The 230,686-nt window shown below is 69.1% G+C and carries 192 protein-coding genes, 3 rRNA genes, 1 other RNA gene and 6 pseudogenes (2 of these 202 cut by a window edge); 93 read left to right on the forward strand and 109 right to left on the reverse strand.

What is annotated here, in order from left to right:
• The 4 genes from QQY66_RS18395 to QQY66_RS18410 form a co-directional block, all read right to left on the reverse strand.
• Positions 1–1,372, reverse strand: the 5' portion of a protein-coding gene (locus QQY66_RS18395; protein ID WP_301981441.1) for a UvrD-helicase domain-containing protein. 1,097 nt of this gene lie to the left of the window's left edge; the window shows 1,372 of its 2,469 coding nt (coding positions 1–1,372); it begins with the start codon at positions 1,370–1,372; its stop codon lies beyond the left edge, outside the window.
• A gap of 60 nt (positions 1,373–1,432) precedes the next feature.
• On the reverse strand, positions 1,433–2,260 hold the full coding sequence (locus QQY66_RS18400; protein WP_301981442.1) for an anti-sigma factor: 828 nt from the start codon (positions 2,258–2,260) through the stop codon (positions 1,433–1,435).
• Positions 2,260–2,781, reverse strand: a complete 522-nt coding sequence (locus QQY66_RS18405) for a sigma-70 family RNA polymerase sigma factor (RefSeq protein ID WP_010039908.1) — start codon at positions 2,779–2,781, stop codon at positions 2,260–2,262. Before QQY66_RS18405 ends, QQY66_RS18400 begins: the two co-directional genes overlap by 1 nt.
• Before the next feature lie 317 nt (positions 2,782–3,098).
• Positions 3,099–3,701 carry a CGNR zinc finger domain-containing protein gene (locus QQY66_RS18410; RefSeq protein ID WP_301981443.1) on the reverse strand — a complete coding sequence of 201 codons (603 nt, stop codon included), beginning with the start codon at positions 3,699–3,701 and terminating at the stop codon, positions 3,099–3,101.
• 256 nt (positions 3,702–3,957) lie between these two features.
• Between QQY66_RS18410 and QQY66_RS18415 the strand changes: the two genes are divergently transcribed.
• Positions 3,958–4,488 (forward strand): DUF1772 domain-containing protein, encoded by a 531-nt coding sequence (locus tag QQY66_RS18415; RefSeq protein ID WP_301981444.1) that lies wholly within the window; start codon positions 3,958–3,960, stop codon positions 4,486–4,488.
• On the opposite strand, the gene QQY66_RS18420 is transcribed toward QQY66_RS18415, so the two are convergent.
• The 3 genes from QQY66_RS18420 to QQY66_RS18430 all read right to left on the reverse strand — a co-directional run bounded on the left by QQY66_RS18420 (position 4,437) and on the right by QQY66_RS18430 (position 8,442).
• Positions 4,437–5,588, reverse strand: a complete 1,152-nt coding sequence (locus QQY66_RS18420) for a uroporphyrinogen-III synthase (protein ID WP_301981445.1) — start codon at positions 5,586–5,588, stop codon at positions 4,437–4,439. The two genes, QQY66_RS18415 and QQY66_RS18420, sit on opposite strands and share 52 nt — an antisense overlap.
• 205 nt (positions 5,589–5,793) lie before the next feature.
• Complete coding sequence (locus QQY66_RS18425; protein ID WP_301981446.1) at positions 5,794–7,176, reverse strand: NarK/NasA family nitrate transporter; 1,383 nt, start codon at positions 7,174–7,176, stop codon at positions 5,794–5,796.
• 324 nt (positions 7,177–7,500) lie between these two features.
• A complete protein-coding gene (locus tag QQY66_RS18430; protein WP_301981447.1) occupies positions 7,501–8,442 on the reverse strand; it encodes an AraC family transcriptional regulator in 942 nt (313 codons plus the stop codon).
• A gap of 97 nt (positions 8,443–8,539) precedes the next feature.
• On the opposite strand from QQY66_RS18430, the gene QQY66_RS18435 reads away from it, so the two are divergent.
• Together QQY66_RS18435 and QQY66_RS18440 are read left to right on the forward strand one after the other, a co-directional pair.
• Positions 8,540–9,538, forward strand: a complete 999-nt coding sequence (locus QQY66_RS18435) for a zinc-dependent alcohol dehydrogenase family protein (RefSeq protein ID WP_301981448.1) — start codon at positions 8,540–8,542, stop codon at positions 9,536–9,538.
• Between the two features lie 215 nt (positions 9,539–9,753).
• A pseudogene (locus QQY66_RS18440) lies at positions 9,754–10,080 on the forward strand (DUF6879 family protein); the annotation flags it as partial.
• Between the two features lie 164 nt (positions 10,081–10,244).
• Here the strand turns inward: QQY66_RS18440 and QQY66_RS18445 are convergent.
• Positions 10,245–10,781 (reverse strand): dihydrofolate reductase family protein, encoded by a 537-nt coding sequence (locus QQY66_RS18445; protein WP_301981449.1) that lies wholly within the window; start codon positions 10,779–10,781, stop codon positions 10,245–10,247.
• 46 nt (positions 10,782–10,827) lie between these two features.
• Between QQY66_RS18445 and QQY66_RS18450 the strand changes: the two genes are divergently transcribed.
• The 5 genes from QQY66_RS18450 (at position 10,828) to QQY66_RS18470 (ending at position 16,601) form a co-directional block, all read left to right on the forward strand.
• A complete protein-coding gene (locus QQY66_RS18450; RefSeq protein WP_301981450.1) occupies positions 10,828–11,412 on the forward strand; it encodes a hypothetical protein in 585 nt (194 codons plus the stop codon).
• A gap of 748 nt (positions 11,413–12,160) precedes the next feature.
• The gene (locus QQY66_RS18455) at positions 12,161–13,189 is read left to right on the forward strand and encodes a LacI family DNA-binding transcriptional regulator (RefSeq protein WP_301981451.1); all 1,029 of its coding nucleotides are present in this window, start codon (positions 12,161–12,163) and stop codon (positions 13,187–13,189) included.
• 873 nt (positions 13,190–14,062) lie between these two features.
• Positions 14,063–14,566 carry a hypothetical protein gene (locus QQY66_RS18460; RefSeq protein ID WP_301981452.1) on the forward strand — a complete coding sequence of 168 codons (504 nt, stop codon included), beginning with the start codon at positions 14,063–14,065 and terminating at the stop codon, positions 14,564–14,566.
• Entirely contained in the window at positions 14,563–15,831 is a 1,269-nt protein-coding gene (locus tag QQY66_RS18465; RefSeq protein WP_301981453.1) for a hypothetical protein, read from the forward strand. Before QQY66_RS18460 ends, QQY66_RS18465 begins: the two co-directional genes overlap by 4 nt.
• Positions 15,832–15,950: 119 nt before the next feature.
• Entirely contained in the window at positions 15,951–16,601 is a 651-nt protein-coding gene (locus tag QQY66_RS18470) for a hypothetical protein (protein ID WP_301981454.1), read from the forward strand.
• Between the two features lie 18 nt (positions 16,602–16,619).
• Here the strand turns inward: QQY66_RS18470 and QQY66_RS18475 are convergent, their stop codons facing one another.
• From QQY66_RS18475 to QQY66_RS18495, 5 genes are all read right to left on the reverse strand, one after another.
• Entirely contained in the window at positions 16,620–17,846 is a 1,227-nt protein-coding gene (locus QQY66_RS18475; RefSeq protein WP_301981455.1) for an MFS transporter, read from the reverse strand.
• A gap of 132 nt (positions 17,847–17,978) precedes the next feature.
• Positions 17,979–18,548, reverse strand: a complete 570-nt coding sequence (locus QQY66_RS18480) for a thiamine pyrophosphate-dependent enzyme (RefSeq protein WP_301981456.1) — start codon at positions 18,546–18,548, stop codon at positions 17,979–17,981.
• A complete protein-coding gene (locus tag QQY66_RS18485; protein ID WP_301981457.1) occupies positions 18,545–19,057 on the reverse strand; it encodes a thiamine pyrophosphate-binding protein in 513 nt (170 codons plus the stop codon). Before QQY66_RS18485 ends, QQY66_RS18480 begins: the two co-directional genes overlap by 4 nt.
• Positions 19,035–20,318 carry an acetyl-CoA carboxylase biotin carboxylase subunit family protein gene (locus QQY66_RS18490; RefSeq protein WP_301981458.1) on the reverse strand — a complete coding sequence of 428 codons (1,284 nt, stop codon included), beginning with the start codon at positions 20,316–20,318 and terminating at the stop codon, positions 19,035–19,037. Before QQY66_RS18490 ends, QQY66_RS18485 begins: the two co-directional genes overlap by 23 nt.
• A gap of 9 nt (positions 20,319–20,327) precedes the next feature.
• On the reverse strand, positions 20,328–21,503 hold the full coding sequence (locus QQY66_RS18495) for a GNAT family N-acetyltransferase (protein WP_301981459.1): 1,176 nt from the start codon (positions 21,501–21,503) through the stop codon (positions 20,328–20,330).
• A gap of 340 nt (positions 21,504–21,843) precedes the next feature.
• Between QQY66_RS18495 and QQY66_RS18500 the strand changes: the two genes are divergently transcribed.
• From QQY66_RS18500 to QQY66_RS18530, 7 genes and pseudogenes are all read left to right on the forward strand, one after another.
• Positions 21,844–23,181, forward strand: coding sequence for a DUF6002 family protein (locus QQY66_RS18500; RefSeq protein WP_301981460.1), 1,338 nt, complete (start codon positions 21,844–21,846; stop codon positions 23,179–23,181).
• Between the two features lie 142 nt (positions 23,182–23,323).
• Positions 23,324–26,371 (forward strand): lantibiotic dehydratase, encoded by a 3,048-nt coding sequence (locus QQY66_RS18505; protein WP_301981461.1) that lies wholly within the window; start codon positions 23,324–23,326, stop codon positions 26,369–26,371.
• A 12-nt stretch (positions 26,372–26,383) separates the two neighbouring features.
• Positions 26,384–27,121, forward strand: a complete 738-nt coding sequence (locus QQY66_RS18510; RefSeq protein ID WP_301981462.1) for a TauD/TfdA family dioxygenase — start codon at positions 26,384–26,386, stop codon at positions 27,119–27,121.
• Positions 27,122–27,132: 11 nt separating this feature from the next.
• Positions 27,133–28,440 (forward strand): hypothetical protein, encoded by a 1,308-nt coding sequence (locus tag QQY66_RS18515; protein ID WP_301981463.1) that lies wholly within the window; start codon positions 27,133–27,135, stop codon positions 28,438–28,440.
• A gap of 29 nt (positions 28,441–28,469) precedes the next feature.
• Entirely contained in the window at positions 28,470–29,681 is a 1,212-nt protein-coding gene (locus tag QQY66_RS18520; RefSeq protein ID WP_301981464.1) for an ATP-grasp domain-containing protein, read from the forward strand.
• An 8-nt stretch (positions 29,682–29,689) separates the two neighbouring features.
• Positions 29,690–29,990, forward strand: a pseudogene (locus QQY66_RS18525) (ISL3 family transposase); the annotation flags it as partial.
• A gap of 44 nt (positions 29,991–30,034) precedes the next feature.
• Entirely contained in the window at positions 30,035–30,940 is a 906-nt protein-coding gene (locus QQY66_RS18530; RefSeq protein WP_301981465.1) for an aminoglycoside phosphotransferase family protein, read from the forward strand.
• A 68-nt stretch (positions 30,941–31,008) separates the two neighbouring features.
• Here QQY66_RS18530 and QQY66_RS18535 read toward each other — a convergent pair whose 3' ends face one another.
• The 4 genes from QQY66_RS18535 to QQY66_RS18550 form a co-directional block, all read right to left on the reverse strand.
• Complete coding sequence (locus QQY66_RS18535; RefSeq protein WP_301981466.1) at positions 31,009–32,250, reverse strand: acyltransferase; 1,242 nt, start codon at positions 32,248–32,250, stop codon at positions 31,009–31,011.
• On the reverse strand, positions 32,247–34,448 hold the full coding sequence (locus tag QQY66_RS18540) for a glycosyltransferase (RefSeq protein WP_301981467.1): 2,202 nt from the start codon (positions 34,446–34,448) through the stop codon (positions 32,247–32,249). Before QQY66_RS18540 ends, QQY66_RS18535 begins: the two co-directional genes overlap by 4 nt.
• Positions 34,448–35,425: a hypothetical protein gene (locus QQY66_RS18545; protein WP_301981468.1), complete on the reverse strand. Its 978-nt coding sequence runs from the start codon at positions 35,423–35,425 to the stop codon at positions 34,448–34,450. Before QQY66_RS18545 ends, QQY66_RS18540 begins: the two co-directional genes overlap by 1 nt.
• A 226-nt stretch (positions 35,426–35,651) precedes the next feature.
• Complete coding sequence (locus QQY66_RS18550) at positions 35,652–36,608, reverse strand: LysR family transcriptional regulator (protein ID WP_301981469.1); 957 nt, start codon at positions 36,606–36,608, stop codon at positions 35,652–35,654.
• Positions 36,609–36,691: 83 nt separating this feature from the next.
• Between QQY66_RS18550 and QQY66_RS18555 the strand changes: the two genes are divergently transcribed.
• The 7 genes from QQY66_RS18555 to QQY66_RS18585 all read left to right on the forward strand — a co-directional run bounded on the left by QQY66_RS18555 (position 36,692) and on the right by QQY66_RS18585 (position 47,394).
• Positions 36,692–37,939: an MFS transporter gene (locus QQY66_RS18555; protein WP_301981470.1), complete on the forward strand. Its 1,248-nt coding sequence runs from the start codon at positions 36,692–36,694 to the stop codon at positions 37,937–37,939.
• 174 nt (positions 37,940–38,113) lie between these two features.
• Complete coding sequence (locus QQY66_RS18560) at positions 38,114–39,409, forward strand: ABC transporter substrate-binding protein (RefSeq protein WP_301981471.1); 1,296 nt, start codon at positions 38,114–38,116, stop codon at positions 39,407–39,409.
• Complete coding sequence (locus tag QQY66_RS18565) at positions 39,406–40,356, forward strand: carbohydrate ABC transporter permease (RefSeq protein WP_301981472.1); 951 nt, start codon at positions 39,406–39,408, stop codon at positions 40,354–40,356. The genes QQY66_RS18560 and QQY66_RS18565 overlap by 4 nt, the downstream gene beginning before the upstream one ends.
• On the forward strand, positions 40,353–41,177 hold the full coding sequence (locus QQY66_RS18570) for a carbohydrate ABC transporter permease (protein ID WP_301981473.1): 825 nt from the start codon (positions 40,353–40,355) through the stop codon (positions 41,175–41,177). The genes QQY66_RS18565 and QQY66_RS18570 overlap by 4 nt, the downstream gene beginning before the upstream one ends.
• A gap of 11 nt (positions 41,178–41,188) precedes the next feature.
• A complete protein-coding gene (gene yicI, locus QQY66_RS18575) occupies positions 41,189–43,438 on the forward strand; it encodes an alpha-xylosidase (protein WP_301981474.1) in 2,250 nt (749 codons plus the stop codon).
• A complete protein-coding gene (locus QQY66_RS18580; RefSeq protein ID WP_301981475.1) occupies positions 43,438–44,448 on the forward strand; it encodes a LacI family DNA-binding transcriptional regulator in 1,011 nt (336 codons plus the stop codon). The genes yicI and QQY66_RS18580 overlap by 1 nt, the downstream gene beginning before the upstream one ends.
• A 39-nt stretch (positions 44,449–44,487) precedes the next feature.
• The gene (locus tag QQY66_RS18585; protein WP_301981476.1) at positions 44,488–47,394 is read left to right on the forward strand and encodes a glycoside hydrolase family 3 protein; all 2,907 of its coding nucleotides are present in this window, start codon (positions 44,488–44,490) and stop codon (positions 47,392–47,394) included.
• A gap of 24 nt (positions 47,395–47,418) precedes the next feature.
• Here QQY66_RS18585 and dacB read toward each other — a convergent pair whose 3' ends face one another.
• The 7 genes from dacB to ftsE all read right to left on the reverse strand — a co-directional run bounded on the left by dacB (position 47,419) and on the right by ftsE (position 53,517).
• The gene (gene dacB / locus QQY66_RS18590; RefSeq protein ID WP_301981477.1) at positions 47,419–49,005 is read right to left on the reverse strand and encodes a D-alanyl-D-alanine carboxypeptidase/D-alanyl-D-alanine-endopeptidase; all 1,587 of its coding nucleotides are present in this window, start codon (positions 49,003–49,005) and stop codon (positions 47,419–47,421) included.
• A gap of 59 nt (positions 49,006–49,064) precedes the next feature.
• Positions 49,065–49,406 carry a PHB depolymerase family esterase gene (locus QQY66_RS18595; RefSeq protein ID WP_301981478.1) on the reverse strand — a complete coding sequence of 114 codons (342 nt, stop codon included), beginning with the start codon at positions 49,404–49,406 and terminating at the stop codon, positions 49,065–49,067.
• Between the two features lie 131 nt (positions 49,407–49,537).
• Positions 49,538–49,925, reverse strand: a transfer-messenger RNA (tmRNA) gene (gene ssrA, locus QQY66_RS18600).
• A gap of 104 nt (positions 49,926–50,029) precedes the next feature.
• Positions 50,030–50,575, reverse strand: a complete 546-nt coding sequence (smpB, locus tag QQY66_RS18605) for an SsrA-binding protein SmpB (protein WP_301987379.1) — start codon at positions 50,573–50,575, stop codon at positions 50,030–50,032.
• Between the two features lie 58 nt (positions 50,576–50,633).
• Positions 50,634–51,803, reverse strand: a complete 1,170-nt coding sequence (locus QQY66_RS18610; RefSeq protein ID WP_301981479.1) for a S41 family peptidase — start codon at positions 51,801–51,803, stop codon at positions 50,634–50,636.
• Positions 51,804–51,870: 67 nt separating this feature from the next.
• Positions 51,871–52,788 carry a permease-like cell division protein FtsX gene (ftsX, locus tag QQY66_RS18615; protein ID WP_301981480.1) on the reverse strand — a complete coding sequence of 306 codons (918 nt, stop codon included), beginning with the start codon at positions 52,786–52,788 and terminating at the stop codon, positions 51,871–51,873.
• 39 nt (positions 52,789–52,827) lie between these two features.
• Positions 52,828–53,517, reverse strand: coding sequence for a cell division ATP-binding protein FtsE (ftsE, locus tag QQY66_RS18620; RefSeq protein WP_067235911.1), 690 nt, complete (start codon positions 53,515–53,517; stop codon positions 52,828–52,830).
• Between the two features lie 318 nt (positions 53,518–53,835).
• Between ftsE and QQY66_RS18625 the strand changes: the two genes are divergently transcribed.
• Complete coding sequence (locus QQY66_RS18625; protein WP_210580151.1) at positions 53,836–54,027, forward strand: hypothetical protein; 192 nt, start codon at positions 53,836–53,838, stop codon at positions 54,025–54,027.
• 108 nt (positions 54,028–54,135) lie between these two features.
• Here QQY66_RS18625 and QQY66_RS18630 read toward each other — a convergent pair whose 3' ends face one another.
• The 4 genes from QQY66_RS18630 to QQY66_RS18645 all read right to left on the reverse strand — a co-directional run bounded on the left by QQY66_RS18630 (position 54,136) and on the right by QQY66_RS18645 (position 59,712).
• Positions 54,136–54,750 (reverse strand): LPXTG cell wall anchor domain-containing protein, encoded by a 615-nt coding sequence (locus QQY66_RS18630; RefSeq protein WP_301981481.1) that lies wholly within the window; start codon positions 54,748–54,750, stop codon positions 54,136–54,138.
• Positions 54,751–55,039: 289 nt separating this feature from the next.
• Positions 55,040–56,146 (reverse strand): peptide chain release factor 2, encoded by a 1,107-nt coding sequence (gene prfB / locus QQY66_RS18635; protein WP_301981482.1) that lies wholly within the window; start codon positions 56,144–56,146, stop codon positions 55,040–55,042.
• 515 nt (positions 56,147–56,661) lie between these two features.
• Positions 56,662–57,924 (reverse strand): serine/threonine-protein kinase, encoded by a 1,263-nt coding sequence (locus QQY66_RS18640; RefSeq protein WP_301981483.1) that lies wholly within the window; start codon positions 57,922–57,924, stop codon positions 56,662–56,664.
• Positions 57,925–58,050: 126 nt separating this feature from the next.
• A complete protein-coding gene (locus tag QQY66_RS18645) occupies positions 58,051–59,712 on the reverse strand; it encodes a serine/threonine-protein kinase (protein WP_301981484.1) in 1,662 nt (553 codons plus the stop codon).
• Between the two features lie 392 nt (positions 59,713–60,104).
• Here QQY66_RS18645 and QQY66_RS18650 point away from each other — a divergent pair, with 392 nt between their 5' ends.
• From QQY66_RS18650 to QQY66_RS18670, 5 genes are all read left to right on the forward strand, one after another.
• A complete protein-coding gene (locus QQY66_RS18650) occupies positions 60,105–64,340 on the forward strand; it encodes an FHA domain-containing protein (protein WP_301987381.1) in 4,236 nt (1,411 codons plus the stop codon).
• 192 nt (positions 64,341–64,532) lie between these two features.
• Entirely contained in the window at positions 64,533–65,903 is a 1,371-nt protein-coding gene (locus QQY66_RS18655) for an ABC transporter substrate-binding protein (protein WP_301981485.1), read from the forward strand.
• 4 nt (positions 65,904–65,907) lie between these two features.
• The gene (locus tag QQY66_RS18660; protein ID WP_301981486.1) at positions 65,908–67,251 is read left to right on the forward strand and encodes a carbohydrate ABC transporter permease; all 1,344 of its coding nucleotides are present in this window, start codon (positions 65,908–65,910) and stop codon (positions 67,249–67,251) included.
• Positions 67,248–68,159: a carbohydrate ABC transporter permease gene (locus tag QQY66_RS18665; RefSeq protein WP_301981487.1), complete on the forward strand. Its 912-nt coding sequence runs from the start codon at positions 67,248–67,250 to the stop codon at positions 68,157–68,159. Before QQY66_RS18660 ends, QQY66_RS18665 begins: the two co-directional genes overlap by 4 nt.
• A 169-nt stretch (positions 68,160–68,328) precedes the next feature.
• A complete protein-coding gene (locus tag QQY66_RS18670; protein WP_301981488.1) occupies positions 68,329–70,569 on the forward strand; it encodes a bifunctional glycosyltransferase family 2 protein/CDP-glycerol:glycerophosphate glycerophosphotransferase in 2,241 nt (746 codons plus the stop codon).
• A gap of 382 nt (positions 70,570–70,951) precedes the next feature.
• Here the strand turns inward: QQY66_RS18670 and QQY66_RS18675 are convergent, their stop codons facing one another.
• Complete coding sequence (locus QQY66_RS18675) at positions 70,952–71,365, reverse strand: organic hydroperoxide resistance protein (protein WP_301981489.1); 414 nt, start codon at positions 71,363–71,365, stop codon at positions 70,952–70,954.
• 123 nt (positions 71,366–71,488) lie between these two features.
• Here QQY66_RS18675 and QQY66_RS18680 point away from each other — a divergent pair, with 123 nt between their 5' ends.
• Together QQY66_RS18680 and galE are read left to right on the forward strand one after the other, a co-directional pair.
• On the forward strand, positions 71,489–71,953 hold the full coding sequence (locus QQY66_RS18680) for a MarR family winged helix-turn-helix transcriptional regulator (RefSeq protein ID WP_301981490.1): 465 nt from the start codon (positions 71,489–71,491) through the stop codon (positions 71,951–71,953).
• 82 nt (positions 71,954–72,035) lie between these two features.
• Positions 72,036–73,016, forward strand: coding sequence for a UDP-glucose 4-epimerase GalE (gene galE / locus QQY66_RS18685; RefSeq protein ID WP_301981491.1), 981 nt, complete (start codon positions 72,036–72,038; stop codon positions 73,014–73,016).
• 338 nt (positions 73,017–73,354) lie between these two features.
• Here galE and QQY66_RS18690 read toward each other — a convergent pair whose 3' ends face one another.
• Positions 73,355–73,615: a hypothetical protein gene (locus QQY66_RS18690; RefSeq protein WP_301981492.1), complete on the reverse strand. Its 261-nt coding sequence runs from the start codon at positions 73,613–73,615 to the stop codon at positions 73,355–73,357.
• Positions 73,616–73,972: 357 nt separating this feature from the next.
• The gene (locus tag QQY66_RS18695; protein WP_301981493.1) at positions 73,973–74,203 is read right to left on the reverse strand and encodes a hypothetical protein; all 231 of its coding nucleotides are present in this window, start codon (positions 74,201–74,203) and stop codon (positions 73,973–73,975) included.
• 184 nt (positions 74,204–74,387) lie between these two features.
• Between QQY66_RS18695 and QQY66_RS18700 the strand changes: the two genes are divergently transcribed.
• From QQY66_RS18700 to QQY66_RS18720, 5 genes are all read left to right on the forward strand, one after another.
• On the forward strand, positions 74,388–75,239 hold the full coding sequence (locus tag QQY66_RS18700) for a DUF5753 domain-containing protein (protein ID WP_301981494.1): 852 nt from the start codon (positions 74,388–74,390) through the stop codon (positions 75,237–75,239).
• 11 nt (positions 75,240–75,250) lie between these two features.
• Positions 75,251–75,451, forward strand: coding sequence for a DUF397 domain-containing protein (locus QQY66_RS18705; RefSeq protein WP_301987383.1), 201 nt, complete (start codon positions 75,251–75,253; stop codon positions 75,449–75,451).
• Between the two features lie 123 nt (positions 75,452–75,574).
• A complete protein-coding gene (locus tag QQY66_RS18710; RefSeq protein ID WP_301981495.1) occupies positions 75,575–75,958 on the forward strand; it encodes a hypothetical protein in 384 nt (127 codons plus the stop codon).
• A 703-nt stretch (positions 75,959–76,661) separates the two neighbouring features.
• Complete coding sequence (locus QQY66_RS18715; RefSeq protein WP_301981496.1) at positions 76,662–76,982, forward strand: hypothetical protein; 321 nt, start codon at positions 76,662–76,664, stop codon at positions 76,980–76,982.
• Positions 76,975–78,969, forward strand: coding sequence for a PQQ-binding-like beta-propeller repeat protein (locus tag QQY66_RS18720; RefSeq protein ID WP_301981497.1), 1,995 nt, complete (start codon positions 76,975–76,977; stop codon positions 78,967–78,969). The genes QQY66_RS18715 and QQY66_RS18720 overlap by 8 nt, the downstream gene beginning before the upstream one ends.
• Positions 78,970–79,179: 210 nt before the next feature.
• Here QQY66_RS18720 and QQY66_RS18725 read toward each other — a convergent pair whose 3' ends face one another.
• Positions 79,180–79,818, reverse strand: a complete 639-nt coding sequence (locus tag QQY66_RS18725) for a TetR/AcrR family transcriptional regulator (protein WP_301981498.1) — start codon at positions 79,816–79,818, stop codon at positions 79,180–79,182.
• Positions 79,819–80,000: 182 nt separating this feature from the next.
• On the opposite strand from QQY66_RS18725, the gene QQY66_RS18730 reads away from it, so the two are divergent.
• Together QQY66_RS18730 and QQY66_RS18735 are read left to right on the forward strand one after the other, a co-directional pair.
• A complete protein-coding gene (locus tag QQY66_RS18730; RefSeq protein ID WP_301981499.1) occupies positions 80,001–80,921 on the forward strand; it encodes an ABC transporter permease in 921 nt (306 codons plus the stop codon).
• The gene (locus QQY66_RS18735) at positions 80,914–81,759 is read left to right on the forward strand and encodes an ABC transporter ATP-binding protein (RefSeq protein ID WP_301981500.1); all 846 of its coding nucleotides are present in this window, start codon (positions 80,914–80,916) and stop codon (positions 81,757–81,759) included. The genes QQY66_RS18730 and QQY66_RS18735 overlap by 8 nt, the downstream gene beginning before the upstream one ends.
• Before the next feature lie 89 nt (positions 81,760–81,848).
• Here the strand turns inward: QQY66_RS18735 and QQY66_RS18740 are convergent, their stop codons facing one another.
• Entirely contained in the window at positions 81,849–86,786 is a 4,938-nt protein-coding gene (locus QQY66_RS18740; protein WP_301981501.1) for an NAD-glutamate dehydrogenase, read from the reverse strand.
• Positions 86,787–87,665: 879 nt separating this feature from the next.
• Between QQY66_RS18740 and QQY66_RS18745 the strand changes: the two genes are divergently transcribed.
• Positions 87,666–88,232, forward strand: coding sequence for a DJ-1/PfpI family protein (locus QQY66_RS18745; protein WP_210580200.1), 567 nt, complete (start codon positions 87,666–87,668; stop codon positions 88,230–88,232).
• 30 nt (positions 88,233–88,262) lie between these two features.
• Here the strand turns inward: QQY66_RS18745 and QQY66_RS18750 are convergent, their stop codons facing one another.
• Both QQY66_RS18750 and QQY66_RS18755 read right to left on the reverse strand, forming a co-directional pair.
• The gene (locus QQY66_RS18750) at positions 88,263–88,928 is read right to left on the reverse strand and encodes an HAD family hydrolase (RefSeq protein ID WP_301981502.1); all 666 of its coding nucleotides are present in this window, start codon (positions 88,926–88,928) and stop codon (positions 88,263–88,265) included.
• A gap of 96 nt (positions 88,929–89,024) precedes the next feature.
• The gene (locus QQY66_RS18755; RefSeq protein ID WP_301981503.1) at positions 89,025–89,540 is read right to left on the reverse strand and encodes a hypothetical protein; all 516 of its coding nucleotides are present in this window, start codon (positions 89,538–89,540) and stop codon (positions 89,025–89,027) included.
• A 328-nt stretch (positions 89,541–89,868) separates the two neighbouring features.
• Between QQY66_RS18755 and QQY66_RS18760 the strand changes: the two genes are divergently transcribed.
• Positions 89,869–90,411, forward strand: a complete 543-nt coding sequence (locus QQY66_RS18760; RefSeq protein WP_301981504.1) for an Rv3235 family protein — start codon at positions 89,869–89,871, stop codon at positions 90,409–90,411.
• A 111-nt stretch (positions 90,412–90,522) separates the two neighbouring features.
• On the opposite strand, the gene secA is transcribed toward QQY66_RS18760, so the two are convergent.
• Entirely contained in the window at positions 90,523–93,342 is a 2,820-nt protein-coding gene (secA, locus tag QQY66_RS18765) for a preprotein translocase subunit SecA (protein WP_301981505.1), read from the reverse strand.
• 280 nt (positions 93,343–93,622) lie between these two features.
• Between secA and QQY66_RS18770 the strand changes: the two genes are divergently transcribed.
• Complete coding sequence (locus tag QQY66_RS18770) at positions 93,623–94,213, forward strand: GNAT family N-acetyltransferase (protein WP_301981506.1); 591 nt, start codon at positions 93,623–93,625, stop codon at positions 94,211–94,213.
• A 254-nt stretch (positions 94,214–94,467) separates the two neighbouring features.
• Positions 94,468–95,670, forward strand: coding sequence for a winged helix-turn-helix domain-containing protein (locus QQY66_RS18775; protein ID WP_301981507.1), 1,203 nt, complete (start codon positions 94,468–94,470; stop codon positions 95,668–95,670).
• 3 nt (positions 95,671–95,673) lie between these two features.
• Here the strand turns inward: QQY66_RS18775 and QQY66_RS18780 are convergent, their stop codons facing one another.
• The 7 genes from QQY66_RS18780 to mtnA form a co-directional block, all read right to left on the reverse strand.
• Positions 95,674–96,420 carry a response regulator transcription factor gene (locus QQY66_RS18780; protein WP_210580213.1) on the reverse strand — a complete coding sequence of 249 codons (747 nt, stop codon included), beginning with the start codon at positions 96,418–96,420 and terminating at the stop codon, positions 95,674–95,676.
• 202 nt (positions 96,421–96,622) lie between these two features.
• On the reverse strand, positions 96,623–97,348 hold the full coding sequence (raiA, locus tag QQY66_RS18785) for a ribosome-associated translation inhibitor RaiA (protein WP_210580259.1): 726 nt from the start codon (positions 97,346–97,348) through the stop codon (positions 96,623–96,625).
• Positions 97,349–97,628: 280 nt separating this feature from the next.
• Positions 97,629–98,540 (reverse strand): ComF family protein, encoded by a 912-nt coding sequence (locus tag QQY66_RS18790; protein WP_301981508.1) that lies wholly within the window; start codon positions 98,538–98,540, stop codon positions 97,629–97,631.
• A gap of 172 nt (positions 98,541–98,712) precedes the next feature.
• On the reverse strand, positions 98,713–100,545 hold the full coding sequence (locus QQY66_RS18795) for an LpqB family beta-propeller domain-containing protein (RefSeq protein WP_301981509.1): 1,833 nt from the start codon (positions 100,543–100,545) through the stop codon (positions 98,713–98,715).
• Positions 100,535–102,601, reverse strand: coding sequence for an MtrAB system histidine kinase MtrB (gene mtrB / locus QQY66_RS18800; protein WP_301981510.1), 2,067 nt, complete (start codon positions 102,599–102,601; stop codon positions 100,535–100,537). The genes QQY66_RS18795 and mtrB overlap by 11 nt, the downstream gene beginning before the upstream one ends.
• A 1-nt stretch (position 102,602) precedes the next feature.
• Entirely contained in the window at positions 102,603–103,292 is a 690-nt protein-coding gene (mtrA, locus tag QQY66_RS18805) for a two-component system response regulator MtrA (RefSeq protein WP_015659998.1), read from the reverse strand.
• Between the two features lie 166 nt (positions 103,293–103,458).
• A complete protein-coding gene (gene mtnA, locus QQY66_RS18810) occupies positions 103,459–104,607 on the reverse strand; it encodes an S-methyl-5-thioribose-1-phosphate isomerase (protein ID WP_301981511.1) in 1,149 nt (382 codons plus the stop codon).
• A 141-nt stretch (positions 104,608–104,748) separates the two neighbouring features.
• On the opposite strand from mtnA, the gene QQY66_RS18815 reads away from it, so the two are divergent.
• From QQY66_RS18815 to QQY66_RS18835, 5 genes are read left to right on the forward strand one after another with little or no spacing between them, the layout of a single operon-like run.
• On the forward strand, positions 104,749–106,098 hold the full coding sequence (locus QQY66_RS18815) for a glycerophosphoryl diester phosphodiesterase membrane domain-containing protein (RefSeq protein WP_301981512.1): 1,350 nt from the start codon (positions 104,749–104,751) through the stop codon (positions 106,096–106,098).
• 4 nt (positions 106,099–106,102) lie between these two features.
• Positions 106,103–106,873 (forward strand): DUF4129 domain-containing protein, encoded by a 771-nt coding sequence (locus QQY66_RS18820; RefSeq protein ID WP_301981513.1) that lies wholly within the window; start codon positions 106,103–106,105, stop codon positions 106,871–106,873.
• Positions 106,870–108,066, forward strand: coding sequence for a DUF4350 domain-containing protein (locus QQY66_RS18825; protein WP_301981514.1), 1,197 nt, complete (start codon positions 106,870–106,872; stop codon positions 108,064–108,066). The genes QQY66_RS18820 and QQY66_RS18825 overlap by 4 nt, the downstream gene beginning before the upstream one ends.
• Positions 108,066–109,055 (forward strand): MoxR family ATPase, encoded by a 990-nt coding sequence (locus QQY66_RS18830; RefSeq protein WP_301987387.1) that lies wholly within the window; start codon positions 108,066–108,068, stop codon positions 109,053–109,055. Before QQY66_RS18825 ends, QQY66_RS18830 begins: the two co-directional genes overlap by 1 nt.
• Positions 109,055–110,365: a DUF58 domain-containing protein gene (locus QQY66_RS18835; protein ID WP_301981515.1), complete on the forward strand. Its 1,311-nt coding sequence runs from the start codon at positions 109,055–109,057 to the stop codon at positions 110,363–110,365. The genes QQY66_RS18830 and QQY66_RS18835 overlap by 1 nt, the downstream gene beginning before the upstream one ends.
• 79 nt (positions 110,366–110,444) lie before the next feature.
• Here the strand turns inward: QQY66_RS18835 and rrf are convergent.
• The 4 genes from rrf to QQY66_RS18855 all read right to left on the reverse strand — a co-directional run bounded on the left by rrf (position 110,445) and on the right by QQY66_RS18855 (position 117,158).
• Positions 110,445–110,561, reverse strand: a 5S ribosomal RNA gene (gene rrf / locus QQY66_RS18840).
• Between the two features lie 72 nt (positions 110,562–110,633).
• Positions 110,634–113,755, reverse strand: a 23S ribosomal RNA gene (locus QQY66_RS18845).
• A gap of 275 nt (positions 113,756–114,030) precedes the next feature.
• A 16S ribosomal RNA gene (locus QQY66_RS18850) occupies positions 114,031–115,557 on the reverse strand.
• The 16S, 23S and 5S rRNA genes sit together here, the layout of an rRNA operon.
• 593 nt (positions 115,558–116,150) lie before the next feature.
• The gene (locus QQY66_RS18855; protein WP_301981516.1) at positions 116,151–117,158 is read right to left on the reverse strand and encodes a stage II sporulation protein M; all 1,008 of its coding nucleotides are present in this window, start codon (positions 117,156–117,158) and stop codon (positions 116,151–116,153) included.
• Positions 117,159–117,286: 128 nt separating this feature from the next.
• Between QQY66_RS18855 and QQY66_RS18860 the strand changes: the two genes are divergently transcribed.
• Entirely contained in the window at positions 117,287–118,237 is a 951-nt protein-coding gene (locus QQY66_RS18860; protein WP_301981517.1) for an RDD family protein, read from the forward strand.
• Between the two features lie 35 nt (positions 118,238–118,272).
• Here QQY66_RS18860 and QQY66_RS18865 read toward each other — a convergent pair whose 3' ends face one another.
• The 3 genes from QQY66_RS18865 to QQY66_RS18875 form a co-directional block, all read right to left on the reverse strand.
• Positions 118,273–118,887, reverse strand: coding sequence for a hypothetical protein (locus QQY66_RS18865; RefSeq protein WP_301981518.1), 615 nt, complete (start codon positions 118,885–118,887; stop codon positions 118,273–118,275).
• 216 nt (positions 118,888–119,103) lie between these two features.
• On the reverse strand, positions 119,104–120,561 hold the full coding sequence (ahcY, locus tag QQY66_RS18870; RefSeq protein ID WP_301981519.1) for an adenosylhomocysteinase: 1,458 nt from the start codon (positions 120,559–120,561) through the stop codon (positions 119,104–119,106).
• Complete coding sequence (locus QQY66_RS18875) at positions 120,558–120,755, reverse strand: hypothetical protein (RefSeq protein ID WP_301981520.1); 198 nt, start codon at positions 120,753–120,755, stop codon at positions 120,558–120,560. The genes ahcY and QQY66_RS18875 overlap by 4 nt, the downstream gene beginning before the upstream one ends.
• A 296-nt stretch (positions 120,756–121,051) precedes the next feature.
• Here QQY66_RS18875 and QQY66_RS18880 point away from each other — a divergent pair, with 296 nt between their 5' ends.
• Positions 121,052–123,169 carry a fructose-specific PTS transporter subunit EIIC gene (locus tag QQY66_RS18880; RefSeq protein WP_301981521.1) on the forward strand — a complete coding sequence of 706 codons (2,118 nt, stop codon included), beginning with the start codon at positions 121,052–121,054 and terminating at the stop codon, positions 123,167–123,169.
• A gap of 124 nt (positions 123,170–123,293) precedes the next feature.
• Here QQY66_RS18880 and QQY66_RS18885 read toward each other — a convergent pair whose 3' ends face one another.
• The 7 genes from QQY66_RS18885 to QQY66_RS18915 all read right to left on the reverse strand — a co-directional run bounded on the left by QQY66_RS18885 (position 123,294) and on the right by QQY66_RS18915 (position 131,429).
• Positions 123,294–124,274, reverse strand: coding sequence for a cation diffusion facilitator family transporter (locus tag QQY66_RS18885; protein WP_301981522.1), 981 nt, complete (start codon positions 124,272–124,274; stop codon positions 123,294–123,296).
• 116 nt (positions 124,275–124,390) lie between these two features.
• The gene (manA, locus tag QQY66_RS18890) at positions 124,391–125,542 is read right to left on the reverse strand and encodes a mannose-6-phosphate isomerase, class I (RefSeq protein WP_301981523.1); all 1,152 of its coding nucleotides are present in this window, start codon (positions 125,540–125,542) and stop codon (positions 124,391–124,393) included.
• 117 nt (positions 125,543–125,659) lie between these two features.
• Positions 125,660–126,787, reverse strand: coding sequence for an SIS domain-containing protein (locus tag QQY66_RS18895; protein WP_301981524.1), 1,128 nt, complete (start codon positions 126,785–126,787; stop codon positions 125,660–125,662).
• Between the two features lie 30 nt (positions 126,788–126,817).
• Positions 126,818–126,988 carry a Trm112 family protein gene (locus QQY66_RS18900; RefSeq protein ID WP_190149712.1) on the reverse strand — a complete coding sequence of 57 codons (171 nt, stop codon included), beginning with the start codon at positions 126,986–126,988 and terminating at the stop codon, positions 126,818–126,820.
• 776 nt (positions 126,989–127,764) lie between these two features.
• Positions 127,765–129,129 (reverse strand): phosphomannomutase/phosphoglucomutase, encoded by a 1,365-nt coding sequence (locus QQY66_RS18905; RefSeq protein WP_301981525.1) that lies wholly within the window; start codon positions 129,127–129,129, stop codon positions 127,765–127,767.
• Between the two features lie 101 nt (positions 129,130–129,230).
• Positions 129,231–130,847, reverse strand: coding sequence for an L-lactate permease (locus QQY66_RS18910; RefSeq protein WP_301981526.1), 1,617 nt, complete (start codon positions 130,845–130,847; stop codon positions 129,231–129,233).
• A 159-nt stretch (positions 130,848–131,006) separates the two neighbouring features.
• Positions 131,007–131,429 carry a DUF3499 domain-containing protein gene (locus QQY66_RS18915; RefSeq protein ID WP_210576335.1) on the reverse strand — a complete coding sequence of 141 codons (423 nt, stop codon included), beginning with the start codon at positions 131,427–131,429 and terminating at the stop codon, positions 131,007–131,009.
• A gap of 283 nt (positions 131,430–131,712) precedes the next feature.
• Here QQY66_RS18915 and QQY66_RS18920 point away from each other — a divergent pair, with 283 nt between their 5' ends.
• Complete coding sequence (locus QQY66_RS18920) at positions 131,713–132,162, forward strand: metallopeptidase family protein (protein WP_301987390.1); 450 nt, start codon at positions 131,713–131,715, stop codon at positions 132,160–132,162.
• A gap of 23 nt (positions 132,163–132,185) precedes the next feature.
• Here the strand turns inward: QQY66_RS18920 and QQY66_RS18925 are convergent, their stop codons facing one another.
• The 3 genes from QQY66_RS18925 to QQY66_RS18935 all read right to left on the reverse strand — a co-directional run bounded on the left by QQY66_RS18925 (position 132,186) and on the right by QQY66_RS18935 (position 137,798).
• Positions 132,186–133,673 (reverse strand): DUF5719 family protein, encoded by a 1,488-nt coding sequence (locus QQY66_RS18925; RefSeq protein WP_301981527.1) that lies wholly within the window; start codon positions 133,671–133,673, stop codon positions 132,186–132,188.
• On the reverse strand, positions 133,670–137,353 hold the full coding sequence (locus tag QQY66_RS18930) for a glycosyltransferase (RefSeq protein WP_301981528.1): 3,684 nt from the start codon (positions 137,351–137,353) through the stop codon (positions 133,670–133,672). Before QQY66_RS18930 ends, QQY66_RS18925 begins: the two co-directional genes overlap by 4 nt.
• A 181-nt stretch (positions 137,354–137,534) precedes the next feature.
• Positions 137,535–137,798, reverse strand: coding sequence for a WhiB family transcriptional regulator (locus tag QQY66_RS18935; RefSeq protein WP_003975777.1), 264 nt, complete (start codon positions 137,796–137,798; stop codon positions 137,535–137,537).
• A 693-nt stretch (positions 137,799–138,491) separates the two neighbouring features.
• Between QQY66_RS18935 and QQY66_RS18940 the strand changes: the two genes are divergently transcribed.
• From QQY66_RS18940 to QQY66_RS18955, 4 genes are all read left to right on the forward strand, one after another.
• Positions 138,492–138,983, forward strand: a complete 492-nt coding sequence (locus QQY66_RS18940; protein WP_301981529.1) for a cysteine dioxygenase family protein — start codon at positions 138,492–138,494, stop codon at positions 138,981–138,983.
• Between the two features lie 42 nt (positions 138,984–139,025).
• A complete protein-coding gene (cofD, locus tag QQY66_RS18945) occupies positions 139,026–139,985 on the forward strand; it encodes a 2-phospho-L-lactate transferase (RefSeq protein WP_301981530.1) in 960 nt (319 codons plus the stop codon).
• Positions 139,982–141,292: a coenzyme F420-0:L-glutamate ligase gene (locus tag QQY66_RS18950; protein WP_301981531.1), complete on the forward strand. Its 1,311-nt coding sequence runs from the start codon at positions 139,982–139,984 to the stop codon at positions 141,290–141,292. The genes cofD and QQY66_RS18950 overlap by 4 nt, the downstream gene beginning before the upstream one ends.
• Positions 141,293–141,402: 110 nt before the next feature.
• The gene (locus tag QQY66_RS18955; RefSeq protein ID WP_301981532.1) at positions 141,403–142,410 is read left to right on the forward strand and encodes a DNA-3-methyladenine glycosylase; all 1,008 of its coding nucleotides are present in this window, start codon (positions 141,403–141,405) and stop codon (positions 142,408–142,410) included.
• A gap of 782 nt (positions 142,411–143,192) precedes the next feature.
• Here the strand turns inward: QQY66_RS18955 and QQY66_RS18960 are convergent.
• Both QQY66_RS18960 and QQY66_RS18965 read right to left on the reverse strand, forming a co-directional pair.
• Positions 143,193–144,275: an NDP-sugar synthase gene (locus tag QQY66_RS18960; RefSeq protein WP_301981533.1), complete on the reverse strand. Its 1,083-nt coding sequence runs from the start codon at positions 144,273–144,275 to the stop codon at positions 143,193–143,195.
• Between the two features lie 185 nt (positions 144,276–144,460).
• The gene (locus QQY66_RS18965) at positions 144,461–145,750 is read right to left on the reverse strand and encodes a peptidoglycan recognition protein (protein ID WP_301981534.1); all 1,290 of its coding nucleotides are present in this window, start codon (positions 145,748–145,750) and stop codon (positions 144,461–144,463) included.
• A gap of 140 nt (positions 145,751–145,890) precedes the next feature.
• On the opposite strand from QQY66_RS18965, the gene QQY66_RS18970 reads away from it, so the two are divergent.
• The 6 genes from QQY66_RS18970 to QQY66_RS18995 all read left to right on the forward strand — a co-directional run bounded on the left by QQY66_RS18970 (position 145,891) and on the right by QQY66_RS18995 (position 155,320).
• A complete protein-coding gene (locus QQY66_RS18970) occupies positions 145,891–146,646 on the forward strand; it encodes a TIGR03089 family protein (RefSeq protein ID WP_301981535.1) in 756 nt (251 codons plus the stop codon).
• Positions 146,647–146,790: 144 nt separating this feature from the next.
• On the forward strand, positions 146,791–148,032 hold the full coding sequence (locus QQY66_RS18975) for an LCP family protein (RefSeq protein ID WP_301981536.1): 1,242 nt from the start codon (positions 146,791–146,793) through the stop codon (positions 148,030–148,032).
• Between the two features lie 228 nt (positions 148,033–148,260).
• On the forward strand, positions 148,261–149,991 hold the full coding sequence (locus QQY66_RS18980; RefSeq protein WP_301981537.1) for an LCP family protein: 1,731 nt from the start codon (positions 148,261–148,263) through the stop codon (positions 149,989–149,991).
• A gap of 80 nt (positions 149,992–150,071) precedes the next feature.
• Entirely contained in the window at positions 150,072–151,625 is a 1,554-nt protein-coding gene (locus tag QQY66_RS18985) for an LCP family protein (RefSeq protein ID WP_301981538.1), read from the forward strand.
• Between the two features lie 279 nt (positions 151,626–151,904).
• Positions 151,905–153,635, forward strand: a complete 1,731-nt coding sequence (locus tag QQY66_RS18990) for an LCP family protein (RefSeq protein ID WP_301981539.1) — start codon at positions 151,905–151,907, stop codon at positions 153,633–153,635.
• A gap of 128 nt (positions 153,636–153,763) precedes the next feature.
• On the forward strand, positions 153,764–155,320 hold the full coding sequence (locus tag QQY66_RS18995) for an LCP family protein (RefSeq protein ID WP_301987392.1): 1,557 nt from the start codon (positions 153,764–153,766) through the stop codon (positions 155,318–155,320).
• A 10-nt stretch (positions 155,321–155,330) separates the two neighbouring features.
• Here the strand turns inward: QQY66_RS18995 and QQY66_RS19000 are convergent, their stop codons facing one another.
• Positions 155,331–156,368 (reverse strand): glycosyltransferase family 2 protein, encoded by a 1,038-nt coding sequence (locus QQY66_RS19000; RefSeq protein ID WP_301981540.1) that lies wholly within the window; start codon positions 156,366–156,368, stop codon positions 155,331–155,333.
• A gap of 89 nt (positions 156,369–156,457) precedes the next feature.
• Complete coding sequence (locus QQY66_RS19005; RefSeq protein ID WP_301981541.1) at positions 156,458–156,637, reverse strand: hypothetical protein; 180 nt, start codon at positions 156,635–156,637, stop codon at positions 156,458–156,460.
• Between QQY66_RS19005 and QQY66_RS19010 the strand changes: the two genes are divergently transcribed.
• Positions 156,621–157,979 carry an LCP family protein gene (locus QQY66_RS19010; protein WP_301981542.1) on the forward strand — a complete coding sequence of 453 codons (1,359 nt, stop codon included), beginning with the start codon at positions 156,621–156,623 and terminating at the stop codon, positions 157,977–157,979. The two genes, QQY66_RS19005 and QQY66_RS19010, sit on opposite strands and share 17 nt — an antisense overlap.
• 9 nt (positions 157,980–157,988) lie before the next feature.
• On the opposite strand, the gene QQY66_RS19015 is transcribed toward QQY66_RS19010, so the two are convergent.
• Entirely contained in the window at positions 157,989–158,546 is a 558-nt protein-coding gene (locus QQY66_RS19015; protein WP_301981543.1) for an acyl-CoA thioesterase, read from the reverse strand.
• 119 nt (positions 158,547–158,665) lie between these two features.
• Here QQY66_RS19015 and QQY66_RS19020 point away from each other — a divergent pair, with 119 nt between their 5' ends.
• A complete protein-coding gene (locus QQY66_RS19020; RefSeq protein ID WP_301981544.1) occupies positions 158,666–159,940 on the forward strand; it encodes an LCP family protein in 1,275 nt (424 codons plus the stop codon).
• 63 nt (positions 159,941–160,003) lie between these two features.
• Here QQY66_RS19020 and QQY66_RS19025 read toward each other — a convergent pair whose 3' ends face one another.
• Both QQY66_RS19025 and QQY66_RS19030 read right to left on the reverse strand, forming a co-directional pair.
• The gene (locus tag QQY66_RS19025; protein WP_301981545.1) at positions 160,004–160,369 is read right to left on the reverse strand and encodes a four-helix bundle copper-binding protein; all 366 of its coding nucleotides are present in this window, start codon (positions 160,367–160,369) and stop codon (positions 160,004–160,006) included.
• A 151-nt stretch (positions 160,370–160,520) separates the two neighbouring features.
• Positions 160,521–161,312 carry an SAM-dependent methyltransferase gene (locus tag QQY66_RS19030; RefSeq protein WP_301981546.1) on the reverse strand — a complete coding sequence of 264 codons (792 nt, stop codon included), beginning with the start codon at positions 161,310–161,312 and terminating at the stop codon, positions 160,521–160,523.
• 75 nt (positions 161,313–161,387) lie between these two features.
• Between QQY66_RS19030 and QQY66_RS19035 the strand changes: the two are divergent.
• Positions 161,388–162,045 (forward strand): annotated as a pseudogene (locus tag QQY66_RS19035) (M15 family metallopeptidase).
• A gap of 125 nt (positions 162,046–162,170) precedes the next feature.
• Here the strand turns inward: QQY66_RS19035 and QQY66_RS19040 are convergent.
• The 3 genes from QQY66_RS19040 to QQY66_RS19050 form a co-directional block, all read right to left on the reverse strand.
• Complete coding sequence (locus QQY66_RS19040) at positions 162,171–163,208, reverse strand: site-specific integrase (protein ID WP_301981547.1); 1,038 nt, start codon at positions 163,206–163,208, stop codon at positions 162,171–162,173.
• Positions 163,174–163,749 carry a hypothetical protein gene (locus tag QQY66_RS19045; protein ID WP_301981548.1) on the reverse strand — a complete coding sequence of 192 codons (576 nt, stop codon included), beginning with the start codon at positions 163,747–163,749 and terminating at the stop codon, positions 163,174–163,176. The genes QQY66_RS19040 and QQY66_RS19045 overlap by 35 nt, the downstream gene beginning before the upstream one ends.
• A 165-nt stretch (positions 163,750–163,914) precedes the next feature.
• A complete protein-coding gene (locus QQY66_RS19050; RefSeq protein ID WP_301981549.1) occupies positions 163,915–165,072 on the reverse strand; it encodes an acyl-CoA dehydrogenase family protein in 1,158 nt (385 codons plus the stop codon).
• A 174-nt stretch (positions 165,073–165,246) separates the two neighbouring features.
• Between QQY66_RS19050 and QQY66_RS19055 the strand changes: the two genes are divergently transcribed.
• Together QQY66_RS19055 and QQY66_RS19060 are read left to right on the forward strand one after the other, a co-directional pair.
• Entirely contained in the window at positions 165,247–166,590 is a 1,344-nt protein-coding gene (locus tag QQY66_RS19055) for a UDP-glucose/GDP-mannose dehydrogenase family protein (RefSeq protein WP_301981551.1), read from the forward strand.
• 181 nt (positions 166,591–166,771) lie between these two features.
• The gene (locus tag QQY66_RS19060; protein ID WP_301981552.1) at positions 166,772–167,962 is read left to right on the forward strand and encodes a hypothetical protein; all 1,191 of its coding nucleotides are present in this window, start codon (positions 166,772–166,774) and stop codon (positions 167,960–167,962) included.
• A 34-nt stretch (positions 167,963–167,996) separates the two neighbouring features.
• On the opposite strand, the gene QQY66_RS19065 is transcribed toward QQY66_RS19060, so the two are convergent.
• Complete coding sequence (locus tag QQY66_RS19065; protein ID WP_301981553.1) at positions 167,997–168,497, reverse strand: CGNR zinc finger domain-containing protein; 501 nt, start codon at positions 168,495–168,497, stop codon at positions 167,997–167,999.
• Positions 168,498–168,588: 91 nt separating this feature from the next.
• Between QQY66_RS19065 and QQY66_RS19070 the strand changes: the two genes are divergently transcribed.
• Complete coding sequence (locus tag QQY66_RS19070; RefSeq protein ID WP_301981554.1) at positions 168,589–168,948, forward strand: VOC family protein; 360 nt, start codon at positions 168,589–168,591, stop codon at positions 168,946–168,948.
• A gap of 17 nt (positions 168,949–168,965) precedes the next feature.
• Positions 168,966–169,361, forward strand: coding sequence for a VOC family protein (locus QQY66_RS19075; protein ID WP_301987394.1), 396 nt, complete (start codon positions 168,966–168,968; stop codon positions 169,359–169,361).
• On the opposite strand, the gene QQY66_RS19080 is transcribed toward QQY66_RS19075, so the two are convergent.
• The 5 genes and pseudogenes from QQY66_RS19080 to QQY66_RS19100 form a co-directional block, all read right to left on the reverse strand.
• The gene (locus QQY66_RS19080; protein ID WP_301981555.1) at positions 169,362–170,501 is read right to left on the reverse strand and encodes a dipeptidase; all 1,140 of its coding nucleotides are present in this window, start codon (positions 170,499–170,501) and stop codon (positions 169,362–169,364) included.
• A gap of 187 nt (positions 170,502–170,688) precedes the next feature.
• Positions 170,689–170,826 (reverse strand): annotated as a pseudogene (locus tag QQY66_RS19085) (type II toxin-antitoxin system Phd/YefM family antitoxin); the annotation flags it as partial.
• A 26-nt stretch (positions 170,827–170,852) separates the two neighbouring features.
• A complete protein-coding gene (locus QQY66_RS19090) occupies positions 170,853–172,040 on the reverse strand; it encodes a dipeptidase (protein ID WP_301981556.1) in 1,188 nt (395 codons plus the stop codon).
• Positions 172,037–172,534 carry a 5-(carboxyamino)imidazole ribonucleotide mutase gene (purE, locus tag QQY66_RS19095; RefSeq protein WP_367667085.1) on the reverse strand — a complete coding sequence of 166 codons (498 nt, stop codon included), beginning with the start codon at positions 172,532–172,534 and terminating at the stop codon, positions 172,037–172,039. Before purE ends, QQY66_RS19090 begins: the two co-directional genes overlap by 4 nt.
• 20 nt (positions 172,535–172,554) lie before the next feature.
• Complete coding sequence (locus tag QQY66_RS19100; protein ID WP_301981558.1) at positions 172,555–173,694, reverse strand: 5-(carboxyamino)imidazole ribonucleotide synthase; 1,140 nt, start codon at positions 173,692–173,694, stop codon at positions 172,555–172,557.
• Positions 173,695–173,858: 164 nt separating this feature from the next.
• Here QQY66_RS19100 and QQY66_RS19105 point away from each other — a divergent pair, with 164 nt between their 5' ends.
• Entirely contained in the window at positions 173,859–174,422 is a 564-nt protein-coding gene (locus QQY66_RS19105; protein WP_301981559.1) for a GtrA family protein, read from the forward strand.
• A gap of 128 nt (positions 174,423–174,550) precedes the next feature.
• Here QQY66_RS19105 and QQY66_RS19110 read toward each other — a convergent pair whose 3' ends face one another.
• Positions 174,551–175,822, reverse strand: coding sequence for an ATP-binding protein (locus tag QQY66_RS19110; RefSeq protein ID WP_301981560.1), 1,272 nt, complete (start codon positions 175,820–175,822; stop codon positions 174,551–174,553).
• A gap of 84 nt (positions 175,823–175,906) precedes the next feature.
• Positions 175,907–176,584: a response regulator transcription factor gene (locus QQY66_RS19115; protein ID WP_055614806.1), complete on the reverse strand. Its 678-nt coding sequence runs from the start codon at positions 176,582–176,584 to the stop codon at positions 175,907–175,909.
• A gap of 381 nt (positions 176,585–176,965) precedes the next feature.
• Here QQY66_RS19115 and QQY66_RS19120 point away from each other — a divergent pair, with 381 nt between their 5' ends.
• Complete coding sequence (locus QQY66_RS19120; RefSeq protein WP_301981561.1) at positions 176,966–178,504, forward strand: peptide MFS transporter; 1,539 nt, start codon at positions 176,966–176,968, stop codon at positions 178,502–178,504.
• A 265-nt stretch (positions 178,505–178,769) separates the two neighbouring features.
• On the opposite strand, the gene QQY66_RS19125 is transcribed toward QQY66_RS19120, so the two are convergent.
• The 8 genes from QQY66_RS19125 to QQY66_RS19160 form a co-directional block, all read right to left on the reverse strand.
• Positions 178,770–179,519 carry a class I SAM-dependent methyltransferase gene (locus tag QQY66_RS19125; protein WP_301981562.1) on the reverse strand — a complete coding sequence of 250 codons (750 nt, stop codon included), beginning with the start codon at positions 179,517–179,519 and terminating at the stop codon, positions 178,770–178,772.
• Positions 179,520–179,573: 54 nt separating this feature from the next.
• On the reverse strand, positions 179,574–181,067 hold the full coding sequence (locus QQY66_RS19130; protein WP_367666977.1) for an ISL3 family transposase: 1,494 nt from the start codon (positions 181,065–181,067) through the stop codon (positions 179,574–179,576).
• A 1,017-nt stretch (positions 181,068–182,084) separates the two neighbouring features.
• Positions 182,085–183,422 (reverse strand): hypothetical protein, encoded by a 1,338-nt coding sequence (locus QQY66_RS19135; RefSeq protein ID WP_301987396.1) that lies wholly within the window; start codon positions 183,420–183,422, stop codon positions 182,085–182,087.
• Positions 183,423–183,484: 62 nt separating this feature from the next.
• On the reverse strand, positions 183,485–184,564 hold the full coding sequence (locus tag QQY66_RS19140; RefSeq protein ID WP_301981564.1) for a hypothetical protein: 1,080 nt from the start codon (positions 184,562–184,564) through the stop codon (positions 183,485–183,487).
• Positions 184,561–185,418, reverse strand: coding sequence for a hypothetical protein (locus QQY66_RS19145; RefSeq protein WP_301981565.1), 858 nt, complete (start codon positions 185,416–185,418; stop codon positions 184,561–184,563). The genes QQY66_RS19140 and QQY66_RS19145 overlap by 4 nt, the downstream gene beginning before the upstream one ends.
• 88 nt (positions 185,419–185,506) lie before the next feature.
• Positions 185,507–186,190 (reverse strand): LPXTG cell wall anchor domain-containing protein, encoded by a 684-nt coding sequence (locus QQY66_RS19150; RefSeq protein WP_301981566.1) that lies wholly within the window; start codon positions 186,188–186,190, stop codon positions 185,507–185,509.
• A gap of 193 nt (positions 186,191–186,383) precedes the next feature.
• Entirely contained in the window at positions 186,384–186,905 is a 522-nt protein-coding gene (locus QQY66_RS19155; RefSeq protein WP_301981567.1) for an ATP-binding protein, read from the reverse strand.
• Positions 186,906–187,108: 203 nt separating this feature from the next.
• Positions 187,109–187,486 carry an STAS domain-containing protein gene (locus tag QQY66_RS19160; RefSeq protein WP_301981568.1) on the reverse strand — a complete coding sequence of 126 codons (378 nt, stop codon included), beginning with the start codon at positions 187,484–187,486 and terminating at the stop codon, positions 187,109–187,111.
• A 252-nt stretch (positions 187,487–187,738) separates the two neighbouring features.
• On the opposite strand from QQY66_RS19160, the gene QQY66_RS19165 reads away from it, so the two are divergent.
• Together QQY66_RS19165 and QQY66_RS19170 are read left to right on the forward strand one after the other, a co-directional pair.
• On the forward strand, positions 187,739–188,653 hold the full coding sequence (locus tag QQY66_RS19165) for an RNA polymerase sigma factor SigF (protein ID WP_301981569.1): 915 nt from the start codon (positions 187,739–187,741) through the stop codon (positions 188,651–188,653).
• Between the two features lie 215 nt (positions 188,654–188,868).
• A complete protein-coding gene (locus QQY66_RS19170; protein WP_301981570.1) occupies positions 188,869–190,380 on the forward strand; it encodes an RICIN domain-containing protein in 1,512 nt (503 codons plus the stop codon).
• 7 nt (positions 190,381–190,387) lie between these two features.
• On the opposite strand, the gene hutI is transcribed toward QQY66_RS19170, so the two are convergent.
• From hutI to hutU, 4 genes and pseudogenes are all read right to left on the reverse strand, one after another.
• Positions 190,388–191,563, reverse strand: a complete 1,176-nt coding sequence (hutI, locus tag QQY66_RS19175; protein WP_301981571.1) for an imidazolonepropionase — start codon at positions 191,561–191,563, stop codon at positions 190,388–190,390.
• Between the two features lie 32 nt (positions 191,564–191,595).
• A pseudogene (locus QQY66_RS19180) lies at positions 191,596–192,956 on the reverse strand (formimidoylglutamate deiminase).
• Positions 192,953–194,155, reverse strand: coding sequence for an allantoate amidohydrolase (locus QQY66_RS19185; protein ID WP_301987398.1), 1,203 nt, complete (start codon positions 194,153–194,155; stop codon positions 192,953–192,955). The pseudogene QQY66_RS19180 and the gene QQY66_RS19185 overlap by 4 nt, the downstream one beginning before the upstream one ends.
• Before the next feature lie 245 nt (positions 194,156–194,400).
• A complete protein-coding gene (gene hutU, locus QQY66_RS19190) occupies positions 194,401–196,065 on the reverse strand; it encodes a urocanate hydratase (protein WP_301981572.1) in 1,665 nt (554 codons plus the stop codon).
• Positions 196,066–196,125: 60 nt separating this feature from the next.
• Between hutU and QQY66_RS19195 the strand changes: the two genes are divergently transcribed.
• Positions 196,126–197,604 (forward strand): diaminopimelate decarboxylase, encoded by a 1,479-nt coding sequence (locus QQY66_RS19195; RefSeq protein ID WP_301981573.1) that lies wholly within the window; start codon positions 196,126–196,128, stop codon positions 197,602–197,604.
• 28 nt (positions 197,605–197,632) lie between these two features.
• On the opposite strand, the gene QQY66_RS19200 is transcribed toward QQY66_RS19195, so the two are convergent.
• The 4 genes from QQY66_RS19200 to QQY66_RS19215 all read right to left on the reverse strand — a co-directional run bounded on the left by QQY66_RS19200 (position 197,633) and on the right by QQY66_RS19215 (position 201,089).
• Positions 197,633–197,974 carry a zinc ribbon domain-containing protein gene (locus QQY66_RS19200; protein ID WP_367667086.1) on the reverse strand — a complete coding sequence of 114 codons (342 nt, stop codon included), beginning with the start codon at positions 197,972–197,974 and terminating at the stop codon, positions 197,633–197,635.
• 66 nt (positions 197,975–198,040) lie between these two features.
• On the reverse strand, positions 198,041–198,625 hold the full coding sequence (locus tag QQY66_RS19205) for a hypothetical protein (protein ID WP_301981574.1): 585 nt from the start codon (positions 198,623–198,625) through the stop codon (positions 198,041–198,043).
• A 98-nt stretch (positions 198,626–198,723) separates the two neighbouring features.
• Positions 198,724–199,584, reverse strand: coding sequence for a MurR/RpiR family transcriptional regulator (locus tag QQY66_RS19210; RefSeq protein ID WP_301981575.1), 861 nt, complete (start codon positions 199,582–199,584; stop codon positions 198,724–198,726).
• The gene (locus QQY66_RS19215) at positions 199,581–201,089 is read right to left on the reverse strand and encodes an aromatic amino acid ammonia-lyase (RefSeq protein ID WP_301981576.1); all 1,509 of its coding nucleotides are present in this window, start codon (positions 201,087–201,089) and stop codon (positions 199,581–199,583) included. Before QQY66_RS19215 ends, QQY66_RS19210 begins: the two co-directional genes overlap by 4 nt.
• A 141-nt stretch (positions 201,090–201,230) precedes the next feature.
• Between QQY66_RS19215 and QQY66_RS50420 the strand changes: the two genes are divergently transcribed.
• The 4 genes from QQY66_RS50420 to QQY66_RS19230 all read left to right on the forward strand — a co-directional run bounded on the left by QQY66_RS50420 (position 201,231) and on the right by QQY66_RS19230 (position 204,550).
• Positions 201,231–202,106, forward strand: coding sequence for a TniQ family protein (locus tag QQY66_RS50420; RefSeq protein ID WP_367666978.1), 876 nt, complete (start codon positions 201,231–201,233; stop codon positions 202,104–202,106).
• 373 nt (positions 202,107–202,479) lie between these two features.
• On the forward strand, positions 202,480–203,064 hold the full coding sequence (locus tag QQY66_RS19220) for a TnsA-like heteromeric transposase endonuclease subunit (protein ID WP_301981577.1): 585 nt from the start codon (positions 202,480–202,482) through the stop codon (positions 203,062–203,064).
• Positions 203,061–203,630 carry a hypothetical protein gene (locus tag QQY66_RS19225; RefSeq protein ID WP_301981578.1) on the forward strand — a complete coding sequence of 190 codons (570 nt, stop codon included), beginning with the start codon at positions 203,061–203,063 and terminating at the stop codon, positions 203,628–203,630. Before QQY66_RS19220 ends, QQY66_RS19225 begins: the two co-directional genes overlap by 4 nt.
• Positions 203,627–204,550 carry a hypothetical protein gene (locus QQY66_RS19230; protein ID WP_301981579.1) on the forward strand — a complete coding sequence of 308 codons (924 nt, stop codon included), beginning with the start codon at positions 203,627–203,629 and terminating at the stop codon, positions 204,548–204,550. The genes QQY66_RS19225 and QQY66_RS19230 overlap by 4 nt, the downstream gene beginning before the upstream one ends.
• A gap of 302 nt (positions 204,551–204,852) precedes the next feature.
• Here QQY66_RS19230 and QQY66_RS19235 read toward each other — a convergent pair whose 3' ends face one another.
• Entirely contained in the window at positions 204,853–205,068 is a 216-nt protein-coding gene (locus QQY66_RS19235; protein WP_301981580.1) for a hypothetical protein, read from the reverse strand.
• Between the two features lie 75 nt (positions 205,069–205,143).
• Positions 205,144–205,608: a MarR family winged helix-turn-helix transcriptional regulator gene (locus QQY66_RS19240; RefSeq protein WP_301981581.1), complete on the reverse strand. Its 465-nt coding sequence runs from the start codon at positions 205,606–205,608 to the stop codon at positions 205,144–205,146.
• A 158-nt stretch (positions 205,609–205,766) separates the two neighbouring features.
• Between QQY66_RS19240 and QQY66_RS19245 the strand changes: the two genes are divergently transcribed.
• The 3 genes from QQY66_RS19245 (at position 205,767) to QQY66_RS19255 (ending at position 208,244) form a co-directional block, all read left to right on the forward strand.
• Positions 205,767–206,711, forward strand: coding sequence for an NmrA/HSCARG family protein (locus QQY66_RS19245; protein ID WP_301981582.1), 945 nt, complete (start codon positions 205,767–205,769; stop codon positions 206,709–206,711).
• A gap of 138 nt (positions 206,712–206,849) precedes the next feature.
• Positions 206,850–207,230, forward strand: coding sequence for a DoxX family protein (locus tag QQY66_RS19250; RefSeq protein WP_301981583.1), 381 nt, complete (start codon positions 206,850–206,852; stop codon positions 207,228–207,230).
• Between the two features lie 42 nt (positions 207,231–207,272).
• Positions 207,273–208,244 carry a pirin family protein gene (locus QQY66_RS19255; RefSeq protein WP_301981584.1) on the forward strand — a complete coding sequence of 324 codons (972 nt, stop codon included), beginning with the start codon at positions 207,273–207,275 and terminating at the stop codon, positions 208,242–208,244.
• Positions 208,245–208,343: 99 nt separating this feature from the next.
• Here the strand turns inward: QQY66_RS19255 and QQY66_RS19260 are convergent, their stop codons facing one another.
• The 7 genes from QQY66_RS19260 to QQY66_RS19290 all read right to left on the reverse strand — a co-directional run bounded on the left by QQY66_RS19260 (position 208,344) and on the right by QQY66_RS19290 (position 215,609).
• The gene (locus QQY66_RS19260; protein ID WP_301981585.1) at positions 208,344–209,135 is read right to left on the reverse strand and encodes an amidohydrolase family protein; all 792 of its coding nucleotides are present in this window, start codon (positions 209,133–209,135) and stop codon (positions 208,344–208,346) included.
• Positions 209,119–209,514, reverse strand: a complete 396-nt coding sequence (locus QQY66_RS19265; protein WP_301981586.1) for a hypothetical protein — start codon at positions 209,512–209,514, stop codon at positions 209,119–209,121. Before QQY66_RS19265 ends, QQY66_RS19260 begins: the two co-directional genes overlap by 17 nt.
• Positions 209,478–210,662 (reverse strand): XdhC family protein, encoded by a 1,185-nt coding sequence (locus QQY66_RS19270; RefSeq protein ID WP_301981587.1) that lies wholly within the window; start codon positions 210,660–210,662, stop codon positions 209,478–209,480. The genes QQY66_RS19265 and QQY66_RS19270 overlap by 37 nt, the downstream gene beginning before the upstream one ends.
• A 158-nt stretch (positions 210,663–210,820) precedes the next feature.
• Positions 210,821–213,010, reverse strand: a complete 2,190-nt coding sequence (locus QQY66_RS19275; protein WP_301981588.1) for a xanthine dehydrogenase family protein molybdopterin-binding subunit — start codon at positions 213,008–213,010, stop codon at positions 210,821–210,823.
• Positions 213,007–213,987 (reverse strand): xanthine dehydrogenase family protein subunit M, encoded by a 981-nt coding sequence (locus QQY66_RS19280; RefSeq protein ID WP_301981589.1) that lies wholly within the window; start codon positions 213,985–213,987, stop codon positions 213,007–213,009. The genes QQY66_RS19275 and QQY66_RS19280 overlap by 4 nt, the downstream gene beginning before the upstream one ends.
• Before the next feature lie 12 nt (positions 213,988–213,999).
• A complete protein-coding gene (locus QQY66_RS19285; RefSeq protein ID WP_301981590.1) occupies positions 214,000–214,638 on the reverse strand; it encodes a (2Fe-2S)-binding protein in 639 nt (212 codons plus the stop codon).
• 185 nt (positions 214,639–214,823) lie between these two features.
• Complete coding sequence (locus QQY66_RS19290) at positions 214,824–215,609, reverse strand: SDR family oxidoreductase (RefSeq protein WP_301981591.1); 786 nt, start codon at positions 215,607–215,609, stop codon at positions 214,824–214,826.
• Positions 215,610–215,695: 86 nt separating this feature from the next.
• Between QQY66_RS19290 and QQY66_RS19295 the strand changes: the two genes are divergently transcribed.
• On the forward strand, positions 215,696–216,145 hold the full coding sequence (locus QQY66_RS19295; protein ID WP_301981592.1) for a MarR family winged helix-turn-helix transcriptional regulator: 450 nt from the start codon (positions 215,696–215,698) through the stop codon (positions 216,143–216,145).
• 18 nt (positions 216,146–216,163) lie between these two features.
• Here QQY66_RS19295 and QQY66_RS19300 read toward each other — a convergent pair whose 3' ends face one another.
• A complete protein-coding gene (locus tag QQY66_RS19300) occupies positions 216,164–216,301 on the reverse strand; it encodes a hypothetical protein (RefSeq protein ID WP_301981593.1) in 138 nt (45 codons plus the stop codon).
• Between the two features lie 76 nt (positions 216,302–216,377).
• Between QQY66_RS19300 and QQY66_RS19305 the strand changes: the two genes are divergently transcribed.
• The 6 genes from QQY66_RS19305 to QQY66_RS19325 all read left to right on the forward strand — a co-directional run bounded on the left by QQY66_RS19305 (position 216,378) and on the right by QQY66_RS19325 (position 220,030).
• Entirely contained in the window at positions 216,378–217,154 is a 777-nt protein-coding gene (locus QQY66_RS19305; RefSeq protein ID WP_367666979.1) for a nuclear transport factor 2 family protein, read from the forward strand.
• The gene (locus QQY66_RS50425) at positions 217,151–217,324 is read left to right on the forward strand and encodes a hypothetical protein (protein WP_367666980.1); all 174 of its coding nucleotides are present in this window, start codon (positions 217,151–217,153) and stop codon (positions 217,322–217,324) included. The genes QQY66_RS19305 and QQY66_RS50425 overlap by 4 nt, the downstream gene beginning before the upstream one ends.
• 131 nt (positions 217,325–217,455) lie before the next feature.
• Positions 217,456–218,100 (forward strand): alcohol dehydrogenase catalytic domain-containing protein, encoded by a 645-nt coding sequence (locus QQY66_RS19310; RefSeq protein ID WP_301981594.1) that lies wholly within the window; start codon positions 217,456–217,458, stop codon positions 218,098–218,100.
• Positions 218,004–218,369, forward strand: coding sequence for a zinc-binding dehydrogenase (locus QQY66_RS19315; protein ID WP_301987401.1), 366 nt, complete (start codon positions 218,004–218,006; stop codon positions 218,367–218,369). The genes QQY66_RS19310 and QQY66_RS19315 overlap by 97 nt, the downstream gene beginning before the upstream one ends.
• Before the next feature lie 68 nt (positions 218,370–218,437).
• On the forward strand, positions 218,438–219,346 hold the full coding sequence (locus QQY66_RS19320) for a pirin family protein (protein WP_301981595.1): 909 nt from the start codon (positions 218,438–218,440) through the stop codon (positions 219,344–219,346).
• A 312-nt stretch (positions 219,347–219,658) separates the two neighbouring features.
• Complete coding sequence (locus QQY66_RS19325) at positions 219,659–220,030, forward strand: transposase (protein ID WP_301981596.1); 372 nt, start codon at positions 219,659–219,661, stop codon at positions 220,028–220,030.
• Positions 220,031–220,103: 73 nt separating this feature from the next.
• On the opposite strand, the gene QQY66_RS19330 is transcribed toward QQY66_RS19325, so the two are convergent.
• Complete coding sequence (locus tag QQY66_RS19330) at positions 220,104–220,793, reverse strand: nitroreductase (RefSeq protein WP_301981597.1); 690 nt, start codon at positions 220,791–220,793, stop codon at positions 220,104–220,106.
• Between the two features lie 94 nt (positions 220,794–220,887).
• Between QQY66_RS19330 and QQY66_RS19335 the strand changes: the two genes are divergently transcribed.
• The 3 genes and pseudogenes from QQY66_RS19335 to QQY66_RS19345 all read left to right on the forward strand — a co-directional run bounded on the left by QQY66_RS19335 (position 220,888) and on the right by QQY66_RS19345 (position 222,357).
• A complete protein-coding gene (locus tag QQY66_RS19335) occupies positions 220,888–221,487 on the forward strand; it encodes a TetR/AcrR family transcriptional regulator (RefSeq protein WP_301981598.1) in 600 nt (199 codons plus the stop codon).
• 232 nt (positions 221,488–221,719) lie between these two features.
• A pseudogene (locus QQY66_RS19340) lies at positions 221,720–221,842 on the forward strand (ABC transporter ATP-binding protein); the annotation flags it as partial.
• A gap of 83 nt (positions 221,843–221,925) precedes the next feature.
• The gene (locus QQY66_RS19345; RefSeq protein ID WP_301987403.1) at positions 221,926–222,357 is read left to right on the forward strand and encodes a hypothetical protein; all 432 of its coding nucleotides are present in this window, start codon (positions 221,926–221,928) and stop codon (positions 222,355–222,357) included.
• A 12-nt stretch (positions 222,358–222,369) separates the two neighbouring features.
• On the opposite strand, the gene QQY66_RS19350 is transcribed toward QQY66_RS19345, so the two are convergent.
• A complete protein-coding gene (locus tag QQY66_RS19350) occupies positions 222,370–223,131 on the reverse strand; it encodes an SDR family oxidoreductase (protein ID WP_301981599.1) in 762 nt (253 codons plus the stop codon).
• A 144-nt stretch (positions 223,132–223,275) separates the two neighbouring features.
• On the opposite strand from QQY66_RS19350, the gene QQY66_RS19355 reads away from it, so the two are divergent.
• Positions 223,276–224,112 (forward strand): helix-turn-helix transcriptional regulator, encoded by an 837-nt coding sequence (locus tag QQY66_RS19355; protein ID WP_301981600.1) that lies wholly within the window; start codon positions 223,276–223,278, stop codon positions 224,110–224,112.
• Between the two features lie 359 nt (positions 224,113–224,471).
• Here QQY66_RS19355 and QQY66_RS19360 read toward each other — a convergent pair whose 3' ends face one another.
• A complete protein-coding gene (locus QQY66_RS19360) occupies positions 224,472–225,860 on the reverse strand; it encodes a cystathionine beta-synthase (protein WP_301981601.1) in 1,389 nt (462 codons plus the stop codon).
• Between the two features lie 161 nt (positions 225,861–226,021).
• On the opposite strand from QQY66_RS19360, the gene QQY66_RS19365 reads away from it, so the two are divergent.
• From QQY66_RS19365 to QQY66_RS19375, 3 genes are all read left to right on the forward strand, one after another.
• Positions 226,022–227,041: an SGNH/GDSL hydrolase family protein gene (locus QQY66_RS19365; protein ID WP_301981602.1), complete on the forward strand. Its 1,020-nt coding sequence runs from the start codon at positions 226,022–226,024 to the stop codon at positions 227,039–227,041.
• A gap of 340 nt (positions 227,042–227,381) precedes the next feature.
• A complete protein-coding gene (locus tag QQY66_RS19370; RefSeq protein WP_301981603.1) occupies positions 227,382–228,599 on the forward strand; it encodes an acetyl-CoA C-acetyltransferase in 1,218 nt (405 codons plus the stop codon).
• 281 nt (positions 228,600–228,880) lie between these two features.
• On the forward strand, positions 228,881–229,657 hold the full coding sequence (locus tag QQY66_RS19375) for a hypothetical protein (RefSeq protein ID WP_301987405.1): 777 nt from the start codon (positions 228,881–228,883) through the stop codon (positions 229,655–229,657).
• An 89-nt stretch (positions 229,658–229,746) separates the two neighbouring features.
• On the opposite strand, the gene QQY66_RS19380 is transcribed toward QQY66_RS19375, so the two are convergent.
• Positions 229,747–230,058 (reverse strand): hypothetical protein, encoded by a 312-nt coding sequence (locus tag QQY66_RS19380; protein ID WP_301981604.1) that lies wholly within the window; start codon positions 230,056–230,058, stop codon positions 229,747–229,749.
• A 102-nt stretch (positions 230,059–230,160) separates the two neighbouring features.
• Between QQY66_RS19380 and QQY66_RS19385 the strand changes: the two genes are divergently transcribed.
• Positions 230,161–230,391, forward strand: a complete 231-nt coding sequence (locus QQY66_RS19385) for a DUF4287 domain-containing protein (protein ID WP_301981605.1) — start codon at positions 230,161–230,163, stop codon at positions 230,389–230,391.
• A gap of 73 nt (positions 230,392–230,464) precedes the next feature.
• On the opposite strand, the gene QQY66_RS19390 is transcribed toward QQY66_RS19385, so the two are convergent.
• On the reverse strand, positions 230,465–230,686 hold the end of the coding sequence (locus QQY66_RS19390; RefSeq protein WP_301981606.1) for a Bax inhibitor-1/YccA family protein. It continues 690 nt past the right edge of the window; 222 of the gene's 912 nt are visible here — the last part of the coding sequence; its start codon lies beyond the right edge, outside the window — the gene reads right to left on this strand; it ends in the stop codon at positions 230,465–230,467.

Genomic DNA, 230,686 nt, shown 5'->3' on the forward strand with positions numbered 1-230,686 from the left:
GCGCGTCGAGCAGCAGCTTGCGGGCGCGCGGGCGCAGCAGGTTCACGGGGGCCGTGCCGCTGAGGGCGGCGTGGCGGATACGTTCCAGCTCCGCCGCCTCCAGCTCGAGCCGGCGCCCGAATGCGACCACGCGCAGCCGGGCGGGCGGAGCGGCGGGTGCCCCGTTCTGTACGGGCGTGGCGTCGTCGCTCCGATCGCTCTCCTCGCCGAAGGCGAGCTGACCGGAGGCGAGCTGGCCGGAGGCCGGTCGGCCGGAGACAGCAGGCCTCCCCGCCGCGGCACCCGCGTCGATCACGGCCCCCCGCCCGAACTCCAGCGCCCCCCGCGCCGCCTTCCGCAGCACCTTCAGCATGCGGTACGAGCCCTTGGCGCGGGCCACCGACGGGGAGTCGTACAGCGTGGCCTCGGTGCCGTCGACGAGGGAGCCGATGGCGCGAATGGCGACCTGGCCCTCCTCGCCGAGGGAGGGGAGGACGCCCTCGGTGTACGCGACCAGCAGCGGGGTCGGCGAGACGATGAGGATGCCGCCCGCGTACCGGCGCCGGTCCTGGTACAGCAGATACGCCGCCCGGTGCAGCGCCACCGCGGTCTTGCCGGTGCCGGGGCCGCCCTCGACGTACGTCACGGAGGCGGCGGGGGCGCGGATGACCAGGTCCTGCTCGGCCTGGATGGAGGCGACGATGTCGCGCATGGTGTGGCTGCGGGCCTGTCCGAGCGCGGCCATCAGGGCGCCGTCACCGATCACCGGGAGCGCATGGCCGTCCAGCGTGGCCTTCAGCTCGGGGCGCATCAGGTCGTCCTCGACGCCGAGGACACGGCGGCCCTTGGAGCGGATCACCCGGCGGCGTACCACCCGTCCCGGATCGACCGGGGTGGACCGGTAGAAGGGTGCGGCGGCGGGTGCGCGCCAGTCGATGACCAGCGGTGCGTAGTCCTGGTCGAGGACTCCGATCCGGCCGATGTGCAGGGTCTCGGCGATGTCGGCCGTGCCGTCGTCGCGCACGGCGCCGTCGGCGGGCTCGACCGCGGTGTACGCGCCGTCGGGTCCCTTCTTGCCGTCCTTGCCGAGCAGCAGGTCGATACGGCCGAAGAGGAAGTCCTCGAACTCGTTGTTCAGGCGGCTGAGGTGGATGCCCGCCCGGAAGACCTGCGCATCACGCTCGGCGAGTGCGCCGGGCGTGCCGACCTGGCCGCGCTTGGCGGCGTCGTTCATGAGGAACTCTGCCTCGTGGATCTTCTCCTCGAGCCGCTGGTACACCCGGTCCAGGTGTTCCTGTTCGACGCCGATCTCCCGGTCGCGCACGGAGTCGTCGCGTACGGAGTCCTGGGCGGAGGAGTCGAGCGCGGTTTCCTGTTGAGCCTGAGCGGCCACCGGGCCCCCTTCTGACGTGCTGGGCAGCCGTCAAAGGTACGCGAAGGGGGCCCCGGAAAGCTATGCGTCTACCTCGACAAGCCGCTTCCCTTCGAAGGTCATGACCTCGAAGTGGTCGATCTCGTTCGGTGTGAAGGCGGCGCCGCCGTGGACGTAGAGCGGGTTCCTGGCCTGCTCGGTCTTGGCGTTCTCGATGCCGTAGCCCCAGTTCGGGACGGACCAGGAGGTGATCGTCTCGCGTTCGCCGTTCTTGCCGACGGCGATGAGAGAGCACTTCAGAGGGCCTTTGACGTTCTTGAGCTCAAGGACGGCGTGGGTGCCCCAGGCCTTCGGCTCCAGGGCGACGCTGGCGCTGACCTTGGTGGTCGGGTCGGTCGCCGAGATCTTGTCGGACATGTGGTCGAAGGCTTCCTTGGCGGGGCTGGCCGAAAGCGTCTCGTTGCCGCCGCCCGTGCCCTCGTCGCCGGCCGTCGTCGCCACCGCCGCGACCGGACCGCCGACGATCAGCGCCGCCGCGGCCGCCACCATGTAGAAGGAACGGCGACGGGTCATGGCGCGTCGCTCGGCGACTTCGTTGACCAGCTTCTCCGCGAGCCGCGGGGAGGGCTTGGCGGACAGCGACTCGCCGATGGCGGGCGTACCGGTGCCGGGCAGGTCCGCGAGGGCGGCCAGCATCGGCTCCATCCCGGCGAGTTCGTCGAGCTGCTGGGCGCACCACTCGCAGCCGGCGAGATGTGCCTCGAAAGCGGTTGCCTCGGCGTCGTCGAGAATCCCGAGAGCGTAGGCGCCGACGGTCTCGTGCTCGTTCGGGCCCGGAGATCCCTGCATAGGGCCAGACATACCCGGACCACCCGAGCCGAATCCCTGATGTCCCCCGTACACACTCATCACGCCGTCACCCCCCGCTCCTCCAGTGCCAGCTTCATCGATCGCAGGGCATAGAACACCCGTGAGCGCACTGTGCCACTCGGTATGCCGAGCGTCTCGGCCGCCTCATTGACCGTACGCCCCTTGAAGTAAGTCTCTACGAGCACCTCCCGATGGGCGGGGGTCAGGTCGTCGAGCGCGTCCGACAGCGTCATCAACCACAGCGCCTTGTCGATCTCGTCCTCCGCGGGGATGACCTCCAGCGGCGACGGATCGACCTCCTGCGGCCGGGCCTGCCGGCTGCGGTGGCCGTCGATGACGATGCGGCGTGCGACCGTCACCAGCCAGGGGCGTACAGATCCGGTCGCTCGATTGAGCTGACCGGCGTTCTTCCAGGCACGGATGAGTGTCTCCTGCACGACGTCCTCGGCGCGCTGCCGGTCTCCGGCGACCAGCCGAAGGACATAAGCGAGCAGAGGTCCGGCGTGCTCTCGGTACAGCGCACGCATCAGCTCCTCATCTGGTTCCGAGGGCTGGGACATGCGATGTCGGGCCCTCGATGCACGTTCATTGGCCACGACGGAATCCTTGCGCACGCCCACCTCCGATGTCCGGGGGTTCCCCCAGTCGCTCGCTCGACAACCGGTACGGAAGCCAACAGCGGTGTGTTCAAAGTGACGTGACATTTTTCTTATGGGTGACGTGACGAGGGGGACATGGCCGCACATTCCCCCCGCCTTGTCTTTACATTTCCGCCACACTGGCGAGATCGATACCCTTGCCAGGGGCATGCGGCAGGGTCACGGAGTGTTGTCGAAATCACTTCGACAGCCGTTTCGCATACGGGACTTATCGGGCGCTAGGCGCGGGCGAGTGCCGCGCGGCGGCGGTGCCGGGCCACCCGTTCGCGGTTTCCGCAGACCTCGCTGGAGCACCAGCGCCTCCTGCGACCCCGGGAGGAGTCGACGTACACAATGGGGCAGTTGTCCCCTTCGCACTGTCTGAGACTTGCTCGCGCGACGGGGTCGGTGAGCAGTTCGACGGTGTCCCGGGCGATCGCGCCGAGCAGCGCGGGGTACTCCGGCGGGTCCAACTCCCGCACCAGCGTGCCGTCTTCGCGACGCAGGGCGCGTGGGGCCGGGGGTGCGGTGCGGGCGAGTTCGTTGACGCGGGCGAGCGAGCGGTCGTACGGCGGTGTCGTGGGCGACAGCCTGCCGTGCACCAACCGGCCGATGTGGCCGCGCAGTTCACGGAAGCCCACCAGCCAGGAGGCGTCGGCGTGGGTGAGCGGGGTGCCCGGCGGGACGAGCCCCGAGCCGGTGATCCAGGCGTGCAGCACCTCGACGGAGTCGAGCTTTTCGCCGGGGTGCGTGGTCGCGAGGAGATCCAGGCAGATCCGCCCGGCGTCGAAGCGCAGGTCGTACGCGGACGAGGACGCGCCCGAGACCGTACCCAATGCCATGTGCCTGTCACCCGCCTAAGCGCTTCGCTGGATGCGCCGTGATGTGCTGTGCCGTCGTTCGACTGCGGCGCCGTCGTGGCTGGTCGCGCAGTTCCCCGCGCCCCTTTGGGGCGCGTCCAGAGAACCGTTCCCTCTAACAGTGCCTTCCCGCCTGCTCAGGCCGGAACCCCTCGTACCGGCCCGGCGTGGACGTTTGCGCATGCCGACGCGCGTCTGGGCCATGTTCCGTCCACGGCGCGGGCCGTTGACTGAGGGCATGACGCAGAACAGCACTGGCACTGGATTCGTACTGGGTGCGGCCACGGTCGCGATGGGGCTGATCGCCGGGTCGTTCTATGTCTTCGCGTGCGGGGTGATGCCGGGCCTGGCCCGCAGCGACGACCGGGCGTACGTCGAGGTCATGCGGAACATCAACGACGCGATCCAGAACCCCGTGTTCTTCCTGAGCTTCATGGGGGCGCTGCTGCTCGCGGCGGTGTCGGCGTGGCAACTACGCGGGGCGCCCTGCCGGAAGTGGGTGTGGGCGGGCCTCGCGGCGTACGCCCTCACCTTCCTCGTCACGGTCGTCGTGAACATCCCGCTGAACAACGACCTCGCCGAGACCGGCACATCGGCGTCGGCCGCGCGTGAGGAGTTCGAGGACATGTGGGTGGCCTGGAACGTCGTACGCGCGCTGCTGTCGACGCTCGCGCTGGCGTTCCTGGCCCGGGCGCTGGTGCTGTACGGCCGCGGCCGTCAGGCGTCGGCGTACTTGGCGTCGGCGGCCGGGTCGAGTGCGAGCCGGTAGCCGCGTTTGACGACGGTCTGGATGAGTTTGGGCGCCCCGAGTGCCGTACGCAGCCGGGCCATCGCGGTCTCGACGGCGTGCTCGTCGCGGCCGGCACCGGGCAGCGCACGCAGCAGTTCGGCCCGGGCGACGACCCAGCCGGGCCGCCGGGACAGGGCCCGCAGCAGGGACATTCCGGCGGGCGGTACGGGTTTCAGCTCACCGTCGACCAGGACCGCGTGGCCCCGGATCTCCACCCGGTGCCCGGCGATCGGCAGGGCCCGCGCCCGGGCCGGCAGTTCCTGGCAGAGCAGCTGGACGAGCGGGCCGAGCCGGAAGCGTTCCGGCGAGACCGTGTCCACGCCACGGGCCTGGAGCGGCAGCGCGGTGACCGGGCCGACACAGGCGGGCAGTACGTCGTGGTGCAGGGCGGCGAGCAGTTCGGGCAGCAGACCGCGCTCCTCGGCGCGGGACAGCAGGGACGCGGCGGCGGGCGCGCTGGTGAAGGTGAGCGCGTCCAGGCCGCGCGAGACGGCGGCGTCGAGCAGCCGGTCGACCGGCCCGATGTCCTCCGGCGGCATCCACCGGTAGACCGGCACACCGACGACCTCCGCGCCGGCGGCCCGCAGCGACTCGACGAATCCCGGCAGCGGCTCACCGTGCAGCTGTATGGCGATACGACGCCCCTCGACCCCTTCCTCCAGGAGCCGGTCGAGCACCTCCGCCATGGACTCGCTGGACGGCGACCAGTGCTCGGTCAGCCCGGCGGCCCGTATCGCGCCCTTGACCTTGGGTCCGCGCGCGAGCAGCTCCACCCCGCGCAGCCGGTCCAGCAGGTCCTCGCCGAGGCCCCACCCGTCGGCGGCCTCGACCCAGCCCCGGAAGCCGATCGCGGTCGTGGCGACCACGATGTCCGGCACCTGCTCGACGATGTCCTTGGTGGCGGCGAGCAGCTCCCCGTCGTCGGAGAGCGGCACGATCCGCAGGGCCGGGGCGTGCAGAACGGCGGCACCGCGCCGCTGGAGCAGCGCCCCGAGCTCATCGGCCCGGCGCGCGGCGGTGACACCCACAGTGAACCCGGCAAGGGGCCCGTGTTCCGGTCGCTGCTGTTCGTCGTCCATAAACTCTCGTCCCGCACTCGAGTCGTTGCACCGTATGACCCAGGTGAGGCCACGGGCCCTGCATGAGGCACTGCCTCACATCAGGCACTACCTCAGATCAGGCGCTACCTCACATGAGGCATTTCGGCTCTTCTGCCTGCATGCCGACCGAGCCTGTCAACGGTGCGTGACAGGCTCGGTTCGACTTGATGTCGCTGGTGTTACGTCACACCTCGGCGTAGCTGAGCTGCGGTTTCGCCTCCGATGCGGCGGCGGTGGCCGGAGCCTGCCCGGCCGGGCGGCGAAGGTATACGGCCCAGGTGACCACGAAGCAGACGCCGTAGAAGGCGAGGAAGGCGACGAAGGCGCCGGTGCCGGAGCCCACGCTCAGGAACGACTGCCGCAGAGCGAGGTTGATGCCCAGCCCGCCGAGCGCGCCCACCGCACCGATGAGACCCATCGAGGCACCGGACAGCCGGCGGCCGTAGGCGGCGGCCTCTTCACCCTCGAGCCCCATGGCGGTCGCCTTGGCCTGGAAGATGCCGGGGATCATCTTGTACGTCGACCCGTTGCCGAGGCCGCTCAGCACGAACAGCGCGATGAACGCCACAGTGAACAGCGGCAGCGACTTCTGCGTGGACGCGATCACGATGCAGCCGGTCGCCGCGGCCATGGCGACGAAGTTCCACAGTGTGATCTTCGCGCCGCCGAAGCGGTCGGCGAGCGCACCGCCCACGGGCCGGATCAGCGAGCCCAGCAGCGGGCCGATGAAGGTGACGTACGCGGCCTGCAACGGCGTACGCCCGAACTGCGTCTGAAGGACAAGGCCGAACGCGAAGCTGTAGCCGATGAACGAGCCGAACGTCCCGATGTAGAGGAACGACATGATCCAGGTGTGGGCGTCCTTCACGGACTCCTTGGTGGCACCGGTGTCGTTCTTCACGGACGAGATGTTGTCCATGTACATCGCGGCGAGGATCGCGGCGACGATGATGAACGGGATGTAGATCCCGAGCAGCACCCGCGGCCCGCCGCTCGCGCCGATGACCGCGAGGGCGACCAGCTGCACGACAGGGACACCGATGTTGCCGCCGCCGGCGTTGAGGCCGAGCGCCCACCCCTTCTTCCTCAGCGGGAAGAAGGCGTTGATGTTGGTCATGCTGGACGCGAAGTTCCCGCCACCGATGCCGGCGAGCATCGCGCACAGCAGGAAGGTGGTGAACGAGGTCCCCGGCTCCATCACGATGAAGGCGGCGATGGTGGGGAGCAGCAGCAGCGAGGCCGAGACGATGGTCCAGTTCCGGCCACCGAAGACCGCGACCGCGAAGGTGTAGGGGACCCGGACGATCGCGCCGACCAGCGTCGCCATCGACACGATGAAGAACTTGTCGGCCGGGGTGAGCCCGTACTCGGGCCCCATGAACAGCACCATCACGGACCACAGGGTCCAGATCGAGAACCCGATGTGCTCGGAGAGCACGGAGAAGATGAGGTTGCGGCGGGCCACCTTCTCTCCGGTCTCGTTCCAGAAGGTCTCGTCCTCGGGATCCCAGTGATCGATCCAGCGGCCTCCCCTGCTCTGGGCGGGGGCCTGGCTAGGGGCTGTCATGACGCCTCCACGGTGCTCCGGGGCTCGGGCGGTTCTTTGCGGTGCTGAGCGGTATGAGTCCCGAAGGTAGGGAGGGCGCGTTTCCTGTCTGTGGCGTCGGGTGACCGGAAAGGAACTTTGCTCTCACCCCGGCGGAGGGCGGGATGAGAGGTTGTACGGCGAAACGAACACGGACGGCCGTTACCGACAGGCTGCGCGGCCCGTCCTCTCCCCCAGTGGCGTGGCATCGCCACCCGCTACGAGAAGACCGACACCATCTGCCTGGCCGGACTCCACATCGCCGGCATCTTTCTGTGGTCTGTCCGATGACCCAAACGAAAGCCCCTAGCGGCCGGCGGCAACCGCGGGACGCTGACGGTACTTCCCCGGTGGGATGCCGTACTCGCGCTTGAACGCCTTGGCGAAGGCGAACTCCGAGGTGTAGCCCGCGCGTTCCGCCACGGCGCGCAGCGATGTGTCGCCCGAGCGAAGCAGTCGGCCCGCCGCCGTCATGCGCACCCAGGTCAGGTAGGCCAGGGGCGATCTGCCCACCAGGGCGGTGAAGCGGCGCGCGAATGCGGCCCTGGACAGGCCGACATGGGAGGCCAGCCCCTCCACCGTCCAGGGCAGGGCCGGGTCGGAGTGCATCGCCTGCAGTGCGGTGGTCACCGCGGGGTCCCGCAGGGCTGCCGCCCAGCCCGTCGCCTCCCGCCCCTCCGCGGATTTCCGCAGCCACCAGGTGCGCAGCAGGTACACCAGCAGCGTGTCCAGGAGGCCGGAGACGATCGCGTCGGATCCGGGGTGCGGATCCGCCAGTTCCGCGCCTAGCAGGTCGAGGGCGGACCGAAGGCCGTGGTGTGTCCCGACCCCGGACCGGATGTGGACGACTGGAGGCAGCTCCGAGAGCAGCGGGTGCGCCCGCGACCGGTTCAACTGGTAGGCACCGCAGAGCAGCACCGTGTCCGCGTCGTCCAGACCGGGTCCGGGATCCGCCAGCACCGGCCACGATCCGTCCGGCCCCAGCGCGAAATCCTCCAGGGGAGTGTCGGGATGGTCGGCCAGGGCGTGCCCGTAGCCGTGCGGCAGGAAGACCACGTCGCCGGACCCGAGGGGTACCGGAGCGGCTTCCCCTGGGCGCAGGAGACAGGCCGCGCCCTGGAGTACGACGTGGAATCCGGCGCCCTGCGAGGCGGGGAACCGCACGCCCCACGGAGCGGTCTGCGCCGTGCGGGAGGAGTGCGGTCGTCCCGTGCGCATGGCGGCGACGGCGTCGCTGAGCACATCCATGCTCGAACCGTACGGCATGCGATCCGCGAGACGATCGGACAGTAAGGGAAGACATTGCGACATGGATCGTCTCGCGGCCGATACATAGCGTCGTCTCATGACGACTTCCCTTCACACCAAGGCGGTTCTCTTCCACGAACTCGGCGGTCCCGAGGTGCTTCGCGTCGAGGACGTGCCGCTCGGCCCGCCTGGCCCCGGTGAGGTGCTGTTCCGCGTGGACGCGATCGGCCTCAATCGCGCCGACGCCCTGTTCCGCGCGGGCACCTACTACTACCCACCCACCCTGCCTGGCTCACGACTCGGCTACGAGGCCGCCGGGGTCGTCGAGGCGGTCGGCGAGGGCGTGACCGGCTTCGTGCCTGGCGACCCGGTGATGGCCGCGGCCAACTTCGACTTCGGAGTCCACGGCGTGTACGCCGAGCGGGTTGTGTTGCTGCAGGAATCGGTGGTGAATCGCCCCGCCGGCGCCGACGCCGTGACCTCGGCGGCGGCCTGGCTGACGTACACAACCGCATACGGCGGGCTGGTGGAGACCGCTGGGATGGCCCCCGGCGACCATGTGGTGATCACCGGCGCGTCGAGCGGTGTCGGCACAGCCGCGATGCAGACGGCCCTGCGGCACGGCGCGATCCCCATCGCCACCACGCGCGGCCCGCGGAAGCGGCAGCGGCTCTTGGAGCTCGGCGCGGCCCATGTGATCGCGACGGACTCCGAGGACCTGGTCGCAGAGGTCCGTCGGATCACCGAGGGCAAGGGCGCGGAGATCGTCTTCGACGCCATCGGCGGTCCCGGCTTCGCCGCACTCGGCGACGCCCTCGCACCCCGCGGCACGGCGGTGCTGTACGGCTGGCTCGACCCGCGTCCGGCACAATTGGGTCTGAACTGGCCCCAGACGGTGCACATGTACAACAACGGCACTCTCGTGGAGCATTCCGACCTCCGGCGGCGCGCCGCCGCATACATCGGCTCGGGACTGACCGACGGCACGCTGGCGCCCGTGATCGCCGAGACCTTCGATGGGCTGGATCACGTTGCCGACGCGCACCGGCTGATGGAGTCCAACGCGCACACCGGCAAGATCCTCGTAACCCTGTAGGGCACAGGCGGCGGCTGAACGGTGATCCGAACGAAACCGCCTAGGGGCGGGGGACAAGCAGCGGTCCCCTAGACCTGCCCGGCGAGGGGATGCCTTCACGGCTCGGCACGGCGGAACTCACGGTTCGTGGGTTACCCAGAGCAGTTCCGCCGGCCAGCGGTGTGCCCAGTCGGGTGGGTCGGTTTCGTTGTAGCGCGATCGTGTTCAGCCCGATGGGCGTTGAGGTACGCAGGGCCCGGATTGCGTCAGAGCCCGTGTCGGACTACATCCGATTCGAACACCACCTGACCGGTCCAAACGTAGAGGCGGGCGAGCAAGTGCGCTGGCTGGCTCGCCGTCGAGCTTCTGGGCTGGCCCTGCCCGGGAATGACTTCTGGCTGTTCGACGACAGCTCGGTGGTCTTCCACCACTTCGCCGGCGACTGCGAACTTGCTCCGGACGAGGAGTTCTCCGACGATCCGGCCGTCGTGAAGCTGTGCGCGGACGCGTTCGAGGCCGTCTGGGCCCTGGCGGTGCCGCACGCGGACTACAGGCTCGCCTGATCCACACTCGCGGACCGCTTGAGACAGGCCGGTGGTGAACGTCCCCGCGAATGAGACCCCGTACCGCCTGTTGAAGATCATGGCGGCGGAGAACAACTGGACCCAGGTGCCCGTGGAGCCGACGGACAGGGGGTGGTTCTTCAGGCCAGTAATTGCGACCGTGCCTACTTGCGCACGTGGAAGCGCAGCATGGTGACCCCGCCCGACTGGACGTTGCTGAACGGTTCCAGGTCGATCCGGTCGAGGCCCGGCGGCGCGAAGCGGACGCCGTCGCCGAGCAGCACCGGCAGCACATACACCAGGATCTCGTCGACGAGGCCGCGCTGCAGGCACTGGGCGGCTACATCGGCGCCGAGGATCTCCAGGTTCTTGTCGCCGGCGGCGCGGCGTGCCGTGGCCACGGCTTCCTCGATGTTGCAGGTGAGGAAGGTGACGCTGGGGTCCGGCTCGTCGGGCGGGCGGTGGGTGAGGACGAACTGCGCCCCGCCGTCGTAGCCGGTGTTCTCGTCGGACATGCGCTTGCCGACCTCGTACGTGCCCCGGCCGATGAGCATGGCGCCCGTGGCCGCCATGACCTCCGGGAACGTCGCCGACGTCATGTGCTCGAAGATCCAGTCCATCGTGTGGCCGGGACCGGCGATGAACCCATCGAGGGACATCACCCTGTTCACGACCACTTTGCCGGTGCTCGCATCCGTCATGCGTCTTCTCCAAGCAGGTGGAGGGCCGGGATCGCATCATAGGTCGGTGAGCAACGTCTTCTCCTGCGGTAGCCACGACCTGGACCTGTCCAATGGCGCCACCGCGGTGTTCATCGACGTGCTGATGCCGGCCGTGTCCGATCTCGCCTCCGAGGACTGGGACTTCCGCTTCGCGGCGCTGCTGACCCTGCAGGACCAGAACGTCATGGGGCGCGGTGCCGTCGGGTTCGACCTGGCGGAGTTCGACTGGGGTGCGACGGAGCGGGAACGCGCCCGCGCGAAGGACTTCGTGCTGCGGGCCACAGCACTCGCGGCGAGCGGACATCGCTGGAGCGAGCTGGGCTACCACCCACCCCGCGTGCATGACTACCTGCACCGCTTCACGACCATGGTGGAGTCCTGCACCCCGCCCGCCGACAGCAGCGCCGCACGCGGCTTCCCCGGCCCGCACGAGGCCGCGATGGCCTCGTGCGTGCGCCACCGCGTCCTCAGCGCGCTCCCGCTCTGGGACGGCTGCTTCCTCTGCAATCGGCCGCACTACCAGCCCGGCTCGATTCGACATAAGGCGGGCCATGCCCGCCGACTTCCCGCCCTGGGGCCGGGGCTACGCGTTCTTTCGCCGCTGGCGTGACCACGGCCTGGTCCCCGAGCTCCACGACCGGATGCGCGGACAAGTCCGCGAGAAGCTGGGCCGGGACACGGAGCCGACAGCCGGGAGAAGGGGTGCCCCTTCGCCACCTTGCCGTTCTTGGTTCGCCTTCTCCAGGCGTCGTTGCCGCCGCTGTTCGCAGCGGCGTTCTGGCGATCGGCACATGTGTCGCCTCGCTACCGCGGACTCACCCGCGATCCGGCCCTTGGAGGAGCTGAACCTCGAATCAGGGAACACTTCTTGTCAGCTCCGGCTATCCCCGCCGGGAACAGGACAGCCCCGGGGACGCGCCGTGGACCGACGGAGCGAAGATTCGTCGGTGTTCGGCTTCTGCCGCCGAACCATCAGTCGGCGCCACCAAGGCTGCCGTTGCGGATCGTCCGGCTCCACAGGTGCATCCGGCAGCGCCGAGAAGACGCCGGCCTTTGTGTGCCAGCCGCAGAACACGCCACGGAACATCTGGTGGGGCTCGTGCGGTAAGGGGCCCCTCAAAGAAGCCACTGCGCTCTCCTTCGTCTGCTTCGTTACCGTTAACGTGACCGCTAACGGAAGTCTTGCTCATGCGACCGGATTCCGTCAACGCCAGCCGCCGGACTACTCACGATCCGCCGACGGCGCTCCGGCGCTGCCTTGCTGCCGGTGCAGTGCCGGTCGGGTGGTGGCGCGGCGGGCCGGTGAGCCTGATTGACTTGGGCACAGGGCGGCACCAGAACGGAAGTGAGTGGGCAGCGTGGCCGGACAGCGGGAAACGGAAGACCAGCCGGTACGGGCTGCGAAGACCGTCAAGCGCGTCACGCTCCGCGACGTGGCTCGGGCGGCAGGCGTGTCCCATCAGACCGTCTCCCGGGCGATCAACGCCAAGGGGGAGATCGACCCGGCCACTCAGCAACGCGTGCTCGATGTCGCAAGGCAGCTGCGGTATCGGCCCAGCCGGTTCGGCCGGGGGCTGGTCCGACCGGACGTCGTATCCGTCGGGCTCATCGTCCCCGACGTGGTCAACCCCTTCTTCCCGGAGTTCGTGGCAGGAGTGATTGCGGCCGCGGACGAACGCGACTGGCAGGTGCTCGTGGCCAGCACCGAGAACGACCGGTCCCGGGAGCTGGCATTGGTCCGCTCACTCAGCCAACAGGTTGACGCTCTTGTCGGCTACATCAGCCATTCCGATGCGCAGCTCGAACCGTACGTGGGTAGCGTGCCGCTGGTCATAGTCGATCGCGGGCTGGACTCGTCGAACCACGCGTTGGTCCACATCGACACCGCGGCCGGAATCCGGGCCGGGCTGCAGCACCTCATCGACCGGGGTCACCGCCGGATCGGCATGATCGACTGCGAGTGCCTGAGCGCCCCGATGGTCCGGCACCGCACCTTCCTCGACATCGTCAGCGAACACGCGCTGCCGGTCGACGAGGGCTGGGTCGTCATGGGTGAGCAGTCCCCGGCCGGGGGCGCCGCCGCCTTCGAGGCGCTGTACGCCGCGCGCCCAGACATCACCGCCGTGGTCGCCTTCAACGACCTGGTCGCGATCGGCGCCCTCCGGGCTGCCCGCCGCATCGGCGTTCACGTACCGGACGACTGCGCACTGGTCGGCTACGACGGGCTGAGCGTCGTCGATCTGGTCGACCCGCCACTGACCACCCTCCACCTCGACAAGCGACGGCTGGGCGAAGTGGCCATCCACCAAGTCGACCAGCTCCTCGCAGGCGAACTGCCACCCCCTATCGTCCTGACACCAAGCTTGAACGTCCGCGGCACGACGTGACCCACCTCTTAATACTCCAGCCGTAGTTGTGGATCTTCATGCCGTGACCCCGCGTCGGCGGTAGTGACAGTCGCGGGCACGGACCTGATGTCGGCGGCGCCATAGGGACCAGGCCCCGGCCACGCATCCAGCCCGGCACCGGCAGCAGCGGGGGGACCACGGCCCACTCCCCGTCCGTCATGTCCGTCGGGTAGCGAGGCTGGCGCGTCCCGTTGTCGGCGGCGTTTCCGAACCGGTGAGCCAGACAGTCACACTCCCAGGTGACCGCACTGGGCTGCCCGGCCATCGGCACGCAAGACTGCTGCACCAGGGCCTCCTGCTGCTCGGTGATTCGACACCAACGAGCTGTTCAGGAGGCCCTGTTCGTATGCAGCCAGCACCCCGCGACCACCCGATCGGGACTCCCGTTCGACGCGCATCTCCCAAGATCGAAAAGACAACGGCCTCTAACGTCCCCGTCGGCAGATTCCGACACGCCTTGCGAGGAAGGAAATGTGAGGCGGTTACCGGCAAAGAAGCAACTGGTGAAGGAAAGGTATGGGAGAGGTTGGAAACCTCAAGTCCGCGCAAAAACCTGTCTCATGCATCAACTTCACACGGCGCAGGCTGATAACTTCGCTCCCCTGACCCAGGCATGACCTGCTCAGGGGACGGGGGAGAAAATATGGTGACGGCCTACATCGTCCGGACGCTCCATGACACGGCGGCAGCGCCTGTTCCGCACCACCTCCCGGCTGGACAGGGAGGGTCGACCCGCCGATGAGCTTAGGTGAAGCCTTACGCAAACACCGGGCCTGGTCCCGTGAACGCCGCGCAGCCCTCGAAGCCTTCCATGACCGACTCGGCCTACGGCCCGGGGCAGGGCCACAAGACGTGTTGGACGCCGTCGCATATCTGCGAAACCGCAAGGTCGAATTGTTCCTGCTGCCCGGTCTGCCGCCCCACGTGACGGGCATAGCCGTGCAGGGCAAGGACACGGACCATATCGGCATCAGCGACCGGCTCAGCCTCCGCCATCAGGCGCACGTCCTTCTGCATGAGGTGCGCCACCTATTCCCCGCCGATGCGGGCGAGTTATCCCCTGCCGATGTGACTGGCCCGGCCGCCATCGAATCCACCGCGTCCACCGTTGCCGTGCACAGCCACTTCGACGGCGTGACCCTCCAGGACCTCGAGAATCAGATGGCCGTCCTACCTGCCAGGGTCCGTGACGACCTGCTCACCCGGCCCGCAAAGCTGCGCGCCAGCTATAAGCACGACGAGGAACACACGTGCGAGGTCTTCGCACGTGTAGTACTCCTGCTGCTCGACCTCGACACAACGAGCAAGAGCACAGGCTCACTTGCCGCCGCCCTGAGCAACAGCCGCTTCCTGTGACGAGCACACTCCTCACGGTCGCCAACCTGATCCTTGCGGCGACCACACTGGGGCTCGGTACCGTCAAAGGGCTGGCTGTACGCCACCAGCGGGAGTGGACGCTACGACTGAGCGCTGGCGTGCTCGGCCTCACCGGGCTGACCCTCCTGCTCGACACGCCGGTCGTGTACCGGAGCGTCGGCCGGATGCTGCACTCTCCCAACATCGGCGCCCTCCTGCTCCTTGTCAGCACCCTGGTGTGCGTCGCCCACGCGCACGCCATGAGCCGGCTCTGGCAACCCGAAAGGCGAGCACCTGATCTCCTGCGCCGCACAACCACCCGGTGGGCGCCCGTCTACGTCGGCGCCGTCACTGTCATGACCGCGTTGTACTTGCATGCTGCTCCAAGTCCGGCCACACCCCTGACCTTCGCCGCTGGCCACGCCCATGTGCCCGAGGTCCGCGCACTGTATGCCGTCTACTGGACCACACTGATCACCACCGTCACCGTCACCGTGCACCAGTGCCGATCGGTGCGGATCCCCGGCCACACCAACATGGTCGAGAGTCTGAGGAGAGCACTCGGGTGGCTCACTGTGGCTCTGGGCTTCGACCTGGTGAACGCCCTCGTCACAGCAGTCGCCATGATCGGCTCTGCCACCGGTCCTCACCGCCTCGACCGGCTGGACGAGAGCGCTTGGCTGGCCACCATGGCCGGCTGCGTCGCCACCGACATCGCTCTGACCTCGTTGGTCTGGCGCAGACGTCGCGCCGAGCGACGCGCCCAAAGGGCCCTACAGCCTCTGCACGACCTCGTCGTCAAGAAGGACCCGACCGCCGGGGAGCACGAACATGCGGTGTTCGCACCGAGGTGGTTCTCCCTATGGACGCGCTTTTACACCGATCTCGGCCTCAACTCCACCATGGTGGAGGTCAACGACGGTGTGGGGCGACTCAGCCCCTGGTGGAGCCGCTCCCCGTCCCTGGCCGTTGCCCGGCTGGCACAGACCGGACCTCGACATCGAGTCACGCCGCAACACCACGGCGGCGACTGGGACCTGGTCGCAGCGCAAGCAGCCGCGACGATGTTGCACGCAGCGCAAGCCCGCGCCGAGGCCCTGCCGACCATTCCGCCCCGGACCCGCCTCTCTCGGCTGCCCGGCACGGACATCGACCCCACCGCCGAGCGCGAACACCTCGTACGCGTGGCGCAGCACCTGACCCATCCGTTGGTTCTCGAAGCTGCGGCCCTTGCCACCGAGGCACATGCCGCCACTCGCGCATAGCCGGCCGTCAACGAATGACTACATTCCTGAACGAATGACTGCACTCTTGGTCGTAGAGGAGACGGGGCGGATACGCTACGGGCGCGCATCCGTCAATCCGGCCCCCTGGAGACCCTCAGGTGAACGATCGCTCCCGCGAGGTGACAGCGGCTGATATCGCTCAGCTCTTGCGCGGTATCGAGAAGGCAGCCCAGCGCGTCGGGTACAGCCTGGACCAGGTCCTCGACGTCACGGCCATCACCACGGCGACCGGCGTCGGGCCGGACCGCGTGCGCGCATTGTTGGGCGGCGCCGAGCCGCAGCAGCCGCCGCGGGAGAGCAAGGCGAGGGTGGAGTTCTACCGGCAGATGGTGAGCCAACGCCTCGATCTGCTCCGCAAGCGCCGGGCCGACTCGTCCTCCCCGGAGGGGGACAGCTATCGCAGGATCGCCGAGGAACTCGGCCTCGCGCACACCCTGATCGGCTTCCTCGTCAAGGGCCAGCGCAGTGCTCGCGAGGAGTACAGCAGACCCCTGGAGCGGTTCTACGGCGTGGAACACGGGTTCCTTTCGAAGCTTGAAGGGGAGGCCCTCGCCGACGAGTTGGAGAAGATCAAGACGGCGCTGCTGGCGAGCGCCCTGCGCCAGGGGTTTCTGGCACTCGGCGGGGAACAGGCCGCGTTGCGTCACTCCGGTGGTGAACCGGTCACCATGGAGGACCTCGTGGCCGCTCTGGATGATCTGATGGCCCGAAAAGGGATCCCACATCCCACGGAGGACGGCGACCGCTGACGCCCCGGTGATCCGTGTTCAGAACTTCTCACGTACGGCGCGGGCTTCGGTGATCAGGATGGGCAGCGCCGGCACCAGGACGAGGGCACGGACAGCGGCGGCGAGCAGGAACGGGGCGCGAAGACCCCACTCCTGTGCCATGAACCCACCGACAAGGGCGCCAAGCGGCATCAGCCCCCAACCGAGCATCCGGAAAACACTGTTGACGCGGCCGAGCAGCTGTCCGGGGATGATCTGCTGGCGGAGGCTGACCGTGACAACGCTGGACAGCGTGATCATGAATCCACAGAGCGCCAGCATCACTGCGAGCGACGCCCCATTGGGGGCGAGCCCCATGCCGACATAGACAGCCACGTTGCCTGCGAGTGCCAGCACGAACGCGCGCACGGATCCCACTCTCCGGGCGATCCATACGCTGGCCAGGCCACCGATGAGACTGCCGACCCCCTCCCCGACGAGCACCAGTCCGTAGTCACGGTTGCTCAGATGGAGAGTCTGAGTGGCGAAGAGGACAAGAGTCGCGAGGCCCAGCCGATTGCAGAAGCTGTTCACGCCAAGGAGGATGGCAAGGGTTCTGAGGAGTTTGTGGCGGCTGAGCCACCTCAGCCCTTCGGCCACCTGAGTACGCATCGGCGCACGTCGAGTGATGTGAACGAGGGCTCTTGGGAGGCTTGCCAGCAGGATGGCGGACAGCACGAAGGAGCCCGCGTCCACGACGAACGGCAGGGCGGCTGTCAGCGCGAAGAGCATGCTGCCGAGTGGCGGCCCCAGAGAAGTCGCACCTACGGTCTGGACCATGTACTGATTGCCGTTCGCCCGCTGCAGACGCTCCGCCGGAACAACCTGAGGCAGCACGGATTGTGCGGCATTGGTGATGACAACCTGTGCGCTGCCGAGCAGGAAACCGGCCACGGCCAGAGCTGGAATCGACACCTTGTCCGCGGCCGTTGCCACAGCGACCGCGATGACCACAACCGCCTGGAAGGCCTGGAATCGCCACATCAAAGTGGCGCGATCGTAGCGATCGACGATTGCGCCGGCAGGCAGGGACACCAATAGCCAAGGCAGGTAACTGGCGGCAGAGATCAGCGAAATCTGCTGGGGGTCCTTGGTGACGGTCACGGCCAGGAGGGGCATCGCGGCGGCGAAGACACCGTCGCCCACGCTGTTGACGGCGTTCGCCCACCACAGGCGCCAGAAGCGTCCACCCAGTCTTACCCGTTCCAGCGCCGATGTCTCGCTCAAGCCGGTTCACCCTCCAGGGAGTGGGGCAGATCACCTTCGACGCCACCACTATCGAACATACGATTGAATGTCGAGCCGCTCCCTCGAATGTCGAACCACTCTCCACTCACGGCTGGTGCCGATCGAACACCATCAATCGACCGCGGCCTGGAGATGCTCGGCGAACCGTGCCGCGATCTGCGGCAGACCTAGAGCGATACGCGGTCCCGGATTGGGTGCACCGGTTGCCACGATCGAGCAATGGACCAAGGTGGGGCCATCGCACCGTAGGTGCCGGGGCAGCTCTCGCCGCAGAGTCGGGAGGTCGCCGACATGGTGTGCCGAGCTATACCCGGCCGCCCGCGCCAGCTCACAGAAGTCGACGTGCGTCGACGGAGCTTGCTGCCCTCCAGTGGATTCGTAGATCTGGTCGTCCAGAACGACGTGCAGCAGGCGAAGGTCCGGAAGACTCCCGGCCGTGAGCAGACAGCCGGGATTCATGGCGAGACTGCCGTCACCGTCGACGACCACCGCCCGCCGGTCGGACGACAGGGCGACACCGATCCCGATGTCGGCAGCCAGGCCCATGCTTCCGGTCATGTAGAAGTGACCGGGCCGGTCAGCAATGCTCTGGGCGATCCGGCACGCGAAGCCCGTCGTAAAGACAATCGGCTCGTCGGTCGTGGTAGCGATCACCGCGCTGATCACGTCGTGTTTGTTCATGGCTGCCACCCGAACAATGCCGGCGGAACCAGGAGCGCGGCCGGACTCCGCCAGTCTGCAACGAGATCCCGGCCCCACGAGACCTGGTCCAGTAAGTCAGCGGGGTCGAGTCGACGGAACGGGATCCCGGACTCCTTGAGGAAGATCTCACTCATACGTCCCATCACTTCGTTCTCGGGAGTCGCATCGGACCCAGTGCCTCGCATGCCGACGATGAGCAGAAGGGGCACGGCGTAGGGGACGACCAGCGAGGCGATGGCGTTGACGGACTGGCCGAGACCGGAGTTCTGCATCAGAACCACGGGGCTTCGCCCGGCCATGGCACAGCCGGCCGCGACACCGATCGCACTGTCTTCTCTCGGCATCGTCATCACGCCGGGGTCGCTCTGCAGCCGAGCGTAGAGCGGGGCGAGAATTCCGCACGGTGTGCCGATGAACGGCGAAAGGCCCCGGTCACGCAGGGCGGAGGAGAGGGTCGACGCGCAATCAGCGAGGGCTACGACTGACATGTGTCCGCGGTCCTTCCACGGGAGGGGTGGGGTCCAAAGGCTCTCGGGATCGGACGGCCGGCCCGTGCGGCACCACTCGTACCTCTTGGAACAAACGGCGCAGATAGGTGAGCAGAGCAGTGGTCGGAGCCGGACCAAGCAACCCTCCCAGCGGCACGTTGGCGTAGGAATACGACACCTCATGCTTGATCGGTTCGTCCGGACGACGCTGATCCCAGTACCGCACCAGCGGATCATCGCGAAAGACTTCCTCTCCTGTGATCCGGCAGTACCGCGAACCCAGCAGGTGCCCGGGAAAGGTGAACCAGCCATAGCGCTCGTCGGGTTCCGGCATCCGTGCCGCCTGAATAGCTGCGGGCCCGTCGACAAGCAGCCTGACCGCGGCGCCCGGCAGCCGCATACCGTGGGCCAGCTCAAACGCGTCGACGGTGCCCCGGCTCCCGCAGCGGGCACCGACCTCCAGGAACACCGGACCGTCCGCGGTTTCGAACGCCTCAAGGTGGAATGGACCATGCCTGATACCGACCGCGGCAAGGCAGCGTATGGTCCATTCCGTCAACTTAGTGGTGGTATCGACCTGCACCGAGCCGAGGGCCGAACCTTCGGCGTAGTCCAGGCAATTGCCCACGTAGCGACTTGCCTGGATGGCCAGAGGCCGCCCGTCCGCGAGCAGACCGTCCACGTGCATGATCGGCCCGTCGATAAACTCCTCGACCTCGAACTCGTCGGCGGGCACTGGCAGTTGCCACTGTCGAACGGCTTCCAAAGCCGCCGCCAGGGTGGGATACGTGTAGGTCCATTTGCTGGACGCACCGGCTAGCGGCTTGAGTACGGTCCGTCCGGTCCAAAGGCCGGGGGCGGGTCGGCGGAGCGCCTCGCCCAGTGCTACGAATCTCGGTATCCGTATACCGGCCTCGGCGACCGCGGACTTCATGACGACCTTGTCCCGGACCGGTCCGACGTCGTGCACGGTGGCCCCGGGAACCCCGAGCGCCTCCCGCACCCGCGCCGCCGGGATGATATCGAGCTCCGACAGCCCGATGACGATATCGGGCTTCGGTAGACCGGCCACTGCGGCGAGCACCGCGGCCGCGGGATCGCCGCCTGCCGCGCGTTCGAGACGGCTGGCCGGCACATCTCGGGGTGTGGTGGCCAGTCGCTCCGGCGTGCCGACGTACACCACGTCGTGCTGGAAGTGATCGATGTTGTGCGCGTAGTCGACGAAAGAGTCCGACAGGGTGTGCAGAATGAGAATGTTCATGCTGTCGACTCACCTCTCGTCGAAGAACTCGTCCAAGTCGATGAGGCGTTGACCCGCCACGCCGGGCGAATCCGACTTGTAACTGGTGCAGACCGGCCGGTCGCTGTCGTGGAAGTACACCGCTTCCAGCTCTCCGTCCTCAGGAACCACCAGAAATGGGTTCGCGACCAGAAAATCCCGAACTTCCGGGGTATCACGTCGCACCTGAAGCCACAGCCGCTTGTCGCCGAAATGGTTGGGCGGCAGGACGACCTTCGTACCGAAGAGACGTTTCAGCTGATACGTACCTTTACTCAGAAATGCTTCGGTGCCCTGGAAATCCAGCTGGCGAATACCATTTTCCCCGACCCATCTAATCAGCAGAAAATGCATGACCTTCAATGCGCCGGCGGCATAATGCTCGGCCGCTCCGTCAACGACGCCGAGCAGCCGGGACGTCAGCACACCAGTCTTCTGGTCCCAGTGACACAGATGGCCGCCGACACGCTCACCATCCATGCTGAGGACGAAGAGAATGCCGTTCCTGAAGAGGCACTCGTAAGCGGACTCCTTGCTTTCGATGCGCTGACGATCGCCATGCCGCTCAGACATGGTGGCCCGATAGATCCGGTCGTAGAAGTACTCGAACCAGGCCGGATCACGCTCGATGCCCAGCTGCCAGTCGTGTTGCCGACATCTCTGCCGGAAATTTCTTCGCTCGCCTCGGGCGATTCGCCCGAGCACAGCCTCGACGTCCTCATCGAAATCGACGACGAAGTGGATCCGCATGGGAAGAACAAAGGAGGATTCCCCAGGCAGACGACGCACATTGGGCGCAGTGGTGCCGACGATGGTGATATCACTGTCGGGAAGTCGCTCTAGACGCGTATGATCGCGTCCCGCTATCCGGCGCGAATCCCGCACAGCGGCCACGCTATTTCTTGCACGCCGTTGTTCGGTGAAGTCAAGGGTGTACGCCTGCCCCTCGGCGAGCCCGGCGTAGGTGATGGACATGCCGCCGACGTCCGATCGGATGGCGGGCAGCGTCGCCCAGCGGCGCGTGTCCCAACGCACCCGGAACTGACGAAGGAGCGGGTTTCCGTTGTTCCGCCACAGATAATCCGCGCCCAGGCGAAGCCTATCGTGGAGTGGCAGTCGGGACGGAAGGGGCGGCTCAACCAGGTTGCGTACAGGTGCGAAGGGCATACAACTCCCCTTGCGTGTCGGGTCCGTTGGCTCGTTGCACAGTCTTTCCGGGGTGGTCCCTCGTGATCCTGAGCCAACGCAGGCCACCCTGTCAACGTTTGGCTACAGCAGCATTACGGACCGACCACGCCGAACAGCGCGTGAAGATCTTCTCTGACCTGTGCAAATGATGACGCGGGCCGGACTTGACCCGGCCTACCAACCTACGACATCACTGTAGCCAAACGTTGACAACATGGTCCGGGCTACCTCAGGATCACGAGTGGCTACCCCGGAAGGACTCGGCAAGCGCTGGCGGTTGTCCTGGACCCGCCATGCCCGCGACCACAGGGAGCGGAAGATGTTGATCGAGAACGCACTCGCGAACTATTACGCGGAGATTCAGAAAGCGCTCGACACACTGATCGGTGATGTCGGGCCGGACGACTCGGGTGAATTCATGCCGGGTGCAAGATTGCCCGAGCTGACCCCGTTGATGCGCTCGTACCTGGACGCCTCTGCCATGGCACTCACATCGTTGCCGGGCTATCAGGGGCGTGAACTCTCCTTGCTCGACCTCACGCAGAACCCCGCGACGAACACGACGAAGACATTCGCCTCGCTGATCATCGTGGCGCGGGCCATCCGGTTCATCCAGGACACCGGTGAGCGGGTCACCATCCTAACCCCGTCTTCCGCGAACAAGGCCGTGGCACTGCGGGATGCGGTTCTCCGGGCGATTAAACTCGGTCTGGTGCGATCGGACCAGCTCAACATCGTCGTCCTCGTTCCAGCGGGCGCGACGTACAAACTCCGTGCCACGGAACTCTTTACGGATCCCGCTCTGCGGGCGCGCAACCCCGTCGCCCTCTACGACGGTGCTGCTCCGCATTTCGTGAAGACCATCGCCCGAGGCGTCGTGGACGAGCATAGAGGCATCCTGGAGGCGTCTGCCAAGACGAATCTCTGGTACACCATGCAGTTGGAGAACTACCTGGTCGCCGACGTCGTCCGGGCTTTCGTGGAAGCAGACTTCCTCACTGAGGAGGGCAGCGGACCCCGACTGCACGCGCATTCGGTGTCGAGCGCGTACGGGCTCCTGGGACACGCTTACGGCCGCGAGTTACTCGGAGACTCCGTCGGCCGGCCGTCGCGCTATCTGCTGGTGCAGCATCTCGGCACACCGGACATGGTGACGAGCCTGCTGGGGAACGGAGATTACCGCCCGCCCGCGTACGCCTTCGAATCCGGCTCGGGGTTGTACACGCAGAACGGCGACGATCACTTCCCTGCACGCACGTTCGATCCCACCGAGGTGCTCGACCCGACGTTCTACACACGGAACCCGGTCACATCGCCGCGTATGAACGCGCTGATCCAATCCCATGGCGGGAGCGGCATCGTCGTGTCGCTCGCCGAGTGCCTGGAACGCTACGGACTCGTGCGCTCACTCCTGGCCGACGCCGATGTGCGCATCCCGGCCAACCCGACGTTGGTGCAGGAGTGGTCGCTCATCATGGCGATGACGGGCGTCCTGAACGCCGTCGACCGGTCCCTGGTGGCCGACGACCCCATCGTTGTGCACGGCGCCGGTCTGTATTCCCGGGGCGATTTCGAAGCGCTGGTGGCCAGGGAGCTGCACACCGTCGGCGACAGTGACGGTCTGCGTGAACTGGTCCTCCAGGCAAGCGTTCAGTGAGCGACACGTCGATGACGGAAATCTCCCAGCACCGCAAGACGGGGGTGAAGTAGTGGCGACCGTCTTCCGGGCCCCCGAATCCGTTGTGGCTCGTTTGTCGCTGCTTCCTCTCGACGGCGCGGCACCGTGCCTGCCTGAGGACATGGACAACGTCGAGGAACTTCGGGCGTTTCTCACACAGGTGGCGAACGACCCCGTGGCACGGGAAGCTATCTCGGTTTCCAGCCTTTCTCTGAGCGGGACGCTGGACAAGGTGATCTCGGGTGCCCCGGTGAAAACCAAACAGCTCAGGCGGGCCGCTGCTTCGGCAGTTCGCTATTTGAGCCGGATGCGTAGCAGAGCGACGCCGTTCGGTCTGATGGCGGGCGTCGCATCGGTCCGATTCGCCAAGGATGCCAAGGTCCGGATCGGCAATGATCACCGCAAACATGTCCGGCCCGACCTGGCCTGGCTGACAGAGGTGATCCGGGAGCTGCACCGAGACCCGGTTGTACGCTCGCAACTGCGCGTGGTGGCCAACGACCTGTGCTCAGTGCAGGGTGAACGACTGGTCATGTTCCCCACGCTCGGGGAGGACGACGCGCGGCGACCTCATCCCTGCGAGATCTCCGTGCCGTACGTCGGCACGGTCGAGGCGGCCATGGCCGCTGCCCGGACCCCCCTCCCCTACCGCGAGCTGGTCGACCGGCTTTCCACCACACATCCCGGCGAGCAAGAGGCCGCCATCGAGACCGCGTTGTCCGAACTGGTCGAACGGGGGTTCTTACTGACCGAGCTGTGTCCGCCGGCAACGGCCGGTGATCCGATCCGCCATGTCCTGGACGTACTTTCCGGTCTGCGAACCCACTCCGCCCGTACGGCACTTGACAGGATCAGCAGCGCGCTGGGCCGGTACGCCGGGGCACCCGTCGGCACGGGTCATGTGCAATTCCTCTCGGTGGCCGGGGCCATGCGCGAGATCCACACGGTGGACCGGCCTGTCCACGTGGATCTCGGCATGGATGCCGAGATCGTGCTGCCCCGGCAGGTCGCTGCCGAGTTGGAGGAGGCGGCGTCCGTGGCGTGGCGGCTGGCACGACCGCAGACGCCCCCTCTGACCGAATACCATGCGGCTTTCCGCGAGCGGTACGGACTTCGCGGGCTCGTTCCGATCAAGGAGCTGCTGGACCCGCACGCAGGGCTTGGTCCGCCGAGCGGATATCGGGCCCCGCGCAGCGACCGAAGGTCCACGCACCAAGCCGGGTCGGATGCCCTCCATGACAACCTGCTGTCCGGATTGGCCCAGCGGGCTGCCGCCCGCGGGGAAGTGGAAGTCCTCATCGATGCCCAACTGGCCGGATACCTGGCAAGGCCCGGCGCCGAGGACGAGCCGGCCACGTATATCGAACCGGTCGCGCGGCTCTTCGCCGAGTCCACGGAGCAGCTCCAGTCCGGTGACTTCCGCCTGGTGCTCTCGCCGTTGAACTACACCCGCCCCGGGGCACTGTCCGGCCGGTTCCTCCACCTCTTGCCAGAACTGCGCGCCCCCCTGACGGAGCACGTGCGCGAACTCGCAGAGGACTGGCGGCCCGCAATGCCGGCCCAGCTCCTCGGCGCCACCGTCGAAGCCCGACACGCCAACGTCGCTCAAGTACCGCAGCTCCTCCAGAACACCCTGGCCGTCGGGGTGTTCGCGGACGGCAGCGAGCCTCATGTGTTGCGGCTCGACGATCTCGCGGTGGGTGTCCAGGGGGACCGGTTCTTCGTCGCCTCCCTGAGGACCGGAGAAGAGATCGTTCCGTTGATGCTGAACGCGAACAATTCGCGGACCACGGCGCCGAACCCCATCCGGTTGCTGTACGAGATCGGCACGTACCACACCCCACGATGGAAATTGTGGAGTTGGGGCGCGATCGCCGAGCGGCTGCCCTTCCTGCCGCGGATCCGCTACGGACGCACCGTCCTGTCCCCTGCCCGATGGCTGCCCGATGCGCCGCTCGGCGATGCGGCCCTGCCCTGGCCGGCGTGGCGAGAGGCAATCGACCGGTGGCGCGACGCCTGGGCCGTGCCGGACAAGGTCGAGATGGCACATGGGGACCAACTGCTCCCGCTGGACCTCGGTTCGTCCGCCGATCTCCGCCTTCTCCGCGACGAACTGCGCAGGAACTCGGACGGCGTGACCATCCGGGAGAGCCCACTCGGTGGCCGGTACGGAACCGGGTGGGCCGGCGGGCACGCAGTGGAGTTGGCGGTCCCGCTCAAGCCCGTGCCGCAGCGTCTCCTTCCGGCGGCCAGGTCGGCGTTGCCCCTGAAGACCGCTGCCGATCCGGCCATGACTCGACGCGTGTGCCGTCTGGGCGGCAACTGGCTGTACCTCAAGGTCCACGCCGGCGTCGACCGCCATGACGAGATCATCTCCCGTCACCTGCCCGCACTGCTCGAATCAGCGGAGACGGTCTGCGACCGATGGTTCTTCATCCGCTATCGAGAGCCGGAACCTCATCTACGTATCCGTTTCCACGGAACGCCGGCCGACCTGAACTCCAGGCTGCTGCCCGCCGTGCACAGGTGGGCCGATCAGCTGGCCGCGGCCGGATCGCTCCGCGAGATCTCCGTTCATGACTATCGGCCCGAGATCGCCCGCTACGGCGGCCCTGACGCGATCGAATCAGCCGAGCGCGCGTTTTTCGCCGACTCCCGTGCGGCCGTGGACCAACTCGTTCTGCGCGAACAGGGCCTGCTCGACCTGCCGGTGGAACTTCTGCTCGCAGCCAACCATCTCGACCTGACGTCGCGAATGATCGGAGAAGGCTGGCAGGAATGGCTGTCGGCGGCTTATCCGAAGAACGATGAGCACCACCTCATGTTCCAGCAGTACCGGCAGGACGCCATCGATCTGTTCGGCCCGATCCTCGAACAAGGCGGGCCCTTGCACCTACCCGGCGGAGAGCGGCTGTTGGAGATCTGGGAGCGCCGAGCAGCACCCCTCGCCCATTACGGCCGCCTGATCCGAAGCCTGATGGCCGATGGCCGGATGGGCACGGCTCCAGCCCCCTATCGCAGCATCCTCCACATGCATCACAACCGTCTCGTCGGCATCAACCCACGCACGGAGCAGGGCTCCTACGCGATCGCGCGTGGTGTCATTCAGGAAATCACCAACCGGAAGACACACCGGATTGATCCCCCCAGAACGTCGAACACTGCTTGAGGAGCGAAGAAGATGAGCACTCTTCCCGTGAGCAGCCTGAATCTGTCGGAACATCTTGAAACGAACCTAATCGGACCACGGCTGCTCAAGTACTTGAACGCCCTGCTCGACGCGAACGGCTACGTCTACGTTCATGGTGCGCCGGAGAGGTACGACTACCTTGGGCTCCTCGGCCGACTCGGCGAGTTCGTTCCCCAGTACGACGGCTCACTTGTCTGGGACTTGAAGCCCGAGCCGGGAATGGATGGTGTCTATCACTCGAAGAACACTCAACCACTTGTTCCTCACACCGAAGCGTACGAGTTCGCTGGCGACCCCCCTCGATTTCTCGCCTTGTGGGGTGTCAAACAAGCCGAAGGTCAAGGTGGGGAGACGACGTTGGCGGACGGATACCGGTTCCTTGCGGGACTTTCGGATGCTCAGCTCGCGGAGCTGCGGGCTCGCAGCTACAACTGGCATTCATCCGAAGGACTGTCCATGAAAGGCATACACGTGAACTCGACTCACCCGAGCCTTGAGACAAGGAACGGACAGACCATCCTCAGGTACTCCTACAACAACGTGACAAAGACAGGGGACGGTGTACTGGAAAACTACCTGGAAGAAGGCAAGAAGTATTTCGACGCCGAGCACTTTGCGGTGTCCATCGAAACCAACTGCCTTCTGGTATGGGACAACTGGAGGATGATTCACTCCAGGAATGCTTTCACCGATCGGTCGCGACACCTCAAGAGGGTTCTGATTCGCTGAAAGGAAACGCCGTGTTGAAATGCTTGAAAGAGTACACTGCGGATTATCCGCGGAGCCGACTGGTCGACCTGTACGTGGATCAATTACCAGTGATTACTGCCGGAGGATTTCCCGCTGCAATGTATCCGTTGACGCTGCCGCGTGCCGAGTACGCGGATCTGACGGCATCAACGACAGCGCTTGTTGCCCTGCACCAGAAGGCGGTCCGGCTGCTGGGCGACGACTCGGCGGCCAGAATGCAGGCATTACGGGCGAATCCGTCAGAGTTTCCTCGTGAATTCCTGGACGAAGAATACGAACACGACCATTCCGCCGACATGGCCAGGGGTGATGTCATCATCTCTGCGGACGGCCCGAAGTTCATCGAGCTCAATGTCGGTGCCGGGTTCGGCGGCATGGTGCAGTTCGAGGTGCACCGTAGGATCTGGAGTCAGGTCGCTACGGAATCGGGTCAGCCTCAGCTGATAGGCACTGATCCTTACGCTTCCTTGGCTCGGCTCATTTCCAAGTCGGCTGCCACCCTTGGCACCGCCCAGTCGGCAGCCTTCATCAATTCTGGCGAGGATTCCGGCAGGCCGCGGGCCCAAGTCGAAGCACAGCTGGAACTCCTGCGGGACCATGGTGTGACCGCGAAGAATGTTGACTTCCGATCCCATCTCGACGAGATCAAGCTGGGCGATTCCAACCCGCTCGCCATCTTCCAGTATTCCGAGCGGGAGTCACTTGATGAAGGCTGGGACTTGTCGGGCATACGCGAGCTGACTTCGCTGGGCCTGCGCGGGATCCCGTCCCAGACAGCCCGTCTGCTCGACTCGAAGAAGATCCTCGCAATGCTTTCCGAAGGCCTGCCCTGGATGTCGGCGGAAGATGTCCGACTGGTTCAGCGAGTCGTTCCGTGGACCCGGATCGTACGCGATGCCGAGGTTGACTGGCACGGAAGCAGAGTGGCCATGTACGACCTCCTGGTAACTCACCAGAACCGGTTCGTACTCAAGGGCTCCGCGGGATACAGTGCGAAGGAAGTCAATTTCGGCTACGAGTACGATGCCGACGAGTGGGATTCCAGGGTCCGCTCAGCCATCGAAACGGAGTACTTCGTGGCCCAGGAGGTGGTCGAATCTGTCGAACTCGCGGTTGACATCATGCACGACGATTCCGGCAACTCCCACGAAATGCTCGGGAAATTGGTGGTGAATCCATTCTGCGTCGACGGTGTCACGACCGGCTGTCGAGCCAGGATAGATCTGGCCAGCAAGAGGGTCATTTCGCTGAAGGGGGGCGCGTCGACGGCTTGCCTTCTTGGTGATCCAACGACATAAAGGAGAGGAAAGTGCCGGACCCTCAGCGAGTGGTCGTCATCGGTGGGACTCTCAAGAATCTACGACGATACCATTCTCTGGGCATCGACATCACGTTCGTCCAGTCGGCCGAAAAGGTCCGCCCATCGTCCATGGATTACTGCACGGAGATCCTGCGCGCCGACTTCGTCAATGACTACGACACGGTGGAAAGGCTCCTTCTGGAGCGGCATCTACACCATCCGTTCCAGCGAATCCTGTCCGTCAGCGAAGAGGGACTGGTGCCGGCCGCGAGACTCAGCCGGCTGCTGGGGCTGGGAGGCAACCCCCTGCACGCGGTCTGGCGGCTGAAGGACAAGCACCTGATGAGGAGGTGCCTGGAGGAGAAGGGTCTGAGCCCGGTTCGCTACGGGATCGCGGACAGTGCCGAGAGCCTGAAGCTGATCGCCCGGGCATTCGGCGGCAAGGTGGTGGTCAAGCCCGTGTGCGGATCAGGCAGCGCAGGAGTCCTCCACATGGCCCACCCCGATGAGGCCGACACCGTCTGGAGCGAGACGCTGCAGTCGGGACACGGCCTCATGCTCGTCGAAGAGCACCTCGACGGCCCGGAGTTCAGCGTGGAGACCTTCTCCTGGAAAGGACAGCACCTTGTCCTGGCCGTCACCCGAAAACTGTTGCACCACAACATCGAGGTCGGCCACTCCATGCCGGCCGAGCTCGGATCCCGCAGGAATGAGGAGGTCGCAGTCACAGCCAAAGGACTCCTCGACGCAGTGGGCATCGTCGAAGGCCCCGCTCACACCGAGATCCGCATCACCAAGGACGGGCCGCGCATCATCGAATCGCAGAACCGGGTGGGCGGATCACGGATCGACGAACTGCTGGCCATATCCCTGGGCATGGACATCCACCGACTCGCCATATCGGTACCGCTCGGTATCGATCCACCCCCCGTGTTCTCCCCCGTCTCGCCACGCGGCGCGGCAGTCCGCCACTTCGTACCGAAACCGGGCCGAGTGGTCGATGTCCACGTACCCGATACGGTCGCAGCGGATCAGTCCCTGAGTCTCGTCCTCGGCGTCGAGCCTGGAGACGTCGTGCATGAGCAGCGGACCAACTTCGACCGCAATGCGCTCGGCTGCTGGGTGGTGGCGGGTGGCAGCGACGAAGACGAAGCTATCCATCGGTGCCAGCGGGTTCTGGACTCCGTGGAGATCGTGACCGAGGCCATGGCCACTCTTCCTGGTCGTGGCCCGTCATAGGTCGCTTCGAGCCGGATCCGTGGTGCCGGAAGTGCGCCGTCGGAGGGCGTGGTGCGCGACACAGTCACGCGGCGGCTGGCGCATGAGCCGTTCGGGCACCGCCCCACGACGCTGCTGGTGCGGGTGCGCCGCCGCTGTCGGTGCGACTCGTGCGAGAGGACTTGGCGGCAGGACACCTCGAAGGTGGCTGCGCCGCGGGCGAAGACCTCCCAGGGCGGGCTGGAGTGGGCACTGCAGGGCGTCGTGGTCGATCACCTCACCGTAAGTCGCGTCGCCGCAGGGCTGGGGGTGTCCCGGCATACCGCGAACAGAAATGGGTTGCAGTTGAAGATCGTGCCGCGGACGCTTCCACCATGAAGATGCACGCCAACCAGCTGACGGTGTCACCTGAGACGGTGCGCATATTGGTAGAGCAGCAGTTTCCTGAGTGGCGGAGCCTGCCGGTCAGGAGCATCGCGGCGCAGGGTACGGTCAACGCCGTCTTCCGCATTGGCAATCGGTTCGCGGCCCGATTCCCTCTTGAGTCCGCAGACGTCGAGTCGACGCGGCGCTGGCTGGAATCCGAAGCGGAAGCGGCCCGCGAGCTGGCGGGGCGCACGCGTTTCCCCACGCCCGAGCCGGTCGCGCTGGGTGAACCTGGGGCAGGTTACCCGCTTCCGTGGTCGGTGCAGACGTGGCTGCCCGGCGTCGTGGCCGCCGACGAGGACCCAGGCGAATCGTCTGCGTTTGCCCGTGACTTGGCCGATCTCATCGGCGAGCTACGCGCGATCGACACGCGTGGCCGCACGTTCGCCGGCACAGGTCGAGGAGGCGACCTGCAGTCCCATGACGCGTGGATGGAGACCTGTTTCAGACACAGTGAGCAACTCCTGGATGTCCCTCGGCTGCGCCGTATCTGGGCAACTTTGCGTGATCTGCCGCGAGGTGCGGCTGAGGACGCCATGGCCCATTGCGATCTGATTCCTGGCAACGTGCTCGTGTCCGCCGGTCGGCTTGCGGGGATTCTCGACGTTGGCGGCTTCGGACCGGCTGACCCTTCGCTGGATCTTGTGAGTGCGTGGCATTTGCTCGAGGCCGGGCCACGGCAGGTACTCCGTGATCACCTGGGTAGCGACGACCTCGAATGGGAGCGAGGCAAAGCGTGGGCTTTCGTTCAAGCGATGGGCTTGGTCTGGTACTACGTCGAAAGCAACCCGCCCATGAGCTGGACGGGTCAACGATCCTTGGAACGTATCCTGGCGGACAAGTCGCTCGCGTGACTTGACGCAGCTGCTGGCCACGGATGTCGATTGCACGAAGGCCCGACGGAGCGTCAAGGGCGTGCCCTCTACCCCCGGTGACTCCCCCGAGCCCCCTGCTTCGTCCTCCCGTCCGGCCACAACCTCGGCCTCCGCTTGGCGGCGATGTCCTCGATCCACCCCACCGCCAGGATCGCCAACCCGATCAACGGCCACACCAGCAGGAACATCCACACCATGTACGTCGCGTCGAGCGCCGCCACCGCGCTCTCGCCCTGCATGAACGGCAGCTCGTACACGGGGTCGATGATCGGGACCGTGGCCATGATGAGCATGTTGTGCCAGAGGTAGATCGTGACGGCACGGTTGTTGGACAGCGTCACGAGCTTGTCCCACCTCGCGAGGCGGCCGGGCAGTTCCTGCCAGGACGGGGCGTAGACGAGGAGGATGACCACGAAACCGAAGGACCAGGTCGCCTGGGCCAGCGGGATGTCGTTGAGGTCCCAGCCGTCGGGGCCCAGGTGGCCGGATGCCCACCACAGGCCGAAGGCCATCAGCAGCGTCGAGCAGGAGACGGAGAGGTAGCGGGGGACTTGTGCCAGCAGGCCCTCGTGATGGGCGATGCCGAGGACCCAGCAGCCGCCGTAGACCGTGAAGTCGGTGACCGCGTTGCCCGTTTCGCCGGGGATGGTGACAAGTCCCGTGCCCACCACGGCCGTCAGGCCCAGCGGGGCGAGCAGTGTCGGCCAGGGTGCCCTGCGGAATGCCCACAGCAGCAGGGGCGATGCCACCACGAACCACAGATACGCCCGCAGGTACCACAGCGGGCCCGCCGCCTGTACCGCCCAGGTGTCCTCCAGCAGGCCCGTCCGGGAGCCGAGGCTCCAGGGGAAGGGCGGGGCGCCGATCGGGACGACGTAGTTGACCAGCTTGAGGAGGGTCCAGACGGGGCCCTCGTCCGAGCCCTTCGCCGGGTTCCAGCCGCCCGCGAACATCAGCACCAGGATCACGGCGCTGAACGCCCAGAGTGGTGGGAGGAGGCGCCGGATGCGGCCCTTGATCACTCCCCATGCCGGGCGGTTCAGCGAGCGGGCCATCAGGGCGCCCGCCAGCGCGAACATCACGCCCATGGAGGGGAACAGGACCGTCAGCCATGCCCAGCCGAACAGGTGGTACACGACCACTCGGACCAGGGCGATCGAGCGGAGGAGGTCCAGGTAGCGGTCCCGGCCGGGTTTCACGGCAGCGGGTGCCGGCTGCTCTGCCGTCCGCTGCCGCGGAATGCCGTACGACGTCTTCACGCCTGTCGTCGGCTCGTAACTCTGCGTCATCCCACCGGCCTCTGATCGGCCCCGTCATGAGGCGCCCGCGGCCTCGGCACTCCGCCGCCCGGCGCTTCGACGACCCCGGTGCGGCGCAGCTTCTGCCAGCGCAGACGGCCGCCGGTCAGGGCGGTGATCCAGGACTGGAGGAGGACGACGTACATGAGCTGCCGGTAGAGGATCTGCTGGAGGGGCAGGGAGATGAGGTGGGTCATGCGTTCGCGGTCGAGGCGGAAGGCGTAGGCCGCGCAGACCGCCTGGATCGCCAGGACGCCCAGCCAGGCGCCGATGGTCTTCTGCGTCGGGCCGAAGACGATGCCGTAGAGGAGGAATACGTCGATCAACGGCGCGAGCAGCGGGGCCAGGACCATGAACAGGGACACCAGGGGCAGGCCGACGCGGCCGAAGCGGCCCGACGGGCCCCGTTCCACCAGCGCTTTGCGGTGCTTCCAGATCGCCTGCATGGTGCCGTACGACCAGCGGTAGCGCTGGGACCAGAGCTGCTGGACCGTCTCCGGGGCCTCGGTCCAGGCGCGCGCGTTCTCGGCGTAGACGACCCGCCAGCCGTCACGGTGCATCGCCATGGTGATGTCGGTGTCCTCGGCGAGCGTGTCGTCGCTCATGCCGCCGACCCGTTCGAGGGCGCTGCGCCGGAACGCTCCCACCGCGCCCGGGATCGTCGGCATGCAGCGCAGGATGTCGTACATACGGCGGTCGAGGTTGAAGCCCATCACGTACTCGATGTGCTGCCAGGCGCCGATGAGGGAGTCGCGGTTGCCGACCTTCGCGTTGCCCGCGACCGCGCCTACGCTCGGGTCGCCGAAGGGCTGGACGAGTTCACGGACCGTGGCCGGTTCGAAGACGGTGTCGCCGTCCATCATCACGACGATGTCGTAACGGGCGTTCGCGAGACCGCGGTTGAGGGCGGCCGGCTTGCCCGCGTTGAGCTGGCGGACCACCCGGACGTTGGGCAGGCCCATCGCCTCGACGATGCGGGCGGTGCCGTCGCCGGAGCCGTCGTCGACGACCACGACCTCGATGGGATGCTCACTGGCCATCAGTGAACGGACGGTGTTCTCGATGCACTTGGCCTCGTTGTACGCCGGCACCAGCACCGACACGGGTTCGGTGACCGGCGGTCCCCAGCTGAAGTCGCGGCGGCGCACCCGGCGGGCGTGGATGCTGGAGAGCAGGAGCATCAGGACGAAGCGGCTGATGACCAGGAAGCCGATCACGGCGAGGCCCACGACGAGTACGTCCGTGATCCGCTCCGAGGCCTGGACCAGGAAGACCCACGCCTTGCCCTTCCACCGGTCGAGGCCGGTGACCTGGGTGTGCGCGCTGGGTGCGTCGAGGGCCTCGGTGAGGCTGTCGAACTCGTAGCCCTGTGCCTTGAGATCGGGCAGGAACCGGTCGAGCGCCGCAACGGTCTGGCTGCGGTCGCCGCCGGAGTCGTGCATCAGGACGATCGCGCCCTTGCCGTCCGGCGGGGTGGCGCGGCGGATGATCTCGTCGACGCCGGGCCGCTGCCAGTCCTCGCTGTCGGTGTTGTTGACGACGGTGATGTAGCCGCGGGCGCCGATGTAGTCGGTGACCGGCCAGGACTTGTTGTCCATCGCGTGGGCGAAGGAGGAGTACGGCGGCCGGAACAGCGACGTACGGATGCCGGCCGCGCCGCTGATCGCGAGCTGGTTCTGGGACAGCTCCCAGTCGATGCGCTGCTTCGACTGGTAGGAGAGGTCGGGGTGGTTGAAGGTGTGCAGGCCCACCTCGTGCCCCTCGTCCACCATCCGCTTGACGAGGTCGGGGTAGCGCGAGGTCATCGTGCCGGTGACGAAGAAGACCGCGTGGGCGTCGTGCTCCTTCAGCACGTCCAGGACCCTCGGGGTCCAGACCGGGTCCGGGCCGTCGTCGAAGGTGAGGACGAGACGGTGGTCGGGGACGCGCAGGCTGGTCGTGCGACCGCTGCGGGTGTCGATGACCGGGCCGCCCTTGAGGATCTGCTCCGGCACCCGGTCGGTGGCGGCGGGCGGCTGGACGCGGTGGTCGGCGAGGATCTCGCTGTGGACGTACCCACGCAGCATCAGCATCGCCATCAACGCGACGAGGACGAGCGAGGGGAGCAGCAGGCGCATGGGCAGACGGCGGCGCCGGGAGCCGTCACGGGTTCCGGTCGCGGGCCCGGGACGGGTGGTGCGGGATGCCATCAGAGGACGTTCTCCGGGGACGGGGAAGGAGCGGAGGTGCCGCCCGGGTCCCCGGCGACGGGGGTCGGCTCGCTCGCGCCGTCGGCCACCGTGCCGGGGCTGCCGCCGATCGCGGACTCACTGGGCGAGGGGGAGGGCTCGCCGCCGTCCGTCGGGCTCGGGTCGGGCGAGGGGGATGCCGACGGGTCGTCCGACGGGTCGTCCGACGGCTCAGGGTCTACGGGGCCTTCGCTCTCGCCGGTGCCCGTGTTCTGGACCGTTCCGGTCGCCGTCGGCTCGAGGACGGGGTCCGGGTCGGTGGACGTGCCGGGGTCCTCGGCGCCTGCGGAGGCTCCGGGCGCCGGGGCGAACGGGCCCGGCGCCGGCCTCACGCCCACACCCGCGGACCCGGTCGGGCCGGGTGAGATGAGACCGATGCCGACGGACGGCGCCGACTCGGCGGGCAGCGGCGGGGTGTCGACCTTGCCGGCCGGCTGATCGTCCTTCTGGCCCGGCACGGGCAGCCAGGGCGCGTCGGAGTTGCCGGAAACCAGGGTGGCCAGGATGACCACGGCGTAGACCCCGCAGGCGATGCCCACGGCCATGCCGATCCGGCGGTATCTACGGCTGCGGCGGCCCGACTCGTCGACGAACACCGGTCCGTCGGAGGATGGAGAGGGAGGGGAGAAAGGGGACGAAGGGGAAGAGGCGCCGTCCGGGCCGGCCGGTCCGCCCTTCGCCGCGTGCAGGCGCGTGCTGTTGGGTTGCAGTCCTGTGCCGTCGAGCTGGACCGTCACCTCGTGCGGGTCCTGGGTGTGCTCGGCCGTCCCGCCGGACTCTGCCCAAGGATCTCTGGGAACGCCCGCTCCTTCGGCCTGGGGCAGCACCTTGGTCTTGTTGGCGGGCGAAGCGGACGCCGCTTTCTGGCACGCTCTCGTCCCCCCGGTCCCCTCAAAGGCCTGGGTGCCGGCACCCGGCCCCTCCCCAGTCAGCGTCACCGGCGACTCCCCGGCCCCGGAAGCCGCTGCGGGCCACTCCGGTTGGGCGTCTTCACGCCATTTCTTCACGCGCACGCACATTCCCCCACGGACAGTTCTGGGCGCGCACACGACTCCGAGCACCCGTCGACCGAACCGAGCCCCCACCCGGTCCGAGCGCCCCCTTTGTCACACCGTGCTCAGGGCCACGAACGTAGTGGGCTCATGGGCTTGTCGTAACCGAATGTCATATGTGGACATTTATCAGTGCTATGTCGATCGCCGGAAGCCACCCTCTGGCAGGATTTTGCAACCATCCGTCCGCTGCGGAGAGTTCGGCCGCGGCCCGCCGAAGCGCGTCAAATCCGGGGTGCACCAGCCCCTTCCGCCACACCAGTGACACGAGTGACAGCGGGACGGGGTCGACGAGGGGCCGCACCACCGTCGAAGGCATGGCCGGAAAATCCACCACGGCAAGGATCGGGTTACGCATCTTGGCCATGATCCGCTGGAACTCCTCGTCACCCACCGCGAGCGGAGCGGGCGCGGCAACCTCGATGCCGCGCCCCTCGAAAAGCCGGTGGGCCAGATCGGTCCACTCCGGCGTACGTGGATTTCCGGCGCCCGCGTACACCGTCTCGCCCGCAAGCGCTTCGAGTGGCACTGCCTCATATTCGGCCAGCCGGTGGCCCTCGGGCAGGACGACCGCCATCGGCTCGTACCGCACCGGCTGGTGGTCCAACTGGGCCCGCAGCGCCGGGTCCAGCCCCGCGTACCGCCCGAACGACGCATCCAGCCGCCCCGCGATCAACTCCCCCGCCGCACCGGTCAACCCGCTCTCGAAGCGGGCCATCAGCTCATGCTCGGGGGCGAGTTCACGTGCCCTGTGCAGCACCCGGCGACCGGTGACGAGACCCGGCGAGTTCAGGTCCACCAGCAGCGGCCTGGCCTGCCCGAACGCCGCCAGCAGCGCCTCCTGCGCCGCCAGCACCCGACGCGCGTACGGCACCAGCCGCTCACCCTCGGCCGTGAGCGTCACCTGGCGCGTGGTCCGTACGAACAGTTCGACGCCCAACTCCCGCTCCAGCCGCCGTACATCACGACTGAGCGCCTGCTGGGCGACATAGAGCCGGGACGCGGCGCGGGTGAAGTGCAGTTCTTCGGCAACGGTGACGAAAGCACGCAGCAAGCGGGGATCAGGCATGACGGGAACTTACAACGCAGATGCGTGAATCGGCCCGCAGAAGGTGTTGGACCCCTTGATCACCTACGGGCGACGGTTGCTCCATGCCCAGCCGTTACCGCAGTTCCATGTCCGGCCCCTACCGCCACCTCTTCACCCTCCCCGGCACCCGAGCCTTCACGATCGGGAATCTCATCGCCCGGCTTCCCATGGGCATGTTCAGCGTGAGCGCGATCCTGATGATCGCCGGTTCGCGTGGTTCGTACGCCCTCGCCGGCGCCGTCACCGCCACGGGCCTCGCGGCGACCGCCGTGACCGCCCCCTGGATCGCCCGGCTCGTCGACCGGCACGGACAGGCCCGGGTCGCCGTACCCGCCACCACCCTCGCCGCGCTGGGCAGCCTCGCGCTGCTGCTGTGCGTGCGCCACGACACCCCGGACTGGACCCTGTTCGCCGCGTACGCCGCGACCGCCACCACCCCCAACCTCGGCGGCATGTCCCGCGCCCGCTGGGCCCACCTGCTCAAGGGCGACACCGCCGCCCTGCACACCGCGAACTCCTTCGAGCAGGCCGCGGACGAGCTGTGCTTCATGCTGGGCCCGGCCCTCGCGGCCTTCCTCTGCGGCACGTTCTTCCCGGAGGCGGGCACGCTGACCGGCGCCGTACTCCTGCTCACCGGCATGCTGCTGTTCGCCGCGCAACGCGCCACCGAGCCGCCGATACAGCCGCCGATACAGCGGCGGAAACCGGCGAAAGCCCCCCTCCGCACCCCCGGCATGCCCCCGCTCCTCGCCGCATGTCTCGCCCTGGGCGCGGTCTTCGGCTCGATGGAGGTCGTCACGCTCGCGTTCGCGGAGGCACAGGGCCACAAGTCGGCGGCGGGCGCGATCCTCGGCCTCCAGGCGGCCGGTTCCTGCGCGGCGGGCCTGCTGTACGGCGCGATGAAGCCGACCGGACCGGCGGAACGCCGCTACCCGTACTGCACGGCTGCCATGACCGCCCTCATGACCCTCCCGCTCCTCGCCGCGGCCCTCACCGGCTCGCTCCTCGTCCTGGCCGGCGCCCTGCTCGTCGCCGGTATGGCCACGGCGCCGACCATGGTCACCAACATGACCCTGATCCAGCAGCGCACGCCGGCCGACCGCCTCAACGAGGGCATGACGCTCGCGGTGACCGCGCTGCTCGGCGGTATCGCGTGCGGCAGCGCGCTGGGCGGCTGGACGACGGAACATCTGTCGGCGACGGCCGGCTTCTGGATACCCGTGACGGCCGCCGCGGCGGCATTGATGATCACGCTCTCCAGAGCGCGCCCGGGAACACTCCGCCGAACCAATTCGCGTCCAGCCCATTGACGCCTTCACAGCCCCCACATACCTTCAGCCGTCGAAGCGCTTCGACGTCACGCATCGAATCGATTCGACGACCGCTGTCGTTCGACGACCGTCGCATGATCTCCAAGATCCATCAAAACACAACAAAATCCAACAAGATTCATCGAGATTCATCCGGCTCCCTGGAGGCACGGGATGTTGACAACACGAAAGCGTGTGGTGGCGACGGCGGTGATGCTCGCCGGGTCACTGCTCCTGACCTCCTGCGGAGACTCCGACAGCGGGTCCTCAGGAGACGGCAAGACACTCAAGCTGTGGCACTACGAGGCCCCGAACAGCGCGATGGGACTGGCCTGGAACGAGGCGATCAAGGAGTTCAAGGCCAAGCATCCGGGCGTGAAGGTGGAGTTCGAGGAGAAGGGCTTCGAGCAGATCCAGAAGACCGCCCCGATGGTCCTCAACTCCTCCGACGCACCCGACGTCATGGAGTACAACAAGGGCAACGCGACGGCGGGCCTGCTGTCCAAGCAGGGCCTGCTCACCGACCTGTCCGCAGAGGTCACGAAGCGCGGCTGGGACAAGAAGCTCAGCGCGAGCGTCCGCACCACCAGCGTGTACGACGCGAACGGCGTCATGGGCTCCGGCAAGTGGTACGGCGTGCCCAACTACGCCGAGTACACGATGGTCTTCTACAACAAGGACCTCTTCGCCAAGTACAAGATCCCCGAGCCGAAGACGTTCGACGAACTGACCGCCGCGATGGACACGTTCGTCAAGAACAAGGTCACCCCGCTCGCCAACGGCGGCGCCGAGTACATCGCCCAGCAGTACCTCTACCAGCTGGCCCTGTCGAAGGCCAACCGCGCCTGGGTGGACTCGTACGAGCTGTACAAGGGCAAGACCGACTTCCACGACGCGGCCTGGACGTATGCCGCCGACACCTTCGCCGACTGGGTGAAGAAGGGGTACATCGGCAAGACGTCCAGCAATGTGAAGGCCGAGGAGACGGGTGTCTCCTTCATCCAGGGCAAGGCGCCGATCCTGTTCTCCGGCAGCTGGTGGTACGGCCGTTTCGTGGACGAGGCGAAGTTCGACTGGGGCACCTTCCTGTGGCCCGAGTCCAACCTCACGCTCGGCTCCGGCGGCAACCTGTGGGTGGTCCCCAAGGGCGCCAAGAACAAGGAACTCGCCTACGACTTCATCGACATCACCATGTCGGAGAAGATCCAGAACCTGCTCGGCAACAAGGGCGGCGTCCCGGTCGCGGCCGACACGAGCGCCATCACCGACCCGAAGTCCAAGACCCTCATCGACAACTTCAACACCCTCTCCCAGCGCGACGGCCTGGCCTTCTACCCCGACTGGCCGGTCCCCGGTTTCTACGACGTCCTCGTCTCCGAGACCCAGAAGCTGATCACCGGCAGCGAGCAGCCGGACGGCTATCTCGACGCCCTGCAGGAGGCATACGACAAGGGCGTGCCGAAGCAATGACGGTGACCGTCGAACGGGGGGTGACCAGCAAACAGCCCCACGCCGGTCACCCGCGCCGCCCCCGAGACTCGTACGCTCTCTTCCTGCTGCCCGGCGTCCTCGCCTTCCTGGTCGTGATCATCGTCCCGTTCCTGATGAACACGGGCGTGAGCTTCACCGACTGGCAGGGCGTGGGCTCCCCGGAGTGGTCCGGGCTGGCCAACTACCGGGAGCTGCTGGACGATTCCGAGTTCTGGGCGTCGTTCCGGCACAGCCTGTTCATGGTCGTCGCCATGGCGGCCGTACCGACGGCGGTCGGACTGGTCCTGGCCGCCGCGCTGTTCGACTACGTCGGCAAGCACTTCGGCTCCAAGACGGTCGCCGTCCTGCGCGCCTGCTTCTACCTCCCGCAGGTGCTGCCGATCGCGGTGGCGGGCATCGTCTGGAGCTGGATCCTCGCCCCGGACAACGGCTCCCTCAACGAACTGCTCAAGGCGATCGGCCTGTCGAGCTGGCAGCAGGACTGGCTCGGCGATCCCGACATCGCGCTCTACAGCGTGATGGGCGTGATGGTCTGGGTCCAGCTCGGCTTCCCGCTGGTCATCTTCATGGCGGGCCTCCAGCGCGTCGACCCGCAGCTGCACGAGGCGGCCGAGCTGGACGGCGCCGGCTGGTGGCGCCGCTTCTGGCACATCACGCTGCCGCAGATCCGCCCCGAGATCTACGTCGTCCTGACCTGGTGCACGATCGCCGCGCTCAAGGTCTTCGGCGCGGTGTACGTCCTGACGAAGGGCGGACCGGGCGGCGCCACCAACGTCCCGTCCTACTTCTCGTTCACCACGTTCTTCGAGAAGACGCAGGTCGGCTATGGCGCCGCGATCTCCACGGTCCTGACGGTGATGATCCTGCTGCTGTCGCTGATCGGCCTGAAGCTCCAGACCCGCGCGGAGGAAAGGGAGGGATCATGACCAGCGCCCTGCGTCGCTACCCGGTGCTGATCGCCCTGTGCATCGCCGCCCTCTTCATGATCGTGCCGTTTCTCATCGTCACGCTCAACGCGTTCAAGTCACCCGCCGAGTACTCCCAGAACGGCCCGCTGAGCCTCCCCGACGGCCTCTACCTGGACGGCCTGAAGGACTTCTGGGAACGGGTCGACTACACCCAGAAGCTCGTCAACTCCCTCCTCATCAGCGGCGGGGTGGCGATCTTCGCGGTGATCCTGTCGATCCTCAACGCGTATGCGATCGGCATCGGCCGTATCAAGGGCCGCACCTGGGTGCTGGCCTTCTTCGTCCTCGCGAACATGCTGCCGCAGGAGGCGCTGGTCTACCCGATCTACTACCTGAGCAAGGAGGCGGGGCTCTACGACACCCGGCTCAGCGTGATCATCGTGTTCACGGTGATCCAGGCGGCGTTCGGCACGTATCTCCTCTCCTCCGTCCTGGGCCAGTTCCCCCGCGAGATCATCGAGGCCGCCCGGATCGACGGCGCGAACAAGTGGCAGATCCTGTGGCGGATCGTCGTCCCCGTCAGCCGTCCCACCATCGGCGTGCTGCTGGTGTTCTTCTTCATCTGGACCTGGAACGAGTTCCTGCTCCCCCTGGTCATGCTGATCTCCAACGACAACCAGACGGTGTCGGTGGCCCTCGGCGTCCTCCAGGGCCAGCGTCTGATGGACGCCACGATGACCAATGCCGCCGCCCTCCTCGGCGTGCTCCCCGCCCTCGTCTTCTTCCTCGTCTTCCAGCGAACGCTCACCCGCGGCATCGCCGTGGGAGCCGTGAAGTAAGGGACCCCCACGTGAAGTTCACCGACGGCTACTGGCTGCTCCGCGAAGGTGTCACCGCGGCCCACCCGGTCGAGGTGCTCGACGTCACCGCGACGGACGGCGCGCTGGAGATCCACGCGCCGACCAAGCCCATCCGGCACCGCGGCGACCTGCTGAAGGGACCGGTCGTGACGATCAGCGCCCACACGCCGATGCCCGACGTCATCGGCCTCACCTTCACCCACTTCGAGGGCGAGCAGCCGCGCGGCCCTCAATTCGACCTCACCAAGGAGGAGACCGCCGCCCACACGGAGTACGACGAGGAGAACGCGACCCTCACCTCTGGCGCGCTGTCGGTCCGGGTGGCCCGCACCGGCCCCTGGCACGTCGACTTCCTCGCCCACGGCCGCACCCTCACCTCCAGCGGCCCCAAGGGCATGGGCATCATGCGGGACGGGGAGGGCGCGCACTACCTGCGGGAACAGCTGAACCTCAAGGTCGGCACCTCTGTCTACGGCCTCGGCGAGCGCTTCGGCCCGCTCGTCAAGAACGGCCAGGTCGTCGACATCTGGAACGCCGACGGGGGCACGGCGACCGAACAGGCCTACAAGAACGCCCCGTTCTATCTGACGGACGCGGGCTACGGCGTCTTCGTCGACCACCCGGGCAAGGTCTCCTTCGAGGTGGGCTCGGAGACCGTGTCGAGGGTCCAATTCAGCGCTGAGACACAGCAGTTGACGTACTACGTCATCTACGGCCCCTCCCCCAAGGACATCCTCCGCAAGTACACGGCCCTCACCGGCCGCCCTGCCCTCCCGCCCGCCTGGTCGTTCGGCCTGTGGCTGTCGACGTCCTTCACGACGTCGTACGACGAGGAAACGGTGACGTCGTTCATCGAGGGCATGCGGGAGCGCGAACTTCCGCTCTCCGTCTTCCACTTCGACTGCTTCTGGATGCGCGAATTCAACTGGTGCGACTTCCAGTGGGATCCGCGGGTCTTCCCGGATCCGCAGGGCATGCTGTCCCGGCTGCATGCGAGAGGACTGCGCGTCAGCGTCTGGATCAACCCGTACATCGCCCAGCGCTCCCCGCTGTTCGCGGAGGGCAAGGCGCTCGGGCATCTGCTGAAGCGGCCGGACGGCAGCGTGTGGCAGTGGGACCTGTGGCAGCCCGGCATGGCCCTGGTCGACTTCACCTCCCCCGCCGCCCGCGACTGGTACGCGGCCAAGCTGGAGGCGCTGCTCGCGCAGGGCGTGGACTGCTTCAAGACGGACTTCGGTGAGCGGGTACCGGTGGACGTGGCCTGGTCCGACGGCTCCGACCCGGAGCGGATGCACAACTACTACACGTACCTCTACAACCGCACGGTCTTCGACGTCCTGCGCAAGCACAGGGGCGAGGAAGAGGCGGTCGTCTTCGCCCGGTCGGCGACGGCGGGCAGCCAGAAGTTCCCCGTGCACTGGGGCGGCGACTGCGAGGCGACGTACGAGTCGATGGCCGAGTCACTGCGCGGCGGGCTCTCGCTGGGGCTCTCCGGCTTCGGGTTCTGGAGCCATGACATCGGCGGCTTCGAGGGCACGCCGACGCCTTCGCTGTTCAAGCGGTGGCTGGCGTTCGGGCTGCTGTCGTCGCACAGCCGGCTGCACGGCAGCTCGTCCTATCGGGTTCCGTGGTTGTTCGACGAGGAGTCGGTGGACGTGCTGCGGCACTTCACCCGGCTGAAGCTCAGCCTGATGCCGTATTTGTACGAGGCCGCCCGCACCGCCCAGGCCGAGGGGACGCCGGTCATGCGGGCCATGGTGCTGGAGTTCCCGGACGATCCCGGGTGTGCGCATCTGGAGCGGCAGTACATGCTCGGGCCGGATCTGCTGGTGGCGCCGGTCTTCGACGATGAGGGACATGTGACCTACTACTGTCCCGAGGGCACCTGGACCCACTTCGTCAGCGGACAGACGGTCACCGGCCCGCGCTGGGTGCGCGAGAAGCACGGCTTCATGAGCGTGCCGCTGCTGGTCAGGCCCGGTGCGGTGATCCCGGTGGGCGCGGTGGCCGACCGGCCCGACTACGACCACGCCGACGGAGTGACGCTGCGGGCGTACGGGCTGGAGCGGGGCGCCCAAGTGACGGTGCGGGTCGGGGAGGTGGCCTTCACCGTCGTACGCGAAGGGGACACGCTGCGGGCGTCGTGCAGTGATCCTTCGGCGCCGTGGGGGCTGGCCGCGGGCGAGCGGGTGGTGCGGGCGCCGGCCGGGACCGGCTTCCTGACGGTGGAGCTGGGCTGATGGTGAAGATCACTGATGTGGCCCGGCACGCCGGGGTCTCCCCCAGCACCGTCTCCTACGCGCTCAGCGGCAAGCGCCCGATCTCCGAGGAGACCCGGCAGCGCGTCGAGGCGTCCATCCGCGAGCTGGGCTACCGGCCGCACGCGGGCGCCCGGGCGCTGGCCAGCAGTCGCTCGAACGTGCTGGCACTGGTGGTCCCTTTACGGGCCGGCATCCACGTCCCGGTGGTGATGCAGTTCGCGGTGTCGGTGGTGACGACGGCACGGCGGTACGACCATGACGTGCTGCTGCTGACGCAGGAGGAGGGCGAGGAGGGGCTCAGCAGGGTCGCCGACACGGCACTCGTCGACGCGCTCGTGGTCATGGACGTCCAGCTCGACGACCCCCGGCTGCCGCTGCTGCGCTCACTGGAACGGCCGTCGGTGATGATCGGGTTCCCGGCCGAGGCGGACGGCCTGACCTGCATCGACCTCGATTTCAAGGCGGCCGGCGAGGCATGCGTGGAGCATCTGGCGCGGCTCGGGCACCGGGTGGTGGCGCTGATCGGGTCGCCGCCGGAGGTGTACGTCCGCCAGACCGCGTTCGCCCAGCGCGTGGTCCAGGGCTTCACCGCCGCCGCCGACCGGGGCCGGCTCTCCTCCTCGGTCCACCCGTGCGAGGCCACGCCCGCCGCCGCCCGCGCGGTCGCCGAGCAACTGCTGCGGGAGCAGCCCGCGTTGACCGGGGTCGTCGTCCACAACGAGGCGATCCTGGAGCCGCTGATCGACGCCTTCGGCCGGCTCGGCCTGCGCGTCCCCGCCGACCTGTCCGTCACCGCCATCTGCCCCGACGAACTCGCCGACTCGCTCCGCATCCCGGTCACCTCGGTCGCCCTGCCCTCCGCCGAGGTGGGCGCCCGGGCCGTGGAGCTGCTGATGAACAAACTCGGCGGCAAGACGGTGCCCGAGGCCACGCTGCTGCCGCCCCGGATGACGGAACGCGCGAGCACGGCGCCGCGAAACGCGCCCTGAACCCCGTATGTGCAAGGCCCTACCTGAAGGAGCCGTGTCATGAGAGGCAAGAGAAGACGCAGAACCACGCTCGTGGTGGCGCTGGCCCTGGTCGCAGGGCTCGGCGCCACCGTCCCCGCCCACGCCGAAGACCCGGCCTACCCCTTCCGCAACCCCGCCCTGCCCGTCGAGAAGCGCGTCGACGACCTGCTCGGCAGACTCACCCTGGCGGAGAAGATCTCCCTCCTCCACCAGTACCAGCCCGCCATCCCCCGCCTCGGCATCCAGCCCTTCCGCACCGGCACCGAGGCCCTGCACGGCGTCGCCTGGCTCGGCGAGACCACCGTCTTCCCGCAGGCCATCGGACTGGCCTCGACCTGGGACCCCGCCCTGATGGAACAGGTCGGGTCGGCGGTCGGCGACGAGGCACGCGGCTTCCAGCAGGAACGCCCGGCCGGCTGGGGCCTCAACCTCTGGGCACCCGTGGTCAACCTCCTCCGCGACCCGCGCTGGGGCCGCAACGAGGAGGGCTACAGCGAGGACCCCGAACTGACGGGCGCCCTGTCGACGGCGTACGGCGAGGGCCTGACGGGCGGCGACCCCGACCACCTCAAGACGGCGCCGACGCTCAAGCACTACCTCGCGAACAACAACGAGTGGAACCGCACGACCACCTCCTCCGACCTGCGTCCACGCGTAGCGAAGGAGTACGACGAGGCCGCCTTCAAACCGGCGATCGAGGCGAACGCGGCAACGGGCGTGATGTCCTCGTACAACCTGGTCAACGGCCGCCCCGCCACGGTGAATCCGGACCTGAACGATGTCGTACGGAAGTGGACCTCGTACGACCTCCTGAACGTCACCGACGCCTTCGCGCCCGGCAACGTCCCCGGCAGCCAGAAGTACTACCCGACCCTGGCCGAGGGCGACGCGGCGACCCTCAAGGCCGGCAACGACAGCTTCACGGACAACGACACGAACTCGGGGGTGACGATCGCGGCGATCAACTCGGCCTTGGACCAAGGTCTGTTGGAGGAGTCGGACGTCGACGAGGCCGCGTCCCACATCCTGTCCGTGCGGGTCCGGCTCGGCGAGTTCGACCCGGGCGGCGGCAAGTACGGCTCCATCGACAAGTCGGTGATCAACAGCCCGGCCCACCAGAGGCTGGCGCGCAAGGCGGCGACAGAAGGGGCGGTGCTGCTGAAGAATGACGCGGCTCTGCCCCTGAAGAAGTCCGAGAAGGACGTCGCCGTCGTCGGCCCGCTCGCCGACACGCTGTACACCGACTGGTATTCCGGCACCCTTCCCTATGCGGTCACGCCTGCCGAGGGCATCGCCGCGAAGCTTTCCAACGATGTGACCAGCAGCGAGGGCGTCGACCGCATCGCGCTCAAGAACGCGGCGACGGGGAAGTACATAACAGCGGGCGCGGACGCGGACGGCGAGCCGCTGAAGGAGGCCGAAGCCCCGGGTACGGCCGGACAGTTCGACGTCTTCGACTGGGGCGGCGGCGTGGTGACCCTGCGCTCCGCGTCCAACGGCAAGTACGTCGGCTACAACTGGGCGAACTTCGTCAACGACCAGGTGCAGCCGAACGGTTGGTACGTGCAGCAGCAGTTCAAGCTGGAGGAGCAGACGGACGGCACGTACCTGCTCCGCTACGCCGGCTACGAGACCGAGGAGTCCTGGTGGACCAACCCGGTCTACCTCGGGCCGACCGGTGAGGACGGCACGCTGGGCCTGGTGGCGAAGGACGCCGCCGCGCACTACACGAAGGACGTCGTCCGCAGCGGCGTCGACGAGGCCGTGGCCGCGGTGAAGGGCAAGGACACGGCCGTGGTGGTGATCGGCTCCAACCCGTCGATCAACGGCCGCGAGGCCCACGACCGCACGGACATGGGCCTCGCCCCGGCTCAGGAAGCCCTGGTCAGGGCGGTTCACCGGGCCAACCCGAACACGGTCGTGGTCGTCGAGAACAGCTACCCGACCACCCTCGGTGCCTTGCAGCAGGAGGTCCCGGCCGTCCTGTGGACCTCCCACGCGGGACAGGAGACCGGCAACGCGCTCGCCGACCTCCTTTACGGCGACGCGAACCCGTCGGGCCGCCTCACCCAGACCTGGTACCGCTCCGAGGCGGACCTCCCGTCGATCCTCGACTACGACATCATCAAGTCCGACCGCACCTACCAGTACTTCAAGGGACAGGCCCTCTACCCCTTCGGCCACGGCCTCTCCTACACGACCTTCCGCTACGGCGCCCTGAAGAAGACCGACGGCGGCTATGCGCTGACCGTCACCAACACCGGCCGCCGCACCGGCGACGAGGTCGTCCAGCTCTACGTCCACCAGCGCGCCTCCCGCGACAAGCAGCCGCTGAAGCAGCTGAAGGCGTTCCAGCGGGTGTCGCTGAAGCCCGGCGAGACGAAGACGGTCAAGCTGAAGGTGACGCCCAAGGACCTCGCGCACTGGGACGTCACCCGCTCCAAGTGGGTGGTGGAGAAGGGCACGTACGACGTCCTGGCCGGCGCCTCCTCCACTGACATCCGCGCCCGTACGACGTGGCAGGTGGCCGGGGAGACCATCCCGGCGCGTGATCTGTCCCGTACGACCCGCGCCGAGAACTTCGACGACTACGACGGCACGCGTCTCGTCGACGAGTCGAAGGCGCGCGGTACGGCGGTGGGCGCGGCGGCCGACCGGGCGTGGCTGAAGTTCGGCGACGCCCAACTGAGGTCGGGCGCCACCAAGTTCACCGCACACGTGTCGGGTGCGGCAGGCACGGTCGAGGTCAGGCTCGGCTCCCCGACCGGCACACTCGTCGGTACGGCGGTGACGGACGGGACGCCTTCGCCGTACGACTACGAGACGGTGACCGCCCATCTCTCCCGCGCGGCGAAGGGCCGTACGGACGTGTATCTCGTGCTGAAGGGAGAGGGCCTGCGCCTGGCGACGTTCAGTCTGCGCTGACGGGCACCCGGCGCAGGCCCGGCCTCAGCAGAGGGCGGGCTTGCGCCACGCGCACTCGACGTCGGTGCCCCGGGTCGCCTTCGGCTGGACCGCCGTGGCAGCCTCTTCCGTCGACTTCGCGAGCGTGACCACGATGGCGTCCTCCAACGGCTTCACGGAGGACGCCAGATAATTGTTGAGGACGATGCTGAAGACCAGCTCGCGTCCACCGGCGTCCGTGACATACCCGGACAGGGCCGAGGCCCCCGTCAACGACCCTGTCTTGGCCCGGGCGTTGAGTGCGGCGGCCGTACCGCACATCCGTGAGCGCAGGGTGCCGCCGACGAACCGGTCGGGGTCGCAGGCGACCGGCAGGGAGCGCAGCCAGTCGGCGTACCAGGGCTCGGCACGTACGGCGAGGAGGAGCTCGGCGAGCTGTGCCGCCGGAAAGTTGTCCATCCGCGACAGCCCCGACCCGTCGACCTGGCGGACCTTGCCGGTGTCGACGCCGATGCCCTTGAGATACCCGCTGACGGCGGCCAGCCCGGCACTCCAGCTCCCCTGCTTCGACACCTCGTATCCCATGGCCTTGGTGAGGATCTCGGCGTGCATGTTGTTGGAGAGCTTCATGAACGGGATGAGCAGGTCCTTGAGGGCCATGGAGTCGTGCGAGGCCAACTCGTCGGCTTTTGCTGGGGTTTGACGCCCCAGCCGAGTGGGCCCGGCGACCTTGACCCCGTGATCCGCGAGCGCGTCCCGGAAGACGGCGGCGGCGTATCCGGTGGGCTCCCACACGGTGGCCCACTCCTTGGCACCGGCGCCGCCCACGGGTGTCGTACCGCTGACGACGATGTCGTTGGTCCCGTGCTCCCGCTCGACGGTCAGGTCGTTCGAGCCCCCGGCGGCGACGGTGGTGGCACGCACGTCGATGTCGACATAGTCCGTGTCGGGCGTGACGGCGACGACGGGCTCGTCCCCCGCCTTCGCACCCGGCTGCACCGTCACGATCACGGTCCCGGTGTCGTAGTCGGTGTCCGGTGCCACGCTCAGCGCGCTGATCTGCGCGGAGTAGTACGAGGACTCGTCGTCGGCGGCCCAGGAACGCCCGAGCCGCTGGGCGTCGAACCGGGTGTCGTCGGCGATCAGCCGTCCGTCGACGCGGGTGACACCGGCCGCGGCGACCTGGGCGGCGAGCCGGTCGTAGTCGGCGGCGAGCAGGGTCGGGTCGCCGGTGCCGCGCAGATACAGGTCGCCGCGGAGCACGGACCCGGACCGCCGTCCGGCCGCCAGGACATCCGTGGTGAACCGGTACTCGGGGCCGAGGATCTCCATCGCGGCGGCCGAGGTGGGCAGCTTGGTGTTGGAGGCCGGCATCAGCCGCGTGCTGGGCAGATGCTGGTACAGCAGCTCACCGCTCACGGCATCGGCGACCACGACACTCGCCACCCCGCCCTCCATCCGGGCGTCGCCCAGGATGGTGTCGACTGCCTCCGGCAGACCGGTACGGTCGGAATCCGCACCGGCCTGCGCGCCGGGCCCCAGGACTGCGGCGAGCGCCGCCACCAGGGCCCAGATCCATACGCTTCTACGGGAGTTGAGACGTCTCCCGGACCATCTCACGGGTGTGCTCATGCCAAGGGAGCATCCCGGATACCGGAGCCGGGCAACAGACCGCCTCAGCCACCGAGCCCTCAGGCCCGCCCCATCCGATACGCGGCGCACAGGTCGACGTCGAGGATGTCCGTGACCCATGCGGTGATGCTGTAGGTCTCGACGGCGGTGTTCCCGCTCGTGTCCCGGAAGACCTGGTGCGGATATCCGGCGACGGCGGTGTACCCGGGGCGGGCGGCGCGTACGCGGTCGCCCCACCGGCTCGGGGTCTGGGTGGCGCCGACGTACATGCAGACGTACGGCGATCCGGCCGCCTGCGCGCAGCCGTACGGCAGCCCGGCGACGATCCCGCCCGCCGCGAGCTTCTCCGGGTACGCCGCCATCATCACGGCGGGCAGCCCGTCAGGGACGTACCGGAACATCCTCAGCGCACCCGGATTCGACCCGAACCCGGCGGGACGGTAGAACCGCGAACCACCGGCCGATATGTCGCCGGACAACACAACGAGGGCCCGGCGGATATGTGACCGCCGGGCCCTCGTGTACATGGGAATCGTGGAGATGGCGGGAATCGAACCCGCGTCCAACGGTGCAGAATCAGGGCTTCTCCGTGTGCAGTTCGCTGCGATTTTCTCGGCCCCGGCGATCACGCGAACAAGTCGCCGACGGGCCCAGTCACTGTTTGATTTCCCATCGAACCCCGTGACCGGGCTCGATGGTTTAGTTCCCTAGATTATGCCAGGATCCGGGCCGGGAACACTCCCGGGCTGACACCCTTTATGGGCCTTCACTCACTGCTTATTAGGCAGCGAGGGCGAAGGCGCGGGAATCGCTCTTGGTATTGGCGATTATTGGTTGCGACATATGGTTTACGAGATCATTGCCGCTTCCTCGACACGCTTCCCCTGCTTCGACAGCCGCTGTCGAAACCGATCATCCCCATGTTGATTTTTCAAGCCGGATCTTTCGACCCATGCGCCCTCTGTGGGGTGCAGATGCCATCGTACGTGACCAACGCACGTCGATGCCACCGTATTCCCGCCCGTCAGGCGCTGCGCTGCCGCCGCTTCGCCGCCGCGATCGCCCGCTCCGACTCCCGCCGGTCCTGCTTCTCCCGCAGGGTCTGGCGCTTGTCGTACTCCTTCTTGCCTCGCGCGAGGGCGATCTCGGCCTTCGCCCGGCCGTCCTTGAAGTACAGGGCGAGGGGCACGATGGTGTGACCCGTCTCCTGGGACTTCGCCTCCAGCTTGTCGATCTCCTCGCGGTGCAGGAGGAGCTTGCGCTTGCGGCGCGCGGAGTGGTTGGTCCAGCTGCCCTGGTGATACTCGGGGATGTGGGCGTTGTGCAGCCACGCCTCGCCCTGGTCGATCTGGACGAAGCCGTCGGTCAGCGACGTCCGCCCCTCACGCAGCGACTTGACCTCGGTCCCCATGAGGACGAGACCGGCCTCATAGGTGTCGATGATCGCGTAGTCGTGCCGGGCCTTCTTGTTCTGGGCGACGATCTTGCGCTTGCCGCCCTTCTCGCCGTCCCTGGCCTTCGCGGCGGCAGCACCGCCCTGCTTGGGCTGGGACTCCTTGGGTACGTACATTCCCTTGCTCATAGTGCTGGCCATTTTCGCACTACAGGGGGGTCCGAGGGAAAGGCGATTACGAATCGTCCCCGAGCCCGCTCAACACCGTCTCCGCCTGCTTCAGCGCCCCGGCGTCGGCCTCGAGGTCGGGCGTGAGGCCCTTGCCGTCGACGCCGCGGCCGGACGGCGTGCGGTAGTGCCCGACGGTCAGCTCGGCGACGGAGCCGTCGGGCAGCCGGGTGGGCATCTGCACGGACCCCTTGCCGAAGGTGCGGGAGCCCACGACGACCGCGCGACCGCGGTCCTGCAGGGCGCCGGTAAGCAGCTCGGCCGCGCTCATCGTGCCGCCGTCGACGAGCGCGACCAGGGGTCTGGTGGTGTCGCCGCCGGCCTCGGCGTGCAGGGCGTGCTGGGTGCCGTCGACGTCGTACGTGGCGACGAGGCCGCCGTCGAGGAAGGCGGAGGCGGCGGTGACGGCCTCGGTGACCAGTCCGCCGGAGTTGCCGCGCAGGTCGAGGACGATCCCGGCGCCGGCGGGGGCCCGCCGTACGGCGTCGCGGACCACGTCGCCCGAGCCCTTGGTGAACGCGTCGATGGTGATGACGGTGACACGGCCGGCGAGATTCCGGACGGTGACCGAGTCCGTGGACAGACGGGCCCGGCGCAGAGTGAGGCTCCACGCGTGCGTGCCGCGTTCCAGGCCGAGCCGGACGGTCGTACCGGCGGCGGCGTCGGTCGCGTCACCGCGCAGTAAGGAGACGACCTCGGTGACGGGCCGCCCCTCGACGCGCGCGCCGTCGACGGTGCGCAGCCGGTCGCCGGCGCGGATCCCGGCGGTGGCCGCCGGCGACCCGGAGCTCACCTTGGTCACCTCGATACGGCCGTCCCGCTCGCCGCGCGTCCACAGCCCGACGCCGGTGTACTCGCCGTCGAGGGACTCCTCGAACTCCTCGTACTCACCCTGGGAGTAGACGGCGTCCCAGCGGTTGCCGCTGCGGCTCACCGCACGTTCGGCGGCCTCCATCGGGGACTTGCCGGAGGCCATCGCCTCGGCGGCGGCCTCCGTGACCTCCTCGGGCCGGGCGGCGGAGGCGGTCGAACGGGGCGTGCCCGGCGTGGTCTTCCGGTCAGGTCCGGGCAGGGAGCCGGTCGCGGCACCGGCGACCAGCACACTCGCGAACACCAATGTCAGGGCGGCCCCGCGGCCGAAGCGGCGGGGCTGACAGAACAGGTCACGGCCTGACATGCCGGTGAGTCTAGGACAACGCGAAGGGCCGCACGGCCGGTTGACCGTACGGCCCTCTTGGCGTGCGTCACACCTTCAGGTACTTGCGCAGCGCGAAGAACGCGGCCAACGCGGGCATCAGCAGACTTGTCGCGAGGATGAGCGGCAGCTTCGTCAGGACGGCGTCCCAGCCGATGAAGTTGATCAGATTCAGCTTCTCGGACAGGGCCAGACCGTGGTCGATGATGAAGTACCGCGCGACCACCAGGAACCCGCACGCGACCCCGCCGCCGATCAGCCCGGCGACGGCGGCCTCCATGATGAACGGCGCCTGGATGTAGAAGCCGGAGGCGCCGACCAGCCGCATGATGCCGGTCTCGCGGCGCCGGCTGAACGCCGAGACGCGCACGGTGTTGACGATCAGCATCAGCGCCACGACCAGCATCAGCGCCATCACGGCCCGTGCCGCCCAGTTCATGCCGTTGAGCAGCCCGAAGAGGTTGTCCAGGATCCCCTTCTGGTCCTGCACGGACTGCACGCCGTCCCGCCCGTCGAAGGCGGTCGCGATGACCTGGTACTTCTCCGGGTCCTTCAGCTTGATCCGGTACGACTCCTGCATCTGGTCCGGCGTGAGCGAGCTGGCCAGCGGGGAGTCGCCGAACTGCTCCTTGTAGTGCTTGTACGCCGCGTCCTGCGACTCGTAGGTGACCGTTTCGACCACGGACATCTTCTTCAGATCGCCGAGGATCTGGTCCTTCTGGTCCTTGGTGACCGCGCCCTTGGCGCAGTTGGGGTCGGACTCGGCGTCGCTCTTGTTGCAGAGGAAGACCGAGACGTTGACCTTGTCGTACCAGTAGCCCTTCATCGTGTTGACCTGGTCGCTCATCAGCAGCGACCCGCCGAACAGGGCGAGGGACAGGGCGACGGAGACGATGACCGCGAAGGTCATCGTCAGATTGCGGCGGAGACCGACACCGATCTCGGACAGAACGAACTGGGCGCGCATGGCGTCTCTTTCAGGCCTTTCCGTGGACGTGGGTGCGGGTCAGTGCTGGTAGCCGTAGACGCCGCGTGCCTGGTCGCGGACGAGGCGGCCCTTCTCCAGCTCGATGACGCGCTTGCGCATCTGGTCCACGATGTTCTGGTCGTGCGTCGCCATCACCACGGTCGTGCCCGTCCGGTTGATCCGGTCGAGCAGCTTCATGATGCCGACGGAGGTCTGCGGGTCGAGGTTGCCGGTCGGCTCGTCCGCGATCAGCAGCTTGGGCCGGTTGACGAAGGCCCGCGCGATCGCCACGCGCTGCTGCTCACCACCGGACAGCTCACCGGGCATCCGGTCCTCTTTGCCGCCCAGCCCGACAAGGTCGAGCACCTGCGGAACGGACTTGCGGATCTCGCCGCGGGACTTGCCGATCACCTCCTGCGCGAAGGCCACGTTCTCGGCGACCGTCTTGTTCGGCAGGAGGCGGAAGTCCTGGAACACCGTCCCCAACTGGCGGCGCATCTGCGGCACCTTCCAGTTGGAGAGGCGCGCGAGGTCCTTGCCCAGGACGTGCACCTGACCGTGGCTGCACCGCTCCTCGCGGAGGACCAGCCGCAGGAAGGTGGACTTTCCGGAGCCGGAGGACCCCACCAGGAACACGAACTCGCCCTTCTCCACTTCCAGGGACACATCCCTGAGTGCGGGGCGGGTCTGCTTGGGGTAGACCTTGGAGACGTTGTCGAATCGGATCACGGATGCACCACGGTTAGCCGGGGGTAGATGAGCGTGACCATACGCGAACGGGGAGCATGAGCGCAGGCGCCGGTGGGGATGCGCGAGGCTTGTGCGGTTTTGTGAGCACCCCGAAGGGGCGCGGGGCTGTGTCACTATGCGGCTCCGCCGCGTGGGCGCGAGCAACCACACCCGACCCGCAGCCGCGAGACAATGAGCACCCACCCCTCTGAGAGCGACCCGCGCGACCTCCGGAGGAACCTGGCATTGTGGAGAGGGGAACGTTCTCGGACCCCACGGCGTTCTCTCGGTGGAACCGTTCGCGAGGAGGCGAGGCGCATGACGTACGACCGGCTGGTGTGCGCGAACTGCGCGGCGCCCGTGAACGAGGGCCGCTGCCCGGTCTGCCGGGCGAACCGCCAGCGACTGCAGCAGGAGAACCCCTTCGCGGGGCTCAACCCGATGACGCTGATCGCGCTGCTGGCGATACTGATCGCGGCCGTGGCACTGCTGGCGCACCAGACCGCCTAGCGCGGCCTCGGACCCGCACCCCACAAGGCATGTGAAGGGCCCGGAGCGACACCGCTCCGGGCCCTTCATCACTCACATCGCATACGCTCCGTATGCCCGCGGCTACCGTCAGGCAGCCGCACCACCGCGGCCACCCATGAGGCGCGGCAGGACGCGGAAGCCGATGCCGCCGGCGATCATCGTCGCGGCACCGATCAGCAGGAACGTGGTCTGAGCGGCACCGGTCTCGGCAAGCTCGTCACCGTTGCCCTGGGCAGAGGTGTCGGTCGCGGCGGCCTCCGAGCCGGTGTCGGTGAGGGAGGACGAGCCCTCCTGCTGCGCCGAGGAGCCACCGTCGGGGTCGGTGTTGCTGTTGCCGCCACCGTTGGCGTTCCCGTTCCCGTTGCCATTCCCGTTGCCGTTGCCGTTTCCGTTGCCCGGGTCGGAGGGCTCGTCGGTGACCGGCGGCTCGGTGGGCTCGGGCTCCTCCGTCGGCTCGGTCGGCTCCTCGGTCGGGTCCGTGGGAAGGTCCGTCGGCAGGCCGGTGGGCGGATCGGTGGGCAGGTCCGTCGGGACCGGCGGCGTCGGCGAGGGCGACTCGTCGCCGCAGAGGAGGCCGAGGAAGCAGCCGTCCCCGGGCTCCTCCGCGGCCGAAGCGGCGCCCGCGGCGGTCAGCGAGGCACCGGCGGCGATCACGGTCGCAGCGGCGAGGCGCGCGACGCGGATGCGCGTCTTGTTGGTCATCTGGTTGCTACCCCCAGTAGCTGATCGTCATTGAGGCGGCGCTCGGGGCTGTGATCGACGGGATAGCTGAACTCACGGCCCCCCGGTTCACATGCGCCCCAGAGATACGCATGCCACGCTTTACCCTTCCCATTTTTCAAAGCAACGTCAAGGCCGTTTCCGTTCGCGATGTCCAATTCCGGCGACTATGCGGTGGGTTGGAGTCTGTGAGTGTGATGTAAAACCCGGACATGCAGGCACGCAAAAGGCAACTGCCGCCGAGGTGGCGACAGTTGCCTTGTCGACAAAGTTACTTCTCTTGTTGCTTGCGCCAGCGAATTCCGGCCTCGAGGAACCCGTCGATCTCCCCGTTGAACACGGCCTCGGGGTTACCGACTTCGAACTCGGTGCGCAGGTCCTTGACCATCTGGTACGGGTGCAGGACGTACGAACGCATCTGGTTGCCCCAGGAGTTGCCGCCGTCGCCCTTGAGCGCGTCCATCTTGGCCTGTTCCTCCTGCCTGCGCCGCTCAAGGAGCTTCGCCTGCAGAACGTTCATGGCGGTGGCCTTGTTCTGGATCTGCGACCGCTCGTTCTGGCAGGAGACGACGATGCCGGTGGGGAGGTGGGTGAGCCGCACCGCGGAGTCCGTGGTGTTCACGCCCTGGCCGCCGGGGCCCGACGACCGGTACACGTCCACGCGCAGCTCGGACTCGTCGATCTCGATGTGGTCGGTCTGCTCGACCACGGGGAGGATCTCCACGCCCGCGAAGGAGGTCTGCCGGCGCCCCTGGTTGTCGTAGGGCGAGATACGCACCAGCCGGTGCGTGCCCTGCTCGACGGAGAGGGTCCCGTAGGCGTACGGCGACTGCACGGCGAAGGTGGTCGACTTGATGCCGGCCTCTTCGGCGTACGACGTCTCGTACACCTCGGTCTTGTAGCCGTGCTGCTCGGCCCACCGCAGGTACATGCGCTGAAGCTTCTCGGCGAAGTCGGCGGCGTCGACGCCACCGGCCTCCGCGCGGATGTTGACGAGCGCTTCCCGGGAGTCGTACTCGCCGCTGAGAAGCGTCCTCACTTCCATCTCGTCGAGGGCCTTCTTGACGGCGATGAGCTCGGACTCGGCCTCGGCGCGGGTGTCCGGGTCGTCCTCCTCCTCGGCCATCTCGAACAGCACGGCAAGATCGTCGATCCGCGAGCGCAGGGCCTCGGCCTTCCTCACCTCCGCCTGGAGGTGGGAGAGCTTGCTGGTGATCTTCTGCGCCTCGTCCGGGTTGTCCCACAGGGACGGCGCGGCCGCCTGCTCCTCGAGCACGGCGATGTCTGCCCTCAGCTTGTCGAGGTCCAGAACGGCCTCGATCGACTCCATGGTCGAGGAGAGGGACTTGAGCTCTTCGGATACATCGACGACTGCCACACCTCCAGCGTAACGGCTCCGCCAAGCGTGGAACGCCGGGTGACCGTCACTCACCGGTGCCCCAGCGTTGGCACCCCGGCCACGGCGGACTCCACCCCCAGCCCCCCAACCTCCGCCCACCCACCACCCGACTCGGTCGACCAAGAGGCACACCCCGCCCGCCCGGCGTTCGAGGACGAGAACAGCCGTCCCGATCCCCACCCACCCGAGGGGGCGCACCTTCTGGTGCGGGCCCCCTTCCCTCAGCCCGTCCGGCGCTTGAGGACGAGGCCGTTCAGGCCGATCGGGGTGCAGGGGCGGAGCCCCGCACGGTGCAGGGGCGCAGCCCCGCACGGTGCAGGGGCGCAGCCCCGCAAAGGTCCAAGCGGCACAGCCCCGCACGGTGCAGGGGCGCAGCCCCGCACGGTGCAGGGGCGCAGCCCCGCAGAGGTCCAAGCGGCGCAGCCCTGTGGCGGGGTTGAAGGGGCGGAGCCCCTTCAGGATGGGACGGGTAGGGGCGGCGGGGGCGAGAACACTCAGGGCGAGGCCGGCGCCGAGTTGTTCGTGTCCTGCGGAGTCGCCCCCGCATCGTCCCCCGACGTGGCCAGCCACGTCCCCACCACCGCAGCCACCACCAACACCACCGCAGCCACCCCCACCGCCACCCTCCGCCGCCGAGTAACAGCCCGATGCCGCGCGGACCCCGGCCGAGGCGCCCCCACCGCCCGCGGCACCCGCGCCGTCCCCCGCGCACCCCCGGCCAGCTCATCAGGCCCCGGCACCCTCATCGACGTATGCGTGTCCCGATTGGAGTCGGCCGGCTTAGCCCCCGGCACCAGCGGCACCGCCCCCCTCCGCCGCACCCGCTCCCCCCGCTCAGCGGCCGTCGCCCCAGTCCCGACGGCCTCCTCCGCTTCCTCCGCCGCCTCGGCATCCGCATCCGCATCCGGCTCGTCCACGTCCAGCGGCGGCATCCCGGCCATCAGAGGCAACAGCTCCCGCAGCCGCACCCCCATCTCGGAGGCCCGCAGCCGCGAGGCCGGCGCCTTGGCGAGGCACTGGACGAGCAACTGCCACAGCTCGTCGGGGATACCGGGGAGAGGGACCACCGTCTCCGTGACGTGGCGGCGCAGCACCGCCCCGGGATGCCCGCCGCCGAAGGGTGTAAAGCCGGCCAGCAGCTCGTACAGCACGGTCGCCAGCGCGTAGATGTCGACCGAAGCCCGCGGCGGCAGCCCCTCGACGATCTCCGGCGCGAGATAGTCCGGCGTGCCGATGATCTTCGTCGCCCGGGTCCGCCGCGGCGAGTCGATGAGTTTCGCCACACCGAAGTCGGTCAGCAGCGCCCGGTGCGAGCTCCCGGGCCCGAGCGGGCCCTGCATGTCGAGCAGCACATTCTCCGGCTTGACGTCCCGGTGCACGACCCCGGCGGCATGCGCGGCCGCCAGCCCGTCCGCCACGTCCGCGACGATCGCGACGGCCGCCTCGGGGGCCAGCCGCCGGTCGCGGTCCAGCCGGGTGCGCAGATCGGTGCCTCGTACGAGATCCATGACGAGCGCGAGATCGTTTCCGTCGACCACCAGGTCACGCACGGACACGACATTCGGGTGCTCGAGGCCGAGCAGTGCCGTGCGCTCCTGCACGAAGCGTCCGACGAGCTCCTGGTCGGACGCGAGGTCCTCGCGCAGCAGCTTGATGGCGACGGGCCCTTCCGGCCCCTCGCCCAGCCACACCGTGCCGGCGCTGCCCCGCCCCAGGATCTGGTGGGCGGTGTACCGGCTGCCGATCTTCCGTGCCAAGGCTGCTCCTACAGACGCGTGTTAGTCGCTAAAACTACGCGCCCGACGAGCCAACCTTCACCGCGGAGGCGGAAATCACCCACCAGGTGTCGACAAATCACCAACCCCGCCACCACGAAGGCGACTTCAGTTGGAGCCGGAGCTCCCGCCGCCCAGGTCCTCGACCCACCCGGAGACCGTGCTGAACATGTCGCCGATCTGCTGCCAGTAGCTCTTGCCCGTGCCGATCCACTCCTGCAAGGGACTCAGCTCCCAGACCAGCCACCCCGCGACGAACAGGATGACGATCGTGAACAGGCACCCCTTCAGACAGCCGAGACCGGGGATCTTCATCGGGTTGGCGCTGCGCTGCCGCGGCTGCCGGGGCTCGCGCTGAGGCTGCTGCGGCTGCCGGGGCGGCGCGTACGGCTGCGGCTGTTGCTGCTGCTGCGGATAGCCGTAACCCTGCTGCGGCTGCTGCTGCCGTCGCTGCTGTCGGCGCGGCTGCTGCTGAGGTTGCGGCGGCGGCTGCTGCGGCCGGGCGACCTGCCGCTGGGGCCGGCGGCGCAGCGGGTCCTGGTTGGGGTCGAGGTGCTGGACCTGCGTCTGCTCGTTGCGGTCGCGGGCCGCCCGCAGCTGGTTCTGCCAGGGGTGCGGGTCCTCGGGCTGCCCGGGCTGCTGGCCCGGCTGCCCCTGTGGCACCGGCGGCATGACGGCGGTCGGGTCGGCCGCGCCGCGGTTCGGCAGTACGGCGGTGGGGTCGGCGGCGCCGGCGGGGCCGCTGGTGTGCGGCATGACGCTGGTCGCGGCGTTCGGGTCGTAGTTCCCGGCGCCGTGCGGCAGCACCTGCGTGGGGTCGGCGGAACCCGGGATACCCGATCCGGGTACGGCCGCGGGCGCCGGGTCGGGCGCGAGGAGCACACCGACGTTCTCGGCGGCGGCGATCTGCGCGGAGTTCGCGTGCACCCCGATGCCCTCGGCGACGACACGCAGCCCGCGGGCGAGGCTCTCGGCGCTGGGCCGCTCGTCCGGGTTCTTGCGCATACAGCGCTCGATAACCGTCCACAGCGCGTCGGGGACGGTGGAGGGGCGGCGCGGTTCGGCGCTCAGATGCTGGTGCAGGACTTCGAGCGCCGAGCTGCCCGCGAACGGCGGACGGCCGGTGACCAGTTCGTACAGCAGGATTCCGGCGCCGTAGATGTCGACGGCGGAGGTCTGCGGGCGGCCCTCGGCGGACTCGGGCGCGACATACGCGGGTGTGCCCACGAACTCCTGGGTGCGGGTCAGGCCCGGGGAGTCGGCGAGGCGTGCGATGCCGAAGTCGGTCAGCATCGGATGCATCTGGCCGCCCTGCTGGGCGAGCAGGACGTTGGCCGGCTTCAGGTCGCGGTGCACGACGCCGTCGGCGTGGCTGGCGGCGAGCGCGTCGGCGATCTGCGCGGTGAGCAGGGCGGCGCCGACGGGTGTGAGGGGGCCGCTCTCGCGCAGGTAGCGATGGAGGTCGGGGCCGTCGATCAGATCCATGACCAGGGCCAGCAGATCGCCCTCGACGACCAGGTCACGGACCCGGACGATGTTCGGGTGGGTGAGCCGGAGCAGGACGGACCGCTCTCTCAGGAAGCGCATCACGATGTCGGGATCGCTTGCGAGCTCTTCCTTGAGGACCTTGATCGCGACGGTCTCGCCGGGCTGGCCTGGCACGGCCGCCTCGGCGCCCGCGGTCTCCCGCTGACGGGCTCGCCAGACGGTGCCCGTGGCGCCGCGTCCGAGCGGCTCCTCGAGCAGGTACTTGCTGCCTACCGGCCGCACGTCATGTGCTCCCTGCTGCTTGCCTGCGTTTCCGACCCACTGTAGTGCCGCCGCGCCTGGCACCGGGCTGCCGTCTTCCTGTGCGCACTCAGTTCCGCTTTCCGTTCCGTTTACGTACGCCTTCCCGAACCTGTTCGAAGGAAAGACGCTCGACCCGGTCTGCCGGTTGCCGGACCCGGACGTGACCGATCTCAATCCGCTCCCGAACGATCAACGGTGGGGTATTGGTCAGGCACTTTTGCGGGCAGAGCCGACCAATCAAGATCACTTGGCACCTGGCGGGGGGCGCGTTGTCAGTGGCAGGTGCGAGGATGCCTCCAGTACTGGCCGACGTGCTCGTGTGGGGTGGGGAAGCCCGCGCCGCGCCCGTGCAGAAGGGACCGCTGACGGCGATGCAGATCCGGCTGACCGTCGTAGACCCCCTGGGGGCGCCCGCGCCCGGCCGCGCCGCGAGCTGCGACGTACTGGTCACGGCCCCCGCGGGCACGGCGCTTTCGGCGGTCGCGTCGGCGCTCGCCTCCGCGGTCTCCGGCAGCGACGGCCCGGCCGTGCTGTTCGCCGGCGCGGAGCGGCTCGACGACCGGCGCTGCACGCTGGGCGAGCCCCCGCTGATCGACGGCGCCGTGCTGTCCCTGGGCGCCCCGGCCGAGCCCGAACCACACCCCGAGGTCGACGACGCCCCGACCCGCCTGGACATCGTCGCGGGCCCGGACGCGGGCGGCGTCCACCTCCTCCACGGCGGCCAGATCCACATCGGCCGCTCCGCCGACGCCGACGTCGCCCTGGACGACCCGGACGTCTCCCGCCTCCACTGCGCGGTCACCGTCGCCACCGACGGCCGCGTCACGGTCGCCGACCTCGGCTCCACCAACGGCACGACGCTGGACGGCGCCCCCGTGACCACCCGCCCGGTCCGCTTCACCCCGGGCGCCCTGCTCCGCATCGGCGAGTCCGCCCTCCGACTCGCCCCGGCCGGCGGCCCGGGCCCACGCCTGCCGACGGCACCCGACGGGGAAGGGCACGTCCGGGTGCCCGCTGAGGACGCCGAGGACCCGCGCGCGCCACACGCGCGTGCGGCCGACACGGCAGGGACCGGGGGGCCTTCGGGCCGGACGTCCCACGCGCACGGAACGGGGGCTTGGACGGCGCAGGCGCAGAGCCCCGGCGAAGCGGCGGTGGTACCGGAGCAGGGCGGGGCGCCGCGCATCGAGCGCCGGGGGACGGCCTCGGACGCGGACACGGCAGGCGGCTCGGCTTCTCGGCGGCGCGCGGGTGGGGGCGACACCCATGGCGGCCGATTCGGAGTGGGCGGACCGAGCGTGACGTCCGGCGGCGCGTCGGCGGATGGTGGTGGCTTCGGAGCGGCGGGGGGCGGTGGGCGCGACGGTGGCGCTCACGGTGCGGCGGCTGGGAGCAGCGGGCGCGACACTGACGCATACGGTGCACAGGTCGGTGGCGGGCGCAACAGCGGCTCCTTCCGTACGGCAGCCGGTGGCGGACCCGCCGACGCGGTCCCCGGCACCACAGCTCACGGCTCGCAACCGGGCCGCGGCTCCGGTGCGAGGGCCATGGGCGGGCTCGGCGACATGGATTCCGGGGCGGGGGCCGGAGGCATTCTCGGCGGCACCGCTCCTGGTGTGGCGGGCGGCGACACGTTCGGCGGCTCCCACTCCGGGGCGGCGGGGCGCTCGCCGGGCAGCCCGGATCTCGGTACGACGACCGGCGGCACCCACAGCGACGCAGGCTCCGGCGCGACGGCCGGACGCTCGCTCGACAACCCCGATCCCCGTACGACGACCGGTGGCACGCACAGCGACGCGGGTTCCAGTACGACGGCAGGGCGCTCGCTCGGCGACACCGCCCCCCGCACGGCGGGCGGACGTTCGCCGGGCGGCCCCGATGCCCGTACGGGGGCCGACGGCGTTGGGCGGGGCGGCGCGGGCGTCGGTGGGGCGGTGCACGACCGGCTCGCTGACGGGACCTCCGATGCGGAGGCTTCGGACCACCCTGCCGAAGGGAGGAGCCGGCGGAAAGGGACTCCCCTCCGTGGAACCGACGTGCCGCAGGGCGTGCGCAGGCGCGGAGGGCTGACGGCATGGGCGCGGCGGTTGGCCGGGGGACGCGCCGAGCAGGGGGCGACGGCCGGGCGCGGGGCGTACGACGCGGACGTGGCCGATGTGGTGGCGGAGCCCTTGGTGCCAGTCCCCCAGCTGCCGGAGACCTGGCCGGACCCGGCTGCGCTGCTGCTGACGGCGCTGGGCCCCGGCCCCCGGCTGTGGGAGCGCGGCCCGGGGCACCCGGAGGCGCTCACCGTCCGGCTGGGCACGGCGGACCGGGCGGCACCCGACGGCTCCGGACTGCTGCCCGCCGTACCGGTGACCGCCGATCTGCGTGAGGTCGGGGCGCTGGGGCTGGCCGGCCCACGCGCGCGGCTCGCCGGGCTGGCCCGCGCGGTCGTGGCCCAGCTCACCGCGCTGCACTCCCCCTCCACCCTGGAAGTCGTCCTGATCAGCGCGGACCGCTCCCGCCCGCTTCCGGAGCGCACCGCCGAGTGGTCCTGGCTGGGCTGGCTCCCCCACCTCCGCCCGGGCCACGGCCAGGACTGCCGTCTCCTTCTCGCCTACGACCGCGAACAGGCCACCGCCCGCATGGACGAACTCCTCCGCCGCATGGAGGACCACTTGGCGGAGCTGCGCAGCGGCCCGGGGGCCACGGGCCACGGCCTCGCCTCCGCCCGAACGGCAGGCGGGCCGACGCCCCCGACCGCAGAGGCAACCGCCACGGCCGCCACCCCGGGCACGTCCGCCTCCGGCACCAGCGCCACTGCCGCCGGCCCGACCCTCACTGCCTCCGTTTCCCCCGCTCCAAGCCCGGCAGCCGCCGACACGGCCGCCCCCCTCCCCTCCACCGGCCACACGACAGCCTCCTACGACACCCCCGCGGACCACCCCGACCACGCCCCCGACCCCACCCCCCAGGAGCCGGTCCGGGGCGCAGTCCACCGGCCCTCCTGGGCCGCCGCGGACGACGAAGCCGTACGCGACAAGGCCGGATTCCCGGGGCCGTACACCGTGGTCGTCGTGGACGGGGACCCCGGTGGCGCCGATGTGCGGGAGGCGGTGACGCGGCTGGCGTCGGAGGGGCCGCGGGTCGGCATACATGTGGTGTGCCTGGCCGAGACGGCGCCTGCCTCGCCCGCGTCGCCGGTGACGGAGACGTACGAGGCGGCGTGCGCGGCGTCCCCGGCGTTCCGGGAGTGCGGGGCCGTGGCGCTGCTCAGCGGTGATGTGGCGACGGCGCTGCGGCTGTTGCGGGTCGCGGGGGCGGGCGCCACGCGGCCGGGTCCCGTCGGACATGGCACGGTCGCCGCGGTGGACGCCGTCTCGCTCGCCTGGGCCGAGCGGTTCGCGCGGGCGCTGGCACCGCTCAGGACGGAAGGTGCCGGGGGTGAGCGACAGGGCAGGGTGTCGGCGCCGTTGCCCCAGGCGGCCCGGCTGCTGGACGAGTTGGGGCTGGCCCGGGCCACTCCGGCGTCGCTGATGGCGCGGTGGGCGGACGCGGCCGACGACGCGGAGGCGCTCGGCGGGCGGGCGCTTGCCGTGCTCGGGGCCGGGCCGCGCGGGCCGGTCTGCGCGGACCTCGTCGCCGAGGGACCGCATCTGCTGATCGAGGGACCGCACGGCAGCGGACGTACGGAGCTGCTGCGAGCCGTGGTTGCGTCACTGGCCGCCGCCGAGCGGCCGGACCGGCTGAGCGTCGTGCTGATCGACGGCCGGGACAGTGTGAGCGCGGGCACCGGTCACGGCGAGGGCTTGCGGGTCTGTACGGACGTACCGCATGTGACCACCCATCTCGCCGCCAACGACCCCGTCCGCATGCGGGAGTTCGCGCAGTCGCTGAGTGCCGAGCTGAAGCGGCGGGCCGAGCTGCTGGGGCGGGCGGACTTCGCCGAGTGGCACACAGGGCGGCAGGTGTCCGGCCGTATGGTCGCCCAGCGCTCGGCGGGAGCGGGCGCGGGCGTAGGTGTGTCCGGTGCCGGGGATCTCGACGCGCCGCCCAGTTCGACGCTGCGGTTGCGGCCGGCGGCGGCGCGTCAGCGAGCGGAGGCGATATCGCCGCTGCCGCGGCTCGTCGTGGTCGTCGACGACCTGGACGCCCTGGTGTCGCCCGCGCTCGGTTCACCCGGCCGGCCTGCCGCCGGGTCCGTGATGCGGGCGCTGGAGGCCGTGGCCCGGGAGGGCGAGCGGCTGGGTGTGCACCTGGTCGCCGCGGCGGGGGTAGGCGGCCGTACGGCACAGACGGAGCCGGCACAACAGGCGACTCTGCGGGTCGCCCTCGATCCACCGGCGCCGGGACCGGACGAGCCGGCACCGGGGCGCGGGCGGTTGACCTGCGACGACGGTCGGGTGACACCCTTCCAGGGCGGGCGGGTCACGGGCCGGATCCCCCGTACGGCGACCCTGCGGCCGACGGTCATACCCCTGGAGTGGGAGCGCATGGGCGATCCTCCGACCCGGCGTCCCGTACGGGAGCTGGGGAACGGGCCGACGGACCTGGCGCTGCTGGCGAGTGCGCTGGAGCGGGCGGCACGGGAGGTGTCGGCGGTGGCGGTGCCGTCGCTGTTGTAGCGCGCGGTGTTGGTGCTGGCCTGAGGCGGGTCGCGGAGCCCAGCGCTAGCGGGGTGCCGCCTGGGTCACGACGGTGTCACGATCACCCTCTTGACACCGAACGCGCTCTTGCCGACCCCCACCACCCGGCGTAGACCAGACCGCACGGGACAGCGTTCGGACGTTCGACGAGGAACGAAGAACGGGGCAGTGATGCGCAGCACGCACAGCACCATCCGGAAACACACGGCCGTGAAAGCCGCAGCCACCGTCCTCGCGGGAGCACTCGCGCTCACCGCCTGCGGTGGAGACGACGACAACGGAAATGAGCAGGCCGGCGGCGGCAAGGAGACGGGCACCACCGTGACCCTCCCCAAGCTGAACGGCGAAAGCCTCGAGGTCGCCGCCGTCTGGAGCGGCGCGGAGCAGGACAACTTCAAGAAGGTCCTCGCGGAGTTCGAGAAGCGCACCGGCGCCAAGGTCTCCTTCGTGCCCGCGCAGGACCCGATCGTCAACTTCCTGGGCTCGAAGATCGCGGGCGGCCAGCCGCCGGACATCGCGATGCTGCCGCAGCCCGGCGCGATCAAGCAGGCCGTGGCCAAGAAGTGGGCCAAGCCGCTGGGCACCGAGGCGAAGGCCGAACTGGCCAAGAACTACTCGCAGGGCTGGCAGGACATCGGCAAGGTCGACGGCGAGCAGTACGGCGTCTACTACAAGGCCGCCAACAAATCGCTGATCTGGTACAACACCAAGGTCTTCGACAACGCGGGGGCCGCGGAGCCCAAGACCTGGGACGAACTGCTCACCACCGCGCAAACGATCTACGACTCCGGTGTCACCCCGTTCTCCGTCGGCGGCGCCGAGGGCTGGACCCTCACCGACTGGTTCGAGAACGTCTACCTCTCCCAGGCGGGCCCGGAGAAGTACGACCAGCTCGCCCAGCACAAGATCAAGTGGACGGACTCGTCCGTCAAGGACGCGCTGACCACGCTGGCCCAGGTCTGGGGCAAGAAGGACTATGTCGCCGGCGGTGCGAAGGGCGCGCTGCAGACGGACTTCCCGGCCTCGGTGACACAGACCTTCACCGGCGGTGACCAGCCCAAGGCGGGGATGGTCTTCGAGGCCGACTTCACACAGGTCCCCATCGGCACGGCCGGTGCGAAGGTCGGCACGGACGCGAAGGTGTTCCCCTTCCCGGCCGTGGGCGACACCGCACCCGTGGTCTCCGGCGGCGACGCGGCGGTGATCCTCAAGGACTCCAAGGCGGCGCAGGCGCTGGCCACCTTCCTGGCCTCCCCGGACGCGGCGACGATCCAGGCGAAGCTGGGCGGCTATCTCTCGCCGAACAAGAACGTGGACAACTCGGCGTATCCGAACCCGGTGCAGCAGAAGATCGCCAAGGCCCTCATCGACTCGGGCGACGACTTCCGCTTCGACATGTCCGACCAGGCCCCGCAGGCCTTCGGCGGCACGCCCGGCAAGGGCGAGTGGAAGGCGCTGCAGGACTTCCTGGCCAACCCGAAGGACGTCGCGGGCACGCAGGCGAAGCTGGAGGCGGACGCGGCGGCCGCCTACGGAGGCTGACGCGATGACGTCGGCCACGGCGGCAGGGGTCCCTCCGACCCCTGCCGCACCCAAGTCGCGCAAGAGCGTGACCGGCACCCGCAAGACCGTGGCAGCGCTGTTCCTGCTGCCCGCTCTCGTACTGCTGGGCGCGCTCGTGGTCTACCCGATCGGGTACTCGGTCGTCCGTAGTTTCTACGACCAGTCGGGCTCCTTCACCGGCTTCGACAACTACGAGTTCCTGTTCACCGACGACGGCATCCGCACCGCCCTGAAGAACAACGTCATCTGGGTGGTGTTCGCGCCGACGGTCGCCACCGCGCTCGGTCTGATCTTCGCGGTGCTGACCGAGCGGGTGCGCTGGGGCACGGCGTTCAAGCTGGTCGTCTTCATGCCGATGGCGATCTCGATGCTGGCGGCCGGCATCATCTTCCGCCTCGTCTACGACCAGGACCCGGAGAAGGGCATCGCGAACGCGGTGTGGGTGGGCATCCACGACACGTTCGCCGAGTCGTCGGCCTTCCCGAAGGCGCACCCGGGCCGTGAGTCGCCCCTCGTGGCGCAAGGCGGCGGCGCCTTCATCACCAAGGCGACGGTCCACGCCGGGGACACAGTCACCCTGCCGCTCGTGGGCGTCGCCCCCGACAAGATGCCCGGCGACGCCAAGCGGGCCGTCGCCCCGCAGGCCGACCCGGGCAGGATCACCGGCACGACCTGGCAGGACTTCACCCGCGGCAAGGGCGTCGGCACGCTCGGCGCGCCGGACGCGACCGAACTCGGCTACCCCGGCATGAAGATCGAGGCGGTCAAGGACGGCAAGGTCGTGGAGACGGCGAGGGCCGGCGACGACGGCACGTTCTCCCTGTCGGAAAAGGCCGACGGCGCCCAGCTCCGCCTCCCGGCGAGCAACTTCAAGGAGCCGTACAACGGCCTGGACTGGCTCGGCCCGTCGCTGGTCACGCCGTCGATCATCGGGGCGTACATCTGGATGTGGGCCGGTTTCGCGATGGTGCTGATCGCGGCGGGGCTGGCGGGCATCCCACGTGATCTCCTGGAGGCGGCCCGTGTCGACGGCGCGACCGAATGGCAGGTGTTCCGGAAGATCACGGTCCCGCTCCTGGCGCCTGTCCTCGCGGTCGTCATCGTCACCCTGATGATCAACGTCCTGAAGATCTTCGACCTGGTCTTCATCATCGCCCCGGGCTCCGCACAGGACGACGCGAACGTCCTCGCGCTGGAGCTGTACCGCAAGGGCTTCTCCGAGGACCAACCCGGCATCGCGAGCGCGATCTCGGTGTTCCTGCTGCTCCTCGTGATCCCGGTCATGTGGTTCAACATTCGTCGGCTCAGGCGGGAGGTACGGCGATGACCGCGGACGCCGGCAGTCTCACCAAGGCGGCACCGCCGCCCACGACGGTCAAGGTGAAGCAGTCCCTCGGCTCACGCCTCGCGGAAGGTGTCAGCGGCGGCGCGGTCCGGGTCTTCCTGATCGTCGTCGGCCTGTTCTGGCTGGTCCCGACGATCGGTCTGCTCCTGTCCTCGCTGCGTCCTCCGGAGGAGATGACGATCAGCGGCTGGTGGGACGTCTTCAGCAAGCCGTCCCAGCTCACCTTCGAGAGCTACGACAAGCTGCTGCAGAACAACGACATCACCGAGTCGCTCGTCAACACCCTGCTGATCACGGTCCCGGCGACGCTCCTCGTCGTCATCATCGGCGCGCTCGCGGGCTATGCGTTCGCGTGGATGGAGTTTCCAGGCCGCGACTGGTGGTTCCTCGGCGTGGTCGGCCTGCTGGTGGTGCCGGTGCAGGTGGCGCTGATCCCGGTCGCCGAACTCTTCGGCAAGATCGGCCTGTTCGGCAACATCATGGGCGTGGTCCTCTTCCACACGGGCTTCGGCCTGCCCTTCGCGGTGTTCCTGCTGCGGAACTTCTTCGCGGAGATCCCGAAGGAGCTTCTGGAGGCGGCCCGGCTGGACGGGGCGGGTGAACTGCGCCTGTTCGCCCGGGTCGTGCTGCCGCTGGGCGGGCCCGCGATCGCGAGCCTGGGCATCTTCCAGTTCCTGTGGGTGTGGAACGACATGCTGATCGCGCTGGTGTTCTCCGACACCGACAGTCAGCCGATCACGGTCGCCCTGCAGACGCAGATGCGCGCGTTCGCCGACAACGTCGACATCCTGGCGCCGGGCGCGTTCATCTCCATGGTGATCCCGCTGGTCGTGTTCTTCGCGTTCCAGCGGCAGTTCGTGTCCGGGGTGATGGCGGGCGCGGTGAAGTAACGCGTACGACGGCCTGATTGACGGCGTACGACTGGGGCGAGCCGGGCAACCGGCTCGCCCCTTCGCCTGCCCGGGCTCGGCTCGTCCCCCGAATGCCGTACCCGACGTAACCAAGCCACTCCACCGGCCGTTCCCGGGCCGACCACCCGCGCCGACCCATGGATGTGCCGTGCCCAGGTTCAGTGTCATCGTCCCCGCGTACCGGGTTCAGGCGTATCTCCCCGCGTGCCTGGAGTCGGTGCTCTCCCAGTCGTGTCCGGATCTGGAACTGATCGCCGTGGACGACTGCTCGCCCGACGCCTGCGGTGCGCTCGTCGACGAGTTCGCGGCCCGCGACCCGCGCGTACGGCCGCTGCACCTGCCGGAGAACGGCGGCCTGGGCCGGGCCCGCAACGCCGGGCTGAAGGCGGCGACCGGCGACTACGTCCTGTTCCTGGACGGCGACGACACCCTCGCCCCGGACGCGCTGCGCGCGATCGCCGACCGGCTGAAGGAGACGGGCGAGCCGGACGTGCTGGTGTACGACTATGCGCGTACGTACTGGTCGGGCGAGACGATCCGCAACCAGGCCGCCGAGCACCTCACCGAGCGGGGCCCGGCGCCCTTCCGCCTGGCGGACCGGCCGGATCTGCTGAACCTGCTGACGGTGGCCTGGAACAAGGCGTACCGCCGGGAGTTCGTCGAGCGCGAGGCCCTCACCTTCCCGCCCGGCCACTACGAGGACACCTCGTGGACCTACCCGGTCCTCATGACCGCCGCCTCCCTCGCCACCCTCGACCGGGTCTGCGTGCGCTACCGGCAGCGCCGCCGCGACAGCATCCTCGGCACCACCACCCGCCGCCACTTCGACGTCTTCGAGCAGTACGACCGTCTCTTCGCGTTCCTCGACGGCCGCCCCGAACTCGCCCGCTGGCGGCCGGTGTTGTTCCGCCGGATGGTCGACCGCCTGGTGACGCTGTACACCAGGCGCGACAGCCTCCCGCGCGCCGCCCGCACCGAGTTCCTGCGCAAGTCCCGTGCGTACTACCGCCGTTACCGCACGCCCGGCACCCCGGTACCGCCGCGCTCACGTGCCCGGCACGCACTGATCCGCCTGGGCCTGCATCGCACCTACGGCACGCTGCGCCTCACCTCGGCCCTGTGCCGCAGGGCGGTCCGGCGGTCGGCCCGCCTGATCAGATCGGCGCGAGCCATCGCGCTCCGGCTCCACTACCGCATCCAGCTGCGCCTCCCTCTGCGCAAGGGCCACGCCGTCTTCTCCTCCGACCGAGACTGCGGCCACGGCTGCAACCCGGGCGCGCTGGAAGCCGCGTTCCGCTCCCTCGCCCCGCACATTCGCACGGCGTGGATCGCGCGCCCCGAGCACCACCACACCGTCCCGCCGGCGACCCGTCGCCTCACGCCCGGCACGGCCGCGTACTGGACGGCACTCGCCCGCTCCAAGTACGTAGTCACCAACACCGAGTTCGACGCCCTCCCGAACAAGCGCCCCGGCCAGATCGTCGTCCAGACCCTGCGCGGCACCCCCCTCAAGCACAGAGGCCTGGACCTCCAGGAGCGCCCGGCGGCGGCCCGCGACACGGACTTCGCCGCGCTCCTGCGGAACGTGGACCAGTGGGACTACGTCATCTCCGCCAACCGCCACTCCACACTGACCTGGGAACGCGTCTTCCCGGGCGGCTACACGACCCTCGAATACGGCTGCCCCCGCAACGACGTGTTCCAGCGGGCCACTTCGGCGGACGTGACCCGACTGCGCGAGACCCTCGGCATCCCCGCGGACGCGATCGCGATCCTCTACGCGCCCACCCATCGCGACTACCGCCGCACCCAGCGCGCCCCCCTCGACCTGGAGCGCTTCGCAGACCGCCTCGGCCCCCGCTTCGTCGTCCTGGCCCGCGCCCACCACCGCCACGGCGGCCCGCTCACCGACCCGACGGCCCGCGTCATCGACGTCACCGGCCACCCGAGCGTCGAGTCCCTGTGCCTCGCCTCGGACGCCCTGGTCACCGACTACTCGTCGATCATGTTCGACTACGCGGGCCTGGACCGCCCGATCGTCCTCCACACCGAGGACCGTGAGGCGTACGAGGCGGCCCGCGGCACCTACTTCGACCTGCGGTCCTTCCCACCCGGCGCGATCACGGACAGCGAGGACGAGCTGATCGACATCTTCGCCACCGGCCACTGGCGCGGCTCCCGCTCCGCCCAGCTGCGCTCCGCGTTCCGCGAGCGGTTCTGCCCGTACGACGACGGGCGCGCCGCCGAGAGGGTCGTACGCCGTGTCGTCCTCGGCGATGCGGACACGGCCCTCCCGCCCGTCGTGCCGCTCACCGAACGCCACCCGGTAGCGTCACTCGCGCCCTCCCCGCTGCCGAGGATCCCGCAGCCGGCGCAGGCTCCCCACTGACCCGCTGACCGACATCTTCGCCACCGGCCAAGCGCGTCTGAACGCCGCCTTCACACCAGGGAGTTCCCTTGCCCTCCAGCCCGTCACGGCCCACTCCCACCAGGCCGCACACCTGGCGTCCGGCGGGACGGCCAGGCCGAGCTACGACTTGATGCTCCGCACCTACCCGCGCTATTGGTGACACCTTCACCGCCCGCTCGACCCCGGAGGCCTAGCCCGGTCGCGCGCACGCCGGAGGAGCTGGCGCAGGTGCTCCTCGGCGAGCCGCCGGAGGCGATCATGCCGGTGATCCCGCTCGGGGAGCGGACCCGGTCGCTCACCCGATGAGCTGAGGTGAGGCAAAGTCGTCGGCCCCGGGCGGGAACATACGGCGCAGGCTGGATTACTCGACGACGAGGTCGACGTCGATGTTGCCGCGGGTGGCGTTGGAGTACGGGCAGACCTGGTGGGCGGTCTCGACGAGCTTGCGGCCGGTCGCCTCGTCCAGGCCGTCGGGCAGCTCGACGCGGAGGGTGACCTTCAGGCCGAAGCCCTCGCCCTGCTTGCCTATGCCGACCTCGGCGGTGACGGCGGCGTCGCTGACGTCGACCTTCGCCTGGCGGCCGACGAGGCCGAGGGCGCTGCCGAAGCAGGCGGCGTAACCGGCGGCGAACAGCTGCTCCGGGTTGGTGCCCTCGCCGTTGCCGCCCAGCTCCACCGGCGGGGCGAGCTTGAGGTCGATTCTGCCGTCGGAGGAGACGGCACGGCCGTCACGGCCGTGGGTGGCGGTGGCGACAGCGGTGTAGAGCGCGTCCATGGAAAATCCATCCCTCTCAGGTCACGGTCGGCGGCCCTGTGCGGCCGCCTCTCGACGACCACAAGTAGAGCACACAATTCAATTGTGCACAACTAAATGACGGACAAGCGCTACCCTGGATGCATGACCACCACGCCCACCGCGGACTGGCTCCGCCTCGACCAGCAGATCTGCTTCTCCCTGAACGCCGCGTCACGCGCCTTCGGCGGCCTCTACCGCGTCCTCCTCAAGGACCTCGGCCTCACCTACCCGCAGTACCTCGTGATGCTGGTGCTGTGGGAGCACGGCGATCTGCCCGTCAAGAAGCTGGGCGAACACCTCCGCCTCGACTCCGGCACGCTCTCCCCGCTGCTCAAGCGGCTGGAGACGGCCGGCCTGGTACGCCGGGAGCGCAGCGCGCGCGACGAGCGCTCGGTGGAGGTCCGGCTCACCGAGGGCGGCACGGCGCTGCGCGAGCGGGCGCTGGAAGTGCCGCGCCGGATCGGCGCGGCGACCGGCTTCGATCTCGACGAGATCCGGGAGCTGCGGGAACGTCTGGACCGCCTCACCACGGAGTTGGACAGGGCGGCGGAGCAGGCGAGTGCCTGACGCCTGCTTCACTGTGCCTGATTCACTGTGACCGACCAGCAGCACCAAGCACACGGGCCAACTGACGAGGAGACGGCCGCACATGACCTGGCTGATCACCGGCGGCGCCGGTTACATCGGGGCGCACGTCGTACGCGCCATGACCGAGGCGGGCGAGCGGACGGTCGTGTACGACGACCTGTCGACCGGCATCGCCGAGCGCGTCCCGGACGGCGTCCCGCTGGTGGTCGGCTCGACCCTCGACGGCGACCGCGTGACCCGCGCCCTCACCGACCACGCGGTGACAGGCGTGGTGCACCTGGCGGCGAAGAAGCAGGTGGGCGAGTCGGTGTCCCTGCCGCTGGAGTACTACCGGGAGAACGTCGAGGGCCTGCGCGTCCTCCTGGAGGCCGTGACACAGGCGGAGGTCCCCTCCTTCGTCTTCTCCTCCTCCGCCGCGGTGTACGGCATGCCCGATGTGGAACTGGTGACGGAGGAGACGCCGTGCGTGCCGATGTCTCCGTACGGCGAGACAAAGCTGGCGGGAGAGTGGCTGGTCCGCGCGACGGGTAAGGCGACGGGCCTCGCCACGGCCTCCCTCCGCTACTTCAACGTGGCGGGCGCGGCCGCACCCGAGCTGGCGGACACCGGCGTCTTCAACATCGTCCCCATGGTCTTCGAGCGCCTCACGGAGAACGCACCCCCGCGCATCTTCGGCGACGACTACCCCACCCCGGACGGCACCTGCATCCGCGACTACATCCACGTGATGGACCTGGCCGAGGCCCATGTCGCCACAGCCCGCGCCCTCCAGTCCTCCCCCGGCCGCCACCTCACCCTCAACATCGGCCGCGGCGAAGGCGTCTCGGTACGGGAGATGATCGACCTCATCAACGGGGTCACCGGCTACGACCGTCCCCCCACCGTCACCCCCCGCCGCCCCGGCGACCCCGCCCGCGTCGTCGCCTCCGCCGACCGCATCGCCGCCGAGCTGGGCTGGAAGGCCAAGCACGACGTCCACGACATGGTGACGTCGGCGTGGGAGGGGTGGGTGCGACTGCATCCGGGAGCGGCGCGGGGTTGAGCCTCTACTGCGCCGACGTCCCCGAGCCGCCACGGGCGCCCACTCGGCGGCGGCTCGAACGTCAACCGAGCCAGGTCACACGCTGGATGTACACACGCTTGCGGTAGTCGATGATCTGGTACCAGACCATTAGCGGCCCGGTGGCGATCACTCGCAGACCCTGCGGGTTCGTCACACTTGCTCCATCGCCCGGGTCCTGCCCCAGTGAGGCGAGTACGACGAGTTCCCGTGCGACCTCTTCGGCGGCTGCGCGCCCCTCGGGAGGAAGATCTCCGACCACCCAGTCGGGTTCTGGCCGTACTCCCAGACCCACTCCGGGTCCAGCGGCTCGTGGTCGTTCAATCCACGATCTCCTGCTCGGCCTCGCGCAGAATCCCGTTGATCTGCGCCATCGCCGCACGGAACGCGGCCTCGCCTGCCGTAGCGTCCTGGGAGATCCGCTCGGCCTCATGAAGACGTGCCGCTCGCACAGGATCCCGCTCGATCGCCACGAAGACTCCCCAGCGCTTCAGAAACAGCTGGAGCGGAGCCGTGCTCCCCGTCTGGCTCGCCTGCTCGAACGCCCGCCCAGCCTCCAGGTCGAACTGCGGGAGGTTCACGAGGCTCAATCGCTTCACGGCCTCGCGCAATGCAACCCTCGTCAACGGGGGCATCGGGATGATCGGCCCATCGTGATGCACCGGCTGTGCGCTCATCCCTCGTACCCCTCTCTCCCGCCCATCGGACTCACCTGCCAGAGTAGCCGCGCGGGAGCTCAGCCGAGCGGTCACCGTTCGCACCCGGACCGGCCCTGCGCCCCGAGTTCGAACCAGACGCTCTTCCCGCCCTCGCCCCGGCGCCCGGTACGCCACCCACCGCGGTCAGCTCCCCAACGCCCCTCGGTCAGCGAGTCGACGATCCACAGCCCACGTCCGCCTTCAGGGTCGTACCCCTCCCTCATGACGGGCAGGGTCGCGTCAGTGTCGAAGACCGTTGCGCGCACGCCGACCCGGGTTGGTGACGAGGAGGAGTCCGGCGCCGGTACCGGCCGCGTGCACGCACGAATTGGTGACCAACTCCGAGACGCAAAGTGCCGCGTCGTCCACGATCGCGCCGAGTCGCTGCGCATGCAGTACAGAGGTGACGAAGTCACGGGCGATGTGGGGGGAGGTGGCATGGGGTGGGATGCGGAGGCTGTATTCGGGCATGGGGGATCAGCTCCAAGTCGCCGGAGACGCAGGTGAGTTGAGGCAGACGCAAGCTATGCGCAACGGAGGGTGCCGTCTGCATCACCGACAGTAGGGCGTAAGGTGGTGACGGCACAACCTGATGCCAGAAACTGGCAGTACGGCACGGCATACTCATCAGCAAGCAACCAGGAAGTGAGCGCGGATGCCGCCGAGGAGTGATCCCACCCTCCGACAAGAGCGGTTGGGGACCGAACTGCGCAAGATGCGTGAGCGAGCGGGCATCACGGCCCGTGCCGCCGCCGCAGTGCTCGGCTCAAACCCCATACAGCAGAGTGCCGTTGAGGCAGGCCGCAGCGGAATCAGCGCGGACCGCATCCGGCGCCTCGCCGCTCACTGCGCCTGCGACGACGCGGCGTACGTCGATGCGCTGGTCGCCATGGCAACCGAGCGAGGCAAGGGCTGGTGGGAGGAGTACCGGGGGATCATCCCTCCCTCAGGTCTCGACCTGGCGGAGCTGGAGCATCACGCAGTGCGCATCCAGACCTTCCAAATGGCCCACATCCCGGGCCTGTTGCAGACCGAGGACCACATGCGGGCAGCGTTCCGCCACGGGCTGCCGAACTGGACACGCCAGGACCAGGATGCCTTCATGGCGTTCCGGTCGCGTCGGCAGCAGATCATCTCTGAAGAGTGCTCCACGCCGTACGAAGCGGTGATCCACGAAGCAGCGCTCCGTGTCCGCGTGGGCGGCCGCAAGGCAGCTAGGGCCCAGTTGGAACGCATCCTCGTCCTCTCGGAACTGAGCCACGTGACCGTGCGCGTGGTGCCATTTGACAGCGAAGACTTCGCCGGTGCCGGGTACTCGATGCTGTACGTCCACGGCGCCGTGCCGCAACTCGACACCGTGCACATGGATACAGGCCACGGAGGTGACTTCCTCGACGCCGAGTCACGACTGGGGGAGTACCGGCAACGCTACGAACGCGTCTCGACGACAGCCCTCCCGCCGACCGCCTCCCGGGATCTCATCACCCACATCGCCCACGATCCGTGAAAGGCACCAACGTGTTCGAGCCCCTCGCCTGGCAAAAGTCGTCTTTCTCCGGTGGAGGCAGCGGCGGCGACGACTGCGTCGAACTCGCCGACTCCCCCACAGCGATACACCTCCGTGAAAGCGAGGCCCCCAGCGACGTCCTCACTACCAACCGCCACGCCCTGCACGCCCTCCTGGCCAGGCTCAAGAACGGCAACGACCTGCCTGGATGAGCGTTCCCTCCCGAACGAACCGCGCCCTCGGCGCAGTCATCGGCCCCGCCGTAGACGACGCCCTCGGCGCACCCTTCGAGTTCGGCCCCGTCGTTATAGCGGCCGAAGTGCCGGAAGCCGGTGGTGACGGTCTTCTCCACGATGTCCCCGTCGCTGGTCTCGATGGCGACGGTCGACTTGCCGGCCACCTCGAAGAAGATGCCCCAGTTGGACGTCCCATCCTTGTCACGCTTGCCGACCGCCTGGGCCACGTATCCTGTGCCCTTCGAGGCGAGTGCCTCCAGGTCTGGCCTGATCACGGCCGTCACGGTGAAGGACCCCGTGTCGTCCACAGCACTGTCCGACGCGGCCGAGTCGTTGATGCCATCCAGCGCGATCGCCTCACCGTCGGTGGCGGCACCACCGGAGATGGTGAGCGTCCGCCCGTGGCCGGAGGCGTCCGTCGACGCCGTAGATCCGGTGGCGGCCGTGGCCGCGTCCCAGCGCTCGGTCAGCTCGGCGTCCTGATCGCCCGTCGTCGGGTTCAGTAAGCGGGCGTCCCGGATGAGTTCGTAGAAGGACAGCGGCCGTTGCCACACCCGCGCCTCGTCCACGGACCCGGCCAGCGGGTAGTGGTACGCCGCTCCATCAGCCCGCGCCCGACTTGAAGGCCCCCAGAGGAGGCCCAGGCGGTGGCGGCGGTCGTCTCGATGTACCACTTGCCGTTCACGATCAACCGCATGGTCTTGGCAGTGGCTAATGGTGTAGTCGGGTATCGGAACTGTCCGAATGGCTCGGACAGCATGGTTCCTCCCTGTCGGGTCTGTACATGGAGGTTGGCGAGCTGGGGCGGAATCTCGGCGCGGCGATGTCCGGGCACACCCATGTGCTCACGGTGTTGCTGCCCTGACTCTTTGGATCAGGCGATGACGAAGTGCATGAGGGTAAGTGCTGCGCGGGCGGCGGTGCGGGGGTTGCTGTTCCGGCAGATCATGCAGGGCCCGTGCACGACGGCGGATGCGTTTCCTCCCGACTTGCCAAGCCGCCGCACCGCTACCGGCTATTCGTCCCCAGAGAGTCGCTTCACGCCGATCGGGGCTGGCGCTGCGTGGGGGTGTCATGTGTGGCCTGTGTGATTCCATCCACACGCGGCCCTTTTCCTGGAACGATGTTGGCGCAGAGCGGAAGCCGATCAGACGGGGGACCCGTGTCGCACACAGACCATCCGCACATGCCAGACGGGATCGTACTGACCGTGTCCGACCCGTCCCAGTTCTCCTCGCTGCGCGACTGGTTGCGCGGTCAGGGGATTGACGTGGTTGTGGTCCCTGGGACACCGGGGCCGGGCGAACTCGGCTCCTTGGACGTGCTGGTCGTGCTGGCTAGCAGCGCTGGGGTGGTGGGTGCAGTCAAGGCTCTGCCGGACTTCATCCGGGCACGGCGCGTCGGTTTCCGGATCGAGACGACCGTCAAAGAAAAGCCGTTCGTTCTTGAGGCGAGCAACGTCGACGAGGAGGTCTTGAAGATCGTGGAGCGGCTGCTCGATGAGTGACGCTAGCCCGCTGCACGACTATTCCCGCTCGCGGGCGGTGCTGATCGGCGTATCGGAGTACGACCACCTGCCGCCGGCGAGGCCGGCCGCTACTAGCCTGAAGCGAATGGCAGGGCTGCTGACCGGCCCGCTGTGCGACTGGCCGAAAGAGCGCGTGCAGGTATGGGAAAAAGACAAGGTTCGACGGTCTGACCGCCTGCCAGATCAGCTGATGGAAGCGTTCGACGGCGTCAAGGACATCGCCTTGTTCTACTTCGTGGGACACGGCCAGCTGTATGACGACGAACTGTGCCTGGCACTGCGGGAATCACCCAGATACGGTCCCCGGTGCAAGACCATTGGGCTGCCGTTCTCCGACGTGCGCGAGGCGCTGCGTGCCTGCGACGCGCAGACGAAGATTGTGATCCTTGACTGCTGTTTCGCCGGCATCGTCCACGAGCACAGCCTCGCGCCCGAATCCGCGAACGTGATCGACTGGACCCACGCAAAGGGTGCCGTCACGCTGGCAGCCAGCGGCAAGTACCGAACCGCCTGGTACGAACCCGGCTCCGGCACGCACAAGCAAACCTACTTCACCAAGTACCTGATCGACGCGGTCGAGCAGGGCATACCCGGCCGTCCCGAGGGCCTGCCGCTAGGAGCCATCTACGATCAGGCGGCCCATGCCCTGGCCATAGACAAACGGCCGGAACCGACCCGATCCATCCGACATGACGCGGACCGCTTCATCCTGGCCCGAAACCGCGCCCATCCTGCCGTATCCGCTGCTCCATTCACAGGCACCAGCCCTGGCACAGCCCAAACACCGGAGCCCGGGCCAGAGCCGACAGCAGGCGCGCCCACGTCAGCGGGGCGCATCAGCCGCCGCACAGCGCTGCGGCTCGGCATGGGCGCCGCCGCCGTCGGTGCCGGCATCCCTGCTGCCCGCGCTCTGTTCGACCACAACACGCCCGACCCGCGGCTCCGGTGGCGATACACCACTGGGGAAGCGGTCATATCGTCGCCGACGGTGGTCGATGGGGTCGTGTACATCGGCAGCGACGACAACAACGTCTACGCCTTGGACGCGGCCACCGGGAGCAAACAATGGGCCTACGCCACCGGCAACAGAGTCGCAGCGGCACCGACGGTGGTCGACGGAGTCGTGTACGCAGGCGGCCTCGACAACAGTGTGTACGCCTTGGACGCGGGTACCGGGAAGAGGAAATGGGCCTATGCCACCGGAGACTGGATCAAAGAGGCGCCGACGGTGGTCGACGGGGTCGTGTACATCGGCGGCTACCGCAAAGTGTTTGCCTTGGACGCGGTCACGGGGAATGAGGAATGGGCTTACGTCTCCAACGACACGAGTTACTCATCGCCGACAGTGGTCGACGGGGTCGTGTATGTAGGCAGCTCCACTGACGTCTACGCCCTGGACGCCGCCACCGGGAAGAAGAAATGGCAGTATGGCACCGTAGAGCTGATCAGGCCGTGGCCGACGGCGGTCGACGGGGTCGTGTATATCGGCAGCGGCAGGTACGACCCCAACATCGGAAGCACCTCGGCTGGCAGCGTGTTCGCATTGGACGCTGCCACCGGGAACAAGAAGTGGGGGTATCAGGCCGACTACGTATTCCAAATGCCGACGGTAGTCGATGGCGTCCTGTACATCGGCAGCTACAACTCCAACGCTGGAAGCAACATGCCGCCCGGCAGCGTGGTCGCCCTGGACGCTGCTACAGGGGACAGGAAGTGGCAGTTTCAAACCGACCGCGTATACGGGTCACCTGCGGTGGGCGACGGGGCCGTGTACATCGGCACTTTCGGCAACAGCGTGTACGCATTGGATGCGGCCACCGGGAACGAGAAATGGGCCTACGCCACTGGCGATAAAGTTCAATCGTCACCCGCGGTGGTCGACGGGGTCGTGTACATCGGCAGCTTCGACAACAGCGTGTACGCCCTGAACGCCACCATCGGGGACAGCTCGGCACAGCCCTCCTAGTTGTGCTGGATTGGTGCTGGGGAACGAATCCGAGAAGTCGTGTTTAACCCTCGAGGGAGGACAATGGACGGCCCTCCGCCCCTGCACCCTCGGCCCGCCCAGGGAAGCGCACCTCCCACCCCGACGGGGCCTACGCCAAGCGCGTGAAGCTCTGCGACTGGGCCCACACCGACGGCTGGGACTGCGCCGAGGCCATGACGGGGATGTTCGTCAGAGCGCCTTCAGCCCCGCCGCCGTAGCCCGAGTCAACGCCTCCAGGTACCCCTTCGGCAGCTTGGGGCTGCGGATCACCACCGAGCGCCAGTACAGCGGCCCGGAGATGAGATCCAAAGCCAAGTCCGGGTCGATGCCATCCCGCACCTCACCCCGCCGCTGCGCCGCCGCCACGATCCCGCTCGCCACCCCGTCCTGCCCCTCCCGCACCGCCTTCTGCATGGCCTCGGCGATCTCGGGGTTGCGGGCGGCCTCGGCCTGGAGGTCCGGGATGATCTGCGAGGCGACGGGGTGCCTCAGCGCCCGGGACGTCACCTCGTACAGCAGGCGCAGGTCGCCCTCCAGGGAGCCGGTGTCCGGGGCGGGCAGGCCCTGGACGGCGATGGCGGAGACCAGGTCGAGCACCAGGTGCAGCTTGGAGCGCCAGCGGCGGTAGACCGCCGTCTTGCCGACGCCCGCGCGGCGCGCGATGCCCTCGATGGACATCCGCGCGTAGCCGACGGCCGCGAGCTCCTCGAAGACGGCCCCCCGGATCGCCTCCGTCACATCCGCCCGGAGTACGGCCGCACCGGCCGGGGGCCTGCGGCGCCGGCGGTCGGCCACCTGGGCCCTTGGCTCGTCGGCGTTCGTCGTCATGCGCACCAGCATAGGACGTCACGACGAAACGGTTGCGTTCCGACGTTAAATCGGAATACTCTCGCGTTGCGACGATACGGTCCCGTCCCGACGTAAGAGAACGTGAAGAAACACGTAAGGAAACGGCAGGGGATCAAGGACCGGACGCGCGCGCCCCGCCCCCCCGAGCGAAAGCAGCGGATGTGAGCCAGGTCCTCGACACACCGCCCCCCACGGCGACCACCCCGGCCGACGACGACCTCGCGGCGCTCGCGGCCCGCCACGGCCTCACGGTCAGCGGCGCCCGCCCGTCCCTGCCCGAGTACATCCGCCAGCTGTGGGGCCGACGGCACTTCATCACGGCCTTCTCGACCGCCCGGCTCACCTCCCAGTACAGCCAGGCGAAGCTGGGCCAGGTCTGGCAGGTGATGACCCCACTGCTGAACGCGGCGGTCTACTTCCTCATCTTCGGCGTGCTGATGGGCACCAAGAAGGGCGTTCCGGACTACATCCCGTTCCTGGTCACGGGCGTGTTCGTGTGGACCTTCACACAGAGCTCGATCCTGTCGGGCACCCGCGCGATCTCCGGCAACCAGGGCCTCGTACGGGCCCTGCACTTCCCGCGCGCCGCGCTGCCGATCTCCATGTGCCTCCAGCAGCTCCAGCAACTGCTGTTCTCGATGGCGGCCCTGGTCGTCATCCTGCTCGTCTTCGGCGTCCCGGTCGCCTTCTCCTGGGTGCTGGCGATCCCGGCGCTGCTGCTGCAGTTCACGTTCAACGCGGGCGTGTCGATGATCATGGCCCGGGTCGGGGCGAAGACGCCGGACATCGCACAGCTCATGCCGTTCGTGCTGCGCACCTGGATGTACACCTCGGGTGTGATGTGGAGCATCGACCACCTGCTCAGCAAGCACCACAACTGGCCGTCCTGGGTGGGCCCGGTCCTCCAGGCCAACCCGGCCGCCGTCTACATCGACCTGATGCGCTTCGCACTCATCGACAGCTTCCACGCGAGCCAGCTGCCCCCGCATGTGTGGGCCATCGCGACGGGCTGGGCCCTGCTCGCCGGAGTCGGCGGCTTCATCTACTTCTGGAAGGCTGAGGAGACGTACGGCCGTGGCTGATCACACCTCTGAGAACGTCCCCACCGTCATCGCCGACGGCGTCGACATCGTCTACCGCGTCAACGGCACCGGAGCCGGCCGCGGCTCCGCCACCGCCGCCCTCAACCGCATGCTGCGCCGCAAGCAGACCGAGAAGGCGGCCGGCGTCCGCACGGTGCACGCCGTGAAGAACGTGTCCTTCGTCGCGTACAAGGGCGAGGCGATCGGCCTCATCGGCACCAACGGCTCCGGCAAGTCGACCCTGCTCAAGGCGGTCGCGGGCCTGCTCCCCGTGGAGAACGGCGCCATCTACACCGACGGCCAGCCCTCCCTCCTCGGCGTCAACGCCGCCCTGATGAACGACCTCACCGGCGAACGCAACGTCCACCTCGGCGGCCTCGCCATGGGCATGTCCCGCGAGCAGATCAAGGAACGCTACGAGGAGATCGTCGACTTCTCCGGCATCAACGACAAGGGCGACTTCATCACCCTCCCCATGCGCACGTACTCCTCCGGCATGGCCGCCCGATTGCGCTTCTCCATCGCCGCCGCCAAGGACCACGACGTCCTCCTCATCGACGAGGCCCTCGCCACCGGCGACGCAAACTTCCGCAAGCGCTCCGAGGCCCGTATCCGCGAACTGCGCAAGAGCGCGGGCACGGTGTTCCTGGTCAGCCACAACAACAAGTCCATCCGCGACACCTGCGACCGCGTGCTGTGGCTGGAGCGCGGCGAACTGCGCATGGACGGGCCGACCGAGGACGTCCTCAAGGAGTACGAGGCGTTCACCGGGGACAAGGCCCCCAAGCCGAAGCCCAAGCCGAAGGCGGCGGCACCGAAGGTTCCGCAGCCTTCCTGAGTCTCCTTTCGCACCGAGTTCGTCTTCTACGACGACCAGGGCGCCCCGAGCCGTAGCAGCTCGGGGCGCCCTGGTCGTCGTATTGCCGCCTACGAATGCGTCCGCAGCAGCGTCCGCATCGTCCGCATCGCCACCGACAGGTTGGCCAGGTCGAACGAGTCCGAGCCCTGGATCTCCTCCAGCGTCGCGCGGGCGCGGCCCAGGATCGCGGCGTTCTTCTGCTCCCAGAGCTTGAAGCGCTGCTCGGGGGTCGCCGTGCCGTTGCCGACGGCGAGGACGTCCGCGGTGACGGCCGAGTGGGCCGCGTACAGGTCCTCGCGGATGGCGGCGCGGGCCATGGACTGCCAGCGGTCGGCGCGGGGCAACTCGATGATGCGGTCCATGAGCTGGGTGATGCCGAGCCGGTCGGCGAGGTCGTAGTAGACCTCGGCGACATCCAGCGGCTCCCTGCCCATGCGGTCGGCCACCAAGACGATGTCCAGCGTCGGGAAGGCGGAGGAGAACCCGGCCACGCGGGTGGCGAGTTCGTCCGGGACGCCGACGCCTGTCAGCTCGTCGTGGATCTGCTGATACCAGTCGAGGTCGGCGCCGCGCAGCAGCTTGGGCAGCTGCGACCAGACCTGCTCGACCCGCTCGCCGAAGAAGTCGACGGTCTCGGCGAGCTCCAGCGGCTGCGGCCGGTTGTTGAGCAGCCAGCGCGTGCCGCGCTCGCACAGCCGGCGTGAGTGCAGTCGGATACGGGTCTGGACGGCCGCCTCGACCTTGTTGTCGAGCAACTCCACGCCGTCCCACACCGCGGCCGCGTGGAAGATCGTCCGGGCGGCGGTCTGCGCCCGCACGATCTCCTCCAGCGAGGCCCCGGTCTCCTCGCGCAGCCGGTGCAGGAAGCTCGTACCGCCCGTGTTGACCGTGTCGTTGACCAGGACGGTCGTCACGATCTCGCGGTGCAGCGGGTGGCTGCCGATGTGCTCGGGGAACTTCTCGCGCAGCGCGGTCGGGAAGTACGTGTAGAGCAGGCCACGCAGATACGGGTCGTCGGGCAGCGAGGTGTGCAGCAGCTCCTCGGCGACCGTGATCTTCGTGTACGCCAGCAGGACCGCCGTCTCCGGACTGGTCAAACCCTGTCCGGCGCCGAGGCGTTCGCGGATCTGACGGTCGGTGGGCAGGAACTCCAGGGCCCGGTCGAGGTGGCCCTCACGGACCAGGTGACGCATGAAGCGCTGCTGGGCGTGGAGCATGTCCTTGGACTGGGCCAGCGCGTTGGCGATCGCGGTGTTCTGCGCGTAGTTGTTGCGCAGGACCAGCCGGCCGACCTCGTCGGTCATCTCGGCGAGCAGCTTGTTGCGCTGCTTGACGGTCATGTCGCCGTCCGTGACCAGGCTGTTGAGCAGGATCTTGATGTTCACCTCGTGGTCGGAGGTGTCCACGCCCGCGCTGTTGTCGATCGCGTCCGTGTTGATCTTGCCGCCGTGCCGGGCGAACTCGATCCGGCCGAGCTGGGTCAGGCCGAGGTTGCCGCCCTCACCGACGACCTTGACGCGCAGGTCGGCACCGTCGACACGGATCGAGTCGTTGGCCTTGTCACCGACGTCCGCGTGGGACTCGGTGGACGCCTTGACGTACGTACCGATGCCGCCGTTCCACAGCAGGTCGACCGGCGATTGGAGGATCGCCTTCATCAGGTCGGCCGGGGTCATCTTGGAGACCCTGCCCTCGATGCCGAGGGCCTCCCGGATGTGGCCGTTGATCGGGATCGACTTGGCGCTACGGGGGAACACGCCGCCGCCCGCCGACAGCAGCTCGGTGTTGTAGTCGGCCCAGCTGGAGCGCGGCAGCTCGAAGACCCGGCGGCGCTCGGCGTAGCCGGTGGCCGCGTCCGGGTTCGGGTCGATGAAGATGTGCCGGTGGTCGAAGGCGGCGACCAGCCGGATGTGCTCGCTGAGCAGCATGCCGTTGCCGAACACGTCACCGGACATGTCGCCGATGCCGACGACCGTGAAGTCCTCGGACTGGGTGTCCACGCCCAGCTCCCGGAAGTGCCGCTTCACGGACTCCCAGGCGCCGCGCGCGGTGATGCCCATGCCCTTGTGGTCGTACCCTGCGGAGCCGCCGGAGGCGAAGGCGTCGCCGAGCCAGAAGTTGTAGCTGCCGGCCACCTCGTTGGCGATGTCGGAGAACGTCGCCGTGCCCTTGTCGGCCGCGACCACGAGGTAGGTGTCGTCCTCGTCGTGCCGTACGACGTCGGCGGGCGGGACGACCTCGCCGGCCACCATGTTGTCGGTGATGTCGAGCAGCGCCGAGATGAAGGTCTTGTAGCTGCCGATACCCTCGGCCAGCCACGCGTCGCGGTCCACGGACGGATCCGGCAGCTGCTTGGCGACGAACCCGCCCTTGGCTCCGACCGGCACGATGACGGTGTTCTTCACCATCTGCGCCTTGACCAGGCCGAGGATCTCGGTCCGGAAGTCCTCCTTGCGGTCGGACCAGCGCAGCCCACCGCGCGCGACCTTGCCGAACCTGAGGTGCACGCCCTCGACCCGCGGCGAGTACACCCAGATCTCGTACGCCGGACGCGGCGCCGGCAGATCGGGGATCGCCTGCGGGTCGAACTTCATGGAGACGTAGTCGTGCGGCCGGCCGCCCACGGCATCCTGGAAGAAGTTCGTCCGCAGGGTTGCCTTGATGACGGTGAGGAAGGACCGCAGGATCCGGTCCTCGTCGAGCGACGCGACCTGGTCGAGAGCCGCGTCGACCTCTTCGAGGAGGGCGTCGACGATCTCCCGGCCCGCACGCTGCCGGTCCGGCGACATCCGCGCCTCGAAGAGCGAGACGAGAAGCCGGGTGGTGTGGACGTTGTTGCAGAGGGTGTCCTCCATGTAGTCCTGGCTGAAGGTGGAACCGGCCTGGCGCAGATACTTCGCGTACGCCCGCAGCACCATCGCCTGCCGCCAGCCGATGCCGGCGCGCAGCACCAGGGAGTTGAATCCGTCGTTCTCCGCCTTGCCGGTCCAGGTGGCGGCGAAGGCCTCCTGGAACCGCTCGCGCCCGTCGTCGCCCAGGTAATCACCGGCGGCACCCGCCAACTTGGGCATGCGCAAGCCGAAGTCGTAGATCCAGGCGGTCGTACGGTCCGAGCAGCGCAGTTCGTACGGCCGCTCGTCGATGACCTCGACACCGAGCCGGTTGAGGACCGGAAGGACCGCGGACAGGGAGACGGGGGCACCCTTGCGGTAGATCTTGAAGCGGCGCTCCTCGGGCGCGGCGCCCACCGGCTCGTACAGGCTCAGCGCGAAGTTCTTCTCTTCCGTGAGCTGTTCCAGGTGGACCAGGTCGGCGACCGCGGCGCGCGGGGTGTGGTCTGCCTTGTAGCCCTCGGGGAAGGCGTTGCCGTACTTGCGCAGCAGCCCGGCCGCCCGCTCCTCGCCGAGCTCGGCGTTGAGCGCCTCACCGAACCCGTCCGCCCAGGAACGGGCCGCCTCCACCAGCCGCGCCTCGATGCGCTCCTTGTCGCTGTCGCTCAGCTGCGGCAGCTCGGTGCCCTGCGGGACCCGGACGACGAAGTGCAGCCGGGAGAGGATCGACTCGGTGTTCCAGGCGGTGAAGTCGACGCTGGTGCCGCCGAGTTCCTCCTTGAGGATGTCGATGATCCGCAGCCGTACGCCGGTGGTGTACCGGTCGCGGGGGAGGTAGACGAGGGCCGAGTAGTAGCGCCCGTATTCGTCCTGGCGCAGATAGAGCCGCAGCCGACGTCGCTCTTGCAGATAGAGGACGGAGGTGACGATGGACCGCAGCTCGTCGACCGGCGTCTGGAACAGCTCGTCACGCGGGTACGTCTCCAGGATCTGCAGCAGATCGCGCCCGTCGTGGCTGTTGGGCGAGAACCCGGCGCCCTTCAGCACCTCGGCCACCTTGCGGCGGATGACGGGGACCCGGCGGACGGACTCGGTGTACGCGGCGGACGAGAAGAGCCCGAGGAACCGCCGCTCACCGACGACTTCCCCGTTCTCGTCGAACTTCTTGACGCCCACATAGTCGAGATACGACGGCCGGTGCACGGTCGCCCGGCTGTTGGCCTTGGTGAGGATGAGGAGCTTGTGCTCACGGGCCTTGGCCCGGGCATCGGCGGGCAGCCGCTCGAAGGAGGGGCTGACGGGGTGGCTTTCCTCACTGGCGTGATGCGGATCGGACCGCAGAATGCCGAGCCCGGTACCGGGCACCGCCGCAAGGGAATCGTCGTCCCGCAGCTCGTACTCCCGGTACCCCAGGAACGTGAAGTGGTCGGCGGCCAGCCAGCGCAGCAGTTCCCGGGCCTCCTCGACCTCCTGCTCCCGCAGGTCGGACGTGGGCTCCTTGGGCAGCTCCTCGGCCATCCGCAGCGCCGCGTCCCGCATCTTCTCCCAGTCCTCGACGGCCTCCCGGGCGTCGGACAGGACACGCAGCAGATCGGCGGTGATCTGTTTGAGGTCGGAGCGGTCGGTCTCGCGGTCGATCTCTACGTGGATCCAGGACTCGGTGTGCCCGTCGTGCGGCAGCTCGCCGGCCGGCGGGTCGGTGAGCACCTCGATGAGCTTGCCGGTGACATCGCGACGGACGATCATCTGCGGGTGGATGACGACGTGGATGCCGCGTCCCTGCCGGGTCAGCTCATTGGTGACGGAGTCGACGAGGAACGGCATGTCGTCGGTGACGACCTCGACGACCGAGTGGCTGCAGGTCCACCCGTTCTCTTCCACGGTGGGCGTGTGAACCCGCACATTGGCCGTACCCTGCGGTCGGTTCTCGGCCAGCCGGTAGTGGGAGAAGGCGGCGCCGAAGATGTCGACCGGGTCGCGGTCGGTGAGGTCCTCCGGTGCGGTGTGCAGGTAGTAGCGCTGGAGGAACGCGAGCACGGTGTCGTGGTCCGGGGTGCCGGAGGTGCTCTCGTCCGTCGTCCCAGTCGGTAGATACCCCCCGACCGGGCTGTTCTCAGCTACCCGGGCAGCCCTGTCGAGCAGCTCGGCCTTTGCTTCGTCCAGCTTGGTCTGCATTGTCCTCTGGCTCCTGTCGCGCGCCGTTGCGTGACGTAGAAGGAAGTACGGTCTCTTCCCCTCCGACGTAACGTCTCGACGCGGGGTGTCCGGTCTGCTTCGACGCTATGCCGCAAGGTGAGATGAGCGGGGGGTTATCAGCCATTCTCGACGCGACCGAGGGGTGTGACGCTGCTCTCTGCGCCGAAGGCACCCCGCGTGCACTGGCCGTCCTGGGAGCCTCACCGGCCCCCTCCCACCCGCGAAGACCAGCGACCACCGCCCGGCCACGGCTGTCATCCGTGAACCCCGGGCGCAAAACGGAGACACCAAGGCCCCCGCGACCTATCGCGCTGATCACGCCACCAGGCTATCGCTCCGGACGGGGCCCTCGTCATGAGCCGTATGTGTACAAAACCGGGGGTCGAAGTTTGACGTTCTGCACAGTACGGGGGGCGGAGGAGTATGGGGGTGGGGGAATGTGGGGGTGGGGGAATGTGGGCCAGGGGGCGGGAGGCTGGGGGCGCATCTAGGCTGGGGAGCGAGGGTGTGGGCGGCGCCTTGGACTCGCCCGCCAAGCTGCGGGCATGCGTGCCGCCTGGGGCGATGGGTCCCCCCGCTCGAGCGAAGCCGAGAGTGGGGGAGGGTGGGCGCAGGCGGCACCCCGCAAGCGCCGGGCCGCGCGACCCACCCCCGCCCAGCCCCAACCCGCGGCACCCGGACAGCGCCGGGTTGCACGACCAACCCCCTGCCCCGCACCAACCCCATGCACCGCACAGACACCCGCACTCCAACACCCCCCCCCCGCCACCGTCCCCCTTGGCAAGACCCCCACCCCGAGGCACGTTGCCCATAGCGCCCGCCAAAGCCACAACCCACCCTCGAGGGGAGCGCAGCCCAATGTCGGCCAAGATCCTCATCGTCACCGGCGACGCAGCCGAGTCCCTGGAAGTCCTTTACCCCTACCAACGCCTCCGCGAAGAGGGCTACGACGTCCACATCGCCGCCCCCACCCGCAAAAAGCTCCAGTTCGTCGTCCATGACTTCGAACCCGGCTTCGACACCTACACCGAAAAGCCCGGCTACACCTGGCCCGCAGACCTGGCCTTCGCCGACGTCGACCCCGGCCAGTACGCCGCCCTCGTCATCCCCGGCGGCCGAGCCCCGGAGTACCTCCGCAACGACCCCGAACTCCGCAAGATCCTCAAGTCCTTCTTCGACGCCGACAAACCCGTCGCCCAGATCTGCCACGGCCCCCTCCTCACCGCCGCGACAGACAGCCTCCGAGGCCGCCGCGTCACCGCGTACCCGGCACTGGAGCCGGACATGCAGGCCGCCGGCGCCACCTTCCAGGACACCGAGGCGGTGGTGGACGGCACCCTCGTCTCCTCCCGCGCCTGGCCCGACCACCCCAGCTGGATGCGAGAGTTCCTCACCGTCCTCCGCGCAAAGGCCCCGGCAACCTGAGCCACCCCACCCGCACGCCCGCCGCAGGCGTCACGCGGCCAACCGCTCCGCCACCGCAACCGCCTCCCCCAACGTGTCCACCACCGGCACCCCCGTCTCCTCAAGACTCGCCCGGCTGTGCGACCCCCCGGTGTACAACACGGCCCGCGCCCCCACATGACGCGCCGCCACCGCGTCATCCGCGGCGTCCCCGATCACCACCGTACGAGCGGGGTCCACACCGGCGAGCGCCGCGACGTGCCGCTCCATGTGCTCGGCCTTGCTGCCCCCGGACGGCCCGGTCCGCCCGTCGACCCGTATGAAGTGCGTCTCGATCCCGAACCCCCGTACCAACGGGACGAGTTCGTCGTGGACGTACATGCTGAGAAGCGACTGGCTGCGCCCCGCCGACCGCCAGCTCTCCAACAGCTCGGCGACACCCTCGGTGAGCCCGCATGTCACCCGGTGCTCGGTGTAGTACCGGTGGAAGGTCTCGTCCATGACCAACCACTCGGCATCGGTCGGCAGCCGCCCCAGCAGCCGCTCATAGAACTTCGGCACCGGCACGCAGTACAGCGCCCGGTACTCCTCCATCGTGATCGGGTCGAGCCCCAGCTCGGCGAAAGCCGCGTTCGTCGCCCCGATGATTGCGTCGTTGTCGTGGAACAGCGTCCCGTTCCAGTCCCAGACAATGTGCGCGTCCGTTTGCATCCCCATGCCAAAAACCGTACCCGCCACCACTGACAATCAAGAGAACCAGCGGGTCAAGGGCGCATCCCTCGGTCCCAGAAGGCACGGTCCGCGCGGGCGGCCTCAGTCCCCCAGCCCCACCAGATTCGGGATCTCCTGCGTCGCGAACCACAGCAGCTCGTGATCCTCGGCCCCGTCCACGACGAACTGCGCGTCGTCGTCCCCGGCGTCCACCGCCTCGAGCGCCTCCGCCGCGGCGGCCACATCCGCCTCCGCATCCCCGGCGTCGACATGCACCGACGCCGCCTTGGCCAGCGATACGGCCCCGCCGATCCGCACCTCCCCCAGCGCCGAGGGATCGAGCCCCCGGTCGGGGTCGGCGACCGCGGCCCCCTCGGGTACGTCGACGGCGACCACGACCCGGCGCCGTACCGCCCCGGCGTCGGCCGCCAGCAGCCGCAGCGAGGCCAGCGCGGCCCGGCTGAGCGCCGCGTACTCCAGCTCCTCGATGTCGTCGGAGAGGTACCACTCACGCAACCCGGGCGTGACTGCGTAGGCGACGAACGGCCCGTCTCCCAGCTCACCCGTCTTGTACGCCTCGGCGAGACCGGAGAGGGTCAGAGGGACGTAGACGCGCATGGCTGGCCGCTTTCGTGGTCGAGGGCTCCGCAGTAACACCGGGAAGAGCGAGTCCCGCGCCTCCCGGAGGGCCTTCAGGATACGTGCGGGCGTCCCCTTTCGGGTTCCTGCCCATGCCTCGGGAGGCGTCCACCTCACGCCCGGAACTCACCCGATGCGCCCGCGAGATCACGGGCCTGGACAGCACTGGATCACCCGGATAAGTGAACCGTGCGACCACCTCCGCCCAGGTCGCGGCTTCCTTGCGCTCGCGGTCCGCGGCCCCGTACAAGATCCCCACCAGCAAGTTACTGCCCGGTACCCCCGGGCCCACCGAGCGGGGACACTCATGAACAAGGTCATGACCAGGGCGAACCACGACGCGAGCACTCGCCCTCCCGGCCGCCGTGACACCCGCCGCCCCGGCGGCACCCCTCCCCGCACACCGAGCAGCACGGCATCGCGCACGAGGACGCGCACCGAGGCGCGTACGACCTCCGCCACCGCGTCTCCCGCCGTGCCGTCCCAGATCCCGCCCAGGCCAGCCCCGCGCCCCCGGCCCACCGACGTCTTCGCCGACCGCCTGCTGCTCGTCCTGAGCGGCCAGCGCCCTGTCCACTGGATGCTCGGACACACCGCCGGCCGCGCCTACGACGAACTGGCCCGGCTCGCGGAAGACGGTCTCCTGCGCACCCGCGGCACACGCCCTGTCGTCCGCGACATCGGCTACTACATCGTCCACGCCGGCGCCGTCGAGGCCTTCGCCCGCATCGGCGCCGGTGACGAGCTACGCGCCATGGCCTTCCGCCTGGAGAAGGGCCCGGACCTGCGCTGGCGCTGCACAGCGCTGGAACTGGACGGCCCGCGCACACCGCAGCCGGACGACGACTGAAGTCCGCCCACAACGAGGGGCCGGGCACCCTCAGGATGCCCGGCCCCTCACAACTCGGCCTCACCTCATGGAACAGCCGTCACAACCGCTGCCACTCTCGCGAAGCGCCCGTCACTTCTTGCGGCGCCGCCCGCCCCGCGCCTGCTTGCGGCGCTCCGCGCGGGTGAGGCCGTCGGACTCGGAACGCGCCCCGGCTGTCTCCTCGTCGCTGGCGAAGTCGCCCTCGACGGTGCCGCCCTCGCCGTCCACGGTCGGCGCGGTGAAGTGCAGGTTGCGCCGCTGCGGAGCCTCCAGGCCCTTGGCGCGGATCTCGGGGCGGGACCCCGCCTGCGCCGGAACCGCGTCCTGCTTCTGCAGGCTCGGCTGCTTGGCGTCCTCGACCGGGACCTCCTCGACCTGCTGCTCGACCTGGACCTCCAGGTTGAACAGGTAGCCGACGGACTCCTCCTTGATGCCCTCCATCATCGCGGTGAACATGTCGAAGCCCTCGCGCTGGTACTCGACCAGCGGGTCCTTCTGCGCCATCGCGCGCAGGCCGATGCCCTCCTGGAGGTAGTCCATCTCGTAGAGGTGCTCGCGCCACTTGCGGTCCAGGACCGACAGGACGACCCGACGCTCCAGCTCGCGCATGATCTCGGAGCCGAGCTGCGCCTCACGCGACGCGTACTGCTCGTGGATGTCGTCCTTGACGGAGTCGGCGAGGAACTCGGCGGTGAGGCCGGCCCGGTCGCCGGCCGCCTCCTCGAGCTCCTCGATGGTGACCTTCACCGGGTAGAGCTGCTTGAAGGCGCCCCACAGCCGGTCCAGGTCCCACTCCTCGGCGAAGCCCTCGGCGGTCTCGGCCTGGACGTACGCGTCGATCGTGTCGTCCATGAAGTGCTGGATCTGCTCGTGCAGGTCCTCGCCCTCCAGGACGCGGCGGCGCTCGCCGTAGATGACCTCGCGCTGCCGGTTGAGGACCTCGTCGTACTTCAGGACGTTCTTACGGGTCTCGAAGTTCTGCTGCTCGACCTGCGACTGGGCCGACGCGATCGCGCGCGTGACCATCTTGTTCTCGATCGGCACATCGTCCGGGACGTTCGCCATCGACATCACGCGCTCGACCATCTGGGCCTTGAACAGGCGCATCAGGTCGTCGCCGAGCGACAGGTAGAAGCGGGACTCACCGGGGTCGCCCTGACGGCCGGAACGACCGCGCAGCTGGTTGTCGATCCGCCGCGACTCATGCCGCTCGGTGCCCAGCACGTAGAGCCCGCCGAGGTCCTTGACCTCCTCGAACTCTGCCCTCACCGCCTTCTCGGCCCGCTCCAGGGCGGCGGGCAGCGCCGCGGCCCACTCCTCGATGTGCTCCTCGGGGTCGAGGCCGCGCTGGCGCAGCTCGGCCTCGGCGAGGTCGTCGGGGTTGCCGCCGAGCTTGATGTCCGTACCACGGCCGGCCATGTTGGTGGCGACCGTCACGGCGCCCTTGCGGCCGGCCTGGGCGACGATCGACGCCTCGCGGTCGTGCTGCTTGGCGTTCAGCACTTCGTGCTGGATGCCGCGCTTGGAGAGCTGCTGCGAGAGGTATTCGGACTTCTCGACCGACGTCGTACCGACGAGGATCGGCTGGCCCTTCTCGTGCTTCTCGGCGATGTCGTCGACCACCGCGTCGAACTTCGCGACCTCGGTGCGGTAGATCAGGTCCGACTGGTCCGCGCGGACCATCGGCCGGTTGGTGGGGATCGGGACCACGCCGAGCTTGTAGATCTGGTGGAACTCGGCGGCCTCGGTCATAGCCGTACCGGTCATGCCGGAGAGCTTGTCGTAGAGACGGAAGAAGTTCTGCAGGGTGATCGTGGCGAGCGTCTGGTTCTCGTCCTTGATGTCCACCCCTTCCTTCGCCTCGATCGCCTGGTGCATGCCCTCGTTGTAGCGGCGGCCGGCGAGGATACGGCCGGTGTGCTCGTCGACGATCATGACCTCGCCGTCGATGACGACGTAGTCCTTGTCCTTCTTGAAGAGCTCCTTCGCCTTGATGGCGTTGTTCAGGTAGCCCACCAGCGGCGTGTTCACCGACTCGTAGAGGTTGTCGATGCCCAGCCAGTCCTCGACCTTGCTGACACCGGACTCGTGGATGGCGACCGTGCGCTTCTTCTCGTCGACGTCGTAGTCGCCGGTCTCCTCGATGCCCTTGAGGGGGTTGCCCGCCTCGCCGCGCTTGAGGCGCGTGACCAGCTTGGCGAAGTCGCCGTACCACTTGGTGGCCTGGTCGGCCGGGCCGGAGATGATCAGCGGCGTACGGGCCTCGTCGATGAGGATGGAGTCGACCTCGTCGACGATGGCGAAGTTGTGGCCGCGCTGGACGAGTTCGTCCTTGGACCACGCCATGTTGTCGCGCAGGTAGTCGAAGCCGAACTCGTTGTTCGTGCCGTACGTGATGTCGCAGCCGTACTGCTCGCGGCGCTGGGCCGGCGTCATGTTGGCGAGGATGCAGCCGACGGACAGGCCCAGGAACCGGTGGATGCGGCCCATCATCTCGGAGTCGCGCTCGGCCAGGTAGTCGTTGACCGTGATGATGTGGACGCCGTCTCCGGAGAGGGCGTTCAGATACGCGGGCAGGGTGCCGACCAGGGTCTTGCCCTCACCGGTCTTCATCTCGGCCACGTAACCCATGTGCAGGGCCGCGCCGCCCATCATCTGCACGTCGTAGTGGCGCTGGCCGAGGACGCGCTTGGCGGCCTCCCGCACCGTGGCGAACGCCTCGGGCAACAGGTCGTCCAGGCTCTCACCATCGGCATACCGCTGCTTGTACTCATCGGTGAGGGCCCGCAGCTCGGCGTCGGAGAGGTCGACGAAGTCCTCTTCGATGGAGTTGACCTGGTCCGCGATGCGGTGCAGCTTGCGCAGGATTTTGCCTTCGCCTGCACGCATGATCTTCGAGAGGACGGACACGGGGGTTGGTCTCCTTGCCGGTCGGGCCTGGGACGGTCGGTTTCCATTTGACTTGACTGAGCAACGGCCATCGTATGCGAGGACCCCGGTACGCCGGGAGGCCTGCCGTGACTGCGACTGTCCGCTGCTGCACAACTCTTCAATACTCTTCAATAGGGGACAACGGCCGGGGCCCACGGATGGTGCCGCGTCGCGCCGACGAATTGCGCGAACTGTGATCACTCGCTCACGCACCGCAAAAAGATGGCTTCTTCGTCGAGACCCCGACCAGAATCACCGGATGGAACCCGCCACGCTGACCACTGGCCGTCTCGTCCTGCGCATGGTCGGTCCGCACGACACGGACGCCGTGTACGCCGCCGCCCAGGATCCCGAGATCCAGCGCTGGACCACGATCCCCTCGCCCTACCTCCCCGAGCACGCCGAGAGCTTCACGGAACACCTCGCTCCGGAAGGCTGGGCGAACGGTTCCATGCTTACCTTCGGCGTCTTCCTCCCCGAAGGGGAGTTGGTCGGCATGCTCAGCATCACCATCCGCTCCCTGGGCGCAGCCGAGATCGGTTACTGGGCCACAAAGCAACACCGCGGCAACGGCTACATCACCGAGGCCACTCTCACCGCCGCCCGCTGGGCCTTCACCCACGTCTCCGTCGACCGCATCGAATGGCGGGCCGAAGTGGGCAACACAGCATCCCGCGCCGTCGCCGAACGCGCCGGCTTCACCATCGAAGGCACCCTCCGCTCCGCCCTCAACAACAAAGGCGTACGCCGAGACTGCTGGGTGGGCTCCCTACTCCCCTCAGACCTGGGCCTCCCCTCAACAGCGCCCTACTTGCCAACACCCCCATCCCCCACGCCGCCCGCCTTCTAAGGACGACACCACCCACCCACCCGCTGGGGGCGCTTCACTTCTCGGTGCCGGTCCGCACACTTCAGCCCGTCCGGCGTTTGAGGACGAGGCCGTTCAGGCCGAAGCGGGGGTCTGGGGGCGCAGCCCCCAGGGATGGGACGGGTAGGGGCGGCGGGGGCGAGAAACCACCGACGCCAGCACCAGCGCAGGGCACCCACACAACAAAACCGCAGCTCACCCCCCACTGTCAGACCCACCCCCTATCGTGCGGAACCATGACGACCCTCCCGCGCCCGAGCACGGAACTCTCCGCAGACGACGCCCGCCGCCTCGCCCTCCGCGCCCAGGGCTTCATCGGCGCCCCCGACCGCCGATCCGGCGTCCGCGGCCTCCTCCGCCACCTCGGCGCGGTCCAACTCGACACCATCTCGGTCCTGGCCCGCTCCCACGAACTCATCCCGTACGCCCGCCTGGGCGCAGTAAGCCGCAAAACCATCGAGAGCGCCTACTGGACGCCCGCATCCGAGGCCGCCCCTCCGGCAAAGCCACACGCCTTCGAATACTGGTCCCACGCCGCCTGCATCCTCCCCATCGAGGAGTGGCCCCACTTCGCCTTCCGCCGCCGCGCCTACCGCAACCGCCCGCACTGGAACCACGAACTCCCGGACGGCACCTACGACCAGGTGATCAAGCAGCTGCAAGCGGAAGGCCCCCTCACCGCCACGGAGTTGGGCGGCGCGAAGAAAACCAGCGAATGGTGGGACTGGTCCGGCGCAAAGGTCGCCGTGGAGCGCGCCCTGATGCACGGCGAGGTCGTATGCGTGGCACGCCGCGGCTGGAAACGTGTCTACGACCTGGCCGAACGCGCGATCCCGGGCACCCTGCTGCACGACGACCTCGACGACACCGAGTGCCTCCGCAGACTGGTCCGCCTCGCCGGCCAGTCGCTGGGCGTCGGCACCCGCGCGGACATCGCCGACTACCACCGTCTCAAGGGCGACCAGGTCGATGCGGTGATCGCCGACTCGGGCCTGGTCCCGGTCACGGTCGAGGGCTGGGGCAAACCGGCCTGGGCCGACCCGGCGGCCCTGGAGACCCCTCCCCGCGGCCGCCACCGCACCACGCTCCTGTCCCCCTTCGACTCGCTGATCTGGGAACGGGCGCGCACCGAGCGGATCTTCGGCTTCACCCACCGCCTGGAGGCCTACGTCCCCAAGCCGAAGCGTGTGTACGGCTATTTCGCGATGCCTGTCCTGGCAGGGGGCCGCCTCGTCGGCCGCGTCGACCCGGCCCGCGAGGGCCGCACCCTGGTGGCCAAGCAGGTCACCCTGGACGGCCCGAAGGCAGTCCCGGCCATCGCCCAGGCCCTGGCCGAAGCGGCAAGCTGGGTGGACTGCACGGACATACGCGTGGAGCGCGTGGACGCCCCGGAACTGCGCGAGCCCCTCGCAAGGGAACTCACCCGCATACTGGCGTGATCGTCAGCGGATCTCGAGGATCTTCTCCCGCATCGCATACACGACCGCCTCCATCCTGGAGTGCAGCTGCAGCTTCTCCAGGATGTTGCGCACATGGTTCTTCACGGTGTTCTCGGAGATGAACAACTCCTTGGCGATATCGCGGTTGTTCATCCCCGTGGCGACGAGCTTGAGCACTTCCAGCTCGCGGTCCGTGAGCCGCGGTGCAGGCACCAGCCGACGCTCGTCGGTCCGCTGAATCATCGACTTGAACTCGGTGAGCAGCTTCGACGCCATGGAAGGGCTGATCTGCGACTGCCCGTCGGCCACCGCGCGAATGGCGGTGGCCACCTCGTCCGTCGAGATCTCCTTGAGGAGATAACCGGTCGCGCCCGCCTTGATGGCCTCGTAGAGATCGGCTTCCTCGTCGCTGATGGTCAGCATGATGATTTTGGCACTGGGGGCCACTTCCTTGATCGAGGTGCACGCCTCGATCCCGCCCCGCTTGGGCATCCGTACATCCATCAGGACGATGTCCGGCAGCAGATCGGCGGCCTTGTCGACGGCCTCCGCGCCGTCGCCCGCCTCCCCGACGACCTGGATGTCCTCCTCGGCCGCGAGCACGATCTCCAGACCACGACGGAAGAGGGCGTGGTCGTCCACGACCAGGACGCGGATCGGCTCCTTACGTGGTGAGCCCGTGTCCGGGCCCATGCCGGCGACGCCGTCGTCGGCGTCTCCGTCATGCATCGGTCCGAAGCTGTCCGCCATCGTTCCTCCCCCTGAAGGCTGTGGCTGGTCCTGTGCCATCGCCAACCCAAGGCAACGGCCCACCGGTTGGGCCGGTCCGGCCATGATTCCATGCCCGGACGACACTGAGGTGACAGAGCGGGGCGCGAAGTGGTCGCACACGGGTGCCCCTGGGGGCGCATACGCGCTCCAGGGGCACCGTCAGGTGTGTCGGCCGGATGGGTCAGCCACCCAGCGTGCCGCCCGCTGCGGGGGATTGCGCCTGGGCGACCATCGGGTCGGTGTTGAGGTGGATGACGCCGTAGTCGTATGCGTGCCGCCGGTAGACGACGCTCGGCTCCTTCGTCTCGGAGTCGACGAACAGATAGAAGTCGTGCCCGACCAGTTCCATCTCGTAGAGGGCCTGGTCGAGGGTCATCGGAGAGGCGACGTGGGTCTTCTCGCGGACCACGAGGGGGCCTTCACCCTTCACTTCCAGCGAGCCGATCTTCTTGACGGGCACGCCGTCCGAGTCTTCGTCGTGGACGGTGTGGCCGTTCCCGTTGAGCGTCGCCGCGCCCGGAACGTGGTCGGGGACCTCGGCTGCCGTGAGCCGTCGCGCGCCCCGGCGTGTGTGGCGCTTGTCGTGCTGCTTACGCAGCCGGGCATCCAGCTTCTCCGCCGCCAGGTCGAGTGCCGCATACGGATCGCTGGCCGCCGCCTCCGCCCGGATCACCGGACCGCGGGAGCGGAGCGTGATCTCCACTCGATCCGATCGGTCGGCCTGTCGCGGGTTCGGCTCCTTGGACACCTCGACGTCGAGGCTGATCACCTTGCCATCGAGCTTCTGGATCTTCTCCAGCTTCAGCTTCTCGGCCACGTGCTTGCGGAACCGCTCGGGCACCTCGGTCTTGCGGCCCTTGACGACGATGTCCACGCAGAACTCCGTTCCCGGATCGCTCCGCTTCAGCGGCGGAGCATCTCCCTTTTGCATCAGGCTCCGGTGAGGCCGGAACCTCGGACTCGGTGACGTCCACCTCCTCCTCCCCCGCGGGCAAGATCTCCACCCCGCCGGCCCGGTGATTGCGCAAAACCCGCGGCACGGCATTCGGATATGCGAGGTATGGCCTGGGCCTTTCCCTCACAACCGAACATATCTCGCCTGGACGGATGTCGTCACCCTCTACCGCGGTGTACCTCCGCTCAGGTGAATTGCTCCTCTCATAACCTGCAACGATGCACGCTCACAGTCAGTTCCGGTTTATTTCGAAAGAATCCGGCGAGGCCGCGACCACAGCTGCGCAGATCTTGTCACCGGCCCGGCGCGGGCCCGCCATTCCTGGCACTCCGTGCCTTCGATCCACTGCCTCGTCCAGTGATCCAGTCCTTCGTTCCTCTGTCCTTTCCCGAGGCGCCGCGGCATACACCGCCGCAGCCCTTCTTGCGTACGTTTCCGGCCCGCCTGCCCCGCTGCACCCAGCCGTCCCGTCCGTTCTTCCGCAAGCGGCCACTGCCGCTGTCGCCGCCCGCACGGCTCGCGCCGCCTCCGTCAGGGAGGCGCCCGTCGTCATCAGGTCGTCGACGAGCACGACCGGGCCCGCGGTGAGCAGGCCTGCGCCTCCGGAGGCCACCGCCAGCGCGCCCGCGAGATTGTCCAGCCGCTGCCGGGAGTTGAGCCCCGCCTGGTCGGCCACGGCCCTTCGCTGCCGCAGCACGGCGACCACCCGCGCCGGCACCCCGCCCCGCCGCAACTCCCCCGCGGCGGCGAGTGCGATCTGCCGAGCCGGATCATGCCCACGAGCCCGCACCGCTCCACGCGCGGAGGGCACGGGAACGAGCAGCACAGGCCGACTGTCCGGCGCCTGCTCGCTGGTCAGGCCCGCCCGCACGACCCCTGCCAAGGCCATGCCCAGCGGTGCAGCGAGCGCCAGCGCACCCCGTTCCTTGTGAGCGAGCAGCACCGCACGCACCTCGTCCGCGTACCGGGCGGCCGCATGTACGGTCGGCAGCCCGGGCGGCTCCGGCACCGGGCGCACCCGGCGCGGTACGGCACCGCTCAGCGCCGTACGGCACTCCGGGCAGAGCACCGTACGAGGCCGACCGCAGCCTCCGCACTCGGCCGGCAGCACCAGGTCGGTGAGGTCCTGCCACCACCCCCGCATGCCCACCACTGTGCCAACACCCGCGCCACGCGGCCACCCCTGTGGATAACGCGCTGTGGATAACTCCGGACGCCGACTGGACGGCCGTATCGCGGAACGGGGCGTAGCGCCGGAGCACACGGCCGCAGCATCGAAGAGCGCGCGGAGGGAGAACCGCACCGCCCCCGAAACCTCACCCGGGATAAACCGGCGCCGAGCCCTCCGTGATCACCTTCTGCCACTGGGCCCCGGTCGGCAGGCGCACGATCCCGTCCTCCGAGTACGCCACGAGCGGCAGCCGCTCGTCCTCGGACGCGGCGATCTCCTTCACGCCGGTCAGAGCGGCGGGCGCCGGACCTTCAGGTGTGGAGCCGTCGACGGCGGCATACCGCATCTGCTGCACGCCACCCTCCTCGCGCCCGACGACCACCAGTCGGCTGTCGCCGGCCCACGACATGGCGGTGACCTCTTCCAACTCCGGTGCCGCGGAATGCAGTCCGAAGACCGAGACGGCCTGGCTCTCGCCCACCTTCCCGCTCCGCTCGATCCGTCCGATGAGCAGGGACTGCTTGCCGCCCTTGTCGACGACGAGCGCGATCCGCACCCCGTCGGAGGCCACCCGGACGGATTCGATACGGCCGTCCAGCTCCGGCGTGTTCACCACGATCGGCTCGCCCGCGCCGCCCTCCAGCATCAGCAGCCTGGAGTTGCCGGGGTCCTGGTCGGCCACCCATAGATCGCCCTGGCTGTCCCAGCTGGGCGTCGTCAACCGGTGCTCCACCGAGCCGCCCGCGCTGTGCAGCACGGCCTCTCCGAGAGAACCGCTCGACACCATCGATCCGACGTACAAGGACTTGCCGTCCGCGGATACGGCAGCCGCCCTGTTCTCATCGCGCGAGACCGCCACCGACCGCAGCTCGACGTCACCCTCGCCCAGCGCGCCCGGCACCGCTTCGGATTGCTTGTCGCTGCTGTCGGCCGCCATCCGCACGAGCCGCTTCTTGCCGTCGATGAAGTACAGGTACTCGGCACGCTTGACCTCACCGCGCGCGGCGACGCCATCGGCGCTGTCCTCGGTGAGCGTGCACAGCTGGGCGTCGCCCGACTTCAGCTCGACCTCGTCGACAGCGGGGGTGAGGTTCTGCAGGGTGAAGAGGATCTGGGCCGCCATCTCGTTGCACTTGCTCAGCCCGACCCGCGCTGCCTTCTTGTTCAACGGAACGGTCAGCTTGTTCTGGTCGTCCGGCGTCAACGAGGTGACGCCCTTCTTCAGCGCCGTACCGGTCGGGAAGCTCGACCTGACGACCGACTTGAGCCAGACGGTGGGCCCGTTGAGCAGGGAGCGCACCATCTGCGTGATCGGGTCAACATGCCGTCGTACATACACCGGATCGGCGACCGCCGCAGGCTGCTGCACGACCGTCCCGGCCGCGGTGTTCGAGGCGAAGAAGTACTTGTCGACGGACATGTAGTTGCGCTGGAAGTCCGACCTGCCCATGACGACGCCCGGCGGCAGGCCGTCGATGCGCCACTGCTTGGTCTTCTCCTCCCGCACGAGGTAGACCGTCTGGCTGTACTTCCCGCGGGCGGGCGCATACGCCTGCTGCCTGTCCACCGCGGCGACCTTGGTACCGGTGAGCGTGAAGGAGAAGTAGTCGCTGTCCTCGCGGGGCCCCGGGTCGGGCGTGGTGTCGGGCGCGCTCGCGAGCACCGTCGTGGACATCTCCGGCTGCCACTTCTTCGCGGCCCTTGCGGTCAGGTACTTGCGCGCCGTCTCATAGTGCGGATCGTCGCTGGTCAGCGCCTCAAGGAAGCCGTCCACGATCTGCTGAGGCTGAGCACCCTCGAAGGGCGGCATCGCGAAGACCCGCACCTGTGTGTCCTGGCGCGGGGTGGATTCGACGCCGCGCAGATCCCCGCTGTCGGGCATCGAGGCGCATCCGGCCAGCAGTACGCCGCCACAGACGGCATACGCCACTGCGCGCACCGGCCGACGCCGCGCGCCCCCCTCGCGGTCAGCGCCCACGAAATGCCTCCCCTTGCTGTTCCACGTCCTGCGACCGGGCGTCCGCACGGTCCGAGGACACGCCGCGCGGCCCGTCCGAAGCCGGCGTGTCGTCCTGTGGTCGGGTGCCTGAAGTCGGCCGGGGCACCACGCGCGCGCCGTTGCCGGGCAGCGCCGTCGGGTCCGCCGTCGGCGCCACGGCGGCCAGCCGCGGAGCGATCGACATCGGCGGCCCCTGCTCCCCCGTCGGCTGCGCCGGCACGGTCGCGGTCTTCTCGCCACCGCCGTGCGGCAGACCGGCGTCGTCAAGTCCGCGATTGCGTCGCGAGTCCTTCGGCTCCAGCGGTATCGGGGAGCCCCGCAGCGGCTCGTCCGCGGTCCTCGGCAGCGTCAGCCGGAACTGCGAGCCGCCGCCCGGCTCACCCCATGCCTGCAACCAGCCGCCGTGCAGCCGCGCATCCTCCAGGGCGATCGACAGCCCCAGCCCCGTACCACCGGTGGTACGCGCGCGTGCCGGGTCGGCCCGCCAGAACCGGCTGAAGACGCGAGTCGCCTCGCCGGGCTTGAGGCCGACTCCGTAGTCACGCACCGCGACAGCGACCGCCCCGCCCGCCGCGGCGAGCTTGACGATGACGTCCTTGCCCTCGCCGTGCTCCACGGCGTTGACGACGAGGTTGCGCAGGACACGCTCCACCCGCCTCGCGTCCGCCTCCGCGACGACGGGCTGCTGGTCGCCGACGACTCGTATGTGCGTGCCCTTGCGCTCGGCGAGCGGCTCGGCACCGCTGACAACCCGCCGTACGACCTCCCTGAGGTCTATCGGCTCGGCCTCCAACGCCGCCGCGCCCGCGTCGAAGCGGCTGATCTCCAGCAGATCGGCGAGCAGCGACTCGAACCGGTCCAGCTGGTCGGCCAGCAACTCCGCCGACCGCGCGGTCACGGGATCGAAGTCCTCCCGCGCCTCGTGGATCACGTCTGCGGCCATCCGTACGGTCGTCAGCGGCGTCCGCAGCTCGTGCGAGACATCGGAGACGAACCGCCGCTGCATCCGCGACAGGTCCTCCAGCTGCTGGATCTTCAGCTGCAGGTTCTGGGCCATCTTGTTGAAGGCCTCGCCGAGCCGCGCGATGTCGTCCTCGCCGGTGACCTTCATACGTTCCTGCAGGCGCCCCGCGGACAGCCGCTCGGCGATGCCCGCGGCCATCCGAACCGGGGTGACGACCTGGCGTACCACCAGCCAGGCAATCGCCCCGAGGAGAACGACCACGAACAGCCCTGCCGTCGCCAGCGTCCCCTTGACCAGGCTCAGCGACTTCTCCTCCTGGGTGAGCGGGAAGAGGTAGTACAGCTGGTACGGGTCGCCGTTCGGGTCGTTGACCTGCTTGCCGATGACCAGGGCCGGCTGGGCCTCCTTGTCGGTGTTGTAGATGATGCGGGTGTAGCTCTGAGCCGCCGCGGTGCTGTTGTCGACGCGTTCACGCAGGTCCTCGGGCACGCTGGCGAACGGGTCGACATAACCCGAGGCGCGCGGTCCACGCCCACCGCCGGTGTCGTCGCCCACGGGGAGCGTGACGACGTCGAAGGCGCCCTGGCCACCGCTGGACAGCGAGGAGACCAGATCGCTCATCCATTCGATGACGTTCTGCGCGGGACGGCCGTCCGCCGTGGTGGCGTCGTCGACGGTCCCGCTGGCGGTCTCGTCGGCGTTCTGCTTGGCGACCGCGAAGCCACCGGTGGCCTGGCTCTGCGAGGCCTTCACCTTGGCGTCCAGCAGGCCGTTGCGCACCTGCCCGATGACGACGAAGCCGAGCAGCAGGACCACGCCCAGCGACATCAGCAGCGTCGTGACGACGACCTTGAGCTGGATGTTGCGCCGCCACAGCCGCATGACGGGCAGCAGCGGCCGACGCACCCAGCGCATGAACAGGCGCAGCACCGGGCTGCCCTGGACTCCGCCCTGCAGCAGCCCGCCCTCCAGGAAACGTCCCCAGCGGGAGCCCGCAGCCTTCCGGCCGACAGGCCGCCCCGCGCGGGCCCCGGGCTTGCCGGGCGCCGAAGCGGCACTGTCCCCGGACATGTCAGCTCGGCCCGGCCTTGTAACCGACACCTCGGACAGTCACCACGATCTCCGGCCGCTCCGGGTCCTTCTCGACCTTGGACCGCAGCCGCTGCACATGCACGTTGACAAGGCGCGTGTCGGCCGCGTGCCGGTAGCCCCACACCTGCTCGAGCAGAACCTCACGAGTGAACACCTGCCACGGCTTACGGGCCAGCGCCACCAGCAGATCGAACTCCAGCGGCGTCAGCGCGATCGACTGCCCGTCCCGCTTCACGGAGTGGCCGGCCACGTCGATGACCAGGTCACCGATGGCAAGCTGCTCGGGCGCCGGCTCCTCGGACCTCCGCAGCCGCGCCCGGATCCGGGCAACCAGTTCCTTCGGCTTGAACGGCTTCACGATGTAGTCGTCCGCGCCCGACTCCAGGCCCACCACGACATCGACGGTGTCGCTCTTTGCCGTCAGCATCACGATCGGCACACCCGACTCCGCCCTGATCAGGCGGCACACCTCGATGCCGTCCCGACCGGGCAGCATCAGGTCGAGCAGCACCAGGTCGGGCTTGGTCTCACGGAAAGCAGCCAGCGCCTTGTCGCCGTCGGCCACAAAAGACGGCTCAAAACCTTCACCACGCAGCACAATGCCGAGCATCTCGGCCAGTGCGGTGTCGTCGTCGACGACAAGGACTCGTCCCTTCATAAACGACATCATCCCATTCTCGTAACATTGGCGAAGGTACTGGTGAGGCACGTCACTGGCCCGTGACGATAGTCGTATCCAACCGTCACTGTCTGCCTGGGCCAGCGGGCCCCCTTCAAGACACGGACGTGAACGGGATCCACACCGCCCTTCCTCACAGGGTCGCAGAACAATCCCGTCAACTGAGCGTGACCTCTCGAGACCTGGCACACAGCTCTGCCAGGGCCTCAGCCGTCACAGGTGAAACGGCGCCCTCCTCAGTGACGATCGCCGTCACCAACTCGGGCGGGGTCACATCGAACGCCGGGTTGTACGCCTGTGTCCCCAGCGGCGCCACCGGAATCCCGCCTCCCGCCTCCGCTCCGGCCACCGGCACCTGGGGCGCCGTCAGCTCGGTCACCTCATGGCCGGCCCGCTGCTCGACCTCGATGGACGCTCCGTCCGGCGTGTCCGGATCCACCGTCGTCACCGGCGCCACCACGATGAACGGCACATGGTGGTAGCGGGCGAGCACCGCGAGCGGATAGCTCCCCACCTTGTTCGCCACCGAACCGTCGGCCGCGATACGGTCCGCCCCGATCAGCACCGCGTCCACCTCCCCGGCCGCGAACAGCGACCCCGCCGCGTTGTCGGTCAGCAAGGTGTACGCCATGCCGCTGCGCGCCGCCTCGTACGCCGTCAGCCGAGCGCCCTGCAGCAGCGGGCGTGTCTCGTCCACCCACAGCCGCCGCAGCCGGCCCGCCCGATGCGCGGCGAGCGCCACCGCGAACGCCGTCCCCTCACCACCCGACACCAGCCGCCCGGTGTTGCAGTGTGTGAGGATCCTGTGCCCACCGCCGGGCAGCAGCTCGTCCAGCAGCGCCAGCCCCTTCTCGGCCATTCGCGCACTGGCCTCGGCGTCCTCCTGGTGCAGCGCACGCGCCGCGGTCAGCGCCGCCCGGGCGGACTGCTCCGGATCACCACTCCTGCCGAACTCCGCCCGGTACGCGGCCTCGGCCCGGCCCACCCCGACGGCGAGGTTCACCGCGGTGGGTCGGGCGCTCGCCAGCGCGCTCGCGGCGTCGGCCACGTCGAAACCACGCGCGGCGGCGAGCGCGACCCCGTACGCCCCCGCGATACCCAGCAGCGGCGCCCCGCGCACGGCGAGTGAACGGATCGCCTCCACCAGCGCGGGTGCGTCCGTACACACCAGTTCGACCTCCTCGACCGGCAGCCTCGTCTGGTCCAGCAGGACCACCACCGGGCCTTCGGGTGGCTCTTCCCAGCGGATCGCCGGTATCTCGGTCGACTGGTTGTCCTCGCCGGATTGCGCGTACTGATCAGCCATGCGATCAGTCTGCCCCTTACCCGTCGGACAATTGAAGGTGTCCACCCCAGACCGCGGCCGGTCACTCGTCGACCACCCCATGGCACGATGGCTGCCAACCTGCCGCCGCGACCGCGGAACGGGCACCGTGAAGGAGCGACGATGAACGACACTCCGGGCTGGGCTTCGCCCGGATCTGCCCCGTCCGACGGACAGCAGCCCGGTGCATCGGGCGCTGCCGAGCCTGCCGACAGGCCCGGCCCCGAGCAGCCCGCGGACCAGTCGGGCCCGGATGCGACGGGCTCCGGCTCGAAGTGGTCCAAGGAACAGCCGCCACCTGCCCAGTGGTCGGCACCCACCGGACCTCCGGCCGGCCCCGGACAGGCACCGCCACCGCCTCCGCCCGGCCCGGGCTGGGGCAGCCGGCCTCCCGACCCTGGCGGATACGGCGGCTACGGAGGCCCTGGTGCTCCCGGCGGATACAGCGGCTGGGGCGGCGGCTGGGGCGGTCCCCCGCCCGCGGCCAAGCCCGGTGTGATCCCGCTCCGCCCACTCGGCGTGGGCGAGATCCTCGACGGCGCTGTCTCCACCATGCGCACCTACTGGCGCACGGTTCTGGGCATCGCGCTGACCGTCGCCGTCCTCACGGAGATCATCGTCATCCTGCTCCAGGGCTTCGTCCTGGACGACCGCGCCAGCACCGAGGCCCTCAACGATCCGAGTGCCAGCCTCGACGAGCTGACCCGCGCCCTGGGCGACACCATGCTCACCACGAGCGTCGTCTTCCTGGTCTCCCTGATCGGCACCATCGCCGCGACCGCCCTGCTCACAACCGTCACCAGCCGGGCGGTGCTCGGCAAGTCCGTGACCACCGGCGAGGCCTGGCGCGACGCCCGTCCGCAGATCGCGAAGCTGTTCGGCCTGATCTTCCTGCTGCTGCTCATCGCCTTCGGGGTGATCCTCGGCGGCGCGACGCCCGGCATCATCGTGGCCGCAGCGGGTGCCGGTGACGCCGGTGCCGCCCTCGCCATCCTGGGCAGCCTCGCCGCGGGCGTGGTCGCCCTGTGGCTGATGATCCGCTTCTCCCTCGCCTCGCCGGCGCTGATGCTGGAGAAGCAGAGCATCGTGAAGTCGATGAGCCGCTCCGCGAAACTGGTCCGCGGCTCCTGGTGGCGGGTCTTCGGCATCCAGCTGCTGGCCACGATCATCGCGAACATCGTCGCGTCGATCGTCGTCATCCCCTTCACCTTCCTGGGTGCGGCTGTCAGCGGAGGCGGCGTCAGCAACTTCCTCGATACCGGCGGCAGCGACCTCGGCTGGACGTTCCTCATCGTCAGCGGGATCGGGGCGGTGATCGGCTCCATGATCACTTTCCCGATCACGGCCGGCGTCGCCGTGCTCCTCTACATCGACCAGCGCATCCGCCGCGAGGCCCTCGACCTCGAGCTGGCCCGCGCGGCCGGCGTGCAGGACTACGGCACAGGCGCCCCCGGCCCCACCCCGGGGAGCTGATGCGGTGAGCCTGGCGGGGGGAGTCCTCACGGCCGTACCGGCGCGCGTCGCCGACACGGCCGCACGGGCGCTGCTGCGCGCCGGTGACGCCTCGGCGCTGTCGCGCTCCGACGACGAACCGCCGGTGACCGTCCCGCGCGACCCGGCGCGGGAGGCGGCTCGGCGCGAGCTGTCCAAAGGCATGTACCACGAGAACGACCCCAGCCTGTTCCAGCGGGCGCTGAACGCATTCTGGGACTGGGTCGGCGAGCTGTTCGGCACCGCCTCGGCCGCCACTCCTGGGGGGACGCTCGGCCTGGTCGTCGTCATCCTGGTCGTCCTCGCAGCCCTGGGTGCCCTGTGGTGGCGCCTGGGCACCCCGCGTCGAGCACCAGTCTCCTCCGCCGCCCTCTTCGACGACCGCCCCCGCAGCGCCGCCGAACATCGCGCCGCCGCCGAGGCACAGGCCGCCCAGGGCCACTGGAACCAGGCCGTCCAAGAACGCATGCGGGCCGTCGTCCGCGCCCTGGAGGAACGCGCCCTCCTCGACGTCCACCCCGGCCGCACCGCCGACGAGGCCGCCGCGGAAGCGGGCCGCGTCCTGCCCTCCGCTGCGGACCGGCTGAGCGCAGCCGCCCGGGACTTCGACGACGTGACATACGGGGGACGGACGGCAACCGAGCAGTCGTACCACCGCATCGCCGCACTCGACCGCGACCTGGAGCGCACCAAACCGGTGCTCGCCAGCAGCGCCCACAGCGCGACCCAGAACGCCCGCCAGGGAGCCGCCGAATGACCACTGAGGCCATGCTCCCGTCCACCTCGGCCTCTCCCACCACCCGCCAGGTGTGGACCCGCACGCGAGGCGTCCTGCTCGCCCTCGTGCTGCTCCTGGTGGGGGCCATCGCGATCGCCGTGATCCAGTCCGACGCCCGGCACGGCCGACTCGACCCCCGCTCCGCCGATCCCTACGGCAGCCGCGCCGTCGCCGAACTGCTCGCCGACCGCGGCGTGTCCACACGCGTGGTCACCACCCTGGACGAGGCCCGCACCACCGCCCGCCCGGACACCACACTCCTCGTGGCCGACCCCGACCTGCTGACAGCACGTCAACAGACACAGCTGCACGCCGCCACCGACGCCTCCGGCGGACGCAGCATCCTGGTCGCGCCCGGCAGCTGGTCCGTCGAACGGCTCGCCCCCGGCGTCATCGCCGACCCTGCCACCAGCCTCGACTCGGCGCTGTCGCCCGACTGCAATCTGCCGGCGGCCCGCCGCGCAGGTAGCGCCGACACCGGCGGCATCCGGTACACGGCCCTCCAGGTCGACGCCGACGAGTGCTACCCCAGCGAGCGCCTGGCCACCCTCGTGCGCGTCCCGGCGGCATCGGAGGGCGGCGACACCATCGTCATCGGTGCGCCCGACATCCTCTTCAACGACCGCCTCGACGAGCAGGGCAACGCCTCGCTCGCCCTCCAACTCCTCGGCTCCCGCCCTCATCTGGTCTGGTACCTCCCCTCGCTCTCCGACTCCACCGCCGCCGGCACCGAGGGCGAGCGAGGCTTCTTCGACCTGCTCCCCTCGGGCTGGCTCTGGGGCACACTTCAGCTCTTCATCGCGGCAGCCCTGGCCGCCCTCTGGCGGGCACGGCGGCTCGGCCCTCTCGTGCCCGAAAATCTCCCCGTGGCGATCCGCGCCTCCGAAACCGTCGAAGGCCGTGCCCGCCTCTACCGCAAGGCCAACGCCCGCGACCGCGCGGCCGCCGCTCTCCGCTCCACCACCCGCACCCGCCTCGCCCCCCTCGTAGGCGTCCCCGTCGCCCAGGCACACGCGCCCGAAGCCCTGCTCCCCGCGCTGTCCGCCCACCTCCACGGCGACGGACAGTCCCTGCACACCCTCCTCTTCGGCCCGCCGCCCAGCGACGACGCCGCGCTCATCGCCCTCGCCGACCAACTCGACGCCCTCGAAAGAGAGGTACGCCGTCCATGATGGACCCGACCACTGACAACGCCGGGCCGACCGAGGACGCGGGCAACGCCCGAGCCGCCCTGGAGGCCCTGCGCGCCGAGATCGCCAAGGCCGTGGTCGGCCAGGATCCCGCCGTGACCGGCCTCGTCGTCGCCCTCCTCTGCCGCGGACACGTTCTCCTTGAAGGAGTCCCCGGGGTTGCCAAAACGTTGCTCGTCCGCGCCCTCGCGTCCGCACTCGAACTCGACACCAAGCGCGTGCAGTTCACTCCGGACCTGATGCCGAGCGATGTGACCGGCTCCCTCGTCTACGACACCCGCACCGCGGAGTTCTCCTTCCAGCCCGGCCCGGTCTTCACCAACCTCCTCCTCGCGGACGAGATCAACCGCACACCCCCCAAGACCCAGTCGTCGCTCCTGGAAGCCATGGAAGAACGCCAGGTCACGGTCGACGGCACCCCCCGCCCGCTCCCCGAGCCCTTCCTGGTCGCAGCGACCCAGAACCCGGTCGAGTACGAGGGCACCTACCCCCTCCCCGAGGCCCAGCTGGACCGCTTCCTCCTCAAACTCACGATCCCCCTCCCCTCCCGCCAGGACGAGATCGCCGTCCTCACCCGCCACTCCGAGGGCTTCAACCCGCGCGACCTGCGCGCCGCCGGTCTGCGCCCCGTCGCCGGCCCCGCAGCCCTCGAAGCCGCGCGCGCCGCAGTCGCCAAGACCGCCGTCTCCCCCGAAATCACCGGCTACGTCGTGGACATCTGCCGCGCGACCCGCGAATCCCCGTCCCTCACCCTCGGCGTCTCCCCACGCGGCGCCACCGCCCTCCTGGCCACCTCGCGCGCGTGGGCCTGGCTGACCGGCCGCGATTACGTCATCCCGGACGACGTCAAGGCCCTCGCCCTCCCCACGCTCCGCCACCGCGTACAACTCCGCCCAGAGGCCGAAATGGAGGGCGTGACGGCCGACTCCGTCATCAACGCGATCCTCGCCCAGGTCCCGGTCCCCCGCTGATGGCCCTCACCGGACGCACAGCACTCCTCGCAGCCCTCGGCTCCCTCCCCGTAGGCATCTGGGAACCCGGCCTCACGGGCCTCCTCGCCGTGAACGCCCCCCTGGCGCTGGCCTGCGCGTGCGACTTCGCCCTGGCAGCGCCGGTACGACACCTGGGCCTGAGCCGCTCCGGCGACACCTCCGCACGTCTGGGCGAGCAGGCCGACGTCACCCTCACGATCACCAACCCGTCACGCCGCCTGCTCCGGGCCCGCCTCCGCGACGCCTGGCCCCCCAGCAGCTGGCAACCCGGCACGGAAATCGCCGCCTCCCGCCATCGCCTCACGGTCCCTGCGGGCGAACGCCGCCGCATCACGACCCGTCTACGCCCCACCCGCCGCGGCGACCGCCAGGCAGACCGCGTCACGATCCGCTCGTACGGCCCTCTCGGCCTCTTCGCACGCCAGGGCACCCACAAAGTCCCCTGGACAGTCCGCGTCCTGCCCCCCTTCACCAGCCGCAAGCACCTCCCGTCGAAACTCGCCCGCCTGCGCGAACTCGACGGCCGCACCAGCGTCCTCACCCGCGGAGAAGGCACAGAATTCGACAGCCTGCGCGAGTACGTCCCCGGCGACGACACCCGTTCCATCGACTGGCGCGCCACAGCTCGCCAGACCACGGTCGCCGTACGCACCTGGCGCCCCGAACGCGATCGGCACATCCTCCTGGTCCTCGACACCGGCCGCACCTCGGCCGGCCGCGTCGGCGACGCCCCACGCCTGGACGCCTCAATGGACGCCGCCCTGCTCCTGGCCGCCCTGGCATCCCGCGCCGGCGACCGCGTCGACCTACTCGCATACGACCGCCGGGTACGCGCCCTGGTCCAGGGCCGCGCAGCAGGCGACGTCCTCCCGTCCCTGGTCAACGCGATGGCAACACTCGAACCCGAGCTCGTCGAAACCGATTCTCGAGGCCTTACGGCCACTGCGCTCAGGACGGCCCCCCGCCGCTCTCTGATCGTGCTCCTGACAACCCTGGACGCGGCCCCCGTCGAAGAGGGCCTGCTGCCCGTCCTCGCCCGCCTCACCCAGCGCCACACGGTTTTGCTGGCATCCGTCGCAGACCCGAACATCGCCCACATGGCCACGGCACGCGGCAACACAGAAGCCATTTACGAATCCGCAGCCGCCGCCCAGGCACAAAGCGAACGCCATCGCACAGCGGAACAACTCCGACGTCATGGAGTCACGGTCGTGGACGCGACACCTGATGAACTGGCTCCAACACTGGCCGATGCATATCTGGCGCTAAAGGCGGCTGGACGCCTTTAGCGCGGAGGGCAGGACCGACTGCCTAACCAAACGCAATTAGGGCCCACACCAAAAGGCGTGGGCCCTAATTTCAAGTTTTGTTCGGCGGTGTCCTACTCTCCCACAGGGTCCCCCCTGCAGTACCATCGGCGCTGTAAGGCTTAGCTTCCGGGTTCGGAATGTAACCGGGCGTTTCCCTCACGCTATGACCACCGAAACACTATGAAGTTCCAACCGGAAACATGACACGGTCGTTGCCTCAGAACTAACACAGTGGACGCGAGCAACTGAGGACAAGCCCTCGGCCTATTAGTACCGGTCACCTCCACCCCTTACAGGGCTTCCAGATCCGGCCTATCAACCCAGTCGTCTACTGGGAGCCTTAACCCCTCAAAGGGGGTGGGAACACTCATCTCGAAGCAGGCTTCCCGCTTAGATGCTTTCAGCGGTTATCCCTCCCGAACGTAGCCAACCAGCCATGCCCTTGGCAGAACAACTGGCACACCAGAGGTTCGTCCGTCCCGGTCCTCTCGTACTAGGGACAGCCCTTCTCAATGTTCCTGCGCGCGCAGCGGATAGGGACCGAACTGTCTCACGACGTTCTAAACCCAGCTCGCGTACCGCTTTAATGGGCGAACAGCCCAACCCTTGGGACCGACTCCAGCCCCAGGATGCGACGAGCCGACATCGAGGTGCCAAACCATCCCGTCGATATGGACTCTTGGGGAAGATCAGCCTGTTATCCCCGGGGTACCTTTTATCCGTTGAGCGACGGCGCTTCCACAAGCCACCGCCGGATCACTAGTCCCGACTTTCGTCCCTGCTCGACCCGTCGGTCTCACAGTCAAGCTCCCTTGTGCACTTACACTCAACACCTGATTGCCAACCAGGCTGAGGGAACCTTTGGGCGCCTCCGTTACTCTTTAGGAGGCAACCGCCCCAGTTAAACTACCCATCAGACACTGTCCCTGATCCGGATCACGGACCCAGGTTAGACATCCAGCACGACCAGACTGGTATTTCAACGACGACTCCCCCTGAACTGGCGTCCAGAGTTCACAGTCTCCCAGCTATCCTACACAAGCCGAACCGAACACCAATATCAAACTGTAGTAAAGGTCCCGGGGTCTTTCCGTCCTGCTGCGCGAAACGAGCATCTTTACTCGTAGTGCAATTTCACCGGGCCTATGGTTGAGACAGTCGAGAAGTCGTTACGCCATTCGTGCAGGTCGGAACTTACCCGACAAGGAATTTCGCTACCTTAGGATGGTTATAGTTACCACCGCCGTTTACTGGCGCTTAAGTTCTCAGCTTCGCCCCGTCGAAACAGGACTAACCGGTCCCCTTAACGTTCCAGCACCGGGCAGGCGTCAGTCCGTATACATCGCCTTACGGCTTCGCACGGACCTGTGTTTTTAGTAAACAGTCGCTTCTCGCTGGTCTCTGCGGCCACCCCCAGCTCAAGCAGCAAGTGCTCTCACCGGTGATGGCCCCCCTTCTCCCGAAGTTACGGGGGCATTTTGCCGAGTTCCTTAACCATAGTTCACCCGAACGCCTCGGTATTCTCTACCTGACCACCTGAGTCGGTTTAGGGTACGGGCCGCCATAAAACTCGCTAGAGGCTTTTCTCGACAGCATAGGATCATCCACTTCACCACAATCGGCTCGGCATCAGGTCTCACCCCATGTGAGTGGCGGATTTACCTACCACTCGGGCTACACCCTTACCCCGGGACAACCACCGCCCGGGATGGACTACCTTCCTGCGTCACCCCATCACTCACCTACTACCAACTCGGGTCACCGGCTCCACCACTTTCCATTCCCCGAAGGGTCCGGAACGGCTTCACGGGCTTAGCATCACTGGATTCAATGTTTGACGCTTTACAGCGGGTACCGGAATATCAACCGGTTATCCATCGACTACGCCTGTCGGCCTCGCCTTAGGTCCCGACTTACCCTGGGCAGATCAGCTTGACCCAGGAACCCTTAGTCAATCGGCGCACACGTTTCCCACGTGTGAATCGCTACTCATGCCTGCATTCTCACTCGTCAACCGTCCACAACTCGCTTCCGCGGCTGCTTCACCCGGCAGACGACGCTCCCCTACCCAACCCAGCAGGCGTTAGCCCTTATGCTGGATTGACACGACTTCGGCGGTACGCTTGAGCCCCGCTACATTGTCGGCGCGGAATCACTAGACCAGTGAGCTATTACGCACTCTTTCAAGGGTGGCTGCTTCTAAGCCAACCTCCTGGTTGTCTGTGCGACTCCACATCCTTTCCCACTTAGCGTACGCTTAGGGGCCTTAGTCGATGCTCTGGGCTGTTTCCCTCTCGACCATGGAGCTTATCCCCCACAGTCTCACTGCCGCGCTCTCACTTACCGGCATTCGGAGTTTGGCTAAGGTCAGTAACCCGGTAGGGCCCATCGCCTATCCAGTGCTCTACCTCCGGCAAGAAACACACGACGCTGCACCTAAATGCATTTCGGGGAGAACCAGCTATCACGGAGTTTGATTGGCCTTTCACCCCTAACCACAGGTCATCCCCCAGGTTTTCAACCCTGGTGGGTTCGGTCCTCCACGACCTCTTACAGCCGCTTCAACCTGCCCATGGCTAGATCACTCCGCTTCGGGTCTTGAGCGCGCTACTAAATCGCCCTGTTCGGACTCGCTTTCGCTACGGCTTCCCCACACGGGTTAACCTCGCAACACACCGCAAACTCGCAGGCTCATTCTTCAAAAGGCACGCAGTCACGACATACAAGCAAGCTTGCATGCGACGCTCCCACGGCTTGTAGGCACACGGTTTCAGGTACTATTTCACTCCGCTCCCGCGGTACTTTTCACCATTCCCTCACGGTACTATCCGCTATCGGTCACCAGGGAATATTTAGGCTTAACGGGTGGTCCCGCCAGATTCACACGGGATTTCTCGGGCCCCGTGCTACTTGGGTGTCTCTCCAACGAGCCGTTGACGTTTCGACTACGGGGGTCTTACCCTCTACGCCGGACCTTTCGCATGTCCTTCGCCTACATCAACGGTTTCTCACTCGTCTCACGGCCGGCAGACCGTGAAAGAGAGATCCCACAACCCCGTATACGCAACCCCTGCCGGGTCTCACACGCATACGGTTTGGCCTCATCCGGTTTCGCTCGCCACTACTCCCGGAATCACGGTTGTTTTCTCTTCCTGCGGGTACTGAGATGTTTCACTTCCCCGCGTTCCCTCCACATACCCTATGTGTTCAGGTATGGGTGACAGCCCATGACGACTGCCGGGTTTCCCCATTCGGACACCCCCGGATCAAAGCCTGGTTGACGACTCCCCGGGGCCTATCGTGGCCTCCCACGTCCTTCATCGGTTCCTGGTGCCAAGGCATCCACCGTGCGCCCTTAAAAACTTGGCCACAGATGCTCGCGTCCACTGTGCAGTTCTCAAACAACGACCAGCCACCCACCACCCCGGACCTACGATCCGAGTTCACTGGGGCCGGCACCTGAAGGAAATCATTCCCTCAGACACCCAACAGCGTGCCCGGCACACTCCCCGCTCCCCTCAACGTTCCACACTCCGAAGAGCAGTACTAGAAGAAGACGACGATCAAGTGTGCCGAATAATCAACGTTCCACCCATGAGCAACCGTGCGAGACATTTGCTCGCAGTCGGCTATGTGCTCCTTAGAAAGGAGGTGATCCAGCCGCACCTTCCGGTACGGCTACCTTGTTACGACTTCGTCCCAATCGCCAGTCCCACCTTCGACAGCTCCCTCCCGTAAACGGGTTGGGCCACCGGCTTCGGGTGTTACCGACTTTCGTGACGTGACGGGCGGTGTGTACAAGGCCCGGGAACGTATTCACCGCAGCACTGCTGATCTGCGATTACTAGCAACTCCGACTTCATGGGGTCGAGTTGCAGACCCCAATCCGAACTGAGACCGGCTTTTTGAGATTCGCTCCACCTCACGGCATCGCAGCTCATTGTACCGGCCATTGTAGCACGTGTGCAGCCCAAGACATAAGGGGCATGATGACTTGACGTCGTCCCCACCTTCCTCCGAGTTGACCCCGGCGGTCTCCTGTGAGTCCCCATCACCCCGAAGGGCATGCTGGCAACACAGGACAAGGGTTGCGCTCGTTGCGGGACTTAACCCAACATCTCACGACACGAGCTGACGACAGCCATGCACCACCTGTACACCGACCACAAGGGGGCGCCTGTCTCCAGACGTTTCCGGCGTATGTCAAGCCTTGGTAAGGTTCTTCGCGTTGCGTCGAATTAAGCCACATGCTCCGCTGCTTGTGCGGGCCCCCGTCAATTCCTTTGAGTTTTAGCCTTGCGGCCGTACTCCCCAGGCGGGGAACTTAATGCGTTAGCTGCGGCACCGACGACGTGGAATGTCGCCAACACCTAGTTCCCACCGTTTACGGCGTGGACTACCAGGGTATCTAATCCTGTTCGCTCCCCACGCTTTCGCTCCTCAGCGTCAGTAATGGCCCAGAGATCCGCCTTCGCCACCGGTGTTCCTCCTGATATCTGCGCATTTCACCGCTACACCAGGAATTCCGATCTCCCCTACCACACTCTAGCTAGCCCGTATCGAATGCAGACCCGGGGTTAAGCCCCGGGCTTTCACACCCGACGTGACAAGCCGCCTACGAGCTCTTTACGCCCAATAATTCCGGACAACGCTTGCGCCCTACGTATTACCGCGGCTGCTGGCACGTAGTTAGCCGGCGCTTCTTCTGCAGGTACCGTCACTTGCGCTTCTTCCCTGCTGAAAGAGGTTTACAACCCGAAGGCCGTCATCCCTCACGCGGCGTCGCTGCATCAGGCTTGCGCCCATTGTGCAATATTCCCCACTGCTGCCTCCCGTAGGAGTCTGGGCCGTGTCTCAGTCCCAGTGTGGCCGGTCGCCCTCTCAGGCCGGCTACCCGTCGTCGCCTTGGTGAGCCATTACCTCACCAACAAGCTGATAGGCCGCGGGCCCATCCTTCACCGCCGGAGCTTTCAACCCCCACAGATGCCCGTGAGAGTGCTATCCGGTATTAGACCCCGTTTCCAGGGCTTGTCCCAGAGTGAAGGGCAGATTGCCCACGTGTTACTCACCCGTTCGCCACTAATCCCCACCGAAGTGGTTCATCGTTCGACTTGCATGTGTTAAGCACGCCGCCAGCGTTCGTCCTGAGCCAGGATCAAACTCTCCGTGAATGTGTACCGGTTATCCGGTCAACACACACGAGAGCGGAACCGTCGGGCGGAATAAGCCCGACCGTTCACAACGTCCTCGCTGTGTATTTCTTCAAAGGAACCACGACCATCGGAACAGGTTCCGACGGACGGGGTATCAACATATCTGGCGTTGATTTTTGGCACGCTGTTGAGTTCTCAAGGAACGGACGCTTCCTTCGTACTCACCCGAGAGACACTCTCGCGGCTTTCCTCCGGGCGCTTCCCTTCGGTGTTTCCAACCTTACCAGATCGCTTTTCCGTTCCGTTTCCGGTCGGAATTCGTTTTCCGGTGGCCGTTGGAGTGGCCTTGCCTATTTGATTGCCTTCCGGCTCTCTTTCGGCGAGTCCGACTTTATCAGAAGTTTTTGACTGGCCTGACCGGCCACTCAGTCCTGAATAATCGGGGGCTTCTCGGGAAGTGACTTCACAAGAAGCCGACAGATGCTAACCGTCACCCCGGGGCAAACCCTGCCCTCTCGGCAACTGTTTGAATCTACCTCCCCACGTCCTCCGTGTCAACGGCTCTTGTGGGGCGAAGGAGAGACTAGCAGCTCAGCAGACATGTCCGCACATCAGGCAGCCGTCGGAACCGCGGCGCTGCGCTCCGCAGCTTCGACGTCGCCCGTCTCCCCGGTGCGGGCGGCACGACCGCCCAGGACGTAGACGTAGGCAAGGAAGACGAGCTCAGCGAGGACCCCGATGCTTATTCGTGCCCATGTGGGCAGGCCCGACGGGGTCACGAAGCCTTCGATGGCGCCGGAGACGAAGAGGACCAGGGCGAGGCCGATGGCCATGCCCACGGCGGCTCGGCCCTCTTCCGCGAGGGCCGTGCGTCGGCTGCGTGGGCCAGGGTCGATGACGGTCCAGCCGAGGCGCAGGCCGGTGCCGGCGGCCACGAAGACCGCGGTCAGCTCGAGCAGACCGTGCGGCAGGACGAGACCGAGGAAGGTGTCGAGCCGACCGGCTGAGGACATCAGGCCGAAGCCGACGCCGAGGTTGAGCATGTTCTGGAAGAGGATCCACAGGACCGGGAGGCCCAGGAAGACCCCGAGGATCAGGCACAGGGCGGCCGCCCAGGCGTTGTTCGTCCACACCTGGGCGGCAAAGGAGGCCGCGGGGTGGCTCGAGTAGTAGGTCTCGTACTGGCCTCCGGGGCGGGTGAGTTCGCGCAGCTCATCGGGGGCCGCTATGGAGGACTGCACTTCTGGGTGAGCACCTATCCACCAGCCCAGAAGTGCCGCGACAAGGGTCGACAGGAGCGCGGTGGGTACCCACCAGTGGCGCGACTTGTAGACCGCGGCGGGGAATCCGTGCGTGAGGAAGCGGGTGACGTCGCGCCAGGAGGCGCGTCGGGTGCCTGTCACGGCACTACGCGCGCGTGCCACGAGTTGGCTGAGCCGACCGGTCAATTGCGGGTCGGGGGCGCTGGACTGGATCAGGGACAGGTGGGTGGCGGTGCGCTGGTAAAGAGCGACGAGTTCGTCGGCCTCGGCACCGGTGAGGCTGCGCTGGCGCCGGAGCAGGGCGTCGAGGCGGTCCCATTCGGCTCGGTGGGCGGTGACGAAGACGTCGAGATCCATCGGTTTGCCTGCTCCTGGGCTGTTCGTCGGCGGCTCGTCGTGGTGTCAGCTTGTCGTACTGCGGCGCAATGCGCCCTCAGCTTGGCAGACTGGCCGTTCTCAGGGCAGGTCAGGGGAAGGACAGCGGCGTGAGTGAGCTGGTGACGGGTGAGGCGGTGGCGCTGGAGTTGCGCCCCGCGAGGCTGCCCAGCAGGGCGCTGGCCGTCCTGCTCGATCTGGTGGTGGCCATGATCGCCTACCTGGTCGTGACCATCGGTCTGGTGGTCTCCACGGCCTCATTGGACGAGGCGGCACAGGTCGCCCTGTCGATCGCGACATTTGTATTGGTGCTGGTGGGCGGACCGATCGCGGTCGAGACGCTGAGCCATGGGCGGTCGCTCGGCAAGATGGCGTGCGGGCTGCGTGTGGTGCGGGACGACGGCGGCCCGATCCGGTTCCGACATGCGCTGGTCCGGGGTGGGATCGGTGTGATCGAGATTCTGATGACATTCGGCGTGATCGCCTGCATCGCCTCTCTCGTGTCGGCGCGCGGGCGGAGGCTCGGGGACGTGTTCGCAGGGACTCTGGTGGTGAGGGAACGGGTGCCCGTGGCCCGTACGACCTTCGTTCCTCCGCCGCCGCCCTGGCTGGCCGGACGGTTCGCCGCGCTGGACCTGTCGGCGGTTCCGGACGATCTGTGGCTTGCCGTCCGCCAGTATCTGACGCGGATGCAGCAGCTGGATCCGCAGGTCGGCTGGGCCATGGCGGAACGGCTCGCCACCGACCTCGCGGCCCGTACGGGGAGCCCGGCGCCGCAGGGCGTTCCGCCGGCCGCGTATTTGGCGGCTGTGGTGCAGGAACGGCAGGCACGGGATGCCAGGCGTGCCTTCGCGGGCGGTTCGGTAGTAAGCGGTCAGACCGTAGGTGCACCCGCTGCCGGTGGCGGGCCTGCGGCCGGTGTGCCGGGGGCGTATGTGCCTCCGCCGGTTCCGTCCGCGGTCCCTGCCCCTCAGCCCGAGGCTCCGGTCAGTGGTCGGCGCGAGGCTCCCGACGCGTCGCCCGCTGACCGTCCCGCCACTGGGTTCGTACCGCCTGCCTAGCCCGGCCCGTCGGCCGCCCAGCCCGAACGCGGCGCTCAGTCGAACGCGGACGGCGGCGAGTCAAGGTCCTCCAACTCGATGCCCGGTGCCGCGAGCACGACGTCGCCGGCGATGTGTACGGCGTGCTGTTCGCCCGTGTCCAGGGCTGTGACCTGGTATTCGTCCACGGTCAGAGGGCCGTTGTCAGTGGCGTGTGCTTCTCTTTTCACCAAGGCCCAGGACTGGTCCACGGTGCGCGGGGCGAGGACGGGGTCGGTGAAGGCGACGAGGCGTACGCGGGTTGCTGAGCTGGAAGGGGCGAGGCGCAGGAGACGGGTGGTGGCGATGAGGAATGCGGGAGAAGTGCCGGTGAAGGCGTGAGCGCGGACGTTGCCTTCCGTGGCACGAGTCCCGGTGGGGTCTGTACGGACCCAGGCGACGCCGTCGAGCGCGGCGCCGCGGACCTGCCAGCCCGCGGCGTGGAGTTCGAGGCGGATGGGGCGGCCGAGTTCGTCGAGGGTGAGGTCGACGGAGCCGCTGTGGTCACCCGCGGGGGTGGTCCGTTGTGAGACGTAGCGCCAGCCGGAGGGGCCGGGGGCGCAGTGGAAGTGCTCGTCTGCGAGGGGGGTGTGATCGTGCGGATCATGGAGCGAATAACGGCCGCGGGGCATGGGGGTCCTGGGTCTTGACGGGCTGGTCCGGCCGCAACGGCCAAAGGGGCAGGCCCCCGGCACGGGGGTGCGGGGGCCTGCCTCGGAGGACCTGCGTGAGAGCGCGTCAGCGCACCGGCGCGCTCTCACGGGCTGCGGTCAGTACTCGGCGGTACTCAGTGCCTGAGCCGGCGGCTACCAACAGCAGCCAACGGCTCAACAGCGGCAGCCGAGGGCTCAGTAGCGGTAGTGGTCCGGCTTGTACGGCCCCTCGACCTCGACGCCGATGTACGCCGCCTGCTCCGGACGCAGCGTCGTCAGCTTCACTCCGAGCGCGTCCAGGTGGAGGCGGGCGACCTTCTCGTCGAGGTGCTTGGGCAGCACGTACACGTCGGTCGGGTACGCGTCGGGCTTGGTGAACAGCTCGATCTGGGCCAGGGTCTGGTCCGCGAAGGAGTTGGACATCACGAACGACGGGTGACCGGTGGCGTTGCCCAGGTTCAGCAGGCGGCCCTCGGAGAGGACGATGAGCACCTTGCCGTCGGGGAACGTCCAGGTGTGAACCTGCGGCTTGACCTCGTCCTTGACGATGCCGGGGATCTGAGCGAGGCCGGCCATGTCGATCTCGTTGTCGAAGTGGCCGATGTTGCCCACGATCGCCTGGTGCTTCATCTTGGCCATGTCCGAGGCCATGATGATGTCCTTGTTGCCGGTCGTGGTGACGAAGATGTCAGCCTTGTCGACGACCTCGTCGAGGGTCGTGACCTGGTAGCCGTCCATCGCGGCCTGCAGTGCGCAGATCGGGTCGATCTCGGTGATGATCACGCGGGCGCCCTGTCCGCGCAGGGACTCCGCGCAGCCCTTGCCCACGTCGCCGTAACCAAAGACGACCGCGGTCTTGCCGCCGATGAGGACGTCGGTGGCGCGGTTGATGCCGTCGATCAGGGAGTGGCGGCAGCCGTACTTGTTGTCGAACTTCGACTTGGTGACGGCGTCGTTGACGTTGATCGCCGGGAACAGGAGGGTGCCGTCGCGGTGCATCTCGTACAGGCGGTGGACGCCGGTCGTGGTCTCCTCGGTCACGCCGCGGATCTCGGACGCCACCTGGGTCCATTTCTGCGGGCTTTCGCCGAGCGTGCGGGTCAGCAGCTCGAGGACGACGCGGTGCTCGTCGGACTCGGCGGTCTCGATGTCCGGGACCTTGCCGTCCTTCTCGTACTCGACGCCCTTGTGGACGAGCATGGTGGCGTCGCCACCGTCGTCCAGGATCATGTTCGGGCCGCCGGTGGGGGTGTTCGGCCAGGTCAGCGCCTGCTCCGTGCACCACCAGTACTCCTCCAGGGTCTCGCCCTTCCAGGCGAAGACCGGGATGCCCTGGGGGTTGTCGGGCGTGCCGTTCGGGCCGACGGCGATGGCGGCGGCCGCGTGGTCCTGGGTGGAGAAGATGTTGCAGGAGGCCCAGCGGACCTCGGCACCGAGAGCGGCCAGGGTCTCGATGAGTACGGCGGTCTGCACGGTCATGTGCAGGGAGCCGGTGATGCGGGCGCCGGCGAGGGGCTGCGCCTCGGCGTACTCCTTGCGGATCGCCATCAGGCCGGGCATCTCGTGCTCGGCGAGGGTGATCTCCTTGCGGCCGAACTCGGCCAGAGAGAGGTCGGCGACCTTGAAGTCCTGTCGGTTTTCGACAGTCGTCATTCGAGCTGCTCCTCGGAGGTTGGGGCGAGGTGGGTACGGCTGGTCTGCGCGGCGGCGGACACAGGGGTGCCCGAAGAGGACACAGGCATGCCCGCGTACACGCAGCGCAGTCCGTCGGAGGCCCTCTCTCCCTCGGTCGGTCCGCGGTGGGACCGCCCGACCGCCATCAGCAGCGACGTCTGGCTCCGTCCCAAGCTACACCGGTAGGGCGGGCCGTCCCCAGTCCACCTCCGAATAGATCAGGCCGATCACGGCCCCAGTGAGGGTCCGTCCACTGCCTGGCCCGTCGGGCGAGGGACGGCTGTGACAGCGATAACAGGACACCCGCAATCGGATGGACAGGAGTCGACAGACCGGGACCTTCAGGGACTTCTGCATCTTTGAGCTGGGAGAGAGGTGTTGCAGGATGCGAGGAGATCGGGACATCTGATCGATCCTGCGGGACGTCCGGGACGGCGTTCTCGCGTGACAAAGGCGTTAGGAGATCGACGTGACCAGTCCGGCCGGCCCTCCCCCCACGGGCAGCGGCGGTGGCGAGCGCAAGAGGTTGAAGTTGCTCGCGGTGACCGCGTGCCCGACCGGCATCGCCCATACGTACATGGCGGCGGAGAAGCTCGCGCAGGCCGCCGCGAGCCGGGACATCGACATGAAGGTGGAGACACAGGGATCCATCGGGGCTGAAAACGTACTCGATGACAACGATGTCAAATCCGCCGACGGCATCATCATCGCCGCGGACAAGGATGTTGACCTGAGCCGATTCGCAGGCAAGCGGGTCCTGACCGTCGGGGTCGCAGAGGGCATTCGCCGCCCCGAGCAGCTGATCGAGCAGGTGCAGTCGGCCCCCGTGCACATGGAGGGTGGCTCCCCCACGGCCGCCCGCGCCGCCGGCGGCACCGGCGCCACCGGCGGCAAGGAACGCGGCATCACGTACAAGGCGCTGATGAACGGGGTCAGTTACATGATTCCGTTCGTGGTCGTCGGCGGGCTGCTGATCGCGGTCTCGCTCGCGATCGGCGGGAACACCACGCCGGACGGCCTGGTCATCCCGGAGGACTCCTTCTGGATGGACGTGAACAACATCGGCGTCATCGGCTTCACGCTGATGGTGCCGGTCCTGTCCGGCTATATCGCCTATGCGATAGGCGACCGGCCCGCGCTGGTGCCGGGCATGATCGGTGGCTGGATCGCGAACACCGGTGAGTTGTACGACTCGAAGGCGGGCGCCGGGTTCATCGGGGCGATCGTGACGGGGTTCCTGGCCGGTTATCTGGTCCTGTGGATCAAGAAGGTCAAGGTCCCGAAGTTCGTGCAGCCGATCATGCCGATCATCGTGATCCCGATCGTGGCGACCTCGGCGCTCGGGCTGTTCTTCATCTACGTCATCGGCAAGCCGATTTCCTGGGTCTTCGAGCATCTGACCAGCTGGCTCAGCGGGATGACGGGCACGAGCGCGATTCTGCTCGGGGCGATTCTCGGGCTCATGATCGCGTTCGACATGGGTGGGCCGGTCAACAAGACCGCGTTCCTGTTCGGCGCCGGGCTCATCGCAACCGGCAACCAGACCGTCATGGGCATGTGTGCCGCCGCGATTCCGGTCATGCCGCTGGGGCAGGGCCTCGCCACGCTGATCCGTAAGCGCCTCTACACCGAGCAGGAGCGGGAGACCGGTCTGGCCTCGCTGTTCATGGGCTGCTTCGGCATCTCCGAGGGCGCGATCCCGTTCGCGGCGGCGCGGCCCGCTCAGGTCATCCCGGCCAATATGCTCGGCGGCGCCGTCGCCGGTGCGATCGCCGGGCTCGCCGGTGTCGAGGACGCGGTCCCGCACGGTGGGCCGATCGTGGCCGTGCTGGGCGCGGTGAGCGGCGTACCGATGTTCTTCGTGGCCGTTGCGATCGGCTCTGTCGTCACCGCGCTGACGACGGTCGCCCTCGTCGACATCACCGAGCGGAGGCGGGGCACGCCGGTCGGCGGTGCGGGTGTCAGCGGGCCCGAGCCCTCGCTGGTGGGGGCGGGCGTGGGAGCGCGGGCCGCTGCGAGCGCCGTAGGAACAGAGGGCGCCGCCGTCGTCGTACCGTTGCCGGGTGCCGGGCGTCCGGACTCTGCCATGGACACCGCAAGCGCGAACCCTGCCGCGGAATCAGCCACACCCGAAGCCCTCTCCGGTCACCTCACCGCGCAGACCGTGAAGGTTCGGCTCGACGCCTCCGAGAAGGAAACGGCGATCCGCGAGATGGCGGTCCTGCTGGCGCGGACCGGCAAGGTGGCGGACGTCGACGAGTTGGTGGCGACGGCGTTGCGGCGTGAGGCGCAGGGCACGACGGGGCTCGGTGAGGAGATCGCGATACCGCATGCCAAGACGGACGCGGTGACCGCGCCGGTCGTCGGGTTCGCGCGGTCCGCCGAAGGTGTCGAGTGGGGCTCGATGGACGGTACGAAGGCGAGGCTCGTGTTCATGATCGCCGTACCGGAGGCTGCCGCGGGTGACGAGCATCTGCGGATACTGGCGCTGTTGTCGCGGAAGTTGATGGACTCCGGGTTCCGGGAGCGGCTCATGGCGGCGCCGGACGACGCGGCGGTGCTCGGCGTGCTGAGCGAGATCCAGTAGCCGGAACAGCAGCCGATGGGGCCCGCCGAAACCCTCGGCGGACCCCATCGTCGTAAGCCCATCGTCGTAAGCACATCGTCGAAAGCACGTGGTCGTACTGAGAACGCGGTCGTACGACGTCGTATCAGTGCTCGGCGGGGTGGGGTGCCGGGCCTCCCGGCGTTGCCCCGCGGTCGGCGCCCTTCGCGGCCTCGGCCTCGCTGTAGATGTCCGGCTCGAGGTAGATCACGCGGGCGATCGGGACGGCCTCTCGGATGCGGGCCTCGGCGGCGTCGATGGCGGAGGCGATCTCGGTGGCCGTGTCGTCGTGCTGGACGGCGATCTTGGCGGCGACGAGGAGTTCCTCGGGGCCGAGGTGGAGTGTGCGCATGTGGATGATGCGGGTGACGGTGTCGCCGTCGACGATCGCGGCCTCGATCTTCTGGACGTCTTCGACGCCGGCGGCCTCGCCGAGCAGCAGCGACTTGGTCTCGGCGGCGAGCACGAGCGCGATCAGGATCAGGAGCACGCCGATGCAGAGCGTGCCGATGCCGTCCCAGACGCCGTCGCCGGTGGCGAGGGCGATGCTGACGCCGCCGAGGGCGAGGATCAGGCCGACGAGCGCGCCCAGGTCCTCCAGGAGGACGACGGGCAGTTCGGGCGCCTTGGCGTGGCGGACGAACTCCGACCAGGACTTGTTCCCGCGCAGGACGTTGGACTCCTTGATGGCCGTCCGGAAGGAGAACGTCTCGGCGATGATGGCGAAGACGAGGACGCCGACCGGCCAGTACCAGTGGTCGATCTCGTGCGGGTGCTTGATCTTCTCGTAGCCCTCGTAGATGGCAAACATGCCGCCGACCGAGAAGAGGACGATGGAGACGAGGAAGGCGTAGATGTAGCGCTCGCGGCCGTACCCGAAGGGGTGCTGCGGGGTCGCCTCGCGCTTGGCCTTCTTGCCGCCGACGAGGAGCAGGGCCTGGTTGCCGGAGTCGGCGAGGGAGTGCACCGACTCGGCGAGCATCGACGACGAGCCGCTGAAGAGGAACGCCACGAATTTCGCTACCGCGATCGCGAGGTTGGCGACGAGTGCCGCCACGATCGCCTTGGTGCCGCCTGACGCGCTCATGTATTCGCGTTGTCCCTTCGTACGTACGCTGTCCAGACCTTTGCCCGGTCTTTGCCAGTGGGCCATTGTTGCAGCCCGCTCCGACAACGGCGCGCGAGCCCGCAACTCCTTGACGTTCAGGCGATGACGGTGGCCCGGAAGACCGTTCCAGAACCGGATACTTCGGCCTTTTCGCCAGCCGGGACGAAGACCGACTGACCTGGGCTCAACTCATGTTCCCCTGCCCGCACGGAACCGGCCGTGCAGAGCAGGATCTGCGGGGTCTCGCGGGTGAGGTCGTGGGCGGCGCCGCCCTCGGGCAGGACGTAACGGGAGAGCCGGAACTCGTCGATCGGCGTCTCGTAGACCTCCTCGCCGTCCGGGGACGCCTCCGGGCGCAGCACGCCGGGGTCGCTGGGCTCGAAGCGGACGATGCGCAGGAGTTCGGGGACGTCGACGTGCTTGGGGGTCAGGCCGCAGCGCAGGACGTTGTCGGAGTTGGCCATGATCTCGACGCCGAGGCCGTTGAGGTAGGCGTGCGGGATGCCAGCGCCGAGGTAGAGGGCCTCGCCGGGGTGCAGGCGGAGGTAGTTGAGGAGCATCGCGGCGATGACGCCGGGGTCGCCCGGGTAGTGGTGGGCGATGTCCGCGTAGGGGGCGTACTCGCCGCCGAGGCGGGCGCAGGCTGCGGCGGCCGCGGTGACGGTGTGCGCCATCTCCTCGCGGTCGGCACTGAGAACGGCCGTCAGGACCTCGCGCAGCGCCGCCTCCTCGGGGTGGGCGCGCAGCAGGTCGACGTACGGCTTGAGGGAGTCGACGCCGAGGCCGGCGAGCAGGTCGGCGGCCTGTGCCGGCTCGCGGAAGCCGCACAGGCCGTCGAACTCGGTGAGCGCGCAGATGAGTTCGGGCTTGTGGTTGGCGTCCTTGTAGTTGCGGTGCGGGGCGTCCACGGGGATGCCGCGGCGCTCCTCGTCCTCGTAACCCTCCTTCGCCTGCTCCAGGTTGGGGTGCACCTGGAGGGAGAGAGGGGCGCCGGCGGCGAGGATCTTGAGCAGGAAGGGCAGGCCGGGGCCGAACTTGGCAACGGCCGCCGCGCCGAGTTCGCGCTGCGGGTCGGCGGCGATGACCTCGACGAGCGTGCCGCGGTCGGTGCGCGAGGGTGCGCCCGGGTGGGCACCCATCCACATCTCCGCCTGCGGTTCACCGGTCGGCTCGACGCCGAGCAGTTGCGGGATCGCGGTGGTGGAACCCCAGGCGTAGGGGCGGATGGTGTTGTCGAGGCGGTCCATTCGGCTCTCTGTCTGCTCTCTCTGCGTTCGACGTCTACGACGCGTTCGACTCTGGTTCGCCGTGCGTACGGCTTTCGTCTTGTCCCGTGTACGGCGGTCAGGGCGTCCTGGGTCAGATCAGGCCCTCGAAGCGAGCGCCAGGTAAACGGCGGCGAAATCGGTGATGGCGATCAGTTCGGCGAGGGTCTCCAGTTCGCCACCGGGCTCCGGCTCCAGTTCGCTGATCGGCGTGTCGTGGCTGAGGGCCAGGTCACGGGCTGCGGGGGCGGCGGTGAGGCCCCCGATCGGACTGTCACGGAGCAGTACCACGCGCGCGTGCATCGCGGGTGGCTCCTCGACGCGGTCGCGGAAGAAGTCCTCGGGGTCGGCGCTGGCGGCGAGCGGGCCTGCGAGCAGGGCGCTGTGCGCGGCGAGCGCCTCGGGGAGTTCGGCCACGACGGCGGGCGTGCCGGAGAGTTCGGCGAGGGCCGCGGCGAACCTGCGGCCCGCCGGTCCTGCCGAGGTGCCCTCCGTCCAGATCAGCGGGAGGGCGTCGGCGAGTTCGGCCGCGAGGGTCTTGGCGGGGTTGCTGTACGTCGCGATGGCCGGCCCGCAGCGCTCGGCGATGTGGTCGAGGCGGTCGGCGACCTTATCGATGGCGTCGGGTGGAGCGGCGAGCAGGCCGGTGCGGTCGAGGAGGGCGAGCAGCGGGGTCAGCAGCGCCCACAGGACGCCGGGCGCGGACGCGGCGAGGGATTCGTCCTGCTCGTACGGGGCCGTCGCGAGCGGTACGAAGAGGCCGTGGGCGCCGTCCACCGCCTCGGCGAGCGGGGTGCGGGGCGGGGCTACGGCGGCGACCGTGCAGCCGCGGCGGTAGGCCTGGTCGGCGAGGAGGGAGAGGCCGGGTTCGGTGCCGTCCGGGGTGGCGATGAGCAGCAGGTCCACCGAGCCGGCCCAGCCGGGGAGTTCCCAGCGCAGGGCGCCTGCGGCGGGGGCGACGCCGGAAGGGGCCAGGCGGGTTACTGGGCTGCCTGCGCCTGCGAGCGTGCCGAGGAGGTCGGCTACGCAGATGGCGGCGGCGCCGGGGCCCGCGATGAGGACGGCGCGGGGGCGGCCGTCCGGCTTGAGGTCGTGGACGCCGGACTCGGCGGCGTGCCGGGCCGCTGTGCGGACGCGGGCGCCGGCCTCTGCGGCGCCGCGGAGCAGGCCGCGTCGGTCGGCCTGCGAGAGCGCCTCGGGGGCGTCGAGCAGCGATTCGTCGAGCATGGGCGGCAGCCTCCGATCGCCAGGTCGTCGTTACGCGGGGTGGCGGGCCTCGTCGACGAGGAGGACGGGGATGCCGTCGCGGACGGGGTATGCCAGGCCGCAGTCCTGGCCGGTGCAGATCAGCTCCGTGTCCTGCTCCTTGAGGGGGGCGTGGCAGGCCGGGCAGGCGAGGATCTCCAGGAGGCCGGCTTCGAGCGGCATGGGGGGTCCCTTCGGGGGCGGGGTGTGCTACGGCTGTGTGCGGATGTGCCTGGTCAGGGTACCGCTGGAGGGGGTGGGGTGTGGGGGTTGGGCGGGGTGGGGTTCGGGGTGAGCGGCGTTGGGGTGACCGTTGTCGGGTTTCGCCCCCGCCGCCCCTACCCGTCCCATCCTGAAGGGGCTCCGCCCCTTCGACCCCGCCAGGGGGCTGCGCCCCCTGGACCCCCGCGGGGCTCCGCCCCTGCACCCCACCGGGGCTTCGCCCCCGGACCCCCACCGGGGCTTCGCCCCTGGACCCCATCGGCCTTCGGCCTCGTCCTCAAACGCCGGACGAGCTGGGGGTGGCTGGCACGGTCTCGTCCTCGCACGCCGACGGAATGGGCGTCGCTGAGACGGTCTCGGCCTCATACACCGACGGGATGGGGGTGGCTGCCATGGACTCGTCCTCGCACGCCGACGGAATGGGCGTCGCTGAGACAGTCTCGGCCTCATACACCGACGGGATGGGCGTCGCTGAGACAGTCTCGGTCTCATACGCCGACGGGATGGGCGTCGCTGAGACGCTCTCGGCCTCGTACGCCGGACGGGCTGAGTGGTGCCGACCGGCGTGCGAGAAGCGAGCTGTCCCAGTGGGTGGGTGGGGCTCGGGATGGCGTCACCCGGCCTCTGACGCCGGGCGGGTTGAAATGGCGCCGTCCCGCGCCGAGAGCCGTCCCTCAGCCCTCAGCCCTCAGCCCTCAGCCCTCAGCCCTCAGCCCTCAGCCCTCAGCCCTCAGCCCTCAGCCCCTGATGATCCCCAACGCCTCGTCCCGGACCTTCGTCATCGTCGCCTCGTCGCGGGCCTCTGCGTTCAGCCGTAGCAGTGGCTCCGTGTTGGAGGGGCGGACGTTGAACCACCAGTCGGCGGCGGTGACCGTGAGGCCGTCGAGGTCGTCGAGGGTTACGCCTTCGCGGCCCTCGTAGGCGGAGCGGATCGCGGTGAGGCGGGCGGTTTGGTCGTCGACTGTGGAGTTGATCTCGCCGGAGCCGACGTAGCGGTCGTACTGGGCGACGAGGGCGGAGAGGGTGCCGTCCTGGCCGCCGAGGGCGGCGAGGACGTGGAGGGCGGCGAGCATGCCCGTGTCGGCGTTCCAGAAGTCGGCGAAGTAGTAGTGCGCGGAGTGCTCGCCGCCGAAGATCGCGCCGGACTTGGCCATCTCGGCCTTGATGAAGGAGTGGCCCACGCGGGTGCGGACCGGCGTGCCGCCGTTCTCCTTGACGACCTCCGGGACCGACCAGGAGGTGATCAGGTTGTGGATGATCGTGCCCTTGCCGCCGTGCTTGGCCAGCTCGCGGGAGGCGACGAGGGCGGTGATGGCGGACGGGGAGACCGGGTCGCCGTGCTCGTCGACGACGAAGCAGCGGTCGGCGTCGCCGTCGAAGGCGATGCCGAGGTCGGCGGACTCGTCACGGACTCGCTTCTGGAGGTCGACGATGTTCGCCGGGTCCAGCGGGTTCGCCTCGTGGTTGGGGAAGGTGCCGTCCAGCTCGAAGTACATCGGCACCAGGGTCAGGGGCAGGCCGGCGAAGACGGTGGGCACGGTGTGGCCGCCCATGCCGTTGCCCGCGTCGACGACGACCTTCAGCGGGCGGATGGAGGTCAGGTCGACGAGGGAGCGGAGGTGTGCCGCGTAGTCCTCCAACGTGTCCCGCTGCGTGATCGTTCCCGTCGTGGCCGCCGGTTCCGGGGCGCCGGAGTCCATCCAGCCCTCGACCAGTGCGCGGATCTCGGCGAGGCCGGTGTCCTGGCCGACGGGGGCCGCGCCCGCCCGGCACATCTTGATGCCGTTGTACTGAGCCGGGTTGTGCGAGGCCGTGAACATGGCGCCCGGCAGGTCGAACGCGCCGGACGCGTAGTACAGCTGGTCGGTCGAGCACAGGCCGATCTCGGTCACGTCGGCACCGCGCGCCGCCGCCCCGCGCGCGAAGGCGCCCGACAGCCCCGGCGACGAGGGCCGCATGTCGTGCCCGGTCACGATCGCGCTCGCCCCGGTCACCTGGACGAAGGCGGCCCCGAACAGCTCGGCCAGCGATTCGTCCCATTGGTCCGGGACCACCCCGCGCACGTCGTACGCCTTCACGAGCTGCGACAGATCAGCAGACACGGCCAACCCTCCTGAAAGTCCTATCGGTCACCACAAGCTACCCGTACCCGCTGACAATGCGCTGTGCGGAGGCCAGGTGGACTCCCAGCCGTAACCTGAGGTCAGGGGAGCATCCAATCCAGCACCGGTGAACTCTGGCCGACCACGATCAGGCACATCACCATCAGCAGCCCCACACTCCAGGGCAGCACCTTGCGCAGTATGTCCCCTTCGCGGCCCGCGAGTCCGACGGCCGCACAGGCGATGGTGAGGTTCTGCGGCGAGATCATCTTGCCGAGGACACCGCCCGAACTGTTGGCGGCGGCCAGCAGCTCTGGCGACAGCCCCGACTCCCGGGCCGCGGTCACCTGGAGGGCACCGAAGAGCGCGTTGGCCGAGGTGTCCGAGCCGGAGACGGCGACGCCGAACCAGCCGAGCACCGGCGACAGGAAGGCGAGCCCGGCCCCGGCCGCCGCGACGAAGTGGCCGATGGTGGCGGCCTGTCCGGAGAGGTTCATGACGTAGGCCAGGGCCAGCACGGACGTCACGGTCAGGATCGCGAACCGCAGTTCGTGCACGGTGGCCACCCACTCCTTGACCGCCACGCGCGCGTGCACCCCGAGAACGACCGCACTGCACACACCGGCCAGGAGCACGAGCGTCCCGCCGGTGGAGACGATCGGCCAGGTGAAGACGTTGCCGCCTACCGGCTCGCCGTCCGGGCCCGCGACGTCCAGGAAGGGCCAGTCGTACGTCTGTGTCACCTCGTCCAGCCAGTCCTTGACCACCGGGATCTGGGCGACGGAGAAGATGGCGACGATCAGCGCGTACGGGGCGTAGGCGCGGACGACTTCGGGCCGCGGGTCCTCCACGTCCAGGTCCTCGCTGCGCACCCCGGTCAGTACGGAGGTGCGTACGGACTCGGCGGCGGGCACGCGCGCGTGCGGTACGGCGACCAGGGCGCCCGCGCCGAGCAAGGCGGCGCCGATGTCGGCGAGTTGTGCGGAGACGTAGTTGGAGGCGACGAACTGGCCGACGGCGAAGGCGATTCCGCACACCAGGGCGGGCATCCAGGTCTGCCGCAGTCCGCGCCGTCCGTCCACCAGGAACACCAGCACGAGCGGCACGACGAGCGCCAGCAGCGGTGTCTGACGCCCCACCACGGAAGCCACCGAGTCCAGCGGCAGGCCGGTGACTTGAGCGAGTGTCACGACCGGCGTGCCCATCGCGCCGAAGGCCACGGGCGCGGTGTTGGCGACCAGTGCGACGACGGCCGCGCGCACCGGCTCGAAGCCGAGCGCGACGAGCATGACCGAGCAGATGGCGACGGGCGCACCGAACCCGGCGAGTGCCTCCAGCAGGGCACCGAAGCAGAAGGCCACAACCAGCGCCTGGATGCGCGGGTCGTCGGAGAGCCGCCCGAACGACCGCCGCAGGATGTCGAAATGGCGGGTGCGGACGGTCATCCGGTACACCCACAGGGCGTTGACGACGATCCACAGAATCGGGAAGAGCCCGAACACGGCGCCCTGGACGGCGCTGGAGACCGTCTGGTCCAGCGGCATGCCGTACGCGAGCCAGGCCACCAGGGCGGCCGCCACGAGGCCCGTGAGGCCTGCCAGATGTGCCTTCATGCGGACGCCGCCGAGCAGGACGAGGACGATCACAAGGGGCAGGGCCGCCACGAGGGCGGACAGACCGAGCGAGTCGGCGACGGGTTCCAGTTCCTGGACATACACGGGCGCCTCCCGGATTCCGCCATGCGAAAGCGATTTCTCAGGGCTTCCGGAATGGTCGTGTCCGCAACAACTTCGCGTCAATGGGCGTGCGTCACTCAGCGAAACGCACAGGAACCGCACACGGGACACGCACAGAGAAACGGCCGAATCCGGTCGGCGTCAGCTGTCGGGAGAACGCAGCACCCGCAGGTGCCCCCGCCGGGCGACCTCCATCGGGTCGGCCCCGCGGCCACCACCACCGGCCTGCGCGGCACGCTCCTGCGGACGGGCCGCCTCGCGCACGGCGTTGGCAAGCGCTTCCAGATCGTCGCCGCTGGGTCGCGCCGGAGCCGAGCCGTCCAGCAGTCGTACGACCTCCCAGCCGCGGGGTGCGGTGAGGCGCTCGGAGTGCTCGGCGCACAGGTCGTAACAGTGGGGTTCGGCGTAGGTGGCGAGCGGGCCGAGGACCGCGGTCGAGTCGGCGTAGACGTACGTCAGCGTCGCAACGGCGGGTCGGCCGCAAGCGGTTCGCGAACAGCGACGTACAGGGCTCACGACGTTGGACGGTACCGCACTCTTGAGCGGGCCGCGACGACTCTCCACCACGTCACTCCACCGTGTCGTGTTGTGAAACGCCCCACACGCCCCTCTGAACGCACCCTTCTGACCTGCATAGACACCGCTTTCTGGTCAGCGGCACGAACCCGCCTCCGGTCACCCTTCGGTACAAACACCATCAATTGCCTTGAGATCGCCGGTCTCGGAGAGATACGGAATCGAGCCCAACGTTGGCTGGAATGGTCATCTTCCGGCATGCCGTACGGGTGGCCGGGCGCCGCGTGGAGGCGGAGCACCCGGCTCGGGCGGGGACTACGCTTCACCAGTGATGGACAACCCCGTACCGCCCCCTGCCGCCGGCTCCGGCCCCCGCCGTCGTGATCGCCACGGCCGGGGCATGCGCGGCCCGATCGCGCCACCGCAGGTGCCGCTGTCGGCGAGCCGTGCCGAGGCGTTCGCCGACCTGGTGCAGGACTCCGTGGAGCGCCTCGAACGACGGTGGCCGCAGCTCGCCGACATCGATTTCCTGGTGCTCGATGTACCGCGCCTCGACGGCCCCGGGCGGGCCTGGAACGACGAGGCGGTCCCGCTCGGCGGCACGATCCCCGCGCGCGACGGGCGGCACGCGCGGGTGGTCATCTACCGGCGACCGGTGGAGATCCGCACGAAGGGGCGCGACGAGCGGGCCGCGCTGGTCCACGAGATCGTCGTCGAACAAGTCGCCGAACTGCTCGGGCTGACCCCGGAGACGGTCGATCCGCGGTACGGCGAGGACTGAACCGGAGCGAGGCCTCCGGGCCCCTACTTCTGCAGCACCGCCAGGTCCTCGTCCGCCTCCGGCACCGACACCCTGCCCCGGTCGTCGGGCAGGGTCTGGACCGTGAAGGCGGGGACGCCGTTCGCCGTCCTCGCCAGGGTCCGGGACGCGTACACCGGCGCTCCTGAGACCGTCTCCACGGTCAGGGCGTACGCCCCCTTCACACCGGTCGGCACCGGCGCCTCGACGTCCTGTGTCGTGCCGGACTTGATCGTGTACGTCTTCGACACCGCCGTACCCCCGTCACTGCCCGCCGACGCGGTGACCTTGACCTTCGCGGTGCCGGTGGGCGCGGTCAGGGCCAGTGTGGAGCCCTTCTCCGTGTTGTCGGCCACCGTCGCGCGCGCGCCGACCGGCTTCGTCGCCGGGATGAACGCCGTCTCCTGCTTGGCGCCCTTGCCCCGTACGACCCGCACGGCGGCCACGACCGGCACGGACTGATCCGTCGGCGTCAGCACCAGGGAGCCCGCCTCCCCGCGCGTGACGTCGCCCAGGTCTACCGCTGTGGTCATGCCCGCCTTCACGTGCAGCGTCTCGTTCCCTGCCGGTGTGATCAGCCCGGACGGAGAAGCCAGCCGCACCTTGAGGTCGGCGTCCGCGCCACCGGGCGTGAAGGCGATCAGCCGCACCTCCGTGGCGTCCTTCGGGATGCCGGGCAGGACCAGGCTGCTCGCCGGATCAGTGGTCGCGGACAGCCAGTCACCGCCGAGCTTCTCGTCCAGCGCCTGCACCGCCGCACCCACCCGCCCGCTGCGGACGTTCACATGCACGGTCACGTCGGTCTGCTTGTCCGCGGTGAGCGTCGACAGCAGCACCGGCTCACTGGAGTGCGGCTGGACTGTGATGCCCTCACCCGCCGTCGACTCCAGCGCCCCGTCCTTGCCGTACAGCTCGATGTCGACGACCGCGGCGGAGTCGTCGGGGTTCGTCAGATGCACATAGTCGGTACGGTCCGCCGCGGTGCTGGCTCCGGGGAACCAGAAGTCCGTGTCCGGCGCGGAACAGTTGACTCCCTGCAGCCCCCGCCCCGTGCCCGCGTCGACCTGGGTGGTCTCCTGAACGGTCCACCCGGGCGCGAACTTTCCCTCGGCCGTGCCCACCAGCGCGGGCGAGTCGGCGCCGGAGACATCCCCGGTGACCGGCGTCCCGGGTTCCTTCGGCTCCAGGACGGGCTTGTCGGCCTTCTTGCCCTTCGCCTCGCCCCCGGCCTGCTCCTCCCCCGCGGACCGCAGCTCGGCCGAACCCTCGCCGTCCGTGCCCTTCGTGACGGGTGTGAAGGACGTGTACGACGTCTCGGCGAGATCCGATGTGCTCGGCGCCGGGCACAGCAGACTCGTGCGCTCCACGGGCAGTTCGGCCGCCGCCTTCGCGGTGTCCGTGCCGGTCGCCTCCGGCGCGGTCAGCGCGGCGAATCCGGTGACGGCGGCGAGGGCGGTGGCGCCGGCGATCAGGGACAGGGTGGTGCGGTTCACTGCTGACTCCCGTCGGGGCGCTCACTGCCGTTCGGGTACGGCTGCGCCGGGTCGTACGTCGCGTCGTAGCCCTGGTGATAGGTCCCGTCCTGGCCCTGCTCGTACGCGGTCTGCCCGTACGTCTGCTGGTCGTAGGACCCCGGCTGGCCCGAACCGCCGTACGCATAAGGGTCGTACTGCCCGCCCTGGTACGGGTCCGCCGGGTACTGCTGGCCGTACGACCCGTCCGGGTACTGCTGCTGGGTGGCGCCCTGGTACTGCTCGCCGTCATAGCCGCCGTACTGGGCGCCCGCGTAGTTCGCGTCCCACTCGCCGTACGACTGCTGCTGCGGAATCGCTGCCGGGGGCTCCTGCGGCGGAGGAGGCGGGAACTCCTCGGCCCGGTCCGTCTCTTCGGCCTCCGCCTGGGCGCGCAGGCGGCGGGCGCGGCGGCCCTCGCCCGGTACAGCCTCGGCCGGGACGACCGCAGCCTCCTCCGGGAGGTCGTCGTCGACGTCCCGGCGACGGCCGGGCAGGGCCATGACGACGAGGACGACGGCGAGGAAGCCCTGGGCCCACAGCCAGGCGGTGTGGGTGAGCGGCGCGTCGAAGGTGACGTCCAGTTGCCCGCCGGAGGCCGGGAGTTCGAAGCCCTGGGCCCATCCGTCGACCGTCTTGCGCGTCAGCGGCTTGCCGTCCAGGGTGGCCGTCCAGCCCTCGTCGGCGGTGTCGGCGAGCCGCAGGATCCTTCCCTCGGCGCCTGCCGGAATCGTGGTGTGGATCTCCACGGGCCCGGCGGCGACGGACTGCGCGCCCCCGGAGCCCGACTCGGAGACTATCGCCGCCCGCGAGACCTGCTGATCGACCCGCCACAGCGCCCCGCCGTCCTGCTGGCTCAGCCGGGACAGCCCGGGCGTGGCATCCAGCACGCGGGTCATCTCGCGCGGCGCGCCCTTGTGGACGAGGACATAGCGCACGGCGAACTTGCCGAGCTGGTCGGACTGATCGGCGCCGGAGCCGGCGACGAGGTTGGCGACGACCTTGTCCAGCGTGGCGTTCTCGCCGTCCGCCGCGGCCAGTTCGCCGTCACCCATGCGTGCGCCGGAACCGCGGACGAGCATGTAGCCGACGTGGGCCGCGGAGTCGCTGTCGAGGACGAGGGTGCGGGCCTGGTCGCGGGTGTTGCTCTCCTCGGCGACGAACGCGGGCACCTGCACCGGGTCGCGCCGCTCCAACGGCCCGTCGGCGCCGCTGATCATCCATCCGGCGGCGACGAGCAGCGGGCCCGCGGCCGAGGCGAAGGCGATCAGCGCGGCCACCGGCTGACGCCAGCCGAAGCTCTGCTCGGCGACACGCGCGCGTGCCCCGTCGGCGCCGAGCGCGGCGGCGGCGAGGAGGGCGATGCCGTAGACGAGGGTGGCGGGGCCGGCCCAGGTGGAGCTGTTGGACAGGACCGCGAAGACGAGGCCCACCAGAGCCACGGTCCAGGCCGTCCAGATTCCGAACTGACGGTGGGAGCGCATCAGGGCAGCCAGTGCGGCCAGCACGATGCCGATGAGCATCAGCCCGTTCACCGTGCCGGGCCCGCCGGGGCTGGCGCCGAGCAGGTCGGTGGCGGAGGCGGCCGAGGCGCCGTACTCCAGACCGGCTTCCTCGAAGAAGCCGGACGGGAGCAGGGTCAGCGACCAGGGCGCGAGCACCAGCAGGGGGGTGCCGAGCTGGGCCAGGAAGCGCAGGCTGTGGGCGGTGATGTCGGCGCGGCGCACGGCCAGCACGCCGATGCCGAGGACCAGCGCGATGGGCCACACGATCGGCGTGAACGCGGTGGTGACGGTCAGCAGCAGGGCGTACGCCCAGGTGGCGCGCCAACTGCCGTGCGCCCCCGAGGCGTTCGCCAGGCCGCTGGCCGAGATGCCCGCGCGCGCGAGGAGCGGCAGCAGGATCGCGAGGACGGCCGTGCCGATGCGGCCGCCGGCGAGCGCGCCGGTGGCGGCGGGCAGGAAGGCGTAGACGACGGCCGCCCACGCGCGCAGCAGCCGCGACTCGAGGAGCGGGCGGGAGGCGAAGTACGCGGTGAGACCGGCCAGCGGCACCGAGCAGACCAGCAGAACCGTGACCGCGAGCCCGGTGGAGCCGAACAGCGCGGAGGCCAGCAGGGCGACGAGCGCGAGATACGGCGGCGCGGACGGGGTACCGCCGGCGCCCACCCCGTGCCAGGAGTCCAGGTACCGCGACCACAGCTCGCTCGCTTCGGCCGGGGCGGGCAGCAGCGCGCCGCCCGCGAGCGCGCCGCCGCCGAGCAGTTGGCGGCAGGCGATGAGCGAGACGAACAGCAGCACCAGGAAGAGCATCGGGCCGGGGTTGCGGGCGATGCGCTTCAGGCGCGCGAACTGCTCTATCTCCAGGAAGTCCGCGTCGTCCCCGCCGGGCCCGGACTCGACCGCGCCCCCGTGCCGCCCGGCACCGGCGGCGGTCTCGGGGTCGGAGTCGCGCAAGAGGCTGCCCGCGGCCTGCTCGACGGTGGCCCGCACGGTCGCGCCGGGTGGCGGGAACAGCGCTCGCAGCTCGTCCTTCTCGATCTGCGGGCTGCCGCGCCTGCGTCGTCCGGCGATGATCCGCTCGGGCCGCAGCAGCACCGACAGCAGACCCCGGATCTCGTCGAGGGCCTGCCCGGGGACCTTGCCCACGAGATAGGCGACGGTCCGCAGCAGGGTGCCGAGCACCAGCCGCACCAGGACCCAGGGCAGCACGGCCGTCCGCGTGTTGACCAGCAGCGTGTAGACGGCGCCGGCCTTGTCGACCTTGTGCGGGGAGGCGGACGTACGGCCCACGCAGTCGACGGTGCGGCGCTCACGGGAGGCCGCCTCGGCGTGTCGTACGACCGCCTCGGGGGCGATGAGGACACGGTGACCGGCGGCCTGGGCGCGCCAGCACAGGTCGACGTCGTCGCGCATCAGGGGCAGCCGGCGGTCGAACCCGCCGAGCTGCTCGAAGACATCGCGCCGCACGAGCATGCCGGCGGTGGACACGGACAGCACGGTCCGGACGTGGTCGTGCTGGCCCTGGTCCTGTTCGCGGCGGTCCAGGCCGGTCCAGCGGCGGCCGGAGTTGGCGATGGTGACGCCGACCTCGAGCAGTTGCCGGCGGTCGTACCAGCCGCGGAGCTTGGGGCCTACGACGGCGATGTCGTCGCGGCCGAGCTCGTGCTCGTTCTCCACGACGCGCAGCAGCTGGGCCAGGGCGTCCGGCTCCGGGGCGCAGTCGTCGTGCAGCAGCCACAGCCATTGCACCGGCTCCCCGTAAGGGAGTTCGGGCATGTCGTACGTGTCGTCGCGCCAGGTGCGTGTGACGGGGTCCCAGCCGCTCGGGCGCTTCAGATAGGGCAGCTCGTCCGGGGTGAGGGCGGGGGCGGTGCGGCCCGCCTCCTCGACGGCCTGGCCGAAACCGGTGCGACGGGCGAGATGCAGCACACGGTCGGCGCCGAGGGCGTCGGTGAGCAGTTGGGCGGAGTGGTCCGCGCTGCCGGTGTCGGCCGCCATGGCGTACTGAACGGGGCGCTCCTGGCCGAGCAGCCCGGCGAGCGCGTCGGGCAGCCAGCGGGCGCCGTCATGGGAGACGAGCACCGCTGTCACTACATGACGCGGAAACTCAGGCGTGGCAGCGGCGTCTTGGTGGGCTGCCGTATGACTGTGCACGGACATCGAGGTACGGGCCCCGGTTCGATGGACTGCGGTGGACACCTGTGCCCACAGGGGGCAGCGGGACGTCTCGGACGAGCGACCACACTATCGGCTGGGCATGACGTCGGCCCGCCGCCTGTGGATAACCCACCTGCAACGGGCCGTTCGTCACATATGTACGAAAGGGATGCTTACCGTCCGGTCAGACGGCGGCCTTCTTCAGCCGACGTCGTTCACGCTCGGACAGACCGCCCCAGATGCCGAACCGCTCGTCGTTGGCGAGGGCGTACTCGAGGCACTCGGAGCGGACCTCGCAGGCGAGACAGACCTTCTTGGCCTCGCGGGTGGAGCCGCCCTTCTCGGGGAAGAAGGACTCGGGGTCGGTCTGGGCGCACAGCGCGCGCTCCTGCCAGCCGAGCTCCTCGTCCGCGTCGTCGACCAGCAGTTGCTGCACCAGCTCGGTCATGTGCGCCCCTCGTCAGTCTTTCGCGTCCCCGTGATGTAGCCGTTACCGATTCCGGCTGAACGACACGAGTGAAATTACAAGTGTGCTGCTCCGGGCGAGTCAAGCCGAGATCTGCTATTGAGCCCCTTATTCACTCTGCGGAACCAAGGCCTAGCGGAAAGTGTTCAAATCGTCCTAAACCTTGACAAGCAGATGAGGCCCCGGAGTGCCTCCGCCCCCGCGCAGAGCCTGTACGGAGAAGGACGCCCGGAACATCGATCCCGTTCCGACACACACTCGAATCGATCCGGATCACAGTCCGATCACGGGATCGCATCGAGGTTTGTGCGCCCGGTTGTGCGCCATGTGTCCCGGCCGCCCCGTGCACAAACCTTTCGCCACGGGGATGAACCGGATGAGGTGAACCGCGTCCCAGATACCGGGCGCCGAGTTGACAGTGCGAGGTGTCAACCGCTGTCCTTGTGAGCATGCTCGCGCACTTGGCACTCACCTCGACCCGCACCGCCGGGTCCCTCGGTGCTGCCCGCGCCCGCTGTAGCTGTTGTTGCTGTTCCTGCTGTTGAGCCTCGCGCGCTCCGGCTGCCCCTGAGTCCATCGGACCGGCTTCCACGCCCGTCGGACTCGGCTGTTGTTCCCCTCGCCTCCGCCGCTCCACTCTCCGCTCTTCTCTTCCGACGAGGAACCACCGCACCCATGAACAGCGACAGCGACCTCCAGATCGCCGGCGACATCCTTGAAGTCCCGCACCTCCTGCGAGCGCCGAGCGAGCACCCGGCCACCGTCGCCGACTTCGTCGGCCTGGCCCGCTCCATCGCCGCCGACCGCTCCCAGTGGGAGCACCTCGTCCAGTACGACGCCACGTCCCGCTGGTACCACCGGCTGCGCACCGGCCCCGGATACGAGGTGTGGCTGCTGTCCTGGGTGCCCGGCCAGGGCAGCGGGCGGCACGACCACGGCCCGTCCTCCGGCGTGCTGACCGTCCTCGACGGCACGCTGAGCGAGCACACGGAGCGCGGCACGCGCGCGTTGGAGGCAGGTGCTCAGAGGGTGTTCGCGCCGGGGTACGTCCACGAAGTGGTCAACGACGCGCTGGAGCCCGCGGTCAGCCTGCACGTCTATTTCCCGGGCCTCACCGAGATGCCGATGCACAGCGCCCAGTGCATAGCGGCCGCTCCGGTCTCGTAACCGCCTGCCGCGCTGTCGTACCCGCCTGCAACACTGATTCCCATGCGCATTGTGGTTCTGGCAGGCGGCATCGGCGGTGCCCGGTTCCTGCGCGGTCTGATGCAGGCCGTGCCGGACGCGGACATCACGGTCATCGGCAACACCGGGGACGACATCCACCTCTTCGGCCTGAAGGTCTGCCCGGACCTCGACACGGTGATGTACACGCTCGGCGGCGGCATCAACGAGGAACAGGGCTGGGGCCGGGCCGACGAGACCTTCCATCTCAAGGAGGAGCTCGCGGCGTACGGCGTCGGGCCCGAGTGGTTCGGGCTCGGTGACCGGGACTTCGCCACGCACATCGTGCGGACGCAGATGCTCGGGGCCGGGTATCCGCTGAGCGCGGTGACCGAGGCGCTGTGCGACCGCTGGAAGCCGGGCGTCCGGCTGATCCCTATGACCGACGACCGGGTCGAGACGCATGTGGCCGTCGAGATCGACGGCGAGCGCAAGGCCATCCACTTCCAGGAGTACTGGGTACGGCTGCGGGCGTCGGTGCCGGCCGAGGCGGTCGTGCCGGTGGGCGCGGAGCAGTCGAAGCCGGCGCCGGGTGTCCTGGAGGCGATCGCCGGGGCGGACGTCATCCTCTTCCCGCCGTCCAACCCGGTCGTGTCGGTCGGCACGATCCTCGCCGTGCCCGGCATCCGCGAGGCCATCGCCGACGCCGGGGTGCCGGTCGTGGGCCTGTCCCCCATCGTCGGGGACGCGCCCGTGCGGGGCATGGCCGACAAGGTGCTCGCGGCGGTCGGCGTCGAGTCGACGGCCGCGGCGGTCGCCGAGCACTACGGCTCGGGCCTGCTGGACGGCTGGCTGGTCGACACCGTCGACGCGGCGTCCGTCGAGCGTGTCGAGGCGGCGCGCATCCGCTGCCGGGCCGTGCCGCTGATGATGACCGACCTCGACGCGGCCACGCAGATGGCCCGGGAGGCGCTGGCCATGGCGGCGGAGGTTCAAGCGGCATGAGCACGGCACCTGACGACGGCTACCGGGTCTGGGCCGTTCCCGGTCTTCCCGAGGTGGCCGCGGGCGACGACCTCGCCAAGCTGATCGCCGCCGCCGAACCCGGGCTGGCCGACGGGGACGTACTGCTCGTCACCTCGAAGATCGTGTCCAAGGCGGAGGGACGGGTGGCGGCGGCGGACGACCGGGAGGCCGCCATCGACGCCGAGACCATACGGGTCGTGGCCCGGCGTGGACCGTTGCGGATCGTCGAGAACCGGCAGGGGCTCGTGATGGCCGCCGCCGGGGTCGACGCCTCCAACACCCCTTCCGGGACAGTGCTGTTGCTGCCCGAGGACCCGGACGCGTCCGCGCGCGCGATCCGCGACGGGCTGCGGGACGCCCTCGGCGTCACCGTCGGAGTCGTCGTCACCGACACCTTCGGGCGGCCCTGGCGTACGGGGCTCACGGACGTCGCGATCGGTGCGGCCGGGGTGCGTGTGCTGGACGATCTGCGTGGGGGGACGGACGCGTACGGCAATCCGCTCAGCGCGACCGTCGTGGCGACGGCGGACGAATTGGCCGCCGCCGGAGACCTGGTCAAGGGCAAGGCCGCCGGGCTGCCCGTCGCCGTCCTGCGCGGGCTGGCGCACGTGGTGGCCGCGGACGACGGGGAGGGGGCGCGGGCCATGGTGCGCGGCGCGCGCGACGACATGTTCCGGCTGGGCACGTCCGAGGCGGTACGGGAGGCGGTGACTCAGCGGCGTACGGTACGGGCCTTCACGGACGAGCCGGTGGACGCCGGTGCGGTGCGACGGGCGGTCGCCGCGGCGGTGACCGCGCCGGCGCCGCATCACACCACGCCCTGGCGGTTCGTACTGCTGGAGTCGGCGGAGTCCCGGACCGAGTTGCTGGATGCCATGCGGGACGCGTGGATCGCCGATCTGCGGCGGGACGGGAAGAGCGAGGAGTCCATCGCCAAGCGGGTGCGGCGGGGGGACGTGCTGCGGAACGCGCCGTATCTGGTGGTGCCTTGCCTGGTGATGGACGGGTCGCACACGTACGGGGACGTGCGGCGGGACGGGGCCGAGCGGGAGATGTTCGTGGTCGCGGCCGGGGCCGGCGTGCAGAACTTCCTGGTGGCGCTGGCCGGGGAGCGGCTGGGATCGGCGTGGGTGTCGTCGACGATGTTCTGCCGGGATGTCGTGCGGGAGGTGCTCGGGCTGCCGGAGCGCTGGGATCCGATGGGCGCGGTGGCGGTCGGTCATCCGGCGGAGGAACCGCGGCCTCGGGCGGAGCGGGATGCGGGGGCGTTCATCGAGGTGCGGTGAGGGTGTCGTACGGCCGCTTTCGTGCGGCCGCGTTTCGTCGAGGTGCGGTGGCGGTGCCGTACGACCGCCTAGTCTCGTAGAGCTTCTCCCTCACCCCTAGGACCTCATCCGTGGCAGGACGTTTCGCTCCCCGGCCCACCCGTACGACCGTGCGTGGTGGGCATGTCGCCGTGCCCGGGGGTGGGGGTGTGCCGCGGCAGACTGTGGCGCCGGGGCGAGTACGGACGTATGTGCCGGAGGGGCCGGTCGATCTTGGGCTGGTGCTGGGGCCGTTGCGGCGGGGGGCGGGGGATCCGACGTTTCGGGCGGCGGCGGACGGGTCTGTGTGGCGGGCCAGCCTTACGCCCGGGGGGCCTGGGACGTTGCGGGTCGCGGTGCGTGGCGGTGAGGTGTGCGGGGAGGCGTGGGGGCCGGGGGCCGAGTGGCTGCTGGAGCGGTTGCCCGAGTTGGTCGGGGGTGCCGACGATCCGTCTGTCTTCGAGCCGCGGCATCGGCTGGTGGCGTTGGCTCGGCATCAGCGGCCGGGGTTGCGGCTGACGCGGACCGGGCTGGTGCTGGAGTCGTTGATTCCGTCGGTTCTGGAGCAGAAGGTCACGACCGGGGAGGCGTATCGGGCGTGGCGGATTCTGGTGCGGAAGTACGGGGAGCCGGCGCCGGGGCCGGTCGGGGGGCGGATGTGGGTGATGCCGGCGGCGCGGACGTGGGCGTTGATTCCGTCGTGGGAGTGGCATCGGGCCGGGGTCGACAACAAGCGGGCGTCGACGATTCTTCGGGCCGTGCGGGTGGCTGCGCGGCTGGAGGAGGCGGTGGGGATGTCGGCGGAGGCGGCGCAGGCTCGGTTGGAGGTGGTGCCGGGGGTGGGGCCGTGGACGTCGGCGGAGACCGTGCAGCGCAGTCATGGGGCGGCGGATGCGGTGACGGTGGGGGATCTGCATTTGCCGGGGATCGTGGGGTGGGCGTTGGCGGGGGATCGGGATGCGGATGACTCCGTGATGCTGGAGTTGTTGGAGCCGTATGCGGGGCAGCGGCATCGGGCGGCTCGGTTGATTCTGTTGAGTGGGCGGACGCCGCCGCGGAGGGCTCCGCGGATGCCGAAGACTGATATCGGGCGGTTGTGACGCGCCCTTCGCCGAGGTGACCGTCGTGCCGTTCTCGCCCCCGCCGCCCCTACCCGTCCCATCCCTGAGGGCTGCGCCCCCAGACCCCGCTTCGGCCTGAACGGCCTCGTCCTCAAACGCCGGACGGGCTGAAAATGCCGACCGGCGTCGAGAAGCGAGCGTCCCCAGCGGGTGGGTGGGGGCTAGGGATGGCCGCACTCGTCCTCGAATGCCCGACGGGCTGAAATGTGCGGACCCACACCCAGAAGCAAGCGACCCCAGCGGGTGGGGCGGCGCTCGGGATGGCTGTACCCGTCCTCAAACCCCCGACAGGCTCAAACGCGCGGACCCACACCCACAAGCAAGCGACCCCCAGCAAGTGGGTCAGCACTCGGGACAGCCGCACTCGCCCTCAAACCCCCGACAGGCTCAAACGCGCGGACCCACACCCACAAGCAAGCGACCCCCAGCAAGTGGGTCAGCACTCGGGACAGCCGCACTCGCCCTCAAACCCCCGACAGGCTCAAACGCGCGGACCCACACCCACAAGCAAGCGACCCCCAGCAAGTGGGTCAGCACTCGGGACAGCCGCACTCGTGCTCGAACGCCCGGCGGGCTGAGATGTGCGGACCGGCGTCGAGAAGCTAGCGCCCGCGGCTGGGGATGGCCGTTCTCGTCCCGGACGTCGGGCGGGCTGGATGGTGCCGAGCGGCACCCGGAAGTGAGGCCTCCGCGGGGGGTGGGGGGCGGGAGCGCGGTTCTCGTGCTTGAGTGCCGGCCGGCGTTGGGAGGGTGGTGGGCGGTTACTGGTCCGAGGAGAAGCGGACCGCGCCTGCTGGGATTCGGGCGTCGCACCAGATTCGGGCGCCGTCGGTGAGTTCGTTGTCGGGGCCGATGATGGCGCCGTCGCCGATGACGGTGCCGGTGAGGATGGAGCGTTCGCCTATGCGGGCGCGGGTGCCGATGAGGGAGTCGGTGATGACCGCGCCGGGTTCGATGACGGCGCCGGGGAGGATGGTCGTGCCGGAGACTCGGGCGCCTTCTGCGACGTACGCGCCCTCTCCGACCACCGTGCCGCCCGTCAGTTTTGCGTCCGGGGCGACCCTCGCCGTCGGCAGGATCAGGCGGTCGCCGCAGCGGCCGGGGATCGCGGGGGACGGGGCGCGGCCCAGGACCAGGTCCGCTGAGCCTCGTACGAACGCCGCGGGCGTGCCCAGGTCCAGCCAGTATGTCGAATCCACCATGCCTTGGAGGTGGGCTCCCGCCGAGAGCAGGTCCGGGAACGTTTCGCGTTCGACCGAGACCGGGCGGCCCTGCGGGATCGTGTCGATCAGTGAGCGCCGGAAGACGTATGCCCCCGCGTTGATCTGGTCGGTGACTATCTCCTCCGGGGTTTGGGGCTTCTCCAGGAACGCCAGGACCCGGCCCGTGTCGTCCGTGGGGACCAGGCCGTACGCCCGGGGGTCGGTCACCTTCGTGAGGTGCAGGGAGACGTCCGCGCCCGTCGTGTCGTGGGTCTCCACCAGCGCCTTGATGTCCAGGCCCGTCAGGATGTCGCCGTTGAAGACCAGGACCGGGTCGTCGGGGGCGGAGTGGAGGCGGCTTGCCACGTTGCGGATCGCGCCGCCCGTGCCGAGCGGTTCCTCCTCGGTGACGTACTCCAGATGAAGGCCGAGGGACGAGCCGTCACCGAAGTGCGGCTCGAAGACCTCGGCCAGGTAGGACGTCGCCAGCACTATGTGGTCGACGCCCGCCGCTCTCGCTCTCGCCAGCTGGTGTGTGAGGAAGGGCACGCCGGCCGCGCGGACCATGGGCTTGGGCGTGTGCACGGTGAGCGGACGCAGCCGGGTGCCCTTGCCGCCGACCAGGAGGATCGCTTCTGTCACCTGTCGTCTCTGCTTCCTGCCGGGACCGGCCGATCTGTCGTTCGGCCGGCCAGTGTATGCAGACCTGTCCGGCACGCCTTCGACGGCCGTGCGGCGTTCCGTCCCCTGTTCACAGACGTTTCATTCCTGCGCTTTGGTTCAGCCGTCCGGCGAAGCCCTTTGGTTCAGCTGCCCGGCAATGCGGTTCACCGGCCCTGGTAGCGGGCCGCCGTGGCGCGGGCCGAGCCGAGCTTGCGGTAGAGCTGCCGTCCCGGGCATGCCGTGTCGAAGCTGTCCAGGTGGCCGGAGATCACGTTCAGTCGAACCTTCTTTCCCTTCCGGTAGAGATTCCCACCGCCCGACTTCAGATATGTCTTGCCGCGCGGATTCACGCCGTACAGGCCGAGCTTCCAGGCCGTGAGCCGGGAGATCGCCTTCACCGCGGCGCCGGACGGCTTCTTGGACTCGAAGGTGCCGAGGACGGCGATCCCCATGCTGTTGGTGTTGAACCCGAGAGTGTGCGCGCCGAGCACCGGCTTCGCCACGCCCCCGGCGCGGCCCTCGTAGATGTTTCCGCACCTGTCGACGAAGAAGTTGTAGCCGACATCGCGCCAGCCCATGCTCTTGACGTGGTAGCGGTAGATACCGCGAATGACGGAGGGGGCCTGCTTGCACCAGTGCTTGTTGCCGGTCCCGGTGTGGTGCACGAAGGCCACCTTCACCTTCTTCGTGTAGCCGACCTTCTTCTCCCGCAGCTTCTCGTTCGCGCCCCAGCCGCGGCGCGTGACGATGCGCGGACGTGGGCCGATGTAGGGCCCCGCCCGTTGCTGGTCCGTCAGTTGGCCGGCGTTGGCGGAGTCGGGCGTGTCCGCGTGGAGGGGCGCGGTGTGGCGGTCGGCCTCCCGCACACCACCGCTCTCACCTCCTGGATCCACCAGTTCCAGCCGCATGCCCGGAGGAAGTGCCCCGGCCGGGCGGTCGGCCCCGTCACCCCCGGTTGCCTGCGGCTCCGCGCTGGCCCGTACCTCCACTCCGTCGGAATCCCCCACCCACAGTGGGGCCGTGGCGCCGTGGACGCGGCCCGAGGCTTCCTCGTCGGTGCCCGGGTCGGGGGCGTGCTCGTGGTTGTGCGTCTCGACGTCCTGCCAGCCGGACCAGGTGCCGGTGGCGGCGTCTCGCGTACGGACCTGGACGCGGCCGTGGAGTTCGGTGTCAGGGTTGTCCCAGACGACGCCGACGAGGGAGAAGCGCCGTACGTCCCGGCGGGGCAGGCCCTGTTCGGCGGTCGGGCCGGAGGTGCGGTCGCCGTCGAGGGGGACGAGGGGCAGGGACTGGGTGCTGCCGGGGACGCCCGGCTCGGCGGCCCGGGCGACGGTCGTGGCCGCCTCCGCGCCGGGTGCCGGTCTCGCGGCCGCCGCGACTGCCGGCGGGGTCAGCGGGAGGGCGAGGGCGGCGGCGCAGGTGACGCCGATCGAGGAAGCAAGGAATCCACGCATGCTCCTGATGTTGGACATATGCATTCATATCTGTCCATCGGGGAATTGACGGACCGTTGGATGCCCTTGGGCCGAATCGGTGGTGGCGGCGTGAACCGGGCGTTGGCCGGCCGTACGCGCACGCCGTTACGCTTGCGCGGGTGAACGCCACCGATCGCACCCCTGCCGACCTGCTGCGTTCCGCGCTCGCCGCGGACCCCGGACGTCCCCTGGTCACCTTCTACGACGACGCCACCGGGGAACGCGTCGAATTGTCCGTGGCCACCTTCGCCAATTGGGTGGCCAAGACCGCGAATCTGCTGCAGGGCGAGTTGTCCGTGGAGCCCGGGGACCGGGTCGCCCTGCTGCTGCCCGCGCACTGGCAGACGGCGGTGTGGCTGCTGGCGTGTTCGTCGGTGGGCGCGATCGCGGACGCCGGCGGCGATCCGGCGGCGGCCGACGTGGTCGTCAGCGGGCCGGACGCGCTGGACGCGGCGCGGGCTTGTTCCGGGGCACGGGTCGCGCTGGCGCTGCGGCCGCTCGGCGGTCGCTTCCCGCAGCCGCCGGAGGGTTTCGTCGACTATGCCGTCGAGGTGCCGGGTCAGGGCGACCGGTTCGTGCCGTTCGCTCCGGTCGATCCGGAGGAGCCCGCGTTGATCGTGGCCGGGCGGGAGTTCAGCGGGGCCGAGGTCGTCGAGCGGGCCCGGGACGAGGCGACGGGGCTGGGACTGACGGGGCCGACGTCGCGGATCCTGTGCGGGCTGCCGTACGACACCTGGGAGGGGCTCAACGCCGGGCTGTACGGGCCGCTGGCCACCGGCGGCTCCGTGGTGCTGTGCCGCCATCTGGGCGAGCTGAGCGAGGAAGCGCTGGCCAAGCGGATCGAGAGCGAGCGGGTCACGGCGACGGCGAGGTAGCGCGCCACCGACGTACGAGCTGCCGGCGTGGGCGACAGGCACCCCCTGTCCCCCATTCGGCCCAGCATCACTCACCCCCCGGCCCTCACCCGGGTCATGGTCGTAACAGCAGCCGCACGACACGTTCGTACGCGTTCGTACGCCATGAGGGGTGGAACAGACGTGAGCGACACCGCAGTGGGGGCGTCGGCGACCGGGAGTGGGCTGATACGGCGGCGCCGGCGGCGTTGGATACGCGGCACCGCCCTCGGGCTCGGGGTGTTGACGCTGGCCGCCGGCGGGAGCGTATGGGCCGTCTATGCGAAGCTCGACGCGAACATCACGCCGGATGAGGCAGCCGCGGCCGAGCTCGCGCGGTACGAGAAGGAGCGGCCCACCGCCCTGGTGAAGGGTGCGATGAACCTGCTGCTCATCGGATCCGACACCCGGGCCGGGGAAGGGAACCGGCGGTACGGGCAGGACTCCGGGACCGAGCGGTCCGACACGACCATCCTGTTGCATCTGTCCGCCGGGCGGCGCAGCGCCACCGCCGTCTCGCTCCCCCGCGATCTGATGGTCGACGTACCCGCCTGTCTGCGGCGGGACGGCAGCCGGACCGAGCCGATGTTCGCGATGTTCAACTACGCCTTCCAGGCCGGTGGTTCGGCCTGCACCATCCGAACCGTCGAGAAACTCACGGGCATTCGGATCAACCACCACATGGTCGTCGACTTCAACGGGTTCAAGGAAATGGTCGACGCCGTCGACGGGGTGGAGATCTGCCTGAAGGAACCCATCCGCGACAAGGACGCCAAACTGCGACTGCCCGCCGGCAGGGTGACGCTCGACGGCGAGCAGGCCCTCGGGTACGTCCGCGTCCGCAAGTCCCTCGGCGACGGCAGCGACACCGACCGCATGGACCGTCAACAGCGCTTTCTCGGCGCACTGGTGAGCAAGGTGCGCAGCAATGACGTCCTGCTGAATCCGGTGAAGCTCTATCCCGTGCTGGACGCCGCGACATCGTCGCTCACCACCGACCCGGGTCTGGCCAGTCTGCGTGGTTTGTACGATCTCGCGCGCGGAGTACGCGACATCCCCACTGAACGTGTGCAATTCCTGACCGTTCCGCGGGAGTCGTATGTCTACAACGCCAATCGCGACCAGTTGGTGGAGCCCGAGGCGGAGAAACTGTTCGAGCGGCTGCGCACGGACGCGCCGGTGGCGGTCGCTGCGGAAGTACCGCGGGATTCCACCGCAAAAGGCCGCGACGGCACGTACGACGATTACTCCTTGTATGGACCGGATGACGGAAAGTCCGCCGCGCGGCGGCCCGATGAGCCCGTCGCCGCCGATTCGCCCGCGCCCACGTTCAGCGGGACCACCGCCGACGAGGACACCTGCGAATAAAGCGAACGCAAAGCAGGCCAACAGCTTTCAAAGAAATGGGCGGATTGCCCAGTTGTAGGGGCGTGGAATGTGTCACCGGCGTCGCTCGGCGCCGATCTGGGCGGTTAGTGTGAGCGCTTCGGTGCGCTCGACCTGGGGTTTGCAGTCCCGGACCGGCGCACTGCCTGTACGAGACCCGAGCGCCTTTTGGGGGAAGGCGCCGCGCCCCGACGGAGGATTCGGACAACCGTGGACGCGCAAGGCCGAGGGCGGCGGGACGACATCGATCCCGCGGACCAGTGGGTGCTCAATCCGAACACTGGCGAATACGAGCTGCGACTGACTCCTTCCGCTCCGCAGTCGTCGGTTCCCCGTCCCCGCAGACCGGCCTCCGGCGCCGGAGCGCGTGTTCCCCGAAGCCGTACGGCGTCTCCCGAGGCCCCCGGACGCGCGGTTCCGCCGCAGCGCAGGCGCCGTGGGGCGCCGCCCGAGGAGCCGCTGCCCGGTCGGCGTGGACGGCGGCCGGCGAAGCAGAAGAAGGCGAAGAAGGTCCTGCTGTGGATCGGCGGCACCATGGCGTTCGTGGTGCTGGCCGCCGCGGGCGCCGGATATCTCTACATCCAGCACCTCAACGCCAACATCACCTCCGTCTCCGACGACGGCGCGAGCACCGGCGGCTTCAGCAAGGACAAGGCGATCAACATCCTGCTGATCGGCACCGACAAGCGCACCGGCGCGGGCAACGAGAGCTACGGCGACGCCGGCAGCGTCGGGCACGCCGACACCACGATCCTGCTGCACGTCTCCAAGGACCGGACGAACGCGACCGCGCTGAGCATCCCGCGTGACCTGATCGTCGACATCCCGGACTGCCCGACGACGCAGCCGGACGGCACCACGAAGACGATCCCGGGCACCGACGGCGTCCGCTTCAACACCAGCCTCGGCCAGGACGGCCGTACGCCCAGCTGCACTTCACGGACCGTCACCGAGCTGACCGGGATCACGCCCGACAACTTCATGGTCGCCGACTTCAACGCGGTGAAGACGCTGACCTCCGCGGTCGGCGGCGTCGAGGTGTGTCTGGCCAAGGACATCGACGACCCGGACTCGAAGCTGCACCTGTCGAAGGGCACGCACACGATCGAGGGCGAGGAGGCGCTCGCCTTCGTCCGCACCCGGCACTCGGTGGGCTTCGGCGGTGACCTGAGCCGGATCGGACTGCAGCAGCAGTTCCTGAGCTCCCTGATGCGCAAGCTGAAGTCCAACGACACGCTCACCGACCCGTCGAAGATGATCAAGCTGGCCGAGGCGGGCACCAAGGCACTGAGCGTCGACTCCAAGCTGGACAGCATCAGCAAGCTGAAGGACCTCGGTCTGGAGCTGGGCAAGCTCAACACCAAGAACCTGACCTTCACCACGGTGCCGGTGATCGACAACCCGGCCGAGAAGGTGAAGGCGACGGTCGTCGTCAACGACACGACTGCGCCCGAAGTCTTCAACATGATCAAGAACGATGTGTCGTTCACCGAGGTCAAGGCGCAGAAGAAGAAGGAAGCCGCCGCCGTGGCCGCCCGGCTGAAGGGCACCAAGGCCGACGCCTCCGAGGTGCGGGTGCGAATCCTCAACGGCGGCGCCGAGGCCGGCAGCGCGCAGGGGGAGCTGGAGTATCTGCAGAACGAGGAGGGCGTACTGAAGTCGGAGAACGCCGGGAACGCCGACGCCGACCTGGCGAAGACGACGCTCGAGTACTCCCCCGACCAGGCCGACCAGGCCCGCAGGCTCGCCGACATCATGGGCCTGTCCGGTTCCGCGCTGAAGCCGGGCGAGAGCGTGGAGAACTCCCAGGGCCTGCCCACGATGACCCTCACCCTGGGCAAGGACTTCAAGGGAGCCGGGGTGAAACTCAACTCCTCCTCGGGGTCGACGCCGGAGGGCGTGCAGAAATCCACGGCCGACAAGGTCGAATGTGCCAAATGAGGTGACCTGACGGGCCTGCTTTACGTCTCACAGGACGCAAAGCAGGTCCGTTTCATTGGCGCGAGGGTGGGAGACAGCGGATGACGCTCAGCGTTGAGGAGAAAGAGGGGACGCCGCTCGGACACCGCCGGCGGCCCCAGCGCAAGCACCGGTTGCTGAGATGGTCCGCGACGACGCTTTCGGTGCTGATACTCGGGACGGCCGGCGCCGGATACCTCTACTACCAGCACCTGAACGACAACATCGTGAAGGGCGAGCGCGCCAGCGGCGACTCCAAGGTGGGCAGGGCCACCCCGAACGCCGCCGGGCAGACCCCGCTGAACATCCTGCTGATCGGCTCCGACAGCCGTAACTCCGACGAGAACGTGGCACTGGGCGGCAGCCGGGACAACCGCGGCAACCCGCCGCTCGGCGATGTGCAGATGCTCATCCACCTCTCCGCGGACCGCAAGAGCGCGGCCGTGGTGAGCATTCCCCGGGACACCCGGGTCGACATCCCCGAGTGCAAGGACCCCGACACCGGCAAGACGTATCCGCCCACCAACACGATCATCAACGAGTCGCTGGCCCGTGGCGGAGCCGGCTGCACGCTGGCCACCTGGCAGAACCTCACCGGCGTCTACATCGACCACTGGATGACCATCGACTTCGCGGGCGTGGTGAGCATGGCGGACGCCATCGGCGGCGTCGAGGTGTGTGTGAAGCAGAACGTGTGGGACCGTCCGCTGCCGGGTGTGCCCGGCGGCTCCGGCCTGAAGCTGACGGCCGGCCGCAAGAAGGTCGAGGGCAAGCAGGCGCTCCAGTGGCTGCGCACCCGGCACGCCTGGGGCAGCGACCCGCTGCGGGCGCGGGCCCAGCACATGTACCTGAACTCGATGCTCCGCACCCTCAAGCAGCAGAACGTCTTCAGCGACACCGGCCGGCTGATGAACCTGGCCGAGGCGGCCACGAAGTCCCTGAAGGTCTCCCAGGAGATCGGCACCGTCAAGCAGCTCTACGACCTGGGCACGCAGCTCAGGACGGTGCCCACCGACCGGATCACCATGACGACGCTGCCCACGGTCCAGGACGCCCAGAACAGCGACCACTTGGTGCCGGACGGCGCCGCCGCCGAGAAGATCTGGTCGATGCTCCGCGACGACGTGCCCTTCGACGACAAGGGCCCGAAGGCGCAGGAGAAGAAGCCGGCGAGCAAGGAGCCGACCGCCACCGCCGTGGACAAGGCCGCGGTCGGCGTCCTGGTGCAGAACGCCACGCAGTCCTCCACCACCGCCCCGGTCTCCGGTCGCGCCGGCACGGTCGCCCAGGCCCTGGTGTCCAAGGGCTTCACCAAGGCCACGGCGGACACCTCGGCGACACTCTCCGAGGACCGGACGGTCGTGCGCTACCCGAGCGCCGAATTGCAGGACGACGCCCAGGCTGTCGCCAAGTCCCTGGGGATTCCCATGAGTTCGGTGAAGAAGTCGACCGACGTCTCCGGTGTCACGGTCGTCGTCGGCGGCGACTGGCGCACGGGCACCACGTACCCGAAGCAGTCGGCGCCCAAGGCGGGGGATCTGCCGGGCAACTCCGACGAAATCAACGGCTCGGACACCAAGCAGTGCATGGACGTGTACGCGCCCTACCGCTGGTGATTCGAACGCGGCGCGCCCTGCGTACGTATAGAAGACACAAGGGGAACTCGCACACCAGGACAGGGAACTCACTTTCAGGGAAATGGGGTGGAATGGCCGGATATAAGGTCGTGGAGTTTGTCACTGCGTCGCTCGATGCCCAACTGGGCGGATAGTGTGAGCGATTCAGTGATCCCCGGCCACGAAATCTGTCCTGGGGTCGAGCACCGTGTTCACCAACACCCGTGCGCTTTCCGGGGGGAGAGCGCCGCGTGGCCCTGACGGAGGTTTCGGACAACCGTGGACGCGCAAGGCCGTGGGCGGGGGGACGACATCGATCCCGCAGACCAGTGGGTACTCAATCCGAACACCGGCGAATACGAACTGCGACTGAGCCCTTCCGCTCCGCAGTCGTCGGTTCCCCGGCCCCGCAGACCAGCGGCCGAAACAGGCACGGGTGCTCCCCGAAGCCGTACGTCTCCCAAGGCCCCCGGCCGCGACATCCCGCCGCAGCGCAAGCGCCGCGGGGTCCCGCCGGAGGAGCCGCTGCCCGGGCGGCGTGGTCGCCGGCCGGCGAAGCAGAAGAAGTCGAAGGCGAAGAGGGCCGTGCTGTGGACCGGCGGCACCATGGCGTTCGTCCTCGTCGCCGCGGCGGGCGCCGGATACCTCTACCTCCAGTACTTGGCAGGCAACGTCTCGACGACGGACATCGGCGACGCGGGCGCCAGCAACTTCAGCAAGGACGAGGCCTTCAACATCCTCGTCATCGGCACCGACAAGCGGACCGGTGAGGGCAACGGGAGTTACGGCGACGCCGGCAGCGTCGGGCACGCCGACACCACGATCCTGCTGCACGTCTCCAAGGACCGCTCGAACGCGACCGCGCTGAGCATCCCCCGTGACCTGATCGTCGACATCCCGGACTGTCCGACGACGCAGGAGGACGGCACCGAGACGGTGATTCCGGGGCAGGAAGGCGTCCGCTTCAACCGGAGCCTCGGCGAGAGCGGCCGGGACGCGGGCTGCACCATGCGCACCGTGAAGGCGGCCACGGGCATCCAGCCGGACCACTTCATGATGGCCGACTTCAACGCGGTGAAGACGCTGACCACGGCCGTGGACGGCGTCAAGGTCTGTGTGGAGGACGCGGTCAACGACAAGCAGTCGAAGCTGGTCCTGCCCGCCGGCGAGTCGACGGTCGAGGGCGAGCAGGCACTCGCCTTCCTGCGCACCCGGAAGAGCTTCGGCAACAGCGGCGACCTGGACCGCATCAAGGTGCAGCAGCAGTTCCTGGGCTCGCTGATGCGCAAGATGTCCTCCGGCAACACCCTCACCAACCCCGCCAAGCTGCTGAAGCTGGCCGAGGCCGCCACCAAGGCGCTGACCGTGGACGAGCCGATCGGCAGCGTCAACACGCTCAAGGACATCGCCCTGGAGCTGAAGAAGGTGCCGACGAAGAACATCACCTTCACCACGATCCCGGTGAAGGACAACCCCGCCGAGGTGGTCAAGGCGACGGTCGTCGTCGACGAGACGAAGGCGCCCCAGGTCTTCGACATGATCACGAACGACATCTCGTTCACCGAGGTCAAGGCGCAGGAGAAGAAGGAGAAGGCCGCGGTCGCCGCCCGGCTGAAGGGCACCAAGGCCGACGCCTCCGAGGTGCGGGTGCGGATCCTCAACGGCGGTGCCGTCGCCGGCAGTGCGCAGGCGGAGCTGGCCTACCTGCAGACCGAGGCGGGCGTGACCAAGTCGGAAAACGCGGGCAACGCCGAGGCAACGCAGGCGAAAACCACTCTGGAGTACGCTCCCGACCAGGCGGACCAGGCGCGTCGGCTCGCCGACATCATGGGCCTGTCCGGTTCGGCGATGAAGCCGGGCGAGAGCGTGGACAACGCCCAGGGTCTGCCGACGATGACCCTGATCCTCGGCAAGGACTTCAAGGGCGCGGGCGTCAAGCTCAACTCCGCCTCGGCAGCGACGCCGGACGTGGAGAAGTCCACCGCCGACAAGGTCCAGTGCGCCAGTTGAGGCCTTAGGGGCAACCTCACGGGCCCGTCGTATGTCTCCAGGACAGACGACGGGCCTCTGTGTGACGCCGGTGGGCGCAAGGGGTGGGGAGGACGGGCGAGTTGACGCAGAACGGTGTGCGGGAGGCCGTGCCGGTCGCCGAGGGGGCCGGCGAGCGGGACGACGCGGAGGGTGACGGCCGGCACGGCACACGCCGGCCGAGGCAGGGGCGGCGGGTGCTTCGCTGGTCGGCGATGACCCTGGCGGTCCTCATACTCGGCGTATCCGGCGCCGGATACCTCTACTACCGCCACCTGAACGGCAACATCAAGCAGGACCAGCTCAACCTGGGCGACAGCAAGCTCGCCGAGCCCACGCCGAACTCCGCGGGCCAGACCCCGCTGAACATCCTGCTCATCGGCTCCGACGCACGGGACACCGAGGAGAACCAGAAGCTCGGCGGCGCCCGGGAGACCTTCGGCGCGACCCCGCTGGCCGATGTGCAGATGCTGGTGCACCTGTCCGCCGACCGCACCAACATGTCGGTCGTCAGCATGCCGCGCGACACCCTCGTCCAGATCCCCAAGTGCACCGACCCCGACGACGGTGAGGTGTACGAGGCGAGCGACGGCCGGGTGATGACCAACCGGAGCCTCGGCCACGGCGGTCCCGGCTGCACGGTCGCCACCTGGCAGGAGCTCACCGGCATCCGCATCGACCACTTCATGATGGTCGACTTCGCGGGCGTGGTGTCGATGGCGGACGCCATAGGCGGCGTCCCGGTCTGCGTGGACGCCAACATCTACTCGAAGGACAGCCAGGGCCATGGCTCCGGTCTGAGACTGGAGAAGGGCACGCACCCCGTGCAGGGCGAGCAGGCCCTGCAGTGGCTGCGCACCCGCTACGGCTTCGAGGACGGCAGCGACCTGGCCCGCGCCAAGGCCCAGCACATGTACTTGAACTCGATGGTCCGCGTGCTGCGGGAGAACGCCACCCTGAGCAACCCGAACAAGCTGCGCCGCCTCGCCGAGCGCGCCACCGCGGCCATCACCGTCGACCCGGGCCTGGGCACCGTCAAGGCTCTCTACGACCTCAGCAACGAGCTGCGGAAGGTCGAGCCGAAACGCATCACCATGACCACGATGCCGAACCGGTACGTCGGCGCGCGCGTCGAGCCCACGGAGGACGCCGAGCAGCTCTTCCGGCTGGTGCGCGAGGACATCGCGCTGGACGGCAAGGACGCGAAGAAGAGGCCCGGGAAAGCCGCTGAGCAGGCGGCCGACGACCCCGCGGCCCCCGACTCCGAGATCGCGGTCCTGGTCCAGAACGGCACCGGGACCGACACCCTCGCCCCGCAGAACGGACGCGCGAGCGACGTGGTCAACCTGCTCGTCGGCAAGGGCTTCGACGAGGCGATCGCCGACCCGGCCGCCGCCGGAGGCGAGGCCACGACACTCGTCCGCTACCCCAGCGCCGACCTGGAGGGCGACGCCCGCGCCGTCGCCAAGTCCCTGGGGATTCCGGCGCGTTCGGTCGAGCAGTCGACCGACGTCTCCGGTGTCACGCTCGTGGTGGGAGCGGACTGGCGCGAGGGTACGACGTACAAGGCGCCGAAGACCGACGACACCACCCCGGACTCGGCGGAGGCCCTCAACGGGGCGGACGACGAGGCGTGTATGCATGTGAACCCGGGGTTCACGTGGTGACGACCACCCGTCAGCGCGCGTCGGCGTCCACCCGCACCGCGGGGCGTCGGCTCGCGATCACCTTGCGGGCCAGCGAGCGGGGACTGGTCAGGAAGCCCCAGCCCCACGACATGTGCATGGTGGCGAGCGCGACAGGGATCTGCAGCCGTGCCTTCAGCGGCAGTCCCTTGCCCGCGGGGACGGAGCCGAGGACGATCGCCGCGAGATAGCCGCCGGGGATCACGAAGCCCCAGGGCGTCACCAGTGCGCCCACGACCACGCCCGCCGCGATGGCGCACACGGCGGTCGGCGGGGCGAGGTAGCGCAGGTTGATGGAGCCCTCGTGGTAGCGGGCGACGACGTGCCGCCAACGGCCGTAGTTCCGGTACTGCTTGGCGAGTTCGCGCATGCTCGGCCGCGGCCGGTACGACACCTTCAGCTCGGGCGAGAACCAGATCAGCCCGCCCGCCTCGCGGATCCGGAAGTTGAGCTCCCAGTCCTGGGCGCGGATGAACTCCTCGTTGTAGCCGCCCTGTTGCTCCAGCGCCTCGCGCCGGAAGACCCCGAGGTACACGGTCTCGGCCTGCTGTGCCTCGCCGCCCGTGTGGAAGGCCGCGTTGCCCACGCCGATCTTCGACGTCATCGCGGCGGCGACCGCGTGCTCCCAGTCGTTCTCGCCCTCGGCGTGCATGATGCCGCCGACGTTCTGCGCGCCGGTCTCCTCCAGGAGCCGTACGGCCGTCGCGATGTAGTTCGGCGAGAGCATGCCGTGTCCGTCGACGCGGACGACGATCGGATGGCGGGAGGCCTTGATCGCGGCGTTCAGCGCGGCCGGCGTACGGCCGGTCGGGTTGGGGACGGTGTGCACACGAGGGTCCTCGGCGACCAACTCGGCGGCGATCTCGTCCGTGCGGTCCGTGGACGGACCGAGGGCGATCACGACCTCCATCTCGCCGGCGTACTCCTGCGCGAGGATCGCTTGGACGGCTCCGCGCAGATGCCGCTCCTCGTCGAGGACGGGCATGATCACGGACACGGCGGGGAGCTGCACGTCGGGCTTGGCGTTCATAGGAGGCTCACGTTACCGCGAATGGGGGACAGCGATGCGCCCCGCCGGTGGCGGTGCCCCGGGCCACAGATCGTATGGGCCTACGGTGCTCACAAATCCCACACGCAGCCCACCGTACGGCCCTCGCGGAGGTGTCCTTCCTTGCCCACGCCGCCCACGCCGCCTCGGTCCAGAGCCCAGACGCCGCGCCGCCCCCAGCCGACGTCCCGTGCGCCGCGGCCGCCCGTACGGCGGAACAAGCCGCGCTGGGCCATGCGGGTGGTGACCACGCTGTCCGTGGTGATCCTCGCCTCCGCCGGCATCGGGCACTCGGTGATCACCAGCCTCGACTCCGACATCGCCCGGGTCGACCCCTTCAAGGACATGAAGAACCGTCCGCAGGCCGGCGACGGCATGAACGTGCTGCTGGTCGGCACCGACAGCCGCGACAAGATCGGCGAGGCGGAGCGGCGCGAGTACCGGCTGGGCGGCGAGCCCTGCCACTGCACCGACACGATCATGATCGTGCACATCTCGGAGGACCGGGAGCGGGCGAGCGTGGTGAGCCTGCCGCGCGACTCGTACGCCGAGACGCCCCCGCATGTCGACCAGACCACCGGCAAGCGGCACCACGGCCATCCCCTCAAGATCAACGCTGCGTACGCGGAGGGCGGGCCGCAGCTGACCGTGCGGACCGTCGAGCACATGACGCATGTGAAGATCGACCACTATCTGGAGGTCGACTTCACCAGCTTCATGAAGACCGTGGACGTCGTCGGCGGCGTGAAGATCTGCCTCGCCGAGCCGATGAAGGACATGTACACCGGGCTCGACCTGCCGGCCGGCACGCATCAGCTGAGGGGCGGTGAGGCGCTGCAGTTCGTCCGCTCCCGGCATGTCGACGGGGCCTCCGACCTCGGCCGGATGAAGCGGCAGCAGCGGTTCATGGCCGCGCTGATCGACCAGGCCACGTCGTCCGGGGTGCTGCTGAACCCGATCAAGTTCCGGGACGTGACGCGGGCGGTGCTCGGCTCCGTGCGGGCCAACAAGGGCTTCGGCACGGACGAACTGCTGGACCTCGGGCGGGCGATGCGGAACTTCTCCCCCTCCTCGTCCGAGTTCACGACCGTGCCGATCGGCCAGATGGGATACGCCGTCAAGGACGTCGGTTCCACGCTGAAGTGGGACCCCGTCAAGGCGGACCGGATCTTCCAGGCCCTGCGCCAGGACAAGCCACTGGCCCTGCAACGGCCGAAGAGCACGGCCGTCAGCGTCGAGGTGGCCCCGCAGCAGATCCGCGTCCAGGTGGAGAACGGGTCGCCCACCCCAGGGCTCGGCACGCGCGCGGACAAGCAGCTGGCGGCGAGCGGGTTCCTGACCACCCGGCAACCGGTGACGGCGCGGGAAGCCGTGAAGCGGACGGTCGTCACCTTCGACCCCCGCTGGGACCGCTCCGCGAAGACGCTGGCCGCCGCGCTGCCGGGGAGCGAGCTGCGCGCGGTCAAGGGGCAGGGGCCGATGCTGAAGGTGATCGTCGGGCCGGACTTCCGGGAGGTGCGCAAGGTGCGGGCCGACGATCCGGAGCAGACGGAGCCCGGGGTGGTACGGGGGGACGAGGTGAAGTGCGGGTGAGAGCCGGGGTCAGTCCTCGAAGCCCTCGGCCGCACGCCGCTCACGCAGGTCCATGATCGCCCGGCGTCGCGCCAGCCGGTGGGTTCGGCGGATCTGCGCCTCCTGGTAGCGCCGCTTGTCCTTCTCCGTCTCCGGGATCACCGGTGGCACGGGGCGCGGCTTGCCGTCGGCGTCGACCGCGGCGAAGACGAGGTAGGCCGAGCCGACCTGGGTGGGCGGGGTGGACTCGTTCCAGCGCTCGGCCAGCACCCGCACACCGACCTCCATCGAGGTCCGGCCGGTCCAGTTGACCTGGGCCTTCACATGGACCAGATCGCCCACGCGGACCGGTTCGAGGAAGGCCATCTCGTCCATGGAGGCCGTGACGGCGGGACCGCCGCTGTGCCGGCCGGCCACCGCGCCCGCCGCGTCGTCGACCAGCTTCATGATCACTCCGCCGTGCACCGTACCCAGCAGGTTGGTGTCGCTGTGGGTCATGATGTGGCTGAGGGTGGTGCGGGAGGCCGAGATGAGCTTGCCCGGTATGGCCGCGGTGTCGGATTCCGTGGCGCTGGCCTGGTCTGTCATGACCCCCACCTTATGCCGAGTCGACATGCGCGGACTTTGTGTCAGATTCGCAACAGCCGCGCCCTGATTTTCCGACGAACCTTGTAAGGGACACGGCCGTGCCCTGCACACTGGGGCGCATGAACGATTGGCCCGAGGCATGGTCCGACGACAACCGCGGCGGCCGGTACGGACGCGGCAGCGCGAGCGCACAGCCCGAGGGCGCGCGCGTGATGCGGCAGGTCCGCCGCGGCCCGGCGGCGGCACCGCCCGGGCAGAGCGCGTACGGCGGCGGGGTCCCGCAGCAGCAGTCGTACGTCAATGGCGGCTACGACGACGCGTACGACAGCGGCTACAACACAGGACAGGTCTACGGCACCCCCGGCGGCGGGGGGCCGGGCGGCCCTGACGACCCGTATAACCCGCGGCCCCGGCCGAACTGGCGCCGCCGCATCAAGTGGACGGCACTCACGCTGGTGACGCTGCTGGTCGTGGTGTCCATCGGCACGTACTTCTGGGCCGACTCCAAGCTCAACCGCGATGTCGACCTGTCGAAGGTGATCGACCGGCCGGAGGCGGGCGCGGGCACGAACTATCTGATCGTCGGCTCCGACAGCCGTGCCGGTATGTCGGAGGAGGAGAAGAAGAAGCTGCACACCGGATCTGCCGAGGGCAAGCGCACGGACTCGATGATGATCCTGCACACCGGCGACAACGGCCCGACGCTGATCTCCCTGCCGCGTGACTCGGACGTGGAGATCCCGACCTTCGTCGGCTCCGAGTCCGGCAAGACGTTCCAGGGCACGGGCCGGCACGTGAAGCTGAACGCGGCCTACGCGGAGGACGGTCCCGAACTGCTCGTACGGACCGTGGAGTTCAACACGGGCCTGCACATCGACCACTACGTCGAGATCGGCTTCGCGGGCTTCGCGAACATCGTGGACGCGGTGGGCGGCGTGGAGATCGACATCCCCAAGGGCGGGATGAAGGACACCAAGTCCGGCGCGAACTTCGAGGCGGGCCCGCAGACCCTGAACGGCGAGCAGGCCCTGGCCTTCGTCCGCACCCGGTACGCGCTCGCGGGCAGCGACCTGGACCGTACGAAGAACCAGCAGAAGTTCCTCGCGGCCCTGGCCAACCAGACCGCGACGCCGAGCACGGTCCTCAACCCCTTCAAGCTCTACCCGACGATGGGCGCGGGCCTCGACACCCTCGTCGTCGACAAGGACATGAGCCTGTTCGACCTGGCGGACATGTTCTGGGCGATGAAGGGCGTCACCGGCGGCGACGGCAAGTCCATGAACATGCCGATCTCCGGCTCCTCCGGCGGCAACCTCGTCTGGGACGAGGCCAAGGTCAAGACGCTGGTCAGCCAGCTGAAGAACGACGAGAAGGTCACCGTCTCGGGCAACTGACGGGCACGGCAAGCAGCATCAAGGGCACCCCTCGGGGTGCCCTTGAGCGCGTTCAGGCGGGCGTCACATCGTGGCGCCGGCCATCGTGCGGCAGGTCGCGGCGCAGCGGCGACACGCCTCGGCGCAGCGCATCATCTGGGGGTCGTCCGGCATGGACATACACGCCTCGGCGCACATGTCGCAGGCCTTGGCGCACATCGCGCACATCTCGGCCGACATGGGCGAGCGGCGCATCATCATGTCCGCGCACATACGGGTCGTCTCGGCGCAGTCCATGAGCGCGCGCATGATCTGCATCTGAGCCTGGCCGCCCATCTGCATGCAGGAGCTCATGGTCTCCTCGCACACGCTGTGGCACGTCATGCACGCCTCGACGCAGTCCTGCATCTGCTTGCTCATCGCGGTCATGCTGGTGGACTGCTGCTGCATGGTTCCTCCTCGGATCGGCGGGGCCCGCGTGGACCCGCGCAGGGTTGGCTCCCTCGCCCTTCCGTGGTACGCCCCTACCCGCCAGTCCGCCACGGGACGGACGCGAGCATTCCGCCATGCGCGCCGATTACGGGCATCCCGCCCATGCCAATTACGGCTTCCTGCCCACGCCGCCGAAGTGGGTGACGTCGGCACTCTCGCCGTCCGCGGCGTCCGGGCGCCAGCGGGAGCAGGTGACGATGCCGGGCTCCAGGATCTCGACGTCCTCGAAGAACCGGACGAGTTCGGCACGGCTGCGCAGCGTCATCGGCGCCGTCCCCTCCCCGTTCCAGTAGTCCACCGCCTTGGTCATCGCCTCGCCGTCGACCTCGGTGGTGGGGTGGGAGACGACCAGGTAGCTGCCGGAGGGTACGGCGTCCAGCAGCCGGCGCACGACGGAGACGGCCTCGTCGGTGCGCATCACGAAGTTCAGGATGCCCAGCATGGTGATCGCGACGGGGCGGCCGAAGTCCAGCGTCTCGGCCGCGTCCCGCAGGATCGCCTCGGGGGCGTGCACATCGCCCTCGATGAAGACGGCGGCACCCTCCGGCGTGCTGTTGAGCAGTGCGTGGGCGTGGGCGAAGACGAGCGGGTCGTTGTCCACACAGACGATCCGGCACGACGGGTCCACCCGCTGGGCGATCTCATGGGTGTTGTCGGTGGTGGGCAGCCCGGTCCCGATGTCCAGGAACTGCCGGATTCCCGCCTCCTCGGCGAGATACCGCACAGAACGCGCCAGAAACCGCCGGTCCGCGACGGCCGACCGGGGCAGCGCCGGCACGAGCGAAAGGATCCGGTCGCCGACCTCGGCGTCCACCGGGTAGTGGCCCATGCCGCCGAGCCAGTAGTTCCAGATCCGCGCCGAGTGCGACACATCGGTGCGGAATCGAGAGGAGCCAATCATGCGACCAAGTTAAGGCCGAAAACGCACCCATGGGGGCGCCTCCCGAGGTTTGGTGCGATTGGAGGTGATCGCACCATGAACGAGATCGTCCTGATGTCGGACCCGAGGGTCGCCGCCAAACCCGTCGTGGAGTGCGGCGAACCCCTCGTCGCCGTCCGCCGCGAAGGCTCGCTGCTGGTGGACACCCGAAAGCAGGACCCGTCCGCCGCCTTCGCCCACCTGCGGGAAGGCGTCCTGCAACGGCTCCTCAAAGCCCGGTTGATGCTCCCGCAGGGCCTGCGCCTGCTCTTCGTCGAGGGCTACCGCCCGCCCTCCCTCCAGCGGACGTACTTCGAGGAGTACGCCGCCGAACTCCGCGCCGCCCACCCCGACTGGCCCGCCGACCGAATCCACTCGGCGGCAAGCCGCTACGTCTCCCCACCCGAGATCGCCCCCCCACAGCGCCGGCGCCGCCGTCGACCTCACCCTGGCGAAAATCTCCGGCCGCGAGCTGGACTTGGGCACCCACCTGAACGCGAGCCCCGAGGACAGCGAGGGCGCCTGTTACACCGACGCCGGCAACATCAGCGAGGAGGCCAGGGCGAACCGGGAGGTGCTGGGTGCCGTACTCACGGCCGCGGGGCTCGTCAACTACCCCACGAAGTGGTGGCATTGGTCCTTCGGGGACCGGTACTGGGCTTTGGCGAGCGGGGAGGCGGTGGCGCTGTACGGGCCGTTCGACATCACCAGGTGAACCCCGGATTACATGCATGCAGGCCTCGTCATCCACGCCGTTGAGGGCCTCCGAGGGCCGCGCTGCGGTCGCTTCGGCCTCATCCGGGAAGGCAAGCCGAGGCCGGTTCACGGCCCACACTGTCGTCAAGCCACACCAAAGAGCCTTGCCATCGGGGTCCCGTCCGCTGGGCGCACAAGCCCGAGGGCACCGTCGATGGCAAGCCTGGCACGGTCCGGAGCATCCGGCATGAGGTCGCCGTAATACCGCTCCGTGAAGCTCACGGACGAGTGACCGAGCCACGCCGAGACCTCTGTCACCGGCACCCCCTGGGAGACCAGGGAAGCCGCGTAGAAGTGCCGGAAACTGTGCGGCTTGAAGTAGTCGACGCCCGCTCCGGCCAAGGCGGGCTTCCAGATCCTGGAATACCAGTAGTACGGGTACAGCAGGCCGGTGCCAGTCACGTTGCTGAACAGCAACTCCTCAGGCCCCCACGTCTCGTACTCCTTGAGGTGCCTGCGCACGGCCAGGGCGACCACCTCGGGAAGTGGGACCTGCCTCCCTCGGTCTCCTTCTTCACGCCACTTGATGTGCCGCAGACGCATGCGGCCGTACTTCCCCGATCCCGTATCCCCGTCGCAGGCGACCTGCCGGTCGACCGTGAGTGTTCCGTCCTTGAAGTGGACCCGGTCACGGCCGATACCCATGGCCTCACCGAGCCGGAGGCCGCACCCCGCCATCAGCCAGAACATGCCTCGGTACCGCTCGGGCGCCGCACCGATGACCGAATGCACCACTTCCGCATGGGGAACGTGCACTTCGGCCCGTTGATCACGATGCACCCTGGCCCGACTGGCCGGGAGCCCAACCCCCTTACAGGGATTGCTGTCAGCCATCCCGTGTTCCATCGCCCATGTGAACATCGACATGAGGAGGCTGAAGCGGAACCTCGTCGTGGATGGTTTGTACCTGCGCTCGTGGGCCATCCATGCGACCCATTCCTCGATGTCCGACGGGCCGACTGCCCCGATCGCTCTTGTCCCGAAGTAGGGAGCCACGCTTCGGCTCAGCATCGTCCGGTACTGCTTGACACTGCTGTTCTCCAGTCCACGCGTGGTCGCCCATCGCTCGAAGACCACGACTAGTGGCTCATTCCCGGTCGGGACGGTCTCGGTCGGGTTCATATTCCTCCCCCTCCAGGCACCGCCTGGCCTTACGGGTCAGGCGGTCAGCGGGCTTGCCTGGTGGCCCGTCGAGGAAACCCATCGCACGCGCTCGCCGAATACGGCCGCTGATGGTGTTCCGGCTCATCCCCCACGCTGTTGACAGCCGCGTGACCGGGCTCCGGTACCCCTGCTCCACCAAACGGACGTACGCGAGGGACATCATTGCGTAGTCAAGGTCCGTCTCAACTCTGTCGAGCACGGCGCCTGTCTGGGCCCCGTCGATCGCATAGCCGAGTCGCGCGCGAAGCTCCTTCGTCGTCCTGCGGATCTCCGCCATGGAGATGGACCGCATGAGTTCCGCTGTGATGCCGTCCGTCCCGGCCACCTCATCGAGATCGGCGGGGGGGTCGATACGAAGACTGGACGGGCCGTCCCATGGTGCGCCCAGAACGCTCACCACAGTCAGCCTCCAACCATGCAACTCGGCCTCATGGATGAGTCGCTCCCCATCCACCCGCCATCCCTCGGGCAATTCGACATCTCCACGTTCATCAGTCACGCGTCGAACGTAGCGCGACACTCAGCAGCCACCAGGTGCCGGGTGGTTCCGGCGCGACTTTAGTCTAGAACACAAAACACGGCTCAAGGCATGTTCCGTGTTTCTCTCCCTTCATGAAACAGGGGTGGCGCCCCGACGGGCTCCACCCCTGAACACCACGACTCCTTACGGCAGATTGCGGGCCATGACGATCCGCTGGATCTGATTCGTCCCCTCGTACACCTGCGTGATCTTGGCGTCGCGCATCATGCGCTCGACGGGGTAGTCGCGCGTGTAGCCGTAACCACCGAGGAGCTGGACCGCGTCCGTAGTGACCTCCATCGCCACATCCGAGGCGAAGCACTTGGCGGCGGCCCCGAAGAACGTCAAGTCGCCGTCGCCCCGTTCCGACTTGGCTGCCGCCGAGTACGTCAGCTGGCGGGCCGCCTCCAGCTTCATGGCCATGTCCGCCAGCATGAACTGAATGCCCTGGAACTCGGCGATCGCCTTGCCGAACTGCTTGCGCTCCTGGACGTAGCCCTTGGCGTAGTCGAGGGCGCCCTGGGCGATGCCGAGGGCCTGGGCGGCGATGGTGATGCGGGTGTGGTCGAGGGTCTTCATCGCCGTGGCGAAGCCGGTGCCCTCCTCGCCGATCATGCGGTCCGCGGGGATGCGGACGTTGTCCAGGTAGACCTCGCGGGTCGGGGAGCCCTTGATCCCGAGCTTCTTCTCGGGGGCGCCGAAGGAGACGCCCTCGTCGGACTTCTCGACGACGAAGGCCGAGATGCCCTTGGAGCGCTTCGTCGGGTCGGTCACCGCCATGACCGTGTAGTACTCGGACACGCCCGCGTTGGTGATCCAGCGCTTCACGCCGTTCAGCACGTAGTGGTCGCCGTCGCGGACCGCCTTGGTCTTCATGCCGGCCGCATCCGAGCCCGCGTCCGGCTCGGAGAGGCAGTACGAGAACATTCCGTCGCCCTTGGCGAGCGGCGTCATGTACTTCTTCTTCAGGTCCTCGGAGCCGGAGAGGATCACCGGGAGCGAGCCCAGCTTGTTCACCGCGGGGATGAGGGAGGAGGACGCACACACACGCGCCACCTCCTCGATCACGATCACCGTGGCGAGGGCGTCGGCGCCCGCGCCGCCGTACGACTCCGGTACGTGAACGGCGTGCAGGTCATTGGCGACCAGCGCCTCCAGCGCCTCCTGCGGGAAACGGGCCTCCTCGTCCACCGCTGCGGCGTACGGCGCGATCTTCGCCTCGGCCAGCGAGCGGATGGCGTCACGGAGCATGTCGTGCTCCTCGGACGGGCGGTACAGGTCGAAGTCAGCCGATCCGGCCAAGGTCTCTCACGCTCCAAAGCTGTGATGCTGGCGCTAATTACCGTTAAGTAACTCAAATTTTAGGGGCAGGCCCACAGGACGGGTACGTGAGCTTGGCGACAGCGGGAAAATTGCCCGTCAGACCCTCCGACTATGCTCGGCCCCGCACTGCCGACGAAGACTCCTGGAGCACCCATGGCCCTCAAGATCACCGTGATCGGCACCGGCTATCTCGGCGCCACACATGCCGCGGCCATGGCGGAGCTCGGGTTCGAGGTGCTGGGCCTCGACGTGGTGCCCGAGAAGATCGAGATGCTGCAGCGGGGCCAGGTCCCGATGTTCGAGCCGGGCCTCGAGGAACTGCTGCGCAAGCATGTCGCGGGCATAGAAGGGTCCTCCGGCCGGCTGCGCTTCACGATGGACTGGGCCGAGGTGGCCGCGTTCGGCGACGTCCACTTCGTGTGCGTGAACACCCCGCAGCGCCATGGCGACTACGCGGCCGACATGAGTTACGTCGACAGCGCCTTCGAGCTGCTCGCCCCGCGTCTCACCGGCCCCGCCCTCGTCGTCGGCAAGTCCACCGTCCCCGTCGGCTCCGCCGAGCGCCTCGCCGCCTACCTCGCCACGCACGCGCCGGCCGGCCCGGACGCCGAGCTGGCCTGGAACCCTGAGTTCCTGCGCGAGGGCTTCGCCGTCCAGGACACCCTGCACCCCGACCGGCTCGTCGCCGGTGTGCGCAGCGAGCGGGCGGAGAAGCTGCTGCGCGAGGTGTACGCCACGCCGGTCGCCGAGGGCACGCCCTTCGTCGTCACCGACTTCCCGACCGCCGAGCTGGTGAAGACGTCCGCGAACTCCTTCCTGGCGACCAAGATCTCGTTCATCAACGCGATGGCCGAGGTGTGCGAGGCCGCGGGCGGCGATGTCGCCAAGCTCGCCGAGGCGATCGGATACGACGACCGGATCGGCAAGAAGTTCCTGCGGGCCGGGATCGGCTTCGGCGGCGGCTGTCTACCCAAGGACATCCGGGCCTTCATGGCGCGCGCCGGTGAGCTGGGGGCCGACCAGGCGCTGACCTTCCTGCGTGAGATCGACTCCATCAACATGCGGCGCCGCGGCCAGATGGTCGAGATGACGCGGGAGGCGCTCGGCGGCGGCTCCTTCCTCGGCAAGCGGGTCGCCGTGCTCGGCGCCAGCTTCAAGCCGGACTCGGACGACGTCCGTGACTCCCCCGCGCTGAACGTCGCCGGGCAGATCCACCTCCAGGGCGGCCAGGTCACGGTGTACGACCCGAAGGGCATGGCGAACGCCCGCAGACTCTTCCCGACGCTCGGCTACGCCGACACCGCCGTCGAGGCCGTCCGGGGCGCCGACGTCGTACTCCACCTCACCGAGTGGCGCGAGTTCCGCGAGCTGGACCCGGCCGCGCTCGGCGAGGTCGCCAAGGCCCGTGTCCTGCTCGACGGACGCAACGCCCTCGACCCGGAGCTGTGGCGGCGGGCGGGATGGTCGTACCGCGCGATGGGGCGTCCGACCGCCTGATCAAGCTGCGTCCGAGGGTGGACGCCGGTCCGGCCGAGGCTCAGTCGGCCGGAGCGGCGTCCACCCCTATTCTCCACACCTCGGCCGCATCGCGGAGACCGCTTCCCAGGAGATCCGGGTACAGCCGTGATGGCTCACCGCATGGGGACCCGTCCCGGAAGAGTTCCCTTACGGTCCCGGCATGTTCTCAGGGCCAAGGGCGATCGCGGCGGTGGTGGCGGCGTTCCTGCTGGTGACGGCGACCGGATGCGACAGTGAGGGAAGCGACGACGCGAAGCCGCGCTGGACACGCTGGCACCTGGATTACGTCAGCCCGTCCCCTGACGGAGCCGTGGTCGACCTGGCCGCCACCGCCGAGGACGAGGGCTGGGCGCTCGCCAACCGGATACCGGACGACGGCCCCACCGAGTACCACCTGCTGCACCGCCGCGGCGCCACATGGAAGCGCGCCGAGCTGCCGCTGCGCCGGGCGAAGGGCGCGGAGTTCTCCAACATGCACCTGGACGCCTCCGATCCCGGAAACGTGTGGCTGTTCGCCAGCCAGTTGACGTTGAGCACCGACGATTTCGAGACGACGTCGACAGCGGTCCGCTGGGACGGCCGCAGGTGGCGTAAGGCATCGGTGGACTTCAGCGTGTCGGACGTGGCCGTCCTGGCGCCCGACGACGTATGGGCGCTGAACGCGGGCTCAGAGACCACACAGGCCGACCTGCTCCACTGGGACGGCAAGCGCTGGACCGGCCAGGACCTCCCCGTCGATCAGGCCGGCGCGCTGGCCGCGAACGGCCCGGACGACGTGTGGGCGGTGGGCTTCCGCGACGACCAGCCCGCGACCATGCACTTCGACGGGAAGAAGTGGCGGTTGGTCCCGACGCCCGAGTTCCATCGCCCCGAGCCGGATCCGGAGGACGGCGCCTCGCTGTCCGACATCGTCACCGTCTCCCGGGACGACGTCTGGGCGTTCGGCGCCCATCGGTACTGGACGGGCGAGGAGGAGCACGAGACGACGATCGCCCTGCACTGGGACGGCAAGCGCTGGAGCAAGGCGCCGAGGTCCCTCGACACCGCGCGGCGCAAGAACCCCGATCTCGGGTCGTTCGGGACCCGGGACGGCGCGGGCGGGTTCGTCCTGGGCGACGGACTCCACCGGACGGCCGACGGTGCGCTGCACATGATCAAGGCGCCGAAGCCGGTAGCGGGCCGCTCCGGGAAGATCACCAAGGCGGACCGGCGGCAGGACTTCGACGTCAGCGAACTCGATCTCGTCCCCGGCACCCACGAGATCTGGGCCGCGGGCAACGTGAGCGTCGATCTCAGTGACGACGCGAACTTCATGCGGGGCGTGATCGCCTCCTACTTCGCGGGCGGCTGACCCGGAGAGCCGCCCTGCCGGCTCGCCGGCAGAGCTACTTCGCCCGGTACCGCCGCATCTTCACGCGCGCCCCGCACACCTGCATCGAGCACCAGCGGCGGCGTCCGCCTGGGCTGCGGTCGTAGTACGCCCAGTGGCATTCGGGCAGTTCACAGGCCTTGAGGCGCAGCCAGGTGCCCTCCGTCAGCGCTTGGGCCACGGCTGCCGCGACCCGGGAGAGCAGCGGGCCGTCGTCGGCGGGCGCGAGGGTCGCCGAGCCGTCACTCTCGTCCACGGCGACGTACAGCGGCGCGCGCGCCAGCAGCTCGCCCAGCGGTGTCACCTCGCGGTGCGGCGGGTGCCCGGCGTGCGCGAGACAGGCGGCACGCAGGGACTCGCGCAGCTCTCGTACGTCCGTCAGGTCCCGTTCCGTGATGCCGAACCGGTCCCGTACCTCGGCGGTCTCCAGGCCGTCGATGCCCGATTCCAGGTCGACGGTGTTGACCAGCGCCTCCACGAGGGCGAGCCCGCCGGGTGCGGCCGTTCTGTCATTCATGGTTGCGACGTTACCCCCTATAGGGGAGCATGGAGTAACCGCGTTACCGGTAGAGCGGCACATACAGGTAACTCCAGACAGGAGGAAAGTCATGGCTCTCGCCAAACTGGGCGTCGTCGTCCTGGACTGTCCCGACCCGCGCGCACTGGCCGGTTTCTACGCCGAGCTGCTGGGCGGCACCGTGGAGGGCGAGGGTGACTGGGTGGACCTGGCCGTGCCCGGCGGTCAGTCGCTCTCCTTCCAGGAAGCCCCCGGATACGTACCGCCGAAGTGGCCGGCGGCCGATCACTCGCAGCAGTTCCACCTGGACCTGACCGTCGACGATCTGGACGCCGCCGAGCAGGGCGTGCTGGCGCTCGGCGCACAGCCGCTGGACGCCGCGGACCGCTCGCGGGGCTGGCGTGTGTACGCGGATCCGGCGGGGCACCCGTTCTGTCTGTGCGCCAGCTGACCGAGGAGGAGTACGTCATGGCACCGGTGGCCCGCATCCGTAATGTCGTCCTCGACTGCCCCGATCCCGTCGCACTGGCGCGCTTCTACGCCGCGATCGCGGGCGGCACCCCGCAGGAGGAGGACCCGGAGTGGGTCGTACTCCAGGTGCCCAGCGGTCCCCGGCTGGCCTTCCAGCCCTCGCCCGGCTACACACCACCGGAGTGGCCGCGGGCGGACCGGAACGGGCAGCAGTTCCATCTGGACTTCGACGCGGGCTCCAGCTGGGCGGACGTCGACGCGGCGCAGGAGAAGGTGCTGGCGCTGGGGGCGCGGCCGCTCGACCTGGACGACCAGGGCGGCAAGAAGGACTTCCGGGTGTTCGCCGACCCGGCGGGGCATCCGTTCTGCCTGTGCATGATCCCGGAGGGTTGATCACCCGTCCAGTTCGGCGATCTTCGCTGTCGACGGCTCGCGGCGCTGCTGTGCTGCGCGCGCCGCGAAGTCGGCGCCGCGGAGCACTCGCTGAACGTTTCCCCAGGTCAGCAGGGTGATATCGGTCTCGGTCCAGCCTCGGTGGAGAAGCTCGGCGATGAGGCGTGGGTAGCAGGAGGCGTCGGCGAGTTCACGCGGGTGGGCGGTGCCGACGTCGTAGGTGCCGGAGAGTCCGACGCAGTCGGCGCCCGCGAGCGCGCGTACATGGTCGAGGTGGTCGGCAACGTCGCGGACGGTCGGGCCGGTCTGCTTGGCGGTCAGCGGCACCATGCACAGGCCCTTGGCCTCACCCAGCCCGGCGAGCAGGTCGTCGGGGAGGTTGGCCGGGTGCGGGCGCAGGGCGGCGGCGGCCGAACGGGTGCACAGGACGGGGGGCTTGGAGACCACGAGGGCGCGGCGGACGGTCTCCTCGGACGCGCCGGAGAGGTCGGCGAGGACGCCGAGCCGGTTCATCTCCCGCAGGACCTCCTCACCGAACCGGGTCAGCCCGGCCTCACTCGCCCAGGACACCCCGGACAGCGTGAGGACACGCAGGCCGAGGGCGCACAGGGAACGCAGGATGCCCAGCGAGTCACCGATCCCGGCGGCTCCGGCCGGCCCGAGCAGCACGGCGACCCGACCGCATCGGAGCACATCCGTGGCCTGCCCGGCGGTACAGGCCAGCCGCAGCCCCTCCGGATGCGTACGGACCACAGTCCGCACCAGATCCAGCTGCTCCAGCGTCGCGCCGACAGCCCGGTCACCATCCATCCCCTCCGGCAGATGCAGCGACCAGAACAACGCCCCCACATGCCCCTCCCGAAGCCGCGGCATGTCCGTGTCGACAGCGGCCTCACCGGTCTCCAGGTCGTAGAAGGACAGATGCCGCAGCGCCCACGGCAGCCCGCTGTACCCGTCGGCGACAGGATGCGCGGCGAGAATGGCGTGAGCGCGCTCCAGGGGGTCGGCGCCCGGGCCGGAGACGGCCAGAAAGGACTCCTCGGAACCGGAACCCACCGGATCCTCGCCCTCGCCCGTGAACGGCTCGTCCGGCCCGTCGACGTCGGCCGTCGTGTGCACTTCGTCCTGGAGGTCTGCCATGGCGGGCTCCGTACGTCGTGATCGTCCGGGGGGTACGGTCACCGTCGCACGGCGCGCGAGGAGTTTCCTGGCGGATGAGGCGTTTGGGGCCCGGCATTCACCTCAGTCGTAGTGATAGCGGGCCTTCAGGAAGTCTTCCAGCCGTCCGGGTCGAAATGAACACCCGTCACTCTTCACCCGCACGGGGCCAGGACTCGCAGTCGTCGGCGGACATGAGGACGGCGTCGCCGCCCTTGGAGCTGATACGCACAGAGGTGTGATCGTCATTGACGCGCTTGATGAGGGCGAACAGATCCCGGCGCGCTTCGCTGGCGCTTATGGTCATGTGCCGTCGCATCCATTCCTTCGTGCTCAGCCGTCCAGTTCCCCGATGGTCGCGTTGGACGGCCCCCGCGTCGCCTGAAGGTCGCGGGACACGTCCTCCGCGGCGCCGAGTACTCGTACCGCGTTCTGCCAGGTGAGCTTGGCGAGGTCGGGCTTCGACCAGCCGCGGTCGAGTAGCTCCGCGATCAGGTTGGGGTAGCCGGAGACGTCGTTCAGGCCGTCGGGGGTGAAGGCCGTGCCGTCGTAGTCGCCGCCGATGCCGAGGTGGTCGATGCCGGCGACCTCGCGCATGTGGTCGAGGTGGTCGGCGACCGTGGACGCGGTGGCGACCGGGCGCGGGTGGCGTTCCTCGAAGGCGCGGTGGACCTTCATCGCCTCGGGTGTGGTGGCGAGGTGGTGGAAGCCGTGCGCGCGCATGTTCTCGTCGGCGGCGGCCGTCCAGTCCACCGCCGCCTGGAGCACGAACTTCGGCACGAAGGTGACCATCGCCATGCCGCCGTTGCCCGACAGGCGTTCCAGGACGTCGTCCGGGATGTTGCGCGGGTGGTCGCAGACGGCCCGCGCGGACGAGTGGGAGAAGATGACCGGCGCCAGGGTCGCGTCCATCGCGTCCCGCATGGTCGTCGCCGCCACGTGCGAGAGGTCGACGAGCATGCCCTCGCGGTTCATCTCCCGCACGACCGCACGGCCGAAGGCGGACAGTCCACCGACACCGGGCTCGTCCGTCGCCGAATCCGCCCAGTCGACGTTGTCGTTGTGGGTGAGGGTCATGTAGCGCACGCCGAGCGCGGACAACGCCCGTAGCGTGGCAAGGGAGTTGGCGATGGAGTGGCCGCCTTCGGCGCCCATCAGCGATGCGATACGGCCCTCCGCGCGCGCCGCCTCCATGTCGGCGGCCGTCGTCGCGGGCCTCAGGTCCTTCGGGTAACGGGCCAGCAACTGCCGTACGCAGTCGATCTGTTCCAGCGTCGCCGCAACCGGTTCGGGCTGGTCCGCGCGGACGTACACCGACCAGTACTGCGCACCGACGCCGCCCTCGCGCAGGCGCGGGATGTCGGTGTGCAGATGGGCGCTCTGGGACGTGGCGATGTCGCGGGCGTCGAGGTCGTAGCGAACCTGTTCGCGCAGTGCCCAGGGCAGGTCGTTGTGCCCGTCGACGACGGGGAACTCGCGCAGGAGTTCCCGGGCTGCCTGCAGAGAGCTCACGGCCGTCACGTCCCGAAACCGAAGCCGTTCGTGCCCTCGACCTTGCCGCGCAGGCGCCTGCCCTTCTCGGTCGCCTGGTCGTTCAGCTCCTGCTGGAACTCCCGCATCCTGCCGAGGAGTTCCTCGTCGTGGGCGGCGAGGATACGGGCCGCGAGGAGACCGGCGTTGCGCGCTCCGGCGACGGAGACCGTCGCGACCGGGACGCCGGCAGGCATCTGCACGATGGACAGCAGCGAGTCCATGCCGTCGAGGTACTTCAGCGGCACCGGGACACCGATGACCGGGAGGGGGGTGACGGAGGCGAGCATGCCGGGCAGATGAGCGGCGCCACCCGCCCCCGCGATGATCACCTTCAACCCGCGCTCGGCCGCCTGCTCCCCGTACGCGACCATCTCGCGCGGCATCCGGTGCGCCGAGACGACGTCGACCTCGTACTCGATCTCGAACTCGTCGAGGGCCTGTCCGGCGGCCTCCATGACGGGCCAGTCGGAGTCCGACCCCATGACGATGCCAACTACGGGGCTCATTCTGTGATCGTGCCTCTCAGATAGCCGGCAGCGTGACGGGCGCGCTCCAGCACGTCGTCCAGATCGTCGCCGTAAGTGTTGACGTGGCCCACCTTGCGACCGGGCTTCACGTCCTTGCCATACATATGGATCTTGAGCTGGGGGTCGCGTGCCATGCAGTGCAGGTACGCGTAATACATGTCGGGGTAATCGCCGCCGAGGACGTTGACCATGACCGTCCACTTGGCGCGCGGACGCGGGTCGCCGAGCGGGAGGTCGAGGACGGCCCGGACGTGATTGGCGAACTGCGAGGTGATCGCGCCGTCCTGGGTCCAGTGACCGGAGTTGTGCGGGCGCATCGCCAGCTCGTTGACGAGTATGCGGCCGTCGCGGGTCTGGAACAGCTCGACGGCGAGGTGACCGACGACGTCCAGTTCCTTGGCGATGCGCAGGGCCATCTCCTCGGCGCGCAGGGCGAGCGCCGGGGCGAGGTCGGGGGCGGGCGCGATGACCGTGTCGCAGACGCCGTCGACCTGACGGGACTCCACGACCGGGTACGCGACGGCCTGACCGTGCGGCGACCGTACGACGTTCGCGGCCAGCTCCCGTACGAAGTCGACCTTCTCCTCGGCGAGCACGGGAACGCCGGCGCGGAAGGGCTCCGCGGCCTCCTCGACGGTCCGTACGACCCACACGCCCTTGCCGTCGTAGCCACCGCGGACGGTCTTGAGGACGACGGGAAAGCCGTCCCCCTCCGCCGCGAACGCGGCGACGTCCTGCGGATCGCCGACGATGCGGTGCCGCGGACAGGGCACGCCGATCGCGTCGAGCTTCGCGCGCATCACGCCCTTGTCCTGGGCGTGCTGGAGCGCGTCGGGGCCGGGGCGGACGGGGATGCCGTCCGCTTCGAGGGCCCGCAGATGCTCCGTCGGGACGTGTTCGTGATCGAAGGTGATCACGTCACAGCCGCGTGCGAAGGCGCGCAGCGTGTCCAGGTCGCGATAGTCGCCGATGACGACATCGCTGACGACCTGCGCCGCGGAATCCTGAGGGGTGTCACTGAGGAGCTTGAACCTGATGCCGAGCGGGATGCCTGCCTCGTGTGTCATACGAGCGAGCTGGCCCCCGCCGACCATGCCGACTACCGGGAACGTCACGACCCCAGGGTATCGGTCACGCCACCGCGGCCGGTTTCCGCGCCTTTCCCAAGCCTTTCCTCTGCCTTTCCCACGGGTGTGTGCGGCCGCACAGGCGTTTGGGCAGGCGGCTGGTTAGCATGGCTGAGTTGACGTAGTCCGACCGATGGGGGCTCTGCACGACCATGGGACATGGTTCCTCGGGGCTTCATTCGGCCCCCCAAGCGCTACGGCAGCGCATCGACCTGCTGGTACGTGAGATCGCCAAGTTCGGTGCGGTGGGCGGCGCGGGGCTCCTGGTCAACCTGCTCGTGTTCAACCTGGTACGGCAAGTCACCGACCTCCAGGTGGTGCGGGCGAGCGTCATCGCGACGGTGGTGGCCATCGCCTTCAACTACGTCGGGTTCCGCTACTTCACGTACCGCGACCGCGACAAGGGCGGCCGTACGAAGGAACTGACCCTGTTCCTGCTGTTCAGCGCCGTCGGCCTGGTCATCGAGAACGGCGTCCTCTACGCCGCCACCTACGGCTTCGACTGGGACAGCCCCCTCCAGTCCAACATCTTCAAGTTCCTCGGCATCGGCATAGCCACCCTCTTCCGCTTCTGGTCCTACCGCACCTGGGTCTTCAAGACCCTCCCGGCCCGGGAGGCCGTCTCCGACGCGGAATCGTTCCTGACGGAACAGCGCAAGGGCTCGACGGCTGAGGAACGCCCAGCACCGGCGGGCGCAGGCCGCCGCTCCGGGTAAGCCCAGCAGCGGGCATTCGTGCCGCCTAGGGCGGCACGGGTGGGCGCAGGCGGCACCCCGCAAACGCCGGGCCGCGCGACCCACCCCCGGCCGACGCAAACCCCGGGCACCGCACCCCACCCCCCCGGCTACCGAACCGTCGGCTCCGAATCCCCCGCCGGCTTCTCCGTAGCCGTACGAGACAGAAACAACCCGAACACCGGCGGCGAAGCCTGCAGCATCTCCAGCCGCCCCCCATCCGCCTCCGCCAGATCCCGCGCCACGGCCAACCCGATCCCGGTCGAGTTCCGCCCACTGATCGCCCGCTCAAAGATCCGCGCTCCAAGATCGGCAGGCACCCCGGGCCCCTCGTCCGTCACCTCGACGACCGCCTGATTCCCGGTGACCCGCGTCCGCAGCGCGACCGTACCGCCCCCATGCATCAGCGAGTTCTCGATCAACGCGGCCAGCACCTGCGCGACCGCCCCCGGCGTACCCACCGCATGCAGATGCCGCTTGCCCGAGCTGACGATCGCCCGCCCCGCACTCCGGTACGCGGGCCGCCACTCCGCGAGCTGCTGCTGAATGACCTCGTCGAGATCGAAGGTGACGGCGGAGCCGGTACGAGGGTCACGGGAGTTCGTCAGCAGCCGCTCGACGACATCCGTAAGCCGCTCCACCTGCGCGATCGCGATCGTCGCCTCCTCCTTCACGGTGTCCGGATCGTCGGTGAGGGTGATCTCCTCCAGCCGCATGGACAGCGCGGTGAGCGGCGTACGGAGCTGATGCGAGGCGTCGGCGGCCAGTCGCCGTTCCGCGGTCAGCATGCGGGCGATCCGCTCGGCGGATCCGTCCAGCACGTCGGCGACCCGGTCCAGCTCCGGGACGCCGTACCGCTTGTGCCGGGGCCGCGGATCCCCGGATCCGAGCCGTTCGGCGGTCTCGACGAGATCCGTCAGCGGTGAAGCGAGCCGATTGGCCTGCCGTACGGCGAGCAGCACCGCGGCGATCACCGCCAGCAACGCCACGGCCGCGATGATCAGCAGCGTCCGCCAGACCTCACGGGTCACCACGGAACGGGGTTCCTGGACGACGACCGTCTCCCCCTGCTCGCCCTTGCGCGTGGCGCTGATGGGGTCGCCGGACGGCTTGGTGCCGATCTCGATGGGCTTCTCACCCGGGATCCGGACCTGCGCGTAGCGCTCCGCCGGCACCTGTTCCCGCAGCATGTCAGCCGTGACGGCCCCCGTGGCGATCAGCCGGCTGTCCACGATGCTGGCCAGCCGGACCGCCTCGGAGTCCACCCGCTCCTGCGCGGTGCTGCTGATCGTCCGGGTCTCGACGATCACGAGGGAGACACCGAAGACGGCGATCACGACGAGCACCACGGCGAGCGTGGACTGGATCAGTCGACGGCGCATGGACCCGTACTAGTCATTGCTCAGCACTTCTCGGACTCAGCACTTCTCGGACTCAGCACTTCTCGGACTCAGCACTTCTCGGACTCAGCTCTTCTCGAAGCGGAAGCCCACGCCGCGCACGGTGGCGATGTACCGCGGGTTCGCCGCGTCGTCGCCGAGCTTCTTGCGCAGCCAGGAGATGTGCATGTCGAGGGTCTTGGTCGACGACCACCAGGTGGTGTCCCAGACCTCGCGCATCAGCTGGTCGCGGGTGACGACCCGCCCGGCGTCCCGCACGAGGACCCGCAACAGGTCGAACTCCTTGGCAGTGAGCTGGAGTTCCTCCTCGCCCATCCACGCGCGGTGCGACTCGACGTCGATGCGCACGCCGTGCGTGGCGGGCGGCTGCTGCGGCTCGGCGGCGCCGCGCCGCAGCAGGGCCCGGACCCGGGCGAGCAGTTCGGCGAGCCGGAACGGCTTGGTGACGTAGTCGTCGGCGCCCGCGTCGAGACCGACGACGGTGTCCACCTCGTCGGCGCGCGCGGTCAGGATGAGGATCGGGACGGTGTGGCCTTCGGCGCGCAGCCGACGGGCCACCTCCAGGCCGTCCATGCCGGGCAGGCCCAGGTCCAGCACGCACAGGTCGATGCCGCCCTGGATGCCGGCGTCGAGCGCGGTGGGGCCGTCCTCGCGCACCTCGACCTCGTAACCTTCCCGGCGCAGGGCGCGGGCCAGCGGTTCCGAGATGGACGCGTCGTCCTCGGCGAGCAGTACACGGGTCATGAGGTGATGGTAGTCCGCGGATGACAAGAGCCGGGGTGTGATCGGCAGGCCGGATTCTTACCGTCCCATGGACCGATCCTTACCTTGCCCCGACATCGCTACGAACCTATGGCCCTAGGGTGCGATCCCTGGCAATGGCCTTCGAAAATATGCCTGCGGCTCCACCGACACCTGTGATACGTGTCTCAAGTCCTTCCATATCCGTCGGTGTCCTGCCTTATGGTGAACAAACGCCTGTAGTACCACAGGGACCTTTGGCAAGCATCTGACGCTGAAGGTCTCTTTTGTGTGCGGGCTGGCCCTCGCCAGCCTTGAAAGGGATGACCCCCACCGGGCGCGCATCGCACCCTCCGAGCGCGTCCCGATCAGCAAGGATCGACCATGGCCTCCAGCCTGACGAAGGACTCGGCCACCCCGGGCACCCCCGGTTCCGAGAAGACCTTCTTCGGCCACCCCCGCGGACTGGCCACTCTCTTCATGACCGAGATGTGGGAGCGGTTCTCCTACTACGGCATGAAGGCCCTGCTCACCGTCTACCTGCTGTCCGGCGGCCCCGACGCCGGCAAGAGCAGCATGGGCGGCGGCCTCGCCATGGACGTGGCCACCACGACGGTGATCGTCTCTGTCTACTCGGCGATGGTCTACCTCCTCGCCATGCCCGGCGGCTGGCTCGGCGACCGCGTCTGGGGCCCGCGCAAGACGGTGGCCATCGCGGCCGTCACCATCATGTCCGGCCACCTCGTGCTGGCGCTGCCCGGCGGCCAGGCGCCGTTCTTCGCGGGCCTCGCCCTGGTCGCGGCCGGTTCGGGTCTGCTCAAGGCCAACATCTCCACGATGGTGGGCCACCTGTACGACGGCCCCGAGGACCCGCGCCGCGACGGCGGCTTCACGATCTTCTACATGGGCATCAACGCCGGTGCCTTCTTCGCCCCGCTGGCCATCGGCACCGTGGGCCAGGAGGTCAACTGGCACCTCGGCTTCGGCATGGCCGCGGTCGGCATGGCGATCGGTCTGGCCGCGTTCCTGCTCGGCACGCGCAATCTGAGCCCGCAGAGCAGCGTCGTCCCGAAGCCGCTGGCGGCCGAGGAGCGCGCGGCCTGGCTGCGCAAGGGCCTGATCTGGGTGATCGTCGCGGCCGTGTTCTACGGCGCGGTCGGCTTCACCGGTCACTTCACCCTGAACTGGGCGATGATCCCGCTCACGATCATCGGTCTCATCGTCCCGGCGGGCGTGCTGCTGCGTATCAAGCGGGACAAGGACCTCTCGACGAACGAGCAGTCGAAGATGACCGCCTACATCTGGTTCTTCGTCGCCGCCGCCGTGTTCTGGATGATCTACGACCAGGGCGCGTCCACCGTCCAGGCGTTCGGTGAGGGCAAGGCGTCCGGCTCGATGCTGGGCTTCGACTTCCCGTCCTCCTGGTACCAGTCGCTGAACCCGCTGTTCATCATGGCGCTGGCCCCGGTCTTCGCCTTCGTCTGGGTGTGGCTGAACCGCCAGGGCAAGGAGCCGAGCACCATCGTGAAGTTCGCGATGGGCCTGGTCCTGGTCGGCGTCTCGTTCTTCTTCTTCCTGATCCCGCTCGGCATGGCGGCGAACGGCACGGCGGTCAGCCCGATGTGGCTGGTGGGCATCTACTTCATCCAGACCGTCGGTGAGCTGTGCCTGTCGCCGGTAGGCCTGTCGGTGACGACGAAGATGGCCCCGGCCAAGTACGCCAGCCAGATGATGGGCGTCTGGTTCCTCGCGGTCACCGCGGGCGACTCCATCACCAGCCTCCTCTCCAACCCGGCCATCGCCGGCGTCGACCTGAGCGGCAAGGGCGCCGTCTTCGTAGAGGCAGCTCTCGCGGCCCTCGCCGGATTCGCGGTGTGGATGTACCGCCGAAAGGTCAAGACCCTGATGGGCGACGTGCACTGACGTCTGCCGACGCACACAGAAGGGCCGCCGCATCGGGTTGGGTGCGGCGGCCTCCGCCGTACCCGCGGCGGCCGGGCCTCAATTGGAAAGTTTGAGCCACCCTGACCTCTCGCGGAGCTGGCAACTCTTGCTCGCCAGTGGCCCAGATCCCCCAATTCCCCCCGGGAGAGGAACGTGTGGTTCTGTCGGTAGTTGGTGGGTTCTGGCACAGATCTTGGGGACTGGTCGCGGAGGGTGATCCCGGGCCTTCTGAGAGGCGAGGCGGTCAGGTGGTTTGGAGTCGGAAGTGCAGCAGGTCGGTGCCATCAGCAGAGGCTGGTTTGCCGTCCGAATCGGTGACCGCGGTCACGGCCAGGCCGACGGTCGTGGCCAGCTTCTCGAACTGGTCCCGGGTGTACCAATGCATAATCCACGGGCGCTCTTCGATGGTGCTGTCTGAGCCGTGGTGCCGTTCGTAGCGTAGAAGCGTCGTCTGTGTCCGCGCTGTCTCGTCGCGTTGCTCGGCGACGACGGATACCCGGAGCTCGGCGCCGTCGGGTGTGGCGGCTGTGCGCACTCGGCCGATCTGTTCGGTGGGGGTCGATGCGGGGGTGAACAGGGGCACCAGGGCGGTGCCGCCCTCAGCCAGGTGAGCGCGGATGCCGCGCAGGGCGGCGAGGGCTGTGGCGTCGTCGGGGAGCAGGGTGAAGGTCGGCCCGGCGAGGAAGATCGCCCGGTAGCGGCGGGGCAGGTTCAATGCCTCCATGCGCTGGTGGAACACGGTGGCACGGATGTCTTGTTCGTCTGCCCGGCGTCGGAGCCGCTCCAGCATGTCGGCGGAGGAGTCGACGCCGTCGACGTCCAGGCCGCGTCGGCGTAGCTCGAGCAGCGGATCACCGTCTCCGCACCCCAACTCCAGTGCGGGCATGCCGGTTTGCTGAATGAAGGCTGCGTAGGGTTCGGGGTCCTGGAAGAAGGACTTCAGCGGTCCGTAGATCTCCGCGACGATGCCGGTGTAGAAGTCAGCTGGGTCCACGCCGGTCACCCTACGCAGCCCCTTTCGTGCGTTCACTCGAATATCGAGGGTGGGTCACTGCAGCAGGATCATCTTGCGGAGCAGGTCGAATCCCGCTCGTCCGTAGAGTTGCCTTTTGATCTTTTTGATGCGGTTCACGGCGCCTTCGGTGCCGCCGGAGCTCCAGTGCTGGGTGAGTCCGGCTGTCACGGCGTCGAGGTCCCGGAGCAGGTGGAGGGCGAAGTTGGTGAGGCCCGGCAGCTGACTGGCGTCAACGGCGTCGATCCAGGCAGGGAGCGTGGGACCGAGGCGGTGGGCCATCATCTCGCCGAAGTCGCGGACGTGCCCCGCGGCAGCGTCCAACTCGGGGCAGCGGGCCAGTACGCCCTTGAGTGCGGCGCGGTCTTCCTCGCTCAGGGCTGTGGGGTGACGGGTGAGCCAGCCGGTCACCTGCCGCACCGTCGGCGGTGGAGGCTGCGCCTGCGGCGGGGTGGCGCGCAGGGTGGCGATGTAGGCGCGGACCATCTGATAGGTGACGGGGGCGTTCTCGGCGAGGAGTTCGCGGTGCAGGAGGGTGACGTTCGAGCAGCCCGCGGCGAACCGCCTGTCCAGATAGGGCTTGTAGGCGTCCAGCCTGCTGGGCCGGGGGCGGTTCTCGCGGAGGGTGTCCTGCCAGTGCGCGGCGCGCGCGTAGCGCAGCACGGTGTTGAGCCCCCAGCCCAGGTGCCGGGCGATCGCCCGGCGCGAGTAGCCCTGCGCGAGCAACTCGTGGACCAGGGCATGCGCAGCCTTCTTGCGCTGAGCCCGTCTGCCGACCGGCTCCCGGTCGGCAGGCTCCGAGCCGTCCGGCGGAGTGCCGGCGCTCGCCAGCTTGAGTGGTGCCGGTGCTCGTAAGCACTCCCTGTGAGCGGCGACGCAGGTCTCCACGGCCCGGCCGAGGCCCTGCCACAGGTGAAACCGGTCGGCGACCTGGAGGGCATCGGGGGCGCCGAGCCGGGCGCCCTCGGCGTAGGCGCCCGCCCGGTCCCGGCAGATGATCTCCACGCCTGGGTGGGCAGTCAGCCATGCGGCCAGCGGTCCTGATTCGCGTGTCGGGAGCACATCGACCACGCGATGGGTTTCTCCGCAAGTCAAGACGGTGGAGTAGGTCTGCCCCCGGCGGATCGCGAAGTCGTCCACACCCAGCACCCGCGGCGTGCTGAACTGCGGATCCGGCAGCGCCATGACCCTGCGCAACAAGGTCATCCGCCCTGCATCGAGACCCAGTTGGGCGGCCAGCCGGGCGCCGGCCCGTCCAGCCAGCGCGAGCCCGATGCGCTCCAGGGTGTGGTTGAGCCGAGTCGTGAACCGCGCGTACGGGGCGGTCAACTGGGTGAACAGCTCGGCGAACGTGCGGCGCGGGCAATCCGCCGCTCCGCAGATGAAACGCCGGACCGTCAACCAGATCACGACGCTCTGCTCACTGAGCGGGAGATCCTTCACTCTGCGCTGATAGCAGTCGTGCACTCGGTCCGAGAAGCGACCGCAGTCCGGACAGGCTGCCCCGGCCGCCCGGCCTCTCGCCACCACATCGACCGTTGCCGAAGGCAGCGGTCACCGCCTCGACGTCCACGTCGTCGATCCCGTCGAACACGAGAGAGTCCCAAAACGATGCATCGGCCAGCATGACCAGCACCGTCACCGCCCACAGCCGACCACGGCGGATACGAGCAGAGACCTGACGGAGCGTCACTTTCGCCTGCCAGACGACAAGGCGTACGCGGTCTCACGCGAATCCAACCCCTCGCAATCGAACACCGGGGTGACGCTCCGCGACCGGTCCCCAAGATCTGTGCCAGAGCCCAGCATTCACGGTCAAAGCCAAACGTGCGGGGCCGGTGTGACAAATGTGGCGCCGCCTATCGCCCGCCGGACACCCCACGCCCCGCACAGCTCCGCCCGCCCCGCACCTGCCGTCTGCCGCCGAGCCGACCCGGCGTGCCGCCCCTCCGCCGGCGCGCACCCCAGCCCCCACCGGCCGTTGGCCGCTAAGCCCACCGACGTGCCGCCACCCGACTGACGCGCCCCACCCACTCACCGTCAGCCGCCAAGCCGGCCCGGCGTGCCACCACCCCACCCCCCGACCGCACACCGCCAAACCCACCCGACGTGCCGCCACCCGACTGACGCGCCCCACCCACTCACCGTCAGCCGCCAAGCCGGCCCGGCGTGCCACCACCCCGCCCACACGCCCCACCCCCCCCGACCGCACGCCGCCAAACCCACCCGGCGTGCAGGCGAGACGCAACCGCGCCCCGCCACCCCGGCCAGCCGCTCCACCCACCCGACACGGAGCCGACCCGGCCACCCACCTCTCCGGGCCGCCCGCTCGCTTCCAACCCGTGCTGGAGCGAGCCGAGTCAAGGGTGGCCCGGAGGGCCATCGGCGCAGCCGACGCGTAGCGCAGCGGAGCGCCCTTTACTCGGCTCGCGGAAGCACGACACTGCCAAAGAAGCGGGCGGCCCCACGGCCACATCACCAGCAAGGGTGCCGTTAGATGCCGTTAGCTGCCGTGCCGTTAGCTGCCGATACCCCCTTCACTCCCCCTCACCGCAAACGCCACCCCGGCATGAACGTGAACACCGCACCGCCCAGCAACACAGCGGTCCCCGCCACCAACCCCAGGGCCTTCAGCGTGCTGTGGTCGTCGGAGCCGGTGGCGGCCAGGCCACCATCCGTCGACGACGAACCGCCGCCGGAAGCCGAACCGGAACCGGAACCGCCGGAGCCCGAGCCGCCGCCCGAAGCGCCGCTTGCCTGTTCTGTCGTGTCCAGGGTGAGGGAGACCTCCGACTTGGTCGGCGTGCATGTCGTCGTCGTGCCCAGGGCCTCGACGGTCAGGACGCCCGGTGACAGCGTCGTCTCACCGCTCGCGCCCGGCTTGTACGTGCCGGTGAGGTCCGGGATCTCGATCGGGTCGCCGGACTTGATGGGCTCGGCGTTGGTGGGGCCCTCGACATGGACCGTGCCGGTGTCGGCGCCGCCCAGGGCCACCTCCATGGACGGTTTGACCGAGTCGGCCGGGATGTCGGCGGGGCTGTCCATCACGGACTTCTTGAACTGCACGGTGAGGTCGAAACTGCCGCCGTTCTTCTTGGCGTTGATCTGGACCGGCGAGGTCGCCTCCTTGTCCCCGATCGGCGTCTTGCACTCGTACGGGACCTGGACCTCCTTGCCGGTGAAGTCGGTCTGGCCACCGCCTCCGCCCGTGCTGGAGCCGCCGGTGTCGGAACCGCCAGTGCCGGAGCCGCCCCCGACGTCACCGCCGGTCTCGCTCTCACTGGGCGACGGCGATGAGGATCCCGTCGGCAGACCGGTCGGCAGCGTCGGTAGCCCCGTAGGCAACCCTCCAGTCGTACCGCCCGAACTCCCGCCCCCGTCCGTCACCTTGATGGTCGCGGCCTTCTGCACCGTCTCCTTCGGCGAGCACTTGGTGTCCGTGGAGATCGGCTTGTTGACGTTGATGTTGTACGCGTCCGGAGTCAGCGTCACCTCACCCGCCGCCGTGAGCTTCAGCTTGCCCTTCATGTCGGACAGCTTCATGTCGCTGTTCTTGGGGATCGGCGGGTTGGTCCGCGTGCCCTCCATCGCGATGTCCCCGGTCTGGGCGCCGGCCGCCTTGAGGGTCCCGGTCGGCTGGACGGTGTCCTTCTCCAGGTCGAGGATGTCGGGGTTCTTGGAGGCGGCCTGGACGAACTTCCAGGTGATCTCGACCTCGTCGCCGACCTTGGCCTCGGCGGGCGCGGTGATCTCCACCTTGGTGGTCCCCTGGACCGGCGGCAGCCCCGAGATCGACGGCGGGATGCACTCGGTCGCGTACGACACCTCGGCGGCCTGCGCGGGCGTCGCGGCGACGCCGATCAGGATGCCCGCGCCGCACAGCATCATGGCGACGCCCGCCGCACCCGTTCTGCGGCCGCGGGCCGGTGTGACTCTCCTCGGCTTGCTCACGTCTGTCCCTTCCTGGTGGGAGTCGTAGGACTCGTCGGGCTGTCGTCGTGCGGTGCGGAGAGCGGACCGGCCGTGCCCGGATCGGAGTCCGGGGTGAACCACGGCAGGGTGGTGGTCGAGGCGGCAGGGGAGGGAACGTCTTCCGAAGGGCTCAACTTCGGGAGGCGAAAGATGAGTTCGGGCATACGAATGCGTGCGCGGCCGGTGCTGCGACGCGGCCGTACCCGGTCCACCACCGCCATCCCGACGCGGAACACCGCCGCCGGTACGACCAGGCAGACCAGGACCCAGAACAGGGTCACGCCCCACGGGCGGCCCACGCCCCAGGGCTGCTCGGCGAGGACCTTCCCGCCGTACTTCAGCGACACGGTGTAGTCGCCGTGCGCGCCGCCGGACAGCTCGACCGGCAGCTCGATACGGGCCTTCCGGCCGGGCTCGACGGTGCCGCGCCACTGCTGGTCCTGCCACTCGGGCGCGAACACGCCGTGCGCGGTGCCGACCTGGAAGACCGGGTTCTTGATGGCGGACGTGCCGACGTTGCCGACGGTGAAGACAAGCGTGCGCGTGGGCGGCGCCCCGAACCAGGTGAGCAGCCCGCCGGCCCCGTCGAGCCGCGTGTCCGTCAGCACCGACAGCCGGCCTCCGGCCGCCTCCGCGGGCAACGGCTCCACGGCATGCCCGGCGACCTGGAAGATCGCGTCGGCCTCCGCCTTCGCCCCGGTCACGGTGGCGACATGCACCACGCACGGGCACGGCACGGGCGGCTCCGCGACCGGCAGTTTCCGCTCGAACCGCCCCTCACCGTCCGTCGTCACCGCCCTCCCGTCCGCGTTGGCACAGGAGTTGGTCCCGCCGACGACGCCCCGGGACGGCACGGACTGCCCGCAGATCAGGATCATCAGCAGCGCCCGCTCCCGCCAGCCGCTCCCGGTGACAGTGATCGAACCCCCGGTCCCCGCCTGCGACTTTGACAGCTTGACCGCGGGCTTCTCCGCCGCGGCCGAGGGTGCCAGCAACAGCGCGAGCACCGCAACCAGCACCGCGACCAGCACCGGAAACCGCACCTTGCCCCTCACGTCACCGCTCCCGTCAACTCGACTTCCGTACGCGGGGATTCGGACACGTCACCGTCTTCGGCCGTACGGCGCCGCCAACGTCGTACGACTGCCGGCGCGGCGCCTGCCACCCCAGCGGCCAGTCCCCCTGCCACCGCACCCCACGGCACGCACCACACCGACGCCCCCGCCTCGTCCCGCGCCCCGCCCGCCGCCGTCACCGTCAGTCGCACGTCCACCGAGTCGAGGGCAGGGCGGTCGGGCCAGGGCTCGGTGAGTTCGATGCGGCGGCCGGGGGCCAGTTCGACGGGGAGGGTGCGCGGGGCGCGGTCGAGGACGCGGCGGCCGAAGACGCCGTCGGCGCGGACGGCGAGCGTCGGCACGAGGGCGGTCGTACCGCGATTGACCAGCTCGTACGAGATGCCGTCGGCGCCCACCGCCACGTGCTCGACGGTCAGCGCGGAGAGCTTCGGCCCGACGGCCCGCAGCCGCAGCGCGACCGTCCTGGACCGCCCGTCGCCGTCATCCGCGACGATCGAGCCCGCCAGATCGCCGGGCGCGGCCCCCGTCGGAACGCTCACCGTGAAGGGAACGTCGGCGCGGGTACGAGCGGGCACCCGCACCGACCCGTCGGCGAAGGCGACCGCGACCCCGGTCCCCCGCAGCCGCACGGTGACCGGCTGCCCCCTCCGGTTGATCACGGACACCGTGTCCTGGAGGACCGCCCCGGGCGCACCCTCGGCGTAGAAGGACGGCCGCCCACCGCCGGAGGGCGCGAGGGACCAGTCATCGGCGGAGGAGGCAGCGGACGCGGCGGGGGCGGCACCCGACAACACCAGCACGGCAAGGATCAGGACACGGAAGGCGGACGACATCGGCGGCTCCATCCCAAAGGGGCGGCGCGCAGCGCCTCGTTGAGGGGTGGCGGTCGGGCGACGGGCGGGCGTACGGCACAGACGGCGGTCAGCGCGCCGTCTGATTCCTCCGTGTCAGCCACAGCACACCGGCCGCCCCGGTCAGCAGCACCGTGCCGCCGAGGGTGCCGAGGGCGATGGCCGAGTCCTCGGGGCCGGTCTGCGGGAGTTCGGAGCCTGAGTCGGAGCCGGAGCCGGACTGGGTGGAGCCGGAGGCGCCCGCGGCGGCCGTGACGTCGAGGGTCAGGGAGGGGCCGGGGCTGTTGGACGGCGTGCAGGTCGTCGTCGTACCGAGCGCCTTGATGGTGAGGATCCCTGCCGTGAAGGTGACCTTGCCGGTCTTCTTCGGGGTGTAGGTGCCCGTCAAGTCACTGATCTTGATCGGGGTGTCGGCGGGGATGGCTTCCTGGTTGGCGGGCCCGGTGACGTTCATCGTGCCGCTGTCGGCACCGCCCAGCTTGATGGTGGCGCTCGGGTTCATCGCGCCCTTGCCCAGTTCGACCGGGCTGGACGAGACACCCTTCTGCCACGACATCGTGATCTTGTAGCCGCTGCCGCTCTTGACGCCCTTGATGTCGATCGGCGAGACGGCACTCTTGTCCCCGATCGGTGTCTTGCACTGGTAGTTCACGTCCACGACCTCGGCCCGGGCTGCGGGGGCGGCCATCAGCACCGCCGAGCCGGCCAGGGCCGCGACGGACGCGAGCGCGGCGGTTCGTTTCCGGTACGACACGATTCCGCTCCCTCTCAAGTTCCTGACGGCACATCAGATCGAGCCGTCAAGGTACGCCCGGCCGTGAAAGGAGGGAAGACAAAGGAGGTGTTGGAAATGTGCCGAAGCGAAAGCGCCCCGTTAGGGGCGCGGGGAACTGCGCGACCAGCCACGAAGAACCCGCAGCCACGCGACAACCGAAGCCCTACGGCGATTAGGCGGGCGCGCCCAACTCGGCCCAGACGGTCTTACCCGCGACGCCCGGAGTCCGTACAACCCCCCAGTCCAGACAAAGCCGCTGCACGATGAACATCCCATGCCCACCCGGCCGCCCCGCACGATGCGGAGTCCGGGGCGACGGCTGCCCCGCCCCCCGATCCGACACCTCGACCCGGATCACCTTGTTGTCACACGCGATCCACAACTCGTCCGGCCCTTCGGCATGCAGACACGCATTGGTGACCAACTCGGACACAACAAGCAGCACATCCTCAGCCGCCGCCCGCTGATCCGCGGTAGCGGCCGGCATCCAGCCCCACGCATACAACGCCTGCCGAGTGAAGTCGCGCGCCAGCGGAACAACCCCACTCTCGCCGCCGAAGCTGAGCCGACGGACCTGACGCCCGGCAGACGGCACGGACGCGCCCTCCTCGGGCACCCCGGAAACGCCGGAGGCCTCCGCGCCGCTCGGCTCACGGCCGCGGTCGCCCGGCGAGTGGGGCCGGGTGGTGCTCATCAGCGCTTCACCTCACCGATTCACCAGTTCACGATTCAAAAGTCACTACAAGGTCAGTACGGCTGTACGGGCAGTACGCGTTTCTCCTGCCCTGCCGGACCGGGGGAACACCCCCGTCTTCAGCCACAGCGGCGGTGCGGAGGGTGCGACGCCCCGAAACCGCCGGTCCCGAAGGGGCGGGCGGGGCGCTCATACCGGCCGATTCAGCCGGTCGGGTCGGCCAGGGCCGCCTCGATCGAGTCATGCACGGTGAAGACCGCTTCGGCCCCCGTGATTTCGAACACACGCGCCACCACGGGCAGCATCCCGGCGAGATGTACGCCACCTCCGGCGGCCTCCGCCTTGAGTCGCGCACCGAGGAGCACATTGAGCCCGGTCGAGTCGCAGAACTCCAGACGCGAGCAGTCGACGACCAGCCTGCTGAATCCTTTGGCCAGACACTCTTCGAGTGGCTCACGCAACAAATCGGCGGTGTGGTGATCCAGCTCACCCGCCGGGGTCACGACGGCACTGGGGCCCTCTTCCCTGACCTCCACCAAAAGCCGGCCAGACTGTGCGCTGCCGACCGTGCCGCGGTCCATGCCGTCTCTCTCTCCCGACGTCGTGACTGCTGACTGACGCCCTCGAACACTACGCCTTCCCTACGCCCTCCGACACCCGAACATCCGCCCAGAATCGGACATTTCCCCACAGAACGCACTTGCGGGAGGCTCGGTAAACCGGGTAGGGCTAGTAGAGACACGAAACCAAACACGGCCGGCTTTGGAGGCGCCGCACACCGCAGTGCACGCACAGGCTTCGGCAGCCATATGCCGAGAACGATGGAGGACATCATGTCACCCCGGCTCGACGCATCGCATACCCATACAGCGACGTCGACATCCCCCTCGGAACATCTGGATCCCATCGCGGACACGGACGTACCCCCGGAGCAGGACGACCTGCTCGCCGGTCTTCCGGACATCCCCCCGTACGACGAGGTGGGGCCGGTGGACGCGCGGGCCCTGTCCAAGACCCTCTTCGAGCGGCTGGAGTCGCTGGAGGAAGGCACGCACGAATACTCGTACGTCCGTAACACGCTCGTCGAACTCAACCTCGCGCTGGTCAAGTTCGCCGCCTCCCGCTTTCGCTCCCGCAGCGAGCCGATGGAGGACATCATCCAGGTCGGCACCATCGGCCTGATCAAGGCGATCGACCGCTTCGAGCTGAGCCGCGGTGTGGAGTTCCCCACCTTCGCGATGCCGACCATCGTCGGCGAGATCAAGCGCTTCTTCCGCGACACCTCGTGGTCCGTGCGCGTACCGCGCCGACTGCAGGAACTCCGGCTCGACCTGGCCAAGGCCGGTGACGAGCTGGCCCAGAAGTTCGACCGCGCCCCCACGGTCGCGGAGCTGGCGGAGCGGCTCGGTCTGTCGAAGGACGAGGTCGTCGAGGGCATGGCGGCGTCCAACGCCTACACCGCCAGCTCGCTCGACGCCCAGCCGGAGGAGGACGACGCCGAGGGCGCGCTCGCGGACCGGATCGGCTACGAGGACCACGGGCTCGAAGGCATCGAGTATGTCGAGTCGTTGAAGCCGCTGATCGCCGAACTGCCGTCCAGAGACCGGAAGATCCTCTCGCTGCGCTTCGTCGCGGGCCTGACCCAGTCGGAGATCGGCGACGAGCTGGGGATCTCGCAGATGCATGTGTCACGGCTGCTGTCGCGGACGCTGGTGCGGCTGCGGAAGGGGCTGACGGTCGAGGAGTGACCGAGTCGTAGACGTGAGAGCGCGGTCCGGCCAACTGGCCCGGGCCGCTTCTCATTTCGGTTGCTTCATTTCGGTTGCTTCATTTCGGTTGCTTCATTTCGGTTGCTGATCTCGGTTACCCGGAGATACAACTTTCCCCAAAGGTCTCCCTCCGTCACTATGGGCACCCCAAACTGGCCGGTACGTCAGGAGTGGGAGGCGAGGAGGGGCCAGGGATGGCGCAGGGCGACACAGGGAACGGCGTGCATTCCGGGGCATCCGACGCGCGGCTGACCGAACTGCTGCGCGCCGACACCCCGACCGCTTACCCGGCGCTGCAGGAACTGCGCGAACGCCACCGCCCTTCCGTCCTCGCCTACGCCCGCCTCTGCACGACCAGCGAGTCGACGGCCCGGCAACTCGCCGCCCAGGCCTTCACGCTCGCCGCCCGCGAGACGGCACGCGGCACCGACCCGAGCGTGCCCTGGCGGCACCGGCTCCTGCTGCTGGCCGGGCAGGTCGCCGCGTCGTGGGCCGGGGACGAGCGGGCGGCGGGGCTGGACGCGGGCCTGCTGCTGGTGCTGAACACGGCCGCGCCGGTCCCCTCGATGCTCCCGGCGTTCCAGACGCTCCCCTCCCGCACGCAGGGCCTGATCTGGTACGCGGTGGTGGAGCGCGAACCCGACGAGCGCACCGCCGCGCTGCTCGGCCTCACCCGCGCCGACGTGACATACGGCACGGCCCCCGCCCTCCAGCAACTCGCCCAGGCCTGTCTGCGCACCCGCCTCGCCGCCTCGGACGACCCGCGCTGCGCGGACTTCCGCCGCCTCATCGAGGAGGCGGTACGGCCGGACAGCCCACGCGACAGCGCCGATCTGCAGGCCCACATGGCCCACTGTCCGCACTGCACGGCCGCGTTCGAGGAACTGTCGGCGCTGCGTGACACCCCGCGCACGGCGCTGGCGGAGGGGCTGCTGCCGTGGGCGGGGACGGCGTACGTCCTCAGCGACACGAGCGAGCCGAGGAGCAACGGCCGTACGGCTGCGGGTACTTGGCCCCAGTCCCGCCGCTTCGCGGTGGCCTCGGCGGTCCTGGGCGTGGCCCTGGTGCCGCTGTTGGTCTACTTGTTGTCGCCGGACGGGTCGTCGTCCGTGGGCGCGGCGGGCTCGGTCACCACACCGTCGAGTGCGCCGCCGGTGACGGTCACGGCGACGGTCCCGGTGAGCCCGTCTCCTTCCCCCTCGGTGACCTCCAAGTCACCGTCCCCATCGCCCTCTTCTTCACCGAGTTCGAAGCCTTCGAAGCCGCCGAAGTCACCCTCGCCCTCACCGACGTATGAACCGCCGGGCGATGCGTACGCCCAGGTGGTGAACGCGGCGTCGGGGCTGTGCCTGGACATCCGCCACGGGGTGATGGAGATGGGCACGGATGTCATCACGGCGCCGTGCGGTGCGTCCCCTACGCAGCGGTGGCGGGTGGACACGGGACGGGGTGTCGTCCAGTCGTATGCCGACCCCGAGTACTGCCTGGACAGCCGGGGCGCCACCGACAAGGGCGTGGGCATCTGGGAGTGCGTGTCGGTGGACGGGAGCAACGGGCAGAACCTGAAGTTCGCGGTGGGCGGTGACGGGGTGATCCGTCCGGCGATCGCGGTCGAGACGGCGGTGACGCCGGACGGGGGCGAGGGTGTGGGGCTGGTGGCGGTGAGCGGGGGTGCGGAGCAGCGGTGGCGGGCGGGGGCGCGGTGAACGGTTCTCAGACCAGCCGCTCGCCCCTGCGCCAGACGCCGGAGACCAGTGGGACGCCCGGCCGGTAGGCCAGGTGGACGTGGCTCGGGGCGTCGAGGAGGGTGAGGTCGGCCCGGGCGCCCGGGGTCAGGTGGCCGATGTCGTCGCGGCGGAGGGCTGCCGCGCCGCCTGCCGTGGCCGACCAGACCGCCTCGTCCGGTGTCATCCCCATGTCCCGTACCGCGAGGGCGATGCAGAAGGGGACGGAGGAGGTGAAGGACGAGCCCGGGTTGCAGTCGGTGGAGAGGGCGACGGTGACGCCCGCGTCCAGGAGGCGGCGGGCGTTCGGCCACTGGGCGCGGGTGGAGAACTCGGCGCCGGGGAGGAGCGTGGCGACGGTGGCGCTGCCTGCGAGGGCGTCGACGTCCGCGTCCGTGAGGTGGGTGCAGTGGTCGGCGCTGGCGGCGTCGAGTTCGACCGCGAGTTGGACGCCGGGGCCGTAGGTGAGTTGGTTGGCGTGGACGCGTGGGTGCAGGCCCTTCGCCTTGCCGGCCGTGAGGATCGTGCGGGCCTGGTCGCCGTCGAAGGCGCCCTTCTCGCAGAAGACGTCGATCCAACGGGCGTACGGAGCACAGGCGTCGAGCATCTCGCCGGTGACCAGGGCGACATACGCGGCCGGGTCGTCGGCGTGGTCCGGCGAGACGATGTGGGCGCCGAGGAAGGTGACCTCGTCCGTGTGCGCGGCGGCGATGCGCAGGGCGCGGGACTCGTCCTCGACGGTCAGGCCGTAACCCGACTTGGTCTCGAAGGTGGTGGTGCCCTGGCGGAGGGCCTCGTCGAGGTAACGGGTGAGGTTCGCCTCGAGTTCCGCGTCGCTCGCGGCACGGGTGGCGGCGACGGTCGTACGGATGCCGCCCGCGCTGTAGGACCGGCCGGACATCCGGGCGTTGAACTCGGCGGTCCGGTCGCCCGCGAAGACGAGGTGGGAGTGGGAGTCGACGAAGCCGGGGAGGACGGCCCGGCCGCCGGCGTCGACCCGATTGTCAGTGGCGGGTGCTTTGCTTGATTCACCGGTCCACGCGATGCGGTCGCCGTCGATGACGACGGCCGCGTCCTGGATCAGACCGAGGGGAGTTCTGTCACCGAGGGAGGGGTTGTTGGTGACCAGCGTGGCGATGTTGGTGATGGCGGTGCTGCTGCTCATGGCGTCCTCGTGGGTGCTGGGGTCGGCGGCCGTCAGGCGCGGAGGGCATCGACTGCCTGCGCGAGAGCTTGCGGCACATCGGGTACGAGGGCGTGCGCCCCGTCTCGTACGACGTGCCGCCCGCCGACGATCGTGTGCCGTACGTCCGCTGCCGTCGCGGCGAATACGGCTGCCTCGGCGCCGAGCCTGGGCAGCGGCCCCGCTGTTCTGACCGAGTCGAGGGCGATCGTCGTGAGGTCGGCGAGAGCGCCCGTCTCGATGGTGCCCGCCTCCCCCAGCCGAGGGCTGCGTGACCGTCGGCGGAGGCGGCGCGCAGCAAAGCGGCGGCCGTCCAGTGACCGCGGGTGCGGGTGCGCAGCCGCTCGTTCAGCTCCATCGCGCGTGCCTCTTCGAGCAGGTCGATGACGGCATGGCTGTCGGAGCCGAGACAGAGCGGGGAGCCGGCCTTCTGCAGGGCGGCGGCGGGCCCGATGCCGTCGGCCAGGTCCCGCTCGGTGGTCGGGCACATGCAGGTGCCGGTGGTGCCGGCGCCGAGCAGCCGGATGTCCTCGTCGGTGAGGTGGGTGTTGTGCACGCCGGTGGTGCGTGGCCCGAGGACACCGTGCTCGGCGAGGAGCTGGGTGGGCGTGCACCCGTGGGCCTGACGGCAGGCGTCGTTCTCGGCGGTCTGCTCGGACAGGTGCACATGGAGCGGGGCCCGCCGCTCCTCCGCCCACCGCGCCACGGTCGCCAACTGGTCGGCGGGCACGGCCCGTACGGAGTGAATCGCCGCACCGATCCGCGCGTGATCCCGTTCCTTGAGAACTGAACAGCGTTCTGCCCAGGCGTCCGCGCTGCCGTCGGAGAAGCGGAGCTGGTGGGTGTTGGGCGGCTGTCCGAAGCCGGAGGAAAGGTAGGCGGTGTCGAGGAGGGTGATCCGGATGCCGGCGTCGGCGGCTGCCGCGATGAGGGCTTCGCCCATGGCGTTGGGGTCGGCGTAGGGGGTGCCGCCGGGGGCGTGGTGCACGTAGTGGAACTCACCGACGGACGTGATGCCGGCGAGTGCCATCTCGGCGTACACGGCACGGGCCAGCGCGTGGTAACTGTCCGGGGTCAGCCGGTCGGCGAACGAGTACATGACCTCGCGCCAGGTCCAGAAGGTGCCGGAGCCGACCTGGACGGTGCCGCGCAGGGCACGGTGGAAGGCGTGGCTGTGGGCGTTGGCGAGCCCGGGGAGGGTGAGTCCGCGCAGGATGTCGGCGCCGGGGGGCGGGGTGTCGATGCCCTGGCGGACGGCGGTGATCCGCCCGTCGGCGCCCGCGGCGGAGCCGCTGATGTTTACCGTGAGAGCGACGCCTGGCTCGACATGGGTGTCGAGCCAGGCGTGCTCCAGCCAGTAGGTCTTCGGTGTCACCTGCAGGCCAGCCCTTCCAGTACGTCGGCGAGTGCGGTCACCCCGGCCACGCAGTCGTCCTCTGCCGCGAACTCGGCCGGGGAGTGCGAGACGCCCGTGGGGTTGCGCACGAACAGCATGGCGGTCGGGATGGTCCCGGAGAGGATCCCGGCGTCGTGTCCCGCCCCGGTACCCAGCACGGGCACCTTCAAGTCGGTGTCCTTGCCGAGGATGCGGCCGAGTTCGTCGCGCAGGGCGTGGTCGAACTCGACGACGGGTGTGAAGGACTCCCGTACGACGTCGAGGTCGGTGCCGTGCGCGTCGGCGTACTCGCGGGCTGCCTTCTCGACGCCGCCGACCACGGCGTCCAGGCTTTCCTGGTCGGCGGCACGGGAGTCGAGCCAGCCACGCACCAACGAGGGAATCGCATTCACCCCGTTCGGCTCGACCACGATCTTGCCGAAGGTGGCGACAGCACCGGCGAGTTGAGCCTCCCTGCGGGCGGCAAGCACGGTCTCGGCGTACGACAGCATGGGGTCACGCCGGTCCACCAGCCGCGTGGTCCCGGCATGGTTGGCCTCACCCCGGAAGTCGAACCGCCACCGCCCGTGCGGCCAGATGGCACTGGCGATCCCGACCCGATCGCCGCTGAGGTCCAGTGCCCGCCCCTGCTCGACATGCAGCTCGACGAACGCGCCGATACGAGCGAGCCGCTCGGGGTCCGGCCCGATGGCCTCCGGGTCGTACCCGGCGGCCTCCATGGCCCGCGGCAGCGTCACCCCGTCCCCATCGGTCAGCCGATGCGCCTGCTCGACGGTGAGCTGCCCGGCGGCCAGCCGGGACCCGACACAGGCCAGCCCGAACCGCGCGCCCTCCTCATCGCCGAAGTTGACGATGGCGAGGGGCTTGGTGAACCGGGCGCCGCGCCGACGCAGTTCATCGAGCGCGGCGAAGGAGGACACGACCCCAAGAGGCCCGTCATAGGCCCCACCATCGGGCACCGAATCAAGATGCGACCCGGTGACGACGGCGTCCCCTGGGGCCGGGTCCCCGAGCCAGGCCCACTGGTTACCGTTGCGGTCGAGCTCATACGCCAGCCCACGTGCCTCAGCCTGCGCCCGAAACCACTCCCGACACTCGACATCAGCACCGGTCCAGGCAAAGCGCCGGTACCCGCGGGAGTCGGGATGACGGCCGACGGGCAGCAACTCCCGCCACATCTCCTGAAAGGAGCCGCCAGTCGACACCGGCTGCGAGCCGCCAGCCCGCACAGGCTGCGAGCCCTCAAGCCGGCCGGACTGTCCGGCAGCCCCGCCAGGCTGTGGGCAGTCGTTCCGCAGGGCGATGGGGGTCCCCCCGCTCGAACGAAGTTGAGAGTGGGGGAGGGTGGGCACAGCCGGACCCGCAGTCGGCGACGAGACATCCGCCCCCACCGAGGAGTTGCCGTGCTCGCGTTCACGCTGGTTCACGCGTCGTCACCTTCGCGCATAGGCACCCGTACACCGCGCTCGTCCGCGACCGACTCCGCGATGTCGTACCCGGCGTCCACATGCCGAATGACGCCCATGCCCGGGTCGTTGGTGAGGACGCGCCGGATCTTCTCGCCACCCAGCTTCGTACCGTCGGCAACCGTCACCTGCCCGGCATGGATCGACCGCCCCATACCAACCCCGCCCCCATGGTGAATGGACACCCAGGACGCACCCGAAGCCACGTTCACCATCGCGTTCAACAACGGCCAGTCGGCAATCGCGTCGGAGCCGTCCAGCATCGCCTCGGTCTCCCGGTACGGAGACGCAACGGACCCGCAGTCGAGGTGATCCCGCCCGATCGCCAGCGGCGCGGCCAGCTCACCGCTCGCCACCATGTCGTTGAACCGCTCACCGGCCTTGTCCCGCTCGCCGTACCCGAGCCAGCAGATACGCGCGGGCAGCCCCTGGAAGTGGACACGCTCACCGGCCATCTTGATCCAGCGGTGAAGGGACTCGTTCTCGGGGAAGAGGTCGAGGATCGCCTTGTCGGTCTTGGCGATGTCGGACGCCTCACCGGACAGCGCGGCCCAGCGGAAGGGGCCCTTGCCCTCGCAGAAGAGGGGGCGGATGTAAGCGGGGACGAATCCGGGGAAGGCGAACGCCCGCTCGTACCCGGCGAGTTGGGCCTCGCCACGGATCGAGTTGCCGTAGTCGAAGACCTCCGCACCGGCGTCCATGAAGCCGACCATGGCCTCGACATGACGGGCCATGGACTCACGCGCACGGGTCGTGAAACCGGCGGGGTCCTTCGCGGCGTAGGCCGCCATGTCGTCGAAGTCGACGCCGAGCGGCAGGTACGACAGCGGATCGTGCGCGGACGTCTGGTCCGTCACGATGTCGATGGGGGCGCTCTCGGCGAGCATCCGCGGCAGCAGCTCCGCCGCGTTGCCGAGCAGGCCGATGGAGAGCGGACGCCGGGCGTCACGGGCCTCGACGGCGAGCTGGAGGGCGTGCTCCAGGGAGTCGGCGCGTACGTCGAGATACCGGTGCTCGATCCGCCGCTCGATGGCGCGCGGGTCGCAGTCGATGCAGATCGCGACACCGTCGTTCATGGTCACGGCGAGCGGCTGGGCGCCACCCATGCCGCCGAGCCCGGCAGTGAGCGTGATCGTCCCCGCCAGCGTCCCGCCGAACTTCTTCGCGGCGACGGCGGCGAAGGTCTCGTAGGTGCCCTGGAGGATCCCCTGCGTGCCGATGTAGATCCAGGAGCCGGCGGTCATCTGGCCGTACATGGTCAGCCCCAGCTGCTCCAGGCGCCGGAACTCCTCCCAGTTCGCCCAGTCGCCGACGAGGTTGGAGTTGGCGATGAGGACGCGCGGGGCCCACTCGTGGGTCTGCATGACGCCGACGGGGCGGCCGGACTGGACGAGCATGGTCTCGTCCTGCTTGAGGGACTTGAGCGTCCGCACCATCGCGTCGAAGGAGCGCCAGTCGCGGGCGGCCTTGCCGGTGCCGCCGTAGACGACGAGCTTGTCGGGGTGCTCGGCGACCTCGGGGTCGAGGTTGTTCTGCAGCATCCGCAGGGCGGCTTCCTGCTGCCATCCCAGGGCACTCAGTTCCGTACCGCGCGGGGCTCGTACGGGGCGGGGTCCTGACATGGTCTGCCTCCTAGCGGGTGTACTGCGGACTGTTGCTGTCGTTATTCACATCCTGGCTTCATGAATAGAACTAGTCAATACATGGTTGCCTCGGCGCGGGTAGGTCACCGATGTTTGGCTGGATACAGGGGCACAGACATCGACACGACGGGGGATGCCGTGAACAACGTCAACGACCACCAGGAGAGCGGCCTCGACAGGACCACACGCCGCGACGAGGCGGTCCGCGCGGCCGTGGAGCAGGGGCTGCTCGGCCCGGACGCTCCCATCGTCGGGCTTCTCGACGTCACCGGCATCCGTGAGTCGGCGGCCGAGCTGCGGGCCGCGTTCGACGCGGTCGTGGCGCCGGGGACGCCGGTGCTGCACGCCTTCGCGGTGAAGGCGACCCCTCTGGTGCCGGTGCTGCGGCTGCTGCGGGACGAGGGGATCGGCGCGGAAGTCGCGAGCCCGGGGGAGCTGGCGCTTGCGCGGGCGGCGGGGCTGTCGCCGGACCGGACGGTGCTGGACTCGCCCGCGAAGACCCCGGCCGAGCTGCGCGAGGCGCTGGCGCTGGGGATCGCCGTCAACGCGGACAATCCGCAGGAGCTGGACCGTATCGACGGGCTGATGAAGTCCGCGATCAGCCGCTCGCCCCTGGGGATCCGGGTGAATCCGCAGGTCGGCGGAGGTTCCATCGAGGCGACCTCCACGGCGACGGCGACCTCGAAGTTCGGGGTGGCGCTGCGGGACGAGGGGGCGCGGGAGTGGGTCGTACGGGCGTATGCCGTGCGCCCGTGGCTGACGCGGCTGCATGCGCACACCGGGTCGCAGGGCATCCCGCTGTCGCTGATGGCGCGGGGCACCGCGGAGACGTTCGCACTCGCCGAGGAGATCAACCGGCGGATCGGGCGGCCACAGATCGACACGATCGACATCGGCGGCGGGCTGCCGGTGAACTTCGCCTCGGACGCGACGACGCCGACGTACGCGCAGTACGCGCGGGCACTGCGGGAGGAGGTGCCGGGGCTGTTCGACGGGCGGTACGGGCTGGTGACCGAGTTCGGGCGGTCGTTGCTGGCCAAGCACGGGACGGTGGTGGCGCGGGTCGAGTACGCCAAGAGCGCGGGCGGGCGGCCGGTGGCGGTCACGCACGCGGGCGTGCAGGTGGCAGCGCGGACGGTGTATGTGCCGGAGTCGTGGCCGCTCAGGATCGCGGCATACGACGGGAAGGGGCGGCCCAAGGAGGGGCCCGAGGTGGTGCAGGACGTGGCCGGTCCGGCGTGCTTCTCGGGTGATCTGCTCGCCGAGGGGCGTGCGCTGCCCCTGCTGGAGCAGGGCGACTACGCGGCGGCGCTGGACACGGGCGCGTACTACTTCGCGCACCACTACGCGTACAACTCCCTTGCCCGGCCCGGGATTTACGGCTTCGCGCCGGACGGCTCCGGGGGTGTCGCCTTCGCGACGGTGCGGGAGCCGCAGAGCCTCGAAGAGATCGTGGCCGAATCAGGAGGGGCGCACGCGTCCGCTCTCACCACCCTTCGCACGCCCGGGCGCCCTTGAGTGGCTGCCGCTCCCGACATCGCCTTGGTCAACACCCGGGCGCTAAAAGCACCGGGCTTGCACAACGGGCATCACTGGCGGTGATGCTGCGTTTGCGTCCAGCCCCACTCCGCTGACGCGGCGTGAGGCCGGGGCCGTCGACTGGGCCCCGCGTCGCCACAACTCCCACGCACGGGCGCGGATGTTGCGGGAGCCTCCCCCACTCTCGGCTTCGCTCGAGCGGGCGGTGCCCCCATCGGTCTGCGTGATCAACGAATCCGCAGCTCCGGCACGCGAACCAGGCCTGCGAGACCCGGTTCGCCCTGTCTACGTGCCCGCACTCGGCGCAGGTACGCGAGGTGTACGCCGGATCGACGTGCACCACCGGCACCCCCGCCCGGCGGGCCTTGTCCGCGACGAACGCTCCCAACTGGGCGAATGACCAGCTGTAGTGGCTCTAGGCCAGCGCAGCGTCACGGCGACGCGCCCCACCCGGGGCCGCGTCGCCCGCCGCGATGCCGGTGCTGCGGTAGGCCTTCACGGTCTTGCCGACCGGACCCCCACCGTTGCCGCCCAGCCAGTCGACCCGCACCCACAGCAGCGCGTCCCCCGCCCGCTCGCGCCGCCCGAGCCACGCCGCCTTCAGCCACAGCCCGCCCCCGCACCCGGCCAGCAGCAGCCCGCCCGCGACCGGCACGGCGAACGCGCTGCCGAGCGCGGCGAGGAAGGAAAGCAGCAGCCACCAGCGGTGTCCGCGCCGCCAGTTCCGTACCGTCACATGCCGGTCCTGGAGTACGTCGTGCTTGCCCGCGCGGGCGGCGGAGTGAGCGAGGGCGACGTACCGCTTGCGCCGGCCCCTAGCCACCACGGCCATCCCCACGATGAACAGCGCGGCCCCGGCGAGCACGCCGATCCGCCGTCCCGTCAGCCCCGGCACCAGGATCCCGATGCCTGCCGCCACCACACCCAGCCACCACATGGGTGCCGCTCCGGCCCGTACGACGACGGCCACCCGAGCCAGCCCCTGACCTCCGCGTGACACTTCCCGCCTCCTCGTCGCGTCGGCACACAGTGCTCGTTCGAGCGGGAGGCTAGCGGCACAACGTGAGACGAATCTAAGAGACGTGTCACTTCACCGCGTCAATCCACGAAGAGCCCCTTCGCCGCCGCCTTCGCGTCGAACTCCTCCAGCCGGGCCTGGGCGTCGGGCAGGTCGTCGCACATCGCCTCCAGCAGCACCCGGCCCAGCAGCATCGGCGCGCAGGCGGTGTCGAAGGCGAGCCCGGTGCCGACGGCGGCGGGCAGCAGCAGGTCGGACACCTTGGCGACCGGCGCGAACGCGGAGTCGGCGACCGTGACCACCGTCAGCCCCGCCTCCTTGGCATAGCCCAGTGTGTCCACGACCTCCCGCGGATGCCTCGGCAGCGCGAAGCACAGCAGGGCGGACGCGCCGGCCCGGACCGCCGCGTCGATCCGGTCGTGGATCATCGTGCCGCCCTCGTTGAGCAGCCGGACGTCCGGATGGACCTTGGCGGCGAAGTAGGCGAAGCCGTACGCCTGGGAGGCCGCGGCCCGCAGCCCGAGCACCGGCAGCGGGCGGGACGCGGCCAGCAGCCTGCCCGCCCTCGCGACCGGCCGTGGATCGGCCAGCAGCTCCGACAGATGCTTCAGGTTCTCGATCTCGGCCTCGACGGCCTGCTGGTATTCGTTGTACGACGCCGAGGCCCCCGTCTGTTCGGCGGGCGCGACCTCGCGCAGGTGCCTGCGCAGCGCGGGGTAGCCGTCGAAGCCGAGGGCGACCGCGAACCGGGTCACCGACGGCTGGCTGACCCCGGCCAGCTCGGCCAGCTCCACGCTGGACAGGAACGGCACCTCGGCGGCCCGCCGCACCATGCTGTGCGCGATGCGCCGCTGGGTCGGCGTCAGCCGGTGCCCCTCGAAGAGCGCCTGCAGCCGTGCGGCCGGGCTGTCGGTCACGCTCGTACTCCCCTCGGCGGTCATGACTCGCTGCCCCTCCAGATGTCCGTGAACCGGTCCAGCAGTGCGGTCGCGGCCGTCACGTCGTCCGTGAGCGGCCGGTCGGCCAGGTCGTCGTCGAGCACCGACTCGGCCAGCTCCAGCGCCCGGCCGACCGGCAGCTCGGGGTCGGGCCTGAGGTCGCGCAGGCGCAACGCCCGTACGGCGGCGACGAGTTCGCAGCCGACGACGAGACGGTACGCGCCGCACGCCCGCAGCGTCTGCCGGGCGGCGAGCGAGGCGAAGCTGGCCTGCTCCTCGACGCCCCGGGAGAGTACAGCGTGGCCCAGCGACGCGGGCGCCGAGAAGGCCCGCAGGTCACCGAGGGCTGCCGCGGCGGCGTACTCGAGGATCATCACGCCGGAGGAGGCGGGTTCGTTGTCGGCGAGGAAGGGCCTCAGGCGGGTGTAGGCGGGCTCGTTGAGGGTGGACAGGCGGGAGGTGGACAGCCTCGCCACCTGTGTGAGCGCGAGCCTGAAGTGGTCAAGGGACAGGGCGAGTTGGGCCTGGTAGAAGCCGCCGTGGTGGTAGGCGGTCATGTCCTCGGGGGAGATCAGCGGGTTCTCGGCGGCAGCGTTGATCTCGACGTTCAGCACCTCCTCCAGGGCGTCCGCCGCGTCCTGCGCGGGCCCGTGGATCTGGGGCAGGCAGCGGAAGCCGTACGGGTCCTGGATCCGCCCGAGGGGAGGGGTCGGCCGGTCCGCCGCACCGAGCAACTCCCGCATCCGACGGGCGACTTCGGCGGAACCCCGGTGCGGGCGGGCGGCGTGCACGGGGGCAGCGTACGCCTCGTACGAACCGTCGACGGCGAGCAGTGACAGCGCACCGACGACCTGGGTGGCGCCGATCAGCCCGCGCAGTTCGTGCACGGCGAGGGCGGCCTGGCCGAGGGTGAGGGCGTTGCTGCTGATCAGCGCGAGGGCGTCGTTGTTGTCGAGCGGCTGCGGTTCGGGCGCCCCCGAGCCGCGCCACGGGTGCTCGCCCGCGAGCGCGAGCCCGACCTGCGCGAGGGCGGCGAGGTCGCCGGTGCCGACCGAGCCGAACTCGTTCACGACCGGGTACGCGCCGCTCTCCAGCGCCTCGCACAGGGCCGTGACGACGGAGGGGCGCAGGCCCGAACCGCCGGCCAGCAACTGATTGGCGCGGACGGCGAGCATGGCCCGCACCTGCCGGGCCGGGAGCTCGTCACCGATGCCGCCGGCGTGGCTGCGCAGCAGACGGAGGCCGTGTCCGGCGGCGGCCTCGGTGGGCACGTCCTCGTTCCGGTTGGCGCCGACGCCGGTGGACCGGCCGTAGACGCGTCCGGTCGCGGCGATCTGTCGGGCGGCGTCCCAGGACTCCTCGGCGCGTTTCATGGCCTCGGTCCCGGGGACCGGCCGCGCGGCTCCGTCGGCGAGGCGCACGACGTCCGCGACGCCGAGCCCGACACCGTCGAGGACGACCAGGCGGGTATGCACCGCAGCCTGCACGTCCACGATCCGAGACGACATAAGGCCCAAACTCCCCTCAAGTCGAACATTCGATCTCGCCTGCCGGTCATCCGTTACCTCGGACTGACGCCCGAGCATTGACAACATATTCAGACACCAACAACTCTGCATGACGCTATACAGCCGGGCAAGGGACACATCGTGATCCACCGTGCCGCTGAGACGTTCGCGTCGTGGGTGGATCGGATGGCTCGAGCGAACCGGTGTCCACCAGCCGAGGTCGCCGACCTCATGGGACTGCGGCTTCGAGGGACATCTGCGGATGTCCGGCCCCCTGTTCTCGGGGTCCGGTGCGATGAGACGGTCCGGCAGACCGTGTACGCGGCGACAGGTGTTCCCGGTGGCTTGGTGGACGGGATGCACCTGTCCGTTTTCGAGGGCGGGCCGCTGAGCGTGGTGGCGGTGCTCTCAGCGGGCAAGGCACATCGGCCATCGGCGGGCCGGGAGTGGGTCGAGGTGTACGGCAGTCGCGCCTGTCCGTGCTGCCTGCTGGCGTCGGGTGGGGTGTGGCAGCTGTGGTGGAAGCTGTCGTGTGCGGCGGTGTGCCCCGAGCATCAGGTGATGCTGCTGGATCGTTGTCCGTCGTGCGGTGGGGTACTGCGGTGGGGTGGGGAGCGGCCTCGTGTCGTGCCGGCGCAGTGGGCCAGACCTCCGACGTGTTGCGCGAATTCCGTTCGGGGGAAGCCCTGTTCACAGTGGCTGCCCGCGGTACGCGTGAGCCAAGTACATGAGCAGACGGTCGACGCGCAGCGGCGATGGCTGGACACCGCGTACGGCCGGGCATACCCCGCACTGGGAGGCGTGAACGTGTCGGCGGGAGAGTGGTTCGCGACGTTCCGCGCATGTGTGATCTTGTTGCGGCTCGGGCTGCCGAGAATCTTGAGACGTCTACCGGGCGTACCTGGCTGGTGCCGCCAGGTCCTGTTGGAAGAGCGCGTCGAGCGTGGTGTGCACCGGAGCCAGTTCGGGTGGGCCCCGCGTCGGCAGGGGCTGCGGCAGCCTTTCTCACGGTGGTGACGCCCCTGCTGGCTTCGGCTGACGTGCGGGAGTTGTCGCGACGGTTGGCACCACTGGTACGGATGGCGGCCGAAGAGGGGTGCTTGGCAGCCCGGCCGTTAGCGCGGCTCGCAGTGTCGGAGGTTTTCGCCGAGGCAGTGGCGGCGCAGGTGCCGGTGGGGCGCTCGGCCAGAAGTCCGTGGGGAGGAGATGTTCGCGGTGAGCGGTGACACGGAAGTACCGGTGCCGTCCGTTCGGGACATCGACCTGGTGCGGGTGCGCTACGTCGATGCCGAGGGGTCCAGCATCTGATGCGGCTGGAGGAAGCCGCTGGCACACCGTTCGAGGACGGCAGGATGGTGCGGTCCATCCCCAGTCACCGGGACAGGGGCACATGCCGGGCCAGTACTGGGTGGCGAAGTGGGGCGACTTCGCCGACTACGAGAGCGTGCTGGAGTCGAAGTGGCTGACACTGCTGGACTTCGACCCGCAAGTGACCGCATTCGCCACGCAGCCCTTGGAGTTCGACGCGATCGACGCCCGTGGGACGTGGCGACACACACCGGACGTCTTCGTGCGCCGCCGGGATGGCAGCGTACTGCTGCTGGACGTGAAGAACCCCGAGTTGCGGGACGATCCAAAGGTGCGGCTGCAGGAGGAGCGCACTCAACGTACGTGCGAGCGGCTGGGCTGGGACTACGCGATGGTTTCGGAGCCTGGTGGACAGCGCTGGGTGAACATCGACCTGCTCTCCAGTGCCCGGCGTCCGCTGCATCTGGGAGCGGATCTGGTACCGCGCCTGCTGGAACTGGCCCGTGAACCGGTGGAGATCGGGGAGCTGATGCGGTTCATTGAGTACCCGGATCTGGCGCGCGGCGTGCTGTATCACCTGATGTGGCACCAGCGGATCGTCACGGATCTGGATCGCCCGTTGCGCGAGACAACGCTGGTAAAGGCCGCAGTGGAGGTACGGGCATGACGGTTGACGGCGCGGTGCGGTTGCGGCATGGGACCAGGCTGTGGCTGGACGATGAGGTGCACACGGTGACCGGGGTGACCGATGACGGCGTGCGGCTGCGTTCGGAGAGCGGCTCGTGGACCGTGATCGGTGTGGGGCACCTGCTCGCGGACCCGACCTTCCGCCCTTACGACGTCGACGCTGACCCAGAGAGCGAGGACCCCACTGAGCACGACGTCTCGGCAAGGAAGTTGTGGCTGGACGCTGCCGCCCTGTTCGACAAGTTGACTGACAAGCAGTTGGAGGAACTCCAGCGCGCTCAGGAGCACCTCCTGGAGATGACGACTGGCTTTCGCAGTGGAAGCTCGGAGGACATCTCGCCCGGGGAACCCAGGCCGGAGTACGCCCCTGACCTGCCGCTGGCCCAGCGGCCCAGCGGGTTCAGAGCAAGGCGCGGGAACTGGGCTACAGCGAGCAACAGATGTGGCGGCGTCTGCGGAGGTGGCGGGAAGAGGGCCCGTGGGGGCTGGTGGACCGGCGCAGTCATCGGCCGTCGGATCCCCTGGCGGGTGTGGATCCACGGTTGATCGAAGCGATCGTCACCCAGCACTACGTGACGGAGGAGGACGACTCGACCGGCAGCCTGAACCGGCTGCGCCGCCGGGTGGAGCGCCGCCTGGTTGACGTCCACGGCCCGGGCACGGTGAAGACACCGGCGCAAAAAGCGTTCAACCGGTACGTCGCCGCTCTCCTGCCCGGCCGCTACACCACTGGGCCGGCCACAACGCGGCAGTCGGTGGCGAACCGGCCGGACGGCCACTACCGTCCGATCGCCGCCAGCCGCCCGGGCGAACTGGTGATGATCGACACCAGCTGGCTGGACGTCCGCGCCTACGATCCGGTCGAGGACGTCGTCTTCTCAGTGGACCTGACGATCGCCATCGACATCTGCACCCGGTCTCTGCTGGGGTGGCGTCTGGTGCCCAAGGGCACGAAGGGCGTGGACGCGGGCCTGGTCATCGCCGACGCGATGATGCCGGAGCCGATGCGTCCCGGGTGGCCGGATGGGCTTCGGCACCGGATGCTGCGCCTGCCGTGCGAGCCGCTCCTCGCTCAGGACCAGCGGTTCACGGCCGCCGCGGCCCGCCCGGTGGTGTTTCCCGAGGAAATCGTGATCGACCACGGCAAGGCGTTCGCCTCTCAGGCGGTGAAGAACGTGCCGCCGCTACGGGATCACCATCCAGGACACCCGCAAGTACCGACCCACCGACAAGCCGCAGGTCGAGGCCGCGTTCAAGACGATCAGAAGCCAGTTCTCCGAGCACATCGCCGGCTACAAGGGCAATCATGTGGTGCACCGCGGCCGGGACGTGGACGCGGTGGCCCGGTGGACGATCGAGGAACTGGAGGAGTTCTTCGCCGAGTACGTCGTCGCGGTCTACCAGCGCCGTCGGCACAAAGGGCTGGTGCTGCCGGGGTTCCCGGAGATCAACCTGTCGCCGAATGACGCCTACCGGCTGGCCGTGCACCGCTGCGGCTACATCGCCGCTCCGCGTGATCCCAATCTGTTCCTGGAACTGCTGCCGATCCACTGGTGCGCGATTTCCAACCGGCGGATCCAGAAGGACTACTTGCACTACAGCGCGCCCATCACGGGCACCCACAATGGGTCCAAGTCCCCATACGCACAGGCCAAGGGGGCCTGTCCGATCCGCTACGACCCGCGGGACATGGCCAGCCTGACGCGCCCGGGATCGAAAGCGGCCGGCCGGCTTTACGGAAACGCCGTGAGAGCCCTGACGCGGTATGTCACGTATGGCGCGGAATGCTGTCTGCGGACACGGCCTCCGCCAGGTCCGTCATGCGCAGCCGGTGCCCGAGCGTGCGGCCCAGCCGCAGCAGCACCTCGAACCAGGTGTCCGGGACTCCCAGGTAGCGGTGTACCAGGGGCCTGAGACGAGAGAACGCCTCCACGAACAGGCCATAGAGCGTCGGGTCGTCGTCGGTCAGCAGTTGCTCATTCACTCACGAGGATGGCAGAAAGCCGAGAGCAGAAGACGCTGCCGTTGCAATATCTGCGCCTACAGATATGCGGCGAGGTCATCGTGGCTCGTTGTCCAGCTGTTCGAGGATGAGGTTGGAGAGCCGCGCGAAGGTGGCGAGTTCGTCCGGGCCGAGGGCGTCGATGACCAGGCGGCGGACCGTGGCCACATGGTGGGGTGCGGCGGCCTCGATGGCCTTGCGGCCGGCCGGTGTGATGGCGACGAAGGCGCCGCGTCCGTCCTCGGCGCATTCTTCCCGGGCCACCAGGCCGCGTTTGGTCATCCTGGCGATCTGGTGGGACAGGCGGCTCTGTTCCCACTCGATGGTGCTGGCGAGGTCCTGGAATCGTTGCCGGCCGTCGGGGGTGTCGGTGAGGGCGACGAGGATCTGGAAGTCGGAGCCGGACAGTTTGTGCGCCTTCAGGTCACGCTCCAGCGTGGCCCAGAGCTTCTGGTGCAGGCGGATGAAGGCACGCCAGGCGTGCTGCTCGGCGGGGCTCAGCCACGCGGGTGTGTCGTTCATGTGCAGCGAGTTTACCCGGGTGCTTGACATGTCATACACCTGCGCTCTAACGTACATGACACATCATATGATGCGTCATGCATTCGTCGGGCGCCGAGATAGATGATGTGGCATGTAGTGGGGGCGTGGCCCCTGAATCAAATAAGAAGGAGAAGGCCGTGGCGGAGAAGAAGGTCATCGCGGTGGTCGGCGCGACCGGTTCCCAGGGCGGCGGGCTGGCCAGGGCGATCCTGGCCGACGCCGGTGGTGGGTTCGCGGTACGTGCGCTGACGCGCCGCCCGGACTCGGATGCCGCGCGCGAGCTCGCGGCCCTGGGTGCCGAGGTGGTGAAGGCCGACCTCGGCGACCTGCGGAGCCTGACGGAGGCGTTCGACGGGGCGCATGGGGCTTTCCTGGTGACCAACTTCTGGGCGGACATGTCGCCCGAGCGGGAGAAGCAGGAGGCGGCCACCATGGCCCGGGCCGCCAAGGCCGCGGGTGTGGCCCATGTGATCTGGTCGACGCTGGAGGACACCCGCGACTACATCCCGCTCGACGACGAGCGCATGCCGACGCTGATGGGCGGCTACAAGGTGCCGCACTTCGATGCCAAGGCCGAGGCCAACCAGTTCTTCATCGATGCCGGGGTGCCGACCACTTTCCTGCAGACCACCTTCTACTGGGAGAACCTGCTCGGCCCGATGGCGCCGCGACGGGGAGACGACGGCCGGCTCGTACTGGCCATGCCGATGGCCGACAGTCTGCTCGCCGGCATCGCCGTCGAAGACATCGGCAAGACCGCCTACGGCATCTTCCGCCGCGGCGGCGACCTCATCGGCCGCACCGTGTCCATCGCGGGCGAGCACCTGACCGGCAAGCAGATGGCCGAGCAGCTCAGCGTGGCCCTGGGTGAAGACGTGGCGTACGTGCCGGTGCCTTTCGACGCGATGCGGGCGCAGCCGTTCCCCGCCGCGGCCGAGTCGGGCAACATGTTCCAGTTCTATGCGGAAGTGCCCCAGTTCAACGCGGTCCGCGACCTCGACGTCGTCCGCAGCCTGAACCCGCAACTGCAGACGTTCCAGCAGTGGCTGGACGCACACAAGCACGCCTTCGCCGGCGCCTGACGGGCGACCCGGCGGGTCTTGTTCCACGCATCTGATCCCAGGGCCCCGGCGTTCTCGCGAAATACCGCTTTCCTCCCGCGCATCGGGACGCATCACGAGAACGCCGGCCCTGTCTGCCTCCCCCTTGATTGGTAACTCATGAACATCGTTTTGTGGATTCTGGCCGGCCTGCTCGCCGCGCTCTTCCTGGCCGCCGGCGGCGCGAAGCTGGCCCAACCGAAGGAGAAGCTCGCCGCCTCGCCGAACATGGCGTGGGCCGAGGACTTCTCTCCCGGCATGCTCAAGCTGATCGGCGCCCTGGAGGTGCTGGCCGCGGTCGGGCTGATCCTGCCCGCCGCGCTGGACATCATCCCCGTCCTGGTACCGCTGGCCGCCGTCGGCCTCGTGCTGCTGATGGCCGGGGCGGCGACAACCCACGCCAGACGCAAGGAGTCCAGCGCGATCGTGCCGAACCTCGTGCTGATCGTGCTGGCCGGTGCGGTGGCATGGGGGCGCTTCGGCCCGTACCCCTTCGCCTGATCGCCGGCAGCGTCCCTCCAGGGAGGAACAGGAAGGAGCACCATGCCCGCCATCACCGTCGAGGACATCCTCGTCCTGCCCCGCCTGCCCGCACTCGCCCCTGCCAGAACCCGGCTCCGTGAGGTGCGCCGGCTGGTCACCGCACCGCGCGGCCACGAGGGTGAGGGCTTCCCGGTGCGCCGCGGGTTCGCCGATGTGCCACTCTCCGAACTGGATCCTTTCGTCCACTTCGATCATCTCGGCGAAGTGGACCTGGCCCCCGGTGAGCCCAAGGGGACCCCGTGGCATCCGCACCGCGGCTTCGAGACCGTCACGTACGTCATCGACGGCATCGTGGACCACCAGGACTCCAACGGTGGCAGTGGGCGGATCGCCGACGGCGACACCCAGTGGATGACCGCCGGGGCGGGCATCCTGCACATCGAGGCGCCACCGGAGAGCCTGGTGATGAGCGGGGGCGTGATCCACGGCACCCAGCTGTGGGTCAACCTGCCCCGGGCGAAGAAGCTGGTCCCGCCCCGATACCAGGACATCCGCGGCAGCCAGGCGGCGCTGCTGACCACACCGGACGGCGGCGCGCTGATCCGGGTCATCGCCGGCGACATCGCCGGACACGCCGGACCGGGGGTCACACACACGCCGATCACGCTGGCGCACATCACAGTCGAGCCTGGCGCCCAGGTCGACCTGCCCTGGCACCCCGGATACAACGCGCTGGTCTACGCCCTGGCCGGCGCCGGAACCGCCGGCGCCGAGAACAGGCCGATCCAGGTCGGTCAACTCGCCGTGCACGGGCCCGGCGACAGCCTGCGCCTCGCCGCCGCGCCGCGGCAGGCTTCACACACCCCGAAGCTGGAGCTGTATGTCATGGGCGGGCAGCCGATTCGTGAACCGGTCGCCCACTACGGCCCGTTCGTCATGAACACCCGCGACGAACTGGTCCAGGCCTTCGAGGACTACCAGGCCGGCCGGCTCGGCGTCATCCCCGCCACCCGGCTGCCGCACACCGGATAACCGGCCACCGAATCTCCCTGGCCCGCGGCACCGGCCGCACGCCGGGTCCTGTCACCGCGAGCCGGCTCGCGGTGACAGGACCCGGCGTGCGGCCGTGGTTCAGTGCCGACTCAGCCGGGGTATGCGCGCACGCAGTTTCGGGAACTGGGCGAGGGCGTTGGTCCGCTCGAGAGCGATCCTCTGGTGCGGGCTGTAGACGCTGTCGACGGGCGGTTCGGGGTCGCCCGTCCGCGGGTCCGGCAGACGTCCCTCGAGGAACGGCATCTGCTCCACGTTGTCGGCCTCGAAGAGGTTGTGGACGGCCGGCCAGTCGCTGCCGAACATGATGTGGTCGGCCGGCACGAGCGACGCCAGTGGCAGCAACTGGGCGGCGGTGAACGCCTGCGCGTCGTCGAAGTACAGCCGCGAGATGTGGTCGAGGGGGCCTTCGGGCAGTACGGAGTTGAACGGCGGGAAGAACGCGTGCAGCGTCGCGAGCCGGTAGGACAGGAACGGCAGCGTCCCGCCGCAGTGCGTGAAGTGCCAGCGGATGTTCGGGTGGTCCCGCAGGACACCGTTGTAGATCAGGCTCGTCATCGCGCGGGTCGCGTCGAAGGTGTACTCGTAGACGAAGTTCAGGGCCGGGATGTCGGGGCCGTAGCGGAGCTTCGGGGCCGGATTCACCTCCGGACCCGTCGGGTGGACGTAGACATAGGCGCCGTGGTGGTCGAGGACCTCGTACAGCGGCGCGAACGAGGGGTCGCCCAGGTAGCGGCCCTGGTAGTTGGTGAGCAGACAGATGCCGTCGAGGTCCAGCTCACCGAGCGCGCGGTCCACCTCGGCCACCGCGCCCTCGATGTCCGGCATCGGGGTGACCGCGAAGATCCCGAACCGGTCACCACGGGTGCGCACGAGGTCGTGGGCGTAGTCGTTTGACCGCGCGGGCGGTGACGCGGCGGTCGTCGACCGGGCCGAGGGTGAGCTGGAGGTCGCCGAACGACAGGACGCTCGCCTGGATCCGGTACCGGTCCATGAACGCCAGGTGCGCCTCCAGCGACCAGGGACCCACATAGGCCAGGGTGTCGGCGAGGCGGCCGTGACGCTCCAGGTAGTCGTAGTACACGTCGGGGAAGTAGTGCGCGTGGGTGTCGATGCGCCAGTTGCCCTTCGGCACCCCTCGGCCGGACGGTGCCGCGGCGGCGGCCGGCACCGCACCCGCCGCCGCGACGAGGGGCGCACCCGATGCCGCCTCGGTCAGTCTTCGAGGTGAGGTGCTCCGTTCGGGGTCCATGTCTGGGGCTCCTCTTCTCGCAGGCCCGTCGTCGTCCGGACGGGTTGGTGGATGGGGCCGGGGACGCGGGACAGGGGCAGGCCGGTGCCGTTGTGGATGTGGGCGACGATCTCGGCGGTGATGGAGATCGCCGTCTCCTCGGGCGTGTGCGCGCCGAGGTCCAGGCCGATGGGGGAGCGCAGGCGGGCCATCCGGTCCTCGGGTACGCCGGCTTCGCGCAGGAGCTGCTGTCGGTGCTCGTGGGTACGGCGTGAGCCCATCGCGCCGACATAGCCGACCGGCAGGCTCAGCGCCAGGCGGAGCAGAGGGACGTCGAACTTGGCGTCGTGGGTGAGCACACAGATCGCGGTACGCCCGTCCACCTCGGTGCGCTCCAGGTAGCGGTGGGGCCAGTCGGCGACGACCTCGTCGGCGTACGGGAAGCGGGCCCGGGTGGCGAAGACGGGGCGGGCGTCGCAGACGGTGACGTGGTGGCCGAGGAACTGCCCGGCCCGGCTGAGGGCGCCCGCGAAGTCGACCGCGCCGAAGATCAGCAGGCGGGGGCGGGACGCGTGGGTGTGGACGAGGACCGACAGGCGCTCGGGGCAGGTGTCGGCGTCGCCGCCCACCTCGACACGGCGGGTGCGGCCGGCCCTCAGCTGTGCGCGGGCCTGCGCTGCGACAACCTGGTCCGCGTTCGTGTCGCCCACGGTTCCGCGGTGAGCACCCGTGCCCTCGGGGACGTGGAGGGTGCGGCCGAGGAGGTCGTCCGGGCCGTCCACCACCTGGGCCACAGCGACGGGCCGGCCCCGTACGACCGCGTCGAGGGCGTCGATGAGATGCGGGTCGGCGGCGGGCTCGACCCGCTGCACCAGGACGTCGATCTCGCCGCCACAGGTCAGGCCGACGGCGAAGGCGTCGTCGTCGGAGTAGCCGAACCGGGCGCGGGCGGGACTGTCGCCGTCCCTGAGCACTTGGACGCACAGCTCGTAGACGGCTCCCTCCACACAGCCGCCGGAGATGCTGCCGACCGTGTGGCCGTCCGTGTCGACGGCGAGGGAGGTACCGGGTGGCAGGGGTGCGCTGCCGCTGACGTCGACGACGGTGGCGAGGGCGAAGGGTCGGGCCTCGCGGCACCAGTCGTACAGCGTGTCCGCGATGTTGAGCATGGGCGTGCGCTCCGGGTGATGGGGGGCTTGAGGACCGCCGCCGCACCACTGTGAGGGGACAGGGTGCGACGGCGGCCTGGTGCCCGGCGGTGGGCCGTCGCCGACCGCCGGACGCTGGGGAGCCCGGGTGACCGGTGACGACGCGGCCACCCGGGAGTTCAGAGCAGGGCCTCGGGCTTGATCGGCAGTTCGCGGATCCGGCGGCCGGTGGCGTTGAAGACCGCGTTGGCGATGGCGGGCGCCACTCCGACGATGACGACCTCACCGAGTCCCTTGACGCCGATGGGGTCGGCTTCGTAGTCCTCTCCGTCGATGTAGATCGCCTTCAGTTCGGGGATGTCGGCGTGGGTGGGCACGAGGTAGTCGGCGAGGTTGGCGTTGACGATCCGGCCGTCGCGGTGGTCGGTGACCGTGTGTTCAAGGAGGGCCTGGCCGATGCCGCCGGTCATGGCGCCGAGGGCCTGGCTGTCGGCGAGCGCGGGACTGATGATCCGGCCGGCGTCGTACACGCCGACCATGCGCCGTACCCGTACCAGGCCGAGGCGGGCGTCGACGGCGACTTCGGCGAAGGTCGCTGCGTAGGCGTAGAGGGAGAACTTCTCCGTTTCCGGCGCCCCGGCGTACGAGCCCATCGCTTCGAGGTGGGTGCGGTTGTTGCGGGCCAGGAGCTGCTGGTACGTCTCCCCGCGCGCGGGGTCGTCCTGCACGTGCAGTCGGCCTCCTCGTACGACGATGCCGGCGGGGTCGACGCCGTGCAGCGGTGACTCCTCGTCCCCGACGGCGAGTTCGATCGCCTGCCGCCGCAGTTTGTCGCAGCCGTCCTGGACGGCGGATCCGACGCTGGCCATGGTCTGCGAACCGTAGTGGCCGGGGGCCGGAGGCAGACGGGAGTCGCCGAGCCGGAAGGTCACCCGGCGCATGGGCAGGCCGAGGGCGTCGGCGGCGAGCTGCGTCATGGACGTGGCGGTGCCGACGCCCATGTCGGCGGTCGCGGCCTGGAGCAGGGCGGTGCCGTCGGCGTCGAGCCGGACGGATGTCTGGGACTGGGACCGTGCTGTGTCGTAGACGCCGGCGGCCATGCCCATACCGATGAGCCAGTCGCCCTCGCGCCGCGAGCGCGGCTTAGGCCTGCGCCGCTCCCAGCCGAACTCGCGGGCGCCCACGCGGTAGCACTCGCGCAGGCGGCGCGTGGAGAACGGCAGCCCGCTGGACTCGTCGTCGGCGGGCTCGTTGCGCAGCCGCAGCTCGATGGGGTCGAGTCCCAGTTCGTGGGCGAGCTCGTCCATCGCCGACTCGACGGGGAAGGCACCGCTGGCGTAGCCGGGGCCGCGCATATACGTCGGTGTGTTCACGTCCAGCGGTACGTGCCGGTACGCCTGGCGGACGTTGGGGGTGCTGTAGAGCATCCGGCCGGGGGCCAGCACGTCCTCGATGTGTGTCTCGAATCTGGAGGTCTCGGCGCGCACGTCGTGCGCCGACGCCGTGAGACGCCCCCGGCGGTTGCTGCCCAGGCTCAGTTCGTACTCGTACGCGGGCCGGTATCCCACGCCGAAGTACAACTGCCTGCGGGTGAGGGCGAGTTTGACGGGGCGCTGCACCTCGCGTGCGGCCACGGCGGCGATGACGGAGTGCACCCAGGTGCGCATGGCGTTGCCGAAGGCCCCGCCGATGAACGGGGCGATGACGTGGATGTCGTCCTGTGGCATGCCGAGCGCGTCGGACATGGCGTGAGCGGCGAACTGCGCTCCTTGGCTCTTCTCCCAGAGGGTGAGCTTGTCGCCGTCCCAGCGGGCGACGACGCCGGCCGCTTCCATGGCGTTGTGGTGGTTACGGGCCGTGCGGTACGTCATCTCCAGCCGGACGGGGGCCGAGTCCAGGGCTTCGTCGGCGTCGCCGCGCGCATAGGTCTCGGGCTCGTCGGCGGGGTCGGCGGCGGCCAGATCGGTGGCGGGACGCTGGGCGTCGTAGGAGACCTTCACCAGGCTCGCGGCGTGCTGGGCCACCTCCAGTGTGGCCGCCACCACGACCGCGACGGGCTGTCCGAAGAACCGGATGCGGTCGTCCTGGAAGGCACGCAGCGGCTTGCCCGGCGGCCATTGCCCTTCAACGGGCGGGAGTTCGGGCGCATTGAGGTGGCTGATCACCTTCAGCACGCCCTTCTGGGCCTCGGCGGCGCGGGTGTCGATGCCGGTGATGCGGCCGCGGCCGACGCTGCTGTCGACGATGACCGCGTGCACGACCCCGTCGGGATTGTTGTCGGCGGCGTACTTCGCCTGCCCGGTGACCCTCAGCCGGGCGTCGACTCGGGAGACCGCCGCTCCGACGGCTGCCTGTGGCTGCGGGCTCACTTGCCACCTCCTACGATGCGCAGTTGACGCTCGATGGTCCGTTTGAGCAACTCGACCTTGAAACGGTTGTGTTCGAGGGGCCGGGCCCCGTCAGCCGCCCGCTCGGCGGCCTTGGTCCACAGGGCGTCCGACGGCCGGTGTTCGATGAGCTCCCGCTCGACGGCGGGCAGTTTCCAGGGGACGGTGCCCACGCCTCCGGCGGCCACCTTGGCTTCGCGGATCACCCCGCCGCTGATGTGCAGGGCGACGGCCGCGGAGGTGAGCGCGAACTCGTAGGACTGCCGGTCGCGGACCTTCAGGTAACCGGACTTCAGCGGGCGCGGGTAGGGCGGCATCTCCACTGCGGTGATCAACTCGCCGGGGCGCAGGTCCTGTTCGCGGTGGGGTGTGCTGCCCGGCTTGAGGTGGAAGTCGGCGAAGGGCACGGTCCGCTCCCCGTCCGGGCCGAGCAGGTGGACGGTCGCCTCCAGTGCCGCGAAGGCGACGGCGGCGTCGGAGGGGTGGGTGGCCACGCAGTCGTCGGTGGTGCCCAGGATGGCGTGGGTGCGGTTGACGCCGTGCAGGGCCGCGCAGCCCGATCCGGGTTCACGCTTGTTGCAGGCGGCGCTCACGTCACGGAAGTACGTGCAGCGGGTGCGCTGCATGATGTTGCCGCCGATGGTGGCCATGTTGCGCAGTTGGGGCGACGCGCTCAGTTCCAGCGCCTGCGAGATGACGGGGTACAGGGCGCGCACCTTGGGGTGGGCGGCGGCCTCGGCCATGCGGACCAGGGCGCCGATGCGCAGGCCCCCGCCCTTGGTGGCGGTGATCTCGCGCAGGGGCAGGGCGCTGATGTCGACCAGCGAGCCGGGGTGTTCGACGGTCTCACGCATCAGGTCGACCAGGGTGGTGCCGCCGGCGATGTAACGCCCGCCGCGCCGACCGGCACTGAGGGCTTCGCGCGTGTCCACGGCCTTGGTGTAGGTGAAGGGATGCATGGGAATCGGCCCTCACTTCCGGCCCGCGGTCTGCTGGACCGCGCGCTCGATCTTCACGTAGCAGCCGCAGCGGCACAGGTTGCCGCTCATCCACTCCCGGATCTCCTCCGCCGAGCCGGCGTGGCCCTCCTGGACGCAGGCGACACCGGACATGATCTGGCCGGAGGTGCAGTAGCCGCACTGGAAGGCGTCCTGGTCGATGAACGCCTGCTGCAGCGGGTGCAGCCGGTCCCCCTTGGCCAGGCCCTCGATGGTGGTGACCTCGGCGCCGTCCAGCCGGACCGCCAGCGTCAGGCAGGAGTTGACCCGCTGTCCGTCGACCAGGACGGTACAGGCGCCGCAGGCCCCGGCGTTGCAGCCCTTCTTCGAACCGGTCAGGTCCAGGTGCTCGCGCAGCAGGTCGAGGAGCGAGGTGCGGTTGTCGATCGTGACGGTGTGCCGGACGCCGTTGACCGTCAGGGAGACGCGGCTGCCGTGCGGCGCCTCGGCGGCGGCCGCTTCCCCGGAACCGGGCAGGGGCACCGCGACCAGGCCGCCGGCCAGGGCGGCCCCTCCGGCCACCGTGGTCGTCGCGATGAACGTACGCCGGGTCGGTGCCGAGCCGGATTCGGCGGGGGGAGACACGGCTGGGTCGGGAAGTTCGGTGGACATGCCCACTCCTCGGTGCGGGGTACGGATGGTCCTGCTGATCGGCGCGAACCTGGCGGGGCGGGGCGTACGGGGCGTCTCCTGACGCACCCCCGCCCCGCCCCCGAGCCGGACGCCGACCCGCGGTCTCGCGTGTGCGCCCGCCCCCGCCTCGGCTGTCGCGGCAAGGGCGGTGCGGGGCCCGCTGCTCAGGCGACGGGCAGGTGCCCGTAACGGGCGGCCGGGGAAGAATGGTTGCCGGTCAGCAGAGCGGATTCGCCGGTCAGGAGGGCGTCGAGCGCGGCAGCCTGGTCCTCCAGACCAGGGACGCAGACGGACTCCCCCAGGCGGACGCCGGCGAGACTGGCATGCGCCACACCCTCGGCCGTCATGGCGGCAGGGTAGCCCTGGCCGAAGCCGCTGTGGAACTCCGTCGCCACCACCCCCGGGCACACCACCTGGGCATGGACCCCGGTGCCGGCGAGTTCGTGGGTGAGCGTCCGCGTGAAGGCGACCGTGGCGGCCTTCGCGCCCGCGTACAGGGTGCGCGGTATCGGCATCTCCTGACCGGCACTGAAGGCCAGCAGTGAGGCGAGGGTGATGACGGTGCCCTCACCGGCGGCCAGCATCCCGGGCAGGGCGGCCCGCACCAGACGCATGGAGCCGACGGCGTTGAGTGTGAGGAGACGGTCGATCTCGACGGCATCGATGTCGGTGAGCGGTGCGAAACCGCCGACTCCGGCGTTGCAGATCAGCAGCCGGACGTCTCCGGTGGCCAGGCGGTGGGTCACGGCGTCGAGGCCGTCGTGCGTGCTGAGGTCAGCGGGCAGAACGTCGACGGCGGCACCTGCTTCGCGCAGTTCGGCGGCCAGCTCGTTCAGCCGGTCCACCCGCCGGGCCACCAGGACGAAGTCGCAGTTGGACGCCAGGAGCCGGGCATAGGCAGCGCCAATGCCGGACGAGGCCCCAGTGATCAGAGCAAGAGTTCGGGACATGCGCCCAGCATTAACCAAGCACCTGTCGAGAATCAAGCATTTGATAGCAAGTGGTTGATACACGTGAACTCCCGTATCCTTCTCGTGTGACCACGGATGACGAGAAGACGCCTGGTGGCGATGCCAGAGCCATCTGGGCCCTGCGGAGGGCGGAACTCGCCGTGCAGGCACTCAAGGGACAGCGGCTGCGCACCCTGGACATGGCGCCCGCGCACTACTCCCTGCTGTTCTGCATCCATGACGAACCCGGTCTCACGGGCGCGGAGGCCGCCCGCCGCCTGAACGTCACCCCTCAGGCCGTGGCATCGCTGGTGACGCGACTGGAGGGGCGCGGTCAGTTGGAGCGTCGGCAGCACGCGCTGCACCACCATGTGCAGGAGCTCCACCTCACCGACGCCGGCCGTGAGGCTTTCGGCTCCGCCAGTCGCATCGTCGCGGACATCGAGCGCCGCGTCGTCGAGCGGCTGGGCTCGGACGGCACTGCGCAACTCACCGCCCTGCTCGGGCAGGTGGTCGAGGCGGTCCGGGAGCCGTAGGTCACCGCTGTGGTCAGGTCAGCGGTACCCGGCGGTGCTGCCGGCGATCGTCGACGTGTGGTGGGCGGCGAGGACGGCCGTGTCGGCGTCGTGGCGAGCCAGGAGGGACCGGACGCGCTGGGTCGCGGGTGGGCCGAGGGCGTCGACGTTCGTCACAGGTCGAGGGCGGTGGCCCGGAGTTAGTGATTCCCTTCAGAAAGCGCGAGGGTGAGCTTTCAATCTCTGACGCACCGTGATCGCCACCACCCATGCCCGCAGAGCACTCGTCGCTTTCATGGCCTCCGCCGCCCTGCTGGGCGCCGTCGGCGTACCCGCCGTCGCTGCGCCGTCCGCCGCTCCCGCCGGGCACTCCGGTTATGGCACCCACTCCGGTTATGGCGACTTCGCCCGCCTCAGCCACCAGAAGGCCGTCACCGTACGCGTCCTCAAGGGCCTGTTCGAGCGGGGCGACACCGGGGTCGTCGATCGCTACGTCCGCCCGGGCCTCATCCAGCACAACCCCCTCGCGCCTGACGGCGCCAAGGCGCCGAAGAACCTCGGTACGGCCCTCCACCAGAAGTTCCCGGACGCCAAGTACGACATCAAGCGGGTGATGTCCGAGGGCGACCTGGTGCTCGTCCACTCGAACGTCGTCATGACGCCGGGCGAACGGGGCAAGGCGGTCTTCGACATCTTCCGATTCCAGGGCGGGAAGATCGCCGAGCAATGGAACGTGGCGCAGGACGTGCCCGAGACTTCCGTGAACGGCAACGACATGTTCTCGACGGAGAGTTGGCCGCGCACGGAGCAGCCGGGGCCGGCGTGGCTCACCGAGTACAACAAGAAGGTGGCCACCAAGGCCTTCGACGAACTCATGGTCCACAAGGACCTGTCGGCGATCGACCGCTACTACGGCCCCGAATACCACCAGCACAACCCGACCGTCCCCGACGGGGTGGAGGGCGCGAAGGCGGGACTCGGCGGACCTTCGAGGCCCTCCCGCAACTGGAGGTCTCCCGGAAGCGGGTGATCGCGCAGGGCGACCTGGTCGCGATCCACCAGCACTTCGTGGAAGCACCGGGTGCACGGGGGCAGGCGATCGTGGATCTGTTCCGGGTGCGGAACGGGAAGATCGTCGAGCACTGGGACGTGATCCAGGCCGTGCCGGAAACGTCGGCGAACGACAACACCACGTTCTGAACGAGGCTGAGTGCGTCCCCTCTCCGATCATCGGACCAGTCTGGCAAAATGCATGACGCGTCACGTATATTCCTGATGTGTCATGCACGATCGCTGGTCCGCTCGTCGGGTCCTGTACGCGAGGGGCAACCATGAAGGCCGTCACCGTCACCGCGTTCGGCACTCCCCCCGTCCTGCGCGAGGACGTTCCGGAGCCGACCACGGGGGCCTGGCAGGTACTGGTCCGCGTCCAGGCGTCGTCAGTGAACTGGCTGGACGCGGACATCGCCTACGGCGCCCTCAAGGACATGCCCCCGCACGAGCTGCCGATCACACTGGGCCGGGACTTCGCCTGGATCGTCGAGGCCGTCGGTGAAGGCATCAGCGGGATGGAGGTCGGCGACGAGATCTTCGGGGCCGTACCCATGGCGGAGACCGTTCGCGACGGGGCCTGGGCCGAACTCGTCGTGACCGGCGGGCACACGCTGACCCGCAAGCCCGTCCCAGTCGACACCGCGACCGCCGGTGCGGCCGCGCTGACGGCCAGTGCGGCGCTCATGACGGTCGACGCGCTGGACCTGGCACCCGGCGACACCGTCCTTGCCGGGGGGCGACCGGCGGGATCGCCGTACCACTCACCCGGGCGGCCGGAGCGACCGTCCTGCCGGGACGGCCCGAGGACAAGGAGTACCTGCGCGCCCTGGGCGCGAGCGACGTACTCCCGCGTGGAGGTGACCTCGTTGCCGCCGTACGCGGGAAACACCCCGGCGGGGTGGACGCGTTCGTCGACGCCGTGACCACGTACGAGATCACGCCGTTCGCGGGAGTCGTCAAGGACGGCGGCCGTATCGCCTCGCCGACCTACGCCGCAGGTCATGGCCCAGGCCGCACCGACGTCGTGCACGGGTCGTGCCGCGAGACCCTCGGACGCGTGGCGCGGCATCTCGCCGATGGCACGATCACGATTCCCTTCGGACGGACCTACGCGCCGGCGGACGCGGCCACGGCGCTGCAAGCCCTCGCGACCCGCCACACGCGCGGCACGATCGCCCTGAGCATCGCCTGAACCCGGTCCATCCCCCCTTCATCACCCGTCTCCTTTCGAGAGCCGGGCATCGGCATCACGGAGCAACAATGACCGCACAGTTGACGGGTGAGCGCACACTGACCCGCATCACCACCAAGCAGCAGCTGGGCCCCGACGCGCAGGTCGACGACAAGGCACTCGTCTTCGTGCCGACCGACCCGGCCCTGACCGATCCCTTCCTCGCCCTGGTCGAGGACTGGTTCTCCACCCCCGGCTTCGAGTGGCACCCCCACCGCGGCCTGGAGACCGTCACCACCGTCGTGGACGGCGTCCTGGAACACGGCGACAACCTCGGCCACGCCGGGGCGCTGCAGGCCGGTGAGGTGCAGTGGATGACCGCCGGGCGCGGCATCATCCACCGTGAGCTCGCCTACCGCGACGAGCACGCGCACGTGCTGCAGATGTGGCTCAATCTGCCCGCCGAGAAGAAGCTGACGCCGTCGCGCTACCAGGACCTGACCAAGGCCGCCATGCCACGCGTGCGGACGCCGGGTGTGACGATCGACGTCCACGCCGGCACCGTCGGCGGCATCACCGGCGCCGCCGACACCCATCACCCGGTGCAGGGCGTCGTCGCCACCCTTGACCCCGGTGCCGTCTACGACCTGCAAGTCCCCGCCGAACACCGGCTGTTCGCCCACGTCATGACCGGGCGCCTGCTGATCGGCGGCCGAGAACTGCACGCCGGGCAGACCGGCTGGTCCGACCCCGCCACGGGCAGGAACGGGGACGACGGCGGTGCTCCGGCGGCCACCTCGCTGCACCTGGCGGCCGTCGACCCCGAACAGCCCGCCCGCGTCATGGTCTACAGCGGCACTCCCCTGCGCGAACCCGTCGCCCTCGGCGGCCCGTTCGTGATGAACACCAAGGTGGAGATCACCAAGGCGTTCACCGACTTCCACGCCGGCGCCTTCGGCCCGGTGCCCCGCCAGGCCCGCCTCGCCTACGACCGATGACCGGACGTCTGCGACACGGACCGACAACAACCCAGACCACCAGAAGGACAGAAGGACCAGAAACAAGATCGGGTACTCGCCGGCGCTGCCGGCGCGCTCGGCACCATGGCCGTGGGAGTGGGTGCCGGCCTAGGGATGCCTCCGCGACCGCGACGGCATCCCCGGCACCGGCGGCCGCGCCGGTGACGTTCGCACCCGGCCGGGCTGTCCTCTTCCGCCGGGCAACCGTGATCACCATGGACCCCCGTCGCGGGATACTGCCCGGCACCGACGTCCTGGTCCGCGGCACGGACCTGCCGGCCGCCGTCGGGCGTGGTGGTCTGTCATGACGGCGAGAGGGACTACATCCGCCTGCTGGATGGCGCCCACCACCTGCTGAAGGCCCCGCTGATCGTGGTGTGGGACCGGCTGAGCACCCACATCTCCAAGGCGATGCAGACGCTCGTGGCCGAGCGGGACTGGCTGTCAGTGGTCCTGCTGCCCGGGTATGCGCCCGAGCTCAATCCAGTCGAGGGCATGTGGGCGCATATCAAAAGGAGCCTGGCCAACCTGGCCGCCCGCATCCTCGGCGAGCTGGAGACTCTGCTCCGCAGACGGCTCAAGACGCTGCAGTACCGGCACCGCGTCCTCGGCGGATTCCTCGCCGGGACGGGCCTCACTCTCGACAGACCGGACCGACCCTGAAAACGCCGAAGTCCGTAACCCACGGACAGCCGAAGCGTCGAGCTCCGGGCTACGCCCAGGTCACTCCTCACTGTCAGCCGTGGAATGTTGTGGTCTCCCTCAGCGTGGCACGCTCAGTGATGATGTGGTTTACCGGTGCGGCGTCGTCGGCGTATCCGAACGAGATCCCGACGAGCAGTTTTCCTGTGGTGACGCCGAGTTCGGCGCGTACCTCGTCGGCGTAGAAGCTCAGCAGTCCCTGCGGGCAGCTGGCCACGCCATACGCGGTCATCGCCAGAAGTAGCGTCTGCATGTAGGCGCCGACGTCGGCAGCCAGCCGCGCGTTGTCCTGTTCGGCGACGAAGAGGAACGCGACATGCGGTGCACCGTAGAACCCCAGGCTCTCGGCGTCATATGCCGCGCGCGCCGCATGGTCGTCAAAGCCGATGCCCAGTGTCCCGTAGAGCTGGCCGCCGAAGGCGACCCGCCGCTCCTGCTGCACCGGCGAGTAAAGGTCATCGCTGTACGGGAAGTCGACCGACACGCGCCGTGCGGCGTGGGCCTCCTGAAGGGACGCCGCCAGACGGTCGCGCGACGCGCCACTGACGACCTCCACCCGCCACGGCTGCGCGTTGGAGTTGGACGGCGCCGCTCCAGCCAGCGAGAACATCGTGTGCATCGTTTCTTTGGGCACGGGCTCGGGCTGGAAAGCCCGCGTCGCACGTCGAGCACGGATCAGCTTCTCCGCGTAGCTGCTCAGCTCGGTGTGGTCGGACCAACTCATGGGACTCCTCCTCGATGTAAACGTTCCCGTTTACTTGAGGTGAGATAGTAGCCCCGCGCTCCGAGCAAAGTAAACGCGACCGTATGCTTCCTTCATGGGCACGATGGGTGACACGACGCGGCGAGGAGGGCGAGGCGCAAGGGAACGCATCCTGGCAGCCGCCGCCCGACTGTTCGCGGATCAAGGGATCGCTGGGACCGGCATGGAGCAGGTCGCAGAGGCGGCACCGGTGTCCAAGCGGACCCTCTACGCCCACTTCCGCTCCAGGGACGAACTGGCGATTGCCTACCTGCAGGCGCTGGCCTCGTCGGGGAACACCATGGAGGGTGTGCTGATCCGTGAGGACCTCAGCCCTCGCGAGCGGATTCTTCGCTTGTTCGATCAACCCACCCCGGACACGGCCTCGGTGCGAGGGTGCCCCTTCATCGACGCAGCGGCAGAGTTCCCCGATCCGAAGAATCCGATCCACGCCTACGCCCGCGAACAGAAGCTCCGAATGGTGCAGTTGGTCACCGATCTGGTGGCGGAACTGGGCTGCAGTGAACCCGCCGCACTCGCCGAGCAACTGGTGACCCTCGCGGACGGAGCAGCCAGCCGTGCCATGGTGCTGAACCAGGCGGACTACGGCCAGCACGCGCGCGCAGCCGCGAAGACCCTGTTGGAACAGGCTCTCACGCCTCCCTCAGGACGCTGACTTGCCAACGAAGACGAACGCCGCCTGCGGCCAAAGCCAGGCCAGGTGCGTAGGGCTCCGTGGCAGCCGCTTCCTGCTCCGACTACGTCATTCGGGATCAACCACCGCGTCCACCTCGGCCGCGACGACTACGTCCGCGTCGCTACTGTCGACTACTCAGACCCTAAAACGCCGAAATCAGTAAAGACGCGCCACGGCCGTTCCGCTCGACAGGCGCTGGTCAGCCCACTCTCTCGGCTGGGGCCGCCGCAAGGCACGCTCCCGCGCGGCCGAGCTGCTGGAGACCGTCGGCCTCGGCGCCGACACCGGCAAGCGGTACCCGCACCAGCTCTCCGGCGGCCGGCAGCTGGGGGTCCCCCAATAGCCCGAGGACGAACAGGGGGGCTAACCCCAGTGCGGCCCCCGCCCGCGCTGCCTACCGTTGAGCGCATGACGGGAATGAACGCGCGGGACGCCGAAGTCAAGAAGGAACTCAACGCCACCCTGCAGGCTCGCAGGGAACTGGGCGAGGAGTACGAGTCCGCGCTGGTCGACTCGTTCCTGGAGAAGGTCGACCAGCGCATCGACGGCGCTGTGGAGCGCCGGGTGCGCCGGCAGCTCGCCGAGCAGCAGATGGTGGTGGCCCGGGACTCACGGTCGCCGAGGGCCAACGACTCCGACACCTTCGGCGAACGCTGGGGCTTCGGGATCGTCTCGCTGGTCCTCGCGGTACCGCTGTCCGCGATCGGCGGCGGCGTCGCGCATCTGCCGGGCCTGCTCGTCGCCTGGGCGGGCATCGTCGGCGTGAACGTGGTCCAGGCCGCCCGCAACAACCCCGGCCTGTTCCACCGGCGCCGCAAGTCCTCCCAGGACAGCGACTGGGAGGGGTGACCCCGCGGGGCCTCAGGCCTGGCGGGTCGGCAGGACCATGACCTGGCGCAGGTTGACGTGGCGCGGCCTGCTGACCGCGTACGTCACCAGGTCGGCGACCTCCTCGGACGTCAGCGAGCCCACCGCGGCGACCATCGCGTCCAGCTCCCCGGCCCGCACCGGATCGGTGACGTGGTCACGCAGCTCGCTGTCGGTGAAGCCGGGCTCGACGTTGGTGACCCGTACGTCCCGCGGGCCGACCTCGGTGCGCAGGCACTGGGAGAGATGGGTGAGCGCGGCCTTGGTCGCGCTGTAGACCGAGTAGTTCGGGAACGTCAGATGCGCGCCGATGGACGAGATGTTCACCAGGTCCGCGGTGCGCCCCTCGGCGGCCACGCCGATCAGGTCCCCGGTGAACGCCCCGGTGACCCGCAGCACCCCGCTCACATTGGTGTCGATCATCCGCGTCCAGGCGGCGACGTCCCCCTGGTCGATGGGGCTCGGCACCATCACACCGGCGGAGTTGGCGACCAGGTCCACGTCTCCGTACGCCCCTTGGACGCGGTCCTTGGCGTCCGCCACCGACCGGTCGTCGGTGACGTCGGTGACCACGGCGAGGGCCTCGCCCCCGTCCGCCCGGATCTTCCCGGCGATCGCCTCCAGCCGCTCCCCGCGCCGGGCCAGCAGCGCGACCCGCGCACCCTCCCCGGCCAACTGCAGGGCGATGGCCTCGCCGATGCCGCTGGCGGCTCCGGTGACGACAGCGGTACGGCCGTTCAAGCTCTCGTACGACATGAAGGACTCCCAGGTCGCGGCCGGGGCGCCTCCCCGGCGGCACCGACCACACTGGGCGTCCGCCGGCGCCTTACCCAGGGATGAGCTTTTCCTGGGTCTGGCAGAACCAGGTTCGCGAGCGCCCCAGCACCTACGCTCAAAGCCATGGACGGGGAACTCGGAGACTTTCTGCGCTCGCGCCGCGCCCGTATCCAGCCCGCGGAGGTGGGGCTGCCGTCGTACGGGCGGCGCCGTGTGCCGGGGCTGCGCCGCGAGGAGGTGGCGCAGCTGGCCGGAGTGAGCGTCGACTACTACGTCCGGCTCGAACAGGGGCGGGGGCCGCATGTGTCGGACGCGGTCCTGGACGCGGTGGCGCGGGTGCTGCGGCTGGACGAGACGGAGTGCGCGTATCTGCGGACGGTTGCCCGGCCCCGCCCGCGCCGCTCGGGTGAGCACCGCCCGCCCGCACCGCGGGTCCGGCCCGGCGTCCAGCTGATGCTCGACGGCATGGAACGCACCCCGGCCTACGTGCTGGGCCGCCATCTGAACGTCCTCGCCTGGAACGCCCTCGGCGACGCGGTGGGCGGCTTCAGCCGTGTGCCGCGCGCCGCGCGCAACCTTCCGCACCAGGTCTTCCTCGCTCCTGAGGCGCGCGACCTCTATCCCGACTGGTCCGCGGTCGCCGCCCAGGTGGTCGCCCATCTACGACTGGACGCCGGCCACCATCCGGACGACCCCGAGCTGTCCGCCCGGGTCGGCGAACTCTCCGTCAAGAGCGAGGACTTCCGCCGCCTGTGGGCGGACCACCAGGTCCAGGCCTGCGTGTGCGGCGTAAAACGCATCCAGCACCCGGTCGCGGGCCTGCTGACGCTCCCCTACGAAACGCTGGCGGTCCAGGCGGAACCGGACCAGAAGATCGTGGTCTACACGCCGGAGCCGGGTTCGGACACGGCGGAGCGGCTGGCGCTGCTGGGGAGTTGGGCGAGCACGAACGCCCGCTGAAAGAACTGCGCGCGGAGACGACCGCGAAAGACCTATGCGCGGGGACCGCCGCACCCCCGTTGCCGGGGGGCGGGACGACGGCGGTCCCCGCGAGGGACGCGGGCCGGGTCAGGGCCGGGCTTGCGCGTCCTAGGCGTCCATGGAGGTCCGGGAGCCGCTCCGGAGGTCCTTGACGCCGTTCGGCGTCGGCCGGGGCGGGGAGCCGCTCCCGCCCTGCCGACACCCACTAATGTGCCGGACCCGTGTTAAGCGGGTGCTGCGCGGACGTGACGCGCTCGTACCACTTCCGCGAAGTCCACGAAAGCCGTTGATCACCGCAAGTTCCCTGTGGCCACGGCCCGTTCACCGGACGTTCGCTGCTACTTCCCGCCCTTGGCCAGGAAGGCCAGCAGATCCTGCCGTCCGATCACGCCGGTCGGCTTGCCCTCGACCAGGACGATCGCCGCGTCCGCCTTGCCCAGCACGGACATCAGGTCCGCGACCGGCTCGCCGGAGCCGACCTGCGGCAGCGGCGGGGACATGTGCTTCTCCAGCGGGTCCTCCAGCGAGGCCGTCTTGGTGAACAGCGCGTCGAGCAGCTCCCGTTCGACCACGGAACCGACCACCTCGGCGGCCATCACGTCCGGATGCCCGGCGCCCGGCTTCACGATCGGCATCTGCGAGACGCCGTACTCGCGCAGCACCTCGATGGCCTGGCCGACCGTCTCGTCCGGGTGCATGTGGACGAGGTGGGGGATGGCGCCGTGCTCCTTGTCGTCGAGCACGTCGGCGACGCGGGCGCTGGGGCCCTCGTCCTCCAGGAAGCCGTAGTCGGCCATCCACTCGTCGTTGAAGATCTTGCTGAGGTAGCCGCGTCCGCTGTCGGGCAGCAGGACGACCACGACATCGTCCGGCCCGAGCCGCTCGGCGACCCGCAACGCCGCGACGACGGCCATGCCGCAGGAACCGCCGACCAGCAGCCCCTCCTCCTTGGCCAGCCGCCGGGTCATCTGGAACGAGTCCTTGTCGGAGACCGCCACGATCTCGTCGGCGACCGTCCGGTCGTACGCCGTAGGCCAGAAGTCCTCACCGACGCCCTCGACGAGATACGGCCGCCCGGATCCGCCCGAGTACACGGACCCCTCGGGGTCGGCGCCGACGACCCGCACCTTGCCGTCACTGACGTCCTTCAGATACCGCCCGGTGCCGGAGATGGTCCCGCCGGTGCCGACGCCGGTCACGAAGTGCGTGATCCGTCCCTCCGTCTGCTCCCACAGCTCGGGGCCGGTGGAGTGATAGTGCGAGAGGGGGTTGTTGGGGTTGGAGTACTGGTCGGGCTTCCACGCGCCGGGCGTCTCGCGTACGAGGCGGTCGGAGACGTTGTAGTACGAGTCGGGGTGCTCGGGGTCGACGGCGGTCGGGCATACGACCACCTCCGCGCCGTACGCGCGCAGGACGTTGATCTTGTCGGTGCTCACCTTGTCGGGGCACACGAAGATGCACTTGTACCCCTTCTGCTGGGCCACGATGGCCAGCCCCACGCCGGTGTTGCCGCTGGTCGGCTCGACGATCGTGCCGCCGGGCCGCAGCTCCCCGCTCTTCTCCGCGGCCTCGATCATGCGCAGCGCGATGCGGTCCTTCACCGAGCCGCCCGGGTTGAAGTACTCCACCTTGGCCAGGACGGTGGCCCTGATGCCCTTGGTGACGTTGTTGAGCCTCACCAGCGGGGTGTTGCCGACGAGACTGATCATCGAGTCGTGGAATTGCACCGTTGTCTCCGGATGCTTGCAAAAGAAGTGGTCGTTATTGGTTCCGCCAGCCTATGACCTTCAGCTTCACCGTAGCGGTCGTTCACTCGCCGTTGAGATTGGGCGACGCCCGGTACGGGGCAAGCAGTGGATGTACGGCAATGAGGAGGTGGCGGCTACGCATGACGAGCATGTCTAGGGCGCGGGTGGCCCGGCGGATCGCGGCCGGCGCGGCGTACGGGGGCGGCGGGATCGGCCTGGCCGGCGCCGCGGCCGTGGGGCTGGTGCTGGCGGAGGTACAGCTGGCCAAGCGCCATGTGAACAACGGCACGTCACCCCACCCGCCGAACGCGGACGGCCGGTACGGCGCCTCCTACACCACCCCTGACTCACCGCCCCTGCGGCTGGCGATGCTGGGCGACTCCACGGCCTCCGGCCAGGGCGTCCGCCGGGCCGGCCAGACACCGGGCGCGCTGCTCGCCTCCGGTCTCGCGGCGGTGGCGGAACGGCCCGTTGAGCTGCGGAACGTGGCGCTGCCGGGAGCCTGCTCGGACGACCTGGACCGCCAGGTGACGTTGGTTCTCGCGGACCCGGCGCTTGCGCCAGACGTCTGCGTGATCATGATCGGCGCGAACGACGTGACGAACCGGATGCCGCCGACGCGCTCGGTGCGTCATCTCTCGGCGGCGGTACGGCGGCTGCGTACCGCCGGCGCGGAGGTGGTCGTCGGCACCTGCCCCGACCTCGGCACGATCGAGCCGGTCCAGCAGCCGTTGCGCTGGCTGGCCCGCCGGGCGTCCCGCCAATTGGCGGCGGCCCAGACGATCGGCACCGTCGAGCAGGGCGGCCGCACGGTGTCCCTGGGCGACCTGCTGGGCCCCGAGTTCGCGGCGAATCCGCGGGAGCTGTTCGGCCCCGACCACTACCACCCGTCGGCGGAGGGTTACGCCACCGCCGCCATGGCCGTCCTGCCCACGGTCTGCGCCTCCCTCGGCCTCTGGCCGGCGGAGGAGGAGCGCCCCGACGCTTCCCGCCGCGAGGGCTTCCTGCCGGTGGCTCGCGCCGCAGCCGAGGCCGCCTCGGAGGCCGGCACGGAGGTCACGGCAGCGATGCCGACGGGACCGCGGGGACCGTGGGCGCTGCTGAAGCGTCGACGCAGGCGCCGCGTAACAGAGCCGGAGCCGTTGCACACCCCGAGCTGATCTCGCCCCCGCCGCCCTTACCCGTCCCATCCCTGGGGGCTGCGCCCCCAGACCCCCGCTTCGGCCTGAACGGCCTCGTCCTCAAACGCCGGACGGGCTGAAAATCAGCCCCTCCGGCGTTTGAGGAGCGGGGGTCCAGGGGGCGGAGCCCCCTGGCGGGGTCGAAGGGGCGGAGCCCCTGGAGGATGGGACGGGTAGGGGCGGCGGGGGCGAGAAAAGCAAGCGCTTAGAAAACTGCGGCCAGTGTCACACCGCGGCAGACGTGACCGACTCCATACGTACGGGTAACTTCCCAAGCAGCCCAGCCCGCATATCCCGTCCGTACGTCAATGGAGCCGTGATGCCCGAAGCCGTGATCGTCTCGACCGCCCGCTCCCCCATCGGCCGCGCCGGAAAGGGCTCCCTCAAGGACCTGCGCCCGGACGACCTGACCGCCACGATCATCCAGGCGGCCCTCGCCAAGGTTCCCGGGCTCGACCCCAGGGACATCGACGACCTGATGCTCGGCTGCGGCCTCCCCGGCGGCGAGCAGGGCCACAACCTCGGCCGGATCGTCGCCGTGCAGATGGGCATGGACCACCTCCCCGGCTGCACGATCACCCGCTACTGCTCCTCGTCCCTCCAGACGAGCCGCATGGCCCTGCACGCCATCAAGGCCGGCGAGGGCGACGTCTTCATCTCGGCCGGTGTCGAGATGGTGTCCCGCTACGCCAACGGCTCCTCGGACATGCCCGGCGCGCGCAACCCGCTGTTCGCCGACGCCGAGGCCCGCACCGCCGCCGTGGCCGAGTCCGAGGGCTCCACCTGGCACGACCCGCGGGAGAACGGCCACCTCCCCGACCCGTACATCGCCATGGGCCAGACCGCCGAGAACCTCGCCCGGGCGAAGGGCATCACCCGCCAGGACATGGACGAGTTCGGCGTCCGCTCGCAGAACCTCGCCGAGGAAGCCATCAAGAACGGCTTCTGGGAGCGCGAGATCACACCGGTCACCCTCCCGGACGGCACGGTGATCAGCAAGGACGACGGCCCTCGCCCCGGCGTCACCATGGAGGGCGTGGCGGGCCTGAAGCCGGTCTTCCGCCCCGACGGCCTGGTCACCGCCGGCAACTGCTGCCCCCTGAACGACGGTGCCGCCGCGGTCGTGATCATGTCCGACACCAAGGCCCGCGAGCTCGGCCTGACCCCCCTCGCCCGCATCGTCTCCACCGGCGTCTCGGGCCTGTCCCCCGAGATCATGGGCCTCGGCCCGGTGGAGGCCTCCAAGCAGGCCCTCCAGCGCGCCGGCCTCACCATCGACGACATCGACCTGGTCGAGATCAACGAGGCGTTCGCCGCACAGGTGATCCCCTCCTACCGCGACCTGGGCATCGACATCGACAAGCTGAACGTCAACGGCGGCGCCATCGCCGTAGGCCACCCCTTCGGCATGACCGGCGCCCGCATCACCGGCACGCTCATCAACTCCCTCCAGTTCCACGACAAGCAGTTCGGCCTGGAGACGATGTGCGTCGGCGGCGGCCAGGGCATGGCCATGGTCATCGAGCGCCTGAGCTGAACCCCTGAGTAGTCAACTCACGACCCAGCGTGAGCCTTCGGCCCGGAACCCGCGAAACTCCAAGGTTCTGGGCCGTTTTGTGATCCAATCTCCCCCAGGATGTGACCTATCTCCCTCGCGAGAGGGATCTGCGCAGCTCAGAGCCGTTTCACGACGAAACATCAGGCCCAAAGACCTGTCCCATTCGTGACGTTACGCACTGACAGCGGGATAGTCCTCCCTTCAAGCTGATGTAGGAAGTCGGGGGTCGACTTTGAACCGGGAGTACGTCAGTGAGCGCCATGCCGATCGCCTTGCTGCTCACCACGGCCGCCACAGGCGCCGTGGGCGTCGCCGTCCTGCGCACCCTCGTGGTGCTGCGCCGACAGGTCGCGGCCCTGCACACCGAGCTGGCCGAGAGCCGCACCACCGCACGCCCGCGCGTGCCCGCCGCCCGCCCCTCCGCCGACGTCGATGAGATACGCGCCGCCGTGGCCGAGGCCCTCGCCGAGGAGCGCGAGCGCGAGCTGGCCGAGGCGCGCGCCTTCTGGGCCGCCCAGGAGGGCCGTGACACCGACGCGCCGACCCTGCTGGGCCTCTCCGACAGCGAGCTGTTCCTGCCCCGCCAGAGCGACTTCGCGGGCCTGGAACCGCTCGAGCCGGTCACCGAGCCGGGCATGGACACCGACGAGTACGCCGGAGACTCCCCCGAGTTGGCCGCGGCCCGCCGCCGCCACCCCTCCCACCCGGACTTCGTCCCCGTCCAGTCACCCGTCGTCAACGACCACGAGCGCACCGTAGCCACCCTCGAAGAACTCGCCGCCGGCCGCGTAGAACTCACCGACGTCCGCCCCGGCCCCCTCGGCACCCTCGACGTCTACGTCTTCGCCGACGGCACCACCCTCTGCATGACCCCCGGCCACCGAGAAACAGCAGAACGCCTGGCAACAGCCCTCACCCAGGGCAAAACCCCCGTCCTCCTGGGCGGCTCAGGCATCTCAGGCGCATACACGCTGACATTCGAGTGCGGCGAGGAAACGGTCTACATCCTGGCGGACAGGGTCATAGCGTCGCTGTAGCTGGAACACGCCGGGAACTGAATCGCGCCCCATAGGGGCGCGGGGAACTGCGCGACAAGCCCCCACACACCCGCACCCGCCAACGGCACTCAGACGCCCGCCCTCTTCTGCGCCCCCTCCACCATCCGCACAGCCTCCTCAACCTCCCCCTCGCTCTGAAGTACGAGCGCCAAGTCATGCACGGCAACGGTGATTTGATCAGCCGCGGCGAACATCCCAGCGTCCGGCATCTCCCGAGGCTCCACCCCAGGCGCCTCCAAAACCTGCGCCCACCGGGCCAACTCCCTGGCCAACCCCAAAGCCTCAGCGGCAGCGCCCCGCTGCAACCGACTCTGCGGAGCAGCCCGCAACCGATCGGCAAAGTGATCCACAGCTCGCGTCAAGGGCGTCGTATCAACCACGCGCCGAGCCTACGCACCTTCCCCGCACTGTTGCCAACACGCGAACGCTCAGGCACGGTGACCTGAAGGACCGGCTTACATCCCCTGCGTCCGGAGGCGCCGATGTCCCACGTCCTCTCCGAGGAGACCCACCGCAACCTGCTCGCCCGCATCCCCCATTGCACCGGTCGTGAAGTCTCCGACTGGCTCCGCACCGTCGACGAAGGCCCCGCCCTCTTCCGCTTCGAGGAGAAGGTCAGCTGGCTCCGGCACGAACACAACCTCGCGTACGGCCACGCGAAGGCGATCATTCACGAGTACGACCTGAGGAGGGCCGCGCGCAAGTTCTTCTAGGCGCGCACAACGGAGAAGGGCCCCGAGCGAACCCGGGGCCCTTCCGCACAACCGACGCAGCTCAGTCGCCGCTTCAGTCGGAGCTGTTGAGGATCGCGATGATCCGCAGGAACTCCATGTAGATCCACACCAGCGTCAGCGTGAGGCCGAAGGCCGCCAGCCACGCCTCCTCACGCGGCGCGCCGTACGCGATGCCGTCCTCGACCTGCTTGAAGTCCAGGGCGAGGAAGCACGCGCCGAGCAGGATGCCGACGACACCGAAGATGATGCCGAGCGGGCCGCTGCGGAAGCCGAG

The organism is Streptomyces sp. DG2A-72 (assembly GCF_030499575.1).
Taxonomy (GTDB): domain Bacteria; phylum Actinomycetota; class Actinomycetes; order Streptomycetales; family Streptomycetaceae; genus Streptomyces.

Excerpts from the sequence above, each read along its gene's own strand:
- QQY66_RS18700 (WP_301981494.1), top strand. The coding sequence starts at position 74,388 with ATGCCGCCGAGGAGTGATCCCACCCTCCGACAAGAGCGGTTGGGGACC.
- mtrB (WP_301981510.1), bottom strand. The coding sequence starts at position 102,601 with ATGTCCGGGGACAGTGCCGCTTCGGCGCCCGGCAAGCCCGGGGCCCGC.
- QQY66_RS18535 (WP_301981466.1), bottom strand. The coding sequence starts at position 32,250 with ATGACGCAGAGTTACGAGCCGACGACAGGCGTGAAGACGTCGTACGGC.
- mtnA (WP_301981511.1), bottom strand. The coding sequence starts at position 104,607 with ATGGCTGATCAGTACGCGCAATCCGGCGAGGACAACCAGTCGACCGAG.
- QQY66_RS18625 (WP_210580151.1), top strand. The coding sequence starts at position 53,836 with ATGACGTACGACCGGCTGGTGTGCGCGAACTGCGCGGCGCCCGTGAAC.
- QQY66_RS18815 (WP_301981512.1), top strand. The coding sequence starts at position 104,749 with ATGAACGACACTCCGGGCTGGGCTTCGCCCGGATCTGCCCCGTCCGAC.
- QQY66_RS18650 (WP_301987381.1), top strand. The coding sequence starts at position 60,105 with ATGCAGATCCGGCTGACCGTCGTAGACCCCCTGGGGGCGCCCGCGCCC.
- QQY66_RS18770 (WP_301981506.1), top strand. The coding sequence starts at position 93,623 with ATGGAACCCGCCACGCTGACCACTGGCCGTCTCGTCCTGCGCATGGTC.
- QQY66_RS19015 (WP_301981543.1), bottom strand. The coding sequence starts at position 158,546 with ATGACAGACCAGGCCAGCGCCACGGAATCCGACACCGCGGCCATACCG.
- QQY66_RS19145 (WP_301981565.1), bottom strand. The coding sequence starts at position 185,418 with ATGTCGTCCGCCTTCCGTGTCCTGATCCTTGCCGTGCTGGTGTTGTCG.
- QQY66_RS18830 (WP_301987387.1), top strand. The coding sequence starts at position 108,066 with ATGGACCCGACCACTGACAACGCCGGGCCGACCGAGGACGCGGGCAAC.
- QQY66_RS18560 (WP_301981471.1), top strand. The coding sequence starts at position 38,114 with ATGTTGACAACACGAAAGCGTGTGGTGGCGACGGCGGTGATGCTCGCC.
- QQY66_RS19120 (WP_301981561.1), top strand. The coding sequence starts at position 176,966 with ATGGCCTCCAGCCTGACGAAGGACTCGGCCACCCCGGGCACCCCCGGT.
- QQY66_RS19215 (WP_301981576.1), bottom strand. The coding sequence starts at position 201,089 with ATGTCGTCTCGGATCGTGGACGTGCAGGCTGCGGTGCATACCCGCCTG.
- QQY66_RS19160 (WP_301981568.1), bottom strand. The coding sequence starts at position 187,486 with ATGGACCGCGGCACGGTCGGCAGCGCACAGTCTGGCCGGCTTTTGGTG.
- QQY66_RS19220 (WP_301981577.1), top strand. The coding sequence starts at position 202,480 with ATGCCGGGCCAGTACTGGGTGGCGAAGTGGGGCGACTTCGCCGACTAC.
- QQY66_RS18480 (WP_301981456.1), bottom strand. The coding sequence starts at position 18,548 with ATGAACAAACACGACGTGATCAGCGCGGTGATCGCTACCACGACCGAC.
- QQY66_RS19075 (WP_301987394.1), top strand. The coding sequence starts at position 168,966 with ATGGCACCGGTGGCCCGCATCCGTAATGTCGTCCTCGACTGCCCCGAT.
- QQY66_RS18725 (WP_301981498.1), bottom strand. The coding sequence starts at position 79,818 with ATGACGACGAACGCCGACGAGCCAAGGGCCCAGGTGGCCGACCGCCGG.
- QQY66_RS18400 (WP_301981442.1), bottom strand. The coding sequence starts at position 2,260 with ATGAGTGTGTACGGGGGACATCAGGGATTCGGCTCGGGTGGTCCGGGT.
- QQY66_RS18595 (WP_301981478.1), bottom strand. The coding sequence starts at position 49,406 with ATGTTCCGGTACGTCCCTGACGGGCTGCCCGCCGTGATGATGGCGGCG.
- smpB (WP_301987379.1), bottom strand. The coding sequence starts at position 50,575 with ATGTACGTACCCAAGGAGTCCCAGCCCAAGCAGGGCGGTGCTGCCGCC.
- QQY66_RS19365 (WP_301981602.1), top strand. The coding sequence starts at position 226,022 with ATGACGAGCATGTCTAGGGCGCGGGTGGCCCGGCGGATCGCGGCCGGC.
- QQY66_RS19010 (WP_301981542.1), top strand. The coding sequence starts at position 156,621 with ATGCGGGTGGTGACCACGCTGTCCGTGGTGATCCTCGCCTCCGCCGGC.
- QQY66_RS18760 (WP_301981504.1), top strand. The coding sequence starts at position 89,869 with ATGAACAAGGTCATGACCAGGGCGAACCACGACGCGAGCACTCGCCCT.
- QQY66_RS19115 (WP_055614806.1), bottom strand. The coding sequence starts at position 176,584 with ATGACCCGTGTACTGCTCGCCGAGGACGACGCGTCCATCTCGGAACCG.
- QQY66_RS19280 (WP_301981589.1), bottom strand. The coding sequence starts at position 213,987 with ATGCATCCCTTCACCTACACCAAGGCCGTGGACACGCGCGAAGCCCTC.
- QQY66_RS18835 (WP_301981515.1), top strand. The coding sequence starts at position 109,055 with ATGGCCCTCACCGGACGCACAGCACTCCTCGCAGCCCTCGGCTCCCTC.
- QQY66_RS18490 (WP_301981458.1), bottom strand. The coding sequence starts at position 20,318 with ATGAACATTCTCATTCTGCACACCCTGTCGGACTCTTTCGTCGACTAC.
- QQY66_RS18940 (WP_301981529.1), top strand. The coding sequence starts at position 138,492 with ATGAACAGCGACAGCGACCTCCAGATCGCCGGCGACATCCTTGAAGTC.
- QQY66_RS18530 (WP_301981465.1), top strand. The coding sequence starts at position 30,035 with ATGAAGATGCACGCCAACCAGCTGACGGTGTCACCTGAGACGGTGCGC.
- QQY66_RS19375 (WP_301987405.1), top strand. The coding sequence starts at position 228,881 with ATGCCGATCGCCTTGCTGCTCACCACGGCCGCCACAGGCGCCGTGGGC.
- QQY66_RS19270 (WP_301981587.1), bottom strand. The coding sequence starts at position 210,662 with ATGCTCAACATCGCGGACACGCTGTACGACTGGTGCCGCGAGGCCCGA.
- QQY66_RS19000 (WP_301981540.1), bottom strand. The coding sequence starts at position 156,368 with ATGAACGCCAAGCCCGACGTGCAGCTCCCCGCCGTGTCCGTGATCATG.
- QQY66_RS19290 (WP_301981591.1), bottom strand. The coding sequence starts at position 215,609 with ATGTCCCGAACTCTTGCTCTGATCACTGGGGCCTCGTCCGGCATTGGC.
- QQY66_RS18505 (WP_301981461.1), top strand. The coding sequence starts at position 23,324 with ATGGACAACGTCGAGGAACTTCGGGCGTTTCTCACACAGGTGGCGAAC.
- QQY66_RS19080 (WP_301981555.1), bottom strand. The coding sequence starts at position 170,501 with ATGGCAGACCTCCAGGACGAAGTGCACACGACGGCCGACGTCGACGGG.
- QQY66_RS19250 (WP_301981583.1), top strand. The coding sequence starts at position 206,850 with ATGAACATCGTTTTGTGGATTCTGGCCGGCCTGCTCGCCGCGCTCTTC.
- QQY66_RS19030 (WP_301981546.1), bottom strand. The coding sequence starts at position 161,312 with ATGATTGGCTCCTCTCGATTCCGCACCGATGTGTCGCACTCGGCGCGG.
- QQY66_RS18510 (WP_301981462.1), top strand. The coding sequence starts at position 26,384 with ATGAGCACTCTTCCCGTGAGCAGCCTGAATCTGTCGGAACATCTTGAA.
- QQY66_RS19225 (WP_301981578.1), top strand. The coding sequence starts at position 203,061 with ATGACGGTTGACGGCGCGGTGCGGTTGCGGCATGGGACCAGGCTGTGG.
- QQY66_RS18720 (WP_301981497.1), top strand. The coding sequence starts at position 76,975 with ATGAGTGACGCTAGCCCGCTGCACGACTATTCCCGCTCGCGGGCGGTG.
- QQY66_RS19355 (WP_301981600.1), top strand. The coding sequence starts at position 223,276 with ATGGACGGGGAACTCGGAGACTTTCTGCGCTCGCGCCGCGCCCGTATC.
- ftsX (WP_301981480.1), bottom strand. The coding sequence starts at position 52,788 with ATGCGCGCCCAGTTCGTTCTGTCCGAGATCGGTGTCGGTCTCCGCCGC.
- QQY66_RS18965 (WP_301981534.1), bottom strand. The coding sequence starts at position 145,750 with ATGCGTGGATTCCTTGCTTCCTCGATCGGCGTCACCTGCGCCGCCGCC.
- QQY66_RS18555 (WP_301981470.1), top strand. The coding sequence starts at position 36,692 with ATGCCCAGCCGTTACCGCAGTTCCATGTCCGGCCCCTACCGCCACCTC.
- QQY66_RS19155 (WP_301981567.1), bottom strand. The coding sequence starts at position 186,905 with ATGAGCACCACCCGGCCCCACTCGCCGGGCGACCGCGGCCGTGAGCCG.
- QQY66_RS18775 (WP_301981507.1), top strand. The coding sequence starts at position 94,468 with ATGACGACCCTCCCGCGCCCGAGCACGGAACTCTCCGCAGACGACGCC.
- QQY66_RS18445 (WP_301981449.1), bottom strand. The coding sequence starts at position 10,781 with ATGACGGATGCGAGCACCGGCAAAGTGGTCGTGAACAGGGTGATGTCC.
- QQY66_RS18855 (WP_301981516.1), bottom strand. The coding sequence starts at position 117,158 with ATGGATCTCGACGTCTTCGTCACCGCCCACCGAGCCGAATGGGACCGC.
- QQY66_RS18920 (WP_301987390.1), top strand. The coding sequence starts at position 131,713 with ATGGACAACCCCGTACCGCCCCCTGCCGCCGGCTCCGGCCCCCGCCGT.
- QQY66_RS19195 (WP_301981573.1), top strand. The coding sequence starts at position 196,126 with ATGAATAGAACTAGTCAATACATGGTTGCCTCGGCGCGGGTAGGTCAC.
- dacB (WP_301981477.1), bottom strand. The coding sequence starts at position 49,005 with ATGAGCACACCCGTGAGATGGTCCGGGAGACGTCTCAACTCCCGTAGA.
- QQY66_RS18715 (WP_301981496.1), top strand. The coding sequence starts at position 76,662 with ATGCCAGACGGGATCGTACTGACCGTGTCCGACCCGTCCCAGTTCTCC.
- QQY66_RS19320 (WP_301981595.1), top strand. The coding sequence starts at position 218,438 with ATGACCGCACAGTTGACGGGTGAGCGCACACTGACCCGCATCACCACC.
- QQY66_RS18695 (WP_301981493.1), bottom strand. The coding sequence starts at position 74,203 with ATGCCCGAATACAGCCTCCGCATCCCACCCCATGCCACCTCCCCCCAC.
- QQY66_RS18580 (WP_301981475.1), top strand. The coding sequence starts at position 43,438 with ATGGTGAAGATCACTGATGTGGCCCGGCACGCCGGGGTCTCCCCCAGC.
- QQY66_RS18500 (WP_301981460.1), top strand. The coding sequence starts at position 21,844 with ATGTTGATCGAGAACGCACTCGCGAACTATTACGCGGAGATTCAGAAA.
- QQY66_RS19135 (WP_301987396.1), bottom strand. The coding sequence starts at position 183,422 with ATGCTGTGCGGCGCGGGCATCCTGATCGGCGTCGCCGCGACGCCCGCG.
- QQY66_RS18610 (WP_301981479.1), bottom strand. The coding sequence starts at position 51,803 with ATGTCAGGCCGTGACCTGTTCTGTCAGCCCCGCCGCTTCGGCCGCGGG.
- QQY66_RS18900 (WP_190149712.1), bottom strand. The coding sequence starts at position 126,988 with ATGCCGCTCGAAGCCGGCCTCCTGGAGATCCTCGCCTGCCCGGCCTGC.
- QQY66_RS18780 (WP_210580213.1), bottom strand. The coding sequence starts at position 96,420 with ATGGCGGACAGCTTCGGACCGATGCATGACGGAGACGCCGACGACGGC.
- cofD (WP_301981530.1), top strand. The coding sequence starts at position 139,026 with ATGCGCATTGTGGTTCTGGCAGGCGGCATCGGCGGTGCCCGGTTCCTG.
- QQY66_RS19330 (WP_301981597.1), bottom strand. The coding sequence starts at position 220,793 with ATGAGTTGGTCCGACCACACCGAGCTGAGCAGCTACGCGGAGAAGCTG.
- QQY66_RS19020 (WP_301981544.1), top strand. The coding sequence starts at position 158,666 with ATGAACGATTGGCCCGAGGCATGGTCCGACGACAACCGCGGCGGCCGG.
- QQY66_RS19070 (WP_301981554.1), top strand. The coding sequence starts at position 168,589 with ATGGCTCTCGCCAAACTGGGCGTCGTCGTCCTGGACTGTCCCGACCCG.
- QQY66_RS18565 (WP_301981472.1), top strand. The coding sequence starts at position 39,406 with ATGACGGTGACCGTCGAACGGGGGGTGACCAGCAAACAGCCCCACGCC.
- QQY66_RS18420 (WP_301981445.1), bottom strand. The coding sequence starts at position 5,588 with ATGGACGACGAACAGCAGCGACCGGAACACGGGCCCCTTGCCGGGTTC.
- QQY66_RS18895 (WP_301981524.1), bottom strand. The coding sequence starts at position 126,787 with ATGCTCGACGAATCGCTGCTCGACGCCCCCGAGGCGCTCTCGCAGGCC.
- QQY66_RS19265 (WP_301981586.1), bottom strand. The coding sequence starts at position 209,514 with ATGGACCCCGAACGGAGCACCTCACCTCGAAGACTGACCGAGGCGGCA.
- QQY66_RS18435 (WP_301981448.1), top strand. The coding sequence starts at position 8,540 with ATGACGACTTCCCTTCACACCAAGGCGGTTCTCTTCCACGAACTCGGC.
- hutU (WP_301981572.1), bottom strand. The coding sequence starts at position 196,065 with ATGTCAGGACCCCGCCCCGTACGAGCCCCGCGCGGTACGGAACTGAGT.
- QQY66_RS19285 (WP_301981590.1), bottom strand. The coding sequence starts at position 214,638 with ATGTCCACCGAACTTCCCGACCCAGCCGTGTCTCCCCCCGCCGAATCC.
- QQY66_RS18415 (WP_301981444.1), top strand. The coding sequence starts at position 3,958 with ATGACGCAGAACAGCACTGGCACTGGATTCGTACTGGGTGCGGCCACG.
- QQY66_RS19385 (WP_301981605.1), top strand. The coding sequence starts at position 230,161 with ATGTCCCACGTCCTCTCCGAGGAGACCCACCGCAACCTGCTCGCCCGC.
- QQY66_RS19040 (WP_301981547.1), bottom strand. The coding sequence starts at position 163,208 with ATGAACCCGACCGAGACCGTCCCGACCGGGAATGAGCCACTAGTCGTG.
- QQY66_RS18930 (WP_301981528.1), bottom strand. The coding sequence starts at position 137,353 with ATGTCCGTGCACAGTCATACGGCAGCCCACCAAGACGCCGCTGCCACG.
- QQY66_RS18865 (WP_301981518.1), bottom strand. The coding sequence starts at position 118,887 with ATGCCCCGCGGCCGTTATTCGCTCCATGATCCGCACGATCACACCCCC.
- QQY66_RS19170 (WP_301981570.1), top strand. The coding sequence starts at position 188,869 with ATGGCGCAGGGCGACACAGGGAACGGCGTGCATTCCGGGGCATCCGAC.
- QQY66_RS19025 (WP_301981545.1), bottom strand. The coding sequence starts at position 160,369 with ATGCAGCAGCAGTCCACCAGCATGACCGCGATGAGCAAGCAGATGCAG.
- QQY66_RS18550 (WP_301981469.1), bottom strand. The coding sequence starts at position 36,608 with ATGCCTGATCCCCGCTTGCTGCGTGCTTTCGTCACCGTTGCCGAAGAA.
- QQY66_RS18680 (WP_301981490.1), top strand. The coding sequence starts at position 71,489 with ATGACCACCACGCCCACCGCGGACTGGCTCCGCCTCGACCAGCAGATC.
- QQY66_RS19185 (WP_301987398.1), bottom strand. The coding sequence starts at position 194,155 with ATGTGGCGGGAGTTGCTGCCCGTCGGCCGTCATCCCGACTCCCGCGGG.
- QQY66_RS19240 (WP_301981581.1), bottom strand. The coding sequence starts at position 205,608 with ATGAACGACACACCCGCGTGGCTGAGCCCCGCCGAGCAGCACGCCTGG.
- QQY66_RS19060 (WP_301981552.1), top strand. The coding sequence starts at position 166,772 with ATGTTCTCAGGGCCAAGGGCGATCGCGGCGGTGGTGGCGGCGTTCCTG.
- QQY66_RS18570 (WP_301981473.1), top strand. The coding sequence starts at position 40,353 with ATGACCAGCGCCCTGCGTCGCTACCCGGTGCTGATCGCCCTGTGCATC.
- QQY66_RS18935 (WP_003975777.1), bottom strand. The coding sequence starts at position 137,798 with ATGACCGAGCTGGTGCAGCAACTGCTGGTCGACGACGCGGACGAGGAG.
- QQY66_RS18950 (WP_301981531.1), top strand. The coding sequence starts at position 139,982 with ATGAGCACGGCACCTGACGACGGCTACCGGGTCTGGGCCGTTCCCGGT.
- QQY66_RS18790 (WP_301981508.1), bottom strand. The coding sequence starts at position 98,540 with ATGCGGGGGTGGTGGCAGGACCTCACCGACCTGGTGCTGCCGGCCGAG.
- purE (WP_367667085.1), bottom strand. The coding sequence starts at position 172,534 with ATGGGGTCGGACTCCGACTGGCCCGTCATGGAGGCCGCCGGACAGGCC.
- QQY66_RS18825 (WP_301981514.1), top strand. The coding sequence starts at position 106,870 with ATGACCACTGAGGCCATGCTCCCGTCCACCTCGGCCTCTCCCACCACC.
- QQY66_RS18630 (WP_301981481.1), bottom strand. The coding sequence starts at position 54,750 with ATGACCAACAAGACGCGCATCCGCGTCGCGCGCCTCGCCGCTGCGACC.
- hutI (WP_301981571.1), bottom strand. The coding sequence starts at position 191,563 with ATGAGCAGCAGCACCGCCATCACCAACATCGCCACGCTGGTCACCAAC.
- ahcY (WP_301981519.1), bottom strand. The coding sequence starts at position 120,561 with ATGACGACTGTCGAAAACCGACAGGACTTCAAGGTCGCCGACCTCTCT.
- QQY66_RS18740 (WP_301981501.1), bottom strand. The coding sequence starts at position 86,786 with ATGCAGACCAAGCTGGACGAAGCAAAGGCCGAGCTGCTCGACAGGGCT.
- QQY66_RS18675 (WP_301981489.1), bottom strand. The coding sequence starts at position 71,365 with ATGGACGCGCTCTACACCGCTGTCGCCACCGCCACCCACGGCCGTGAC.
- QQY66_RS19165 (WP_301981569.1), top strand. The coding sequence starts at position 187,739 with ATGTCACCCCGGCTCGACGCATCGCATACCCATACAGCGACGTCGACA.
- QQY66_RS19055 (WP_301981551.1), top strand. The coding sequence starts at position 165,247 with ATGGCCCTCAAGATCACCGTGATCGGCACCGGCTATCTCGGCGCCACA.
- QQY66_RS18430 (WP_301981447.1), bottom strand. The coding sequence starts at position 8,442 with ATGGATGTGCTCAGCGACGCCGTCGCCGCCATGCGCACGGGACGACCG.
- QQY66_RS18660 (WP_301981486.1), top strand. The coding sequence starts at position 65,908 with ATGACGTCGGCCACGGCGGCAGGGGTCCCTCCGACCCCTGCCGCACCC.
- QQY66_RS18540 (WP_301981467.1), bottom strand. The coding sequence starts at position 34,448 with ATGGCATCCCGCACCACCCGTCCCGGGCCCGCGACCGGAACCCGTGAC.
- QQY66_RS18985 (WP_301981538.1), top strand. The coding sequence starts at position 150,072 with ATGACGCTCAGCGTTGAGGAGAAAGAGGGGACGCCGCTCGGACACCGC.
- QQY66_RS18405 (WP_010039908.1), bottom strand. The coding sequence starts at position 2,781 with ATGTCCCAGCCCTCGGAACCAGATGAGGAGCTGATGCGTGCGCTGTAC.
- QQY66_RS19110 (WP_301981560.1), bottom strand. The coding sequence starts at position 175,822 with ATGCGCCGTCGACTGATCCAGTCCACGCTCGCCGTGGTGCTCGTCGTG.
- QQY66_RS18885 (WP_301981522.1), bottom strand. The coding sequence starts at position 124,274 with ATGAGCGCGTCAGGCGGCACCAAGGCGATCGTGGCGGCACTCGTCGCC.
- QQY66_RS18485 (WP_301981457.1), bottom strand. The coding sequence starts at position 19,057 with ATGTCAGTCGTAGCCCTCGCTGATTGCGCGTCGACCCTCTCCTCCGCC.
- mtrA (WP_015659998.1), bottom strand. The coding sequence starts at position 103,292 with ATGATGTCGTTTATGAAGGGACGAGTCCTTGTCGTCGACGACGACACC.
- QQY66_RS19370 (WP_301981603.1), top strand. The coding sequence starts at position 227,382 with ATGCCCGAAGCCGTGATCGTCTCGACCGCCCGCTCCCCCATCGGCCGC.
- QQY66_RS19335 (WP_301981598.1), top strand. The coding sequence starts at position 220,888 with ATGGGCACGATGGGTGACACGACGCGGCGAGGAGGGCGAGGCGCAAGG.
- QQY66_RS19210 (WP_301981575.1), bottom strand. The coding sequence starts at position 199,584 with ATGACCGCCGAGGGGAGTACGAGCGTGACCGACAGCCCGGCCGCACGG.
- QQY66_RS19065 (WP_301981553.1), bottom strand. The coding sequence starts at position 168,497 with ATGAATGACAGAACGGCCGCACCCGGCGGGCTCGCCCTCGTGGAGGCG.
- QQY66_RS19310 (WP_301981594.1), top strand. The coding sequence starts at position 217,456 with ATGAAGGCCGTCACCGTCACCGCGTTCGGCACTCCCCCCGTCCTGCGC.
- QQY66_RS18585 (WP_301981476.1), top strand. The coding sequence starts at position 44,488 with ATGAGAGGCAAGAGAAGACGCAGAACCACGCTCGTGGTGGCGCTGGCC.
- QQY66_RS18410 (WP_301981443.1), bottom strand. The coding sequence starts at position 3,701 with ATGGCATTGGGTACGGTCTCGGGCGCGTCCTCGTCCGCGTACGACCTG.
- QQY66_RS19345 (WP_301987403.1), top strand. The coding sequence starts at position 221,926 with ATGAACGCGCGGGACGCCGAAGTCAAGAAGGAACTCAACGCCACCCTG.
- QQY66_RS18750 (WP_301981502.1), bottom strand. The coding sequence starts at position 88,928 with ATGGGGATGCAAACGGACGCGCACATTGTCTGGGACTGGAACGGGACG.
- QQY66_RS18745 (WP_210580200.1), top strand. The coding sequence starts at position 87,666 with ATGTCGGCCAAGATCCTCATCGTCACCGGCGACGCAGCCGAGTCCCTG.
- QQY66_RS19350 (WP_301981599.1), bottom strand. The coding sequence starts at position 223,131 with ATGTCGTACGAGAGCTTGAACGGCCGTACCGCTGTCGTCACCGGAGCC.
- QQY66_RS18665 (WP_301981487.1), top strand. The coding sequence starts at position 67,248 with ATGACCGCGGACGCCGGCAGTCTCACCAAGGCGGCACCGCCGCCCACG.
- manA (WP_301981523.1), bottom strand. The coding sequence starts at position 125,542 with ATGGACCGCCTCGACAACACCATCCGCCCCTACGCCTGGGGTTCCACC.
- QQY66_RS18495 (WP_301981459.1), bottom strand. The coding sequence starts at position 21,503 with ATGCCCTTCGCACCTGTACGCAACCTGGTTGAGCCGCCCCTTCCGTCC.
- QQY66_RS19105 (WP_301981559.1), top strand. The coding sequence starts at position 173,859 with ATGGGACATGGTTCCTCGGGGCTTCATTCGGCCCCCCAAGCGCTACGG.
- QQY66_RS18975 (WP_301981536.1), top strand. The coding sequence starts at position 146,791 with ATGAGGGGTGGAACAGACGTGAGCGACACCGCAGTGGGGGCGTCGGCG.
- QQY66_RS18425 (WP_301981446.1), bottom strand. The coding sequence starts at position 7,176 with ATGACAGCCCCTAGCCAGGCCCCCGCCCAGAGCAGGGGAGGCCGCTGG.
- galE (WP_301981491.1), top strand. The coding sequence starts at position 72,036 with ATGACCTGGCTGATCACCGGCGGCGCCGGTTACATCGGGGCGCACGTC.
- QQY66_RS19255 (WP_301981584.1), top strand. The coding sequence starts at position 207,273 with ATGCCCGCCATCACCGTCGAGGACATCCTCGTCCTGCCCCGCCTGCCC.
- QQY66_RS18655 (WP_301981485.1), top strand. The coding sequence starts at position 64,533 with ATGCGCAGCACGCACAGCACCATCCGGAAACACACGGCCGTGAAAGCC.
- QQY66_RS18755 (WP_301981503.1), bottom strand. The coding sequence starts at position 89,540 with ATGCGCGTCTACGTCCCTCTGACCCTCTCCGGTCTCGCCGAGGCGTAC.